The sequence below is a fragment of the Streptomyces sp. BB1-1-1 genome (assembly GCF_031597775.1).
In the GTDB taxonomy this organism is placed as follows: domain Bacteria; phylum Actinomycetota; class Actinomycetes; order Streptomycetales; family Streptomycetaceae; genus Streptomyces; species Streptomyces thinghirensis.
The window spans coordinates 1,820,436-2,051,121 of the sequence record NZ_CP134203.1 but is presented as its reverse complement, the minus strand read 5'-3'; the positions used below and the strand labels follow the sequence as shown (position 1 = coordinate 2,051,121).

The following is a 230,686-nucleotide window of genomic DNA, read 5'->3' as shown; positions in this document are numbered from 1 at the left end:
TCGCCTGGACCTGCGGCGATGTCGGCGCCATGCTCACGCTGATCGGCTGGCTCGTGCCCACCATCAGGGACCAGACCCAGAGCGTCCAGTACCGGATCAGGCAGTACCGCTGCTACTACGGCCTGCGCCCCCTGTGGCTGGCCTTCTACAGCGAAGCACCCGAGATCGAGCTGCCCATCGACCGAGTCGACCCAGCCCAGCGGCGCCGCTTCCGCCGCATCTCGATCCGGCTCTACCGCCGAGCCGTCGAGATCCGGGACGGCCGGTTCGTGATCCGCCGGTATCTCGATGCCGCAGTCCGCGAGGCAAGCGAAGCCCACCACCGGGCCCGAGGACTGCACGGCCAGGAGCTGTCCGCAGCCGTTACCGCCGACCAGATCCTCGCCGGAATCGCCGCCCGCGCCACCGACGCCCGCCCGGAGCCCGGCAAGCTCACCGAGTTCGCCGACGCCGAACGCCAGACCACGAGGCCCATGGACGACATCGACGCCCTCCTCGACGTCGCCCGCCACCTGCCCCGCCAGCCCGCACGAGCCCCCCACCTTGAGCGAGTCTCCGCATGACGAACGACCTCACCCGCCAGCCCGCGTACGCCCAGCTTCAAGCCCTGGACCGCGGCGAGATCTCCAGCCGCGAACTGCTTGACCTCCACCTTGCCCAGATAGACGCTAGCCAGATCAACGCCGTCGTCACCCGCGACGACAGCGCGGCCCGAGCCGCCGCGCACGCAGCCGACGAACGCCGCGCCCGCAACGAGAGCACCGGCCTCCTTGACGGCCTTCCCCTCACGATCAAGGACAGCTTCGAGACAGCCAGCCTGCGCACAACCAGCGGCGCCGAAGAACTCGCCGACCACGTCCCCGCACGCGACGCCGACGCGGTCGCCCGGCTCCGCCACCAAGGTGCCGTCATCATGGGCAAGACCAACACCCCGGCGTACTGCCAGGACCTGCACACCGAAAATGTCCTGTTCGGCCCTACGCTCAACCCGCACGACCTCAAGTACACCGTCGGCGGCTCCTCCGGCGGCCCCGCCGCCGCAGTCGCCGCCCACCTGACCCCCGCCGATCTCGGCAGCGACCTGGCCGGCTCCCTCCGACTCCCGGCCCACTACTGCGGCGTCTACGGCCTGCGCCCCACGCACGGACTCATCCCAGCCCGCGGTCACATCCCCCGCCCGCCGGGATGGATCACCAGCAGCGACATGGTCACCCCGGGCCCCCTGGCACGCCACCCCCACGACCTCGACCTGCTCCTCGACGCGCTGACAACACCGTCACCCGGCGAGAACAGCCCCTGGCTCGTGAAGCTGCCCATGGCGCGCTGCGCAGCCGGCCAGCTCCGCGTGGCGGTGTGGGCCGATGACACCAGCTGCCCCGTCGACCGTGAAACTGCCCATGCTCTCGCCACCGTCGAGAAGGCACTGGCCTCCGCCGGCACGAACGTCCGCCGCACCACGGGACCGGTCGGCTTCACCGACTCTCTCCGCCTTTTCGAGCAACTCCTCCACGCCACCACGACGGCCGCCACCGACGACAAAGCCGGCGCGGCCGAACTCGCGGCAGCGCGCGACCTGCACGAGGATGACGCGAGCCCGCGGGCCACCTTCCTCCGCCACCGAACGCAGACACACCGCGCCTGGCTCCGCACCAACGAAGAGCGCCTCCGGCTCCGGGAGGCGTGGCATCGATTCTTCGCCGATGCCGAGCACGATGTCCTCATGATCCCCGCTGCTCCCACTGCGGCGATCCCGGCCGGCTCCCGCGTTCTCACGGTTGACGGCAGCGAGCGGAGCTTCTTCGACCAGACCGGTTGGGCCAATCTCACCAGTCACGTCGGTCTGCCCAGCCTCGTCGTACCTGTTGCGCGAAACGTGGACGGCCTCCCGATCGGCGTGCAGCTCGTGGGACCGGCCTATTCGGACCTGACCCTGCTCGCCCTGGCCGAACACCTGGCGTCGCTTCTCGGAGGGGTGGCCGTGGGGGTCAGCCTTTGACACTGTTGGCCAGCGGCGCGCCGAGCCCTTGTGTCACGGTGGCAAGCAGCCGGAGGAATATGCGGTGCCGACCCGGCGACCACGGCCGCGCGGGAGGAACTCAAGGGCTCTTCGTCCGCTGGCTCGCTGCTGCGCAGAACAGGCTGCGGCTCAAATCCATCCCCCTCGTTCAGGCGGTCGGGTACCAGCTCGATCTGTTCGATCTCGATCGGGTCGTGCTGCTCGGCGGTGCGGTACATCGGCTGCCTCCTGGGTCTGGGGTGGGGCCGTGACCGGATGGGGGATTAGTCGTACAGGCGTCCCAGCAGGGCACCCTGGCCGGACTGCAGAACGTGGGCGGCCTCCAGCGGGATCCAGAACAGGTGTGCGTGGTCAGGAAGGTGGGGCCGTCACCGCGCCTTGCTCGCTCGATGGCGTCGAGACGGGCGAAAGCGAGCGGTGTCATCAGCTCCTGCCAGGTCGCGAGGTCGTGGACGGCCCACATGTCGTGCTCGGCGGGGTCGAGGCGGATCCGGCCGAGCTGCTCGGCGGTCAGCCGACCTCCGTCGAAGATGAGCCCGATCTTGTTCAACGGCAGGCGTGAACCGGCGTGCATGAAGTGCGTGAGAAGCAGCTTCGGCGCGTCCAGACCGAGTTCAAGGCCCGTCTCCTCGACCGCCTCGCGCTGAGCGGTCTGCAGCGGGTCCTCGTCCGGGGTGTCCAAGTTGCCGCCGGGAAACTGCCAGAGTCTCGAGCCGTAGACCGAGCGGAGCTGGATGGGCCGGTCGTGCGCGTCGCGGATGTACAGGCAGCCGTACACCGTATGGTGGGGGGCGGTTTGCGCGTACTGCTCGGCTGTCATCGGCATCGGGCGGCCGGGCCGGGCGGGGCGGTGGTCGAAGGCAAGGGCAAGCACGCCGAGGGCTTCCTCGTCCGGTGGGTAGATGCCGCGGAGGTTGGCGAGCAGCTCTCCGGGCGGCTCGTCCGGGTCGATGCGAGCGCTGTCCTCCGAGCGGAGCAGGTCCTCGAAGGAGGAGTACGGGGTGATCCGCTGCACGATGACGTCGAATTCCCGCCCGGTGTCCCGGTCGTGGAAGACGACCGTGTCGCCGACCTCGATGTCGCGCTTGTTCGGAGCGGCCACTCTCACTTCGGTCGTCTTACGACCGGCTTCCACGTGGCGGTAGTACCGCCCGAGCAGGTGCATGTGATGCTCGGGCGGTACGTTGCCGGCCGACGGGCTCGGGAGGGCCCGGATCGTCTGCTGGGTGTCGTCGGACATACGTACCTCCGTTCGGTGCTGTTCGTCCGTCGCGGTCGTGCGGACTGGTCGTGGAACGGTGGCCGCGCACTCCTGTGTCTGCGGATCGGAGTGGGTGGCGGGGAAGCGAACGAGTCCGCCGGGGTGCTAGGGCAGTTCGATCGGTCCGTAGCGCGCGTGCGGCTCCTGGCGCATCAGCGCGTCGTACCGGTCCGCTGCCGAGAAGTGCCAGAACTCGGTTCCATAGTTCGTAAAGCCCGCGCTCTCCATGGCGTTGAGCAGCAGCATGCGGTGGTGGCGCGCCTGGTCGCTGAGGTTCAAGGCGTGCGTGAAACAGGCCCCGTTGCTCTCCTCGGGGGAGGCGTTGACGCGGGTGCCGAGGTCGAGTTCGTGGCCGTCCTGGTCGACGAGGGTCACGTCCACGGCCGCGCCTGCGGAGTGCGGCGCGATCTCTGGCGGAGACACGTACCGGCTGGCGGCCTGGTGCAGCTGCTCAGGTGCCCAGTCGGGATGGGCGGCGGCCAGCTCGTCGCGGTACTCGGTGAAGTAGCGCTGTTGGAGGGCCAGTGGTCGGTAGCCCTCGATGAACAGCAGGTCGGTGCCGGCGGGCAGGAGCGAGCGGGCGTGCTTCAGCCGGGTGAGGATGCCTTCACGGACGTGGGCGAATGCGCCCAGCGGATCGTGCTTGCGGGGGTCGACGCGGAAGTCGTGGTTGCGTACGTTGACGAGCGGCTCTCCGCACTCGCGCACCGGGATCGCCGCGACCTGCGGATCAGACATCAGCACCAGAGGGTTCATGGGGTCTCCCCGTGACGGCTTGCACTGCGGTGGCGGGGCGGCGGGGGGCAGATCGGTATCGCGCACGATCCGGGCGACGGTGTCCTGCAGCGTGCTGTCGGCCGGGATCACGGTCTCCAGCCCGCCGGGCAGCAGATCCAGTTCCCGGTACCACGAGGTGAGGTGGGTGTCGGTGACTTGCTCCAGGTATGCGGCGTCCGCCTTCGATGCATGCCGGGCCAACGTCGTCTCCAGCGGCACGTCCAGGTAGTAGCAGGCCGAGACGCCGCGGTGGTCCCGTACCAGCGACGTGATCATGTGTCTGTAGCGGTCGGCGTACAGGATCCCTTCGAGTACGACGTGGAAGCCGGCGTCCAGGGCGTGCCGGGCGATCCTGCCGAGAAGGGTGATGTTGGCGCCGCCCGTGGTGTCGTGCTCGCGCAGCACGTTCCGGCGGATCACGTCCTGGCCCACGATTGCGACACCCCGGCCGTAGTGATCTCGCAGGCCCTGGGCCACACTCGACTTGCCCGACGCCGAGTTCCCGCGAATCACCACGAGGCGGGTGTCCGGGCGCCCGGCCGCTGTCGCAGCGGGCACGCGACTGGGTGCGCTGGTGGGGGAGCCGGTCATGCGGGCCAGCCCGTCTCGCTGTACAGCTCACCGCTCTGGATCTTCGCGATAGCCAGTCGGGTATAGGGGACGAGGTCATCGGGGAGGGCAGCTGGGTCCCAGAATTTCCACTGCAGGCACTTGTCCGGCTCGCGCAGCTTCGGTTCCCCGCGCCAGGTACGGGCGCGGAAGAACAGGCCCATGCGGGGTGGGTTCCTGGGCTTGCCAATGTGGTGGATGACGTGGACGAGTTCGACGTCCTGGCGCTCGATGTGCAGGCCGGCCTCCTCCCGGGCCTCCCTGATGAGGCAGGCGATGGCGTTCTCCTGCTCGCAGTGGCCCGCCAGGGCGTGCCAGGTGGACGGCGCGAACGCGGAGTTGGGGTGGCGCAGTCCGAGCAGCACCGTCCCGTCGGGCCGTTCCAGGTAGAGGTGGACGCCGATGATGTTGGGGACCGTGCCGTGTGGCGAAGCCAGACGTTTCTCCTCGGGTTCTGGCCCGCTCTGCGTCGCTGGATTGCGGGCGGCGTGGCGCCGAACGAGGTCGCTGGTGGTGTCCGCGATGCGCAGGCGGTGGAGGTCCGAGGGGGCGAACCAGGCGAGCATTACCCCTTCGGTCAAGTGGAGTTCGCGCGGATCACCGTCCCAGCGGCCTGCATAGATGGCGATGGGCACGGTCGCGCCGGCGTCGTCGGTGGCGTACTCAGTGCCGAACGGGGTCAGGTCGGTGAAGTCGAGGCCGGCTTCCTCGGCCAGTTCGCGCCGGACGGTGTGCTCCAGGGTGGCGTCCTGGGGCTCTCGGCCGCCGCCCAGAAGGGACCACATGCCCGGCTCCCAGATCTGGCCGGGGAAGTAGTCGCGCAGGTGCAGCAGGTATTCGCCGCGGTCGTTGTGGATCAGGGCCGAGGCGTTGGCCGTCTCCGGTTCGACCTGGAGCGGGAGCTTGAGCAGCTTCTCGCGCAGAGTCGGTGGGGTCACCCGGTCCACGGGGCGCCACTCGATGCCGACGACTTCGTCCTCCTGAAGCACGACCGGCACCTCGGTCGAGGTATGCAGCCGGAAGAGGAAGCGGAGGTCGAAGTGCTGGTGCCCCGGTTCGCCCTTGCCCGGGTGGGCGTCGATGTCGTGGATGTCGATGTCCAGCGGCACGGTCTCGTAGCCGGGCCACGCCGTGACGGCTCGGGGCGGGATCCCGGTCTCCTCGTGCAGCTCCCGCAGGGCCACCGCTGCCAGGGAGTCGTCGGTGGGCTCGGTGTGTCCGCCGGGGGCGAGTACCTTCCCGCTGGCCAAGTGCAGCACGTGCAGGACGCGGCCGAGCTGGTCGACGACGATCGAGCTGCAGGTGACGTGCCCGGTGAAGGTCGAGCGGTTGGCGATGTCCTCGCCCGTCCGGTCGAGGGCGTCCAGGAGGACGCCGAGCTGCTCGCGCTCGTGAGTGTGGCGAGCGAGGTAGGCATCAACGGTGGTGCGGATGTGGTGGTGCGACAACGACATGGGGCAACCTCAGAGGGGGCGTGAGCGGGGCGAGTCGAGGCGGGGCGGTCGGTGGGGTCAGCTCAGTCGCATCCCCTCCGCAGGGATCTCCTCGATAGCGGCGCGGGCTGCGGCGGGTAGGCCCCACCGCTCTCGTGCCGTGTCCACGGCGAGTTGGGCTTGCCGTGCTCCGGGCGGGCCCCAGCCCAGCAGGGCGGCTGCCTGGGCGGGGGTGGCGAGCAGGCGGGCGAAGGGGTGGCCGGTGGCGGGGTCGACGGCCGTCGGCCCAATGGCGGTGACCCGGGTGGCCAGGCGGAGCCGGGCGTTGGGCCCCACGCCGCCGTAGACCTCGCCGGTCTCATCCAGCACCCAGCCCAGTCGGACCGGGTCGGTCAGGGTGAGCTGGGCTTCCTCGGCGGCTTCGCGGTGCAGGGTGTCCTCGGGCGTCGCGTCGGTGCTCTCCACGGTGCCGCCGGGCGAAGCGAGCGGGTTCGTCGCGAACTGAAGCTGGAATCCGCGGAACCCACGCGTGAGTGGCCGCTCCATGAGAAAGAGTATGGCGGGTCGCACTGCTCGCCGTGGCTGGGCTCCGGCGCCACGGTCTCCGGCCACACCGAGTCGGGCGGACTTCTCTACGGCAGGGGAGAGCCGGAGGTTCAGCTGTCCACCGAGCGGTACCTGCGGACCACCACCCTGCAGCCGCGTCGGTGCCTGCGGCGCCACCCGCTGCCACCCAGAGCCATTGGCCGTGCTCTTCTCTTGACCGCTTCGTGGCGAGCCCGAGGCTCACGGAGTGCTGTCCCAGCGTACGCAGCAGGGATGTTCCGAGGTCCTTTCGCGACTGTGCGTCGGCAAGGCAGGGGTCCGGCCCGCAGCCTCCCCGAACGGGGACTGCGAGCCGGGGAAGGCGGACCTCAGGCGGGAATGAGGCCGTGGGGGTCGATGATGAACTTTTCGGATACTCCCGTGTCGAAGGTCGCGTAGGCGTCGGGGGCGTCGTCGAGGCTGATCACCTTCGTGTTGAGCATGGCGCTCAGGTAGGGCAGGCGGTCCCACAGGATCGCCATCATCAGCTCGCGGTTGTAGTGCATGATCGGTGCCTGCCCGGCGGTGATCCGCGGCGACTTGATCCAAGCCTTGCCGAAGTCGAGCGGGTACGTTCCCTCCTGCTCAGCCTTCGACTTCGCGAGCGGGTCGGCGCCGTAGACACCGATGACTCCGGTGGCCCCGCCCGCGCGGGTGGCGTCGAGCACCTGGTTGAGGGCGTAGGCCGGGTCCATGTCCTCGGCCTCACGCCCGATGCCGTGTGCCTCAGAGCCGACGTAGTCAACTGCGCAGTCGACCATGGGTTCGCCCAGGATGGCCTCGATCTGGTCGGTGAGCGCCGCTTCCTGGCTCAGGTCGATCGTCTCGCAGCCGTTCTTCTTCACCAGCTCCAGCCGGTCCTTGTGGTAGTCGCCGACGATGATGCAGGACGCCCCGAGCAGGCGCGCCGCAGCGGCGCCGCAGCGGCCGACGGGGCCGGCGCCCGCGATGTACACGGTCGAGCCCGGCTTGGCACCGGCCTCCATGAGACCGTGGAACGCGGTGGGCAGGATGTCCGAGAGCAGCGCCAGGTCACGGATCTTCGCCATGGCCTGGTCCTTGTCCGGGAAACGCAGGAGCTGGAAGTCGGCGTACGGGACGAACAGGTACTCGGCCTGGCCGCCGGTCCAGTCCCCCAGGTTGAAGCCGTACGCTCCGCAGGACACCTTGGGATTCACGGTCTCGCAGACTTCGGTCCGGCGCGCCCTGCAGTTGCGGCATCGGCCGCAGGCGACGTTGAACGGGACGGAGACGAGGTCGCCCTCACTGAGGAACTCGACGTCGGGGCCGATCTCGATGACCTCACCGGTCATCTCGTGCCCCATCACCATGCCCTGGGGCACGGGGAAGGACCCGCGGTAGATGTGCAGGTCGCTCCCGCAGATGTTGGTGGCGACGATCCTGAGGATGACTCCGTGCGGGGCCTTCTTCCCGTTCGGCATCTGAAGCTTCGGGAAGTCGAGCGACTCGACGCGCATGTCTTTCGGGTTCTGAAAGGTGATAGCGCGGTTGCTGCTTGCCATGACGATCTCCTCTGCTGATTCACGGTGACTCGGCCGAGTGAGTGTCGGCGGTCATTTGGGCGACTTCGCGACGTCGGCTTTCCTAAACGTAGGGCTACACCCGAGGTATGCAGGCCAGCGCCACACCCTCTTGCTTGCCATCGCACTAACGCTGCGTGCCACGCGCCCGGTCAAGCGCGTCTTCTGCCGATCAGGCGGGTTGCGGTGCGTTGGCGAAGTGTTCGATGATCGCCGCGCAGAAGGCGGGGAGGTCCTGCGGGCCGCGGCTGGAGATCAGCTGGCGGTCGATCACGACCTCCTCGTCGACGACCTCGGCGCCGGCGTTGCGCAGGTCAGTACGAATGCTGGGCCAGGAGGTGAGGCGGCGACCGTGCAGCACGTCAGCCTCTGCCAGGGTCCAGGGTCCGTGGCAGATGGTGGCAACGGGTTTGCCGGTCTCCACGAACTCCCTCACGAAGGCGACGGCGTCGGGGTCGGTTCGCAGTTGATCGGGGTTCATGGTGCCGCCGGGCAGCAGGAGCGCGTCGTAGTCGCTCACGCGTGCGTCGGCGACCTTCTTGTCCACGGTGAAGGTTCCGGCCGGGTTGATGTCCATCTGGCGCGCGTTGATTTCGCCGGTGTGGAGGGAGAGGAGTTCGGCCTGTGCTCCGGCGCCCAGCAGTGCGCCGAGAGGTTCTTCGAGCTCGACGCGCTCCACGCCGTCGGTGGCCAGGATGGCGACCTTCCTGCCGTGCAGTTCGTTGGTCATGGTGCTGTTCCTTCCGGTGATCGGCGGAGGACCGGTTCGGGTCCGTGCCCTCCGCTCAGCTGCCGTCGGGGAGGAGGACCTTGGTCCTTGCCCTGCTCGATCAGCCTGGTTGGCCTGGCCCGTCCCCATGTCTGGTGGGCACGTCACCCACGAAACGACCTCACCACTCCCACTGTCCCACCCTCACAAGACACGTCAAAAGGTGCGAGTTGTCTCGCTTGGCCGGTGACGCGCCGGGAACCCGGCCTGCCCGGCCCACGACAAACCACGGCAGGAATCCGCAAGGGGACCGTCCGCGATCGGGCGGCCTCCGTCACATCGCTGGGGCGGCCGTCATGCGTCATCCTCGCTATCCGTCGGATACCACTGATGCCACTGGGCTCTGGCCGAACCGCTGCTGCCGCCGGCGGCCTGCGACACGGCTCGCGGTGGCCTGCCGGAGAAGCACTCCCGTCGCGAAATCGTCGACGCGATCCGATACGTCGTCGACGGCATCACTGAAGCCCGCTCCCGAACCGGCCAGGAATTCGGCCTCGACCGCTTCCTTGCCTCCCTCACCGGCCACCTCGATGAAGGCGTGCCCCTCCCCGAGACTCTGCGCCGCCTCATGCACAGCCACCACGGACACCTCTGCGACGACGCCACCACCGTCCTCCTCCAGTGGCACGGCCCCCAGCCCTTCGCCCCACCCTGAAGCCCTCGTCGGACTCCCCACATCCGGCACCGCCCCACCAGAACGTCAACCAAGCCCTGGCTCTCCACCAACTATCCGCGACAGCTACGGCTGACCACGCCGCCCCGCGGGCAGCACCTGCTCTAGGCGGGCGGCTTCTCCACGAGGACATCGATCTGCTCGATCGTGGGCTCCTCGAAGAGCTCACCCGTGTTCTCAGCGAGCGCTTGCGCGACCTCGCCCGACAGATGCGCCTGGCGTCCGTCGTCGTCGGGAAAGGCGTCGAAGATTCCGAACGACGAGGGTCCGAACTGGATTCCGAACCACCTGACGGTCTTGGGTTCCCCCTCGACGATCGACAGCCCCTGGTTCAAGAAGTCCTGGACGTCGTCCTCCCTGCCGGGCAGTGCTTCGAGGCGTACCAGAAGTGCTTTGCTGACCTGTGTTGCCATCTTGGGTCTCTCCTCTTCCTTTTCCTTGGTTCGCGTCGCCGCGATCATCAGAACGCCGCTATGGCCGCCTCGGCGACCGTCTGATCTTGCTCGCCGCTGCCCCCCATCACTCCTACCGAGCCCCAGGACCTGGCCGTCGTGGGGGAGCGGGATGCCACAAACGAAGATCATCATCAACGTCGGCCGAGGTGGCGGCACACCCGCGTTTGCCCGTCATGACGACTCCTCTGCTCTCCTACGCGGCTTTCGCACGACTCCTGTGCTCTCCTGCGCGGTGCGCGACGAGCCGACCTCGGCGATGTCGCCGAGGAACTCGTGACCGAGTACGTCACCGCGTTCCATGGCCGGCATGTAGCCGCCGATCAGGTGCAGGTCCGAGCCGCAGACCGAGCTCAGACGCACCTTGACGATCGCGTCCTGGCGGTTGATGATCTGCGGGTCAGGGACCCGCTCGACGGTCAGGTCGTTGACCCCGTTCCAGGTGAGTGCTCTCACAGCCTTCCCTCCCTCGCGTGCGCGCGCGGTGGCGGCAGAGATCAGCTTTCCGCCCGGACTCGAGCAGCGCACGGGAATCGCGCAGAGCACGGCGGACCGACCCGCGCGGGTCCTGGCCCTTGAGCCGGGCCGCGGCGCCTCCCGGTCCGAAGGGCACGGGTTCGCGCAGGCGGGCGGCGACTTCGGTGCCGCGGTCTCCGGGAGCCGGCCGCACCTGGACCTCGATCTTGTCGCCGAGCTTCGCGAGCGGCTCGGGGAGCCGTCCGTTCGCAGAGACTTCGTTCGGGGGACGGTTGATCGTCACCGTGTGCCAGCGATCGCTGTGCCCGCTGGCGGCCCCGCTCGACTCACCCTTCCACCGGCGGATCATCACCGCTGCCCCGCCGCCCACAGCCAGGCCGCACAACGTCAGTGCCTTGCCGTTCATCGCGTGCTCCTCTCCGGGGGCGAAGCCGGATAGCCGCCGTGGAAGTGTTCGAGCTATCTCCACCGTCACCTGGCTTCGCCTCACGTGCAAACGCAGTCCGCGGGTGACCCGCGTCCGATTCGTGGACCAGGCGGCGACTCTCTGGACTCCGCTCTAACGGCCGCGCCGACCCCGAACTTGACTTGACCAAGTTCTGTGGGTGTTCGGGGCCAGATGCGCGTCAGATCCTTCGGCTCGATCGTCCAGCCCTCCTCCAGCACCTGGCGGACGATCTCGGCGATGTCCAGGGCGTTGTGGAAAATGCCCGCGTTTTGCAGGAACAGTACGACGCCCTCTGCCGCCATCGGTGAGGTCGGGCCACCCGGCTCCTGGCGGAGCCCGGTCGGGCGCGCTGCAGGGGTGTCACAGCATCTCCAGCGGCCGTTTGCTCCCCGGCGGCGGGAACGCCCGGTCCAGGGTCGCGAGGTCCTCGGCGGTCAGGTCCACCTCCAGAGCCGCTCTGTTCTCCTCGACGTGCGCGCGGGAGGACGCCTTCGGGATCGCGATGACGTCCTCGTGCCGCAGGACCCAGGCCAGGGCGATCTGCGCGGGCGTCGCACCGTGGGCGGCTGCCACGTCCCGCAGCGCCGCGTGACCGAGCAGACGGCCCTGCTCGACCGGCGAGTACGCCATGACGGGGATCGACAGTTCACGGCACCTGGGCAGCAGACTGTACTCAGGCCCTCGACGGCTGAGGTTGTACAGCACCTGGTCGGTCTGCGGCCCGGCTCCGGGCGGCAGGTCCGCGAGATCATCCACGTCCAGGTTGCTCACCCCCCAGGAGCGGATGGCACCCTCCCGCACCAGGGACTCGAACGCCTCGACCGTCTCCTCCAGCGGCACGGCTCCACGCCAGTGCAGCAGGTACAGATCGATCCGGTCCGTGCGCAAACGACGCAGGCTCCCCCGGCATGCCTCGGCCACTCCACCGGCGTCCGCATGGGAGGGGAGCACCTTGCTGACCAGGAAAACCTCGTCCCGCCGTCCGCACACCGCCTCGGCCACCACTTCCTCAGCCGCGCCGTCCCCGTACATCTCCGCGGTGTCGACGAAGGTCATCCCCAGGTCCAGCCCGGAGCGCAGGGCCGACACCTCGGCCACGCGGCGCCCGGCATCCTCCCCCATCCCCCAGGTGCCCTGACCGAGCGCCGGGACCGCAACCCCGCAAGGAAGGACGACCGTCCGCGGATCCGCCATGGCTTCCTCCTAGGTGTAACGGCGGCCAAGACTGCCAACCACCACCTGCACCACGATCTCAGTTTGGAACGGAATCCTCTCAGCCCGGAATGGGATTCTCTGCGGCACGGGCGAGGATTCCCGCTTGGTCACGGTCACCCACCACGCGGATGCCAGCGGTGTGCCGCGGCTGAGCAAGGAGCCGATTGGGCGGGGCGTTCAGCGGGGCTGGCCGAGTGCTGCCGCTGGCCACAGGTTCTCCTCGAGTTCTTCGCCCATGGCCGCGCTGGCCAATGCCCGTCCCAGTCGGGGTGCCTGTTTGAACAGGTTGTGTCCGGCGGCGAAGAAGATTCTGTCGGCTTCCCAGACTGCCATGCCGTCTTCGCTCCACGGCAGGCTTGTCACCCAGCAGTGCAGGTACTCCACGGGCTCGGGGTCGAGGCCGGGCAATGCGTGGGAGACATACGCGCGGGCGCGGTCGTTGAGCGCCACCAGTGCACTGGGATCCGCAAAGCTGCCGTCCTCGCGTACCTCGACCGTTTGACTGAGGCCCACCGCGTACCGGCTGTTGCCTGGGTAGGGGGCCGCGTAGACGCCGACCTCGCCGAACTCCCCGCTGCTGTCCTGCAGGCAGGCAACCCGTTCCGGGGGCGCTCCCCTGACCTGGAAGGTGAGGCGGACGTGGGCCGCCGGTTGTACCGGCAGCGAAAGCCCCACGTTGCGCGCAAGCCGCGCGGTGCCCAGGCCCGCGCACACCACGGCCGTTGCGTACTCTTCGCGGCCGGCCGCGCTGAGCACCTCCACCGTGCCGTGGCCCGTTGGATGCAGCGAGATGACCTCGTCGGTGACCACCGAGTCACCCAGCGCGTTGGCCAGGCTCTCGATCGCCACACGGGTGCGGATGGCGCCACCGTCCCCTTCGAGCATCGCGGGACCGTGGTAGTCGGCGAACAGCGGCATACGGGCGTGAAGCTCGGCGTTGTCCACGGTTCGCACCGGTATACCGCCGGCATCCTGCAGAATGCGCAGTCTCTCAGGAACGGGACCGCCCAGTGCGACCACTCCGTCCTGGGAGATCAGTTCGGCGCCCAACCGGTCGGCCCACTCGTCCCAAACGGCCCGGCCCTGCCGGGCGAATTCGACCAGGCGAGCGTCGTCGTGCGCGTGGCGGAATATGCGGGACTGACCACTGGACTGCCCGTGGCCTGGTACGCCGCTTTCGTACACCCGCGCAGTCGTTCCGCGTTCGGCCAGTGCATAGGCGGTGCACAGGCCGACGATGCCAGCCCCTACCACGGCCACCTCGGGAACCCGGTCCATTAGATCGCCTCACTTCGCGTGTCGCCCCCGCGAAACTGTTGGGTGACTGGACCCGGTGAGCGGAGTTGTCACGCTCTCCGTGACGCAACGGCGAAAGCGTGTCCCCTTCAGTCTCACACCGGTCCGAAGTCTGGCAACTGCTCAACCAAGATCACATCCCACTCGTTCACGGCTCCCACTTCCCCTGATGCTGTCCGTCCGCTGACCGAACCCAGCGTTCCCCCTGCTGCCCCGAGCCACCGGCGGACAGCGGCACGACCACCACCTGCCACACCTTCGGCCCATGATGCGACGGCCGGCGGACACCCACGCGTGTCATCCATGGCATTTCTCACCCGGCGTACCGGAAGAAGGTGCGCCCCCGGCGGCCCGTTCACCGGGGGATGACGCCGACACGGTGAGGGTGGGCGGTGTGGACGTACTTCATGGCGGTGGCGATGGAGATGCCGAAGACGCGGACGAGGTGGACGGGGTCGGCGGTGTCGCGGGCCTCGTCAAGCATGCGATCGGTGCGCAGGCCGTTGAGGGTGAGGCCGAGACGCTGGAAGGCCGCGGGGAAGTAGTTGTTGCTGGCGGGGCCGGTGTGGATGACGGTCTGGCGGGTGACGAAGAGGTGGGGGTTGGCGGTGCGGGGCCAGCGCTGGTGGCGGTGGCGGAGCCAAGTGTGCAGGAGGCGGAGGGTGACCTCGTCGAGGTGGACGGTGTGGCGGCTGTGCGGTCGGCGGACGAGGAGCTGGGCGCGAGCCGAGATCACGTCGCCCAGAGTGAGACGGTTGAGGTCGGTGCCGTTGAGGGCGTGGAGGGTGACCAGGGCCAGGGCGAAGCGGATGGCGGGCCGGTCGGTGATGTCGAGGAGTCCGGCGAGGCGGTCAGGGGGCAGCGTTGTGGGCGGGGGTTCGTTGCGGGTGACGCTCAGGCCGCGGGTGGGGTCGGTGAATACGATTTTTGCCTGTTTCAGTGCGCGGAAGATCGAGCGCAGGGCGACGGCGCGTTCGTGAGCGCGGTCGCCCTTGACTGCGGTGACGGCGGCGTGGACGTCGTCGGCGGTGACTTGCCGGAGGGTCTGGTAGCGGCCGGTCCAGTCGGCAAGCGGTGCCCGGAGGTAGGAGAGGTATCGGCGCAGGGTGTGCCACTCGGTGGGCGGCCGGTCGGAGTGGCTGCGCAACCGGCGTGCCCAGGAGGCGAGCTCATCGGCGATCCGGGGCGGATAGCCGGCAATGACCTGTTCCACGAAGGCTTCGACACTGCTTATGGCGGGCCGGGGCTGCGGGAGAAGCAGGCCGCGTTCGGCCAGGAAGGCGTTCAGCGCACGGGGGCGGCAACTGCTTCCGCGGCCGGTGGCGGCGCTGATCGCGCGCAGATCGTATTCGGCGAAAGGATCATGGGTGCCGAGCCAGGTGGCCGCGATTCGCAGGACGTGGGCGGCGGCCTTGCGGGCATGGTTTGTCCAGGCGTGTGCCCGGGCGTGGGCGTCGAAGGTGGCCAGCAGCCGGACGGCCTCCGGCTGCGGCTCGGGAAGGGTGGCCCTGCGCAGAGCGGACCAGTCGCGTTCAGCGGGGAACAGTTTCTGCTGCCCGTACGGCACGACACCGGGCGTGATCACCTCGCTCGGGTGGCTCTGCGCGCTCGTCTTGGCGCGCTTGCGCCCGGGTGGGCAGAGGTTGGTTCGCGCGGCGTGCCGGTTCAACGACTCCTCGGTGAGGCGTAGCTGCCGCCATGACACGTGGTCGTATGCGGGGCCGAGGAGGGCGCGGTGGCGCAAACAGCCGTGGCACCAACCCTCCCGCAACGGCAGGGGACCCCCGCCGCAACGCACACAGTCTCCGACCGGGCGAGCACGAGCGCCCCAGATGTAGCAGCCCCGGCAGAGCCCCTTGTGCCCGCAGCCCCACGCCTGGCACTGCGGGCAACAGATTGGCGCATCGGCACGGGCCCGGTGACGCTCGGCCGTCTGCGACGCGTACGCGTCGCCGCCTGTAGCCAGTAGCCCCGCACGGTCGAGGACTGCGGTCACGATGGGCCGGGATCCGGGCAGCGCCCTGATCAGGCGGCCGTCGATCGGCCAGCCCCCGGCCGCGCGGCTGGCCGCCAGAGCCAGACGCAGCACCCGCAGCGCCAGACTGCGCGAGCGCGCCGCATACGCGTGACCGTCTGTATAGGCGTTCAGTACCTCCATCACCCGGAGTAACTCCGGGAGTTCATCCTCGGGGCGGTCGACGATCGCGGCGGCGTGATCGTGGCGCATCCGGTACGGCGCCGGGGACAGGGCCAGTTGCCCGGACAAGGTGGGTGGGCAGATCCGCGGATCGTCGCGCACCGGGTCAGGGCGCTGCGCACGGGCCCAGGCGGGCGGGTGGTAGCGGCCGTCACTGCGCTGCCGGTACGCGCCGAACGGTGCGGCCGTCAGCGTGACGCCCGGCACGATCAGGGCGAGCTGCGTCACGACCTGCAGCTTCACGGCCGCAGCGGGGTCGTAGTACCAGTCGGCGTCGTGGTCGATGATGACCAGGACGCATGCGCGGCAGAATCCGTCGATGTTGACCCGCCAGTCGCGTCCGCAGCGGCGGCATACGGCTGCGGGATTGTGCCGCTTCGAGCGCCACTGGTGACAGGGAGAGCAGTACGGCGGCTGCGCCAGCCGTCCCCACCCGTTGCAGCCCACGCACTCGTCCGTCCGCGGCTTCGGCTTGCCCATCTACGAAACCGCTCAGTTCGGCGGCAGTGAACGAGGCCGTCCCGTACCGCGCTGCGGCACCGGGCGAGGTCCTGCGCTCCCCGGGCCGTCGTCCCCGACCGCCCGCTCCTGCGACTGCCCCTGCTCCGCGCCGGGTGCCACCCGCTCGACAGGATCAGCCTCCATCAGGTCGCCGACCGTGCAGTTCAGTGCTGCGCACATCTTGTCGAGGTCATCCAGGCGCACGGTGACCGGGATGCCGGACCACAGTGCCGACACTTTCGACAGTGACGGCGTGAACCCGTACTCCGCGAACCGCGGCAGTAGCTCGCTGGGCCGCCAGATGTTCTGCTTGGCGGCGGCCCACCGCAGATTCCACTTCACGACAGACTCCCCGCGTCGACCCTCAAGCGTTGCGTGGCCCGCGCCGACGACTGCCGGCTGGCGACCTCCGGGTCGCCCTGGGCAGACAAAATGTAGCGAACCGTTGTCGTGGTCCACTCGTGCCCCAGCAACTTCTGCACCTCCCACAGGCTCATCCCTCCCTCGTAGCGGTGCGTGGCGCACGCGTGCCGCAGCAGATGCGGGAACAACTGCCGTACCGGGCCGTGCAGGTGGCCGGCCGAGGCCCGCTTCAACGCCTTGCGCAGCGTGGAGGGTGTCACCGCCGGCGCCACCGGCATATTCAGATCCTCGATGCTCCTGGGCAGGCGCTCGGAGGGCCACACAGGCGCCTCGGGATGTTCGGGATCGTCCGCGAACAGACCGCGGACCTCGGAGACGTACCACCACATCAGTGCCCGCCCCTCGGCGAACATGTACGCCTCCCGCGGTCTTGGCCCCGACCCGCGAGCACCCTTGCCCTGCACCAGGAACCGCCCGAACTCCCCGGACTCCCAGTGGAGATCGCACATCTTCATGCCGCACAGCTCGGCCGCCCGCACCCCCGAGATATAGATCATTTTCGACATCACGTAATCGCGGCAGGCCACCGCCTCCTTGCGGGCGTTCGGCAGATCCGACCGCCATGCGGCGAAGAACTCTTTTGTCGCCCGCGCCGATGGCGGCACCCGCAGCCCGAAGTCCCCGCGATGTGCCTGCCGGTTGAACGGATCGATCGGGGACTCGACCATCGCCCCGAACTGCTGGAAGATCTCATGAGCGTAGCGCTGCTCCAGGAACGCGAAGAAGTGGTCGATCTTGTTGAGCTTGGACCGGATCGTCGGCGCCTGCCGCTTGCCCGGCCCCGCGAAGTACGCGTCGACATGCCGCGGGGTCAGCCGCCACGGCACCAACTGGTAGTGGTCGCAGACCTCGATGACCGGCTTCGTCAGCGCGTCCAGCGTCGAGGAGGCAAGCCCCGCCAAGTCACGTGCCCACTGGTATTCCACCAGGGTGTCCATGAAGAATGCCTGCTCGTCCTCCAGCGAGGCGCCACCGGCGTACCGGCGCTGCAGGGAGAGCGCGTCGACCAGGCCCTGATCCCCGCCCCGCACGCCCGAAGACTCATCGAGCACCTCGTCAATGAGCGGCGGGACCAGGGACAGCACGCGAGTCCCGGAATCCGTCACGATCCACGAGGTTACAGGAATTACTCTGAGATTCTGCCAGTAGCACCAGAATTCCAGGGTGTGAGGGCGCGGCCTCATCGCACTCCCCTGACCTGCCGACATGGCGCAACGGTCCGCCGCCGACCGTTCAGGAACCCGCGCGCACTCCAGTTAGCATCGGCAGTGCGCCCCGCGGGCCGGGGTCGGCCACAAGTACGACCCTGCCGTCGGGAACGAAGCACCAAGCCCAGGCTTGCTGCACGGGGAGCCGCTCGGGCACGGGGCCGTGGTTGAGGGGGCTTTCCCACATGGGGCGGTAGCGGACGTGGACGTCATGGTGGTCCAGCGCCGGGACGTCGAGAATGTGCTGGCCGTCGGCGAGGTGCGCGGTGGCGGTGTTCCCCAGCCGGGCACGGTAGGCGGCGAGCATGATCTGCCCGTCCACGGAGCGCAGCCGCTGCACCGCGTCTCGGGTTTCGAAGAAGGCGAACTCAGACAGTTCCTCGCGCGGCAGGCAGATCGCCTCGGCCTGGTCGGCGGTGAGGGTTCCCCCGTCGAAGACGTACCGGACCTCTCCGGGGCAGGACATGCCGGACCGGAGGTCAGCTTGGTGTGACGAGAGTGAGTGGACGGCGAGCACGCCCGTCAGGGGCAGGTTCGACAGGCCCAGTTCCTCGGTGATCTCGCGCCGGCAGGTGTCGTAGGGATGCTCGCCGGGTTCGACGACGCCTCCGGGTAGCAGCCACCTGTCGTCCTCGTGGTAGGTGGGGTGGACCAACAGAACGCGGCCGACCTGGTCGGTGATGATCGCGGCGGCGCCGAGCCACACAGCGTGACGGGTTGCGGCGTACTGCGCTGCTGACAGGACGGACTGCGAGGCAACTCGTGCTGACGGGGGGAGAGAGGAGGACAAATGGCTCTGCCTTTCGATGGGGCTGGTCATGCCTTGTCTGCGACGCGGGGCGAAGCAGGCTTCGGGACGTTCGGGGCCGGGGCGTACTGGGCGGCCTGTGTATCGAACATGGCGGCATATCGGCCACGTGCGGCGATGAGGTCGTCGTGCGTGCCGTGCTCGGCGAGGCGCCCTTGGTTGAGGACGTAGATGTGGTCGGCATGGCGGACGCCGGACATGCGGTGGGTGACCAGGACAACGGCCCGGTGCGGGGCGGCGAGGCGGCGGATGCGGTCGAAGGCAGCGATCTCGGCTTCGGGGTCGAGCGCGGAGGTCGGCTCGTCGACGATGAGGACGCTGTCCTTGTGCGATGTCGAGCTGCGCCAGTGGGTGCGGGCTAGGCCCACCTTCTGCCATTCGCCGCCGGAGAGTTCGATGGCTCCGCGGAACATGCGGCCAAGCATGCTTTCCAGGCCGTTGGGGAGTTTGGCGGTGACGGATCCGGCTCCGGCGTAGTCGACGGACGTCTGCAGGTCATGCGTCGAGGCGTCGTGGCCGGGGCGGCCGATGCGGATGTTCATCGCGGCGGTTACGGGCCAGCGCTGGAAGTCCTGTGTGAGAAGCGAGACGCGGTCGAAGACCTGGGAGCGCTTCAGCCCGGAGACGTCGGACTCGCCCCACCTCACCGACCCGGCGTGAGGGAGGAGCAGACCGGACAGGATCTTCATCAAGGTGCTTTTGCCGGAGCCGTTCTCGCCTACCACGGCGATGACCGACCCCATGGGGAAGGTGAGCGTCACGTCGTCCAGGGCCGGTGCGTCGCGGTCGGGGTACCGGTAGGTGACGTGTTCAAGGGAGACCTGTTTGACCTGGGAGGGGACGGGACTACCGGTCTGGGGGATGGCGCGTTGGGCAGCTTCGACCAGGAACTGTCCGTGATCCCGGACGTAGAGGGACTCTTCGTGCAGCTGGTTGATGTTCATCACCAGGGCACCCAGGCTCGCTGACCCGGTCCGTACCGCGATCACGGCAGTGCCGGCGACGGCGAGGCTCATGTGCCCGGCCATGATCAGCCAGATCATCGTTCCGTAGGTGGCGGCCATCGCCAGCCCGGACAGTGCGGAGGCGACCCATTCGGTGACGGCCTTGCTGGAGGCCAGACGTTCCTGCTCCGCCTCTGCGCTGGCGGCCATGCGCCGGTACCGGTCGAGGAGGAAGGGGCCGACGGCGTGGATGCGCACTTCTTGTGAGGCGGTGCGTTCGGTGAGGAGGTTGCCGATGAGGCGGCTGGCCCGCAGGTGTTCGATCCAGCTCATCATCGACACGTAGCGTTCCTGTGCCACCCGCATGGCGCCCCACCCGCGGGGTGCGGCGATGACCAGCAACATGGGCAGCAGTGCCGGATGCAGGACGGTGAGCACACCGGCCGTGGCGATCAGCGAGATACTGCTGTTCAGCGCGGAGACACAGGCGCCGATCATGCGGCGCGCGGAGGCGGGCCCGTATTGGGCGATGTCGATCAGACGACGGAAGTCCGGGTCGTCGATGGCTTCGAGTTCGACGGCGGTGGCCGCGGCCAGATACTGGGTGGTGGCGATCCGCTCGACCTTTGGCTCCAGGCGGCCGGCCCGAGAGGTCGACCAGCCGGCCAGGACGGAGTTCACCACGGCGACGCCTGCGGCGGCGACCAGTCCCGGCAGCAAGGCGTGCAGCCGCTCGACAGCGTCTCCGCCCCCTAACAGCGCGTGCATGACCGCGTTGATGGCAAGCAGGCCGACCGCGGCGGCGATGCCCTGGCCGAGTTCGCTGATCGCCACTGCCACGAGCGCGCGGCGATCCGCGCTCCAGGCCATCCGCAGGGCAGCGCCGACGAGTCTGGGCATCTGGCGCAGAGCTGATCGCATGGTCAAGTCCAGGCCCGCATGCTCATGTTGGGACCAGCCCATGTCGTAGCGCAACGGCCCGCCGAAGAGTTCGCGTTCTGCCTCGGATACCTGGGGCTCCGCCATGCGGACCTTGCCGAAGAATCGCTTCACTCGCTGCCTCCCTGCATCGGCCAGTTCAGAGCCCGGCAGGACGGGCCGTGAGTGGTCATGTGGACGATGGAGGTGGTGTACGGGTGGCAGTCCGGCGGGGGCTTCTCCATTGACCCCCAGAACATGCCCTTGTGCTTGTCCGTCTCGGCGTTGTGCGGCTCGCCCGCCCACGACTGGGCGGCGAAGGCGGCGGTGATCCGATCCGGGCCGTCCGCGGATTCATGGTGGTCAATGAGGCCGCAGAACTCCTGTTGATCGACGCTGATGCCGACCCCCGTCTCTTCTTCCGCTTCGCGCCATGCGGCGTGGTTGAGCGGTTCGCCGGCGGCGCGGTCGGAGGCGAGGGGAAGGCTGACGCCCGAGGAGGCAGCGGTGTCTTCGAACGCAGGATGAACGAGCGCAGGGCAGCGTACGGGATGCATGTGAGCTCCTCGGGGCGGATGCGGACAGGTGATCGGGTAACGGCGGGTCTGCTGTCGCCGTAACGGGTGGACGCGGGCGAAATCTGGAACTTGTTTTCGAATAGAGGGTCCTCTCCTTATGTGGCCGGATGGGGCGGGTTGTGATGCTGTGTTCGATCGCTCATGTGGGTTGCGGTACCTCTTGCGGGGGATTGCCTGGGGCTGCCTGGTCGGTCATGGCGTGGCGAGGTCCGGGCGGAGGGCGATGGCGTCGCGAAGGAAGCTGCGTTTCGAGTAGAAGGTGTGCTCGGCCGCCCAGCCGTGACTGGCGAGGTAAGCGCAGAGCCAGACGTTGATCCGCTTCATCTCGATGAGGACCTCGTCCTGGTTGTGGTCGAGGATGCTGCGCGAGCGGAGATACTCCAGCTCGCACTGGGAAAGCACCACATCGGGGGCCGCCAGGAGGGAGCAGCGGTCGAAGAAGATGCCGTAGACGTGTCCGGTGCGCATCGACTCGCACTGGATGTCGTAGCGGACGCGCTGGAAGGGCGGCATGGCCCGGACCTGGAGGCCCAGGTCTTCGCGCAGGAACGCCTCGAAGCGGTCGGGAGTGATGTCGAGGCCAGGGGTGAGTTCTTCGCGGCGGGCGAAGGCGTCCTGGGCGAACCACTTCCGCTTGAGCACGTGCCCGGCGGTGACGGTGGGGATGAAGGAGGCGTAGCCGATCTCGGGCTCGGGGCCGGTGACGTCGAACAGATGGTTCTCGGTGTGGTGGATCTGGAACTCTTCCCGGTACTCCGGACGGCAGCCCATCAGCCTGCCGTCGCGCAGTGCCTTGAGCAGTTCCATGGACGCGGCCCAGATGTTCGGTGCCGGGTCCAGGGTGTACTTGAACTCCAGCTCGGTGCCGGCAAAGTGCTTGCGGAAGTACCGCAGGTGATTGTTGAGCGCCGTACTCGACTCGGCGTGTGCCGTCAGCATGGGCTCGAGCCAGCGCAGTTCCTCGACCGGGCCGTGGCCGACTGGTTCTCGGGTAGTGCGGACGAAGCAGGCGTCCTCAGGGTGGAAGCGGATCTGCGCGTACACGTGGTAGCCCCCGCCGGGGTGTTCGGCCAGGTAGCACAGCGGCACCAGGCTGGAGGTAGCCTCGGTGCCGACCAAGCCGCGCAGGGCGGGGCCGGCGAGGGCGTCGGGGAACAGTGCGCCGCCGTGGATCCGGGCCGCCCCGAGCCGGGTGCCGCCGGGGTGCAGTGCTTCGGCTAAGCAGGGCCCCAGCGCGTTCCAGCGGACGACCACGGTGGTTGCCGGCCTGCACACCTCTTGCGGTGGCACCCGTACGAGCACGATCGGCTCGTCTGGTCGCCGAGGCGCGCTGCGGTTGAGGAGGTGGACGCCTCCCAGGACGACCCAGGCCCCCCGGTCCGAGGGCTGCTCATCGTGCACGCTGGACTCCTTCGTGTGAAGCGGACGCCACGGGTGATCGCCCTGCAGCCCGAAGGGGCCACCGGGTCGGCTGCACACCCCCGGATGACTGCCTGCTCGTCGCTGCGACGTCCGGCCAGTTCGTCGGCCTAGGGTGGACGGGTGAGTCATGGTGAAGTCGGTCAGATGATCTTGGACGAGGCTGTTGCTGATGCCCGCCTCGCCGCATGGGAGTTCGACGGTGCACGGGCCTGGCTGGAGGAAGCCCGCCGGCATCGGATGGAGCCGTTGGCGGCTGAGGTGTGGGTCACCGACCCTGCTTTCGAGCACGTCCTGCTGGTCAAGCACCGGGTGCGCGGATGGGTGCCGCCCGGCGGCAAGGTGGAGCCGGGCGAGGCGCCGCGTGCGGCGGCGGCACGAGAGCTGCTGGAGGAAACCGGCCTGCGCTGCGAGCTGCTGCCCGAGCCCGCAGCCGTGGCGGTGCGTTCCTACCGGGCCGACTGGTCTCCGACGCTGGGCCTGTCCTATGCCGCGGTCGTCGGACGCGACGCACGGCTCGCCGGGGAGCAGAACCAGCCGGCGGCATGGTTCCGTCTGGACGCCGACTGGGACAGCGTCTTCCCCGAGGACCGTGAGCGGATCCGTGCGCACGCTCGCCGCCTTGCGGCCGGCCGGGCGGTCGGCTCCCGCTGAGGTAGGCCCTTGGTCGCCGTTCACAGGACGGCCTCGATCCGATCGAGGTCGGCCGAGGGCAGGGTGACGAGCTCAAGGTCGTGCAAGAAACGGCACCACACCGGCTCCAGGCCGAGTTCTTGCTCGAACTCCTCACGGTCTAGGCACCCATTGGCGTACGCGGCGGTCCGCAGCGCGTGCTGCTGCAGCTGGTCGGGGTGGATCCACCGAGGGGCGCGGACCTCCCGGGGCGAGGGGCACAGCGGCCCGGAGACCTCGGCCTGGAAGATCCACCAGTGGTGGCCGACCGGGCCGCTGGGCGTGCGGCGGCAGTGGTTGGGCCGCCACTGGTCCAGCAGCAGGTGCAGGTGGGTGACGGTGAGACCGACCTCTTCGGTGACCTCGTTGCGGGCGGTCTGTTCGGGGCCGCCGTGTTCATCGATGTGGCCGGCGACCGGGGCGATTCCGGCCGGAGGGGTCGCCCGCTCGAACACCAGCAGGCCCCTCGGGGAGGAGATCAGTACCCCGACGCTTGCGTGGTCACATAGGCGGATCCTGCCCCCGGGAGCCGGGACTGCCGGGTTCATGCGGCGGCCTCCGGCTGTTGGGCGGCGATGACGAGCCAGCTCGTCACGGCCACGGCATCGGGGGTGGTCATGGCATAGGCGGTGTCGAGGATCTGCATCCGCTGGGCGTGGGTGAAGTCGCCCTCGGGCCGCGCGAAGACGGGGATGGACAGCCACGCCTTCTTCTCGGCCATGGTGCTGTGCTGGGCGGTGACCTCTGTGCCGACGACCGTCAGTCCCGCCGTGGTCAGCTGCGCGGTGACTGTCTCCAGTGGCAGCTTCGGCGGCCTGTCGGCGTCGCGAGGCGGTGGGGTGTATCCGTGGGCCTCAGCGGCGACTTGGCGGATGAGGGCGTTGAGGGATGGCCCGGTGCGGGCGGACAGTTCGTCGGGGTGCCGGACGCCGGCGAAGCCGCCGCCGATGTTGAAGACGAAGTGCCCGCCCGGGCGCAGGATGTGCGCGACGGCCGCGAACACTGCGGCGGTGTCGGTCTTCCAGATCGCGGAGTTGCACACCACGGCATCGGCGCTGCCAGCGTGGAGGTGGTCGGCGATCCGTTCGGCCGGGGAGGTGATCCAGGCCAGGCGGGCGTCGGTCAGGGTGCGGCGACCGACACGCTGCATCGCGGCGGCGTTGTCGACGGAGACGACCCGGGCGCGGGAGGGGATGAGGTCGAGGATCGCGCGGGCGGTCGCGCCGGCGCCGCCGCACAGGTCGACCACCAGGCTGGCGTTGGCCAGATGGCCTCGGCGGGCGAGGTCGCGGCTGGTCGCGTCGTACATGGGGTGGTCGCGGGTGAAGGCGTTGTACGCCTCGGCGTTGCTGTCCTCGTCCCAGCCGAGGATGGCGTCCTGGGGTGCCATGTTGCTGTGGCCTCGCTTCTCGGGGCGGCCCGGCAGTGCAGGCCGGGCGTTCAGACAGGGTCAAAAGAGCGCGGACTGTACGGCGGCGGGCGGTGAGGAGAACTGTGCGCCGAGGACGATGCGGCGGCCCTTGAGGGTGCCAAGGCCGAGCAGGCAGGGCAGTTGTTCACCGTCGTCGTCGAGGGTGGCGAGGACTTGGGAGCCGAGGCAGGAGAGCACCGTCAGCCCGTGTTCACCGGAGCGTGGGTCGTGCGGGTACAAGGCGCGCCCGGTCTCCGGCGTCCGCAGCAGGTCGCCTTCGCCGGGCGGCGTCCACGGCTCCGGTGTGGCCGGGACGTTCAGGCCGCTCAGGGCCTCGGTGGCGCGGTCGAGGTGCTGCTGGTGCGCGGCGTGGGCCGGGGCGAGGTCGCGCAGCTCGGCCAGGGCCGTCAGTTTGGCCGCGGCCCGCACGGTCTGCGTCAGGCCGAGGCGGCGGGTGAGGGCATCCTCCAGGAATCGCACGTCGCGGCCGTCAGCACTCCGGACGAGGTAGGTAGCGATCAGGGCACCCTGTTCGTCGAGGCGGGAGCGCTTACGGGGTTCGGCCGCGGTGCCGATTTTGGTGGTGCCGTCGGCGAACGTCGCCAGGTACAGCCAGTGCGGCTGGGCCATGTACGCCGCCAGGGCGTCGGGAACGTGCCCGCCGGAATGGAAGCGGTGGGCGAAGCGGAAGTCGTCCCGCCCGGAGCAGGCCGCGCACTGGCCGCCGGCCTCGGCCGGGGCCCGGTCAGGGCAGGCGACCGCCTCGACGCGGACGCGGTCGGCGAACCGGTACCGGCCGGTGCACCACCGGCCGCTACCGCTCACCTGGTAACCCAGGCGCCTGCCCATGACCGGGGCGTAGACAAGTTGCCCGCGGGTCACGGGGGCGAGCAAAAGGCGGGGGTCTCCGCTCGCCCAGGTGATGCCGTGGCAGACGTATGTCCCGCTGGTGGGCAGGGCCTGGTCCATGGTGCGTTCCTTGTCGATCGGGGCGGGAGGGCCGGTCAGACGGTCAGGTGCAGACGGTCGGCCAGGGCAGCGGCAGCGGCCTTGAAGACCTGGTCGCGGTCCAACTGGGCGACGTCCAGCGTCAGCCAGGTACCTCGCTGCGCCTGTTCGCGCATCTGGTCCAAGACGGTGTCCTGGTAGCGGATGAAGTCCTCGTCACCGCCGCCGGCGTGGCCGGCCTCCAGGGAAGTGAACGAGCCCTTGCGGACGAGTGCCTCGCGGGCACCGATGTTCAGGAAGAACACCAGGTCCGGCTGCGTCAGATGCGCGAAGACGTGCTCGCACAGGCCGGGGGAGACCTCGGGGTTGACCGCGTACCGGGCGAGGATCTTGTGGTGCGCGTTGTCGAGGACCACGTGAGTGCCCGCGGCGAGGGCCGGCTGGATGACGAGCCGGTCCTGCAGGGTGTACCAGGAGGCCAGGGCCAGCAGCCAGTAGTGGTCCCCGCATGCCTGGGCAACGCGGGCGTCGCGCCGGTAGACCAGCTCGTTGAGGCGGTCGAGGTAGGCGGACAGCTCCGGGTCCTGGAGGACGTCGGTGCTGTGCTTGCCGATGAGGACTGCCGTGTGGCCAGCGTCGTTGAGGGCCTGGTGCAGGCGGGCAGCGAGGGTGGACTTGCCGGCCCCGTCACCGCCGACGAAGGTGATCAACTTCCCGGCTGCGGGGGTGGTCGGCGGGTTCGCCGTCATCGGGATTCTCCCAGGGTGTGGGTCGGGCCGGAGGTCAGGCGGCCGGTGATGATGGTGCGGATGCGGTCCACCAGGACGGCGCGCTGGCGCAGGACGTCGCTGTGACGCTCATTGGACAGGTCGGCGGGAAAGTGGGTGGCGAGGTTGTTGGAAATGACGTGGAGGTAGCCGAACCTGACCCCCGCCTGGCGCGCCGCCGCCCCCATGGGGCCGATCTCCGGGTCGACGAAGGCATACGAGGCGGTGTGCTGGAGAAGCCAGTCGCGGTTCTCCAGCAGGATCGACGGGGAGGAGACGTGCAGGCCGCTGCGCACCCCTTCGCGGGCGGCGGCGTAGTCGCCGAAGAAGTCGTCCCAGCTCACCATCGCCCCGCGTACCAGGCTGGTGTTACCGGTCGCCAGCCAGACGTTCGGTTCGACGCCCGGGGTCAGCGAGCCGACCTTGCCGACGTAGACAACATCGCCTGCGCCGAGTTCGGCAAGCCGGGCGACGACCCGTCCGGCCACGTCTCCCCAGATGCTGTGGAGGAACCCGAGGTAGACCACACGACGGCCGGCGACCTCGGTGCGCCGCCACGCGTAGCCGGGCCCCCGAGTCCAGACTCCGTTCTCGGGAGCGAGGTACTGAAGGCCCCAGCCCACGACCACCAGATCGCCGTCCAGTTCCAGGTCAAGCGCGTTGAGCGCCGTTCGGCACTCCTCCTGCGCGGGCGGCTGATAGGTGACGGTGTCGGCCGAGCGGCCGGTCATGGCCAGGTACGTGGAGATGATCAGGGCGTAGTGCTGGACGTAGTCGGCTCCAGGGAACGCCTTGACGACGAGGTCACGGCCGTGGACCTCCGCGGTGGGCCGCTCGATGTTGAACAGCTTCCCGGTCTTCTCGTACCGGGAGACCACCGCCGTGCGGTCGTAGCCGCCGATGACGCGGATGCTGTCCCAGTTCTGGTCCTGGATGAGGTGGTGGACCTTGATCTCCAGATAGCGCAGCAGCCTCGCGTGGGTCATGGTGTGCCCGGCCGGCTCGATCGGGGCGGCGCGCAGGAGCCCGGGGGCGGGGTCGGCCAGTAAGGGGCTCATCGGTGCTCCTCGGCGATCGTCACGGTGCTGCCGGCCGCCGCGCGGACGACGGAGATGTTCTTCCGAATGAGGCCGAACCGGTCCTCGGGGATCGGGCCGAGCTTCTCGATCCGGGGCGTGGAGGGCTTCTCGTAAGGCCCTTCGGGCAGCAGGGCGACGCCCATCGCGCCGAGGATGACCGGGGCCGCGCCGTCCACGGAGGAGATCCACTCGTGCTCGCGCTGCTCGATCAGCTCCAGGTGGCCGGTCCGGCCCAGACCGAGCAGCCGGTAGACGAGCAGATCGTCGACAAGGCCGTGGTCCTGCAGGTAGGCGGTCGCCAACCAGCGGGTGCGGCACAGCTGCTCGTCGGGATCCGGACGACGCGAGGCCGGCAGGGCGATGGCCCCGGCCCAGTCGCTGGCCACGAAGGCGTCGTAGGTGCGCAGCCACTCGTCATCGTCCCCGGCGTGCAACACCGCGCACAGCCGGAATGCATCGCCGGACAGCTCCCGGATCTCGCGCGCGGCCTTCTCGCTCGCCTTCAAGGTCGCGGCCCCGTCCCGCATGACGTCCGGCAGGATGATCTCCCTCGCGGACACCGCCAGCGCGGCTTCGACGAGGCTTTCCGCCGGCAGGGCGTAGCCGAGGTCGAAGAGCCCGTTGTCGACGATGATCTCGGCGCCACGCTCGGCCTCGCGAGTGAAGAAGCCCCGGTAGATCTCGTCGGACAGCACGCGCTGGGCGGCGACGTGGTGGACGCGGGCGGGCTCCTGGGTGACGAAGTGCTTCAGGTAGGCAGGCGGAGCGATGACGGAAAAGTCGATGCCGGTGCTGGCGATCACCGCGCCCCCCACAGGCCGGTGGTGAGGGTGAGGAACTGTTGGGAAAGGACGAGGTCGGTACCGAAGCGCCCGCCCGAGTGCACAGTGGTGGTGCGGGCCTCCTCCATCCGGACGCCCCGCATGCTCATGCACAGGTGCATGCCGCGCACGGCGACGGCGACGTCCTCGTGTCCGATCACGTCGCCCAGGTATTCGGCGACCTGGCGGGTGAAGCGTTCCTGGACCTGCAGTCGGCCGGCGAAGTGCTGGGAGATCCGCCCGAACTTCGACAGGCCCACCACCTCACCGTCCGGCACGTATCCGGCCGTGACCTGCAAGTTCATGGGCAGCATGTGGTGCTCGCAGAGCGACCACACGCTCATGCCGCCCACGATGACCAGCTGACCGCCCAACTGGGACTCGGTGAAGCAGGTGGCCGTTGCGGCGCCGTCCGGGGACAGGAAGGCGTTCCACCAGGCCGCTACGCGGTCCGGAGTGCCGGTCAGCCCCTCGCGGGCGGGGTCCTCGCCCAGCTCGACCAAGAGCTGGTGGATCAGGCCGGCGACCCGGCCGGTGTCGATGGCCGCAGTGGGCCCGGGGGCGGCGGCGGGCGGCACCACAGCCGGGCTGGCGATAGAGGTCGTCATGGGCGTCTCTCGTTTCCGGGGACTGGGGAACGGATGGGCATGGTGGCGCGTGCGGTCAGCGGCCTCGGGCGTCCGCGAAGGCCAACACGTGTAGCCGGGTGGTGAAGTGCCAGTGCCGGGCCGCGACCGCGTCCGCGAGGACCCGAGTGGTCGCGGTGATCGCCTCGGGGGTGGTGCCCTCCGGCATTACCCACACCGGTGCGAGCCGGTGGGCGTCGGCCAGTTCAGCGATCCGGTCGAGGTCGGCCACCGTGGAAGCGACGAACTTGAATGCCGACCGCCCGGAGGCCACGAACGCCTCCAGCGCGGCGGGCACGATGCTCTTGGTCTCCTCCACGCCGAAGCTGGCGAGCTTGGGCGAGACGTTGAACCGGATCCCGTCGGCCATCAGCTCGGGAGCGGGCGCGATGGTGCCGTTCGTCTCGAACTCGACCCGCTTGCCGACTGCTGTCAGCCCCCGCACGAGAGGCACCAGCCGCGCCTGTTGGATCAACGGCTCGCCGCCGGTGATCACGACCAGCTCGACCGGCGAGGACTCCGCCCAGGCCACCAGGTCCGCCACGGAGCGCTTCGTCGACTCTTTGCGCGGATCGAACCTAGACCAGTCCCAGGTGTACTTCGTGTCGCATTTCGAGCAGGTGAGGTTGCACCGGGACAGGCGGATGAACAGCGCCGGGTGTCCGCAGCTCGGCCCCTCGCCCTGGAAGGTCGGCACCTCGACGCCGAAGCATGCCGCGACGATCAGGCGGGATTCGCCTTCTGCAGCCGCCGGTTCGTCGGTGATCGTCTCGGATGCGGTCACTGTCGCTCCACATCGAAGCGGGCCCAGCTGCTCTGGGTCTCGCGGACCAGAACGGCGACCAGGCGGCCGGGGATGGCGGACTGAAGATTCTGGACGAACCACCCGGCCAGGAACTGGGCCAGTCGCTCCGAGGTCGGCTCGAAGGGAAGAATCTCGTGCAGGTTGTGATGGTCGAGTTCGGTGTTCAGGAACTCTTTGAACGGGGCGAGAGCCCCGAAGTCCGTGACGAAGCCGGGCTCCTCCAGCGAGGGCGCGGTGAGGATGACCTCGACCTCGTAGCTGTGCCCGTGCTGGCGCGAGCACTTGTGCTCGCCCGGCAGCCCGGGAAGCCGGTGACCAGCCTCGAAGCTGAACATCTTTCCGATGGTGAAATCGCCGGACGGGAGCGGGACGGCACTGAAGTCCATTAGTTTCCTTCGCGAGTTGAGGGCGAGGCTGCCTCGGGCAGGACGAAGCAGTCCCTTCACGAGACGGCTGCGGGGTGTTCCTGCTTATGGGCTTGCGCGGCCCGGTTCAGGGCGGCCGTGAACCGCTCGGCGCGCTCGTCGCCGTCAGCCTCCTGGGCGCGGAGGTCTCCGAAACGGGCCCAGTACCGCCTGCAGACGTCGCTGCTCATGATCATCGAGGCGAAGAACGGCAGGTGCCCGTCGCGGACAAAGCCGAGGCGGTCGCGGAGGCTGAGGATGCAGATCAGCTGGTTGGCCTTGAGTAGGTGCATGTACTCCTGGACGTCCATGCCCTCGGGCGCCCAGAGCTTGGCGAGGTCGGGGTTGGTGGACATCTGTGCCAGCCAGTCGAGCTGGTTGCGTGCGACGACCGCTTCGTTCCGCTCGGTCTGGTGCCGCGAGTCCTGCCGGAGCCGAGCGGCTCCGACCGTGGCGGTGGTGAGGGAGACGGCAGCGCCAGCGGCGAGGACGGCGGTGCAGAGCTTCATACCTCAACAGTCCTTTCAGGTACGAGGGATCGGTGGGTGCGTCGGATCGGCGGAGCGGGCGGGGCTCGCTGGGTCATGCGACCGCCGCGAGCACGACGGCCGAGGAGTCGCCGGCCTGGTGATCCTGCGCGAACCGGCGACGCACCGTTTCCAGGGCCATGGCGATCGGTGACAGTCCGACGGTGGCCCTTCGCTGGTCCAAGGAATCGAGCGCGCGCACCGGGCACAGCTCAACACCTGTCGTCGCAACAACCTGCTGAGTCCCGAACTCCTGGGGGCGACCGCTGTTGACCAGGGTGCGGTCGTAGAGGTGGGCCCAGTGCTGGACGCGCGCGTCGCCGTCCTGGACTGCGCGCTCCAGCAGGATGGTGGCCGCCCGTTGGAAATCAGCGTCGTCGTCGGCGTGAAGAGCCAGGCTCCAGGCGGCACGTGCCGCGTCGGGGCCGACGAGGCGGTGGCCGGGCCAGTCGTGTTCGGCCAGAACGCGGCGCAGCACCTTGGTGTCGGCGTGGTCGGCGTGACGGTCTTGGCCGAGTTGGACAGCGTCGAGCTGGTTGCGCAAGCGCTTGGCTCTGCGCGCTGCCGCCTTCATAGCTCGGTCGCTGAGTTCGCGTGCGAGGTCCGGTCGCAGCGGTTCGGCGGCCGTCACGCGATGCTCCGGCTGTCTGCGGAGGACTGCGGTTCGTGGACCCTGCAGGCGATGAGCGCGCTCAGTCCAGAACGCTGCTCGGCAAGAAGTTCGAGGCGAGCGACCCGCTCCTCGTGCTGTCCGGTCCCCGATCCTCGTACGTCCCAGCCCATGTCGGTGAGTCGGCGAAGAAAGGGGGCGATCGGATCAACGTCGAGGGGCTGGCGGGCCAGTGCCTCGGCGCGCACGAGGGGCAGGTCGAGTCGTGCGGCTAAGTCGGAGGCCCACAGGGTGATCAGGTGGATGGTGTCGTCGGAGTTGTCAGGCAGGGTGTGGATGCAGCTCAGGAAGAGACACGGGCCCTGACCCCATGCGAGGTCGGGCGCTCGCCGCGGGATCATGCAGGCCAGCAGCACACCGTCCTCGAACAGTCCGGCCGGCTTCGACTGAGGATCGCGGAACAGGGCTGGGACATCGGCTCGGGCGGGTACCGGCAGGCCGCGCATGGTGAGCCAGCTCTGACGGTCCTGGACGAGCGCGGCGGCCTCGTCCCGCTCGGCGTCCGTGCACAGAGTCCGCGTCTCGTACACGGCTGATAACTCTGATGCGTGCTGGTGCGGTGATGGGGGAGACGGCTCGGTGGGCGGTGTGAAGGGAGACGTGTTCACTTCGCTGCTCCGCTCTCCACCGTGCCGGTCGGCTTGGTGCCCAGTAGGTGCCAGGCGTGGGCCAGGACGACGAGCTGGGTGACGTCGGCGGCGCCCGTCTCGTCGAGCAGTTCGTTGAGTGCGGACCGGAGATCGGCGGGGGCGATCTTGGCGGCGAGGGCGATGTCGCGGGGGGAGCTGAGTTCAGCGACCGCCGTCAGCAGCAGCTGCTTCTCCGCGTTGAGCTCAGGCGTTGACCGGTCCGTCTTGGGCTGGGCTACCTGCTCGGTCGCCAACAGGCGATGCACGAGCACGTGCGGCTTGCAGCGAGGCGGGCAGTGGACGCTCACCCGGATGTCGCGGACGTACTGGCGGACCGTGTGGGGCGACAGTCCCGTCCTCGTGGTGATCTCTTGGGTGGTGAGACCGTCCACGAGATGCTGGGCGACGCGCTGGTGGGTCGGCTTCAGCGGTGTGATCGGTGCGCTGGTCGTCGTGGACAGGGTCACGGGTGTCTCTTTCTCGGCTGGGTGGACGGTTTCCGGAAGGGGTGCCGCCGACCCCCGCAGGGGACGGGGCCGGTGGCACGGGCCCGCGCGCGGCGGTCGGGATTCACGGGGGTGCCGCGCGCGGGGGCTCATGCGGCGGTGGGATCGGGTTGCGCCCAGGCGGCGTCGGCAGCGAGGCGTTCGGACCACTGGATGTGGTCTTCGTCGAAGGCGGCGTCGGAAAGGCGTATTCGCTGGACCTCGCCTGTTCCGGCCGGCGGGTGGGTGTGCTGGATGTCGCGCCACAGGCGCTGGAGGAGGTACTCGCGGTCGAGGGCGTGGGCACCGTGCAGTTCCATGGCGTCCTGGGCAGACGTCATGGCCCACTGGTGGCCCAGGTACTTCGCGTTGATCAGGTCGGCGTCGCAGGACAGGCCCTGATCGAGGAGGTGCACGGCCTGGTAGGCCAGGATGCGTGCAGCGCGCAGGCGGGCCTCCATGTCGCCGACTCGGTCCCGCAAGACCGGCAGATCGGACAGGGCGCCCCGGTAGCGGGGCCGGCCCTTGAGGTAGGAGGTCGTGGTAGCCGCGACCGCCTCGTGGATGCCCAGGCTGACGGCGGCCAAATTGGGGCGGCCGTACAGGATGCTGCTGCTCTGGGCCACGTTCAGTCCTTGGCCGAGCTCTCCGATCATGTTGTCGACGGGGACGCGGACGTGGTCGAGGTCGAGGCGGCCGGCGGAGAAGCCGTGCAGGCCGAGGCCGGGGCGGTGGGCAGGGACGGAGAGCCCGTGGCGGTCGGATTCGACCATGAACGCGGTCAGCGCCTGTGAGGTGCGCACGCCCGCCTCGGCGGTCCGGGCGAGCACGAGGTGGGCTCCCGCGAGATGGCTGTTGCCGATATGGATCTTGCTGCCGGTGATCAGCCAGTGGTTGCCGGCCTTCTCGGCGGTCGTCTCGATGCCGCCGATGTGCCCGCCGGCGGTCGGTTCGGTCACCGCGATCGACAGGAGCAGCGAACCGTCCGCCACCCCCGGCAGCCAGCGGCCTTTCTGCTCATAGGTGGCGAAGTGCAGCAGGGCGCCGACGGGGATCAGGGTGGCCTGCAGGATGGCTGCGGCAGCCGCAGAGACGCAGGCGATGCGGTGGATCAGGACCGTCTTGGCCACATGGCCGGCGCCCAGCCCGCCGAAGGCGGACGGGACGGTGACGGCGAACCAGCCCCGCGCGGCCATCAGATCGGCGACCTTGCGCTCCACCATGCCCGGAGCGGCTTCCATCCGTACGACGCGCGGCGCGACGTGCTCGGCCGCGAAGGCGTCCGCCTCGTTCCACAGCAGTTCGTGGCGGGCGGTGAGATAAGGACGCAGCGCCGGAGGCGGTTTGGCTGGTGTGGCATGCATGGTCGTCTCCCTCTCCCTGGATGAAGTCGCGCGGTGGAGCGGCCGGGTGTCGCTTGCGGCTCCCGGGTGGGGGTGGTGGAACGGGTCTAGCGGACGGGCGCGGGGGCGATGCGGTCCATCACCTGCGTGCCGGCGGTGATGACGATGTCTCTGAGCCGTCGGGCCTCGCTCAGGGGCCGCTTCTCGGGGTCGATGACGCAGACCGTGCCCAGCACGGTGCCGCTCTCGTGGATGAGCGGTGCGCCGAAGTAGGAGCGGATGCCGACCGCGTCGACCACGTGGTTGCCGCTGAACCGGGGGCTGGCGTGCACGTCGTGCAGCGGGAGGGCCTTCTTGCGGGCCACGACCTCCGGGCACCAGCCGTGGTCGTGGCTCATGGTGCGGCCGACGATCACGTACCCGCTGTCCGCGGGCGGCTGGTGCAGTCCGACGAAGGTCTGCTCCTCCAGGAACAGATTGACGAACCCGTACAGGAACCCGGCTGTCTCAGCCATGTCACGGGCCAGCTCATCAAAGTCCGCGCTGGCAGTCGTCGACACGCCCAGACGCTCCAGCAGCTCGTAGCGCTGCGCCAGTTCGGTCGCCTGCTGGACCTGCGGGCGGGTGATGGCAGCACCGGCTGGGATTGACAGTCCGTGGGCGCCGTCGTGCATGCCGCGTTGCGGCAGAGACAGCGCCGACGGGGCGGCTCGGGGCCCGAGGCGGGGGTCGTTGGGCTGATACGACATCAGGCGTCCTGGAAGGTGGTGGCGGATATGGGGTGAGGGGGGCGCGCTGGTGTGTTCTGCACTGCGTGGCCGACGAGGGTCAGCAGGACGCCGGCGACGTGGCTCGGATTGCGGGCGTCCCACGAGGTGGCCCTCGCGCCCTCCGCCCGGTGGGGCGAAACGTCGGTGACTACCGGTACGGAGGTGGGCAGGTCGAGGGCGGAGCGGACCTGTTCGGGGTGGTAGCGGTGGGCTCCGTCGAAGTGGTTCACGGCGACGACGAAGGGCAGGCCGATGTCCTCGAAGAAGCTGACGGGGGTGAAGCTGCTCTCCAGGCGGCGGGTGTCGACCAGGACAACCGCGCCGACGGCCCCGCGGGAGAGTTCGTACCAGAGGTCGACGAACCGGCCCTGGCCGGGCGTGCCGAACAGGAACAGCTCCAGTGGTACGGGCGCGTCGGGGAGGCTGAGGCGCCCAAAGTCGAAGGCGACCGTGGTGGTCTGCTTCGCCTCGATGCCGTCCAGGCTGTCCACGTCCGTGCTGGCCTCGGTCAGGTACTCCTCGGTGCTCAGCGGCGTGATCTCGCTAACCGCGCCCACGGCGGTGGTCTTGCCGGCGCCGAAGCCCCCGGCAATCACGATCTTCAGCACGGTCGGTGCACCGGCATGCGCGGGCGCCGAAGTCCGTAGGCGCACAGGCGGGTCATCCGGCCTGGCGGTAGGCGATGGCATCGGGGAACTTCCTTTTCAGGGCCACGGAGAGGGCCGCCAACAGGTGGGTGGTGGGACGTTCATCCGCGTCTGCGTCGGAGCCGTAGGCATCGGTGACGGAGATGACAAGGGCTTGGGAGTCCAGGAGATCCGAGATGAGGACCTTGACGGCGGTGACGGGGCGGCCGAGGCGTCCCGCCAGCTCGGTCACCGAACGTCGGTGCTCCCGGCACAGGGCGAGGATCTCCTCGCATTCCTCGGCTTGACCCAGGCCGAGCCGTCCGGGGCCGGCGTCCAGCACGGTGTCCAGGCCCAGCAGGTGCCGCGGCCTGGTGCGCCCGCGCGTCAGCGTGTAGGTCCGCACGAACGTCGAGTCCTCGGCCGCATCGCCGTGGGTGCTCACCGGGACTCATCACCTGTTCCGACGCGGACGGGGATCTGCATGTAGGGGGCGAACCTCTTCACCAGGCGCCCCATCTCGAAGCCGACGGGGCCTGCGTCGGCGTCCGGGGCAGCGATGACGGCGAGGACCGTGTCCACCTCCCCGCGCTCTTGGCCGGGGTGGTCTTTGAAGGCCGCGCTGCGGCCGGCGCTCTGGACGAAGAACAGGCAGTCGTCGCGTTCGATGATGACCTGCCTGGCCGGCCGCTTCTGGTGGGTGGGACCGGTGGCGTTCGACGCGAGGGAGGCCACTCCGCTGAGCGCGGCCGACAGTTCGTCCGCCCAGTCCTTGTCGACATCGCTGTCCAGGAGCCGCAGCGCGTCCCGCGAGAACAGGACGGCGTGCGTGACGCCCGGGACGTCGGCGGCGAACTGCCGCAGCAGCCAGGCCATGTCATCCCGCTGATGGCTCGCAGTCGCCTTGGCTGCGGGCGCGACGCCATTCGTCGGGTTCATTTCAGGGTGGGTGCTCATGAGGATCGCTCCAGAAGGGGGGAAGGGCGGCGGACATGTCCGGGCCACCGGGAACGGGCAGGGGACGGGCGATGGTCAGGGCCTGGGCGGCTCTGCCGGGGTGGGAGGAGAACCGGCGGCCCCGCCGGCCTCTATGCCTGTGCGGAAGGCGGCTGCGAGCCCTGGCGTCGCCGCGGTAGCGGGGGCTTGCTCCCGCTCACGCGGTGGAGGGAAGGAACCGGCTTGCCGCGAACGCCGGGGAAGGTCGGGCGCTGGACCAGCTTGCCCCGCCCTGTCGGCTCCCGGCCGGCCTACGGCGGGCGGGTGCTGGACCTGCCCTGCAGGAGCAGCCGTCGCTGCGGCAGCCCGCCGTGGCGGGAGCGTGGAGGGGCGTGTTTCCCGGCGTCTAGCGCCCGCGTCACCCACGGGAGAAATCGCTACGAGGAGCCGGGCCGGAATGACGACCAGAGCGGTGGTGCCTCCCGTCACGTTCTCCTGCAGGAGAACGGACAGGCCGTGTGACTGGGCGATCTTCGCGGCAACTAGCAGGCCGAGCTGTCCGTCTCGCACCTGACCGCTGACATCGACCTCATCGGGGGCCTTGAGCAGATGATTCATCTGTGCGCGGGCCTGCGGGTGCATGGGGATGGCCCTGTCCTCGACCTCGACCGCCAGCCCGTTCGGCACCCGTTGCGCCCGCACCATCACCTTCGTCGCCGGGTCGGAGCACTGGCAGGCGTTCTCGATCAGCTCGGCCAGCAGGTGGGTCAGGTCAGGACCCACGTGTCCGGGAAGCCCCAGCTCGCTCCCCACGGAACCGGCCGCGACCACCACGCGCGGGTACTGCACCACCTCGGAGATCGCACCGCGCAATGTGGTCGTGACGGGCACCGGCTGGCGCACGCTGCGCAGGGACTGCCCGCCCAGCACCGCGGTGCTCTCCACCTGACGTCGCATCCGCGTCACGAGGTGGTCGATCTCGAAGATCTTCGCGAGCAGTTCCGGGTCGTCGGTCAGCATCTCCAGCTGAGTCAGTGCTTCCAGGGCTTTCCCGACCAGGGCGTGCTCCCGCGTGGCCAGGCGGCGCAGTACTTCCAGAAGGACGACGGACTGGGACTCGTCGTGCACGCGTATCAGCGAGGCGACGGCCTGCACCTGCAGTGCACTCAGCGCGTTGTCGATCTCTGCGGTCGCACTGGCCGGCTGCGGCATCTGCATGTCCGGCAGGGGCGGTCGTGCCCCTCGGCACAGTTCGTCCGCCGACCACGCCACCGACTTCTCGACGGCCGCCGCCGCTCCCGTTACAACGGTCAGCACCGCCGTGCGTCGTTCCTCTGCGGCTGTCTGCACGGCGTCGGCGGCCGTCCGCGCTCCGCGGGCCGCTACCAGTGCGACCCCGGTCAGCCCGCAGACCAGGCCGACCAGGATCCAGCCGAGAGCCACCGCGGCCGTCGACCAGGCGGCGAAGGCGACGCCCAGCAGGCCCGAAAGAAGCAGCAGGGGCAGCACCACGGCACGACGGACGCGGTGCACCGTGAAGGCATCGGCCCGTGGCGACCGCCGTCGGCGGTGGCCGGTCGCGGCCGACCGTGTCGGGAACGCGCTGTCAGACATGAGAATCCTCGTCAGTGGAAAGGGGCGGCTAGGCGTGCTGCGACATCAGGGCCTTGCGGTTCTGTAGCGACCCGAGTGAGGGGGAACGGCGCGCCGGAACCGACACCGCGCCTCGGTGAGGAGAGGACTGTGCCGCCAGCTGCTCCAGGAGCAGGGCACTTTGGATCAGGCCCATGTGGCTGAACGCCTGCGGGAAGTTACCGAGTTGGCGCTGCTGGATGGGGTCGTACTCCTCGGCGAGGAGGCCGAGGTCGTTGCGCAGCGTGAGAAGGCGTTCGAACAGGGCGTGGGCCTCATCCATGCGGCCGGTCAGGGCCAGGGCATCCACGAGCCAGAAAGAGCAGAGGATGAAGGTGCCCTCATTGCCCGTCAGACCGTCCACTCCGGCGTGGTTGCCGATTGTCGGGTACCGGCGCACGAGCCCGTCCGGCGTGGACAGCTCCCGGCGTACGGCGTCCACGGTGCCGATGACGCGGGGGTCGTCGGGAGGAAGGAAGCCGACCCTGGGGATCAACAGCGTGGCGGCGTCCAACTCCAGCGAGCCGTAGGACTGGGTGAAGGTGTTGCGCACCGGGTCGAACCCCTCGGTGCAGACCTGGCGGTGAATCGTCTCGCGCAACTCGACCAGGGGGCCTGGATCCAGCGCGAGGGCGCCGGCCTCGGCCAGGCGGATGGTGCGGTCGATGGCCACCCAGGCCATCACCTTGGAGTGCACGAAGTGCCGGCGTGCCCCGCGGATCTCCCAGATTCCCTCGTCGGGTTCCTGCCAGCGCTGGGCCAGGTGCTCGATGAGCCGCTGGTGCAGGACCGCGGTGTCGGCGCAGTGGGCGACACCGCTCTGGTGGGCGAGGTAGAGGGTCTCGATCAACTCGCCGTACACGTCGAGTTGCAGCTGGTCCGCCGCCCCGTTCCCGACCCGCACCGGAGCTGATTCCTCGTACCCTGGGAGCCAGGGCAGCTCCCGCTCCCGCAGATCACGTTCGCCGGTGATCCTGTACATGATCTGCAGGTTTTCCGGATCGCCGGCCACCGCACGCAACAGCCAACGCCGCCACGCATGGGCCTCCTGCCTGTAGCCGGTTCCCAGCAGCGCGGCGAGAGTGTTGGAGGCGTCGCGCAGCCAAGTGAAGCGGTAGTCCCAGTTCCGTCCGCCGCCGATCTCCTCGGGCAGCGATGTGGTCGGCGCCGCGACGATCCCGCCGCTCGGCGCATACGTCATCGCCTTCAGCGCGATCGCGGAACGGATCACGGCCTCGCGGTAGGGCCCGTCGTAGGTGCACTCCTGTACCCAGTCTTGCCAGAAGGCGAGTGTTTCGGCGAGCGCGGCCTCCGGATCGGGAAGATCGGGTGCCGCTGTATGGGAGGGGCACCAGCTGAGCACGAATGCCACGCTCTGCCCCGCGGTGATGGCGAAGGTACTGGCAATGACGCCGTCCTTCTCGACCTGCTGGATGCCGGTGTCGAGCCACAGAGCGTCCGCGCCGGCCTCGGCGACCATGCGGCCCCCGACCTCGTGGATCCACGGACTGACACTGCCGTACCCCGGCCGCGGACGCAGGGCCGAGACCATCTCCACCTCGCCTGTCACACCCTCGACGATCCGGATTACCTGCGCCGCCCCGTTGCGCGGCGGCATGAAGTCCAGCACCCGAACCGACCCGGTAGGCGTACGCCACAGCGATTCGAGGACAAGCGAGTCATCCCGGTACCGGCGCTCGGCGACTGCTCCCGTGTCGGATTGCCCGGCAGAAGGGGCAGGGGCGATCTGCCAGGATCCGTGTTTCTGTGTGCCGAGCAGCGCCGCGAGCAGTGCCGACGAGTCGAAGCGGGGCAGGCACAACCAGTCGATCGAACCGTCGTCGCAGACGTGGGCACTGGTCTGCATGTCGCCGATCAGGCCGTACTGCTCGATACGGGGAAGGCGAATCATCGTGTGGATCTCCGTAGACCCCGCGAACCCGGGGATGGCATAGGGGCCGCGGCAGCGGCCGGGAAGGGTAGATGGGGAGGGACTCGGTGGTTACCTGTGCGGGGGAGTTCGGTTCTGCCCCAACGCGGAGTCCTCGTCCTGGGGAGCGGCCCGGCCGGTTGCTCGGCCACCGCGGAGAATCAGACAGGCCATCGGGCCGAGAACTACCGCGATCAGAATTGCCCCGGTGGCGGTCATGCCCGGGGCACCGACGCGGCCAGAGCCAAGAGGGCGAACGCGATAGCGAAGACCGAGCCGCGCAGCACATTGAGCTGGGGCCTCCACCAACGCCGTCTCCGCATGGGCTTCGCGGGGACAACTCCGTGAGCTTGTACGGTCGCAACGAGTGCCTGAGTGGCCTCGGCCAGCTTGACCAGATGAACACTGCTCGGCATGTACCCGTCGGGGACGCCTGCCGAAGCGAGCTGCTGCGCGCCGCGTAGTGTTGCGGCTCCCGGCGGCACGACGGCCCCGAGCTGTCCGATGTGACCGCGAAGGCGCCGTGCAAGCTCCTCCACGTCGCCAGCCCTCTGCGGCAGCGGGGACTCATCGTCCAGCACGAGCGCCACCGTCTCTGCTGCAGCCACCGCTTGATCCCGCTGGACATCGGCCGATCCCAGGGTGAGGTTGGCCAGTTCGCCTCGACCATCGCTGTGACGGGTCTGATGCAGGAACAGCGAGGGGCGCATGACACAACTCCTGTGTGGATCAAGCCAAGTTAAGTGGGGTTCGCCTTGGAGTGCCGACGACTGAGGTGCATAGTGAGTGACCCGGCCGCTACGTTGAGCGAACCCTGAATCGCCGCCGAGGGGTATGCCTGCACGGCTGCCAAGGCCGCCAAAGGCGCCAAAGATCATTTCGAGACCGAGGGGCAGTCCATGGCCCGTGAGCGAAATCTCGCCTTCTCCGCCCTTCTGCGCGAAGCGGGCTGGTCCCAGCCTCAAGCGGCCGCTGCAGTTGCCCGCGTGGCTGCGGAGAGTGGCGTACGGGAGCTGGAGGCCATCTCCCGTTCGCATATCTCCATGTGGGTCCTGGGTACGAAGCCCAGCGGGATAGCGCGGCATATCCTGCGCGAGACGCTTTCCCGCAGGCTCGGCCGCCGCCTCACCTTGGCTGACCTCGGGCTGGAGGAAGTGCCGACAGGTACGGCCGACAGTGGTTCCGACTGGAGCGTCGACCCTCTGACTGTGCTGGCTGAGCTGGGAAGCGACGATCTGGACATGCACCGACGCAAGCTGCTGGCGACCTCCGCGTACTCCGCCGCCGGCCTGGCCCTGCCCACCGCCTCGTGGTGGGCAGCCGCCCCTGCCGCAGCAGCCAGACGCACGGCAGTCTCTCCCCGACTGGTGGCCCAGGCCGACATCGACGACGTCCGCGACCTCACGAACTTCTACTCCGCGCGAGACCAGCAGCGCGGAGGCGCCTCCGGGCGCTCGGCGCTGGCCGGCCACCTCCGCGACGAAGCAGTCCCCCTGCTTGGCAGCCGATTCCGCACGGAACAGAGCCGCCGGGACACGTACTCCGCTGTCGCGGAGATGACCTACCTCGCCGGCTGGATGGCGTTCGACGCCTCCGAGCACCGAACAGCCCAGCGCTACCTCACCCTTGCCACCCGCATTGCGGCAGAAGCCGGGGACGGACCACTTGCCGGTCACATTCTGCGAGCCCTCGCCCATCAGGCAGTGGACCTCGGGCACCCACGCAAAGCGCTCGCCCTGGCCGAAGCCTCCATGTCCCGCGACCGTTACGGCCAGGCCAGCCAGCGGGAGAAAGCTCTGCTCGCGATCGTTCACGCACGAGCGCTCGCGGCCGACGGCAACCGGTCTGGCACCCTTGCGGCCATCAGTCGCGCGGAGCGGGACCTCGCCCGCGCGGACAACGACGGTGCGCCCGGCCGCGTGGACTTCTTCCAGGAAGCCTCCCTCGCCCACGAGACGGCTTGCGCCCTGCGCGACCTGGGTCAGCCAGTCGACGCGGAGATCCACTTTCAGCGCAGCGTTGCCACTCGCCGCCGCCAGCAATACGCCCGCACCCACAGCGTGACCCTCGGCTACCTCGGCGCCGTCCAGGTTCAGCAGGGCCACCTCGACGAGGCATGCACTACCTGGGGGCAAGCCCTCGATGCCATGGCGGGCGTCCTGTCGGGCCGCGTCCGCGACGTCATCGTCCGGATGCAGAGCGACCTCTCGCCCGTTCGGCAACGCGGAGGTCGCCACGTTGCCGAATTGGACCATCGGGCACGGGAGATGCTGCGGGTCATAGGCTGACCGCGGATCAGGCCCGTTGCTTCGCGTAACGGCTACAGGATGCGTAAGTTCTGAATGAGAGGAACGACCCTGATGGCGACGTACGAGGTCGAGTCGATCGCAACGGTGGTCGGGGGCCACACCCGCGTTCAGGACGACTATCAGGGCGGGATCGAATCGGTCATCAGGCTCAACGACGCGTACCCCCTCGAAACATTGCAGGGCATCGAGGAGTTCTCCCACCTGACGGTGACGTGGCGCTTCCACATGGCGCGGCCGGAAGACGTCCAGCTGCACGCGCGTAGCCCGCGGGGAAATCCGAGGTGGCCGGCGACGGGTACGTTCGTCCACCGCAACCATCGGAGGCCCAACCAGCTGGCGACCAGCTACCCGCGGTTGCTGAAAGTGAAGGGCCGGGATCTCCTGGTGACGGATCTTGACGCCGTCGACGGGACACCGATCATCGACCTGGCGCCGTACTTCGAGGAGATGGGACCGCGATGTGAAGTCCGTCAGCCGACTTGGCCGGGCGAGATGCTCTCCACGTACTGGCTTGCCGCCTCCGAACGTCCGTAGCTCGACTTCCTGTAACGCCGCGATGGTGGTGCTCGCAGGGGCAGTCATCAGGGCCTGCCCACAAGGATAGGAAACGTGCACCACGTCGTCCGGCCGTCCGCGCTGGCTCCCCAATCCCCGGAGAGGGCCTTAACGAGGACCAAGCCCCGCCCCGAAGTGGCATCAGTATTGGCCGAACGCATGGTCGCCGACACTGAGCTGCCGTCCTGGACCTCGACGAGGATCTCGGTGTCGCGGCATCGGACGCGCAGTGACAGGTCTCCAGAGCCGTGCATCACACCGTTAGTGACCAGCTCGGAGACACAAAGCACCACGCCCTCAGCCAAGGGGCCGGCGACCTCCCATAGCCGCAGGAAGACGCTGCTGGTGTGACGCGCGCGGCCAACGTTGATCGGTTCCGGGGCGAAGCATGACTCGAAGGCGGCGTACCCGGGGCGTGGTACCGACCGCGTCGTGACCGGTGCGAGAGCTGTTGCGACCGTCATCGGGCTCCTCCCGGATGGAATGGCGTGGTGAACGTGTGGCTGAGGCGCCAAGCGCGCGGCACGAGGCGCCATGCCGATGGCGAGGCGTATTCGCGCAGTAACCAGCGAACACCTCGCAGTGAAGGCTTGGGAATGACTTACAGATGACGTTGACCCGTCAGTAACCAGATTTGGGTGCCGCCTGAGGGCATGGTCCTGACATGCTTGGCTGCATGGTGACTCTCGATGGAAAGCCCGTATCTGTAGATGACTTGCTTCCCCTGGCACTCACGAACGTCGGGCACTTCACGTCCATGCGTGTCGATTCCGACGGCAGCGTCCGTGGCTTGACGCTGCACCTGGAACGCCTTGCGCGGGACTGCGAGATCGTGTGGCACGCGGCTCTGAAGACCGACCGCGTGCGCGAGTACGTCCGTCAGGCTCTGGAGGGGCAGACCCGCCCGTGCGTCGTGCGTGTCACGATCTATGACCCGAAGGTCGAGATGGGCCACCCGGCCCACGCCAACGAGCCGCACGTTCTCGTGTCCGTACGCGGTGCCGGCGCCCTTCCTCCGGCGCCCTTGCGCGCCCAGAGCCTGGTGTACGAGCGTGACCTGCCCCAGGTGAAGCACATCGGTCTCTTCGGCGCCTTGCACGCCCGGGGCTCGGCTCAGCGAGCAAACTTCGACGATGCCCTATTCGTCGGCTGTGACGGGTTCGTCTCCGAGGGCGGCACCTGGAACGTGGCCTTCGTCGACCAAGAGGGCACTGTCGTGTGGCCAGATGCCCCCGTGCTGCCCGGCGTCACCATGGCTCTGCTCCAGCAGCATGCGAAACACCGCATCTCCACTGTCACCCTGGACCAGGCCAAGGGCATGGCCGCGGCGTTCGCCACGAACACGTCGATCGGCGTGCGCCCTTTGGCCGCGATCGACGACACCGAGTTCTCCGTGGAGCACCCTGTCTTGAGGCAGCTCCAGGAGGCGTACCTGTCGATCGCCGGCGAGACCCTGTAGGGAAGCAAGCGTTATGGCGCGGGTTACCAGGTGGACCGGCCGTGAAGCCGAATTGCTGCGCACGGCCATGCGGAAGAAGCAGAAGGAGTTCGCCGAGCTAGTAGGCGTGAACCCTCGTCAGGTCCCCCGGTGGAAACGCCGGGGCGAGACCATCGAACTCGAACTCGACAACCAGACGTCCCTCGATACGCTTCTGACTCAGGCCACGCCCGACGTTCAGCAACGGTTCGCCGCGCTCATGACCGAACGTGCGGCCGTTGAGCACGACGAACGGGCCGAGGAACTCCTGCGACGGGACCCAAGCACTCGCCGGCATCCGATCGACGGGAAGGTCATGGCCCTCGTCGAGGAGGGCATTTATCTCTCCGGCCCTGACAACCGCTCGGTGTGGCTGGAACCGTTTCTCATCGACGTCTACCCGACGACCAATGAGGACTACTCGCGCTTCGTGTTGGCCACCAAGCACCGGAGGCCCCAGCACTGGCCAGACGGCCATTGCCCCGTCACCCTGGCCACCCACCCCGTGGTGTGGGTGACGTGGCACGATGCGGCCGCTTACGCCCGTTGGGCTGGCAAGCTCCTTCCAACCGCCCGGCAGTGGGAGAAGGCGGCTCGCGGACCGCGTGGTCGCGTCTACCCCTGGGGCAATGAGCCGACAGCCGCGAAGGCGAACACGGCCGAAGCGGGCATTGACGCGACAACCCCTGTCTCCCGCTACCAGTCCGGCGCCAGCCCATTCGGCATCTTCGACATGTGCGGCAACGTCTGGGAATGGTGCTCCACCGAGGAAGAGCTCGGCAGCGGGCGGTACCACCTGAAAGGCTCCGCGTTCACGTCTCCGGTCGAACGGGCAGCGCCGTCCCTGCTGAACACTGCCGCAGCGTCGATGAAGGACAACGACACCGGCTTCCGCTGCGCCACGCCCGCGTAATTCGGTCACCGTGACGGACCAGTCGATCCGATGGCGGCGGTCGTGAGCTAGGGCACCGACCATCAGCGCGCCGTCGGCGTCAGAGGATGACGAGGCCCCGTTTCTCTTGCTGCGGTTGCCGGTCATCAGCTGGCCGCCAATCTCAGATCGCACCATGTGGTGGCGCCACCGTCGTCAACACCCCAGGAGCCTCGCCCCTCTTCGGCGAGTAACTGCACAAGAACAAGGGGAGTGGCTGCCGAATGCCATCCCGCGGCTGCGAGAGGGCTTCTTCGAGGGCGGCCCCTGTCCACTACCGACGGGGGACTGCGGTACGCAGGGCGGCATCGGCCACGGCGTGGCTGCCGCCGCGCTGCATGAGTTCACCCATCTCATTGCGGATGGGTGAGCTGAACTATTTGGCCCCGTGTGAACCTCCTGGCGGGAGCGCCCAACTACCCGGAGGGCCTCGCAGGCTTGTGTCGACGAGACGGCTTCCGGACTGGCACCGAGACCGAGATCCTGGAGCGCGGCCGGCCGTGGAAGGTACAGCGATCGAGTTCTTTCTCTACGCCTCCCCGCAGGTCCCTAGGACCTCACGGATGGTCGCCGAACACCGCGCCGTCGCCCCGATCGCCGCTCGCCTACTTGAGTCCGTCAACGATCCCGCCGCCCAGCGGTTGCTGTGTCTCGAGCGAGGCGTGAACTGTGCGGCGACTGTCACACCGCTTGCTCGGTGCGTGCCGCCTACGACGAGACCGAATCCCTACTGCAGGTCGCATCGGCGGTGTTCGGACCGATAGCAGACCTGCTGCAAACGTGAGGATTAGTCGTCCCGCTGATGATGACCAGGCCCTGGTCGACGAGGTCGCGTAGGTGCTCCGCGCCGAAGGCGCCGACCTCCTCCCGCCAAGGTAGGCGGAGCCCTCACCGTGGCAGGCCCAAGGATGGATTCGCCCACGGCAGACGAGAAAGAGCCCCGAAGGACTGGAACCCTCCCCGGAGACCATGTCAACGTACAACCTCTCCCAGAAACAGACCAGGTCAGAGACGCTCCAAGCGGAGCGGGTGCTGGCGTCAGGCGCTGGCCCCCGCCCCTCTTCTCGCTCCATGGTCCCTAGCAAGGAGGCCCACCTGCTGAAAGCCGTACTTCGATCGGCCCGCGTCACTGCTCCGATCCTCCCAGCGCTTGGCGCCATGAACGTATGGACCGCCCAGACGAAAGCTGACTACGCCGCCCTGTCCACGGCCCCGTGCCTTGGCGTCTGCGCCGTCGGCCCTTTCGGCGAGGACCGAGTGCAGCGCGGGCATTGCCAAGACCTGGTGGGCGCGCACTTCGCGGCTGAGGCCCGCTGCATCAGCCGAGCCCCTGGTACCCCCGAACGCGTCGCGAACCGCAACCTAGGCCCTCCCACCGAGGGCGGCTGGTGGTCCTGGTCGAAGACCATATCCACCCCGCGCTCACGCTCTACAGGCTGACCTCTCAACTGTCGTGCGCGGGGCGGAATATAGCCCACGATCCCCGGTTACCGAAACCGGGGATTCTCCGGATCGTTTAGGGCGTCCTCACCGACTGCTTGGCGGTGGATCGAGTGCGGACTGGCCGTCGTCCTGCCCTATCCATCGGAGCCTGCCGTGTGTGAAAAATTGCTATCGATACAGAACGTTGCAGAAATTTTGGATGTCAGTCGACGCTCGGTGTATCGGTACATAGCTCTGGGCGAGCTTTCGGCTATCGATCTGCGCACGGGCACGGAACGCTCTCGTGTGAGGGTTAGCGGAAGTGACGTAAAGGCTCTCGTTGAGCGGCGCACTAGCTCGTCCGGTTCCTCTTCCTCCGCCTCTCAGGCAAGTTAGCCCCACGTGTCCAATTGCTAGATGAATCGAGAAAGGTGAGATGGCTTACCTGCGTAAACTTCCATCGGGGAAGTGGCAAGCGACCGTAAGGACGCCGGCGGGCGATCGGGATACGGAGACCTTTACGCTTAAGGACCAGGCGCGTGATTGGGCGGCTGGGAGAGAGGCTCAATTCCGGCGGGGTGTGCACCGGGATCCTCGTGCTGGAAAGATTAAGTTTCGCGAGTGGCATGACCGCTGGTGGGATGCGCGGATTGCCGAGCCTCATACGCTGCGTGGGGACGCTTCTGCCATGCGCAACCATGTCATGCCCTATTGGGCGGACTGGGAAATGCGGACCATAGGTCGCCTTGACGTGCAGACGTGGGTCCGCAAGCTGATGCTCGAGAAAAAGGGTTCATCGGCAATTCGGCGATCGTATAACTTGCTGCACTCGCTGATGCAGGCCGCAGTCGATGAGGACCTAATCCCAGTTACGCCATGCAGGCGCATAGACTTGCCGCCGGTAGTAGTAAAACCTCCGGAGTGGTTTACGCTCAATCAAGCCCAGGCGATTCTTGATGGGCTGTCACGACCATGGCAGACGATGGCCCTTTTGGGCTTCTATACCGGTCTCCGGTGGGGAGAATTGTCAGGGCTCCATGGTAAGAGGATTGACTGGCGTAGGTCGCGGCTATTCGTCGTCGAGGTCAATACGAAGTCGGGCATCAAGGAGTATCCGAAGACGGCAAAGAGTCGCCGAGAGGTTCCCCTGCCAGACCACGTGCTAGATGCCCTGGCACGTTACATGCATGGGAGGGATCGTGACGGTGTCGTCTTCACCACTGTCACTAAGGGGCGTGCCGGCCGATTGCTTGACGACGGAAATTGGCGGCGCCAGACGTGGTGGCCTGCCGTACGTGCGGCCTGCTATCTCGAAGCAGGTGGCAGGCGGCGAGCTGTCCCCGAGTATCCGCCGCACTCGATGCGTCACACATGCGCTTCGTGGCTTGTGCAAAAGGGGGTGTCCCTGTACGAGGTGCAGCACCTGTTGGGGCACGAGAGCTATCAGACCACTCAGCGCTACGCCCACCTCGCACCTGATGCGCACGAGGCGGTTCTCGGGGCGTGGACGCGGCTCGAATCGCAGCTCATAGTTCCCACGGGCGCTTCCCGCGCATTGGCTGGGGCGCAGTGATTGCAAGCCGGTCCCTTGATGCTTCGTATATTGTCAGCCCTGCCGGTTCGTTCCGAACCGGCAGGGCTTTTCATGTGGTCGTGGGGTGGGCGGGCCTACGTGTTTCGCTGGTCGATCAGGCCGCAGTGCGATACCCCCGCTGCCACGCATGGCCATGAAAGTGACGCACGTATGACGCACGGGGCCTATGGGCGCACGCGGGTTACGCCTCCTGACCTGCACGTTCCCTTGTGATCGACCCACTGCACATCTTCCCGATGACGCACCATGTGGAGTGCGTGGCGATCCTGGAGCCCGCGGGCAAGGGCGCCTGACCGTGCTGACCTGACCGTCGGCACGGGGACGAGGACTCCGCGCGGTGTGGGCGTCTCCTGCTGCACCCCGGCGGCGGCGCGAGTAGCTGGTATCAGCGCGGTCAGGAGCCGGGTGATTGAAGGTCGAGCTGGTACTCCAGGGCCTTGTGGGTGGGGGCGTATCCCAATGCGTCGTTGATGCGCCGCATGTGTGTGTTGCTGTCCGCCGTGTCGGTGACCAGGCCGGCGAGGTCGGGGTGGTTGGTGCGGGCCAGGCGGATCGACTCGGCCTTCATCCAGCGGCCCAGGCCGTGACCGCGGTGCTCGGGGAGGACGCCGGTGCCGTAGTGCGTTCCGTCGCCCTTGCCGTCACCCGGGACGACGAGTTCGGAGAAGCCGGCGATCGAGCCGTCGGACTCGTCGACGGCGACCACCGTGGTCAGCAGATCCCCTCGGTCGGCGATGGCCTGGGCAGCGGCCCGAACCCGCTCGGTGTCCCAGACGACCACGCCGTAGTCGGTGTCGTCCATCGGCATGTCGTCCATCGCGCGGCGCGACGCGGCGAATGTCTCGGCCAGTTCCCCGGGGACGGTGCCGCGCCAGGACGCGAGCCGGTAGCCGGGGTGTCGCCGCGCGGCGGCAGCCGCTATCGCGTCGGCCTCGGCGGCGCCCCACTCCTCCAGGGCGAGCCGGGCGTACGTCAGTGTGAGCACCTTGCGGAAGCCGCGTGCGGCGAGGAAGTGATCGCCGGGTGTGTCCGCGTCGGCCTGCGCGACGACCGACCGCCTTCCCGCCTCCCGCGCGGCGGCCACCGCTGTTTCGAGGAGACGCGTCCCGACGTGCCGACGCCGCTCCGTCCGGTGGACGTGCAGGTGCACCTCGGCCAGGTGCTCCTGGCCTTCTCGGGTGAACACCCGCAGGAACGCGTGTCCGAGCGGATCGCCGTCCTCCGCGCCGGCCAGCCAGGCGAGCCGGTAGCCGGACGAGGTGCGGTCGGGATCGGTGAGGGCGGTGATACGCATGGGCAGGCGTCCGTTCTGTCCGGGGCGGGTACTTACGTACTCCGAGGGCTCATGCCGTTGAAGACCGCGCGGAGAACGCGGTCGATGTAGTCGTGGGTCAGGGGCTCCTGTGTGACCAGCAGCCGGTAGTACAACGGGCCGGAGAGGAGCTCCATCGCGACGTCGAGGTCGAAGTCGGGGGCCAGTTGGCCTTGGTCCTTGGCGGCTCTCAGGCGGGCCAGGGTGTCGGCGGTCTGGGGTTTGACGAAGCGTTCGTGATGTGCGGCGGCGACCTTGGGATCGTGCTGTGCCTCGCCGATGAGGTCCTGGTAGAGCGGGCCCCAGGGGGGACGGCCCAGGAGGTCGCAGGCCCTGGTCATCACCGCGCGCAGGTCGGCGACGACGTCGCCGGTGTCGGCGTGGACCAGGCCCTGCGTGTCCGCGCTGAGGACCGCGTCGAGGAAGAGCATGCCCCGGGACGGCCAGCGCCGGTAGATGGTGTGTTTTCCGACTCCGGCACGGGCTGCGACCGCCTCGATGCTGAGCTTGGCGAATCCCGATTCTCTGGCCAGCTCCAGAGTGCTGTTCAAGATCGCTTCGGTCCGATCGGCGCGTCGGTCTGCCACACCGGGACCGTAACAGCACGGCACGGGCCGTGCCGCATGTTTTCGTCAGACGACGTACTTCACCGGACGCGTATCGCACGTCCAGGAAGAGGCGCGCGATGAAGAGCGCGGGAGTCGGACCGGCGCGGGTCTGGTTCATCACCGGGGCCGGCCGTGGCCTGGGCCGTGCGTTCGCTGAAGCGGCGCCGGCCGCCGGCGATCGGGTGTGAAGGCCCGCTGCGGAGGGCTGGGCCACGCCGTCGGGGAACCGTCTCCGTACGTCGCTGGCCGCGCCCGCAGCCGTTTTCAGGTGCGCGGTCCGGCGCCGTGCAGCAGGGTGTCGATGATGCGGGCGGCGAGGGTGTCGGTGTGGATGCCGGCGTCGTCCGGGTTGCCCTGCAGGGACTCCCCGAGGAGCGCGTAGTAGACCCGTCGTACCCAGTGGAGGTCGGCTGTCTCGTCGATGAGCCTGTCCGCCCGGGCGCGTTCCAGCACGGTGATGCACCGTCGGCCGATGTCCTGGTGGACGGCGGCCGCTTCGCTGTCGGGGTCGGCCGGCAGCCCCAGGGCGAATGCCCAGGCGCCCTTCACCTCGAGCACATTGGCCGTGATCCGGTGCAGTGCCACAAGGGGAGGGGCGGTGTCGGGCCGGCCGTCTTCCACGGCTTGGGCGAGCTGGCGGGCGGCGGACGAGGCCAGCGCCTCGACCAGTGCCTGCCGATGGGCGAACCGCCGGTGGATCGTCGTCCTGGCCACCCCCGCCGCGGTCGCGATCTGCTCCATCGACGCGCCGGGATCCGCGGAGAGTACGCGTTCGGCCGCCTCCAGGATGGCGCGCACACTGCGCTCCGCGTCCGCTCGCAACGGCCGTGCCGCTGTTTCATTTCCCGTGAACAGTGCAGCGCTCATCACTGGCGCCTCGTCCGGTCTCGGCGCTGAGTTCGCCGCGCAGCTCGCTGCCCGCGGGCACGATCTGGTCCTGGTGGCGCGCTCCGAGGACAGGCTCACGGCCCTCGCCGAGCGGCTGGTCGCGGAGTACGGCATCCGCGCCCACGTCCTGGTCCAGGACCTCGCCGAGCCCGATGCCGCCCGGCAGGTCGCCGGTCGGCTCGCGGCCCGTGGCCTGAGCGTCGACCTGCTGGTCAACAACGCCGGGTTCGCCACGTGCGGTCGCTTCGAGGACATCGCCGCGGACCGGGACCACGACCAGCTGATGGTCAACGTCGTCGCACTCGTCGACCTCACCCACGCCCTGCTACCCGGCATGCTGGAGCGCGGCACGGGCGCGGTCGTGAACGTCGCTTCCACCGCGGGCTTCCAGCCGTCCCCGTACTTCGCCGTCTACAGCGCGGCCAAGGGCTTCGTGCTGAACTTCGGGCTCGCCCTGCGCCAGGAGTACCGCAGGCGTGGCATCCGCGTGCTCACTCTGTGCCCCGGTCCGGTCGACACGCCCTTCTTCGATGCCATCGGCACCCGCAAGGCCGCCGTCAACGGCTCGATGACCACGCCGGAGCCGGTTGTGCGCGCCGCTCTGCGGGCACTCGACCGGGACCGCGGCTATGTCACCCCCGGACTCGGCAACGCCCTGGCCGCGCATCTGCTGCCGCGCCGGCCGCGCACCCTGGTCGCGGCCATCGCCGAGCGCGTCACCCGCAAGGTGCTCACCGCCTCGGACGCGGCCGCGCAGCCGAAGGAGTACGCGGCATGAGTTCATACGCGGCGTGAGTTCATGAGTTCCTCCGCCGTCCCGGCAGCGGGTGCCGTCGCCACGATGCTGCTCGACGTGCCGACGCGTTCTCGGGTAGCCGCAGTCGCCTCCATCCGACGCTCGTTTCGGCCCTGCGGCGCCCATGCGCCCACGGCACAACCGAACAGCGGCAACGTCCGCGCCCGAGAGGTGCACGGGTCCAGTGCGGGACTGCCGTCCTGCTCCAGTCAGCCGGCGCCGCGGTCGCGCGAGGTGCCGAGGAGTGCTCCCAGCTCTTGGTCAGAGCCTGTCAGCCGGAGACGCCGGCCTGTCATCCGAGGACCACAGGAGCCGGTTGCCGAGTCCGGCGATGTCCAGAGCGAGTTCGGCGTACATGGCGTTGGCCCAGGAGAACCAGGGGCGGGTGAATCGGCGGGGGTCGTCCTTGTGGAACGACTCGTGCATCTGGCCTGTGCCCGCGTCGGTCGAGAGGAGCGTTTTCAGAGCTGTGACGCGCTCTGTGCTGTCGTTGCTGGTCAGGCCCTGTACGGCGATGGCGATGGGCCAGATGTGATCATCGGGTGTGTGCGGGCTGCCGACGCCCTCGGCGGCTGTTCCCCGGTGCCAGGTGGGGTTCGCCGGCGAGAGGGCGAACTTCCGGGTGGCTAGGTATACCGCGTCCGTGGCGGGGACGTTCGCGATCAGGGGCAGTGAGAGCAGTCCGGGCATGTTGGCGTCGTCCATCAGGAGCGCGTTGCCCCTGCCGTCCACCTCATACGCGTAGATCAAACCGAACTCGGGGTGATGGACGGTGCCTTGCCGCATGGTGGCCGCTCGCAGTTCCGCCGCCAGTTGGGCGGCGCTTTCGGCGAGCTCTGTGTCGTCCACGTGGCGGGCCAGTTCGGCGACGCCGTCGAGGGCGGCGGCGGCACACAGGTTCGCGGGGACGTTGTAGCCGTAGCGACACGCGTCGTCGCTGGGACGGAATCCGCTCCAGGTCATCCCGGTCCGGGCCACAGGCGTACCTCGCCCCGCGTTCTGGAGGGTGTCGCTCGGTGGACAGTCCCGGCGCAGGAAGCGGTAGGCGGAGAGGCGCTCGTGGTCCTGCTCCGTGCGCCACACCGCGATGACGGTGCGCGCTGTCCGGAGCGCCAGAGGCACGTGATCGGTTCGTCCGGTCGCCGCCCAGAAGCGGTGGGCCAGCAGGAGAGGGAAGGCCAGGGAGTCGACCTCGTACTTCTCCTCCCACACCCACGGATCCGCGCACAGGTCGCCCGGGTCGTGCGCCTGCCCGGTGGGTTCGGCGTTGAAGGCGTTGGCGTAGGGATTGTGTGCGATCTGCTGGAACTGGCGGCGCAGCACGGCGAGCAGGAGTTCCTGCAGGGCCGTGTCCTCTCGCACGAGGGCCAGGTAGGGCATCATCTGCGTCGAGGAGTCGCGCAGCCACATGGCGGGGATGTCGCCGGTCACGACGAAGGCGGTGCCGTCGGGCATGGGCCGGATGGTGCGCGCCAGGGTGTCGTCCAGGCAGCGCACCAGCGTCCGGCCGAGGCGCGGATCGCCGAGCTCGTCCAGTCGGTGCACTGCCTGCTGGACGACGGGGTGGTCTTCGACACTGGTGGGAAAGCGCATGGAGCAGCCTTTCGGCGGTCGGCCGACAGTGGTCTCCGCGTCACGGGGCGGGAGCGGTGCGGCACACGCCTCTTGCGGCACCGCCCGTCGACAACGGAGATGCGGGGATGCGGGGATGCGGGGATGCGGGGATGAGGGGATGCGGAAATACCGCGTCACCGCGATACCGCGATACCGCGATACGGGGCGGCCAGGGCCGTCGCGGACGGAGGTGTCAGGCGTCGGCGGGTGGACGGCCCGGCTGCTGTCCGGAGGGTGTGCCGTGGCGGACGACGCGGGTGGGTACGGAGATGCGGCGGGAGGCCGGAGGCGCCGTGTCGTGGTGTTCGAGTCGGTCGATCAGCAGACGTGCGGCCTGGCGCCCGATCTCGTCGGCGTCGTAGGAGACGAGGGTCAGCGGCAGGCCGAGGACGTCGGACAGGTCGAAGTCGTCGAAACCGGCGAGGGGGAGCGTGGTTCCCGCCTTGTACAGGGCCCGGATCGCGCCCTGGCTGATGCGGTTGTTCGTGCAGAACAGAGCGGTGGGCGGTTCGGCCTGCCCGAGCAGGTCGAGCGCTGCCTGCTCCGCGGTCGCGGAGTCGACCAGGCCCTGGCGGATGAGGGCGTGGTCCGGCGCGATGCCGATCTCCTCGTGTGCCGCCCAGAAGCCCCGCAGACGCTCGGCGCCGGTGTAGAGCGCCGGCGGATTGCCGAGGAAGGCGACACGGGTGTGTCCCTCGGCCAGGAGGCAGGCGGTGGCTTCGCGCGCGCCGTGGAAGTCCTCGACCAGGACGCAGTCGGTGTCCAGTCCGGCGGGCGGCCGCGCGGCGAAGACGACCGGGACGTGCCGCATGGCGCGGGCCAGGTGCTGCTGCCGGCTGCCCGCAGGGACGACGATCAGCCCTTCGACCTGGTGGTCGACGAGCCCGTCGATGAGTTCGGGTTCCCGGTCGGCCTGCTCGCCGGAGTTGCTGAGCAGCATGCGCAGGCCGTACTGCGTCGCGACTTCCTGGACACCGAGCGCGAGACGGGAGTAGAAGGGGTTGGCCAGGTTGGTGACCACGAGGCCGATCATCCCGCTGCCCCCGAGGCGGAGACTGCGCGCGGTCTGGTTGCGGCGGTAGCCCAGCTGGTCGACCGCCGCGTAGACCCGCTCGCGGGTCGAATCCGACACGCCCGGGTCGTTCTTGAGCACGCGTGAGACGGTCATGGCGCTGACCTGCGCCAGCTTGCCGACGTCCAGCATGGTCGGCCCGCTGCCCCGGCGAGCGGTCATGCGCCTGCCCTTTCTGCTGCCTGCCTGCACGGGCGCCCGGTCCTCACGGAGCGTCCGATGTGTCCTGTGCCCAGTGAGCCGCCCCGATCAAAGGGGCCTCCTCGGGATGCCGGGCCGGCAGGACAGGAACGTCCGCTCTGTCGGCCGAACCCAGCCCCGTGGTGAGCGCAGGGTGGATCAAGTCCCACGACTGTGCCATGGAACCACCGATGACCACCGCGGTGGCTGCGAAGCGGTCGATCCATGGGGCCAGAGCCCGGCCGAGTGCGTCGAAAGCGTAGCGGAAGACCTCCACGGCCGCGGCGTCGCCCTTCGTGGCGCGCGCGGCCAGCTCGTCGACGTCGGGGAGCCGGGCAGCGCCCGCCGCCGTGGAACGGCCGTACAGGGCGCGGATGCCACGGCGCGAGACGGTGTCCTCCAGCGGTCGGCCGTGCACCGTGAGGTGGTGCACGTGTCCGCTCGGCGGGACCCCGGGGCCGGTGTGGACGGGACGGCCCGCGGACAGGAAGGAGGAACCCACGCCCGTGCCCAGCGTCAGACAGACGACCCGGTCGTGGCCGGTGGCGGCGCCGGCGCCGTACTCGCCGATGGCGAACGCGTCGGCGTCGTTGAGGAAGCACAGCTTCTCGGACCGGCCGCGCAGCCGCTCCCGCAGGCCCGCCCCGACATCGACGCCGGAGAGGGACTCGAACTTGCCCACGCCGGTGAAGCGGCCGATACCGGTGTCGTAGTCGAAGGGGCCGGGCATGGCCACGCCCCAGCGCGGGCTGTGCCCGGCCGGCAGGGCCAGGGCTGCCGCGGCGATGCCGTCGAGGATGGCGTCGGCGCCCGCCTGCGAGGGCAGCGGCTTGCGGATCACCGTGGACGGATCGGGGCGGCTCGTGGCGGGGTTCACGAGCGCGGCGGTCACATGCGTACCGCCGATGTCGAGGACCGGGACGGGCACGCCGGCCCGCCCGGTGGAGGCCGGCGTCACGGCTCGACCACCAGCGCCTTGACGATCCGCACCTCGTCGTCGCCCAGCGCGCGCACGCGGTAGGGGCCCACGGCGGCGGGAATCGTGATGGTCTCCGCGAACGCGAGGGAATGGGTGCGACCGTCGCGGGTCTCGATGACGGCGCCTCGGCCGGCGGCGACGTTGAGGATGTGGAAGCGGCCCGCGGTGTCGTCGAAGATGTCGGCGCCCGATGCCACGACAAGGCGGTGCACCGCGTAGAACATCTCGGGCAGGGCGCCGATGACCTCTTCGCGCCAGCCCTCGCCGGCACGGAGCGTGCGCGGCTGCTGGACGAGGTCCTTCGTGACGTCCTCACCGCGCCTGGCCGTGTCCAGGTTGGCGAAGGCGTGCTGGTAGGGCAGGGGCCGGGAGGCGCCGGCGGCGTCCTTGCGCAGCCAGTCGTAGAACCGGAGCGAGTACAGGTAGGGGGTCGCGCTCACTTCCAGCACCAGGTTGCCCGCGCCGGAGGCGTGGGGGGTACCGGCCGGGATCATGAACAGCTGGCCCACGGTCGCCGGATGCGCTTGGACGTGTTCCTCGACGGGCATGGGGGTGCCGTGGGCGATGGCGTCCTCCACCTGGCGCCGCATGATCTCGGGGTCGGCCTCCTCGGTGAGCCCCAGGAGCACCTGTGCGCCGTCCTCGGCGGCTGTGACGTAGTACGTCTCGTGCTGTGTGTACGGCCAGCCGAACACTTCCCGCATGTACTGCTCCCGCGGGTGAAGGTGCAGGGACAGGTTGCCGCCCCCCATCGTGTCGAGGTAGTCGAACCGGATCGGGAAGGACGTCCCGAACCGGCGGTGCACGTCCGCACCCAGCAGATCCTCGGGGTGCTCGACGCAGAGCAGCTGGAACGGCAGCTCGACCTGGGCCCCGTCCTGCTCGCCGACGAGAACTCCGGCCTCGGGGGCGATCAGTTCGTAACCGAGGGCGGTGTTGCCGGCCCGGGGAGTGAAGCCCAGCTCGCTCGCCGCCCACTGGCCGCCCCACGGGGTGGAGTTGAAGTAGGGGCGGGTGCGTACCGGGCCGCGGGCCAGGTGCGCCAGGGTGCCGCGGAGCGCGGTCCCGTCAAGCGCGGCCGGCGCGGCCGTGTCCCGCAGGTCGATCCACCGGTCGACTCGGCCGACGATCGCGTCACGGTGCCGGTCCAGCACGGGCCAGTCGGTGTAGAACAGGCGGACCAGATCGCCCGGTTCGCCCGGGCGTCCGAGGTTGACGCCGACCGGCAGCTCGCCCTTCGACACAGCCGCCTCGGCGTACCGCTTGGGCAGGTCCGCGTACCAGAGCACGTCCGGCCCGCACAGTGCGGCGCCCGGCCCGAACACCACCAGCACGCCGTCCGGCCCGGGCCGCTCGGGCCGCGGAACGGTGTCGAACAGGTCCGCGACCTGCGCGCGGGACAGCGGGGTGAAGAACGGGTCGTCGGCGGGAACCGGCCGGGCGACCAGCCGCTCGGCGGCTGCCGCCGCGTAGTGGTCGCGGACGTCGAGCAGGTGCACGTCGCGGCCCGCCGCGCGCACGGCGCCCGCGAGGCCGTCGGACAGCGCGGCCCAGTCAAGGGCCGCGGGACCGTCGACGGCCAGGACGAGCGGTTCGCCCGGCAGATCCGCGGCCAGGGCCGGCCAGCCCGCGGTCACCTCCCCGCCGGTGGGCCGGTAGCTGGGGTGGGTGTCGTACGAACGAGGCGCGGGCACGGCTGCTCCTTACTCGGTTCCATGAGTGAGTTAACGATAACAGTCCCTGGCTGGAGGAGTCCATGGATGTCATGTGGGGCTGACGCGGCGCTTAGGCGCCTCTGGCCTGCATATTTACCCGACTTCTTCATGTCGGGTGATTCTTTTCCTTCTGAACCCTTGCTACCGCAGGAATGGTGTCGTTAACCTCCACGCAACACACACTCGGCAGATCCCGGGCCTGATCGGTGCCCTGCGTGCCCTGTGATTCACATCCGGCCATCTATGTGGCCCGATTCCGTGAAGGTGATCAATGTCAGCAACGGGCAGGACCGGCAGCGCGGCTGGGCCGCTGGCTCGGCGTCGCTTCCTCGCCGGGGTGGCCGCCGGCGCGGCCGCCGTGACGGCGGGAGGATGCGCCCGGGGCGAGAGCACCTCCGCGCAGCCGGGAACCACGAGCATCTCCAATGACAACGCCACCTGGGACGACGGCTACCGCTCGGCCGGCGGCGAGCTGAAGAAGATCACCGGTTTCGCGCTCCGGCCGCTGTCGAATCCGTCGGTGACCTCCTACCAGCAGGTCGTGCAGATGACCTTGCAGACGTCGAAGTCCTCCGACCTCGTCAAGTGGGCGTCGGGCTATCAGCTCAAGCGTCTGGCGCGGGCCGGCGGGCTCACCGACCTGACCCGGGTCTGGGAGCGGTACGCGGCCAAGGGGTGGGTGCGGACGGCCTCGCGGGACGCGGTCTCGTACCGCGGCAAGGCGCTCGGGATCCCGATGTACGAGTCGTACTACGTGCTCTTCTACAGCAAGCCGGTGTTCAAGAAGCTGGGCCTGGCCGAACCGGGGAGCTGGTCCGAGCTTCTGCACTGCGCCGAGGTCCTCAAGCGCAACGGGATCACGCCGTTCCTGGCGAGTCAGGCCGGTGGCTGGCCGGCGATCGAGTGGTTCCAGGAACTGGTCAGCAAGGTCGATCCGCGCTTCTACCAGCGTCTGGTGGACGGCGACGCCTCCTACACCGATGCTCCGGCGCGCCGGGCGATGGACATCTGGCACGACTTCATGCGCAAGGGCTGGATGACGGCGCCCGACTTCGACCAGGCCCGCGGTCCCGGCGCCCTGAAGGAGGCCGAGGTGGGCATGTTCCTGCACGGCACCTGGCAGGCGGCGGGGATGTCGGCGGCAGGCATGAAGCCGGGCACGGACTACGGCGCCTTCATCCTCCCCGCCGTGCGTTCCTCCACTCCGAAGAGTGTGATCGCCGAGTCGGGTGTCTTCGTGGTGCCCAGCCGCGCCTCCTCCCACGACGCCGCCATGGCCAACGTCGGCGCCTGGCTCGACCCGTCCGTCCAGCGGGTGTGGAGCGACTTCCTGCAGGACAGTTCCGCCAACCCGAAGGTGCGCGCCGGCAACCCGGTGGTGGCCGGCCTCCAGCGCGACATCGTCCGCAATCGCCGGATGCCGCTGGTGCGCTACTGGGAGGCCAGTCCGCCCAGCCTCATCCAGGGCAACACCAACGACCTCGGTGGATTCATGGCCGGGCAGACCTCCCCGGCCACCACACTGCGCCGGATGCAGGAGCGCGCACAAGACGAATGGGCGGCCTGGAAGCGAGACGAAGCATGAGCAGCACCTCTACGACAGACCGGCGACCCCCGACGGCCCCCGGCAAGCCGCCGGCGCCCCGGAGCGCGAAGCGGCACGACCTCCGGGCGCCGGTGTGGCGCACCGCGCGTGAACGCCTGGCGGCCGGCGGGTTCATGGCTCCGGCCGTCCTCCTGGTCTCGCTGTTCCTGCTGGCCCCGTTCGCGTGGACCCTCTACCGCAGCCTCTTCAGCGACACGCGGACCTCGCCGTTCGCCTGGTTCGACAACTACGCGCTGTTCGCCTCGGACCCGGCCCTGTTCCGCTCCATCCAGAACACGCTGCTGTGGGTGGTGGGCACGGTCGCGCTCCCGTTCGTGCTCGGGCTCGCCATCGCCTGCATGACCGGCTCCAGCCGCCTGTCACGCCTAGCGCGGCTGTGTGTGGTGCTGCCCTACGCGCTGTCGGGATCCGCGGTGGCGGTCGTGTGGAACTTCATGCTCACCACGGACGGCGCCGTCAACCAGGTCCTGAACGGCGTCGGGCTCGGCTCGCTGGCCCAGGGATGGCTGCTGACCTGGCCCGGCAACACCCTCGTGATGATCCTCGCCAACGCCTGGCAGGCCACCGGCGTGGCCGTCATCCTCTTCCTGGTCGGGCTGCAGTCCATCCCGCCCGAGACTCTGGAGGCCGGCTCCCTGGACGGTGCGGGCGGCTGGCAGCAGTTCCGGCACATCGTCCTGCCGCAGCTGCGCCCGGTGTCGATCATCGTGATCGGCATGAGCCTGGTCAACGGCCTCAAGTCGTTCGACCTGATCTGGGTGCTCACCCAGGGCGGCCCCGGGCGGGCCACCGAGACCCTCGCCGTGTCCATGTACAACGAGACCTTCCTGGAGTTGCGGCCCGGCGCGGGAGCGGCGATCGCGGTCGTCCTCACCGTGATCGTGCTGGCCGCCTCCTGGCTCTACCTGCGCCGCCAGCTCGACGTGAAAGGCGTGTGACGATGTCCCTGGGCCGAGTTCTGCGCAACGCCACCCTCGTGATCCTCGCCGTGCTGTGGCTGGTCCCCACCTGGCTCCTCGTCGTCAACGCGCTGGTACCCGCGGGAAGTTACTCCGGGAGTCCGCACTGGCTGCCCCGGGACTTCGGGCTGTTCGACAACATGTCCCAGGCCTGGGACAAGGCCAACCTGGGCCCGGCTCTCGGCAACAGCCTGCTGTACGCCGTGGTCAGCGCGGTGGCCGCCGCGGTGATCGCCAGTTTCGCCGCCTTCGCCACGATCATCATGCCGGTCAGGCACCAGGCCCTGTGGTTCTGGGTGATCTACTCCGGCACCCTGCTGCCGCTGCAGGTCTTCATCCGTCCCCTGTTCCTGTCCTACGCACACACCTCGCTCTACGACACCCAGACCGGTCTCGTGCTCATCTACACGGCGATCGCGGTCCCGTTCGCGTTCTTCGTCATGCGCAACTACGCCCTGACGCTGCCGCGGGAAGTCGTGGAGGCCGCACGTATGGACGGCGCGTCCTGGTGGCGGGTCTTCTGGCAGATCTACGCCCCGCTGACCCGGTCCGCCATGATCGCCGTGTTCGTCTTCCAGTTCGTGGCGGTATGGAACGATCTGATGTTCGGCATCACGATGGTCACCAGCCGTAACATCCGGCCCGTCATGGCCGCTCTCGCCGACCTGCAGGGCAACTACTCCAACGTCGGGCCGCCCGTCGTGCTGGCCGGCGCCCTGCTGGTCTCGCTGCCGACCCTGGTGCTGTTCTTCTCCGCCCAGCGCTTCTTCGTCAGCAGTCTCAAGATCCACCGCTGAGCCCGCACGCCTCCACCTCCCTCCCCATCGTCGCGAAGGGCCACCCGCATGCTGCGATCGCTGCTCACCCGTGCCACCGCTCCCGCCGTCTGCGCCGGCCTGCTGTGGACCGCTGCCCCCGCCCACGCCGTCGTCCCCGCCGCTGCCCCCGCCCACGCCACTACGCTCGCCCACTCCGCGAGTCCCGCCCCCGCACGCCCGGTCGCCTCCAGCGTCTGGGCCGACCGCGCCACCAGCACCTATCGCGCCCTGCAGGGCCACCTGTACCAGGGCACCGACGCCCACGGGCTGTACCTGGAGCACACCCCCCGACAAGCCGCCGACCCGGAGCACTCCTATCTGTGGCCGCTCCGCGAGGCCGCGCAGGCAGCCGTCGACATGCAGGAACTGCCGAAAACCGGAGCCTCCTACCGCCGTGACGCGACTGAGCGGTTCGACACCGTCGAGCTCTACCACAGCTCCGGACCGCGCCCGGGCTACGCGTCCTACCTGCCCGCCCCGCTGGGCACGGGCGGCGACATCTACTACGACGACAACGCCGTGGTCGCCCTGAGCCAGCTCGACCAGTACGAGGCCACCGGCGACCGCCGGCTCCTGGAGCGGGCCGAACAGGTCGTGCCCGTCGTCGCCCGCGCCTGGGACGACGACGCCACCAAGCCCTGCCCGGGTGGCATGGACTGGTACGACTCGCCCGGCAACAACATCCGGGCCACCAACGTCACCGCCCTCTCCGCCCAGCTCGCCGCCCGGCTGTACGAGCACACCCGCGACCGCACCTACCTCGCCAAGGCCGAGCAGTGGTACGGCTGGGTGTATTCGTGCATGCGCAAGGCGCCCGGCCTGTACGTCAACGACCGAGGCGACGACGGCACCACCAACGAGACGCTGTGGACCTACAACTCGGGCGCCATGATCGGCACCGCCGTCGCGCTCTACCGCGGCACGGGGGACACCGGGTACCTGGACAAGGCGGTCGAGGACGCCCGCGGCTCCCTGGCCTACTGGAGTGAGGGCAGCCGACTGCACGACCAGCCGGCCGTCTTCAACGCCTTCTACTTCAAGGACCTGCTCGACCTGGACGCCGTCCGCCCCGACCCCGCCTACCTGAAGGTCATGAGCGGCTACGCGGACAGCACCTACCGGTCCAACCGGGACGCCTCCACCGGCCTGTTCCGCTTCCAGCCCTCCGGCGGCGGCGACTTCGACCCCGAGGCGCCGGCCGCGACCCTCAACCAGTCGGCCATGGTCCAGATCTTCGCCACTCTCGCCGACGCCACCCACGAGCACCGCCGGCCTTCCTGACGCGGCACCCCACGCCACCGCACCCTCAACGCAAAGGACACTCACGCACCATGCCCAAGCCACCGTTGACCCGGCAGTCCTGGTGGGACTCCGACATCGCGCGCGACATCCTCAAGGAGCGTGTGGCCACCACTGCCGGCCTGGGCGGCCTGCGGGTGCAGCTGTCGGGAGAGCCTCTACTGCGCCGCGACGGCACGGGCGGCCTGTTGCAGTCCATCCGCCTGCGGATACGCCGTCCCGACGGCGCCCCCCACCCGCGCGTCACCCGCGCCCGCGTCACCACCGGCGGGGGCACCCCCGTCCACTGCGAGCTCCTGGACGGACCAGGAGGCGACACCCGCCTCCTGGTGCCGGAGGTGGAAGCCCCCACCGGCTTGCTGATCGAGCTTCCCGAACTGGAAGAAGGCACCCGGCTCGCCTTCGAGGCACGACCGCAGCGCCACTGGACACTGCACCTGGTGCAGCACTCCCACCTCGACATCGGCTACACCGACCCGCAAGGGCGGGTCATGGCCGAGAGCCGCGCCTACCTCGACTCCCTGCTCGAACTGTGCCGTGACACCGACGAGTGGCCGGAGCCCGCCCGGTTCCGCTGGGCCGTCGAAGGCTTCCACTCCTTCCAGGACTGGCAGGCCAACCGGCCCCGGCGACAGGTGGAGCGCTTCCTCGACCGGGTCCGTGAGGGGCGCGTCGAACTCACGGCCATGCCGTTCAACCTGCACACCGAGACCTGCTCCACCGACGAACTGCACGAACTGCTCCGCCCGGTGACCGAGCTGCGCGACCGGCACGGCATCGACATCACCACCGCCATGCAGACGGACGTACCCGGCCAGGTGGTGGGCCTGCCCGACGTACTGACCGACAACGGAATCCGCTACCTGTCCGTGGCCCACAACTGGGCGGGCCGCGCGGTGCCCCACCTCGTCGGCGGAGAACACCTGCCGCGCCTGTTCCGCTGGCAGGCACCCAGTGGCAACAGCGTCCTGGTCTGGCGCACCGACACCCCGCACGGCCTGGCCTACATGGAGGGCTCGATCCTCGGCTTCGACGAGTCCTACGACCACGTCGACGACCTGCTGCCCTCCTACCTCAGCGCCCTGGCCCGGTTCCCCTATCCCCACCAGGGACGCGGCATCCCCGGCTTCCCCGCCCTCGACCTGCCCGGCACGGCCGACCCCTACCCGTGGGACGTCCTGCACCTGCGTGTGCTGGGCAAGTTCGCCGACAACGGCCCCCCGCGCCGCGTCATCTCCGACACGGTGCGCCGCTGGAACGAACAGTGGGCGTACCCGCAGCTGCGCGCCTCCCGCAACCAGGACTTCTTCGAAGACGCCGAAAAGCGCGTCGGAGACCGCCTGGAGACCTACCGGGGTGACTGGAGCGACTGGTGGGTCGACGGCGTGGGCGCCGGCGCCGTCCCCCTGGCGGCCACCCGTCGTGGGCAGGCGGCCCTCGCCGAGGCACAGACCGTGGCCGGCTACGCCCGTCTGATGAACGTCCCCGGCAGCACGGCCGTCACCGCCGGCGCTCCCGGCGTCTACCGGTCCGCCTCGCTGTTCAACGAGCACACCTGGGGAGCCGGCGACCCCTGGACCCACGGCGACCACGGCCACGGCTCCGGCGAGAAGCAGTGGCACTGGAAGTACGCCCAGGCCATGCGCGCCCACGACGACGCCGAAACCCTCCTGGACGCCGCTTCCGCGCTGCTCGGCGAGGCCTTCACCCCCGCCGCCGACGCGGCGGCCTCCTTCTACGCCGTCAACACGTGCAGCTGGCCGCGCACCGAAACCGCACGGCTCTTCCTGCCGGAGAGCACCGTCGCGCTCGGCGAGCCGGTCCAGGTCGTCGACGCGCGCACCGGCACGCCCCTGCCCTTCGCCCAGGAGGACCAGAGCAACGAACGCCACCGCGCCGCCGGCCGGTTCCTGCACGTGCCCGTCACAGACGTGCCGGCCTGCGGAGCCGTACGCCTGGACATCGTCCCCCGCGACGCAACCGCGGCCCAGGACGGCGAAGCCACCGACGCGCCCACCGAGGCCACCGTTCTGGAGAACGACCACCTGCGCGTCACCGTCGACCTGCGCGAGGCCTGCATCGCCTCCGTCATCGACAAGCGCGCCGGCCGCGAGATGGTCCGCCAGGACGCCGTCATCGGGTTCAACGGCTACGTCTACGACGAATACGCCACGGCAGGCGGCTTCAACCACCAGTCCAGCAAGACCGTCGCCGACGACTCGATGCACCTGCTCGCCTCCCGCACGACCGCACCGCCCGCGGCACTCGTCGACCGCACCACGGACGCCACCGGCCACACCCTGGTCTACGAATGCGCCCCGGCCGGCACCCGCCGACTCCGGGTGAGGGTGCACCTTCCGCACCACGCGGCCCGCATCGACATACAGAACCGCGTCGACAAGACCGGGACCCTCACCAAGGAAAGCGCCTTCTTCGCCTTCCCGTTCGCCCTCGACGACCCCACCGTGCACACGGAGGCCACGGGCGGCGTCCTGGGCACCGACCGCGAGACCGTGCCGGGCTCGGCGACCCACATGCGCGCCGTCCGGCGCTGGATCAGCCTGAGCGACGGCACCCACCACGCCGCGCTGGCGACCGCCGACGCCCCGCTCGTCCAGCTCGGCGGAATCGCGATCCCGTACGTCCCCTACCCCCAGTCGCTGCCCCAGGAGGAGCCGGCCACCGTCTTCTCCTGGGTGCACAACAACATCTGGGACACGAACTTCCCCGCCCAGCAGGCCTTCGACCACGTCTTCCGCTACAGCGTCGGCTTCGCCACGGCCGAGGAGAACACCCCGGCCGACGCCGACGAACTCGCCGCACGCGTCGCCGCCGTCACCAGCCACCCGATCGTGCCGGTCCGGGCCCGTGCCGGAGCCGGGGCGGAAACCCTGGCCGAGACACACTTCCTGGCCCTGGACGATCCCCGGGTACGACTCGTCGGGGTCACCGTCCCCGACAACGACCAACTCCTGGTGCGTCTGCAGTCGGTGGCCGACACCCCGGTCACCTGCCGCCTGAGCACCCCGTTCCGCGTCGCCCGCGCGGCCCGCACCAACTACCTGGGCCTGAACCCGAGCGACATCGGCCCGGAGCCGGACGGCGCCATCCCGGTCGACGTTCCAGCACTCGGAACGGCAGCCGTCGTCCTCCACCTGTAGTGGACATCACGCGCGGTATGAGCGTCACGGGAGAGTCGTCCACTGCGTCCGCGGTGCCCGGGGCGGGATTCGAACCCGCACGGCCCTGGAGGCCAGAGACTTTTAAGGTCCCCGTGTCTGACCGATTCCACCACCCGGGCCGGAGAGGGGCGCTCCCGGTCGGCCACCGGGAGAGGACGCCTTCCTCGGTGGCCGATGCCTCCCTGTGAGGAGGAGCGGTGCGCTCAGTCCGTTGCGGATGTCGCGGATGTCGCGGACGTCGCCGCGGGTGCGGTGCTCGGTGCGGCGGAGGCCGCCGGCTTCTTCGCCGCGGCGCGTACGGCGGTGAGCTGGAGCAGCAGCGCGGCCGCGGCGAAGCCCGCCGCCCAGAGCGGGAGTACGGAACCGCTCCAGCCGAAGGCGAAGGCCGCGCCGCCGAGGCCGGAGCCGATCGCGCTGCCGAGGTAGAGGGCGGACTCGTTGAGGGCGACGGCGACCGGGCCACCGCGTTCCCCGCGCGCTGCGAGGAGGTCGTTCTGCTGGGGGACCTGGAGCGCCCAGCCGACCGCGCCCCAGACCGCGATGGGGATCAGCGCGAGCAGCGGGGTGATGGAGGCGGTGAGCCGGAAGGCGAGCAGCGAGAGGGTGAGGATCGCCAGGATGCCGACGACCAGGGTGGCGGGCCGGCGGACCTTGTCAACGAGAGATCCGACGAGGACGCTGCCCAGCACGCCGCCGATGCCCCAGGCCCAGAGGTACGGGGTGATGTTGTCGACGCTTCCCATCGCGCCGGTGGCCATGACCGGGACGAAGTACGTGTAGAGGCCGAGGCTGGCGATGGCGGCGAGCAGGGAGACTCCGACGACCGAGGCGACGCGGGGGTCGGTGACCACCTGGGCGCGCTGGCGCAGACTCACCGTCTCGGTGGCGGGGAGCTGCGGGAGTCGCAGCAGCAGTCCGACGAGGGAGACGACGCCGATGCCGGTGACCAGCCACAGGGTGGCGCGCCAACTGGTGTGCTGGGCGATGTAGACGCCGGCGGGCACGCCGATCACGGTGCCCGAGCTCATGCCGCCCATGATCACGGCGAGGGCGCGGCCCCGGCGCTCGCGTTCGACGAGCGAGGCGGCGGCCGCCGCGGCGAGCGCCAGGTAGAGGCCCGCGCCGACGCCCGCGAAGGCGCGGGTGATCAGCAGCACGGGGAGTGAGGTGGCGAGCGCCGAGCCCGCGTTGGCCAGGGAGAAGACGGCCAGGGAGGCCAGCAGGCCGGTGCGTACGCGAGAGGCGGAGAGCAGGGTGGCGAAGATCGGGGAGGCGATGGCGTACGCCAGGGTGAAGGCGGTGACCATCTGGCCCGTGGAAGAGACGGTGGCGTCGAAGTCTGCCGCGATGGAGGGCAGCAGACCCGCGGTGACGTAGGCGTCGAGTCCCAGCGCGAAGGCGCCCAGGCCGAGCAGGTAGACGAGTTTCACTGATTCCCCATTGTTCGAAACTTCCGGTACATCGGTACATTGAGGGGTCGGGCGCGACAGGGCAAACGGGAACGACGGATTCCGGCCACGTGCGACAAGGACGGAGCAGGAGGTGGGGTGAGCGGTTGTGCGATTCTTGAGGGGTGCGCCACTACTTCCACCCGGAGATCGAGGACGTCTGCCTGCCCGACGTTCTGTTCGCGCTGAGCGACGCCACCCGTCTGGGCATCGCCGTCGCGCTCGCGGACGGCGCCGAGCGCACGGCGGGTGAACTCGGCGGTTCCCTGGCCAAGTCGACGATGACCCACCACCTCAAGGTGCTGCGCGAGGCGGGCACGCTGCGGGTGCGGTCCGAGGGCACCCGCTGCTACAACTCGCTGCGCCTGGAGGAGCTGGAGGCGCGGTTTCCCGGCCTGCTGGAGCAGCTTCTCGGCTTCGCCGTGAAGTGCGGCTACACCTCTGCCGACGCCCGCCCCCGCGAGTGACGGGGGCTCGCGCGGGGGCGGGCGCCGGGGCTGTGGGTGCCGTGCGGCGGGAGGTGGAGCCGTAGGTCGGAGGGCCGGGCCGGAGGGTAGGGTCAGAGGGCCAGTTCGATGTCGTAGGCGGAGAGCCAGGAGTTCAGTCCCAGCGCCATCTCCAGACCCGAACGGTCGTACTGCGCGCTCATGTCCCCGACCGGACGGTCCAGCAGGGCCTTGGTCGCGGCGGTGTCGAGCAGCGGGAGCACCGGGGACGAGGAGTCGGCGAGCACCTCGTGGAGGGACGCGCGCAGGCCGAGCTCGTACGCCGGGTCCTGGGTGGTCGGGTAGGGGCTCTTCACCCGCTGCACGATCGACTCGGGCAGGAGGTCCTTGGTGGCGGCGCGCAGCAGGCTCTTCTCGCGTCCGTCGAACGACTTCATCTCCCAGGGGGTGTTGAAGACGTACTCGACGAGCCGGTGGTCGCAGAACGGGACGCGCACCTCCAGGCCGACCGCCATGCTCATGCGGTCCTTGCGGTCCAGGAGGGTCTGCACGAAGCGGGTGAGGTTCACGTAACTCATCTGCCGCATACGGCGGTTGACGGCGTCCTCGCCGGTCAGCTCGGGGGTCTCCGAGATCGCCTGGGCGTAGCTGTCCTTGAGGAAGCCCGGCATGTCCAGCTTCTGGATGAGACCGGGGTCGAAGAGCGACTTGCCGTCGAAGTACTTCCCCGTCGCGGACGTGAGCCAGGGGAACGTGTCCGCGCCGACCGCCTCGTTGTCGAAGAACCACCGGTAGCCCCCGAACACCTCGTCGGCGGACTCGCCGGAGAGCGCGACGGTGGAGCGTTCCCGGACCGACTGGAAGAGGCGGTACAGGGAGGGCCACATGTCGCCCCAGTACGCCGGCGGCAGGTCCAGCGCCTGGAGAACCTTGGCCCGCAGTGCGGGGTCCGCCAGCTCGCTGCTGTTCATGATGATCTCGCTGTGGTCGGCGCCCACGTGCTTGACCAGGTCGTGCACGAACGGGGTGTCGGAGGAGCCGCGCACCGGGTCGACGACGAACTCGGCGCCGTGCTCCTCGAAGTCGACCGAGAAGGAGCGGACGGGGCCCTCGCCCCGGCCCGCGAGGGTGCGCGAGGCCAGCGCGGTGATCACGGAGGAGTCCAGGCCGCCCGAGAGCAGCGAGCACAGCGGCACGTCCGAGACGGTCTGGCGCTCGACGATGTCCTCGAGCAGGCCACGGACCGTGTCCACCGTCGTGGCCAGGTCGTCGGTGTGCTCGCGGGCCTCCAGCGCCCAGTACGTGCGCTTCGTCAGGCCCGAGCGGTCGACCCGCACCAACTGGCCGGGACGCACCTCGTACATGCCGTCGAAGATCCCCTGCTCGGGGGTCTTCACCATCTCCAGGATCTCGCGCAGACCGTCCTGGCCGACCCGGCGGGGCACCGAGGGGTGGGCGAGGAGTGCCTTGGGCTCCGAACCGAACACCACGCCGTCGGCGGTGGGGAAGTAGTAGAGCGGCTTGACGCCCATGCGGTCGCGCACCAGTAGCAGTGACTGCGTGCGCAGGTCCCACAGGGCGAAGGCGAACATGCCGTTGAGCCGGTCGACGATGCCCTCGCCCCATTCGAGGTAGCCCCGCACGACCACCTCGGTGTCGCTGCGCGTACGGAACGTGTGGCCCCGGGAGATCAGGTCCGCGCGCAGCTCCTTGAAGTTGTACACCTCGCCGCTGTACGTGAGGCAGGCCAGTTCGCGGCCGTCGCTGTCGGCGACCATGGGCTGCCTGCCGCCGTCCAGGTCGATGATGGACAGCCGGCGGTGTCCCAGGGCGGCGTGCCGGTCCGTCCACATGCCTCCGGCGTCGGGGCCGCGGCAGGCCATGGTCTGGGTGACGGCCTCCAGGGTGCCCTGGTCCAGGCGTACGTCCTGGGCATAGCTGACCCAGCCTGCTATTCCGCACATGGTGTCTCCCTGTGTCTCTCTGTGTGGGTTTCTCTGCGTGGGGTGATCAGGGGTGATCAAAGGTGATGGGGGGCGAAAGGTCTGCGAAGGGGCGCGGGGGCGGGGGCGGCCGGGGCTCATCAGCCCAGGCGTTCCAGGTCGGCTTCCCGCAGCACCGTGCGCCCAGCGGGGAAGTAGGTGACCGGGTCCGCCGAGTTCACCTGCGCGTCCATCGTGTTCAGCAGGCGCTGGAGGGAGAGGGCGTCGGCCAGCCCGGGAAAGGGCGAGGCGGGCTGTCGGCCCCGCACCACGAACGCTGTGACGTCCTCGGCCATGCGGCTCAGCTTCACGATGGTGCGGGCCTCGTCCGGTACGGGCTCCTCGCGGGTGTCGACCTCTCGGAACACCTCGTCGCCCGAGGACGTCCGGCGCCACACGCGCAGCCGGTCGGCGTCCCAGGCGGGTGTGTCGTACACGGCGCCGGCGTAGGTCAACTCCCCCTGCGGGTCGCGGAAGACGAAGTCGATCGCACGCGAGCGCGTGATGTTCACGAAGCTGCTGTACCCGGTGACCCTGCCCTCGTCCAGGCGTGCGGACAGCGCGACGCTGTCGAGCACCGCGTCGCCCGACACGGAGAAGTCCGACCGGGTGCCGAGCACGGATTCCAGCTCCAGGCCGGCGCCGCGACCGGCGATCCACTGGACCAGGTCCAGCGGGTGGATCACCTCGCTCTGGACCCCGCTGGTCGGACGGTGGTCGCTGATGCGGTCCTTGCCCCAGGTGAAGTGCGCCCGCACCAGCCGCAGGTCCCGTTCCAGGACGTGGGCGCGCAGGACTCGGGTGGCGTCGGAGTACCGCTCCACCAGGTCCATGCAGAACCCGGAGACCTCGCTCAGGTGGGACTCGATTTCGCCCAGGCTCTCGCCGGGCAGCGCCAAGGGCTTTTCCGCCAGTACGAACCCCTGATAGCCGTCCAGCTCCGAAAGGATCTCGGCATGCGCCATGTCCGGCACCGTCACGACCACCACGTCGGGCCGGAATTCCGCGAGGGCCCGGGTCGTGGAATCGTAGTAGGGGAGCGAACCGTCCTTCGGGTTGCGGCCCACGTAAGCGAATTCGGTCTCCGTGGCGGTGCGGGAGAACGCGTTCAGAAACCGGGTTCCGGCATAGCCGAGACCCACGATCAGGACTCTCATGTCTGGTCTCCTCCGAGAGGGCGTGAAAGAAGCTCCTCGCCGGACGGCTGGAACCCCAGTTTCCGGTAGAGGGGCGCGCCGACGGCCGTCGTCTGGAGGGCCACCGCGTCGGCGCCGGCCCGGCGCAGCCAGCCGAGCACGTGGTCCATGACCAGGCCCCCCAGGCCCTGCTGCCGCAGAGCCGGATCGACCACTACGGCCTGCACCCAGCCCGAACGCCCGCTGGGACAGCGCACCGTGGGGGCGCGCTGGTCCACGACGGCGACGGCGCAGGCGAGGAGCTCACCCGGTTCGCCGATCACGGCGACGTGCACCTGGTCGTCGGCCGCCGTGAGAACCCGGTCGAGCCAGGTGCGGTAGTCCCGCTTCCACGCCTTGTCCTCCGCCTCGTCGCGCGCCGCGTACAGCGCGGTCCCCGAACTGAGCAGCAGGGCCCGCAGACGTACCAGCTCCGCGATGTCCTCCACCGTCGCCGAGCGCGGCTTCAAGTCGTCCTGGGAACTCATGTCGAGAGACTTTAGAAGCCTGCGGAATGAAAGAGAAATGGCAGTCCCGGCCCGCCTATGCGGTTCGTGAATAACTGACGCCGATCCCTCTGTGACCTCTTGTTATACGGATATCCCATGAGGTCGTGGATTCGGTATTTCCCTGTGCGCCCGAATCCCTCTAGGTTCGGTGCGGCGCGACAAGTAATCGACGTCGCAATACGTTCACGGGAGATTTCATGTTCGGCTACGTAGACTTCTTCTCGTCACAGATAGACGCCCTCAAACAACAGGGCGGGTACCGCACCTTCCTGGAGATCGAACGGCGGGCGGGTGCCTTCCCGGCGGCGCTGAAGTTCGGCCCGGGCGACGGCCGGAGGATCAGCGTCTGGTGCAGCAACGACTACCTGGGAATGGGTCAGCACCCTCTGGTGCTGGAAGCCATGAAGAAGGCCGTGGACGAGACGGGCGCGGGCAGCGGCGGCTCCCGCAACATCTCCGGCAACAACCACTACCACGTGCAGCTGGAGCGTGAACTCGCCGACCTGCACGGCATGGAGGCGGCGCTGATCTTCCCCTCCGGCTACGCGGCGAACGACGCCGCGCTCACGGTTCTCGGCAGCAGGCTGCCGGGCTGCGTCGTGCTCTCGGACGAGCTCAACCACGCGTCGATGATCGCCGGCATCCGGCACAGCGGTGCCGAGAAGCACATCTTCCGGCACAACGACGTCGATCACCTGGAGGAGCTGCTGGCCGGTACGGACCCCTCGCTGCCCAAGATCATCGCGTTGGAGAGCGTCTACTCCATGGAGAGCGACGTCGCCCCGCTGGAGCGGGTGGCGGAACTCGCCGCGCAGTACGGTGCGTTCACCTACCTGGACGAGGTGCACGCGGTCGGCATGTACGGCCCGCACGGTGCCGGAAAGGCCGCCGAACTCGGCATCGCCGACCGGTTCGACGTCGTACAGGGCACCTTGGCCAAGGCGTTCGGGACCGCCGGCGGATACGTGGCGGGCCCGGCGTCCGTCGTGGACGCCATCCGCAGCTTCGCCGGGGCCTTCATCTTCACCACGTCGCTGCCGCCGGCCGTGGCGGCCGGAGCGCTGGCCGCGGTGCGCCACCTCAAGCGGTCCGAGCTGGAGCGCGGCCATCTGGCCCAGAAGGCAGCCCTGTTGCAGGGCCTGCTGCGCGACCACGGCATCCCGGTCGTCTCGGAGGCGGCCCACATCGTGCCCGTGCTGGTCGGGGACGCGGTCAAGTGCCAGAACGTGGCGCGGCGGCTGCTGGACGAGCACGGCTACTACGTGCAGCCGATCAACTCGCCGAGCGTGGCGGTGGGTTCCGAGCGGCTGCGGGTCACTCCCACGCCCCATCACAGTGACGAGGAGATCGCGGGATTCGCCCGCGCGCTCGACGCCATCTGGGAGTCCGAGGCGCTGCCCCGCACGTTTGCTCCCGCCCCCGCGTGACACCGACCGCCGCGGCGGGCCCGTCCCCGGCCGGCGGAGGCCCTCGTACCTCATCGACCGGCGGAAGCCCTCGCCGCTCATCGGTTCCGCAACTCGCCCGTACGAAAGGAAACAGCCCGTGCGCAAGCCCGTTGTCGTCGTGGCCGATCCACTGGATCCCGAGACCCTGAAGGATCTGCACGCCTGCGAGGTCAGGACGTGCGACGGCCGCGACGCGGCCGCACTGCACACGGCGCTCCGCGAGGCCGACGCCCTGCTCATACGCAGCGGCACGCGGGTCGACGAGGCCGCTCTGGCCGCCGCACCCCGGCTCCGGGTCGTCGCACGGGCGGGCGTCGGCCTCGACAACGTCGACGTCGAGGCGGCCACCCGGCACGGCGTCCTCGTCGCCAACGCGCCCCTGTCCAACGTCCTCAGTGTCGCCGAGCTGACGATCGGGCTCATCCTGACCCTCATGAGGAACGTGGTGCCGGCCGGTTCCGCGCTGCGCGCCGGGCGCTGGGAGAGGTCCCGTCATCAGGGCGTCGAACTGGCGGGCCGCACCGTGGGAATCGTGGGGCTCGGGCACGTGGGCACCCTGGTCGCCCGTCGGCTGGCCGCCTTCGACGTCGAGGCGATCGCGTACGACCCCTACGTTCCGCAGAGTCACGCGCGGTCCGTGGGGGTGACGTTGACCGACCTCGACGAGCTGATGTCCCGCAGTGACGTCGTCACCGTCCACCTGCCCAAGAGCCCGGCCACGACCGGGCTCATCGGCGACCGGGAACTGCGTCTCGCCAAGCCGTCGATGCTGCTCGTCAACACCGCACGCGGCGGCATCGTCGACGAGACGGCCCTGGCCGTCGCCCTCAAGGAGGAGCGTCTGGCAGGGGCGGCGCTGGACGTCTTCGCGATCGAGCCGGCGGTGGGAAACCCCCTCCTGGACTTCCCGAACGTGCTGGCCACCCCCCACCTGGGCGCCGGCACCCACGAGGCCCAGGGACGGGCCGGCCGGGACGCGGTGTCGGCGGTGCTGCGCGTGCTGTCGGGTGAGCGGCCCGAGCACGCGGTGAACCCGGCCGTCCTGGACCGGGCCCGCACGAGCGGCGGTTCCACCCGGGCGGGGCGGCACTAGCCGTACGCCGGAGCGCGCCTGTGGGGGTGACGACCGAGGGTCGGCACCCCCACTGCGGGTGACGGGGTTCAGTGGGCGAGGGGGCGGGCGTGCCGCAGCCCCGGGGCGAAGTCCCGGCGATAGCCGGGTGCCAGGATCTCCTGGGCGATGCGGACGAACCGTCCGGCCAGCGGATGGCTCCCCTGGACCGGCTGGATCAGCGAGACGGGGACCCGGGGACCGCCCCGCAGCGGCACGAAGGTGACCGAGGGGTGCACCGTCCGCCGCAGTGCCAGTTCCGGCACCACGCCCAGGCCCTTACCGGCGGCCGCGGACTCGATGCACTCGTCGAAGTTGTGGCACCGCAGTGCGATCCGGGGCAGCTTCACTCCCCAGTCGCCCTCCGTGACGGGTCCCACCGCCTCGTTGACGATCACCGTGTGTTCGGCGAGTTCGCTCCAGTCCAGTCGGCTCCGTGCGGCCAGGGGGTGCCGGTTGGGCACCACTGCCACGTACTGCTCACTGCTGACCCTGGTCGCGCGGATGCCCGCCCGGTGGGCGTGTCCCCGCAGGATCGCCACGTCCAGCGCCGATGTCGCGATTCCGGCGCCGATGTCGTCCCGGCCCTTGAGCTCCACGCGCACTCGGGTCTCCTCCTCGAACCTGTTGATCGCGTCGTGGACCCAGACGTCCGGCAGCAGCCAGGAGAAGCCGAGGCGCAGGGGCGTGCCGGTGCTCTCCGGCCGCAGGGCCTTCTCGAACAGGGGCAGGAGGAGCAGGAGTTCCTCGCGGAGCTTCTCGCCGGCCGGGGTCAGCGACACCTGGCGGGTCGTGCGGTGGAACAGGCGCAGGCCCATGTGCTCTTCGAGGCGCTGGACGGAGCGGGTCAGCGCCGGCTGGTTGCTGGAGAGCCGGTTGGCCGCGTCCGTGAAGCTCAGCGCGTCGGCGACGGCGAGGAAGGCGTTCAGATGGCGCAGGCTGATGTCGGAAAGGCGCGCCGCGGACGGGTGCCGCGGCGGCTGGCCAGATCCCCCGAACCGGCGTGTCATGACAGGGCGCCGCCTCGTGACGCTCCCGCAGCTCCACAGTGCGCCTGCTGGAGGGAGGGTGTCGTAGGGGCCGAGGGCGCGGTGGTGGTGAGTTCGGCGGTGAAGGCCACCAGGTCGTTCTGCACGGCCTTGACAGCCGTCCGCCGGTTCCCGGACGTGGCCGACGCGTCCACGGGCAGTTCCTCGGTGAACAGCGCGCAGGGGGAGTCCAGCTCCACGTACCGCTTGAAATCGCAGGACAGCGACAGGATCTCGGCCCCCGGCACGCCCGGCCCGGCCGGATTCGGGGCGCTGCCGGCCCCTATCGCCGCTTGGTGTGCGGCTTCCAGCAGGAGCATCCCCGGTACGTGGTCCACCGGGTGGTCGAAGAAGATGGGGTGGTCGGTGGCGACCCGCAGCCACTGCGCGCCGTCCGCGTCCGGGGCGGTCAGGAGCACGTCATCGGTGCTCGCGCGGTGGAACCTCGCGGGACGCACGGGAACAGGGCGGGGCACGGGCACGGCGTTCGACATCGCCGTGGGGATGTCCGCGTACGCGCCCCGAAGGCGCTGGTACACCCGCTTGGCCATGACGGCGAACCGGGTCTCGGCCCGGGCGACCGGGACGCCGCCCCGCGTGACGGTCATCCACATCGACAGTGCGGTGGGGCGGCTGCCGCGGTAGGAGATGTCGTAGCACCGCACGTGCAGTTCGACGTCCCGTCCGCGCACGGGAGCGTCGGCGGGGTCGGCGGGGTCGGCGGGTTCGAGTATCAGGTAGGAGAATCGTTCCCAGATGAGCTGGTCGCCGAGCGGCACTCCGTACGCGGCGTGGCACAGCAGGGGGAAGGTCTGCCGGATCGTCTCGGAGAGGAGCAGCGGGTCGAGGGTGTCCGCCACCCGGTAGAACGGGTGGGCGTCCGGCCACAGCGCGTCTATTCGGAAGTGGTCCTCGCCGAACCCGGTCCAGCTCCTGAGATAGACCTCAGAGGCATTCGTCTTGTGGACGTAGTGCTGTGGCACCCGGCCGCTGACGGGCTCAGCGATGCAGTTGCCGACAGTTTCGTGTGGGGGCACGAGATCCGTTCTCCTCCGTTGGGGGTTCTCATCGCCGCGGTAGTTGAGCGATGACTGATCACCAAATAACATAGAGATTGATCTGTTTCTTGTCGAGAGAGCTTGGTGATCTTGAACGTGACTCGGAGCACACAGGAGCGCGCGGTCCGTACCCGGAAGGCGTTGATCTGCGCCGCGGCCGAAGTCTTCGACGAGGCCGGCTACTCAGGGGCGGGAGTCACCCGCATCCTGGAGAAGGCGGGGCTGACCCATGGCGCGATGTACTTCCACTTCAAGTCGAAGGAGGACCTAGCCCGCGCCGTGATGCTGGAACAGGCTTCCGACCTGAACCTGCCCGAAGAGCCCCAGGGTCTCCAGCAGTTGGTGGACGTGACGCGCATGCTGGCGGTCGAGTTGCAGCACAACAGGATGCTCCGTGCGGGGGTCCGGCTGGCGGTGGACCCGGGCGGCCCGGCCCGCCACGACGACTCGATCTACGTCTGGTGGGCCGAGCTGTTCGAAAGAGAGCTACGGGCCGCCCGCGACGCGGGTGAACTGCGCCCGGAGGTCGACGAGAAGGACTTCGCCCTGACGCTGGTGGGGGCGTTCACCGGTACCCAGGTGATGTCCGAGATCATCACGGGGCGCGCGGATCTCACCCAGCGCGTCACCGCCCTGTGGCGCTACCTCCTGCCCGCCCTCACCCCGCCCGACGTCCAGGCCCGCATCACCCTCGACGGTGCACTGGCAAGCAGGGGGGCGCACTCGTGAAACCGGTACGCGTCGTACTGACGGGCGCCACCGGATTCGTGGGGAGCCGGACCGTCGGAGAACTCCTGAAGCACCCCGGAGTCGAGCTGCGCCTGGTGGGCCGCAGCAGGCCGCCCGGCGCCGCCGACGACCGTGTGCGCTGGACACCGGCGGATCTCACCGACCCCGCGTCGCTGCGCGGAGTGTGCCGCGACGCCGACGTCGTGGTGCACCTGGCCTCGCTCGTCTCCGGTACGACGGAACAGTGCGGGAAGGTGAACGAGGAGGGCACCGCCGCCCTGGTGCGGGAAGCGACCGCCGCAGGCGTCCGGCACCTGGTGCACCTCTCCACCTCGGCGGTCTACGGGGCAGGCCCGCACGCCGGCCAGGACGTCGAGGACCTGGTGCCCGCCCCGGTCTCGGCCGCGAGCGCCACGCGCCTCGCCGGCGAACACCACACGCTCCGGGCCGGTGGACTCGTCCTGCGCGCCGGGCTGGTGCTCGGTGCCGGTGACCGCTGGGTGGTCCCGGCGCTCGCCCGGCTCCTGGCGTCCGTCCCCTTCCGCTGGGCCGGAGGCGACGCCGAGCTGTCTCTCGTGGACGTGTCGGATCTCGCCCGCCTGATCACACGCACCACGCTGGCACCCCTCCCTCCCGGGCCACAGGTCGTCCACGCCAGCCATCCGCGGCCGGTACGCGTCGGCGACCTCATGGAGACCCTCGCGGAACTGAAGATCCTCCCGCCCTGGCCGAGCGAAGCGCGTACCTGGGACGAGTGCCTGGAAATCTTCGCGGCCGACCCGGGCGGCCTGAGCGCCCGCCAGTTCCACCTGCTGGCCCAGGACCACTGGTACCGCAGCGACTCCATCTGGCTCCGCGCCGGGTGCGACCCCGGCCCCGGCCCACTGGCACGGCTGGCAGAGGCGGCGGACTGGTACCGAGGCCTTCTCGCCGAGTGATCCGCCGAGTGATCCAGTGAGGTGGCTCGGCCCAGGGCATCCCGCCAGCCGCGATGGTTTTGCGGTCTTGCCACGGCGACGGCCTTCTCCAGCTCGGTCCGGCCCGCGTCGGTCAGGTCGTCGGCCTTGACCTTGTGGTCACGGTGGCGTACGCCGTGGAGGCGTCCTCGCTCACCGCGTGCGCCGTGAAAGGACTCACGGCACTGGCCACCTGCGGCCCGTCGCCGACGTCCGCCACGAACGCGTCGACGGCGGAGCGGTGGCCTGCGGCGGTCACCTTCTCGCCGTCGGGAGCGATGAACACGACCCGCGCGCTCGCCCCGTCGGCGTCCGAGCCCGGGAAGCGCTCCCCGATCAGATCGAAGGCCCGCTGCGCCTCGATGCGCCGGCCCCGGCTTCACAGCCGTGACGTGAGCCACCCGTGTGCATTTCGCGCCGGGGAGTTTGCAGCCGCGTCGACGGGAAAGGGGCTCTGTGATCCATCGGGGCGACAAACCGGTGGATAGTACGTGAAAGCTAAGGGAGAGGAGCGTTCGATGTCCTCGAAGCGACGTCGTAAGAAGAAGGCCCGCCGCAAGAACGGCGCGAACCACGGCAGCCGTCCGCAGAGCTGAGGGCGTGTCGACGCATCGGGTGGGTGGCGCATGCCACCCACCCGAGCGCTTTCCCGGCGCGGTGCGCGCAAGATCATGGCGTGTTTCCCGTCCTGCGGGAAACCTGGGACGCCATGGCGAGACTCGGAAAGCAACGGCCCGCGGGCGCGCAGGACAGCCCGGCACTCAAGCGCACGCTGACCACCCCGCTGCTGTACTTCTTCATCCTGGGCGACGTGCTCGGCGCCGGGGTCTACGTCCTGGTGGGGCAGGTGGCCGCCGACGCCGGCGGAGCGGTGTGGGTGCCGCTGGTCGTCGCCCTGCTGCTGGCGATGCTGACCGCCGCCTCCTACGCCGAGTTGGCCACGAAGTATCCGCGGGCGGGCGGCGCCTCCCACTACGCCACCCGCGCCTTCGGGCCGTTCGCCGGCTTCGTCGCGGGCTTCTGCATGCTCGCCGCCGGCATCGTCTCCGTGGCCGCGCTCGCCCGCGGCTTCGGGGGCGACTACCTCTCCGCCTTCGTGACGCTGCCGGTCGGACTCGTCGCCGTGCTGTTCCTCGCCCTGCTCGCGCTGGTCAACGCGCGGGGCATCAAGGAGTCGACCCGCGCCAACGTCGCCGCCACCGTCGTCGAGGTCGGCGGTCTCCTCGTCATCGTCGCCCTCGGCGTCTGGCTGCTGCTGCGCGGCGACGGAGACGTGGGGCGGCTGGGACAGCTGGGTACACCGGAGAAGGGGGCCGCGGCGGCCGTACTGAGCGGCTCCGTCCTGGCGTACTACTCCTTCGTCGGCTTCGAGACGTCCGTGAACGTCGCCGAGGAGACCCGCGACCCCCGGCGCTCCTACCCACGCGCCCTGTTCGGTGCCCTCGCCACCGCGGGCGCGGTGTACGTGCTGGTGGGCATCGCCGCGTCAGTGGCGGTGCCGACCGCCCGCCTGGCCGAGTCGAGCGGGCCGCTGCTGGAGGTCGTCGAGGCGGCGGGCGGCGTCCCGACGCGGCTGTTCAGCGCCATCGCGCTCGTCGCCGTGGCGAACGGCGCGCTGCTCACCGGCATCATGTCGTCCCGCCTGGCCTACGGCATGGCCCGGGACGGGCTGCTGCCCGCCGCGCTGGCCAAGGTGCTGCCCGGCCGCCGCACGCCGTGGGCCGCGATCGCGGTCACGACCCTGCTGTCGATGCTGCTGGCGCTCACCGGCAGCGTCGCCACCCTGGCGTCCACCCTGGTCCTGCTGCTGCTCGTGGTCTTCCTCATGGTCAACACGGCCGTACTCGTGCTGCGCCGCGACCCGGGCGAGGCCGACCACTTCCGGGCCCCGACCGTGCTCCCCGTGCTGGGCGCCCTGTCCTGCGTGGCGCTCGCCACGCAGATCGAGGCCGAGGTGTGGCTGCGCGGGCTGCTGGTCGTGGCGGTGGGGACGGTCCTCGCCGCGCTCGCCGCCGCACGGCGGACGGCCAAGGGCGCGGACCGGGCCGGGCGCGGGTGATCCGGGGCGCGGTGGACCGGTTGCGGTGGACCGGTCGCGGCCGACCGGTCGCGGAGCCGCCGACTGCGCGGCCGTTGGCCGCGGCCGTCGGTCACGCGGCCGTTGGTCACTCGGCCGTCGGTCACGAGGTCTTCGGCCACGAGGTCTTCGGCCACGCGGCCGTCGGCCACGAGGTCTTCGGCCACGAGGTCTTCGGCCACGAGCGTGTCATTCCGGCGTGGGGGAGGGCGCGTAACCGGTCGGGCCGGGGCGCCGCCCCCGTGCCAGAATGGACGCCCCCGCTGCCCGACCGTTCCTGCCCCAGAGGTTCTACGTGACCAAGTCCGTTGCCCGTGAGCCGCAGCGACGCAACGCGCGGTCCAACCGGGCGCGCATCCTGGCCACGGCCCGCCGGGAACTGGGGCGGAACCCGGACACCACCCTCGAGGAACTGGCCCGTGCCGCCGGTGTCGTGCGGCGGACCCTCTTCGGCCACTTCCCGGGGCGCGCGGCGCTGTTGGAGGCCCTCGCCGAGGAGGCGTCCGAGGTGCTGCGGAGCGCGATGGCCGCCGGGGCGGAGCGGGTCGGGCCCGCCGAGCCCGCCGAGCGCGCGCTCGCGCACTTCGTGCTGCTGATGTGGCCCGTGGGCGACCGCTACCGGATGCTGCTGGCGCTGGCCCGGCACGACCTGGGCGTGGAGCGCGTGGCCGAGATCCTGGCCCCGGCCCGCGCCGAGGTCACCGCCATCCTGGAGCGCGGGCAGCGGGACGGAGTCTTCCCCGGCCACCTGCCGCCCCCCGTGCTGAGCGCCGGCCTGGAGGCGATGACGGTCGCGCTGCTGGAGCAGGTCAACACCGGCGCGCTGGAGGACGACGGCACCCGCGTCGCGACCGCCCAGCTCATCGCGGCCGGCGTACCGGAGGAGCGGGCCCGGACGGTGGTCGAGGACGTGGCCCCGACGGTGACCGCGGAGGGCGTCGCGGACGAGTGAGCCGCGGCCCGTGGTCCCGTCGGGGCCACGGCTCGTATCTCCGTAGGGGCCGCCGCCCGTACCCCGTAGGGCAGGTTCGTTCGCCCCGTGACCCGACGGGTTCGCCCGCGCCCCCTCGCCCCAGTACGGCGAGCAAGCCCCGCCTCCGTCACCCCTCACCTCAGTACGGCGAGCAGGCCCCGCCCCCGCCCCGACCCCGTCACCCCTCGCCGCACAGAGCACGCACCGCCCCTGTCGCGGTGTCGGCGCCCACCCCCGCGACGATCAGCGCGGCCACGGCGGCGCCCGTGCCGTCGTCGTCCCAGACACCGCGACGCGCGCAGCCCAGGAGCGCCAGCAGGTGCGCCTCCAGCGCCGCGCCGAGCACACCGGCCGGTACGGCGGTGTGGAAGACGCCCGCGCGCCGGCCACGGGCGAGGATGCCGGCGAGCTTGTCACGGGCCGGGGCGAGGATCGCGCTCACCCCTTCCGGTCCGAGGCCGCGGTGGCGGGCGAGGGCGATGAGCGTGCCGTAGCGGTCGCCGATCGGCCACAGGCCGAGGACGAACCGGGCCAGGGCGACGGCGGGATCGTCGTCCGGGGCCGGCGCGTCCGTGCCGCCGATCGCGTGCAGTACCGCCTCCGCGGCCTCCTCGACGAGCCCTCCGACCAGTGCGTCCCGGCCGGCGAAGTGGCCGTAGAGGGTGCGACGCGCCACGCCGGCGGCCGCGGCGATCTCCGTGAGGCTGCTGTCGGGGTCGCGGCCCAGTTCCCGCTCGGCCGCTCGCAGGATGCGGGCGCGTGTGGTGGTCACGTCGGTACCTCGATCGGAAGGGGCGCTTGAGGCGAGGCGCGCCCGGTGGAAATGGCTCGATGGCAGGGTCCCGTTGGTAGGGCCCGTCGGCAGGGACCCGCCGGCAGGGGCCCGTTGGAAGAGACCCGCCGGCAGGGACCCGTCGGCCGAGCCCCCGAGATATTTGCACGCCACTGTGCAACAAACTACTCTGTCAGCAGTCTGCACATCGATGGGCAATTAACTTGCCCCTCACTCGCTTGCCCTCTTTCCCGGGAGCCCCCATGCCCCTCCTAGCCACCACACCCGTCGACAAGATGACCGGGCCCTACGCACGGCGCTGGTGGGCGCTCCTCGTGCTGTGTCTGAGCCTGCTGATCGTCGTCATGGCCAACACGTCCCTGATCGTGGCCGCGCCGGACATGACGACCGACCTGGGCCTGAGCAGCAGTGACCTGCAGTGGGTCATCGACGGCTACACCGTCCCGTACGCCGCGTTGATGCTGGTGCTGGGCTCGATCGGCGACAAGTACAGCCGTCGAGGCGCGCTGGTCACCGGCCTGGTGATCTTCGCCGGCGGTTCGGTGATGGGCAGTCTGGTGGACGAGACCGGGCTGGTCATCGCGGCTCGGGCGATCATGGGCGTCGGTGCCGCCGTCGTCATGCCGGCCACGCTGTCCCTGCTGGTCGCGGTCTTCCCGAAGGGGGAGCGGGCCCGCGCCATCACGGCCTGGACCGCCACCTCCGGCCTCGCCATCGCGGTCGGTCCGCTGGTCGCCGGATGGCTCCTGGAGGACCACGCCTGGGGCTCCACCTTCCTGGTCAACGTCCCCATCGCGGTCGCCGCCGTCGTCGGCGCGCTGATCCTCGTACCGCCGTCCAAGGCGGCCGGCATGGGCCGGATCGACTACGTGGGCGGCCTGCTCTCCATCGTCTCCGTCGGCAGCCTGGTCTACGCGAGCATCGAGGGCCCGCACTTCGGCTGGGGCGCCGGCCCGGTCGCCGCGGCCGTCGCCGCGGGCCTCGGCCTGGTGGCCTTCGTGTGGTGGGAACTGCGCCACCCGCACCCCATGCTGGACGTGCGCAGGTTCCTGCTGCGGCCCTTCAGCGGCTCGATGCTGGCGGTGCTGTTCTTCTTCTTCGGTACCTACGGCGCCATCTACTACGCCACGCAGTTCCTGCAGTTCGTGCTCGGCTACGGGGCTCTGGAGACCGGTGTACGCCTGCTGCCGCTGGCCGGGGCCGTGTTCGTCGGCGCCGCGGCGACCGGGAAGCTGACCCCGAAGCTGGGCGTGAAGGCGATGGTGGGGTCCGGCATGGTGATCGGCACCGTCGGTGTCCTCCTCCTGGTCCTCATCGAGAAGGACTCGACGTACGCCGACTTCCTGGCCCCGATGCTGCTGCTCGGCCTCGCGATCGGGCTGAGCGTGTCCCCGGCCACCGACACCATCATGGGCTCCTTCCCGGAGAGCGAGCTGGGCGTCGGCGGCGGCGCCAACGACACCGCGCTGGAGCTCGGCGGCTCGCTCGGCATCGCCGTGCTGGGCTCCCTGCTCGGCACCGCCTACCGGGACGAACTCGCCGACCTGGTGGGCAACCGGCTCCCGGCCGCCGCGCTGGACACCGCCCAGGACTCCGTGGGCGGCGGGCTGGCCGTCGCCGAGCGCCTCGCGACGGACCCCGCCGCCGGCCCCCAGCAGGCGCAGGCCCTGGCCGACGCCGTGAACCAGTCCTTCGCGCACGGTGTCGCCACGACCAGCCTGGTGGGCGGGATCATCATGGCCGCCGGCACCCTGATCGTCCTCGCCGTCCTCCCCGGCCGCCGCGGTACCCGGCAGCGGCCCGAGGAGAAGACGGCCGAGGCGGCCCGGGACGCGGAGTACAGCGACTCGGCGCGCTGAGCCCGAGCCACCCCGACCGGCACCCCGTCAATCGGTCAGGGCGGCCAGCTCCTCCGCCGTACGGGGGCCCGCCGCCGAGTCCGTCAACAGGCCCTGCGCGCGCAGCAGCCGGGCCGCCGCGACGCCCCACGGCAGCCGCAGCCCGGCCTGCCGCAGCAGCTCGGCGCGGGCCAGCGTCGGGGCCGCGGGGCCGGTGTGCACGCCGGCCGGGGTGAGCAGGGCGGCGTCGTCGGACCAGCGCAGGGCGAGGTCGACGTCGTGGGTGGCCATCACCACGGTGGTGCCGCCCGCGCGGAGCCGGTCCAGGGTGGCGAGCAGCCGCTCCTGGCCGTCCGGGTCCAGCCCGGCGGTCGGCTCGTCGAGGATCAGCACCCGGGGGCGCATCGCGACGGCCCCGGCGATCGCGGTCCGCTTGCGCTGGCCGTAGGACAGCAGGTGGGTGGGCCGGTCGGCGAGTGCGGCGATGTCCAGCGCGGTGAGCGACTCCTCGACCCGGGAGCGGACCTCCGCGTCGGACAGGCCCAGGTTCAGCGGCCCGAAGGACACGTCCTGGGACACCGACGCCGCGAACAGCTGGTCGTCCGGGTCCTGCACCACCAGTTGCACCGTGGTCCGCAGCCGGGTCAGCCCCTTGCGGTCGTACGTCACCGGCTCCCCGTCGACCGTCAACGTCCCCGCGTGCGGCCTGAGTCCGCCGCTGAGCAGCCGCATCAGCGTGGTCTTGCCGCTGCCGTTGCGGCCCAGCAGCGCGAGCGCCCGCCCCTCGCGCACCGCGAAGTCCAGGCCGGTGAGCACGGCCGGGCCCTCCTCGTACGCGAAGGACACGCCCCGCAGGGCGACCAGGAACGACGCGGCCGCATCGCCCCTCTCGATCGTCTCGCTCACGACAGCGGCCTTTCCAGTACGAGGGTGAGGGCGGCCAGCACCGCCAGCAGCGCGACGCTCGCCGCCGTGAAGGGCACGGAGACGCGGGCCTCGGGCACCAGGACGCGCAGCGTGCCGTCGTAGCCGCGCCCGGCGAGCCCCGACTGCAGCCGCGCCGCCCGGTCGAAGGCCCGCACGAACGCCGTGGCGCCGAGCCCGCCGAGCGAACGCCAGGCGGCGGCCCGGGTGGTGTGGCCCAGCCGCGCGGCCTGCGCCTCCCGCACCCGGCGCACGGAGTCCAGCAGCAGGAAGCTCATCCGGTACGTCACCAGCGCCACGTCGACCACCGGCGCGGGCACCCCGGCCCGCACCAGGCGGGGCAGCAGGTCGGACATCGGCGTGGTGAACGCGAAGAGCAGCACCCCGAGGGAGGCCGCCGAGGTGCGCAGCAGCAGCTCACCGGCGCGCACCGGGCCGCCGTCCGCCGCCGTCAGGAACCCGCCCGGGCCGCCGACCTGCACCAGGAGCGGCAGCGCCCCGGTCACGCAGAAGCCCAACGGCACGCGGTACGCCCGCCACAGCCGGCGCCCGGGCACACCCGCCGGGCCGAGCAGCACGGCCAGCGCCGTCACCAGCACCAGCGCCGCGCCCGGCCAGGGCGGCAGCGAGATCGCGAGGACGGTCAGCCCCAGCCCGAGCACGGCCTTGTCCACGGGATGGCGGCGGCGCCAGCGACTGCTGTGCGCCGCCGCGTCGATCGGCAGCACTCAGTCCCCTTCGGGAGCGTCCCGCAGCGCCGCCGCCGTCCGCTCCTCGCCCTGCCGCCGGCCCCGGCGCAGCCCGAAGTAGTAGGCCAGCACACCCGCGCCGATCGCGGCCTGCACCGCGAACAGCGCCGACTCGATCTCCCCGGACGGCGGCTCGTACAGCGGCGAGAACCACGGCTCGTAGTCCGGCTCGATCTCCGTGATCGCCGTCTCCGCCTCGGCGTCGGCACCGGCGAACGGCTCCTCCTTGTGGTCGCCGAGACCCAGCACCAGCGGCAGCACCGCGAGCGCGGCCACGGCGAGCAGCAGCAGGGCGTTGATCTTCGCGTTGCGGCTCATCGGGCCACCGCCTGTTCCTTGGTCCCCGTCTTCGTCAACAGCACGCCCAGCCGGGTGAGTTCGCCCTTGCTGGACTGCACCAGCAGCCGCATCACGATGACCGTGAGCAGGCCCCCGCTGACCGCGAGCGGGATCTGCGTGACCGCGAAGATGGACCCGAACTTGCCGAGCGCGCCCAGGAACCCGCTGCTCGGGTCCGGGAACGCCAGCGCCAGCTGCACGCTGGTGACGCAGTAGGTCGACAGGTCGGCGACGAACGCCCCGAAGAACACCGCGACCATCAGCGGCACGTCGTAGCGGCGCAGCAGCCGGTAGACGGCGTAGCCGGCCCAGGGGCCCACGATCGCCATCGAGAAGACGTTGGCGCCGAGCGTGGTCAGCCCGCCGTGCGCCAGCAGCAGCGCCTGGAAGAGCAGGGTGATGGTGCCCAGCACCGCCATGATCGGCGGCCGGAAGAGAATGGCACCCAGACCGGTGCCGGTCGGGTGCGAGCAACTGCCCGTGACAGAGGGCAGTTTCAGGGCCGACAGAACGAACGTGAAGGCTCCGGAGGCACCGAGGAGCAAGGTGCTCTCCGGGTGCTCCCTGACCTCACGGGTGAGTGACCGTACTCCGTGGACGACGAACGGCGCGGACGCGACACCCCAGGCGATCGCGTGCGCCGGTGGCAGAAAGCCCTCGGCTATGTGCATGGCTCAGCAGACCCTCTCCAGCACCTCGTGGATGGACGACGCGCCTTGGCCGGTCTCCTGGCTTACGGGTACCACCGCCCGTGCTCCGCCTTCCCGGGTACGAGTACCCAGTGGCTGCCCGCGAGGGCCGGAGCCGGACTTCCCGATTCACAGTGGCGAGGGCCGCACCGGCATCACACCGGATTTCCCGTTCACCAAGGCGTGGCGACAGTAGTGCTCCCACCGGGGTGGTGACAAGCGGGCCTCCGGTCCGGCCGGCCCGGCGAACAGGCCTCGGTCCTGCGGAAACGGCCGTCCGCACCACGCCTTCGGCCGCCGTCAGTCGGGCCGGTCCCGCTCGGTCCGCCGGACCACCATGTCGCGCGCCCGGGTGGTCAGCGCGGTCGCGGCGGCGGTGAGGAACACGAAGCTGTAGGCGATCTGCAGGACGGTCACGATCCGCGCCGCCTGGCCCCGCGGGGTGATGTCCCCGTAGCCGACGGTGGCGAGCGTGACCACGGTGAAGTACAGGGCGTCGACGCGGGTGCGCAGACCGGTGAACTCGCCCGGCTGCTTGGCGAGGGCGTAGTACGCGGCCGAGAAGACGTGCACGGACAGGATGATCAGCAGGGGGATGACCACACCGGGCCGGGTCTCCGGGCGGTCGAGGAGCACGTGACGGATCTGACGGAGCAGCATCACGGCCACGAACGTCAGCACCAGGGCGAACAGCAGCCAGCTCAGTACGGGACGCCGCGGGCCCAGATGGTCGAGGGGGAGGACGAAGTAGGCCACGACCGTGGCCGCCGCGATGCCGGCCCGCACGAGCCAGGGCCGAACCGCGCGCCAGGCGGTACGCGGTCGGGTGCCGCCCGTCCCCGTGGTGGTGGCCCGGCGCTCGGTCACCGTGCCGTCTCCGGTGCCGCTTTCGGCGGTTCCGCTCCCGCTCCCGGCTCTGTCCGGCGGACCAGCTGGGTGACGACGAAGGCGACCACCGACGCGGTGACGATCAGCGGCATCTGGTCGTACGCGTCCCCGCCCACCAGCAGCACCGCCAGCACCGCGCTGGCCAGCGGCAGCCCGGTCACCGCGGCCGCCGCGGCGGAGATGCCGAGGGCGAGGGCCGGGGTCGCGCCGAAACCGGGCAGGCCGGAGCAGGCCATGGCGGTCGCCGTGCCCAGCAGTACGGCCGGGAAGATCGGGCCGCCGCGCAGACTGCCCAGCGCGATGCCCCAGGCCAGCCCCTTGCAGGCGACGAGCGCGACCAGCGCGCCCACGGACCAGGCGTGCGGGTCCGCGGCGAGCCGGGCCAGGGTCGCCTGTCCGGACAGCGCCGCCTCCGCCGGGGAACGGCCGGTGATCAGCGCGTACGCGGCGAGGCAGCCGCCGACCGCCGTGGCGCAGGCGACGGTGCGCAGGGCCGTGCGGTGCCGCGTCCAGGAGACGGTCCGGTGGCCCAGCTCGCGGCCCAGCGTGATCAGCACCGCGATCAGTGCCGCCGTCGGGACGCCCCACAGGAAGTCACCCACGTCCGGGTTGGCGCCAGGCGGCACGTCGTGCAGGGCCAGCGCGCCGATCTTCAGGCCGGTCCACTGACCGAACCCGGTGAAGACCAGGGCGCCCGTCGCGCTGGCCAGCAGACAGGGCAGCAGGAGCACGACCAGTTGGGCACCGGCGAGACCCGCGCCCTCGATGAGCAGCACCGCCGCCGCCACCGGGCCACCGAGGATGGTCGAGATCGCGGCGGTGGAGCCGGCGGTCGCGAGGATCGCGCTCGCCCTCGGGTCCCCCGCGGCCCCGGCCCGCCGTACCGCCAGCAGGGCGAGCCCGCTGCCGACGGCCATCAGCGGGGCCTCGGGGCCCAGCACCACGCCGAGCGGCAGCGTGGCGAGCGCCGCCAGGACGGCGCCGGGCAGCGCGCGGGGGCCGACGGGCGCGCCGCCCAGCCCGTTCACCGGCAGATGGCCGCCGGCGCCCGGCATCCGGGTCACGATCGGCGCCAGGATCAGCCCGGCGAGCACCAGCGCGGGCAGCGGCCACCACCAGGGCGGGGCGCCGTACCCGGCGGCCTCGGGCAGCGATGTCCACACCCAGTGCTGGAACTCGTGCTGGAGACCGACGAAGAAGAAGCAGGCCAGCGCGATGGGAACGCCCAGCAGTACGCACAGCAGCAACAGCCGCAGATAGCCGGGGCTGAGCAGGGTGCGCCGCAGTGACTGCTCGGCCCGGGCCGGCACCGCGTTCGCCGGCGCGGGCTGAGTCGTCACGGGCCCTCCTGGTCCGACGGTCCGTCGCGCGCGTTCGCATGTGCGCTTCAGTAAACGCGAGACGGGGGAGGGCCGCACGCGCACGCTTCCGCTCCGGGGACCGGGGAGCGCGGTGCGGTCGGAGCCGGTTCACCCGTGCGGCGGATCCGTATGGCCGCGGGGGCCGGGTGCCCGCAGGCTCGGAGTGACCTGTCGGCGCCCCGGGGTGCCGGTGGGGGCAGGCCCGTACGGGGGACAACAGAAAGGACTCCGCTCATGAGCCAGCACGCCGCACCTTCTCCCGGCAGGCCGACGCACGGCGCAGGGGCCCCGCGGCCGGCGGACCGCACCAGCGGCTGGGTGACCGGCGGCGTCGTCTTCGCGGGCGTACTGCTGCTGCTGAACGGCGCCCTCGCCGTCCTCCAGGGCATCGCGGCCATCGCCGAGGACGACGTCTACGCCCGCGTCGGCAGCTACGTCTACGAACTCAGCCTCACCGGCTGGGGCATCATCCACGTCATCCTGGGCGCGGTGGTGCTCGTCACCGGCTACGGCCTGCTCAAGGGCATGGCCTGGGCGCGCTTCGCGGGCATCTTCCTGGCCTCGCTGAGCCTGGTCGCCCAGTTCCTCTTCCTGCCGTACGCACCGGTCTGGGCCGTGATCATGATGGCGATCGACGTGTTCGTGATCTGGGCGCTGGCCGGCAGCCAGGAGCAGGCTGCCTGAATGCCCGCGGCCGGGCGCCCGGCCGCGAGCAGGTGCCGACTCAGCGGCGGTACAGGCCTCGCGCCAGTGCCGCCGCCGCGCCGACGGCGGCCAGCCCCGTGCCCGCCAGGGCCAGGGCCTTGGCCCGCCGCCCCGGGGCCACCGGCCGGGCGCCCGGCGCCGTGCCGTACGCGCTGCCGGGGACGTCCGTGTCGCCCGCGGCGGCGGGGAGCGCCGAGGCCAGCAGCTCCGCCAGGTGCACGCCCTCGTGGCCGCCGCTGTCGAACTCGTGGATCTGCGTCCGGCAGCTGAAGCCGTCGGCGAGTACGACGGTCGCCTCGTCCTCCTCCCGCAGCCGCGGCAGCAGCACCCGCTCCGCGCACGCCTCGCTGACGTCCAGGTGGCCGCGCTCGAAGCCGAAGTTGCCGGCCAGTCCGCAGCAGCCGGAGTCCAGCCGCTCGGCGTCCACCCCGGCCCGGCGCAGCAGTTCCCGGTCGGCCTCCCAGCCCATGATCGCGTGCTGGTGGCAGTGCACCTGCGCCAGCGCCTTCGCGGACCGGTCGGGCACCCGCGGCGGCTCGTAGCCGGGGGAGTGCTCGGTGAGCAGCTCCGACAGCGTCACCGTCTGCTCGCCCAGGCGGCGCACGTCCTGGTCGCCGGGGAACATCTCCGTCGCGTCCGCCCGGAACACGGCCGTGCAGCTCGGCTCCAGCGCCACCACCAGACCGCCCGCCCGCACGTGCTCCGCCAGTCCGCGCACGGTCCGGGTGAGCACCTTCTCCGCCGTCCCGAGCTGTCCGGTGGAGATCCAGGTCAGCCCGCAGCACAGCGGCTCGGACGGCAGTTCCACCCGCCAGCCGGCGTGCTCGAGCACCCGTACCGCCGCCCGTCCGATGTGCGGATGGAAATGGTTGGTGAAGGTGTCCGGCCACAGCAGCACGGTCCCGCGCCGCCCGTCGCCGTACGGCTCGTGGCGGGCGAACCACTGCTCGAAGGTCTGCTCCGCGAACAGCGGCACCTCACGGTCCGCCACCCCCGCCACCAGCACGGCGGCCTTCGACAGCAGCGGAGCGTGGGTGAGCGCGTTGACCACCGGCGCGAGCCGGGTGCGGCCCACGGCCTGGGCGAGCGCGGGCAGCCAGCCCATCGACCAGTCGGAGCGCGGCCTGCGCCACGGCCGCCCCTCGTAGTGGTGGGACAGGAACTCCGCCTTGTACGTGGCCATGTCCACGTCCGCCGGACAGTCCTTCTTGCATCCCTTGCAGGCCAGGCAGAGATCGAGGGCGTCCTTGACCGCCTCCGAGCGCCAGCCGTCCTGGATCGCCCCGTCCCCGTGCCCGTCGAGCATCTCGAACAGCAGCCTGGCCCGGCCCCGGGTGGAGTGCTCCTCCTCCCGCGTCACCTGGTACGACGGACACATCACCGTGCCGTCACTGGTGTGCTGCCGGCACTTTCCGACGCCCACGCACCGATTGGCCGCCTGGGAGAACGACCCGCCGTCGTGCGGGAACCGGAAGCGCAGGTCGCGGGGCTCGTACGGGGACCAGTCACCGCCCAGCCGCAGGTTCTCGTCCAGCCCGTACGGCGCGACGACCTTCCCCGGGTTCATCCGGTCCAGCGGATCGAAGACGGCCTTCAGCCGCCCGAACGCCTCGACCAGCTCGTCCCCGAACATCCGCGGCAGCAGCTCGCCCCGGCTCTGCCCGTCTCCGTGCTCCCCGGACAGCGACCCGCCGAACTCCACGACGAGGTCGGCCGCCCGCTCCATGAACCGCCGGTACGTCGCCACCCCGTCCGCGGTGTACAGGTCGAACGGGATCCGGGTGTGCACGCAGCCCTGCCCGAAGTGCCCGTACAGGCTGGGCCCGGTGTCGCTCAGATAGCCGAACTCCTCGAACAGCGCGCGCAGCCGCCGCAGGTAGTCGCCCAGCTTCTCCGGGGCGACCGCCGAGTCCTCCCAGCCCTCGAAGGTGTCGGGCTTGCCCGGGATGTGCGCGGTGGCGCCGAGACCGGCCTCACGCACCTGCCACAGCGCCTGCTCGTTCGCCGGGTCGTCGAGGAACGAGCAGTCCGCGTCGTGCTCGGAGCGGTGCACCGCCTCCAGCATCCGGTGCGCCCGCGCGCCCGCCTCCTCGACGGTGTCGCCGCCGAACTGCACCATCAGGTAGGCGTTGCCGTCGGGCAGCTCGGCGAGCGCCTTGTCGTTGAGGCGCTTGATCCGCTGGTCCCGGACCAGCCGGGCGTCCACGCCCTCCAGCGCGATCGGTTCGTGCGGCAGGATGTCGGGCACGGCGTCGGCGGCCTTGTCGATGACGTCGAACCCGAGCACCACCAGAACCCGTTCCTTCACCACCGGCACCAGCTCCAGCTCCGCCCGCAGGACGGTGACCAGCGTCGACTCGCTGCCCACCAGCAGTCCGGCGACGTCGAAGCCGTACTCCGGCAGCAGCGAGTCCAGGTTGTAGCCGGAGACCCGGCGCGGGATGTCCGGGAACCGGCGGCGGATCTCGTCCGCGTAGGTGTCGCGCAGGGCACGCAGCCGCCGGTAGACGGTCGCCCGCAGATCGCCCTGCCGCTCGATCCCGGCGTACTCCTCGTCGCCGGTCTCCCCGCACCAGAAGCGGGTGCCGTCGTAGAGCAGCACCTCCAGGCGGGCGATGTTGTCGACGACCTTGCCGTGCGCCTGTGCGGTGGCGCCGCAGGAGTTGTTGCCGATCATGCCGCCGATCGTGCAGTTGGCGTGGGTGGCGGGCTCGGGCCCGTAGCGCAGCCCGTACGGCGCGAGCTGCCGGTTGAGGTCGTCCAGCACGATCCCCGGCTGCACGACGCAGGTGCGGGCATCGGTGTCCACCGACTCCACGCGGGTGCAGTACTTCGACCAGTCGAGCACCACACCCGCGTTGGTGCACTGTCCGGCCAGGCTCGTCCCGCCGCCCCGCGACAGCACCGGCGCACCGAACTCCCGCGCCACGGCCACCGCCTCGGCACCGGCCTCGGGGGTGCGCGGGACGACCACGCCGATGGGCGTCTGCCGGAAGTTCGAGGCGTCCGTGGAGTACGCCGCCCGGCTCCCGGCGTCGAAGCGGACCTCACCGTCGACCCGCTCGCTCAGGGCGGTTCGGAGCGCGACGGTGTCGACCGGCGGCGGCGCCCCCTCGCGAGTGACGGGTTCGGGCAGGTCCAGCGCACCCATGGGCTCTCCTTCGGGTGTCGGCACGGCTACGGCGCCCGCGCGTGCGGAGCGGCCGTCGCTGAGTACCCCGGCGGTCGCGGTGGCAATCACCGGACACGGAGCGTCGCGAACCGTGTCGCTGTTGGGCCGAACGGGTGACTTGGCGTAAGAATTGGCTGGTGCAGGCAATGAAGGCGAGTGAAATCGGGGGAGCCGGTGAACAGCCACGACGTCACCGATGAACAGTGGGAGGGGCTCGCCCAGGTCGTTCCGTTGCGCGGGCGCGACGCATGGCCGTCCGCGGTCGGCCACCGGGCGATGCCGGAGGCGGAGACGGAGACGCGTCGCCGTTTCGTCGTCCTGCGGGTCAACGTGTTCGCGGACGCCCGCGAGGTCGCCGAGATCCTCATGGCGGGCATTCCGGTCCTGCTGGACCTGACCAGCGCCGAGACCGAGGTCGCCAAGCGGGTACTGGACTTCAGTACGGGCGTCGTCTTCGGCCTGGCCAGCGGCATGCACCGCGTCGACCGCAACGTCTTCCTGCTGACGCCGTCCGGGACCGAGGTGAACGGGCTGATGGAGGGCGCGGCGGAGGTTCCCGGGGGGTGACGGGGCCGGCGGGGCGCGCGCGGCGCGGATCGTCGCGGACGCCTCCCGGACCTCCCAGGTGTGACGGGCGCCCCGGCCCTGACGGCGCCGTCCCCCGATCGTAGGAACGTCCTCCGGGCAAAACGGTTCGCCATGAGCCGGACTTCTACGGTCCGCATATGGCCGTGTCAACTGCGTCAACGGTGTCCGCCACTCCCGTCCCGCCCCACCCGGACCGGCCCCGCATCACGGAGCTGCGGCTGTCCGCCTTCGCCGGGCACCGGCGCGCCGTACTGCCGCTCGGTCCGCTCACCGTGCTCGCCGGGCCCAGCGGCAGCGGCAAGACCAGTGCGCTCCGGGCGTACGACGCGCTGGCCAGGCTCGGGGGCGGCGCCCAGCTCGGCGCGGTGTTCCCCGACCCGGTCGCCTGCGTGCCCGAGCGGGCCCGGCCCGACGCCCAGCACCGCCGCGGCTTCCGCATCGGCTGCACGGCCGACGGCGCCGCGGGCCCGGTGCACCTGGACGTCGCCGTACAGGCCGAACCGGAACTGCGCATCGTGGGGGAGCGGTTGACGGCGGACGGCGTCGTACTGCTGGAGACGGCCCTGCGCGATCCCGGCCGGCGGGCCGTGCAGGCGGCCTGGCACACGGCCGGGTCCGCGCCCGTGACCCGCGCCCCGCTGCCGGACGACCGGCTCGGCACACCGCTGCTGCCGCTGCGGGTGGCCGGCAAGACGGAGGGGCAGCGCAGGGTGCTGGCCGCGGCCGAGCAGATGGTCGTCGCCCTGCGTTCCGTCTTCGCCTGCGATCCGCGGCCCGGCCGGATGCGGGAGCCCGTGCCCACCGGCTCCGGGCGCCTGCTAGGCGGCTGCGACAACCTCGCCGACGTGCTGTGGCGCACCCGCGCCGAGTGCGGGAGGCGGCACGCGCAGTTCGTCGCGGCGGTACGCGCCGGATGCGCGGGCCCCGTCGCGGACGTCCTGGCCGAACCCGTCGCCGGGGGCGTGGTGCGCGCGCTGCTGGACCGGGGCGACGGCACCCGGACCGGCCTCGCGCGCCTCGGCTACGGCGAGCTGCGCTACCTCGCCCTCGCCCTGGTGCTGTTCACCGGCCCCGGTGTGCTGGAGGTCGACCCGGCCGGCGAGGTGCCCGCGGCGCTGCAGACGCTCACCGTGCTCGCCGACGGCTTCGACCGCGGCCTGGACGTGCGGCAGCGGGCGGAACTGCTCCGGCTGGCGGTTCGGATGTGCGACCGCGGGCACATCCGCCTCGTCGCGGCGGTCGCCGATGCCACCTGGGCGGCCGGGACCGACGGTGTCACGGTGGTAGACCTGGTCACGTGACCGATCACCCTCACCCTGCCCAGGACCTCATGGCGTTGCGGCGCAGGCTGGCCGAGTTCGCGGCGGCGCGGCACTGGCAGCCGTACCACACGCCCAAGAACCTCGTCGCCGCCCTCAGCGTGGAGGCGTCCGAACTCGTCGAGATCTTCCAGTGGTTGACGCCCGAGGAGTCGGCCCGCGTCATGACCGACCCGGACACCGCGCACCGGGTCCGGGACGAGGTCGCCGACGTGCTGGCGTATCTGCTCCAGTTCTGCGAGGTGCTCGACGTCGACCCGCTGGCCGCGCTGGCGGCGAAGATCGAGCGGAACGAGCTGCGGTTCCCGGTGCGGAAGGACCGGGAGAGCTGAGGGGGAGCCGCGCACTCCGTTATTACTCTCCGCAGTCGTTAACCGGCCAGAAATCAATTTGTTGTCCGAAGATTTCCGCCTTCCTCTGGCTTTTCGTCCCACACGCCTTCACTCTGGGTAGTGGACAACGGAGTTCGGGCGGACGCGCCCTGAGCGCGTCGGAAACAGACGGGGGCAGCGCATGGACGCTGTGCGGCTCATCGTGACGAGTGGACGCGCCCTGGCAGCCGGCGGCGAGGTGCCGGACATCCTGACGGAGGTGTGGCAGGTGCAGGCCCTGGCACAGGCGATCGGCAGCCGGCTGGCGGTCTCCGGACCACCCGAACTGCGCGGTGAGGCACTGGGGCTGACCGAGCTGGCGGGCCGCGGCTGCGGAGTGCTGCGCACCCCCGACCTGGCCCCGGGCGAGCTGCGCGCCGCCCAGCTCACCGAACTGGGCGACGCCCGCCAGGCCCTGATGCGCCTCGGCACCCTGCTGGGCGAGACCGGCATCGCCCTCGTCGGCATCGCCTGCGCCGCGGACGACGAGGCCACGTACTGGCAGTGCATGGAGGCGATCGACGCGGCGGACGAGTCACGGGACCGGGTCATGGAGATGCTGCGCAAACTGGCGGACCGCGACGCGGAGTTACCGGAGCGGGAGGCCGGCTAGCCATGACACCGCGAGCCGCCGACCGCATCCCCCCCCGCACGCCTCAGTCGGCGTGCCCCTCCGCCCCCGCCTGCCGCCCCTGGCCCCCGGCCGACTGGAGGTCGGCGTCCAGAGCCGACAGGTCCGCGTTCAGCGCCGCCATGAGTTCCTCCATCTGCTGGAGCAGCCCCTTCGGCCGGGCATCCGCCCCGCCTCCCTGCGGCACGGTCTCTTCGGACATGACGGCCTCCTCGGCCCCGAGGCCCCCCACCGGGGAGGCCGGCACTGGTGACGCACCGGCGCACACGGCCCGGCGCGGACGCCGGGCGATCCGGCTCCGCCCCGGCAAACGATCACCGTCCGGCCCGGTCACTGGACCGACCCCGCAACAGGCCCGGGAATGACGCGAAATCACCCGCCGGAGGCCGGGAACGCGCCGGGCCGACGGAAGGAGCCTGTGCGACGCTCCCCAGCCGAGCAGGCAGGATGGAGACATGGATCTCCGTATCTTCACCGAGCCCCAGCAGGGGGCCACATACGACACCTTGCTCACCGTGGCGAAGGCCACCGAGGACCTCGGTTTCGACGCTTTCTTCCGCTCGGACCACTATCTCCGCATGGGCTCCGTGGACGGCCTCCCCGGACCCACCGACGCCTGGATCACCCTCGCCGGCCTCGCCCGGGAGACCAAGCGCATCCGGCTCGGCACCCTCATGACCGCCGGCACCTTCCGGCTGCCCGGCGTCCTCGCCATCCAGGTCGCGCAGGTCGACCAGATGTCGGGCGGCCGGGTCGAGCTGGGTCTGGGCGCCGGCTGGTTCGAGGAGGAGCACAAGGCGTACGGCATTCCCTTCCCGAAGGAGAAGTTCGCCCGCCTCGAAGAACAGCTGGAGATCGTCACCGGTCTGTGGGCCACGGAGGCCGGCAAGTCCTTCGACTTCCACGGCAAGTTCTACGACCTCACCGAGTCGCCCGCGCTGCCCAAGCCCGCGCAGGCGAAGGTCCCCGTGCTCATCGGCGGCCACGGTGCCGTCCGCACGCCGCGGCTGGCCGCCCGGTACGCCGACGAGTTCAACATCCCCTTCGCCTCGGTCGAGGACACCGAGCGCCAGTTCGGCCGGGTCCGGGCCGCCGCCGAGGAGGCCGGCCGCGGGGCGGACGCGCTGACCTACTCCAACGCCCTCGTCGCCTGCGTCGGCAAGGACGACGCCGATGTCGCCCGCCGGGCCGCCGTGATCGGCCGCGAGGTCGAGGAGCTGAAGGCCAACGGCCTGGCCGGCTCCCCGGCCGAGGTCGTCGAGAAGATCGGCCGCTATGCCGAGGCCGGCGCGCAGCGGATCTACCTCCAGATCCTCGACCTCGACGACCTGGACCACCTGGAGCTGATCTCCTCCCAGGTCCAGGCGCAGCTGTCGTGACGCGGTGACGCCGCCCCTCGAATAACCGAAGGCGCCGGTCACCAGCCCTGTGCGATGGTGTGACCGTCGTCCTGCCGGAGCCCCCGGGAACAACCCCCTGGGGGCTCCCGCGCGTACGGCACCTCGTAAGCATCCGCCGGCCGGAGAGGCCCTCCGCATGTTCCTGACCATCACCACCACCGGTACTCCCGAGCGCCCCGCGACCGACCTCGGCTTCCTGCTGCACAAGCATCCCGACAAGGCGCAGGCGTTCTCCACCTCCTTCGGCACGGCCCACGTGCTCTACCCGGAGGCGGCGGAACAGCGCTGCACGGCCGCGCTGCTGCTGGAGGTCGACGCGGTGGCGCTGGTCAGGCGCGGCAAGGGAAAGGGCCGGGGCGGCGCCCCGGACGCGGCCCTCGCGCAGTACGTCAACGACCGCCCCTACGCGGCCTCCTCGCTCCTCGCCGTCGCGCTGGGCAACGTCTTCTCCAGCGCGATGCGCGGCGTGTGCAAGTCCCGCCCCGAGCGGGCGGCCGAGCCGCTGCCGCTGCGCGTCGAGGTCCCGGCGCTGCCCGCCCGCGGCGGCCCCGACCTCGTACGCCGCCTCTTCGAGCCGCTCGGCTGGACGGTCACCGCCGAGGCCGTCCCGCTGGACACCGAGTTCCCCGAGTGGGGCGACTCGCGCTACGTCCGCCTCGAACTGGAGTCCGCGGCCCGCACCCTCGCCGAGGCCCTGCGCCACCTCTACGTCCTCCTCCCGGTGCTCGACGACGCCAAGCACTACTGGGTCTCGCCCGACGAGGTCGACAAGCTGCTGCGGGCCGGCGAGGGCTGGCTGCCCGGCCACCCGGAACAGAAGCTGATCACCAGCCGCTACCTGTCCCGCCGCTGGTCCCTGACCCGCGAGGCGATGGACCGGCTGGAGCTGATCCGGCTTGCCGAGACCGACGACAGCGACGTCGCGGAGATCGACAACGCGGTCGAGGCGGAGGCCGAGCAGGAGGAGAAGCCGACCCCGCTGGCCGTGCACCGCCGCGAGGCGATCCTCACCGCCCTCCGGGACAACGCCGCCGCCCGCGTCCTCGACCTCGGCTGCGGCGAGGGGCACCTGGTGCGGGAACTGCTCAAGGAGCCGCGGTTCACCGAGATCGTCGGCGTGGACGTGTCGGTGCGCGCGCTCACCATCGCCTCCCGGCGCCTCAAGCTGGACCGCATGGGCGAGCGGCAGGCGGCGCGCGTGCACCTCTTCCAGGGCTCCCTCGCCTACACCGACAAGCGGCTGGGGGGCTACGACGCCGCCGTGCTCAGCGAGGTGATCGAGCACCTCGACCTGCCCCGGCTGCCGGCCCTGGAGTACGCCGTCTTCGGTTCGGCCCGCCCCCGCACCGTCGTCGTCACCACGCCCAACGTCGAGTACAACGTGCGCTGGGAGTCCCTCCCGGCCGGGCACGTCCGCCACCGCGACCACCGCTTCGAGTGGACCCGCGAGGAGTTCCGCACCTGGGCGCAGACGGTGGCCGAACGGCACGGCTACGGCGTGGAGTTCCGCCCCGTCGGCCCCGAGGACCCCGAGGTGGGCCCGCCCACGCAGATGGCCGTGTTCACCCGGGCCGCGAACGACCTGAAGACCGCGAACGAGAACGAGAAGGAGGCGAAGGCCGCATGAGCGCCACCGACACCCCCGTGCGGGCCCGCGCCCTGCCCGTCACCGACCTGTCCCTCGTCGTGCTGATCGGCGCCTCCGGCTCCGGCAAGTCCACCTTCGCCCGGCGCCACTTCAAGCCCACCGAGGTCATCTCCTCCGACTTCTGCCGGGGCCTGGTCGCCGACGACGAGAACGACCAGAGCGCGAGCCGGGACGCCTTCGACGTCCTGCACTACATCGCCGGCAAGCGGCTCGCCGCCGGCCGCCGCACCGTCGTCGACGCGACGAACGTGCAGCAGGACGCCCGGCGTCAGCTGATCGACCTGGCCAGGAAGCACGACGTGCTGCCCATCGCCGTCGTCCTCGACGTCCCCGAGGAGGCGTGCGCCGAGCGCAACGCCACCCGCACCGACCGGGCCGACATGCCCCGCCGGGTCATCCAGCGCCACACCCGCGAACTCCGCCGCTCCCTGCGGCACCTGGAGCGCGAGGGCTTCCGCAAGGTGCACGTCCTGCGCGGCACGGAACAGGTCGAGCAGGCCACCGTCGTCACCGAGAAGCGGTACAACGACCTCACGCACCTCACCGGCCCCTTCGACATCATCGGCGACATCCACGGCTGCGCCGCCGAGCTGGAGACCCTGCTCGGCAAGCTGGGCTACACCGACGGCGTCCACCCCGAGGGCCGCACCGCCGTCTTCGTCGGCGACCTGGTCGACCGCGGCCCGGACAGCCCCGGCGTGCTGCGCCGCGTGATGTCCATGGTGAAGTCGGGCAGCGCCCTGTGCGTGCCCGGCAACCACGAGAACAAGTACGGCCGCTTCCTGAAGGGCCGCAAGGTCCAGCACACCCACGGACTCGCCGAGACGATCGAGCAGATGGACGGCGAGAGCGAGGAGTTCCGCGCCGAGGTACGGGAGTTCATCGACGGCCTGGTCAGCCACTACGTCCTCGACGGCGGCCGGCTCGTGGTCTGCCACGCCGGTCTGCCCGAGAAGTACCACGGCCGCACCTCCGGCCGGGTCCGCTCGCACGCCCTCTACGGCGACACCACCGGCGAGACCGACGAGTTCGGGCTGCCGGTGCGCTACCCGTGGGCCGAGGACTACCGGGGCCGCGCGGCCGTCGTCTACGGCCACACACCGGTCCCCGAGGCCACCTGGCTCAACAACACCATCTGCCTGGACACCGGCGCCGTCTTCGGCGGCAAGCTCACCGCGCTGCGCTGGCCCGAGCGCGAACTGGTCGACGTACCGGCCGAGCGGGTCTGGTACGAGCCGGCCAAGCCGCTGCGCACCGAGGCGCCCGGCGGACACGACGGCCGGCCGCTGGACCTGGCCGACGTGCACGGACGCCGGGTGGTGGAGACCCGGCACGCCGGGCGGATCACCGTGCGCGAGGAGAACGGTGCGGCCGCCCTGGAGGTCATGAGCCGCTTCGCGACCGACCCGCGCCTGCTGCCGTACCTCCCGCCGACCATGGCACCGACCGCCACCTCGGGGGTGGACGGCTACCTGGAGCACCCGAAGGAGGCCTTCGCCCAGTACGCGGCCGACGGGGTGGCGCGGGTCGTGTGCGAGGAGAAGCACATGGGTTCGCGCGCCGTGGTGCTGGTCTGCCGCGACGCCGAGGCGGCACGCGCCCGGTTCGGGGTGGACGGCCCCACCGGCTCCCTCTACACCCGCACCGGCCGCCCGTTCCTCGACGACGCGTCCGTCACCGAGGCGATCCTCGACCGGCTGCGCACCGCGATCGGCGAGGCCGACCTGTGGGACGAACTGGCCACCGACTGGCTGCTGCTGGACGCCGAGCTGATGCCGTGGTCCCTCAAGGCCTCCGGGCTGCTGCGCTCCCAGTACGCCGCCGTGGGCGCCGCCTCCGGCGCGGTGTTCCCGGGCGCGCTGGCCGCACTGGAGGGCGCCGCGGCGCGCGGCGTCGAGGTCGGGGACCTCCTCGACCGGCAGCGCGGGCGGTCCGCCGACGCCGCCGCGTTCACGGACGCCTACCGCCGGTACTGCTGGCCCACCGACGGCCTGGACGGCGTCCGCCTGGCCCCGTTCCAGATCCTGGCCACCCAGGGCCGCAGCCTGGCCGCACTGCCGCACGACGAGCAGCTCGCCCTCGTCGACCGGCTCGTCGAGCACGACGGCAGCGGCCTGCTGCAGACCACCCGGAGGCTGTACGTCGACACCGGCGACCCCGAGTCGGTGGCGGCGGGCACCGACTGGTGGCTGGAGATGACCGGCCGCGGCGGCGAGGGCATGGTGGTCAAGCCCATCGGCGCCCTGGTCCGCGACGACAAGGGCCGCTTGGTGCAGCCCGGCATCAAGTGCCGCGGACGCGAGTACCTGCGGATCATCTACGGTCCCGAGTACACGCGCCCCGACAACCTCGCCCGGCTGCGCGGACGGTTCCTGAACCACAAGCGGTCCCTGGCGACCCGTGAGTACGCCCTCGGCCTGGAGGCCCTGGACCGGCTGGCGGACGGCGAGCCGCTGTGGCGGGTGCACGAGGCGGTCTTCGGCGTCCTGGCGCTGGAGTCCGAGCCGGTGGACCCCCGGCTCTAGGTGTATTGACCCGCGTCAACAACCCTGCGGGTCAATACACCTAGCGCACGTTTCCGGCCGAGTTGCCCCCGGCGGGGCGGCTCGGCCGGACTCCGGCTCCCCACACCCCACGTGTCCCTGGTTAACCGTCAGTTGCCGTGCTAACTTCGCAGGTCGGTCAGGCAGACGTACCGACTCATGGGGGACAGTCGGTGGAGACAGGCGCGGGATTCGGCGGAGCCGAGGGCGACTCCGGGCATGCGCGAGGGCTGGCACTGCTGCTGGAGCTGACCGAGGCGCTGTGCGGACTCAGTTGTACGGAGGACCCGCAGGGGCGGGGCCAGTTCGCCGCGGTGCTCGGGGACCAGTTGGGCCGCCCCGTCGACCTGCGCGGTGTCAAACAGCGCGAGGACGTGGTCACCCTGGTCCGCACCGCCCTGAACGTGGAGGGCGGGGAACACGTACTCGTCGCAGTGGTGCGCATCCTCGAAGGGCCCCTCGCCGGCGACGAACTGGACCGGCTGATCACCCCCGACGCGCCCGCCGCTTCCGAGGCGCCGCCGGGCCCGCTCGGCCGGGACGACGAGACCGGCGCGCGCGCCGTCCTCGCCAGGGGCGACCTGCCCGCCGGCCGGCTGCGCGACGACCTCGCCGAGGAACTCAACGGCCTCGATCTGCCCACCGGGCTCTTACCCGACCAGCTCTTCCTCCACGTCCTCGCGTGGAACGCCCAGCCGGACGGGCTGCCCCCCGCCGTCCTCCTCCTCGACCGGGCGGCCCTCCTCGCCGCCACGCGCGGCCACCGCGCCGCGCTGACCGACTGGGTCGACGACTGGGCCAAACGGGCCGGCCTCGCCGCGGAGCTGAAGCGGCGCCGGGAGGCCCGCGCCCGCGTCGTGCGGGACCCCGACATCCCCCGCTGCCTGATCGTCGCCGTCGAGCCCGCCCGGGACGGCTCCGACGACGTCGTCGTACGCCCCTGGCTCAACACCGTGCCGGGCCACTGGGATCCGCAGCCCGGCGCGCCCGCCGTGACCACCCTGGACGCGCTGGGCCCGGCCGTCGACGACGCGCTGCGGCAGGGCGGCCGGCTGTGGGCCGGGCCGGGGGAGCCGGCCTCCTCCGGTGGACACAGGCAGCCGTCGGCGTACGTGGAGTTCGTCCTTCCGTACGACCTCCTCAACCACGATGTGGCGGGTTTGACGTACCGGATCGGCGACGGGCGACCGTTGCCGCTCGGGCTGAAGTACGGGGTGCACCTACGGAGTCTGGAGCGGATGCGCACCGACGACGCGCTGGTGCGACACCAGTGGCAGGAGCGCTGGCACGCGCTGCGGCAGCACGGGGTCGGCGTGCACGCCTGGAGCGAGCCGGACGGGCGGCGGCTCGACGCGTGGCAGGCGACACTCGCGGGGGACACCAGACACACGGCCGTGGTGCTGGACGCCCCGGCCCGGGTCTCCGCCATGGAGGCACTCAAGGCGGCCATAGCGGAAGGCATCGGGCTGGCGGTGTGGGACCGCAGAGGAGCCTTCCCCGAGGAGCGACGCGAGGTGGTGACGGCCGTGTTCGCCGCGGTCCCGACACCCGGTCAGATCCCGCTCGCCATCCACCGGTTGCGTCAGAACGCCGCACTGAACCAGCAGGGCCCCGGCCGGCTTCTGGGGCGGCACATCGGATTCTTCTGGGATGATCCCACTCGAATCGTCGACATGCACACAAGCGACCCCGGCGATCTCGCCGGCGAGGAGGCACCGGCATGAACGCGCAGGAACAGACGTCCCCGAACGGCTGGCGCGTGTTCCACGGCACCGGCCGGCCGCCGGTCGTCCCGCCCCCGCTGCCCCAGGCGCCGCCCTGGCGCCGGTTCCTCGGCGCCCCGTCCCAGCCCGCCCCGCCGGACGAGCCGGAGGCCGCGGTGCGCCGGCTGGGCCCCGGCGACGTCACCCCGCAGCTCGGCCCCGACGAGATCGACACCGTCAACGCCGCACTGCTGCTGCGCCGACCGCTGCTGATCACCGGACCGCCCGGAATCGGCAAGTCCACGCTCGCCTACGTGATCTCCCGGGAGCTGGGCCTCGGCAGGGTCCTGGAGTGGAGCATCGTCAGCCGGACCACGCTGCGGGACGGGCTGTACGTCCACGACGCCATGGGCCGCGCACAGGCCATCGCCGCCTGGCAGGCCGGCCTGCGCGGCACGGCGGCCCGGGAACCGGACGGGACCGGACCGGCGACGGCCCACGAGGACGGCGCGGTGGCCGTACCGGACGACGTCAACCCGGCGGTCGTATCAGCACACAGTCAACTCCCGCCCGTTCTCGGAGACTTCATCACCCTCGGGGCCCTGGGCACCGCCCTGCTGCCCTACGATCGTCCACGGGTGCTCCTTGTCGACGAACTCGACAAGAGCGACATCGACCTGCCGAACGACCTGCTGCACGTCCTGGAGAACGGAAGTTATGACGTCCCGGAACTGGTGCGCGACGCCGTGGACACCGCGCGCGTCCACACCAGCGACCCCGCCGGCCAGGCGCTGGTGCGGGGCGGGCGCGTCGAGTGCCGGGAGTTCCCGGTCGTGGTGATCACCAGCAACGGAGAACGCGAGTTCCCCGCCGCCTTCCGCCGGCGCTGCCTGCCGCTGGAGCTGCGTACTCCCAGCCGTGAGCAGCTGCTCGCCCTGGTGGAAGGCCACCTGGGCGTCCGGCCCGAGGGCACCGAGCGCCTGGTGGACGAGTTCGTCGGGAGGATCCGGTCCGGCGGCACCCACTCACTGGACCAGCTACTCAATGCCGTCCAGATGACTACCGCGGGTGGTTTCCAGGCGAACGGTGACGGGCGTAAGCTCGTGGAAATGCTGCTCCGCGACCTCGCGAAGGGCCGCTGAATGACCGGCTTTCCCAGGGAGCGCGCATCCGGACCGGGCGACGGTGATCCCGTATCAGGGACGTCGCCTCCGTCGGCGTTTCCCGAGTCCGTCGAAGGCGCGAGTGGGTACGGAGCGGCGGTCACCGCTGCCCCGGCCCAGGAGGCGACCGTCCGAGACCAGCCGCCGCCGGACGGGACGGAGCCGTCCGACGCGCACTGGCGGGAGGTCGCCGAAGCGGTCTGGCTCGCCGCGTACTGGAACCGCCACGGCGGCCCGGGCAGCGACCACCCCGTACCGGCGCAGGGCCCCGCCCCCGCGCACCCGCGGCCCGCCCGCACCACCGAGACGGAGAAGGAGACCGGGGCCGAGAGCCAGGCCGAGGCCGAGGACGTACGGCCTACGGAACCGTCCCCGGCCGACGACGGCACACCCGCCGGCGGTCCCGCACCGGCCCCGCGGCCGACCGTCCCCGGCACCGGCTTCCACGCCGCGCCCGCACCGCCGGACGACCCCGCGGACCGGCCCTCGCCCACCGGCCCGCCGGACGGCGCGCCCGCCGAACGGGCCACCCGCCGAAGGCTGTTACCCGACGCCGAGGGCACCTTCGCGCTGCACGTCGGGCGGCCGCTGCTGCCCGCCGAGGAGCGCCCGCAGCCCGGCCCGGGCCGCACCACCGCGCTGCTCGCCCGAGCCCTGCACCAACTGGCCCGGCGCATCCCCTCCCGCCACACCCTGGAGCTCGACGAGGAGGCCACCGCCGAGCAGGGCCTGTCCGACGGCCTCTGGCTGCCCTTCCTGCGGCCCGCCCGGGCAACCGCGTTCGACCTCGTCCTGCTCGTCGACGACGCCCCGACCATGCGGATCTGGCAGGAGACCTGTGCCCGCCTCACCGAGGCCGCCGAGCACAGCGGCGCCTTCCGCGGCGTCCGGGCCGTCCGGGTGCACGTCCCGCGCACCGGCACCGCCACCCTGCGCCGGCCCGCCGACCGCGCCGCCGCCGACCCCGCCGAACTCCTGGACGGCCGGGGCGGCCGGGTCTTCCTCGTCGTCACCGACGGGCTCGCCCACGGCTGGGCGGCCCCGGCCGCCGACGACCTGCTCGGCCGGCTCGGCCACGCCGGCCCCACGGCCCTCGTCCACCTGCTGCCGCCGCACCTGCGGCACCGCACCTCCCTCTACCCGTACCAGGCGGTCCTGGAGGCCGGCGGGTTCGGCGCCCCCAACGACGGCCTCGGCCACTGGGCGCCGCCCGGCGGCCCCGACCCGCTGCGCCCGCTGCCCGAGGCCGGCGACGGATCCGTGCCGGTGCCCGTGCTGTCCCTCAAGCCCGGCTCCCTCGGCACCTGGGCCGACCTCGTCACCGGCGAGCGGGGCGTACGCCGGTCCCTGCCCGTCGTCCTCGCCGGCGCCCTCGCCAAGGGTGCGCCCGCGCCCGGCCTGCGCGCCCCGCGCCTGCCGCGCGCCGCCACCGCCGCCGTACGCCGCTTCTTCACCCTCGCCACCCCCGCCGCCCGCCGGCTCGCCACCCAACTGGCGGCCATCCCCTTCGAGTTCGACCTCGTGGAACAGATGCGGCGGCGCACCATGCCGGAGACCGGCCCCGACCACCTCGCCGAGATCCTCATGGGCGGGCTGATCGACTGGAACAGCGGCGGCGAAGGCCGCCCCGAGTTCGCCGACGGGGTCCGCGAGGCACTGCTCGCCACCACGACCCGCAGCCAACTGGCGCGCACGGTCAGCATGGTGGGCGAGCTGCCGGCCGCCGGACCGCGGGGCGTCGCCCTGCGCGCCGCCCTGCACGACCCGGCCGGAGCAGCCCTGCCCGACCCGGCCGAAGGCGGCTGGGTGCGCAGCGAACTGGCCGTGATGCGCGCCCTCTCGGGGCCCTACTCCGAACGGGCCAGGCGCATCGAACCCCAACTCTCCGGGCGCCTGCCGCCCGGTGCGGCCGAACGGGTGGGCGCCGGTTTGCCCGCGGGTACACCCACTGAGGTGAACCCTGCGGGCGGCGGGGGATCATCCGGCGGCCGAGAAGGCAGTGATCCAGCGTCGAGCAACCCCGACGAACCTGGAGACCACGTGCCGCCCCTGGTAACCGACGCGACCCCACCCGAAGCCCCGGAGGCTGAGCAGCTCATGCAGAGCACCACGACCGCGACGCCCGCCCTACTGGTGAACGTTCCCCTGCGGAACACCTCGTTCGTCGGCCGGCAGGGGCTGCTGAGGGCCGTGGAGGAGCAACTGAGTGCCCAGGACACGGCCGCGGTGCTGCCGCACGCGCTGCACGGCCTGGGCGGCGTCGGCAAGTCCCAGCTCGCCCTGGAGTACATCTACACCCACCAGCACGAGTACAAGGTGATCTGCTGGATCCCCGCCGAGCGGGAGAGCCTCATCCTGGCCGCGCTGGGCACCCTCGCCGCCCAGCTGGGCGTCGCGCCCTCCAGCCAGGACCGCCTGGGTGCCCCCGCCGCCAACACCGCCGTGCCCGCCGTACTGGAGGCGCTGCGCAACGGCGCTCCGTACAACGACTGGCTGCTCGTCTTCGACAACGCCGAGGACGTCGAGGCGGTACGCCAGTACTTCCCCACCAACGGGCCGGGCAAGGTCATCGTCACCTCCCGGAACCGGGCCTGGGAACGAGTGGCCACCCCCCTGCCCGTGAACGTCTTCGAGCGGTCCGAGTCCATCGAACTGCTCCAGAGGCGCTCGCCCGACCTGAGCAGCGAGGACGCCGACCGGCTCGCCGACGCCCTCGGCGACCTGCCGCTCGCCGTCGAGCAGGCCGGTGCCTGGCGCGCGGTCACCGGCATGCTCGTCGACGAGTACCTCGACCTGCTCGCCCAGCGCAGCCCCGAGATCCTGGAACTCGACCCGACGCCCGACTACCCGGTCTCCGTCGCCGCCGCGTGGGACCTCTCGCTGGAACGCATCCAGCGGAACAACCCGGGCGCCCGGCAGCTCCTCGACATCTGCGCCAGCATGGCCCCCGAGCCCATTCCGCGCTCGATCCTGCGGGGCAGCCGCGGCGTGAGCATCACGCCCGAGGTCGACCCGCTGCTGCGTCAGTCGATCCGGCTGAACCGCGCGGTGCGCGACCTGAGCCAGTTCTCCCTGATCAGGGTCGACCCGCGCGCCGACACCCTGCAGATGCACCGCCTGCTGCAGACCGTGCTCCTGGCCAAGCTGGGCGAGGGCGAACGCGAGCGGATGCGCGGCGCCGCGCACCAGCTGCTGTCGGCGGCCAAGCCGGGCGCCTACGGATCGTCCCTGGAATGGCCCGACTACCAGGCGCTGCTGCCCCACGTACTCGCCTCGCAGTCCGTGACCAGCTCCGACACCTGGGTGCGGGACCTGGTCGCGGACACCATCTGGTTCCTCTACTACTGGGGCGACCACCAGGGCGCCGCGGACTACGCGCGGGAGGCCTGGAGCCGCTGGCTCGCGGCCTCCGGCGAGGAGGACATCCACGTCATCCGCATGACGAAGAGCTTCTCGTTCCTGCTGCGGCAGACCGGGCAGGTCTCCGAGTCGATCCCGCTGATCGAGAAGGCGCTGGAGACGTCCCGCCGGCTGGAGGTGGAACCCGAGGAACTGATCGACTCCCTGTGCGAGATGGCCGACGCCCGCCGCTACCAGGGCCGGATGGAGGAGGCGCGGAGCGTGAGCCGGGAGGCCACCGAGCTGGCCCGGTCCCTGTTCGGCTCCGACGACCCCGCCACCCTGCGCGCGACGCACTCGTGGGGCGTCGACCTCAGACTGGTCGGTGAGTTCCGCGAGGCCCTGCCGCTGGACCAGGAGAACGCCCGGCTGCGCGACCTGCTCTTCGGCCCGGCGAGCTTCTTCACCCTGAACACGCTCAACGGCCTGGCCATCGACATGCGCGAGAGCGGTGACTACCCGGGCGCCCGCGACTTCCAGGAGGACGTGTACCGCCGGGCGCGCACCGCGTTCGGCGACGAGCACCCGCTCACCCTGCGCATCGCCCGCAACCTCGCGGTGTGCCGGCGCCGCGACGGCGCGCTCGCCGAGGCGGCCAAGCTCACCGAGGAGACGCTGCGGCGCTTCGTCAACCGCTACGACAGCGACCACTCGGACTCGTTGGCGACGGCGACCAACCTCTCGGTCGACCGGCGCCTGGCCGGAGACCTCGAAAGCTCCCGTGAACTGGCCGAGGACACCGTCCGGCGTTACGAGCAGCGGCTCGGCGCCAACCACCTCTACACCCTGCTGACCCGGGCCAACCTGGCGGCCACGCTGCGGACGCTCGGGGCACTGGACAGCGCGCAGGAGGAGGAGGACGAGGCGGCGCGCCGCCTGGCCGAGACGGTGGGGGAGCGGCACGTGACCACGCTGACCACCGCCATCGGACAGGCCAGCACGGCCTACGCCCGGCTGGACTTCGACCGGGCCCGGGAGATCGACGAGGCCAACCTGCCGCTGCTCGCGGAGGTCGCCGGCGAGAACCACCCGCTCACGCTGTCCTGCACCGCCAACCTCTCCCTCGACCTGCGCGGCCTGGGCCGCGGTGCGGAGGCGGACGAGCTGCAGCGCAGGGCCGTCGAGGGCTTCACCGGCGCCGTCCGCGCCGACCACCCCTGGCTGGCCGCGGCACGCCAGCGCCGCCGCATCGAGTGCGACATGGCCCCGATGCCGCTGTAGCCCGGGCGGCCGGGCGGGGCGCGGGGGCGCCTTGCCCGGCGGTGCGGTCCGCCGGAGTCACGGCACCGCGTCGGTGCGGGCGGGCGTGCCGGCCCGCCCCTCCCGCGTCCGCGGCACGGTCCGTCGGACAGGCCCCGCCTAGCCGACGTCCGCGGGTGCCGTCGTCGTCCCGTCCTGGGAGGGCGGGGGCGCGAAGGGGGCGGGGGAGGGGGGCCGTGAGGCCCGGTCCCGTTCGGCCAGGCGGCGGGTGAGGAGCAGGAGCGGCTGGGTGAACAGGGTCGTGGCGAGCGCCATGAAGACGAGCACCGTGTAGAGCGGGGCGCTCAACAGGCCCGCCTGGAGGCCCGCGTTGAGGGCGATCAGCTCGGTGAGGCCGCGCGCGCTGAGCAGTACGCCGACGGTCCGCGCGTCGTGCCGGTCCAGGCCGCCGAGCCGGGCCGCGAGGGTCCCGCTGCCGATCTTCGTCGTGACGGCGAGCACGGTCACCACCAGCAGGACGGTCCAGCCCGTGCCGTCCATGCTGTTCAGCGCCACGGACTGCCCCGAGATCACGAAGAAGAACGGCAGCAGCAGCGAGCTGACGTCGTGCAGCGGCCGCAGCAGGTCCGGGTCGAGCGTGCCGCCCTCCTCGCGCGGGACCACCACCCCGGCGAGCAGCGCACCGAAGATCACGTGCAGCCCGAGGGAGTGCGTGACCCACGCCGACCCGAGGGCGAAGCCGATGAGGAGCGCCAGCCGCAGCGAGGGTTCCATCCGTGTCCGCCACAGCAGCCGGCGCAGCACCGGCCGGGCCGCGACCGCCATCACGGTGACGAAGCCGACGGCGAGCGCGACCCGCCACGGCCAGTCCAGCGCCGTCCCGGAGCCGCCGCTGTCCATCAGCGCCGCCGCCAGCACGGTCCAGCAGACCGCGTCCAGCACCCCGGCCGCGGAGACCGCCACCACACCGGGCACGGACCGGGACAAGCCGTTCTCCCGCACGATGGCCGTCAGCACGGGCACCGCCGTTATCGACAGGGCGACCCCGGCGAACACCACCATCGCGGGGGACAGGTCACGCGGCATGCCCAGGCCGTGCAGCTGCTCCCGGAACAGCAGCGCGCCCCCGCAGCCCACGGCCATCGGCACCACGAACGAGGCCAGCGCCACGGTCAGCGAGGTGCGGGCACGGTCACCGAGGATCTTCAGATCCAGTTCGTAGCCCACCGCGAACAGGAAGACCACCAGCGCGAACTGTGCGAAGCCGGTCAGCGCCGGGCCGATCTCCTCCGGGAACAGCGACGCGTACGCGTCCGGTGCCAGTGCTCCGAGCAGGGAGGGGCCGAGCGCGATGCCCGCCGACAGCTGGCCCACGATGTACGGCTGTTTCAGCCGGCGGGCCAGCCAGCCGGCCGCGTGGGCGACCACCAGGACGAGAGCCGAGGCACCCACGAAGTGCGTGATCATCGCGTCAGGGCTCATGGTGTCTCCCCCGTTGGTCCGGTGGTCATCCGGTGGCAGGCCTGTTCGACGGTCCCCTGTTCGGCGGCTCCGTGTTCGGATCGTCCGCCGCAGTACAGCTCCAACCTCCCTAGAATAGAAGTGATTTGACGGTGCATCGAAAGTCGTACGCGAACTTTCACCAGGGTCACGGGGGGCACATGACGGCGGTCGTCTTCATCCACGGCACAGGGGTTCGCGAACCGGGCTTCTCTGCGCTCGCGGGGCGCTTCTCCGCCGGAGTGACGGCCCTGCGCGGCGGACTGCGCATCGTGCCGTACTACTGGGGCGGCGAGCACGGGGCCACCCTCGCCGCCGGCGGAGCGAGCCTGCCGCCGTCCGCCGGTACCAGCCGGGGCCCCGCCGCACCGGACGCCGGCGATGACGACACGGCGGTCTGGGCCGCCCTCTACGCCGACCCGTACGCCGAACTCGCCCTCGCCGCCGCCGGGTCCGCCCCGGCGGCCGAACTGCCACCGGGCTCCCTGCCACCGGACCAGCGGATCCGGGCACGGCTGGCCGCGCTCGCCGCCGAGGGCGACGCACCGGCGGCCGACCTGGGCCCCGGACTGGCCCGCGCCGCCACCGACCTGGCCGCCCACCCGCTGCTCGGCGCCGCGGCCGGCGGCCTCGCCCCGGACGACCTTCCCGACCTCGTCGCCCGCAGCCTGACCGCACAGGTCGTCGCCGGCGTCCTCGACTCCGACGTCCCCCTGGTGCCGGTCGGCGCGACCCGGGACGCCGTCACCGACCGGCTCGCCGACGCCCTCGGCGCACCGGCTCCGGGCACGGCGCGGGGCGTGCGCTCACTGGCACTGAGGGTCGCGGGCTCGGCCGCCTCCCGTGCCGTCGTACGCCGTCGCCGCGCCCTCACCGAAGCCGCCCACCCGGCCGCCGGGGACGTCCTGCGCTACCTCAGCCGGGGCGAGGCGGTCCGCGCCGGACTGCGCGCCCTGCTGGCCGGGCTGGAGCCGCCCGTCGCGATCGTCGCCCACAGCCTCGGCGGCATCATCGCCCTGGACACCCTGATCCTCACTCCGCAGCCCCAGGTCCGGCTGCTGGCCACCGCCGGTTCCCAGGGGCCGTTCCTGTACGAGTCCGGGTCCCTGCCCTCCCTCGAACACCCCGCGCCGCTGCCGGACCGCTTCCCCGACTGGCTGAACCTGTACGACCCCCGCGACCTGCTCGGCTACCTGGGCGGCGACCTGTTCCCGGGCCGCGTCACCGACATCGCCGTCGACAGCCGTCAGCCGTTCCCGGCCGCGCACAGCGCCTACTGGACCAACCCCGCGGTCTACCGGCACATCGTGGACCGGCTCCCGTGACCGGCCGGCCCCCCGCCCCGGGCGCGGACCCGGCGCGCGTGCACGCCCTCGTCGTCGGCGTCGAGGCCTACGACGCCGGTACCGGCTGGGACCTGCCCGGGCCCGCCCGGGACGCCGTCCGCTTCCACCGCCTGCTGCGCGCCGCCGGAGTACCGGAGGCCAACATCCGGCTGCACCTGGCCCCGCTGCCGCCGTACGTCCCCGAAGTGCCGTACGCACCCGCCGACCACGCCACGCTGCGCCGGGTGCTCGTCCGCGAACTCCCAGCCGCCCGGGGCGACGTGCTCTGGGTCTGGTGGGGCGGCCACGGTGTCCTCGACCGGTCCGGGCACCTGCGGCTGTTCTGCGCGGACGCCACCACCGACGACAAGCTCGGCATCGACCTGGACTCCGCGCTCGAACGGTACGCCGGGGACGCCGTGCCCGGTTTCGCCGACCAACTGTGGATCGTGGACGCCTGCGAGACCTTCGAGGAGGCGCTCGCCTTCCGGGAGCCGCTGCCGCCGGACGCGCTGCCCGTCGGGCGGCGCAGCACCGCACACCGGCAGAGCCTGCTCCGGGCCGCCGGACGGGGCCGGGCCGCCGCCAACGACCCGGTGCGTGCCACGGGCCTGTTCTCCGACGTCCTGCTCGCCCTGCTGGCCGACCGGACGGCCGTACTGCCGGCCCCGCCCGATGCGGAGGAACTGTTTCCGGCCGTACGAGCACGTATCGCTGCCCACAGGGACGCGGGTCGTACTCTGCAGTATCCCGAGATCCGGCTGCAGAGCCCCGAACGCACCGAGATACTCGCCCCGGCCGCGCCGAACGGCCGGGAGCGGCAGGTCTCCCCGCTGCTGCGGGCCGTGGACGCCCTCCTCGCCTATCCGCTGATGAGCGACCCGACCGAGCGCCAGACGGTGGTCGCCACACTGGGCCCCGGCGTCACCGGAACACTGTCCCGTCACACCAAGGCGCGCACGGACGCGACGGGCATCCTCAACGGGCTCGCCCGGCACCGCCCGCAGGCTTTGTGGGAACTGTTCGACGCCGTGGTGTCCGTCGACGACGACCCGGAGCGCGGAGCCGAACTGGAGGTGGCGTTAAGGGAGTTGATGGACTTCGCAGGGTGCTCGCATCGCCGGTGATGATCGGGTGGCGTGATCGTACGGTTTTCGACATGGGTCGGAATGGCCATGATGGAAAGGACACGGGGCATCGAGTGCCACCGTGCGAGAAGGGGGAGCATCTTGGACCAGCCGCCCGCTCTGCGCCATGCCGAAGCCGCCACCCGAGAACGGCCGGCCGCCCTCGGGCGTGCCGATGCCTGGGAGTCGGATCTGGCGGACGTCGCGGCGCTGCCCCTGACCGCCGTGGACGGACTCACGCCGCTCCGCCCCACCGCCCGCCTTCTCGAAGAGGTTCTGCGCGCTCGCGGCAGCATCAGAGGCGGCGGCGAGGGTGGCGGGGGCGGCGCCCGGGCCGAATAGCCGCCGCCCGCACCCGACGTCGGAGCCGCCCCGACGACGGAGCCCCGACGAGGCCGCGCGCCCGCCGGGGCGCCCGCATGCCCGCACCCGACCGGAGGTCCCCGCCCATGACCAGCGAGCCGCGCCCCGCCCCGTTCCGCGTGCCGGACCGGCTCTTCGCGGAACTGGCCGCCGGAGGCGGTTCCGCGGAGGCCGTCGCCTTCCTGGAACGGGGAGAGCGGGCGCGGCGGCTGCTCCTGCTGCGGACGCTGCTGGACCGGCTCGCGGAGCTGCCCACGCCCCTCACGCCGGTCGCCGACGCCTGGAACACGTTCAAGGAGGCCGCCGAGCGGGCGCCCGAGGCGGTCGACCGGCTGCTGCTCGCACCGACGACCGGTGGCTGGATCGCCCACATGCTGCGCCGGGTGCACGGCACCGCCACCGGGCCGCCGCTGTGGGCGGAGGCGGGCCGGCTGAACGTCCTGGCGATCACCGCGGCCCTGCACGCCGGTACGGACACGTCCCTCACGGTCCCACTGACCGACGGCGCTCTCCAACTGCCGGAACTGGGCCTGCTCCGCCTCCCGGCCACGCCACCGGGACCGACCGTCGCACGGGCGACGACGAGATCGGGCGAACTGACCCTCTCCGGCCCTCCGGCACACGCCGCCTCCCACCCCACGGTGACGTGCCGCCCGACGACAGCACCGGCGAGGGGGCGGGGGGCAGGGGAACTTCGGGCGGAGGGGCCCCGCCCGGAAGGACCGCGCCCGGAAGGACCGCGCCCGGAAGGACCGCGGCCGGCAGGACTGCGGCCGGCAGGACCGCGGCCGGGGGGATTCCGTCCGGAGGGGCCCCGCCCAGACGGCTCCCCGCCCGACCCACCAGCGGCGCCGGCCTCCGTAGGCGCAGCCGCTTCCGGAGCTGTATCCGCATCAGGGGCGCCTGCGTCGGCAGCGACACCCGCTTCCGGAGCGGCACCCGCTGCGGGAGCGGCGCCCTCCTCCGTAGCCGCGCCCGCCTCGGGACCGCCCGCCTCGGGACCGCCCACCTCTGCATCGGCGCCCGCTGCCGGAGCGGCGTCGTCCTCCGTAGGCGCGCCCGTCTCGGGGTCGGCGCCCGCGTCCGCGCCTGTGTGGGCATCGGCACCCCCTTTCGAAGCGGCATCCGCTGCCGAAGCGGCGCCCTCCTCCGTAGCCGCGCCCGCCGCGGGAGCGGCACCCGCACCCGCCCCCGTAGAGGCCCCCGCCCCCTGGCTCCCCCTGCGCACGCTCACCCACGCCACCCCCGCCGGTCCCGTCGCCATACCCCTCGACGACCTCGACCCCTACCGCGACCTCGACGACCCGGTCCCGCCCGCCCGGCTGGACGACGACGAGGCGGCGGAGTGGCAGCGGGTCTTCGACGACGCCGTCGCGATACTCGCCGGGGCGGGCGACGGTCAGGGCCCGGGGCGGCTCGACCCGGCGCTGATACGCGCCGTCGTGCCCTGCGGCCGTACCGCCCTCACCCCACCCGCTCCACCGGCCGTCGCCGTCTCCGCCTCCAGCGGCGACTCCTTCGGCGCCATGCTGATATCCCGCCCCGGATCCGCGCTCGCCCTCGCCGAGACCCTGGTCCACGAGTTCCAGCACAGCAAGCTCGCCGCACTCCTCCACCTCTTCCCCCTCCTAGACGACGACCGCGAGGAGCGCTTCTACGCCCCCTGGCGCGCCGACCCGCGCCACCTCACCGGGCTGCTGCACGGCGCGTACGCCTTCACCGGCGTCACCGGCTTCTGGCGGGACCGGCTGGCCGAGCCGGAGCACGCGGAGGCCGCCGCCTATCACTTCGCGCTGCGCCGGCTGCAGAGCCGGCTGGTGGTGCGGACCCTGCTGACCAGTGCCCGGCTCACCGCGCCGGGACGCCGCCTCGTCGAGGGCCTCGCGCGGACCCTGGACGGCTGGCTGCGCGTACCCGTCGACCCGGCCGCCCGGTCCCGGGCCCGTACGGCCGCCTCCCTGCACCGCACCCAGTGGCGGCTGCGCAACCTGGCCGCGCCGGTCGGTCCGGACGGCATCCTCCGGTTCCGCCCGGACCGGGGCTTCTGGCCCGACTCCCGTACCCACGCCTTCGCCAACCGCCCCGCCGCTCCCCGTACCCCCGACGAGCACCTCGCCGCCGGTGACCCGGCCACCGCGCTGGACGGCTACGCCAAGGACCTCGCCCGTGACCCGGCCGACCCCCGGGCGCTGTCCGGCTGGATCGTCGCCCGCGCCACCCTGGACCCGGGCCACGCCACCCGCCGCCCGCTCGCCCGCCCGGAACTGCTCCAGCCGCGGCCCGGCGGCTGATCCGGGCGCACGGGTCTGCCCAAGCAGGGGGTGAACAGGCGCCCGAATGGTCAGGATGGAGGCATGGGATTCACAGTCGACTCCGAAGCCGGGCGGCTCACCCGCGTCATCCTGCACCGGCCGGATCTCGAGCTCAAAAGGCTCACCCCCAGCAACAAGGACGCCCTTCTCTTCGACGACGTGCTGTGGGTGCGCCGGGCGCGCGCCGAGCACGACGGGTTCGCCGACGTGCTCCGCGACCGCGGAGTCGCCGTGCACCTCTTCGGCGACCTGCTCACCGAGACCCTCGACGTCCCGGCGGCCCGGCGGCTCGTCCTGGACCGGGTCTTCGACGAGAAGGAGTACGGAGTGCTGGCCACGGACCACCTCCGGGCCGCCTTCGAGACCCTGCCCGCCGGTGAACTCGCCGAGGCCCTGGTCGGCGGCATGACCAAGCGGGAGTTCCTCGACGCGCACCCGGAGCCGACCTCCGTGCGCTTCCACGCGATGGAGTTGGACGACTTCCTGCTCGGGCCGCTGCCCAACCACCTCTTCACCCGGGACACCTCGGCCTGGATCTACGACGGCGTCTCCATCAACGCCATGCGCTGGCCCGCCCGGCAGCGCGAGACGGTCCACTTCGAGGCGATCTACCGGCACCACCCGCTGTTCCGCGACGAGACCTTCCACCTCTGGTCCGAGGGGCAGGCCGACTACCCGTCCACCATCGAGGGCGGCGACGTCCTCGTCATCGGCAACGGCGCCGTACTCATCGGCATGAGCGAGCGCACCACGCCCCAGGCCGTGGAGATGCTCGCGTACAAACTGTTCGCGGCGGGCTCCGCACGCACGATCGTGGCCCTCGACATGCCCAAGCGGCGGGCCGTCATGCACCTGGACACCGTGATGACCATGGTGGACGGCGACACCTTCACCCAGTACGCCGGGCTCGGCATGCTCCGCTCGTACACCATCGAGCCGGGCGCGGGGGAGAAGGACCTGAAGGTCACCGACCATCCGCCGGAGCACATGCACCGCGCGATCGCCGCGGCCCTCGGCCGGGGCGAGATCCGGGTCCTGACCGCCACCCAGGACGTCCACGCCGCCGAACGCGAGCAGTGGGACGACGGCTGCAACGTCCTGGCCGTCGAGCCGGGCGTCGTCGTCGCCTACGAGCGGAACGCCACCACCAACACCCACCTGCGCAAACAGGGCATCGAAGTGATCGAGATCCCGGGCAGCGAGCTGGGCCGGGGCCGCGGCGGACCGCGCTGCATGAGCTGCCCGGTGGAGCGGGAGCCCGTTTAACGGGCCGTATAGGACTGTATAGAAATTCAGAAGTTCGTATAGACTTCCAGCAGTCAGTCCTCGACCCGCACCTCTGGAGCGCCCCCATGGCGACAGTCCCGACCGCCCTCGCCGGCCGCCACTTCCTCAAGGAGACCGACTTCACCGCGGACGAGTTCCGCGGCCTGGTCGAGCTGGCCGCGGAGCTGAAGGCCGCGAAGAAGGCCGGGACCGAGACACGGTATCTCCAGGGCAGGAACATCGCGCTGATCTTCGAGAAGACCTCGACGCGCACCCGCTGCGCGTTCGAGGTCGCCGCCGCCGACCAGGGCGCCTCGACGACGTACCTCGACCCCGCCGGCTCCCAGATCGGCCACAAGGAGTCCGTGAAGGACACCGCGCGCGTGCTGGGCCGCATGTTCGACGGCATCGAGTACCGGGGCGACAGCCAGCAGAAGGTCGAGGAGCTGGCCGCCTTCGCCGGCGTCCCCGTCTACAACGGCCTGACCGACGACTGGCACCCCACCCAGATGCTCGCCGACGTGCTGACCATGACCGAGCACAGTGACAAGCCCCTGCACGAGATCACCTTCGCCTACCTCGGCGACGCCCGCTTCAACATGGGCAACTCCTACCTGGTCACCGGCGCCCTCCTCGGCATGGACGTGCGCGTCGTCGCCCCGAAGTCCTACTGGCCCGCCCAGGAGGTCGTCGACCGGGCGAAGGCGCTCGCCGAGTCGAGCGGGGCGCGCATCACCCTCACCGAGACCGTGGACGAGGGCGTGCGCGGCGCCGACTTCGTCGTCACCGACGTCTGGGTCTCCATGGGCGAGCCCAAGGACGTCTGGGCCGAGCGGATCAAGTCCCTCGCCCCGTACGCGGTGACCATGGACGTCCTGCGCGCCACCGGCAACCCGGACGTGAAGTTCCTGCACTGCCTGCCCGCCTTCCACGACCTGGGCACCAAGGTCGGCCAGGAGATCTTCGAGGCCCACGGCCTCGACTCCCTGGAGGTGACGGACGAGGTCTTCGAGTCCGCGCACTCGGTCGTCTTCGACGAGGCGGAGAACCGTCTGCACACCATCAAGGCGGTCCTGGTCGCCACGCTGGCCTGACCGGTCGGCCGGCCGGGACCGATGCGTCCACCGAGCCCGTTATTCTGACCGGCGGCCCCGGAGCCACCCCTTCCGGTGCCGCCGGCCGCGACCACCGTCGCGCCCCCCCGCACCACCAGAAACGAGCACCACCCGCAATGCCCGCTTCCCGTATCAAGTCCCCCCACCTCCTCGTCGCCGAATCCGGCGCCGACCGCGAAGGCCACGGCCTGAAGCGCACCATGGGGCTGTTCCAGCTCGTCTGCTTCGGCGTCGGCGCGATCGTCGGCACCGGCATCTTCGTCGGCCTGTCCGACTCGGTCGCCGAGGCCGGCCCCGCCGTCGTCGTCTCCTTCATCCTCGCCGCGATCACCTGCGTCTTCACCGCGTTCGCCTTCGCCGAGCTGGGCGGCGCGATCCCGGTCTCCGGCTCCTCGTACTCCTTCGCCTACGCCGGCCTCGGCGAGCGGACCGCCTTCCTGGTCGGCTGGTGCCTGCTCCTGGAGTACGGCGTGTCCGTCTCCGCGGTCGCGGTCGGCTGGAGCCAGTACGTCAACGAACTGCTCGACAGCGTCCTCGGCATCCAGTTGCCGCACGCGCTCTCCGCGGGCCCCGGCGACGGCGGCGCGGTCAACCTGCCCGCGGTGATCGTCATCGCCCTGGCCTGCGTGCTCCTGGTGCGCGGCGTGCGGGAGAGCGCCCGGGCCACGGCCGCGATGGCCGTCCTCAAGCTGGCCGTCCTGGTCGCCTTCTGCGCCATCGGCTTCTACGCCTTCAAGGACGGCAACCTCAGCCCGTTCTCCCCGGCGGGCCTCGGCGGCATCGGCGCCGGCACCACGGCCGCCTTCTTCTCGTACATCGGCTTCGACGCGATCACCACGGCCGGTGAGGAGGCCAAGAACCCGCGCCGGGACATCCCCATCGCCATCCTGGTCTGCATCGGCCTGGTCACCCTGCTCTACTGCGCGGTCGCCGTCGCCGCGATCGGTGCCGTCGGCGGTGACGCGGTCGGCGACCGGCCCGCCGCGCTGTCGTACGTCGTCAACGAGGTCACCGGCTCCACGATCGGTGGCGGCGTGGTCGCCTTCGGCGCGGTCGTCGCCATCGCCTCGGTGGTGCTCGCCGTGATGTACGGCCAGACCCGCATCCTGATGTCCATGTCCCGCGACGGTCTGATCCCGCGGGTCTTCGAAAAGGTCTCGCCGCGCACCGCGACGCCCGTCGCCGGCACGCTCATCGTCGGCGTGGTCTTCGCCCTCCCGGCCGCTTTCGCCCCGCTGGACGCGGTGGTCAACCTGTGCACCATCGGCACCCTCGCCACCATGGCCGCCGTCAACGTTTCCGTGATCGCGCTGCGCCGCCGCGAGCCGGGCCTCGCCCGTACCTTCCGCGTGCCGCTCTATCCGGTGACGCCGCTGCTCGGGGTCGCCTTCTGCCTGTACCTGATCTACGAGACGGGTGCGGCGACCTGGCTCCAGTTCGCGGTGTTCCTCGCGGTGGGGCTGCTGGTGTACACCGCCTACGGGCGCCGGCACTCCCGCCTGGCCCGGACCGGGGAGGTCACTCCGAAGGACGACGCGGAGCGGGTACCGCAGGAAGCCTGAACCAGACCGCCTTGCCGGACCCGGTGGGCCGGTGGCCGCAGGACGAGCTGAGGGCGCGGATCAGCAGCAGACCGCGCCCGTGCTCCTGCCAGGGGTCGGGCGGCTCCACATCGGGGCGGGTGAGGTCACCGGGCGGCTGCGGGTCCGGATCGTGCACCTCGACCTGGCAGCCGGTCGGCAACAGCTCCACGACCAGCTCGATCGGCGACCCGCCGGCGGTGCGCTCGACGGCGGTGTGCTCGACGGCGTTGGCGACCAGCTCCGCCGTGAGCAGCTCCGCGGTGTCGCCGTCGGCCGTGTGCTCCAGCTCGGCCAGCGCCGTACGGACCAGGGCACGCGCGACCGGCACGGCCGCGGCGGAGTGCGGCAGTGCGATGCGCCAGGAGGCGGGGGCATGGGAGCGATCGTGCACGGCTAGTCCGTTCCGGAGCAGGCTGTCGTCCTGTCCTGCTTTCAACCTTATGAATGGTACGGCGCCGCCCGGCAGAGCCGTTCGACGGGCACCTCGCGGGACCTTCGGCCCCGGTACGGGGCGGCCCATGACTTTCGGCGGACCGGTCTATCGCGCCCTCGTGACGACAGTCACGGATGGGTGATAGCTTCGAGACGTATCGAGACGTAGCGCTCAGTGAGGCCGAGGCCGTGCCCGCCCTAGGAGGCCGCCCGTCATGAGTCCCTTCACCGGCTCCGCCGCCCCCACCCCCGACTGGCGGCACCTGCGCGTCGATCGCACCGACGGCGTCGCCACCGTCACCCTCGCCCGCCCCGACAAACTCAACGCGCTCACCTTCGAGGCCTACGCCGACCTGCGGGACCTGCTCGCCGAGCTGTCCCGGGAGCGGTCCGTACGGGCGCTGGTGCTGGCCGGGGAGGGACGCGGCTTCTGCTCCGGCGGCGACGTCGACGAGATCATCGGCGCGACCCTGTCCATGGACACCGCCCAGCTGCTGGACTTCAACCGGATGACGGGCCAGGTGGTGCGGGCCGTACGGGAATGCCCGTTCCCGGTGATCGCCGCCCTGCACGGCGTCGCGGCCGGGGCGGGCGCGGTCCTCGCCCTGGCCGCCGACTTCCGGGTCGCCGACCCGTCCGCCCGCTTCGCCTTCCTCTTCACCCGCGTCGGCCTGTCCGGCGGCGACATGGGCGCCGCCTACCTGCTGCCCCGCGTCGTCGGCCTCGGCCACGCCACCCGGCTGCTGATGCTCGGCGAACCGGTCCGGGCGCCCGAGGCCGAGCGGATCGGTCTGATCAGCGAGCTGACCGACGAGGGCCGCGCCGACGAGGCCGCCCAGTCACTCGCCCGCCGCCTGGCCGACGGCCCGGCCCTGGCGTACGCCCAGACCAAGGCCCTCCTCACCGCGGAACTGGACATGCCGCTGGCGGCAGCGGTGGAACTCGACGCCTCGACCCAGGCCCTCCTGATGAACGGCGAGGACTACGCCGAGTTCCACGCGGCCTTCACGGAGAAGCGCCCCCCGAAGTGGCAAGGGAGGTAGGCGGATGCTCTCTCCCAAGGGCACCGCAGTTGCCCCAGGGGCGCGGGGAACTGCGCGACCAGCCACAACCCACCCGCAGCCGCACGACAAGAGCAACCACCCCCTACACGCGGCGATCGTCGGCGGCGGCCCCGGCGGCCTCTACACCGCCGCCCTCCTCAAACGCCTCGACCCCGCCCGCCAGGTCACCGTCTGGGAACGCAACGCCCCCGACGACACCTTCGGCTTCGGCGTCGTCCTCTCCGACGAGACCCTGGGCGGCATCGAACACGCCGACCCGGCGGTCTACGCGGCCCTCCAGGCCGACTTCGTCCGTTGGGACGACATCCACATCGTCCACCGAGGCACCCGTCAGACCTCCGGAGGACACGGTTTCGCCGCCCTCGGCCGCCGCCGCCTCCTGGAGATCCTGCACGAGCGCTGCCACGCCCTCGGCGTTGACCTGCGCTTCCGCACCGAGGCCCCGCCCCCGGACCGGCTGGCGCGGGAGTACGACCTGGTCGTCGCCGCCGACGGCGTACACAGCATCACCCGCGACGCCTACCGCGACGCGTTCCGGCCCACCCTCACCACCCACCGCTGCCGCTACGTCTGGCTGGCCGCCGACTTCGCCTTCGACGCCTTCCGCTTCGAGATCGCCGAGACCGAGCACGGCGTGATGCAACTGCACGGCTACCCGTATGCGGCCGACGCGTCGACCGTCATCATCGAGATGCGCGAGGAGGTCTGGCGGGCGGCCGGCTTCGACGAACTGGACGAAGCCGAATCCACCGCACGCTGCGCCAAGATCTTCGCCGACGCCCTCGGCGGCCGGCCGCTCAGGTCCAACAAGTCTGCCTGGACCACCTTCCGCACGGTGGTCAACGAACGCTGGTCGCACGGCAACACCGTCCTGGTCGGCGACGCCGCCCACACCGCCCACTTCTCCATCGGCTCCGGCACCAAGCTCGCCGTGGAGGACGCCCTCGCGCTCGCCGCCTGCCTGGAGGAACAGCCGTCGCTCCCCGAGGCACTCGCCGCCTACGAGGCCGAGCGGCGCCCCGTCGTCGCCTCCACCCAGCGGGCGGCCCGGGCCAGCCTGGAGTGGTTCGAGGACCTCTCCCGGTACCTCGGCCAGCCGCCCCGCCAGTTCGCCTTCAACCTGCTCACCCGGAGCCGCCGCGTCACCCACGAGAACCTGCGGCTGCGCGACGCCCGCTTCACCGGCTCCGTCGAGCGCGAGTTCGGCTGCCCGCCCGGCACGCCCCCGATGTTCACCCCGTTCCGGCTGCGCGGCCTGACCCTGCGCAACCGCGTCGTCGTCTCCCCGATGGACATGTACTCGGCCACCGACGGCGTCCCCGGCGACTTCCACCTGGTCCACCTGGGGGCCAGGGCCCTCGGGGGTGCCGGGCTGGTGATGACCGAGATGGTGTGCGTCAGCGAGGAGGGCCGCATCACCCCCGGCTGTGCGGGCCTGTACACCGGCCGGCAGGCCGAGGCGTGGAAGCGGATCACGGACTTCGTGCACGCGCAGGCGCCCGGCACCGCGATCGGCGTGCAGCTCGGGCACAGCGGGCGCAAGGGCTCGACCCGGCTGATGTGGGAGGGCATGGACGAACCGCTCCCCGACGGCAACTGGCCCCTCGTCGCCGCCTCCCCGCTGCCGTACAAGCCCGGCGGCCAGATCCCGCGCGAGCTGTCCCGGGCCCAGCTGACGGACATCCGGGAACAGTTCACGGCAGCCGCCGCCCGGGCCTCCCGGGCCGGTTTCGACCTGCTCGAACTGCACTGCGCCCACGGCTATCTGCTCTCCGGCTTCCTCTCCCCGCTCACCAACCACCGCACCGACGCCTACGGCGGCTCACTGGAGAAGCGGCTCCGCTTCCCGCTGGAGGTCTTCGACGCCGTACGCGGTGTGTGGCCCCAGGAGCGGCCCATGACGGTCCGCGTCTCCGCCACCGACTGGGCCGAGGGCGGCACCAGCGCCGAGGAGGCCGTGGCGGTCGCCCGCGCCTTCGCGGCGCACGGCGCCGACGCCGTCGACGTGTCCACGGGACAGGTCGTGGCCGACGAGCGGCCGGAGTTCGGGCGGTCGTACCAGACGCCGTACGCGGACCGTATCCGGCACGAGGCGGGCGTCCCGGTGATCGCCGTGGGCGCGATCTCCTCCTGGGACGACGTCAACTCGCTGATCCTGGCCGGCCGCACCGACCTGTGCGCCCTCGCCCGGCCGCACCTCTACGACCCGCACTGGACGCTGCACGCGGCGGCCGAGCAGGGCTACGAGGGGCCCGGTGTCGGGTGGCCCGCACCGTACCGGGCGGGCAGCCGCCGTCCGGTGACCGGACGCACCGACGTCCCCAAGCCCAGGCTGACGCTGCACGGTCCGCGTCAGGACGGGTAGCCCCAGGCCGCGCACATCGCGCGCAGCCGCTCGGGGATCTCGTCCTCCTTCGGCAGCGCGCGCCCCGGCTGCACGGTGCCGGTGCGGATGTTCTCGCGCCAGTCGCCGAGTCCGCGGACCAGCTCACGGCCGGTCTTCTTGCCGTAGTTCAGCATGGCCGGCGCGTAGTCGACGCCGAGGAACTCGCACAGGCGGCGCATCTCGCGCTCGGGGTCGTCGGTGATGTCCTCGTAGCGCACGGTGAAGCCGTCGGCGTCCGCGGTGCGGGCCTCCTCGACGGCCGTCATGTAGCGCAGCACGTCGGTGACGGCGGTCTCGAGCGGCCGCTTGACGGGGTCGGTCTCGTGCCAGGAACGGGCGATCGACTCGGGGTGGCGCAGCAGGAAGACGAAGCGCGCGTCGGGCCAGGCGTCCTTGAGGCGCCGGTACATGTACGCGTTGGCCGGGGTCTTCTCCACGATGAAGTCCTTGCCCGTCTTGACCAGTTCTCGGTGCATGACGCGGTCCCACAGCAGGTGCTCCAGGTCACCGCGCTCCAGACCGAGGGCGCCCATCGCGCGCTCGGAGAACCAGTTGGCGCACGTGACCTCCAGCCGGCCGATGTGCAGCTCGTGCGGGGCGTGCAGCCGCGGGTGGGCGCCCAGCATCATGCGCAGCAGCGTGGAGCCGGAGCGGATGGACGAGATGATGAAGACGGGCCGCCGCAGCAGCCGGTCGGTCGCCAGTTCCCCGGCCGACGGACATCGGTACGTGGCCGCCGGCCGCTCCGCGGGTTCCGGCGTGGCGGACCTCTTCCCCTTCGCCGCCTGGGGTGCTCTCCGCACCTGGAGGCCGGTGGTGGCGGTGAGGGCCCGGTTCAAGTTGCGCGCGAGACTCATGCGTCCGCACGGTAGGTGAGAAACCTGAGAAGAGGGTCTGAGAAGGCTGAGGGTTCCCTGATCGCGGAGAAGTGTGACGCGAGTCACTCGCCAGGAGTCATGGGCACCCCGGGCACCCCGGGCACCCCGGGCGCCGCGTAGACCGCGCCCGCGTCGCGCAGCCGCTCGTGCAGGGCCCGGAAGACGGCCGCCGAGCGCCTGCCCGGCCAGTCCTCGGGCAGCAGCCGGTCGGGCAGCCCCGGGTCGGCGTAGGGCAGGTGGCGCCAGGAGTCCAGGGCGAGGAGGTAGTCGCGGTAGGCATCCTCGGGCGGGGTGTCGGCCCGGCGCTCCCAGTCGTGCAGCACGCGCGCGTGGCGATCGAGGAACGCCTCGTGCTCCTTGGCGATCGCGGCCAGGTCCCACCACCGTGCCGCCGCCTCGGCGGTCGGCGTGAAGCCCAGGTGCTCACCCCGGAAGAAGTCCACGTACGAGTCCAGACCCAGGCGGCCCAGCGCGTGCCGGGTCTCCTCGTACAGGCGGGCCGGGGCGATCCACACGCCGGGGGCCGCGGTACCGAAGCCGAGGCCGGCCAGGCGGGAGCGGAGCACGTGCCGCTTCTGCCGCTCCGACTCGGGCACGGAGAAGACGGCGAGCACCCAGCCCTCGTCCTCGTAGGGTGACGTGGCGTAGATGCGCCGGTCGCCGTCCTCCAGCAACTGCCGTGCCTCGGTGGAGATCTCGTACCCGGCGGCGCCCTCGGCCGTACGTGCGGGCAGGAGCAGCCCGCGCCGCTTCAGCCGGGACACCGACGAGCGCACGGAGGGGGCGTCCACCCCGACCGCGGCCAGCAGCCGGATCAGCTCGGCGACGGGCACCGGGCCCGGCGCGAAACGTCCGTACGCGCCGTAGAGCGTGACGATCAGGGATCTCGGGGCGTGCTGCGCGTGCTGGTCGGACACGTTGATCATCTTATGTCCTCGGCATTACGCCTGGTCACTCCCGGGATGATCGGGCGGGGTCAGGAGCCGGTAACGCTGGAGCTTTCCCGTCGCCGTGCGCGGCAGCGCCTCCAGGAAGACGATCTCGCGCGGGCACTTGTACGGCGCCAGCTCGGAGCGGAGGAACGCGCGCAGCGCGTCGGCGTCCCGCTCGGCGCCCTCCTTCAGCACGGCGTGGGCCACTACGACCTGTCCGCGGTTCACGTCGGCCCGGCCCACCACCGCCGCTTCCACCACGTCCGGATGCCGGAGCAGCGCGTCCTCCACCTCCGGTCCGGCGATGTTGTACCCGGCGGAGATGATCATGTCGTCGGCGCGCGCCACGTACCGGAAGTACCCGTCGGGCTCGCGGACGTAGGTGTCGCCGGTGATGTTCCAGCCGTCGCGCACGTACTCCCGCTGCCGCGGATCGGCGAGATACCGGCAGCCCACCGGCCCGCGCACTGCCAGCAGCCCGGGTTCCCCGTCGGCCACCGGCGCGCCGTTCCCGTCCTGTACGCGCGCCTGCCAGCCCGGCACCGGAACACCCGTCGTGCCGGGCCTGATGTCCCCGTCGGCCGCGGAGACGAAGATGTGCAGCAGCTCGGTGGCGCCGATGCCGTTGATGACGCGCAGGCCGGTGCGCTCGTGCCAGGCCCGCCAGGTGGCCGCGGGCAGGTTCTCGCCCGCCGAGACGCAGCGGCGCAGGCATGTCACGTCGTACGCGTCCAGCTCGTCGAGCATCGCGCGGTACGCCGTCGGCGCGGTGAACAGCACCGACACCCGGTGCTCGGCGACGGCGGGCAACAGCTGCCGGGGACCCGCCTGTTCGAGGAGCAGCGCGCTCGCCCCGGCCCGCATCGGGAAGACCACCAGCCCGCCGAGCCCGAAGGTGAAGCCGAGCGGCGGGCTGCCCGCGAAGAGGTCGTCGGGGCGCGGCTTCAGCACGTGCTTGGAGAAGGTGTCGGCGATCGCCAGCACGTCGCGATGGAAGTGCATGCAGCCCTTGGGGCGCCCGGTGGTGCCCGAGGTGAAGGCGATCAGCGCCACGTCGTCGGCCGCGGTGTCCACGGCCGGGTACGGCGTGCCGGGCACCGTGCCGGCTTGCGTGCGCGTCAGCAGGTCGTCGGGCGCGTCCCCGCCGTACGTCGTGATCCGCAGCCCGGGAATCTCCGCCTTGGCGAGGTCGTCGACGGCCCGGACGTCGCACAGGGCGTGGCGCACCCGGGCGATCTCGCAGATGGCGCGCAGCTCGTGCGGGCGCTGCTGGGCCAGTACGGTGACCGCCACCGCGCCCGCCTTCAGCACCGCCAGCCAGCAGGCGGCCAGCCACGGGGTGGTGGGGCCGCGCAGCAGCACCCGGTTGCCCGGGACGACACCGAGGTCGCCGGTGAGGAGATGGGCGAGCCGGTCCACGCGGGCCCGCAGCCGGCCGTAGGACCAGTCGTCGCCGGACGCGGTGCGGAAGACCGGGCGGTCGTCGGGCGGGCCGGTGAGCAGCTCGGCGGCGCAGTTCAGCCGGGCGGGGTAGCGCAGCTCCGGCAGGTCGAAGCGGAGTTCGGGCCACTGGTCCGGGGGAGGGAGGTGCTCGCGCGCGAAGGTGTCGACGTGGGCGGAACGGTGCGGCTCCGCGCGGTGCGGATCTGCCATGGCGGTTCGCCCCCTTTGTCGTGGTGGGCTCGCGCAACGAGCGTATCGTGTTGGTGACGACAGTCAACGGTGCGCGATAACCTTGAGCGTGGCCCAGCGGGCAGGGGAGCAGGGGAAGGGACCGGCGATGACCGCATTCTCGCTCGAACCGGCACAACTCACCTGGTGTGCCGAGCTGCGCGCCCTCGCCGCCGAACGGCTGCGCCCGTTGGCCGAGAAGGGCGAACCGGGCCGCGTGAACCGTGCCCTCCTCGCCGAACTCGGCGCCCTCGGCCTGCTGCCCCGGCTGTTCACCTCGGGCGCGCTCGACCTGTGCCTGATGCGCGAGTCCCTCGCCCACGCCTGCACCGAGGCCGAGACCGCCCTCGCCCTCCAGGGCCTCGGCGCCCACCCGGTGCACGCCCACGGCACCGAGGCCCAGCGCGTCCGCTGGCTGCCCCGGGTGAGCGACGGCAGCGCGGTGGCCGCCTTCGCCCTCAGCGAGCCCGACGCCGGCTCGGACGCGGCGGCGCTGGGGCTCGCCGCGCACCCGGACACCCGGTCCGACGGCCGCACCGGCTGGCGGCTCACCGGCGAGAAGTGCTGGATCTCCAACGCCCCCGAGGCCGACTTCTACACCGTCTTCGCCCGCACCACCCCGGGCGCCGGCGCCCGCGGCGTCACCGCCTTCCTCGTGCCCGCCGACCGCCCCGGCCTCACCGGCACCCCGCTCGACATGCTCTCCCCGCACCCCATCGGCGCCCTCGGCTTCGACGCCGTACCCGTCACCGCCGACGACGTGCTCGGCGAGCCGGACCGCGGCTTCCGGGTCGCCATGGGGACCCTCAACCTGTTCCGCCCCAGCGTCGGCGCCTTCGCCGTCGGCATGGCGCAGGCCGCCCTGGACGCCACCCTCGCGCACACCGCCGCCCGCGACGCCTTCGGCGGCAAGCTGCGCGACCTCCAGACCGTCGCCCACCAGGTCGCCGAGATGGCCCTGCGCACCGAGGCGGCCCGCCTGATGGTGTACGCGGCGGCGACGGCGTACGACGAGGGCGCACCGGACGTCCCGCGGCGCGCCGCGATGGCGAAACTCCTCGCCACCGAGACCGCCCAGTACGTCGTCGACAAGGCTGTCCAACTGCACGGCGCCCGCGCTCTGCGCCGCGGCCACCTCCTCGAACACCTCTACCGCGAGGTGCGCGCCCCCCGCGTCTACGAGGGCGCGAGCGAGGTGCAACGCGGCATCATCGCCAAGGAGCTGTACCGAACGCTGGACTCGACGACCGAGGAGGCCGGGACATGACCGCCGAACGGGTGAACCCGCCCGAACTCTCCCCGCCCACCGGCTTCTCCCACGCCGTCGTCGCCACCGGCACCCGCGTCGTGTTCCTGGCCGGCCAGACCGCCCTCGACACCGACGGCAAGGTCACGGGAGACACCCTCCAAGCCCAGTTCGAGCTGGCCCTCACCAACCTGCTGACTGCCCTGCGCGCCGCCGGCGGCACCCCCGCCGACCTCGCCCGCGTCACCGTCTACGCCACGGACGTCGCCGCCTACCGCACCCACGCCGTCGACCTCGGCCGCACCTGGCGCGAGCTGGCCGGCCGCGACTACCCGGCGATGGCGGTCGTGGAGGTCGTACGCCTGTGGGACGAACGGGCGCTGGTGGAACTCGACGGATTCGCCGTACTGCCGTAGGCCCCACTGCCGTAAATCCCGCGCCCGCCCTAGAGTTCCGGCATGCCGGACATCGAACTGAGCGCGGGAACCATCGAGTACGAGGACACCGGCGGCGACGGCCCGGTCGTCGTCCTCCTCCACGGCCTCGTCCACGACGCGACCGTCTGGCGCGAGGTCCTCGCCGACCTGCGCACCGACCACCGGGTCATCGCGCCGACCCTGCCCTACGGCGCCCACCGCCGGGCCATGTCCCGGCCGCCCACGCCGGACCTCGTCAACGAACTGATCGCGGAGTTCCTCGACCGCCTCGACCTGACCGACGTCACCCTGGTCGAGAGCGACTGCGGACGGGCCCAGACGGTGGCGGCCCGGCACCCCGAACGCCTCGCGCGGCTGGCGCTCGTCGCCTGCGAGGCGTTCGACAACTACCCGCCGGGGCTGCCCGGGAAGATGATCGGCCTCGCCTGCCGGACACCCGGGGGCGTGTCCCTGCTGGTCCGCGTCCTCGGGCTGAAACCGCTGCGCCGCCTGCCCGTCGGCATCGGCGCGCTCACCAAGCGGCCCGTGCCGGACGCGGTCGTCGACGGCTGGCTGCGCCCGCTGCGCACCGACCCGGCCGTCCGGCGCGACTTCCGGCACTACAACACCCACGTCCGCCGCGACGAACTGCTGGAGGCGGCCCAGGGATTGCGGAGGTTCGACCGGCCCGCGCTCGTGGTCTGGGCGATCGAGGACCTGATGATGCCCCGCGCCCACGGCCGGCGCCTGGCCGAACTCCTCCCGAAGGGGCGGCTGGTGGAAGTGGAGGACGCCCGGACGCTGATCGCCGAGGACCAGCCGGAGCTGCTCGCCTCCCTGCTGCGGGAGTTCATCGCCGAGAAGGCCTGAGCGCCCCCCGCGGGGCGCTCAGGCCGCCATCGCCAGGCGCCCCGCGGTCACCCGGTGCGGCGCGACGACCCGGCCGTCGGGCCGCAGCTCGCCGGTGTCGTCGAAGACGATCGTGCCGTCGCACAGCAGGTTCCACCCCTGTTCGGGGTGGGCGGCGACGACGTGCGCGGTCACGCTCCGCGCGGCGGGGGAGCCGGCTGCGGGGCAGGAAGGCCGGTGGGTACACATGGCGCACCTCCACGTCGGGAGACCGTCCCGTCCTCGGGACCGTCGCATGTACAGACCGTGCGCCCGGCGGGAAGTCATCGCCAATACCGGGGCGGCAAGCGTGACAACACCCGGACGACCCGGCGACGGTTCCGCGACGGCCGACGCGGACTCGCCACCGACGCGGACTCGCCACCGAAGGGGACTCGCCACCGAAGGGGTGACGGTCACCGCCGTCGGCCCGTCCGCCCGGTACCAGTGGAACCCCCCATTCCGACCGACCGGGAGGTCCCCCCATGCCCGTACGATCCGCGGCCCTCGCCACGGCCGCCGGCGCCGCCCTGCTCCTGCTGGCCGCCCCCGCCGCGACCGCGGCCCCCCACGACGCCCGTCACGTCACGGAGTCGGTGACGGTCGACCCGACCGGACGTCTCGCCGCGGACGGCACCGTCACCCTCTCCGGCACCTACCGGTGCACCGCCGGCACCGGCCCCGTCTTCGTCAGCTCCACGGTGAGCCAGAGCGAGCCGTCCGTCCGGCACGGCATCGGCGGTACCCGCGCGGTCTGCGACGGCCTGGAGCACCGCTGGGTCAACACGGGCACGCCCTCCGGGAACGCCCTGAAGCCCGGCGCGGCCCACGTGGAGGCCACCCTGATGGAGCTGCGGCCCATGGGCGGTCTGCCGCTCCCGAGCTTCCACGCACGGCACGGCCAGGACGTGACCCTGACCGAGGGCTGACCGGCCGAGGCCCGCGGGCCCCGGGTCCCGCACCGACCGACCGCCGATGCGGGACCCGCCCGGTCAGGGCCGCTTCCGGGCCCCGGTGTCGGACCGCGGCGAGTGCGGGGGATGCCGCCGCTGATTGGGCAGGGACACCGCGTCCGGGACCGCGGGTCTCTCCGCGTCGTCGCCCGGTTCCGGCGTGGACGGGGGGCGCTGGCGGTGGCGCGGCACCGCTCGCCGGGGCGGACGGGTGAGCGTGATCTGGCGGACGATCTGCTGGAAGCAGACCAGCGACGCCAGGCCCGGCAGGGCCGCGGCCGCACCGTCGCCCAGTGTTCTGGGCGCCTGGGCGATGCACAGCAGCATCGCGATGGCGGAGAACAGCAGGACCACGGCCCACGAGTGGACCGCGCGACGTTGGTGCAACGCGGACCGCAGGACGGCCAGCGACGCCACCAGCCAGGGCCCGTACACCAGCAGCGGCCACCAGGACACGACGCTGCCGCGCGTGCGGGTCACGGCTGCCAGGCGCAGCGGTTCGTAGGCCACCATGCCGCCGAACAGGCTCACGGAGGCCGCGATGACCGCGGCGAGCGCCGCGACGAAAAGACTTGCGGCGCGTAGCCGGCTCACCTTCGTCCTGCGGACTCTGCGGTGGCTCGCGGGGGATTCTCTCAACGGTGGCAGTTCCGCCGTGATTTCCTGCAAATTGCTCAGTGGCGTGCCCGGCACGGGGGCGATCGCCGATGTTTCCGTCGTCCCGTGAACAATGGTGGTCCGCTGTTCCATCGCGTCCTGGAGCAGGAACGCGAGTTCTTCGGCCGGGTCCCAGCCGGGTTCCGGCGGGACCAGGGTCTCCTGGAAAGCTTCCTCGGGCGCCCGGTGCCGGCCGGGGCCGCCCGCGGACCGGAACGAGCCTTCGCCGTAGGGCATGTGATGGTGGGTCTGTTCCTCGTACACGATGCCCGGGTCACTCCGCCCGGGTGCAGTTCAGGGACGCCTGGGACCGTCCCCAGCGCTCGGCGAGGCTGGTTTCCAGCTCGGTCATGACATCCAGGAAGCGTTGCAGTACGGGCTCGGTCACACGGAGCGGGACGGGGAGCCCGCCTCTGGTCAGAGTTCCGTCGCTCGGTGACGGACAGTGGTTTCTGCCGGGCCGGTAAATGTACGGCCCAAGCGTCACCAATTCCCCGTATTCCTCTGTCATATCCGAAGTAACGTCTGCCTACTCCGTCGGATGCGCGGCAGTCGAGTGAACGGTTTCTGCGATACTTACCCAATCTGAATTCACACCGGCTCGACAGTAGCGCTGTAGGAAAAGCGGGAAATGCCGCGCGAGTGCCGAGCTACCCCGTGTGAGCGACGAGTCGCTACCGCTGGGTCAGACTTCCGGACTCGTTCGCCAGCCGTTGCTGGAGCGTGGCGGCGAAGTCCTCGGCCATCGCCAGCCGGGCGCGCAGCGTCTCACAGCGCGCGTCGGCCACCTTCCGGTAGGAGTCCAGCCGTTCCCGCAGCAGCTCCCTCTCCTCTCCGGTGGGAGGGTCTTCGGAAGCGGCGAGCCGGTCGGTGATCTCCAGCAGGTCCCGCATCTCGTCCAGGGAGAAATCGAGCGGCTTCATGCGGCGGATCACCATCAGCCGGTCGACGTCCGCGGCCGTGTAGAGCCGGAAGCCCCCCTTGCTGCGGGCCGAGGGAACGACCAGGCCGACTTCCTCGTAGTGACGGATGGTGCGCAGCGACAAACCGGTCCGCTCGGCCACCTGGCCGATCTGCATCTGCCGGTGTTCCGTCATCGCTGAGCCATCTCCCTCTGTCGTCCGTTCGCACTCTGCCCTCACGTCAGGGTAGAGTTGCGGGCGTGTTCGTCCCCGCCGGCTCAGTGCGCGGTAGGGGCGGAACCGCCGCGGCACAGGCCCCGACGGGCCTCTGACGGCACCAAGACTTCCAGGCAATGATGCCCGACCGGTGGCCGAGGGGCTGCCGCCCTGTCCGGCAAGGCCCCCGCCGAAGCGGCCGGGCCGCCGGGGGATTCCGCACCCAGGTGGGATCACGTACACCCCGCGCGTGTGTCCAGCGGCAACGGACGCGCGCGCCTGAACAGGAACGGTTGCATGTCCTCACCGCTGTCCGCAGCTCCCAGGTTCCGCATGTCCAAGCCCGACTGGCTTGCCTCTCCGAAGGTCCTGCGCACCGAGGTGCTGGCCGGCCTGGTCGTGGCCCTGGCGCTCATCCCGGAGGCCATCTCCTTCTCGATCATCGCCGGTGTCGACCCCAGTATCGGACTGTTCGCCTCGTTCACCATGGCGGTCGTGATCTCCGTGGTGGGGGGCCGCAAGGCGATGATCTCCGCCGCCACCGGCGCGGTCGCCCTGGTCATCGCCCCCCTCAACCATGAGTACGGGCTGGGCTACCTGGTCGCCGCCGTCATCCTGGCCGGTGTCTTCCAGGTGATCCTCGGCGCCCTCGGTGTGGCCAGACTGATGCGGTTCGTCCCCCGCTCGGTGATGGTCGGCTTCGTCAACGCCCTGGCCGTCCTGATCTTCATGGCCCAGGTGCCGGAGATGCACGACGTCCCCTGGGCCGTCTACCCGCTCATCGCGGCCGGTCTGGCCCTCATGGTGTTCTTCCCCAAGGTCACCAAGGTGGTTCCGGCGCCGCTGGTCTCCATCATCGTGCTGACCGTGATCACCGTCGCGGCCGGTATCGCCGTCCCCACGGTCGGCGACAAGGGCGAGCTGCCCTCCTCCCTGCCCGTTCCCGGCCTGCCGGACGTCCCGTTCACCATGGACACGCTGACGACCATCGCGCCCTACGCCCTCGCCATGGCGCTGGTGGGCCTGATGGAGTCGCTGATGACGGCCAAGCTCGTCGACGACATCACCGACACCCGCTCGAACAAGACCCGCGAGTCCGTCGGCCAGGGCATCGCCAACATCGTCACCGGCTTCTTCGGTGGCATGGGCGGCTGCGCCATGATCGGCCAGACCATGATCAACGTGAAGGTGTCCGGCGCCCGTACCCGCCTGTCCACCTTCCTGGCCGGCTCCTTCCTCATGGTGCTGTGCATCGTCTTCGGCCCGGTCGTCTCCGACATCCCCATGGCGGCCCTCGTCGCCGTCATGGTCATGGTCTCGGTCGGTACGTTCGACTGGCACTCCGTCCGGCCCAGGACCCTCAAGCGCATGCCGCTGGGCGAGACCGTCGTCATGGCGATCACGGTGATCGTCGTGGTCGCCACCGACAACCTCGCCGTCGGCGTCGTCGTCGGCTCCGTCACCGCGATGATCATCTTCGCCAAGCGCGTCGCCCACCTGGCCAACGTCTCCGGCGTGGTCGACCCCGACGGCAAGCAGGTCGTCTACTCGGTCACCGGTGAGCTGTTCTTCGCCTCCTCCAACGACCTCGTCCACCAGTTCGACTACAAGGACGACCCCGACGACGTCGTCATCGACATGTCCGGTACCCACATCTGGGACGCCTCTTCCGTCGCGGCCCTGGACGCCATCGAGACCAAGTACGCCCAGCGCGGCAAGAAGGTCACCTTCACCGGCCTCAACGAGCCCAGCGCCGACATGCACGAGAGGCTGGCCGGACAGCTCACCGGCGGCCACTGAGGCAGCGGTCCGCCAGGACGGCACCGGGCGTAGAATCGGGCCCCGATATCGGATTCGTCACTGCCGGAGGTGGGCCCACGGTGCGGGAGTTCCAGCGGGGCGCGGTGCGGCTGCACATCCTTCACCATGCGTCCGAGGAGGAGATCCACGGCGCGTGGATGGCCGAGGAACTGGCCCGGCACGGCTACCGGATCAGCCCCGGCACGCTGTATCCGACACTGCACCGGCTGGAGGCCGACGGGCTTCTGGTCTCCGAGCAGCGCGTCGTCGACGGGCGCGCCAGGCGGGTCTACCGCGCCACGGAGGCCGGGGGGCAGGCCCTCGCCGAGGACCGCAGGGCCCTGGCGGAGCTGGCCCGGGAGGTCCTTGGCGGGGAGATGCCGTAGGAGCCTGGCCGTGGGCCGTGGGCCGTGGGCCGTGGCCGCCGGTCGTTAGTCGCCCGTCGCCCGTCGCCCGTCGCCCGTCGCCCGTCGCCGGTCGCCGGTCGCCGGTCGCCCGTCGCCGGTCGCCGGTCGCCCGTCGCCGGTCGTTAGTCGCCCGTCGCCCGTCGCCCGTCGCCCGTCGCCCGTCGCCCGTCGCCCGTCGCCCGTCGCCCGCCGACGGCGCGAGGTCTGGGCCGCGCGTGCCCGTCCGGGCGGGCTGCCCCTACGGCCTGCGGGCGGGCTGCGCCTACCGCCTGCGGGCGGTGATCGACCGGCGTACCCAGTAGGCGACGCCACCGGCCACCAGCACCGCGGCCCCGGCGACGACCGAGGCCGACGGCAGGGCGAAGGCCAGTGCCAGGCAGCCGATCAGACCGACAGCGGGGACCAGGCGGGGCGGGCGGCCCTCGCCGGGGCCGAGGGTCCAGGCGGAGGCGTTGGCGACGGCGTAGTAGGCCAGCACGCCGAAGGAGGAGAACCCGATCGCGTCGCGCACGTCCACCGTCGCCGCGACCACGGCCACTACGGCGCCGACTGCCAGCTCGGCCCGGTGCGGCACCTTGAACCTCGGGTGGACCGCGGCGAGCGCGTGCGGCAGGTGCCGGTCGCGGGCCATGGCCAAGGTGGTGCGGGACACGCCGAGGACCAGCGCGAGCAGCGAACCGAGCGCCGCGACGGCGGCGCCGGCCCGTACGACGGGCGCGAGCCAGCCGACGCCCGCGGCCTCTGCCGCGTCCGACAGCGGTGCCGTGGCGTCCGCAAGTCCCTCGGTGCCGAGCACTGTCACAACGGCCATGGCGACGAGGGCGTAGACGACCAGGGTGATGCCGAGTGCGAGCGGGATCGCCCGGGGGATGGTGCGGGCGGGGTCGCGGACCTCTTCGCCGAGCGTGGCGATGCGCGCGTACCCGGCGAAGGCGAAGAACAGCAGGCCCGCCGCCTGGAGCACCCCGCCGAAGGAGGCGCCCGAGCCGATGTGCAACCGCCCGGTGTCGGACTCGCCGGAGGTGAGGGCGGCGACGACCACGGCGGCGAGCACGGCGAGGACGACCGCGACGATCGCGCGCGTGAGGAGGGCGGACTTCTGCACGCCCGTGTAGTTCACGGCCGTCAACGCCACCACCGCCGCGACCGCGACCGCGTGCGCCTGCCCGGGCCACACGTAGGAGCCGACCGTGAGTGCCATCGCCGCGCAGGAGGCGGTCTTGCCGACGACGAAGGCCCAGCCGGCCAGGTAGCCCCAGAAGTCGCCCAGGCGTTCACGGCCGTAGACGTAAGTGCCTCCGGAGGCCGGGTAGCGGGCGGCCAGCCGGGCGGAGGAGGTCGCGTTGCAGTACGCGACCACGGCAGCCAGGGCCAGGCCCAGCAGCAGACCGGACCCGGCCGCCTGTGCCGCCGGGGCGAGCGCGGCGAAGATCCCCGCGCCGATCATCGAGCCGAGGCCGATCACCACGGCGTCGGGCACACCGAGCCTGCGCCGCAACTCGTCCGGCAGACCGGTGGCGGTCGATGGCTTGCTCATGGGCACACTCCTCGGCGACCGAGGCCCGCACTTTACGGGCCCCGATATCGGGAGACGATATATGAGTCCCCGAGGGAACCCCAGAGCCGCAGCCCGCACGTTCCGCGAGGAAGTCCTCGGCCTCGGCCGTGGTCGTCAGCGGGCCACCGCCGACGACGGCGGCTCCGGCGCGATCTCCTCGATCAGGCCCTCGACCAGCACCCTGATCTCGTCGCGGATGGGACGGACGGCCTCGACGCCCTGACCTGCCGGGTCCGCCAACCGCCAGTCCAGGTACCGCTTGCCGGGGAAGACGGGGCAGGTGTCGCCGCAGCCCATGGTGATGCAGACGTCGGACTCCCGCACCGCGTCCACGGTGAGCATCTTGGGTACCTCGGCGGAGATGTCGATGCCGATCTCGCGCATGGCCTCGACGGCGGCGGGGTTGACGTGGTCGCCGGGGTTCGAGCCGGCGGAGCGGACCTCGACGCGGTCCCCGGCCAGGTGGGTCAGCCACGCGGCGGCCATCTGCGAGCGGCCGGCGTTGTGGACACAGACGAACAGCACGGAGGGCTGGTCGGACATCAGGAGGTCTCTCTACTCTCGTGACGGCATCAGGCGCGGAATGACTTCAGCACCCGGTGGTGTCAGCCACCACTGATGTGAAAGTATCAGCACATGATGACGTCAGTCGACACTGATCTGATCCGGGTTCTGGCGGATCCGCTCAGGCTGCGAATCGTGACCCTGCTCGCCGAAGAGACGCTGTGCACCACCCACCTCGTGGAGGAGACCGGTGCCCGGCAGACCAACCTCTCCAACCATCTGAGAGTGCTGCGCGAGGCCGGGGTCGTCGAGACGGAGCCGTGCGGCCGCTACACGTACTACAAGCTCCGCCCGGACGTCATCGCCTCGCTCGCCGGCCGGTTCGCCGATCTGGCCGAGTCCGCACGTCGTGCCGCCGACAACAAGAGGGCCTGCCCGTGACCCGCACCGAAGCACCCGCGACGACCGCCGAGGAGTCCTCCGTCGTCGCGAAGCTGTCGACGCTCGACCGCTTCCTCGCCGTCTGGATCCTCATCGCCATGGCGGTGGGCCTCGGCCTGGGACGCATGGTCCCCGGTATGAACGACGCCCTCGCGCACCTGGAGGTCGGCGGGATCTCCCTGCCGATCGCACTGGGCCTGCTGGTCATGATGTACCCGGTACTGGCCAAGGTCCGCTACGACAGGCTCGACGCCGTCACCGGCGACAAGAGGCTGATGGTCTCCTCGCTGGTCATCAACTGGCTGGTCGGCCCGGCCATCATGTTCGCGCTGGCCTGGATCTTCCTGCCGGACCTGCCCGAGTACCGCACCGGCCTGATCATCGTCGGCCTGGCCCGCTGCATCGCCATGGTCATCATCTGGAACGACCTCGCGTGCGGTGACCGCGAGGCCGCCGCCGTCCTGGTCGCCCTCAACTCGGTCTTCCAGGTCATCGCGTTCGGGCTGCTCGGCTGGTTCTACCTCGACCTGCTGCCCCAGTGGCTCGGCCTCGGTGACGGACAGGGCCTCGACGTTTCCGTGTGGAAGATCGCGCTCAACGTCGTCGTGTTCCTCGGCATCCCGCTCCTCGCCGGGTTCCTCACCCGCCGCATCGGCGAGGAGAGGATGGGGCGCGAGAGCTACGAGCGGAAGTTCCTGCCGAAGATCGGCCCCTGGGCGCTCTACGGCCTGCTCTTCACGATCGTCGTCCTCTTCGCCCTGCAGGGGAAGACCATCACCTCGCAGCCCCTCGACGTCGTGCGCATCGCGCTGCCACTGCTGGTGTACTTCGCCGTCATGTGGGCCGGGACCTTCCTGCTGGGCAAGGCGATCGGCCTCGCCTACGACCGGACGGCCACCCTCGCCTTCACCGCCGCCGGCAACAACTTCGAGCTGGCCATCGCCGTCGCCATCGCCACCTTCGGCGTGACCTCCGGCCAGGCCCTCTCGGGCGTCGTGGGACCCCTCATCGAGGTGCCCGTACTGATCGGCCTCGTCTACGTGTCCCTGGCCTGGCGCAAGAGGTTCGCCCCGTCCGCCGTCACCACCGCGGGAAGGGACTGCTGACGAGGGGACTGCTGACGAAGGGACTACTGACCCCCTGCGCTCCTCGCCGGGTGGACTACCGGACGGCCAGCAACTGCCCCATGGCCGCCAGCACCGACGGTTCGACGCGGTAGTAGACCCAGGTTCCGCGCCGCTCGGAGGTGAGCAGCCCGGCCTCCTTGAGCTTCTTCAGGTGGTGGGAGACGGTCGGCTGGGAGACGCCGACGTCGGAAACGTCGCAGACGCACGCCTCACCGCCCTCATGCGAGGCAACCGCCGAGAACAGCCGCAGCCGTACCGGGTCCCCGAGCGCCTTGAACATCCGCGCGGTCCGCTCGGCTTCCTCGGCGGTGAAGGGGCGCTCGCTCAGCGGCGGGCAGCACGGCACCGCGGCGCCGGGGGCCTCGGTTTCCAGAAGCGGCAGTGCCGGGACATTCGACATACGTCTATGTTGACACACGTCGAACCAATGCCGACCCCTCCTGTCTCTTGATTAGATGAATATCTATCTTGACGTTCATCGAAGCAGGTGCCACGCTGGCCGCACAAGCCATTGACGGTTATCGAAGCAAGGACCGCCCCCCCCACCCCGCCCGCCCGCGCCCAAGAAACCGAAGGAACCACCGCCATGGACAAGCAGCACCTGCCCGTCGTGGTCATCGGAGCCGGCCCGATCGGCCTGGCCGCCGCCGCACACCTCGTCGAACGCGGCCTGGAACCCCTGGTCCTGGAGGCCGGCGTGTCCGCCGGAAGTGCCGTCCGTGACTGGTCGCACGTCCGCCTGTTCTCGACGTGGGCCGAGGTCACCGACCCGGCGGCCGAGAAGCTGCTCGCCCCGACCGGCTGGGTCCGCCCCGAAGGTACGACCTACCCGACCGGCGGTGACTGGGCCGAGCGCTACCTCCAGCCGCTCGCCGACATCCTCGGCGACAAGGTCCGCTACGGAGCGTGGGTCAGCGGCGTGGCCCGCGCCGGGCGGGACCGGATCGTCGACTCCGGCCGGGACGAGCAGCCCTTCACCGTGCACATCGAGACGGCGGACGGCGGCGAGGAGCGCGTCACCGCCCGCGCCGTCATCGACGCCTCCGGCACCTGGTCCGTACCCGGCCCGATGGGCGCGAACGGCCTCCCCGCCCTCGGCGAGAGGGCGGCGGCCGACCACATCGCCCACCGCGTCCCGGACCTGAAGGACCCGGCCGTACGAGCCCGGTACGCGGGCAAGCGCACAGCGGTCGTCGGCTCCGGCGCCTCCGCCTTCACCGCCCTCGCTGTGCTGTCCGACCTGGCCGGAGAGGATGCGGACACGCACGCGGTGTGGGTCCTGCGCCGGAGCATCGGCGACGCCACGTACGGCGGCGGCGAGGCCGACCAGCTCCCGGCCCGCGGCGCCCTCGGCCTGCGAGCCAAGGCGGCGGTGGAGGCGGGACACGCGAGCACCGCCACCGGATTCCGCACGGAGGCCGTCGAGCGGGACGGCGACCGACTGGTCCTCGTCGCCGAGGACGGCCGCCGCCTGGACCCGGTCGACGAGATCATCGTCCTGACCGGATTCCGCCCCGACCTCTCCTTCCTCTCCGAACTCCGCCTCGGCCTCGACGAGCGCCTCCAGGCCCCGACCGCACTCGCCCCGCTGATCGACCCGAACGCCCACTCCTGCGGCACGGTCTATCCGCACGGGGTGAAGGAACTCTCCCACCCGGAACAGGGCGTGTACCTGGCCGGCATGAAGTCCTACGGCCGCGCCCCCACGTTCCTCGCCATGACCGGCTACGAGCAGGTCCGCTCCATCGCCGCCGCCCTGGCCGGAGACCACGAGGCGGCCGAGCGAGTGGAGCTGACCCTGCCGGAGACCGGAGTCTGCGGCGGCGCGGGCCTGTTCGACGAACCCGACGCCGCGCAGAGCGGGGAGGGCGACGAGGGCGGCGGTTGCTGCGCGGCCCCCGCCACGCTGAGCATCGGCACCGGTACCCCCGCCTCCTCCGGCGGCTGCTGAACCCTCGCCCACGCAAGGGGGTCGGCCCTGGCCCTCAGTGTTCACGAAGCTCAGCAGTCTTCCGCGGATCGTCCGCGAGAATGCCGGCCGCGAGCCGCCGTACCTGCTCCTCCACGGACCGATCGTGGGTGACGAACAACTCGTACCCGTAGGAACATGAACGTTCCCCCGACGCCCGGACCTGACGAAACTCGACATCGACGCCCTCGGGGCTGGTCAGCTCCTCGGGAACGTCGGGCTCCTCACGCCGTGGCCGGACACTCGTCAGGACGCAGCCCCACTGCTCGAACCAGCCACTGCCCGCAAGAGTCCGCTCGAGCAGCCGGGCGATGGTGTCCACCGGCTCCTCCCAACTGCGGTCCGCCGCGGCCCGCGCGAGTTCGGCTTCGTACTGGGCAGCACTGAAGCAGACATCCGCGGGCAAGGCGGTGACATCGCTGGTGTTCTCCCAGGCGTCCCAGATCACCCGGTCGCCCTCGCGGCGCATGGTGACGTACAGGGCGCCGCAGCAGCCGGCGGTGCAGGTCGGCTCGGTGATCTTGACCCTGCGCGGCTCCTCCGTGACCGCCAGCGGCCAGCTCTCGGCCGGGCCTGTCCAGTGCCGGCAACTGAGTGCGAGCCCTTCCGGATGGACTTCCCTCAGAACGTCCACGCCGTCGATCAGAGGTCGCACCTCGGCCCAGGGGTCCGCCGCCCAGTCGTCCGGAATCCTGTGCCGCAGAGTCAAGTTACTGATCGCCAACTGATCGGTCACACTCACATGATCGTCTGACGCCGCGCAGCCGCATACTCATTTCCCGGGCCTGAGAAGCCCCAAGCCTTTCCGATGCTCCGGAGAGACTGGCCAGGGCCATGACCTGCGGCGATGGCCGGTCGCGGGCGCTGGCCTGTGCGCATGGGCCTTCGGTTGCTTCACCCTCGCACCGGTATTGGACTTGCCGGCCGCGCCCGAGCCGACCGTCCCCACTGAGCGCCGCTCAGTTCCTTCTGTGCATCGTCCAATTGGAGCGTCCGGCCAACGGCCCATCACGAAGCGTGCAACTCGCGTCACCCCCTCACCAGTCACTTGCCCACGTCGGCCACGCGGGCCGAAATCGCCCTCTTTTCAACTGCTTCGAGATGAACGGACCCTGGCGGGAAGGGATGCGCACGGACGGTGCCGAGGGGGAACCGCGATGTCCGGACCGCTCTATGTTCCCGTTCTGCCGACGAAGCCGCACGCGGCCGGGGCCTTCCGGCGGCTCTGGCCGGACGTCCGGGCCGCGATCAGGCCGCTGTGGAACCTGCCGCCATTGCCTGGGGTGCTACCGGAGACGATGGACACGGTGGTCGGCACGTACGTCGATCGAGTGAGTGTTGTGAGCCGTCACGGTGGATGGATCGACGCCCCCTTCGGTGAGGACACCCAAACCGCCGCCCTCGCCGAAGCGTTGGCCGTCTACTGCGAGTTGGGGCGGATGCGACCGGTTACGGGGCCGGAGAGGAGCGCGGAGCAGCAGGTGGCGGCCGTGGAGACGGCCCGCCGCTGCCTGCGCGGCCTGGGCGTGCGGGTCCGGGTCACGGGGGAGTGGGACGGCCGCCTCGGAGAGGGCGTCAGGGGCTTGCTGGCGCTGACCGGTCCGGAAATGCCCCTGGATCTGCTGCTCGACATGGGCGAGGTCCTCGACGACCGGCCCGACGCGGGCAAGGAGGCGCTGCGCGCCCTCGACGCGCTGATGCCCTTGGTGGTCTGGCGGAGCGCCGCCCTGCTCGGTGGCGGCTTTCCGCGGGCCACCGCCGACATGCTGGAGGAGGGATCGTGCGAGGCATCGCGGGCGGAGTGGCGCATGTGGCACGAGGTGCGCGCGACGGGCCGGGCCTACGCCCAGCTGCTTGGCTACGGCGATTACGGGGTGCAGCCCCCCGGCGCCCTCGCGCAGGCCCCGGCGCCGGGGAGGAAGGGCGGCCCACCCTGGGGTGCGCTCCGTTACACGACCGACAGCTCGTACTTCGTCGTCAAGACGCTGACCCGAGGGCCGGACCGGGTCGCCGTCAACCGTGTCGCGGCCCGCCGGATCACCGAGCTGCCTGAATTTCGGGGTTCTGGGGCCGGGCAGGGTGAGGAGTGGCTGACTGACTGTGCGAACGGTCCGCTAACGAGCAGTGAGGGTGTGGGCGGGCCCACGGAGTGGCTGCGGGCGGGAAACCTCCAGCACATGACGTACGTCGTACGGAGCCTGTCCGACGGTTGAGCGGGCGGTCGGCCAGGCTCCGAGGAGCCCGGCCGTCTGGAGCCGCTGATTCGTTCAGCTCCCGCGAAATCAGCGTCAGTCGTAGTGAAAGGCGGTGAGGATCTCGCGCAGGTCCTCCGCCGCAGCGGCGTACCCGTGCTCGACGCTGACGTCGGCGAGATGCCGGGCTCAGCGACTGTCCCTGCCACAGCCGTTGCGCGTGGCCGTCGCCGACCAGCCGGGCGACGGGCACCAAGTCCTGCGGATCGGTGGTCATGAGCCGTTTAGATGTCCCTGACCTGGGGAGATGACCTTTCCCTTCTTTCACCGTCGTGCCACTTGACGCCGCTGAAAGTCCCAGAAAAGTCCCAGAGGCGGCTGGAGCCCTTCAGTCCGTTGGCCGCGGCAGGAGTCGTCCGACGCCGTGCCCTGGCCTCGACTCCTCCGCCCAGGGCGGGTTCGCGCCGGGGACGGAGCACGTCAGGGCGGCGACGTGGGCGGCGAACGAGCAGGCGTCGGTGAGGTCGTCGAGGGTCAGCCTGTCGAGTCGGCCGCCCAGGTGCCCGAGGCCGGCGAGGCGGTGGAGCAGGCCCGCGGTGAAGGAGTCCCCGGCACCGACCGTGTCCGCGACGGTCACGGACGGGGCCTTGACGGTGACGCGTTCGCCGTCCAGGGATGCGAGGGCGCCGCGCCCGCCGAGGGTGAGGACGACAAGGCGCGCACCGGCAGTGTGCCAGGTGTCACAGGCTTCTTCGAGACCCGAACCAGGCGCAAGGAGGGCACAGTCGTCCTCGCTGAGGCGGAGGATGTCGGTGACGGCGCACCAGTGGGGCAGCCGTTCGCGGTAGGCGGAGGGCGGTACGAGCAGGGGGCGGACGTTGGGGTCGACGGATATGGTGGCGCGCTCGCGGACCTGTGCGAGGTGTTCCTCGATCCGGCTGCCACCGGGCCGGCGGATCAGCGCGAGGGAGCCGGTGTGCAGACAGACCACGTCGTCGTTCCGCGTCGCGGCGAGTTCGCTGTCGGTCCACTGCCAGTCGGCGGCGCCGTCGGCGTAGAAGGTGTAGACGGCCTGGCCGGTCGCGTCGAGGTCGGCGACGGCGAGCGTGCTGGGCTCGGACGTGGTCACGCTGCCGGTCAGGTCGACGCCGGAGGCGCTGAGACGGGCGCGGAAGAGGGTGCCGAAGGCGTCATGGGAGAAGCGTCCGAGAAAGCGGGTGGGGGTGCCGAGTCGGGCGAGGGCGACAGTGGTGTTGGCCGGGCCTCCACCGGCCAGCGCCCGCAGGGCCAGTCCGCCGGGATCGGACCGGTCGTGGTCCTCGAAGATGTCGGCGACGCACTCGCCGAGGACGTCGACGCTGCCGGGGGACCCGGGTCGGGCCATGGTGACTGTCTGCCTCTCAGGTAGGGCGCGAGGCTGTCGCCCCGCGCCACGGAACGCAGCCGAGGGCGCCGTAAGGGCGTGGGGCGCTGCGGTGGACATGCCTGCCGCACACGGTGCGGAGGGCGCGTGGCCTGTCCGTGTGCGGGCGGGCCGGCCTTCAGGGTTCGTGCGGCCCGGGCATCAAGCGCCCTGTGTTCCCCGGCCCGCCAGTTGGGCTTCTCGGGGGAGGTCTTCCGTGGTCAGGTTCCAGGCCGCGACGGCGAACTCGCTGTGTCCTGACCCCGTCGTACGGACCTGCAGCCGCCACGGTCCGTCGGTGGACGGGTAGAACCTCAGGGTGAGGACCTGCTCGTCGGCCAGGTAGACCTCGGCTATCGAGCGGTCCACGATCACACCAAGTTCGACGGGGGCGTTGGGGCGTGCCGCGGCCGGCCACGGCGCGGTGTACGTCCCTCCCCGTGCCCGCGCGTCCGGTGAGGCGTGGGTGCGGTCGACGACGAGGCGGCCTGCCGTGGGGTCGAGGCCGATGTCGAGGTACTCGGAGCCGTCGGCCGAGGTGATCAGGCGCAGTCCGCTCGTACCGGTGGTGTCCGGCACGAGGGCGGCGGTGAGGTCGAAGGTGTGGCCGACCCGGCCGAGTTCGGCCGGATCGGTCCGTGTGACGTGCCCGGTGCCGTGCAGGACGCGCGGGCCGCGCAGGGCCAGCAACTCGCGGGCGGGGCGCTGGACGACCGCGCCGTCGGCGGTGAGGCTCACCTCACGGGGCAGCGTGAGCACGCCTGCCCACCCCGCTTCGTGTGCCCAGGCGTCGTCCCGGGCTTCCCAGGCCCAGCCCCACATCAGCCAGCGGTCTTCCCCGGGGGCCTTCAGCAGGGCGGGGGCGTAGAAGTCGGGACCGTGGTCCAGCGGCACGGGGTCCGTGACCGCTACGAAGCGTCCGTCCTTCTCCCGGCCGGTGACGACGGTCGTGTGGCTGGGGCCGTCCTGCGGGGTCCAGTCGCTGAGGATCAGGGCGCTTCGGTCGCCGAAGGTGGCGTACTGGGGACACTCCCAGCCGATCGGACCAGTGCCGGCGGCGGTGTCGCTGGTGTGGAAGGGGCCGCGGTAGGTCCAGTGCTCCAGGTCGTCGGACTCGTACAGTTGCGCCGCGGCGCGGCCGTCGTCGAGGGCGGACCCGACGAGCATCCGCCAGCGCTCGTCCTGCCGCCAGACGTAGGGGTCCCGGTACATGGTGGTGTCGGCGGGCGGTTCGGGGATGAGCAGGTGGGGGCGTTTGGTCCAGGTGCGACCGTTGTCCGACGACTCGGCGGTCGTGATCGGCTGCCACCAGCGGTCATTGCGGTGGGCGGAGTAGAAGGCCACCATGCGGTTGCCGTCGGAGACGGCGTTGCCCGAGTAGCAGCCGTCGGCGTCGTAGCCGCCCGGGGTGGGGGTGAGGGCGACGGGGAAGGGCTCCCAATTGATCAGGTCGGGACTGCGGTAGTGGCCCCAGTGCACGTTCGCGTGCTGGGGGCCGTGCGGGTTGTACTGGAAGAACACGTGGTAGTGGCCGTCGTGGAAGACCAGGCCGTTGGGGTCGTTGATCCAGTTGCGGGGCGGTCGCAGATGGACGGCGGGCAGGTGGGGGTCGGCAGGCGACGTGGACACACGGGGCCTTTCTCAGGGCGTGCGAAGCGCACGCAAGTCATAAGGGCGCGGCGGAACCGTCAGCGCGGTGCGGGGGTCAGCCCTTGACGCCGGTGGAGGCGATGCTGTTGACGAACGACCGCTGGAACGCCATGAACAGGGCGAGGATCGGCACGGTGATCATGGAGGCGTAGGCCATGATCTGGCCCCAGCCCACGTTCAGCTGGAAGAAGTAGGAGATGCCGACCATCACCGGTCGCAGTTCCTCGCTCTGTACGACCATCAGCGGCCACAGGTAGGAGTTCCAGGCGGGCAGAAAGGTGAGGATGGCGACCGTGGCGACGGCCGGACCGGACAGTGGCATCACGATGCGCCGGTAGATGGTGAACCAGCCGGCGCCGTCCATGATCGCCGCTTCGTCGAGTTCCTTGGGGATGCTCTGGAAGAACTGGTGGAAGAAGAAGATCGAGAAGGCATTGGCGACGAACGGCAGGATCTGCACCTGGTAGGTGTCCATCCAGCCGGTGGTCCACTCCAGGTGGAAGCCGTTCACGCGGAGCAGTGGCAGCTGGTTGACCCACCACACCAGCGGCAGCGCGAAGGTCTCGAAGGGCACGATGAGGGTGGCGATGACCGTCGTCAGGACGAGCTTGCGGCCCGACCACCGCATCCGTGCGAGCGCGAAGGCGGCCAGGCTGTTGACGATGATGCCGAGCACCACGGTGATCGACGAGATCAGCACGGAGTTCAGCAGGAACTGTGCCGCGGGGACCCGTTCGAACATGCCGGTGTAGTTGTCCAGCGACAGGGCTCCGACCGGCAGGAAGGCGCTCAGCGAACCCAGGTCGCCGAAGATCTGGTCGTCCGTCTTGAAAGACGAGACCAGCATGAAGACGAGCGGGAGCGCGAAGACCAGGGCAAGGACTATGCGACCGGCGTGACCGCCGAGCCGCTTGAGGAGGGAGGTCATGTCAGTCCTTCTCCCGGGTCAGGAAGCGCTGGACGAGCGACACGGTCAGGACGAGCACGAAGAAGATCAGCGAGATGGCCGCCGCGTAGGCGGTCTGCTGCTGGTCGTAGCCGGTGCGTACCGCCTGGTAGACGACGGAGGTGGTGGAGTCGAGCGGGCCGCCTTGCGTCATCACCCTGATCTGGGTGAAGAGGCTGAACGCGGCGATCGTGATGGTGACGAGTACGAAGGTGCGGGTGGCGCGCAGTCCCGGCCAGGTGACGTGGCGGAAGCGGTGCCAGGGTGTGGCGCCGTCGATCTCGGCGGCCTCGTACAGTTCGGCGGGGATGGTCTGCAGGCCGGCCAGCCAGATGACCATGTGGAAGCCGACACCCTGCCACACCGACATCAGGATGATGGCGGGCATAGCGGTGGCCGGGTCGCCCAGCCAGTCCGGGCCTTGGACGTGGCCGAGGGTGAGCGTCGAGATGACGTGGTTGACCAGGCCGTCCTCCCGGTAGAGGAAGGTCCACAGGAGGGACACCACGACCATCGAGGTGACGACCGGCAGGAAGTAGACGGTGCGGAAGAAGTTGACGCCCCGTACTTTCGCGTTGACCAGGAGTGCCAGGACCAGGGCGAGGCCGGCCTGGAGCGGGACGACGACGGCGGCGAAGTACGCGGTGTTGCGCAGGGACTTGTAGAAGACCGGGTCTTCGAAGAGCCGGGTGAAGTTGCGCAGGCCCACGAAGCGGGCCGGGGTGGGCGAGATGAGCCTCGCGTCGGTGAAGGCCAGGGCGAAGGCGAGGGCGACCGGTACGACGAGGAAGACGATCAGCAGCACGACGGCCGGGGTGGCCATGCCGAGGGCGGTGAGGCTCTCACGGCGACGGGCGTTGGTCGTTCGGGTTCGCCGGACCGGGCGCAGCCGCTCAGGGGCTGCGGTCTTGGTGGTCACGGTATCTCCAGGGAGCCGGTCCGGTTCGGGCGGCGCGGTCGGGGACCGAACCGGACCGGGGCGGGTCAGCCTGCGTAGTTGTTGTTCGTCTTCAGGTTGTTGTCGATGTTCTTCGCGGCCTGGCCGAGAGCGCCCTCGGGGTCGGCACCGGCCAGGATGTCCTGGGCCGCCTTCTGGAACTCGGTGGAGATGTACGGGTAGGCCGGGGTGACCGGACGCACCGTGGCGTACTCGCGCGCGAACTGGACGAGCACCTCGAACTTGCCGCCCGGCTGGTAGTCCGCGATCCGCCGCGCGGCGGCGTCCGTGGCGGGGATGGTGCTGGTGGCCTCGGCGTAGTCGACGAAGTACTTGGTCTGGCGGGAGAACTTCAGCCACTCCTGCGCGCCGTCCTTGTTGGAGCAGGTGGAGCTCATCGCCCACTGCCAGGAGGCGCCGCCGATCTTGGGGCCCTTGCCGAAGTCGACCGGCGGGATGATCGCCAGGTCGTCGCCGAGCTTGTCGGCGTTCTTGGCCGCGTTCCAGCTGCCGTCCCACTGGATGGCGCTCTTGCCGGCCAGGAAGTCCTTGTTGGGGTCGGCTCCGGACTTCTTCGCCATGTAGCCCTTGGTCACCAGCGAGCGGAACCAGTTGCCCCACTCGACGGAGTCCTTGCCGTCGAGGGTGCCGGAGGCGGTCTTGTAGCCGTCGCGGTCGATGAGGTCGCCGCCGAAGCTCTGCAACTGCGGGGAATAGGCGTACGGCCACCACTCGCCGCTGCCACCGGTGCCCATCTCCAGCGGGTAGGCGAACTTCCCGCTCTTCTCCAACTCGGCCAGCGCGGCGTCGAACTCGCCCTTGGTCCAGGGCTTGTCCATGGTGGGTATGCGGATGCCGTGCTCGTCCAGGACGGACTTGCGGGCGAAGAAGGCCAGGGAGACGTCGTAGAAACCGAAGGAGTACAGCTGGTCCTTGTACGTCCCGACGGTGCTGGCCAGTTGGTCCTTCACCGGCACCTCGCTGCCGGAGACGTCGATGGGGGCCAGGTAGCCGCCCCAGGCCCAGTTCGCCACGTTGGGGCCGTCGACGTCGAGCAGGCAGGGCAGCTTGCGGGCCGAGGCGGCGGCCACGACGGAGTTGTTGTAGTCGGTCTGCGGGAACGACTGCAGCTCGACCGTGTACTTGTCCTGGGATTCGTTGAAGTCTTTGATGATCTTCTTGACGACATCGAGCTCGGCCGAGTTGCCGGCGTTGTGCGTCCACAGGGTCAGCGTGTCGCCGCTGGCCCCGGACGAGCTCCCGCCGGTGCCGGACGCGCACCCGGCGACGAGCGCGGTCGCCGCCGCGGCGGCTACACTCGCAAGCGCGAGGCGCCTTCTTCTGAACACCACGAGGTTCCTCCATCTCACGGAGGCGGGTCTTGCAGGACCCGCCCTTGGCGACCGGTTGCCTCGGTCGCTGTTCTTGGTGGCCGTCCCGCCGCCCGCTCCAGGGTCATCGGAGCGGGCGGCGGGACGGCTGTCTTCGGGTGCCGGTGTCACTCCCCGGCGGGTGCACCCAGGGAGGCACGCTCCCGCAGCGGCATGGGTACGCGGTGTACGGCCGCTTCGAGCGGCCCGCCGCGGAGGATGAGCTCCACAGCGAGGCGTCCGAGCTGGTAATGCGGCAGTTTCAGCGTGGTGAGCGCCGGCCGCAGCACGGAGGCGATGTCCTGGTCGTCGAACGAGATCACCGACACGTCGCCCGGCACCGACAGCCCCGCCTCACCGAGCGCCTGGTAGGCGCCGAAGGACACCCTGTCGGCCAGGCACACCAAGGCCCGGGGCCGGGTCCCCGCCGCCAGCAGGGCGGACACCTCCCGGTAGCCGTCCAGCGTGTCCCAGTCGCACTCGATGACACCGTCCAGATGGGCGCCGCCCTCGCGCAGTACTTCCTCCAGGCCGCGCATGCGCTCGTTGCCGGCGATGATCCCTTCGGGCGTGGCCGGGACGGCCTGGTGGCCGCCGATCGCCCAGATGCCCTCGGTGTGACCGGCCGCGAGCAGGGCGCGGGCCGCGCCCCGGCCGGCCTCCAACTCGTCCGGGACGACGGACGGGGCGTCGAAACCCGGGGCCAGGCAGTTCAGCAGCACCACGCGGCGTCCGAACAGTTCCTTGGGCGGAGTGACGTACCGGGTGAACATGGTCGCGTAGATCACCGCGTCGACCTGGCGATCCAGCAGCGCGTGGACCAGGGACGACTCGGCGGCACGGTCGCCGCCGGCCTCCGTGATGAACAGCAGGTGGTCATGCTCGCGGGCGGCCTCCATGGCGCCGCGGATCACGTCGCCGGCGAACGGCGTGGTGGTGATCCGGTCCGAGACGAGTCCGATGGTCTGCGTGGACTTCGTGCGGAGGCTGCGCGCGGTGACGTTCGGGCGGTAGCCCAGTCGACTGGCCGCTTCCAGGACCCGCCCCCGGGAGGCGTCGGAGATGCGCATGTCGGTGCGGCCGGACAGGGCGAACGACGCGGTCGTCGGCGATACGCCCGCCTCGCGGGCGACGTCGGCCATGGTCACGCGGCGTTCGGACATCGGTGGATCAGCTCCGCTCGGCTAAATCGGATTAGCAAGATGCGATGAGGGTGCTGCACTCGTCATGCGCTGTCAACACCCCGGACATCTCGCCTGCGTAACGACGGCTCTCTGCGGTGGTTTACACACTTCTAGGCGACGCGAAGTTGAAATCCGTATGCGTTAGCTCTTGCTTTAGCGGCGACGGCGCACGAACCATGCCGACCCATCACCTAAATCGAATTGGCAGGCCGTCAGGTCGTCGTCCGTCACGCAGCCCAGGAGGCAGCATGAGGAGAAGAACAGCCCTCAGCGTCGTATCCGCCGCAGTCGGCGGCGCCGTCGTGCCGCTCTCGTTCGCGCCCGCTTTCGCTGCCGCCGGCGGTCGGTCCGGCCCTCATGAGCCCACCGCCCGCTGGGACTTCGACGAGCGGTCCGGCGCGGTCGCCCGCGAGGCGGTCTCCGGATCGGCCACCCCGGTGGACTACGTCTTCAACGACGCCCGGTACAAGCCCGACAGCGACCCCGTACGCCGCCGTGGCGTGCGCGGCCGGGCCTTGTACTTCGACGGCTACTCCACCTACGTCACCGCCGAAGGGCCGGGCAAGCTCGACCTCGCCGACGGCATGACCGTCGACGTGTGGATCGCCCCCCACGCCTACGAGCACGGCATCGACGGCAAGCCCCAGGCCCTGGTCAACCAGCACGACCCGGGCGCCAGGACCGGCTTCCTGCTCGGTCTGCGCCGCTTCGGGCAGATCGTCTTCCAACTGGGCTTCGGTACCGACCTGATCGAGGTCCAGGGCGTCCCGGACCGGCCGGCCGCCAAGGGCAGGTGGAGTCACGTCGCGGCCACCTACGCCCCCGCCGACCGCCGGCTGCGCCTCTACCTCGACGGCCACCTGATCGGCTCCGCGGCCACCCCGGACAAGGCCCCCGAACCGGCGGCCGGCGAGCCCCTCCTCATCGGGAAGCACAACCGTCCGACGCTGCTCAACGGCGAGTTCCACGCCAACATGTACATGGGCCTCATGGACAGCCTGGCGATCCGCCCGGGCGCCCTGGACGACGCGACGGCGCGGCGCGAGCACGCCGAGAGGATCGCCGCGCTGCCCGGTCACCGGGTGCCCCGCCCGGACCTGGCCCCCCACCGGACCCGTTTCGACGGCGACCGGCACCGCCCCCAGTTCCACATGCTGCCGCCCTGGCACTGGATGAACGAGCCGCACGCGCCCGTGTACTTCAAGGGCAAGTACCACATCTTCTACCAGCACGACCCGCTCGGACCTTTCTGGGGCCAGATCCACTGGGGGCACGCCGTCAGCACCGACATGGTGCACTGGCGCGACCTCCCCATCGCCCTCGCCCCCACCGCGGACTCGGCCGGCCCGGACGGCATCTGGTCGGGATCCGCCTGCGTCGACGGCGACCGCGGACCGGTCCTCTTCTTCACCGGAGGCGACGACCGCCTGCCCTACCGCCAACGCACCGGTCTTGCCGTGTCCACCTACCAGGCCGACGGCGACACCGACCTGCCCACCTGGACGATGCGCTCCCAGCCGGTCACCGAAGCCCCGGCCGGTCTGCCGGCCGGTCCGGGAACCGCGTGGGCGGAGAACTTCCGCGACCCGTTCGTCTGGGAGGAGGACGGCGTCTGGTACCAGCTCGTCGGCAGCGGCATCGTCGACTACGACGGCGCGCGGGTCACCCGCAAGCACGGTGGAACCGCTCTCCTCTACACCGCCCGGCGCCCCGAGGGGCCCTGGACATACCGGGGTCCGTTGCACCGGAACGACCTCGCCACGCTGCCCGAGCCCGGTGAGGTGTGGGAGCTGCCGGTGCTCCTCCCGCTCCCCGGTCCCCGCGGCCGGCGCACCGGCAAGCACATTCTGCTGATCTGTCCGTGGTGGGAGGGGTTCAACCCGAACGCCGTCAAGCACACGTACTACTGGATCGGCACCTTCGACAAGCGCGAGCACCGCTTCGTCCCGGACCACGACAAGCCCCGCGAGTTCGACTTCGGCGAGCACTTCACCGGCCCGTCCGGTTTCGTCACCCCCGACGGCCGGTCCGTGGTCTTCAGCATCACCCAGGACCGCCGCAGCGAGCAGCAGCACGCCCAGTCCGGCTGGGCGCACAACGCCGGCATGCCCGTGGCCGTCTCCCTGCGCCAGGACGGCACCCTCGGAGTCGAACCGATCGCCGAGGCCGCCGGTCTGCGGGGCCGGCGACTCGCCCGCATCCGGCAGACCTCGGTGGCGGAAGCGAACCGGCGGCTCGCCGGGGTCTCCGGCGACCTGCTGGACATCAGCGCCGTCATCGAACCGCGCGGCGCGCGGACGATCACTCTGGCGGTACGGGCCTGCGCCGACGGCACCGAGGAAACCCTGCTGACCTACGACACGGCCGAGCACCGCTTCCTGATCGACCGCAGCCGCTCCAGCCTCGACCCGGACGTCCGCAAGGGCGTCCACGGAGACAACGTGGAACTCGACGGCGGGCGCCTCACGCTCAGGGTCCTGCTCGACCGGTCGATGCTGGAGGCGTACGTCAACGGGACCAACAGCATCACCAGCCGCGTCTATCCCACCCGCGAGGACGCCACCGGCCTGCGCCTGTCCAGCGAGGGCGGATCGGCCCGCGTCGTGTCCCTGGACGTCTGGCGCATGAACGGCGCCTACGACACGCCGGCCGCGCCCGCCGCGTACGACCCGCCGCGCCCGACGGACGTCGACGCGCTGCCCAACCACGACTTCGCCACCGGCGACCTCACCGGCTGGACCGTCGTCTCCGGCACGACCTTCAGCGACGCCAACGTCACCACCCGCACCGACTGGGGCTGGGGCGGCCCCTTCTACCAGGCCGAGACCGAAGACGACCCGACCGGCCACCACCTGTGGGGCTTCAACCCCTCCGCAGGCGGCGACGGCGCCACCGGCGTCCTGCGCTCCACCACTGTGGTCCTCGGCGGAGACGGTGCGGTCGACCTGCTCGTGTCCGGCGGCAACGACCCCGACCGGCTGTACGCGGCCGCCGTCCGCGCCGACGACGGCAAGGTACTGGCCAAGGCCATCGGCCGCAGCACCGAGCAGTACCGCCGCGTCGTCTTCGACCTCTCCGCCCACATCGGCGATCGGATCTACATAGAGGTCGTCGACCGGGCCGACGGGGGCTGGGGCCACATCAACGTCGCCGACGTCAACGTTCCCGTCCGGCGCTCCTGACCCCCCCGGCCCCGCTCCACGTACGCGTCGGCCCCGGACCGTGCCGCGCCTAGGGCCGGCGTCCTGCTCCGCCCGCTCAATCCAACCCCACACCGACGGAGGTTCCCATGCGAACCCGTGCACCATCGAGAGCCGCGACCGGACACAGTCTGGTGCGTCTGCTGCTCGCACTCGCGATATGCCTGGGCCTGACATCACCCCTGATGACGCAGACCGCCGACGCGGCCGAGACCAGCCTGTCGAACCCCGACTTCGAGTCCGGCGACCTCAGCGGCTGGACCACCACCGGAACCGCCTTCACCGGAGCGGTCACCGACGACCCGGGCTGGGGCTGGGGCTGCTGCTTCAACCAGCAAGGCTCCTACCACCTGTGGGGATTCACCGCGGGCGGCGACGCCGCCACCGGCACGGTGACGTCAGAGCCGTTCACCCTGACCGGTACCGGCATGGTCAGCGTCCTCGTCTCCGGCGGCCGTGACGAGAACGACCTCTACGCGGCCCTGACGACCCTCGACGGAACCGTGCTGCACAAGGCCACTGGAACCGACGACGAGGCGTACCGCCGCGTCACCTGGGACGCCCGGGGGCACCTCGGCGAGCAGCTGCGCGTCACCGTCGTGGACAAGGCGACCGGCGGCTGGGGCCACATCAACCTCGACGACGTCCGCGTCGGCACCGACCCGGCACCCACCGCGGCAACCTTGTCGAACCCCAGCTTCGAGACCGGCGACCTCAAGGGCTGGACCACCACCGGAACCGCGTTCAACGGTGCCGTCACGGACAAGACCGGCTGGGGCTGGGGCTGCTGCTTCAACCACGCGGGCACCCGCCACCTGTGGGGGTTCGCCGCCGGCAGCGACGCCCCCACCGGGACGGTGACGTCCGAGCCGTTCACTCTGACCGGTACCGGCATGGTCAGCACCCTGGTTTCCGGCGGCCGCAATGAGAACGACCTGTACGCGGCCCTGACGACCCTCGACGGAACCGTGCTGCACAAGGCCACGGGGACCGACGACGAGGCGTACCGCCGCGTCACCTGGGACGCCCGCGAGCACCTCGGTGAGCAGCTGCGCGTCACCGTCGTGGACAAGGCCACCGGCGGCTGGGGCCACATCAACCTCGACGACGTCCGCGTCGGCACCGACCCCGCACCCGATCCCTCTCAGCGGGGACTCGCCGCCCACTGGGACTTCAGCGAGGGGAAGGGCACCACGACCAGGGAGAAGGTCAGCAAGGCCGCCGACCCCATCAGCTACGTCTTCAACGACGCGCAGTACAAGCCCGACAGCGACCCGCTCTGGCGCCCGAAGAACGAAGCCGACGGCGTACTCTCCGGCGCCCTGCTGTTCGACGGCTACTCCACCTGGGTCACCCGCGCCGCTGCGCAGACGCAGTTGCCCACCGACGGCCTGACGGTCGAGGCGTGGGTCGCGCCGCGCGCGTTCGAGTGGGGAGACGACGGCAAACCGTCCGCCGTCGTCAACCAACAGGACAAGGCGGCCAAGCGGGGCTTCTCCCTCGGTGTCGGCCGGCACGGCAGGTGGCAGTTCGGCATCGGAACCGGCGACGCGTGGCACGAGGTGACGGTCCCGAAGCCTGCGGCCCTGGCCGCGGGCAAGTGGGCCCACCTGTCCGCCGTGTTCGCTCCGAGCGAGGGCGCGATCAGGCTCTTCCTCAACGGCGAGCAGGTCGCCCAGACCGCCGTCCCGTCCAACGCGCGGTTGGCCAAGGCCGACGTTCCCCTGATCATCGGCCGTCACAACCAGCCCGCCATCATCAACGGCACCTTCGCCGTCAACATGTTCAACGGACTCATCGACGAGGTGAAGATTCACAACAGCGCCCTCACCCCCACGGCGGTCACGGCCGGCCACCAGAAGGACGTACAGACCTTCGGGGGCGGCACCACTCCCGAGGCCCAGATGGAGATGGACCGCTCCCGGTACGACGGTGACCGCTACCGCCCGGGCTACCACTTCACCGCCCCGAACCACTGGATGAACGAACCCCACGCCCCCATCCAGTACAAGGGCAAGTACCACCTCTTCTACCAGCACAACTCCCACGGTCCCTACTGGCACAACATCGCCTGGGGGCATGCGGTGAGCGAGGATCTCGTCCACTGGCGCGACCTGCCCGTCGCCCTCGCGCCCACCGAGGACAGCGTGGCCCCCGACGGGGTCTGGTCCGGTGACGCCGCCTACGACGAGAACGGCGTGCCCGTCCTGCTGTTCACCGCCGGCAACGACTCCCAGCGCCCCAACCAGGCGACCGGGCTCGCCCGCCCCGTCGACTCCGGCGACAGCGACCTGGTCGAGTGGAAGATGCACCCCACCCTCGTCACCAGCCAGACCGCCGACCTGGACGTCGGTGCCGGACGCAAGGTCCGCTTCGGCGACTTCCGCGACCCCTTCGTCTGGAAGGAGGGAGACACCTGGTTCCAGCTGATGGGTTCCGGCGTCCAGACCACCGACGGCAAGGACATCGGCGGCACCGCCCTCCTCTACACCTCCAAGAACCTCACCGACTGGACCTACTCGGGCCCCCTGATGACCGGTGACGTGGCGGCCCACCCCAAGACCGGCCAGGTCTGGGAGCTGCCCACCTTCCTGCCCATCGGAAAGGACGCCCAGGGCCGCGAACGCCGGGCCCTGCTCATCAACCCGGCCTTCCCCGCCGGCCCCGGCGAGTACAGCAGCAAGTACGTCTACTACTGGGTCGGTACCTGGGACGCCCAGGCCCGCCGCTGGACCCCCGACACCACCGAACCCCGGCTCATGGACTACGGCGACCACTTCACCGGACCCAGCGGAACGGTGGACGACAAGGGCCGTTCCCTCGTCTTCAGCATCGCCCAGGACCGGCGCACCGAACGCGCCCACTACGACGCCGGCTGGGCCCACAATGCGGGCCTGCCCATCGAAGTGTCCATGCGGCCCGACGGCGACCTCGGATTCCACCCCGTGGAGGAGGTCTCCCGACTCCACACCGGCGAACCGCTCCTGGACATCAGCGCCCCGACCTCTCTCACCGACGCCAACACCCGCCTGGCAGGCATCAAGGGGGACATGCTCCACATCAAGCTGACGATGGAACGCGGCACCGCCGACACCTTCGGACTCGACGTACTCCGCAGCCCCGGAGACGAAGAACGGACCCGCATCTTCTACGACGCTCCCGCAGGGCAGCTGGGCGTCGACCGGACACGCTCCGGGAACAACTCCAGCGCCGAACCCGGTTTCGGCATCCACAAGGGCCCGCTGGCGCTCTCCAACGGCACCCTGACGCTCGACGTGTTCGTCGACCGCTCGATGGTCGAGGCGTACGCGAACGACCACAAGTCCGTCACCACCCGCGCCTACCCCTTCCGCCAGGACTCCCTCGGCCTGCGCCTCTTCGGCGACGGCAGCGTCATCAAGTCCATGACCGTCTGGAAGATGGGCAACATGACCGACTGACCCAGCCACCCTGCTCGACGGCCCCGGGCGCCCACGCCCATGCCGGCCCGGTCCGCGAGCTCGCCGCGGGCTGGGCCGGCGTACAGCCTGGTCAGCTGTTCGCGGGCATGTACGACTCGGGCCACTGCCTACCGGGGCGGCGGCCCGAGTTGCGTTCCGACTCGGGCGCAAAGTCCCAGAGAAGTCCCACGGCCCGCCTCCTCTACCACGGTGATTTCGACTGGGGCGGGGTCCGCAGCGCCACGCCACTGGCGCGAAGCGTCCCCTGGCGGCCGTGGCGGTACACGGCGCCGGAATACCGGGCAGCCGGTGACCACACTGGCCGAGGTCCCGGCCCTGAAGGCCCCGGCCCTCCCTGAAGAGCCCGCCCGCCGCCCCCCCCGGGGGACCCGGCCCTGGCCGTCGCTCTCGCCGAGTGCGGTGTCCGGGCCGAGGAGGAAACGGTGCTGAACGACCTGCTCACGGACCTCGGCACGCGGTCCCGCTGAGGCGCGTCCCCCGGCCGCGGCGGGCGCGGAATTCTGCGCGTACCGACTGACCACCCTCGTCACGCGCGTCCTCGTGCACCACCTCGCCCCGTACCGGGACGCCGGCCTTCCTGACGACCCCGAAGGGTGACTGCGCCGTTTCGTCGAGTGAGACGCCTGACTCCGCGGAGTGACGAGAGGTGAGGCAGAGTGACCGGCTCTGTGAGGGCGCGCACAGGGCTCACGTCACACGGGGCCCGGGTTAGTAGACGCCCGACGGCCGCTCGCCCGGCCGTCCGGGCGAGTCACGCGGCCGGTCTGCGAAGCGGCGTAGTAGGTCACACACTTGTCGCGGCGCCGGAGCGTTCCGCAGTGTGTTCGGCGTACCGGGGAGCCGAGCGCCGGGACCGGACGGGAAGAGCCCGTCCGTGATCCAGACACCGGCCCTGATGACGTGAAGCCGCGTCCAACGCGGACACCGCGTCGCCGACCCCCCGTCGGCCTCCCCATCACGTTCCCGAATGGAGAGGTACACCCGTGCACGCCATCATGCGCCGCCCCAACTTCCGCAAGTCCGCCGTGGCCTCCCTCGCCGCCGCTGGTGCCGCCGCCGTCACCCTCACCCTCGCCCCGAGCCCGGCACACGCCGCCGAGCCGGCCAAGGCATCCACCGCGCAGACCCAGGCCCAGACCGACAAGATCAAGGCCATCGTCAAGGCCGGCGAGAAGAAGCACGGCGATGACCTCGACGGCTGGATCCGCACCGCCCTGGACGTCATGGACGCCAAGAACATCCCGGGCACCTACGAGGGCCTGCACCGCAACATCATGCGCGAGTCGTCCGGCAACCCGCACGCGCAGAACAACTGGGACGTCAACGCCCAGAACGGCATCCCCTCGAAGGGCCTGCTCCAGACGATCCAGCCCACCTTCGACGCCTACCACGTCAAGGGCACGAAGGACTCCATCACCGACCCGGTCGCCAACATCGTCGCCGCCTGCAACTACGCGGCCGACAAGTACGGCTCCATGGACAACGTCGACTCCGCCTACTGACCGGCGGACCCACCGACCGCCTGAGCCCCCGGGACAACCGGTCCCGCGCGGAGGCCGGCGGGGCCCAGGCAGCACGGCGGGGCCGGAGGGACGACACGTCCCTCCGGCCCCGTCTGCGTCGCACCCCGTGCGTTCCACAAAAGTCCCAGAGGTGCCACCACGCCCCTTACGGCCGTACGGAGCCTGTCCGGCGGTTGAGCGGGCCGTCGGCAGGCTCCGAGGGACCTGGCCCGGCCCTGCACGCGGCTCAGTCGAACAGCTGTGCCAGCGCGGTCTCGCCCGACAGGATCCGCCAGGCGGGCATCCGCACCGTCCGGCTCACCGGGTGTCCGCCCACAAGTAGGGCCCGCTCCAGATTCAATCAAGCCCGACCGAGACGTGCAGTGGCTGTTTCCGGTGTTCCGGCTGTTCCAGGTGAGCCGGGGTGAGTGTCGGTGGCCGGCGGAGCACGTGACCCTCGACGAGGCGACGGACCTGCTGACAGGCGCCGCCGTGGCGTCGGCGTACGTCGACGTTCTGCACGGCGTCGGCCCCCTCGCTCACGCCCATTTCCCCGCATCGCGGATCACGTCGCTGCCGTTCGACGGGGGACACGGTGGTGGGTGGCGAGTGAGGGCGCGAGGTAGGCGGACGGATCCTCGGTCCGGCCCGGACAAGGGAGGCCGGACACCCCCCCAGCCGCCGGAGATCACGGAGGAGCACTTCCTCGACACGGGCACCGGAGTCGAGGCGGAGACCGAGGCCGAGGACGCGCCGCCGGAGATCGACAGGCCGTGGAACCCGGAGCAGATCCGGGTCAACACCAAGCAGTTCTCGCTGCGCAACGCCCTGGACATGATCGAGGACGGATCGCTGGAGCTGGCCCCGGACCTCCAGCGCGGCCGGGTGTGGAAACCCAGGCAGAAGTCCCGGCTCATCGAGTCCGTGCTCTTGCCAGATCCCGCTTCCCGCCTTTTGCTTCGCCGAGGACACCGACGGGCTCATGCGCATGGTCGACGGCCTCCAGTGCCTGCCGACCATCCACGACCCAAAAGTCCCTGAGAAGTCCCACAGGCGAAGCCGAATCCCCTCCTAGCTCGCATAAGTGCAGGTCAGGAGGGGCTTAACGGCGTTGATTCTGGCGGCTTTCAGATGTCCCGGAAGATCTCGATCTGCGCCCCGATCGAGTTCAGCCGCTCGGCCAGGTCCTCGTACCCGCGGTTGATGACGTACACGTTGCGCAGTACCGACGTGCCCTCGGCGGCCATCATCGCCAGGAGGACGACGACGGCGGGGCGCAGGGCGGGCGGGCACATCATCTCGGCGGCGCGCCAGCGGGTGGGGCCCTCGACCAGGACGCGGTGGGGGTCCAGGAGTTGGAGGCGGCCGCCGAGGCGGTTGAGGTCGGTGAGGTAGATGGCGCGGTTGTCGTAGACCCAGTCGTGGATGAGGGTCTGACCCTGGGCCGAGGCCGCGATGGCCGCGAAGAAGGGGACGTTGTCGATGTTGAGGCCGGGGAAGGGCATCGGGTGGATCTTGTCGATCGGCGCCTCCAGCTTCGACGGCCGGACGGTCAGGTCCACCAGGCGCGTACGGCCGTTGTCGGCGAAGTACTCCGGCGTGCGGTCGTGGTCGAGGCCCATCTCCTCCAGGACCGCCAGCTCGATCTCCAGGAACTCGATGGGGACGCGGCGGACCGTCAGCTCCGACTCCGTCACCACGGCGGCGGCCAGCAGGCTCATCGCCTCGACCGGGTCCTCGGAGGGGGAGTAGTCCACGTCGGCGTCGATGACCGGCATGCCGTGCACGGTGAGGGTGGTGGTGCCGATGCCTTCGATGCGGACGCCGAGAGCCTCCAGGAAGAAGCACAGGTCCTGGACCATGTAGTTGGAGGAGGCGTTGCGGATGACGGTGACGCCGTCGTGGCGGGCGGCGGCCAGGAGGGCGTTCTCGGTGACCGTGTCGCCCCGTTCGGTCAGCACGATCGGGCGGTCCGGGCGGACGGTGCGGTCGACCATCGCGTGGTAGTGGCCCTCGGTCGCGGCGACGTCCAGGCCGAAGCGGCGCAGCGCGATCATGTGCGGCTCGATGGTGCGGGTGCCGAGGTCGCAGCCGCCGGCGTAGGGCAGCCGGAAGCGGTCCATGCGGTGCAGCAGCGGGCCGAGGAACATGATGATGGAGCGGGTGCGGACGGCGGCCTCGGCGTCGATGGCCTCCATGTCCAGCTCGGCCGGCGGCACGATCTCCAGGTCGGTGCCGTCGTTGATCCAGCGGGTGCGTACGCCGATGGAGTTCAGCACCTCCAGGAGGCGGTAGACCTCCTCGATGCGGGCGACCCGGCGCAGCACCGTGCGCCCCTTGTTGAGCAGCGAGGCGCACAGCAGGGCCACGCAGGCGTTCTTGCTGGTCTTGACGTCGATGGCGCCGGAGAGGTGCCGGCCGCCGACCACCCGCAGGTGCATCGGGCCCGCGTAGCCGAGAGAGACGATTTCGCTGTCCAGCGCTTCGCCGATGCGGGCGATCATCTCAAGGCTGATGTTCTGGTTGCCGCGCTCGATGCGGTTGACGGCGCTCTGACTTGTGCCGAGCGCCTCGGCAAGCTGTGACTGCGTCCAGCCGCGGTGCTGCCGGGCGTCACGGATGAGCTTGCCGATGCGTACGAGGTAGTCGTCTGCCATGAGGTTGAGGCTATCTCAGATATGAGATGGCACCTCTCGGGGGGTCCGTTGGAGTGACGGGCCGTCAACGGCGTCTCAATGATGCCTGGTCGAGCGGGTGCGCCGCCATCCGAAAGGTCCGGGCAAATCCATCGATGTCGTACGACGTCCTGTGCTGCTGCGGGTGTGGCGCGGGCCGTTCCTGCCGCCGGTCGTGATGGACCAGGAACGTTTGTTGATGTTCAGTCGTACTCCGGGGAGGATCCGGAAGCTCTTGCGGAACGTGAGGGGCATCGTGCCTCCTTCCGAGTCGTGCCGGGATGTTCCCGGCGCAAGTCGGATACCCCCGTTCTGCGTAGTGATGGCCGTGCGGGTCACTCGGGGTGGGTGCGGGGTGGGGCGTACGCCACACCGCGCCCGGGCATGACCAGCTCGCCCCCATGTACTAGAGTTATCTCGACATCGAGATATCTGCCGAGGCGCACCGCAGTCGCACGCCGCTATCGGGCCTGGTGGTAAGGGTTACCTAACTTAGCCCAACCTTAGCGGATCGGCCAGGGCGGCGTGGCGGCAGGATGCGGTGGTACGCGCACATAAATGAAGGAGACTGTCGTGTCGGCGAACAGCTTCGACGCCCGCAGCACACTGCAGGTGGGCGACGAGTCTTACGAGATCTTCCGGCTGGACAAGGTCGAGGGCTCCGCGCGCCTTCCCTACAGCCTGAAGGTGCTGCTGGAGAACCTCCTCCGCACCGAGGACGGCGCGAACATCACCGCCGACCACATCCGCGCCCTCGGCGGCTGGGACTCGCAGGCCCAGCCGTCGCAGGAGATCCAGTTCACGCCGGCCCGCGTGATCATGCAGGACTTCACCGGCGTGCCCTGTGTCGTCGACCTCGCCACCATGCGCGAGGCCGTCAAGGAGCTGGGCGGCGACGCGGCGAAGATCAACCCGCTGGCGCCGGCCGAGCTGGTCATCGACCACTCCGTCATCGCCGACAAGTTCGGCACCAACGACGCCTTCAAGCAGAACGTCGACCTGGAGTACGGCCGCAACAAGGAGCGCTACCAGTTCCTGCGCTGGGGCCAGACCGCCTTCGACGAGTTCAAGGTCGTCCCGCCGGGCACCGGCATCGTCCACCAGGTGAACATCGAGCACCTGGCCCGCGTCGTCATGACCCGTGACGGCAAGGCCTACCCGGACACCCTGGTCGGCACCGACTCGCACACCACCATGGTCAACGGCCTCGGCGTCCTCGGCTGGGGCGTCGGCGGCATCGAGGCCGAGGCCGCGATGCTCGGCCAGCCGGTCTCCATGCTGATCCCGCGCGTCGTCGGCTTCAAGCTGACCGGCGAGCTCACCCCCGGCACCACCGCCACCGACCTGGTCCTCACGATCACCGAGATGCTGCGCAAGCACGGCGTCGTCGGCAAGTTCGTCGAGTTCTACGGTGAGGGCGTCGCCGCCACGTCGCTGGCCAACCGCGCCACCATCGGCAACATGTCGCCGGAGTTCGGCTCCACCGCCGCGATCTTCCCGATCGACGACGAGACGCTGAACTACATGCGCCTGACCGGCCGCAGCGACCAGCAGGTCGCCCTCGTCGAGGCGTACGCCAAGCAGCAGGGCCTCTGGCTGGACCCGAAGGCCGAGCCGGACTTCTCCGAGAAGCTGGAGCTCGACCTCTCCACGGTCGTCCCCTCCATCGCCGGCCCGAAGCGCCCGCAGGACCGCATCGTCCTCGCGAACGCCGCCGAGCAGTTCAAGCAGGACGTCCGCAACTACGTCGACAGCGTGGACGAGGCGGGCCAGGAGTCCTTCCCGGCCTCCGACGCCCCGGCCGTCACCAACGGCGTGCCGTCCAACCCGGTCCCGGTCACCGCCCCCGACGGCACCACCTACGAGCTGGACCACGGTGCGGTGACGGTCGCGGCCATCACCTCCTGCACCAACACCTCCAACCCTTACGTCATGGTCGCCGCCGCCCTGGTGGCCAAGAAGGCGGTCGAGAAGGGCCTGACCCGCAAGCCGTGGGTCAAGACCACCCTCGCCCCGGGCTCCAAGGTCGTCACCGACTACTTCGAGAAGGCGGGCCTGACCCCGTACCTCGACAAGGTCGGCTTCAACCTCGTCGGCTACGGCTGCACCACCTGCATCGGCAACTCCGGCCCGCTGCCGGACGAGGTCTCCAAGGCCGTCAACGACCACGACCTCGCCGTCACCTCGGTGCTCTCCGGCAACCGCAACTTCGAGGGCCGGATCAACCCCGACGTCAAGATGAACTACCTGGCGTCCCCGCCGCTGGTCGTCGCCTACGCCCTCGCGGGCTCCATGAAGGTCGACATCACCAAGGACGCCCTGGGTGCCGACCAGGACGGCAACCCGGTGTACCTGAAGGACATCTGGCCGACCGAGGCCGAGGTCAACGACGTCGTCGCCAACACCATCGGCGAGGACATGTTCTCCAAGTCCTACAGCGACGTCTTCGCGGGCGACGCCCAGTGGCAGGCGCTGTCGATCCCGACCGGCGACACGTTCGAGTGGGACAGCGAGTCCACCTACGTGCGCAAGCCCCCGTACTTCGAGGGCATGCAGATGGACCCGGCCCCGGTCGAGGACATCTCCGGCGCCCGGGTGCTGGCCAAGCTGGGCGACTCGGTCACCACCGACCACATCTCCCCGGCCGGTGCGATCAAGGCCGACACCCCGGCCGGCAAGTACCTGACGGAGCACGGCGTCGAGCGCCGCGACTTCAACAGCTACGGCTCGCGCCGCGGCAACCACGAGATCATGATCCGCGGCACGTTCGCCAACATCCGCCTGCGCAACCAGATCGCGCCGGGCACCGAGGGCGGCTACACCCGCGACTTCACCCAGGACGGCGGTCCGGTGTCGTTCATCTACGACGCCTCCCGCAACTACATCGAGCAGAACATCCCGCTCGTCGTCCTGGCCGGCAAGGAGTACGGCTCCGGCTCGTCCCGCGACTGGGCGGCCAAGGGCACCGCGCTCCTCGGCGTCAAGGCCGTCATCGCCGAGTCCTACGAGCGCATCCACCGCTCGAACCTCATCGGCATGGGCGTCCTGCCGCTCCAGTTCCCGGAGGGCCAGACGGCCGGCTCCCTCGGCCTGACCGGCGAGGAGGCCTTCTCCGTCTCCGGCGTCACCGAGCTGAACGACGGCACCACCCCGCGCACGGTGAAGGTCACCACCGACACCGGTGTCGAGTTCGACGCGGTCGTCCGCATCGACACCCCTGGTGAGGCGGACTACTACCGCAACGGCGGCATCCTGCAGTACGTGCTGCGCAGCCTGATCCGCAAGTAGGCGGAGACGCACAACGGTTGAGGGCCGCACCCCCGGGTCACCGGGGGCGCGGCCCTCACTCTTGCCCGCCTCTCAGAACAGCAGGCGGTACGTGTTCCAGCCGCCGCTGCCGATCTTCACACGGGACTTGTACGGGGACGCGGCGTTGCCGGTGCCCTTGTACAGGTACAGCGCGCCGTTCTTCTCGCGCGCGACCAGGTCCGTGATGCCGTCGATGTCGATGTCGCCGACGGACACGATGTTGTTGTACGCGTTCCAGCCCCCACCGATCCGGGAGCGGGACGTGAACGGCGCCTTGTAGTTGCCGGTGCCCTTGTACAGCCACAGGACGCCCGACTTGTCCTTGGCGACGATGTCGGCCTTGCCGTCACCGGTGAGGTCGCCCTTGCCGGTGATGTGGGTGTAGGCGTTCCACCCACCGCCGACCCTGTAGCGCTGGGTCAGCTCGCCGTTGCCGTAGCCGAGGTACAGCCACAGCACGCCGGAGCTGTCACGGGCGAGCAGGTCGTCCGCGCCGGCGCCGCCGACGTTCGCCGGCGAGAAGAGCTGGTTGTAGATCTTCCAGCCGTTGCCGATGAACTGGTGCTCCTCGCTGTCCCACCGCAGGTGGTAGAGCTGGCCACTGCTCGTGACGTGCCAGATGGCGTCCGACCAACCGTCGCCGTCGTGGTCGGCCTGCGTCATCGCGCGGGCGGTCGCCCAGCCCCAGCCCGCGTTCCAGCGCGCGTCGAGCCCGCCCTCGAAGTCCGGGTCGTAGCTCCACAGTTCACCGTCGCCGTCCACACCGAACAGCGGGTTGATCGGGGCGTCGCCCGGCAGGGCGGTGGCGCCGTACTTCTCGGCGCCCGAGGGCTTCACGTCGATCTGCGGCCGGGAAGCGGTGCCTCCCGGTCCGTCGGCGGCGACGGCGCTGCCCGCACCGGTAACCACCAGGGCGGCGGTGAGCGCCGCAGCCGTGGCACGCGCCAGGGCGCGACGCGTGTTCAGGCCAGAGCTTTTGGCCACGTGTGTCCTCCAGTTGACGATGCGTTGAGGCATCCGGAACGGATCGCGGGCCGCCACGGCCCGGCATGATCCGGGATACTCCGTGATCCTTACACATGACGTTCACACGTCAATCAGATTTACGCCGGGGGACAGGAGCGGTACAGAACAGGTACGCAAGCGCAACGATGGGCCGTACAACCTTTTGCGGGGTACGCCGGTCACCCGGCGTACCCCGCACCGTCATCCCACGGTCACACTCACCCTCACGCCAGCAACTCCACCTCCGCCAGCGTGTGCTCACCGTCGAGAATCAGCCGGTACTTCGCGTACGTCCCCGGCGACTTCACCGAGAACGCCCGGGTCTGCCGGTCCCAGGCGAAGGACTCGCCCGAGCGCTCGTCCAGCGTCCGCCAGGTCGTGCCGTCGGCCGAACCCTGGAGCTTCCAGCCCGCCGGGGCCTTCGCGCCGTCCGCCGGCGATGTCAGCGTGTACTGGAGGGCCTTGGCGCCCTTCTCCGACACCGGCAGGTCCACCGACGTCACGGCCGCCTCGGTCGCCGACGTGTCGTCGAACAGGGCGCCCTCGCCCTCGACGGCGTCCGCGCGCGGGGTCGGCACCTCGTCGTCCTTGGTGATCGACACCGGTGCCGCGTTCTTGCCGGTGCCCCACGAGGAGGGCTTCGAGCCCATGTCGAACTCCAGGACGCCGCCCTTCGCGATCAGCGAGTGGGGGAGCGAAGTCGAGTTCCAGCGCTTGCCGTTGACCTTCAGGCCCTGCACGTAGATGTTCTTCGTGCTGTTCTTCGGTGCCTTGACGACCAGCTTGCGGCCGTTCTCCAGCTCGACGGTCGCCTTGGTGAACAGCGGGGAGCCGATGGCGTACTCGCCGCTGCCCATCACCAGCGGGTAGAAGCCGAGGGCGGAGAAGAGGAACCAGGCCGACTGCTCGCCGTTGTCCTCGTCACCGTGGTAGCCCTGCCCGATGTCGCTGCCCGTGTACAGGCGGGAGAGCACCTCGCGGACGTTCTTCTGCGTCTTGTGGGGCTGCCCGGCCGCGTCGTACATGTACAGGGCGTGGTGGGCGACCTGGTTGGAGTGCCCGTACATGCCCATGCGGACGTCCCGCGCCTCGGTCATCTCGTGGATGACACCGCCGTAGGAGCCCTTGAACTCCGGGGAGGCCGTCTCCGGGGTGGCGAGGTACTCGTCGAGCTTGTCGCCGAGACCGTCCCGGCCGCCGTACAGGTTGGCCAGGCCCCGGCTGTCCTGCGGGGCGGTGAAGGCGTAGCCCCAGCCGTTGGTCTCCGTGTAGTCGTAGCCCCACACGCGCGGGTCGTACTTCTCGGAGTCCACGCGCCAGTCGCCCGCCAGGTCCTTGCCCTGGAAGAAGCCGGCCTTGGAGTCGAACATGTTGACGTAGTCCTGGGCGCGGTTGAGGAAGTACGCCGACTCCTCCTTGTAGCGCTTCTGGCCCGTCTCCTTGTAGAGCTTCTCGCCCATCCTGGCGATGCCGTAGTCGTTGAGGTAGCCCTCCAGCGCCCACGACATGCCCTCGTGCGTCTCGGTGCTGGTGTAGCCGAGGAACGGCGAGGTCGCCATGCCCTTGCGGCCCACGCCCGAGGACGGGGGCACGACGGTGGCGTTCTTGACGGCCGCGTCGTACGCCGCCTTCGCGTCGAAGTCGACGCCCTTGACGTAGGCGTCGGCGAACGCCACGTCGGAGGAGGTGCCGGTCATCAGGTCCGCGTAGCCGGGGGAGGACCAGCGCGAGGTCCAGCCGCCGTCCTTGTAGTGCTGCACGAAGCCGTCGACCAGCTCACCGGCCTTGGACGGGGTCAGGAAGGAGTACGCGGGCCAGGTGGTCCGGTACGTGTCCCAGAAGCCGTTGTTGACGTAGACCTTGCCGTCGACGATCTTGGCGCCGGTCTCCGTCGGGGTGTCCTCCTTGACCGCCTTGGAGAACGGGGAGGCGTACTTGTACTTTCCGTCCACCTTCTCGTGGCCCGCGTTCGGGTAGAGGTAGAGCCGGTAGAGGCTGGAGTACAGGGTGGTCAGCTGGTCCTGCGTGGCGCCCTCGACCTCGACCTTGCCGAGGATCTTGTCCCACTGCTTCTGGGCGTCGCGCTTGACCTTGTCGAAGGAGGCGCGCTTCGGGATCTCCTGGCGCAGGTTGTCCTTCGCCTGGTCGACGCTGATCAGCGAGGTCGCGATGCGCAGGGTCACGGTGCGGTCCTTGCCCGCGTCGAAGCGCAGGTGGCCCTTGACGCCGCTGGAGTCGCCGCCGGTGACCTCGGAGTCGAACTCGCCGTGGACGAAGAGGCGGGTGGCGCCCGTGGACAGCCCGGACTTGACGTCCGAGTAGCCGCTGAAGGTGCCGTTCTCCTTGTCCAGGGTCAGGCCGGCCTTGTCCTCGACGTTGTCGAAGATCACGCTCGCGTCGTCACCGGGGTAGGTGAAGCGCATCATCGCGGCGTGGTCGGTCGGCGCCATCTCGGCCTTCAGGCCGTTCTCGAACCGTACGCCGTAGTAGTACGGCCGGGCGGTCTCGTTCTCGTGCCGGAAGGCCAGCTCGCGTTCCTCGCGGCCGGTGTCCGGGGTGCCGGAGGCGGCGGACGGCATCACCTGGAAGGTCTGCCGGTCGCCCATCCACGGGCTCGGCTCGTGGCTGGCGCCGAGCGCCTGGAGCGTCGGCAGGTTGTCCGCGTTGTTGCCGCGCGCGTAGTCGTACAGCCAGCTCAGCGAACCGGCGTTGGTCACCGGCGTCCAGAAGTTGAAGCCGTGCGGTACGGCGGTCGCGGGGAAGTTGTTGCCGCGGGAGAAGCTGCCGCTGGAGTTGGTGCCCCGGGTGGTCAGCGCGTAGTCGGAGAGGTGGGCCTTCGGCCGCTCCGGCTTCGCGCGCTCGATGGCCACGTCGTCCAGCCAGCCGCGGAACTTCGCCGGGCCCTTGGGGGAGTCGTACGCCACCAGGATCCGGTCGACGGTCTTGCCGGCCGCGACCGACCCGATCCCCGACCTCACGCTGTTCCACTGGTTGACGTAGAGGATCTTGGCGTCGCCCTGGCCGCGCGGCGTCAGCGGGAAGCCGTGCTGGTCCGTCGCCTTGAGGTCGCTCAGGTAGGTGCCGTCGGTGAAGGCGAGGTCGACGGAGACGTTCGTGGCGTCGTAGTCGAGGTCGCCGTCCGCCATCGACGGGAAGACCTTGTACGACAGCTCCGTGCGGCGGTCGACCTTCACGTCGACGTCGAAGACCTTGTTGTACGAGTAGGCCCGGCCGTCCGCGGTGTGCCGGCCGGCGTACTTGAGGGCCCGCTTGCCGGTGAAGCCGGCGCCCGCCTTCGCGGTCGGCGAGCCGCTCGGGCCGCGGTCGACGAGGGAGAGCATGTCCTCGGGGACGGGGGTGTCGGTGGCGGCGGTGGCCAGCTGGACATCGGCGAGCTGGAGCGCGTCGCCGGCGCCGTTGTTCTTGGTGATCTCCAGCCGGAAGTGCCGGAACTCGGCGGCCTCGGCGAGGTCGTACGTCTTCGTCTGGAACCGCTCGTCGAAGGACTCCCCGGAGCGGGTGTCCAGCGTCTGCCAGTTCTCGCCGTCCGCCGAGCCCTTCAGCGTCCAGTCCACCGGGTCGCGTTCGTCGTGGTCGTTGGCCGAGGTGAGCGCGTATTTGGCGATCTTCGCCGGTTCGTCCAGGTCGAACTCGACCCAGCCGGTCTTCTCGAAGGTCAGCCACTTGGTGCCGGGTCCGCCGTCGACGAGGTTCTCCTTCACCTCCCCGCCGCCCGTGTTCTCGGCGCTGGCCCGCACATCGGTGACGTGGTCGGTCACGTTGCCCGGTATGCCGGTGCTGTAGCCGCCGTCCACGCCCGCGGACCGCTTGCTGCCGTCCGGGCCCGTGTCCACGGTGCTGAGCCAGTCCGGAACCGGGTCGTCCGCCTCGAACGACGAAGCGAACTCCCGGTCGGTCTTGGCGGGCGCGGCGGGCAGCGCGACCGCCGCACCCTGCGAACCCACCGCCAAAGCGAGGGCGGTCGTCATCACGACCGCCGGACCCCATCTGTGCCGAACTCTGTACTGCATGCCCTGGCCACCCTCCCTGCGCTGGGGACAACGTTGTCAACTCAACTGCGCAAGGACCAGTAGGGGTCAAGTGGCATGTGATGTCAAGGGTGTTGGATGTGGCGTTCGGGGCTTATGCCGGGGATTCTTCCGGCAAGTGGCACACGGGCCACTCATATTTCCGGGAGGTCTCAACTCGGAAAAGACGTACCGCCAACCTTGCATTCGATCTTGCTCAGCTGGCGGGAAGTGGACTATACCTGTCGGCCATTGGGGGTTCAGGGGGGAATCGCGAATTCGGGACCTCCCAAGCGTCCGAACAGCACTTCCTGCACGACCCAGCGTGACCCGATCGCGGTGCCGGGGAGGATCCGGTTCACCGCCTGAGTCCTGGAGAAGGCGAGGACTTGAGCATGGGATCCACTTCCGCCGAGAACAACGGTAAAGGCGTCGGCCGCCGCGATCTGATCAAGCGTTCCGCCGCGCTCGGCCTGATCTCCGTACCGACCATGAGCTTCCTCTCCGCCTGCGCGAGCGGCGGCGGGGACGACCAGGAGAAGGCCGAGGCGGGCAAGAAGACCGCCGAGAACCCGCTCGCGGTCAACGACAGCGCCCAGATGGAGTTCGTCCTCTTCGACGGAGGCTTCGGCAAGGAGTACGCCGAGGACGCCGTGAAGCTGTACGAGAAGGCCTTCCCGAAGGCCACGGTGAAGTTCTCCGCCACCCAGAAGATCCAGTCCACCCTGCAGCCGCGCTTCAACGGCGGCAACCCGCCCGACCTCGTCGACAACTCCGGCGCCGAGCAGATGGACATGGGCGTCCTGGTCGGCAAGAAGCAGCTCGCCGACCTCACCCCGCTGCTGGACGCCCCGTCCTACGACGACCCGAACAAGAAGGTCCGCGACACGCTGCGCCCCGGCATCGTGGAGATGGGCCAGTTCGACGGGGACCCGGTCTGGATCCTGTACTACGCCTACACGGTGTACGGCAACTGGTACTCGCAGAAGGCCCTGGACTCCCTCGACGCGGAGTACCCGAAGACCTGGGACGAGATGCTCGCGGTCTGCGAGAAGGCCAAGAAGAAGGGCATGGCCGGCTGGACGTACGCGGGCAAGTACCCGTACTACATCCCCTTCTCGATGTCCCCGATGATCGCCAAGGTCGGCGGCGTCGAGGTACTGAACGCCATCGACAACCTGGAGCCGAACGCCTGGAAGCACCCGGCGGTCAAGACGGTCTTCGAGGCCTGGTACGAGCTGTACAAGAAGGGCTACATCCTCAAGGGCACCCCGGGCCTGGACCACATCCAGTCGCAGACCGCCTGGGCCAAGGGCGACGCCCTGTTCATCCCCAACGGCTCCTGGGTGGAGAACGAGTCGGCCAAGGTCATCCCCGCCGACTTCGGGCTCGCCGTCTCCGCCCCGCCCGGCATCGACGACTCCGACAAGATGCCCTTCGGCACCATGTGGGCCTCCGGCGGCGAGCCCTTCATCGTCCCGGCGAAGGCGGCCAACGGTGCCGGCGGCATGGAGCAGCTGCGCATCATGCTGAGCGAGGCCTCCTCGAAGAACTTCACCAGCAAGGTGAAGTCGCTGAGCGCCTACAACGGCGGCACCGACGGCATCGAGCTGACCCCGGGTCTCAAGTCCGGCGTCGCGGCGCTGGAACTGGCCGGCGAGAACGTGGTGAACCCGCGTATGCAGGACTGGTACGTGCAGCTCCAGAAGGAGAAGATCGGCGTCTCCTGCCTGGGCGAGATGATGGCCGGCCGGCTGACCCCGGCCGAGACCATCAAGAAGATCCAGGGCTACGCCGACGACGCCGCCAAGGACTCGTCGATCAAGCACTACAAGCACCAGTGAGGACGCGTCACCAGGGCCTGTCCGGCGCCACCGCGCCGGGCGGGCCCTGGCGGCGCCACCCGCGCGCAGATCGGGGTCGGTAGCAATGCAGCACGGCAAGTACCGGTTCATCGTGGGGTTCCTGGCGGTTCCCCTGGGGCTGTACGCGCTTTTCGTCATCTGGCCGTTCATCCAGTCCATCTACTACTCGTTCACGGACTGGACGGGCCTGAGTCCCGAGTTCTCGATGGTCGGCTTCGACAACTACTCGCGGATGCTCGACGACGACATCTTCTGGAAGTCGTTGCAGCACAGCGTGATGTTCGCCCTGCTGGTGCCGCTGGTCACCCTCGGCCTGGCGCTGTTCTTCGCCTTCATGATCAATGTGGGCGGACGCCGCCGCCGGGGCGGCCCGGCGATCACGGGGGTCCGCGGCTCGGGCTTCTACAAGATCGTCTACTTCTTCCCGCAGGTGCTCTCCATCGCGATCGTCGCCCTGCTGTTCCAGTTCGCGTACAACCCGGACAGCGGCGCGATCAACTCCCTGCTGCGCGGCATCGGCCTGGACTCCGTCCAGCCGCTGTGGCTCGGTGACCCGAACATCGCCCTGTGGTGCGTGATGGCGGTGCTCGTCTGGTCCACCGTCGGCTTCTTCGTGGTCCTCTTCTCCGCGGGCATGGCCTCCATCCCGGCGGAGCTGTACGAGGCCGCGCTGCTGGACGGGGCCAACCGCGCCACCACCTTCTTCAAGGTCACCCTGCCGCTGCTGTGGGACACCGTGCAGTCCGGCTGGGTCTACATGGGCATCCTCGCGCTCGGGGCCGAGTCGTTCGCGGTCGTGCAGATCATGACGACCGGGCCCGGCGGACCCGACTACTCGACCACCGTGATGGTCCTGTACGTGTACCAGAAGGCGTTCCGGGACGGTCAGGCCGCCTACGCCACCACCATCGGCGTCGCCCTGCTCGTCGTCACGCTGGCCTTCGCGGCCGTCGTGATGCGGCTGGGCCGGCGCGAGCGGCTGGAGTACTGATCAGATGAAGACGACCGAGACCCCCGCCCCCGTACCGGCCGAGTCCGGCGCGCCCGTCCGCAAGGGCGACGCACCGCCCAGCGGGCCCCGCAAGGGGAAGAAGGAGGGCACCACCCTCAACGTCTTCTCCCACGGCGTGCTCGTCATCTGGGCGATCATGGTCGGCATGCCGCTGGTGTGGGCGGTGATGACCTCCTTCAAGGACGACGCCTCCATCTTCGGCTCGCCCTGGTCGCTCCCCGACAAGCTGAACTTCGACAACTGGTCGCGGGCCTGGTCCCAAGCCCACATGAGCGACTACTTCCTCAACACCGTCATGGTGGTGGGCGGCTCGCTCGTCGGCACTCTGGTGCTGGGTTCCATGGCGGCCTATGTACTGGCCCGGTTCGAATTCCCGGGCAACCGGTTCATCTATTACTTGTTCATCGCCGGCATGAGCTTCCCGATCATGCTCGCGCTGGTCCCGTTGTTCTACGTGGTGGACAACATGGGGATGCTGAACACCATCCACGGGCTGATCCTGGTCTACATCGCCTATTCGCTGCCCTTCACGGTGTTCTTCCTGACCGGGTTCTTCCGCACCCTGCCCAGTTCGGTGGCGGAGGCCGCGTTCGTGGACGGGGCCTCGCACACCCGGACGTTCTTCCAGGTCATGCTGCCGATGGCCAAGCCGGGCCTGATCAGCGTGGGGATCTTCAACTTCCTGGGGCAGTGGAACCAGTACATGCTGCCGACCGTGCTGAACACGGACCCGGACAAGCACGTCCTCACCCAGGGCCTGGTGCAGCTGGCGGTCAGCCAGGGCTACAAGGGCGACTGGTCGGGCCTGTTCGCGGGCCTGGTGATGGCGATGCTGCCGGTCCTGGCCGCGTACATCATCTTCCAGCGCCAGGTGGTCCAAGGGCTCACGGCGGGCGCCCTGAAGTAGCGCTCCCGACCGCCGCGCATGCCGCTCCCGTACGAACGGGGGCGGCATGCGCGCGTGTGTGCGGCCAGGGCCTGTCGGGCGGATCCCCTCGCGTCCGCGACAGGATCCGCCGGACAGGCCCTAGGTGTGCCGGACACCCGGATGCGGTTCAACCTCTTGACGGGAGGGGACCCGAACGGCTCAGCTTAGAGTTCACTAGTTGGACATGGAAGGGGCCTCATTGAAGCGGCCCCTCGCGCAGGAGGTCGTCGTGGAGACTCCCGGGTCGCAGTCGTCGCTGCACCGAGCCAACCTGGAACGGGTCGTACGAGCGGTACGGCTCGCCGGGTCGCTCACGCAGGCGGAGATCGCGAGGACGACGGGCCTGTCCGCGGCGACGGTCTCGAACATCGTGAGGGAACTGAAGGACGGCGGAACGGTCGAGGTCACGCCCACCTCGGCGGGCGGCCGCCGGGCCCGCAGCGTCTCGCTGAGCGGGGACGCCGGCATCGTCATCGGCGTGGACTTCGGGCACACGCATCTGCGGGTCGCGGTCGGGAACCTCGCCCACCAGGTGCTCGCCGAGGAGTCCGAGCCGCTGGACGTCGACGCGTCCTCGGCGCAGGGCTTCGACCGGGCGGAGCAGCTGGTCAACCGGCTGATCGCGGCGACCGGCATCGACCGCACGAAGATCGCCGGAGTGGGCCTCGGCGTGCCCGGCCCGATCGACGTGGAGTCCGGGACGCTGGGCTCGACCGCCATCCTGCCCGGCTGGGGCGGCACCCGGCCCGCCGAGGAGCTGCGGGGGCGGCTCGGCGTGCCGGTGCACGTGGACAACGACGCCAACCTGGGCGCCCTGGGCGAGCTGGTCTGGGGCAGCGGCCGGGGGGTGCGGGACCTGGCGTACATCAAGGTCGCCAGCGGCGTCGGCGCGGGCCTGGTGATCAACGGGAAGATCTACCGCGGTCCCGGCGGCACGGCGGGCGAAATCGGGCATATTACACTCGACGAAGCCGGTCCCGTCTGCCGCTGCGGAAACCGGGGCTGCCTGGAGACCTTCGCCGCCGCACGCTACGTGCTCCCGTTGCTCCAGCCGAGCCACGGCACCGACCTGACGATGGAAGGCGTCGTGCGGCTGGCGAGGGACGGCGACCCGGGCTGCCGTCGGGTGATCGCCGACGTCGGCCGGCACATCGGCAGTGGAGTCGCCAACCTCTGCAACCTGCTCAACCCGAGCCGTGTCGTCCTCGGCGGCGATCTCGCCGAGGCCGGTGAGCTGGTGCTCGGCCCGATCCGGGAGTCCGTCGGCCGCTACGCGATCCCCAGCGCGGCACGTCAACTCTCCGTGCTCCCCGGGGCACTTGGGGGGCGTGCGGAGGTGCTCGGAGCGCTCGCCCTCGCCCTCAGCGAGATGGGTGATTCAACCCTTTTGGACGGAAGTGCGACCGGCGCTCTGTCGGCGGCCACCCCTGCCTTCACTTAGAGCACGGATGGCACCGTTGTCATCTCGTTAAGGATTTACTTCTTGACGTCGCACGTGTGGCCGAGTTGACTTCCAGCCACCTCGGCCGCAACGACGCGGCCTCGTCAGGGAGGTTAGTGAAGTGAACACGCGTATGCGTCGTGCCGCCGTTGCCGTTGTCACCACCGCGATGGCGGTCTCGCTCGCCGCTTGCGGCAGCGCCGCGGAGTCCGACGAGAACAGCGACTCCTCGGGCTCCGCCGAGAAGAAGGGCGACGACATCAAGGTCGGTCTGCTCCTTCCGGAGAACCAGACCGCGCGCTACGAGAAGTTCGACAAGCCCTTGATCGAGAAGAAGGTCAAGGAGCTCACGAACAACAAGGGCGAGGTCGTCTACGCCAACGCCAAGCAGGACGCCACGCTGCAGGCGCAGCAGGTCGACACGATGATCACCAACAAGGTCGACGTGCTGATCGTGGACGCGGTGGACTCCAAGGCCATCGCCGGCTCGATCACCAAGGCGGAGCAGGCCGACATCCCGGTCGTCGCCTACGACCGCCTGGCCGAGGGTCCGATCGACGCCTACACCTCGTTCGACAACGTCACCGTCGGCAAGACGCAGGGCGAGGCCCTCCTGAAGGCGCTGGGCGACAAGGCCAAGGACGGCCAGATCGTCATGATGAACGGGTCCTCCACCGACCCGAACGCCGCCCAGTTCAAGGAGGGCGCGATGTCCGTCCTCGAGGGCAAGGTGAACATCGGCCGCTCCTACGACACCAAGGAGTGGAAGCCGGAGAACGCCAACTCCAACATGCAGGCCGCCATCTCGGCGCTCGGCAAGGACAAGATCATCGGCGTCTACTCCGCCAACGACGGCATGGCGGGCGGCATCATCACCGCCCTCAAGCGCGCGGGCATCGCCGACATCCCGGTCACCGGCCAGGACGCCGAACTCGCGGGCGTGCAGCGCATCGTCACCGGCGAGCAGTACATGAGCGTCTACAAGTCCTACCCGCAGGAGGCCGCGGTCGCCGGCGAGATGGCCGTCGCCCTCGCCCAGGGCAAGTCGCTCGACTCCATCGCCAAGGACAAGGCCGACAGCGCCACCACCAAGGGCATCCCGACGACGCTGGTCCCGGTCGTCTCGCTGACCACGGAGAACATCAAGGAGACCGTCATCAAGGAGGGCTTCTACACGATCGACGAGATCTGTGGCGGCAAGTACAAGGCGGCGTGCGACAAGATCGGTCTCAAGTAAGCAGCCCCGCCTCCCGTACCGCCTGAGCGCGTACGGGACCGGCTGCACGCAGCTTCCTCCGGCGCCCCGCGTCAACAGCCCCGCAAGCTAGGCGGGGCGCCGGACGGAACCCCCCCCGAAAACTTCTGCACAACCTCCCGCCGGGTCAGGCGGCGAAGGAGATGGTTCACGTGTCCGCTACGCCCGTGCTGGCGTTGCGCGGGGTCTCCAAGCGATTCGGTGCCGTCCAGGCGCTCACCGACGTAGAGCTTGAGGTCCACGCCGGTGAGGTGGTCGCCCTGGTCGGCGACAACGGAGCCGGAAAGTCCACGCTGGTCAAGACGATCGCCGGCGTGCACCCCATCGATGAGGGCTCCATCGAATGGGACGGCAAGGCCGTCTCGATCAACAGGCCGCACGACGCCCAGAACCTGGGCATCGCGACCGTCTACCAGGACCTCGCGCTGTGCGACAACATCGACGTGGTCGGCAACCTCTACCTGGGCCGGGAGGTCATCAAGCGCGGTGTCCTGGACGAGGTGGAGATGGAGCGCCGCTCCCGCGAGCTGCTGGACACGCTGTCCATCCGCATCCCCAGCGTCCGCATCCCGATCGCCTCGCTCTCCGGCGGTCAGCGCCAGGTCGTGGCGATCGCCCGGTCGATGCTCGGTGAGCCCAAGCTGGTCATCCTCGACGAGCCCACGGCCGCCCTCGGTGTCGAGCAGACCGCACAGGTCCTCGACCTCGTGGAGCGGCTGCGCGAGCGCGGTCACGCCGTCATCCTCATCAGCCACAACATGGCCGATGTGAAGGCGGTGGCCGACAAGGTCGCCGTCCTGCGCCTCGGGCGCAACAACGGCGTCTTCGAGGTCAAGTCGACCTCGCAGGAAGAGATCATCTCCGCCATCACGGGCGCCACGGAGAACGCCGTGACCCGTCGTGCGGCGCGCACCAATGGGGAGATCAAGAAGTGAGCATCGACAAGACCTCCACACCCGCCGAGGACCACGCGGTGGAGAACCCCGACGCCCCCGCCGCCGCGGCCACCGTCGTCGACCCCCGGCTGCTCGTCCGCGAGCAGGGCCTCACGGGCTACCTCGGCGAGTTCAAGCGGAAGATGAAGGCCGGTGACCTCGGGTCCATCCCGGTCGTCGTCGGTCTGCTGATCATCTGGGCCATCTTCACCAGCCTGAACTCCAACTTCCTCACCGCGGGCAACTTCTCCGACATGTCCGTCGCCATGGTCGGCACGGGCATGATCGCCGTCGGTATCGTCTTCGTCCTGCTGCTCGGCGAGATCGACCTGTCCGTCGGCTCCGTCAGCGGTGTCGCGGGCGCCACCTTCGCGGTGCTGAACATCACGCACGGGATGAACGAGGTGCTGGCCCTCGTACTGGCCATCCTCACCGGCACGGTGGCCGGCGCCATCCACGGCTTCTTCTTCGCCCGCATCGGCGTCCCGGCCTTCGCCGTGACGCTCGCCGGACTCCTGTTCTGGCAGGGCTTCATGCTGCAGATCCTGGGCAGCAACGGCACCATCAACCTGAACTCCGACGGCATCGTCGTCAAGCTGACCAGCTACTACTTCAGCGATGTGGCCGCCGCCTACGGCCTGGCGATCGTCGTGACCGCGGGGTACTTCCTCTCCGCCTTCTTCGACAACCGCCGCCGCGAGGCCGCGGGCGTGCCGTCCCGGCCGCTGAACGAGATCATCGTCCGCACGGTGCTGCTCGCGATCCTGGCCTTCGTCGTGGCGATCGTCTTCAACCAGTACAAGGGCCTGCCGCTGGCCGTCGTGATCTTCCTCGCGTTCCTGCTGCTCACGGACTTCGTACTGCGCCGCACCGCCTACGGCCGCAAGGTCTTCGCGCTCGGCGGCAGCGTCGAGGCGTCCCGCCGTGCCGGTATCAACGTCGAGCTGGTCCGGATCTCGGTCTTCGCGATCGCCGGCACCTTCGCCGCGATCGGCGGTCTCTTCGTCGCGTCGAAGATCGCCTCCGCCAACCAGGGCGCGGGCACCGGTGAGTTCCTGATGAACGTCATCGCCGCGGCCGTGATCGGCGGCACGTCCCTCTTCGGCGGCCGCGGCCGCACCTGGGACGCGCTGCTCGGTGTGATGGTCATCGTCTCGATCCAGTACGGCCTCGCCCTGGAGGGCATCGCCTCGCCGGTCCAGTACATGATCACCGGTGGCGTGCTGCTGGCGACCGTCGTCATCGACGCGGTCACCCGCAAGACCCAGAAGACGGCGGGACGCGCCTAGGCGCACACCGCCCGGCCCGGGCGCATCACCCGCCCGCCCCGGGGCGCACCACCCCACCGCCCGCCCGAGCTGAGCCCTCGGGCGGGCGGTGGGCTGCCCCGCCCGCGCCGTGCGCACGGGACGGCCACGCGGGTCAGGGTGCCGAGGACGACGGCCGGCGGGGCAGTCGTAGAACGGACCGCCGATGGGTAAGGCCGAACGCGTGACGTACGACGCACCGCCCGGACACGTTCCGCCACGGCGGAACATTAGACTCGGGCAGGCCCGGCAACAGCTCTACTGCAAGGAGGCACGGGTGCCGCTGCTGACCCGCATCACGGGACCGCGCGATCTGGACCGGCTCAGCCTGGAAGAGCTGGGCGGCCTGGCAGAGGAGATCCGCACCTTCCTCGTCGACGCCGTCTCCAAGACCGGCGGCCACCTCGGCCCGAACCTCGGCGTGGTGGAGCTCACCCTCGCCCTGCACCGGGTCTTCGACTCGCCGAAGGACAAGGTGCTCTGGGACACCGGCCACCAGTCCTACGTGCACAAGCTGCTCACCGGCCGTCAGGACTTCTCGAAGCTGAAGATGAAGGGCGGCCTGTCCGGCTACCCCTCGCAGGCCGAGTCCGAGCACGACGTCATCGAGAACAGCCACGCCTCCACCGTCCTCGGCTGGGCCGACGGCATCGCCAAGGCCAACCAGGTCCTCGACCGCGACGACCACGTCGTCGCCGTCATCGGCGACGGCGCGCTCACCGGCGGCATGGCCTGGGAGGCGCTGAACAACATCGCCGCCGCCAAGGACCGCCCGCTCGTCATCGTCGTCAACGACAACGAGCGCTCCTACGCGCCCACCATCGGCGGCCTCGCCAACCACCTGGCGACCCTGCGCACCACCGACGGCTACGAGCGCTTCCTGGCCCGCACCAAGGACCTCCTGGAGCGCACCCCGGTCGTCGGCCGCCCGCTCTACGACACCCTGCACGGCGCCAAGAAGGGCCTGAAGGACTTCATCGCCCCGCAGGGCATGTTCGAGGACCTCGGCCTGAAGTACGTCGGCCCCATCGACGGCCACGACCTGGAGGCCCTGGAGTCCGCCCTCACGCGCGCCAAGCGCTTCGGCGGCCCGGTCATCGTGCACTGCCTCACCGAGAAGGGCCGCGGCTACCAGCCCGCCCTCCAGGACGAGGCCGACCGCTTCCACGCCGTCGGCAAGATCCACCCCGACACCGGCCTGCCCATCTCCACCTCCGGCGCCGACTGGACGAGCGTCTTCGGCGAGGAGATGCTCAAGCTCGGCAAGGAGCGCGAGGACGTCGTCGCCATCACCGCGGCCATGCTCCAGCCGGTCGGCCTCGACAAGTTCGCCAAGGCCTTCCCGGACCGCGTCTACGACGTCGGCATCGCCGAGCAGCACGGCGCGGTCTCCGCGGCCGGCCTCGCGCACGGGGGAGTGCACCCGGTCTTCGCCGTGTACGCCACCTTCCTCAACCGCGCCTTCGACCAGGTGCTGATGGACGTGGCCCTGCACAAGTGCGGCGTGACGTTCGTGCTGGACCGCGCCGGTGTCACGGGCACCGACGGCGCCTCCCACAACGGCATGTGGGACATGTCGATCCTCCAGGTCGTCCCCGGCCTGCGGCTCGCCGCCCCGCGCGACGCCGACCAGGTCCGCGCCCAGCTGCGCGAGGCCGTCGAGGTGGACGACGCGCCGACCGTGGTCCGCTTCTCCAAGGGCGCCGTCGGCCCCGCCGTGCCGGCCGTCGGCCGAGTCGGCGGCATGGACGTGCTGCGCGCCCCCGGCACCGACACGCCCGACGTCCTCCTGGTCTCCGTCGGCGCCCTCGCGCCGATGTGCCTGGAGGTGGCGGACCTGCTGAACAAGCAGGGCATCTCCACCACCGTGATCGACCCGCGCTGGGTCAAGCCCGTCGACGAGGCCATGGCCCCGCTCGCCGAGCGGCACCGCGTGGTCGTCACCGTCGAGGACAACTCCCGCGTCGGCGGCGTCGGTTCGGCCGTCGCCCAGGCCCTGCGCGACGCGGGCGTCGACGTACCGCTGCGCGACTTCGGCATCCCGCCGCGCTTCCTCGACCACGCCTCCCGGGCCGAGGTGATGGCCGAGATCGGGCTCACCGCCCCCGACATCGCCCGCCAGGTCACCGGTCTGGTCGCCAAGCTCGACGGCCGGTACGAGCGCTCCGAGGTGGACTCGGTGGAGGCCGCGCGCGACTGACGTACGACCGGATGGGCAGGTTTCACCACTCGTTGCAGTGGTGAAACCTGCCCATCCGCGTGAATCCGCTCACGCCGGGGCATACGCAGAACGCCCCCCTCTCGATCATGTCGGGGACGACAAGCTCGGAGGTACCCGTGAGCAACAGCAGTCTCTTCAGGACCAAGAAGATCGAGCAGTCCATCCGGGACACGGAGGAGCCGGAGCACGCGCTCAAGAAATCCCTGTCCGCACTGGATCTGACCGTGTTCGGTGTCGGTGTCATCATCGGCACCGGCATCTTCGTACTGACCGGCACGGTCGCCAAGAACAACGCCGGGCCCTCCGTGGCCCTGGCCTTCGTCGTCGCCGGCGTGGTCTGCGCGCTCGCCGCGCTCTGCTACGCGGAGTTCGCCTCGACGGTCCCGGTCGCCGGCTCCGCGTACACCTTCTCCTACGCCTCGCTCGGCGAACTGCCCGCCTGGATCATCGGCTGGGACCTGGTTCTGGAATTCGCGCTCGGCACGGCGGTGGTGGCCGTCGGCTGGTCGGGCTACATCCGTTCGCTGATGGACAACGCGGGCTGGCAGATGCCCGCGGCGCTCGGTGGCCGGGACGGCGCCGAGGGATTCGGCTTCGACATCCTCGCCGCCGTCCTGGTGCTGGTGCTCACCGGCATCCTCGTCCTCGGCATGAAGCTGTCGGCCCGGGTCACCTCGGTCGTCGTCGCCATCAAGGTGACCGTCGTCCTCATCGTGATCATCGCGGGTGCCTTCTTCATCAAGGGTTCCAACTACGACCCCTTCGTCCCGAAGGCGCAGCCGGTGGAGGCGGGCGGGGGCCTCGACTCGCCACTGATCCAGCTGATGTTCGGGTGGGCGCCGGCCAACTTCGGCGTGATGGGCATCTTCACCGCGGCCTCGGTCGTCTTCTTCGCCTTCATCGGCTTCGACATCGTCGCCACGGCCGCCGAGGAGACCAAGAACCCGCAGCGCGACATGCCCCGCGGCATCCTCGGCTCCCTGTTCATCTGCACCGCGCTGTACGTCGCCGTGTCGATCGTCGTCACCGGCATGCAGCACTACAGCGAGCTGTCCATCGACGCCCCGCTCGCCGACGCCTTCAAGTCCACCGGGCACCCCTTCTTCGCCGGTGTGATCAGCTTCGGCGCCGCCGTCGGCCTGACCACGGTGTGCATGATCCTGCTGCTCGGCCAGACCCGGGTGTTCTTCGCGATGAGCCGCGACGGGCTGCTGCCGCGCTTCTTCTCCCGCGTCCACCCGAAGTTCCGGACGCCGTACCGGCCGACCATCCTGCTCGGCGTGATCATCGCGATCGTCGCCGGCTTCACCAGCCTGAGCGAGCTGGCCGAGCTGGTGAACATCGGCACGCTGTTCGCGTTCGTCATCGTCGCCCTCAGCGTGATCATCCTGCGCCGGACCCGCCCCGACCTGCCGCGCGCCTTCCGCACCCCGCTGGTGCCGCTGCTGCCGATCGTGTCGGTGGGCGCCTCGCTGTGGCTGATGCTGAACCTGCCCGCCGAGACCTGGGTGCGGTTCGGCGTCTGGATGGCGATCGGCGTCGTCGTGTACTTCCTCTACAGCCGCTCCCACAGCCGCCTGGGCCGCGGTGAGGAGGCGCCGGCCGGCACGCCCGGGTCGACCGGGCCGTCCGGGCCGTCCGGAGGGAACACCCCGTAGCCCCATCGGCTCCCGCTCCGGCCCCGCACCCCCGCTCGGGGACCGCGGGGCCGGTCCGCGTACGCCGGTGGGGGCGCCGTCACGCGGGCCGGACCGTCCGCGGCCCCGCCACCTCCGCGCCCAGCCCGGTCACCCGGCGGCGCAGCTCGCGGTCGGCCGTCACGACCAGGACCGGACGGTCACCGGCGGCCCGGGCGACCAGGTCGACCACGTGGTCGTCCCCGCTGCCGGGCGCCGACTCCACCCGTACGCCGGGCACCGAGTCCACCCCCCGTGCCGCGCCCTCGACGACCAGGACGACCTCCACCGGGCCGGCACGCCCCGGCACGCCGTCCGCCGCCAGCCGGTCCCGCAACCGCTCCGCCGCCCCGCGCCGGTCGTGCCACCACCCGTCGGGCACCGACCCGACGACGTTCGCGGCGTCGACGATCACGAGCAGGGGAGCGTTGTCGTCCATGCCGTTGCCGTCCATGCCGTCAGGGTCGCACGGCACTGTCGCGCAGGCCGTACCCGATCGACGCGGACCCGGCGGCCCCGCTTAGAGTGAAGCGGTGAACGGCGACTGGCTTCTCCTCGGCCGCGACGGCCGCCTCAGTGTCTACCTCCCGTCGGACGGTGCCGCCCTGTGGCGTGCCGAACGCGCGCCCGCCGGGCCCTGGGAGGCGCCGCGCAGGCTCGGCGGCGACCAGGAACTGCACCCCGGCCTCGCGGTCGGCCGGGGCCCCGACGGCTATGCCCATCTGGTCGCCTGGCGGCCCGTCGGGACCGACCGGTCCGACCTCGTGCACACCACGCACTTCCGGCCGCTGCTCGCGCCCCTGGACTGGCAGCCGGCCGGTCACCCCAACAAGCAGGGCGACCGCACCGGGACACCGGCCGTCGCGGTCGACGCGCAGGGACGCGCCCATGTCTTCGTCCGCAACGGGGGAGGCGGCATGAGCATGGTGGCCCAGAAGGAGAAGGGCGGCTGGGAGCCGTGGCGGGACCTGAAGGGACGCGGCGTCCAGGAGGCGCCCGCGGCCGTGACGGGGGAGTCCGGCAGGGTCGAGCTCTACGCGGCGGTCACCGGCGGTATCCGGCACTGGCGGCAGGAGCAGCCGGGCGCGCGGCCGGTACCGGGGGAGGGCGTCGACGCGGCGGTCCGCCCGGGCACCCTGCGCGCGCTGGCCACCTCCGAGGAGTACACCACCGTCCTCTTCACCGACGACGACACCGGTGAGCTGTGCGCCTGGCGCCCCGGCGAGAAGCCGATGCCGCTGGTGACCGCGGCGGGACCCGGCCCCGTCTCCGCCGTCCGCTGCGAGATCGACGGCCACGACTGCACGCTGGTCGCCCAGCGCTCGGCGACGAGCGGCCGGGTCGCCTTCGCGGCGTACCCCTCGGAGCAGGAGGCGCTCGGCGCCGCGTGGACGGAGTCGGGCCCGGAGCTGCCGGCCGACGCGGTGGTTTCCCTGGCGCTGGACGCCGACGGCCGGCTGGTGGCGGCGACGCTCTCCCCGTCCACCGGGCAGCTCCGCCTCACCCGACGCAAGGACGAACCGGGCCTCGCGCTCGGTCCCTGGCAGGCCGTCTGACGGGCCCTCGACGGCCCGGTGGCCGAGCCATGGGGAACTGGTGAACGAACGGCATATGATGTTCCGCGTTCGAGGGTCCCTGTCCGTGACACGGCGGGCTTCAGGAAGGTGCAGCAGGCCATGCGGAGAAGGTCGGCAGACCCCGTCGGCGCCGCCCGCCAGGTCGGGCCCGGCACCGTGGAGGGGGGCCGGGGTGGTGCGTCCGGACCGGCCCACGGCGACTGGCTCACCCTCGGCAGGGACGGCCGGCTCAGCCTCTACGTGCCCGCCGACGGCGGTCTGGTGCGCTGGACGGAGACCGTCGCGGGCGGCCCCGACTGGAGCGGGCCGCATTTCGTGCCCGTGGCGGGACTGACCCATCTGACGGTGGTGCAGGGAGCGGACACCTACGTCCACTTCCTCGGCCGCAGGGAGCGCGAGCGCGCCGACGGCGGGCTCGGCGTGGACGTCGTGCACGCGATCCAGTACCAGACGGGACTGGCCTTCACCGAATGGCGTTCGCTCGGCAATCCGCACCGCGACCGTGAGCAGGCCCGGGAACTGGGGCCGCCGGTCGGGGCCGTCGCGGCCGACGGCACGGTGCACGTCTTCGTACGGAACGCGCACGGTGGTCTGTCGCTGCGCCGCGAGTCTCCGAACGGCAAGTGGCGGGCCTGGGAGGACCTGCGGGGCGGCGAGACCGACGCCCTGCCGGCGCCGGTCGCCCTCGCCGGGGGACGGCTGGAGGTCTGCGCCGCGGCCGCGTCGGGCGTCCTCGTCTGGCGTCAGACGGCGCCCGGCGGTGACTTCGAGGGCCCCCGCGGCTTCGCCCTGCGTCCCGTGCCGGGGACGGTCGCCGCGCTGGAGACGGGGCCGGAGCGGGCCACGTTCTTCTGGACCGACGCCGAGAGCGGCGGCGCGGCCGCGTGGCGGGACGGCGACTGGCCCGCCGCGCTGGGCGGATCGCCGGCCGGGCAGGGGTACGCGTCACTGCGCACGGCGGTGGACGGCTACGACTGCGTGGTGCTCGCCCACCGGGACCGGGACGGCTCCGTGGTGCTCGGCATGGGCGGCACCGAGAACGAGGCCGGGGGGTTCTGGTGGTACGCCCTGGCCGAGTCCTGCCAAGGAGTGCCCGCTCTCGCCCGGGACGGCCGCGGGCGGGTGGCGCTGGCGCTGATCGGACCCGACGGCGCACCGAAGGTGGCCCGTCAGGACGACGGCGCCGGCCTCTCCCTCACCCGGTGGCACACCCTCGGGCGCTGAGCGGCCGGCGCCGTGGCGCCGGAGGTCAGCCGCCCGTCGCGGGCGACTTCTTCGCGGACTCGGGAATCTCGGAGTCCGAGCGGACGGCCTCCCACAGGTCGGTCGCCTGGGGCTCGGCGGCGACGACCCGGTTCCGGTCGATCTTGTCGTACGCCACCGGCAGCATGATCGTTTCCATGGTCGCGGGGTCGACCCCGTTCATGCTGCGCGCGAAGTCGGCCAGGCTGGTCAGCGAGGCCAGTTCGGAGTCGGTGGTGAGCGCCGAGGTCAGGGTGTCGGCGATCTTGTACGTCTTGGTGGGGCTGCCCAGCAGGTCCTGCTTCTTGACCTCGCTCAGCAGCGCGATCAGGAACTGCTGCTGGAGCCCGATGCGGCCGAGGTCGCTGCCGTCGCCCACCCCGTGCCGGGTACGTACGAAGGCCAGGGACTCGGCGCCGTCCAGGGTGTGGGTGCCGGCGCTCAGGTCCAGGCCGCTGGCCTTGTCCTTGATGGGCTCGTCGATGGTGACGGGCACGCCGCCGATGGCGTCGACCAGTCCCTTGAAGCCGGCGAAGTCGATCTCCACGTAGTGGTCCATGCGGACGCCGGACATCTTCTCCACGGTCTTGACCACGCAGGCCGGTCCCGCCAGCGAGTACACGGAGTTGAACATCACGCGCTCCTTCTCCGGAACGGAGGAGCCGTCGGACTTGGTGCACTCCGGGCGGGTGACGAGAGTGTCGCGGGGGATGCTCACGGCGACGGCCTGCTTGCGGCCCTCGGGTATGTGCACCACCAGGGCGGTGTCCGAACGGGCGCCGGAGACCTTGCCGGTGCCGAGCGAGGCGTTGGCGCCGGCGCGCGAGTCCGACCCGAGGACCAGCAGGTTCTGTCCCGAGGTCGGCAGCTTCTCGGGGCGGTCCTCGCCGAGGGCCTTGTTCAGATCCACCCCGTCGATGTTTCCGTTCAGGCCGCTGTAGAGCCAGTAGCCGGTGCCGCCGGCGGCGAGCAGGAGGACGACGAGGGACAGCAGGACGATCCGTCCCCAGCGCCTGCGGCGGCGTGGCGCGCGGCGGCCGCCGCCTGGCGCGGCCCGGCGGGCACGCCGAGGCTCCGTGGTGGCGCTGTGGCTCATGGTGTTCGGTTCCTCTCCTCACGGGCTCCGCGCGGCGGAGTCGCAGGGCCCGGGTGGGGGGAAGCCGGTCCACTATGCGGTCATGTCGGTGCGAGAACTATATGCGCCTACTCATAGAGAATTTACGAGCCGGGAACCATAGCGCGTTACAGCGATGGACGCCACATTAACTGGCCTTGACCAACCTTAAGGGTGACATAAGATATGGCGGGCCTGTGATCGCGTGGTGAGGGGGGCTTCGCCGGCGGTCAGAGGTGCCGGTGAAGCCGAGGCGGTTGAGGGGACCGCGGGTGCACCAGGTAGGGGTGGGGCGTCCAGTACGGACTGTTGGTGGCCCGCTGGGCGAAATGTCTTGGTAGGAGTACGAGTTGGTGGATCACCCGCGTCTGAGCATCGTCGTGCCCTTTCAGGACGTCGAGACCTATCTCGCCGAATGCCTGGAGTCGATCGCGCGCCAGTCGTTCCGCGACTTCGAGGTGATCCTCGTCGACGACGGCTCCACCGACGGCTCCTCGCGGATCGCCGCCGACTACTGCGCCGCGGACCCGCGCTTCCGCATGATCCGCCAGGAGCCGAACGGCCCGGGACACGCACGCAACACCGGGCTGCGCGCCATGCACCCCCAGGGCGAGTTCCTGGCCTTCGTCGACGGTGACGACGTCATCCCCGAGTACGCCTACGGACTGCTGGTGCGCACCCTGGAGGGGTCCGACTCGGACTTCGTCTCGGGCAACGTGCAGATGATGAACTCCACCAAGAAGTGGCAGTCGCCCCTGCACAAGGGCCCAATGCAGAAGAACCGGCGCGGCACGCACATCACCCGGTTCGAGGCGCTGATCTACGACCGGACCGTCTGGAACAAGATGTTCCGGCGGTCCTTCTGGGACTACCACTACATCGCGTTCCCCGAGGGCGTCATGTACGAGGACTCCTGGGTCAACATGTACGCCCACTTCCGCGCCGCCAAGGTCGACGTCATCACCGACATCGTCTACTTCTGGCGCCGGCGCGAGGGCGGGGCCGCGCCGTCGATCACCCAGCGCCACACCGAGCTGTCCAACCTGCGCGACCGGGTCGCGGCGGTGCAGTCGGTCAGCCGTTTCCTCGCGGAGCGGCGCTCGCGGCAGTACGAGGAGAGCAAGCGCAAGTACGACCTCGCCTGCCTGAAGTCCGATCTGATGCTGCACCTCAAGGTGCTGCCGGACGCGGACGAGGAGTACCGGCAGTCGTTCATGCAGTGGGCCAACGAGTTCCTCGACGAGAGCGACCTCACCATCATCGACGAACTGCCCGCCGACGCCCGGGTCAAGTGGCTCCTGGTGCGCGAGTGGCGACTGCCCGAACTCATGGAGGTCATCGAGTTCGAGCGCCGGGGCGGCCCGATGCCGGTCCAGCGGCGCTTCCACCGCTATCTGAAGTACCCCTACCTCGGGGACCGCGGGGTCGGCCTCGACAAGAAGGCGTTCCGGCTCGACAAGGAACTCTCCCTGCACGGTTCGCTCAGCGGGGCCCGCTGGAGCACCAACGGCCACCTGCTGACCCTCACCGGGACCGCGTACGTGCGCTACATCAACGTGCACAAACGGCACATGTCGGTGAAGGCCATCGCCCTGCGGAACAAGAAGCAGGGCCGCATGGTGATCACCACGGCGAAGACCACCTACGCGCCGCAGGCCACCGAGTCCTCCAACCAGAATCGTTACTGCTACGACTGGGCCGGCTTCGACGCCCGCATCGACACGACCCGCCTGAAGCGCAAGGGCCAGTGGGTCGAGGGGACCTGGGACGTGGCCGCCGGCGTCCTCAGCCGGGGGCTGTTCCGCTACCGCGGCATCGACCGGGGCGGCGCCGGCACCGCCGCCAACCCCCCGTACCGGTACGTCGACAAGAACACCCGCATCCTCCCGGTCTTCCTCCAGGGCAAGCTGAAGCTGCGGGTGGAGATCGTGCGCTGCCGGATCACCGGCCACCGCGTGGTCGGGGACCAGCTGGAGCTGCGCGGGGTGTACCTGGGCCCGAAGGTGCCCGAGTGGGGCAGGCTGCGCGTCACCAGCCTGAGCGGCTCGGGCCAGCACGACGGGCGGGTGTACTTCACCCCGGGCGGCGAGGGCTGGTGCACCTTCGCGGCCCGGCTGCCGCTGCGCTCGCTGGTGCCGGCCTTCCGGGCCGACGCCCAGGCCGACACGGACATCCCGCAGTCCTGGAGCATGGGCAGCAACGGCTGGAAGACGACCCTCCACGTGGAGGGCCGCAAGACGGCCATCTATCCCGTCATGGCCGAGGAGACTCCGGACGGGCACTACCGCATGCCCGCCTCGCTGCAGACCCGCGAGGGCGACCGCGAGGTCGTCGTCCACCGCAACGGCTCGGGCTACCTGGTCCTCTTCGAGCGGGCCACCCTGCCCACGGCGACGGCGTTCGCCTGGCGCGAGGACGGCTCGCTGGAGATCCACGGCCGGTACCTGGCGGCGGACCGGCTCTCGCCGCGGGAGTACCAGGACGCGCACCTGGTGGTCCGCTCACGGGCGCACGGCGCCGAGCGCGAGGTCCGGATCGAGTGGAACGGCAACGAGTTCCGCTGCCTGCTCAGCCCGGCCGCCATGCGGACGCTGGCCGGGGACATCCCGCTCGCGGCCGGCCGCTGGGACTTCTTCCTGCGCAGGCAGGACCTCTCGGCGGTGGCCCGCGAGGACCGCCTCGAGGACCTGATGGTGAAGACCGAGCAGGACATCATCGGTGCCCTCCCCCAGGAACACGAGGAGAACGAGCGGCGCTACGACCTCCAGGCCGAGGCGTACGACCGGTTGTCCCTGCTGGTCCACTCGGCCATGCCCGACCACGCCCGCGGCCCGTACCGCCAGAAGCTGCTGCGCACCAAGGCGTACCCGGCGGCCCGCCGGCAGCGGGTGCGCCCCGCCGTCCTCTTCGACGCCTTCAAGGGCACCCAGTACTCGGACAGCCCCCGGGCGCTGCACGAGGAACTGCTCCGGCGCGGTACCGACCTCGAACAGCTGTGGGTGGTGCGCGACGACCAGGTGGAGGTGCCGCCCACCGCGATCCCGATCCGCATGTGGTCGCCAGAGTGGTACGAGGCCCTCGCCACCAGCCGCTACGTCGTCGCCAACAACCACCTCCCGGACTGGTTCCAGAAGCGGGACGGCCAGACCGTCGTCCAGACCTGGCACGGCACCCCGCTGAAGAAGATCGGCCACGACATCGAGTCCATCCACTTCGCCGACCAGCGCTACCTGGAACGGGTCGAGAAGGAGGTGCAGAACTGGGACATGCTGGTCTCGCCCAACAGCTTCTCCACCCCGATCCTCCAGCGCGCCTTCGGCTTCCCCGGCGAGATGGTGGAGTCCGGCTACCCGCGCAACGACATCCTGCGCCTGCCCGGCACCGAGCAGCGGGAGCAGGAGATCCGGCGCCGGATCGGCCTGCCCGAGGGCAAGCGCGTCGTGATGTACGCACCCACGTGGCGCGACGACCAGTACTACGCGCCCGGCAAGTACAAGCTGGACTTCCGCATCGACCTCGAGGACGCCCGCGCCAGGCTGGGCGCCGAGCACGTACTCCTGGTCCGCCGCCACCCCAACGTGGTGGACCCGGTGCCGGGCGCCGGCGACGGATTCGTCTTCGACGTCTCCGACTACCCGGACATGGCCGACCTCTCCCTGATCACCGACGTGATGATCACGGACTACTCGTCCCTGATGTTCGACTACGTCAACACCGGGCGCCCGATCCTCTTCTTCACCTACGACCTGGACCACTACCGAGACACCCTGCGCGGCTTCTACTTCGACTTCGCGAGCAGCGCCCCGGGCCCCCTCCTGGACACCTCCGAGGACCTGGTGTCGGCCGTCGAGCAGATCGACCGGATCCAGGAGGCCTACGCCGAGCGGTACCGCTGGTTCCAGCGCGAGTTCTGCGACCTGGACGACGGGTACGCCGCCGCGCGGCTCGCCGACCGGATGCTGGTGGCGGGCGGCGACCTCGCGCCCGGGCAGGCGCACGCACCGGCCGTCGGGACCGTCGACACCCGCCGGGCGGGGCGGGCCATGACGCCGGTCCAGGGGAGTGCGGGGCACTGGTTCACCGCACCGCGCCGGGCGGCGCAACCCGGGCCCGCCGCCGCGCTGCAGGTCGGGGCGGTGCCCGCGCAGCCCGGCCCGGCGCACGCCACCACGCCGCAGCAGACGCACCTGCCGCAGCTCATGCCGGCGGAATTCGACCGGCCCGCCGAAACGTTCGGGCAGGCGCCGACCCCTGAAGGCCGGACCTACGAAGGCGCGATCGTATGACGCCGACGGCCCGGCCGGGCGGCGGTACCGGGGCGCGCGCGGCCGCGCCGGAAGGCACCGGCACCCCATGACCGCACCGTCGTCCGCCTCCCCGGCGCCCGGCCTGCCCCCCGTCCACGGTGGGGGAGCCGGGCGCCCCTTCGGCGTCGGCTCAGCCGGCCTCCACCCGCATCAGCAGCGCCCGGTGGTCGGAGACCCCGGTGTCGCGCACCGTGCAGGAGGACCGCGGCAACCCGGTGAAGAGATAGTCGAGTTTGTGACCGGACACATGGGTCGGACGGCCCGACCGGTCGGCGCCGGAAGCCTGGTCGCACTCCCGGAAGGCACCGTAGGCGGCGGACGGCCACACCCAGCCGGACCGGTTGCGGGCACCCGGCGGCTTCAGGTTGAAGTCACCGCCGAACACGGTGCGCCGTCCGGGCACCGCCGCGACCAGCGCCTTCAACTGGTCGTCGCGGTACTCCCGGTCGGGGTGCGCCCGGTCGCTGCCGGGAAGGCTCAGATGGGCGTTGCACACCCGGACGTCGAACGCCGCGACGGTCGCGCACAGGACGCCCCGCCGCAGCCCGACCTCGGGCTGGCGCGTGGGCACCGACCGCACCGAGGACAGCGGGTGGGCCGAGAGGACCGCGAGCCCGGCCGCGCCCCGGCCGCGTCCCGCACAGTCGATCGTTCCGCCGCGCCCGCCGCTGTCCCGCCAGGTGTAGGGCCGGAAGGACAGCCGCCAGGTACCGCCGAGCGCCTCGCGCACCGACTCGGCGTGCGTGGCGCAGGCCTCCTGGAGCAGCACGACGTCGGCCCCGGCGTCGACGAACCGCTCCACCGCGAGCCGCTTGGCCGAGGCACTGCCGGTGTCCGCGCAACCCCACTGCTCGACGCCGCACATGTTCCAGGTCGCCACCGTCAGGGTGCGGTCGGCGGCCAGCAACCGGGTCGTGCCCGTGGCGGTCCGCACCAGCACCGCGGCGAGGACGGCCGACAGCGCGAGCACCGAGGTCAGGACGATCAGTCTCCGACGCCGGCGAAGGCCGGGCGGGAGCGAAGGGGCCGCGAGAGACATCCCGACATCATGTCCGATCAGGTGATTCGGAGCCAATCCGACGATCTGTCCCCGAAACTGGAGTTCCGTACATGTCCAAAGCACCTTCGAGCGGGCGAAAGCTGTTCAACGGGATCGAGGCGTCGGGGGCGTTCCCGGTCGAGTACCGGTTCTCCCACGCCAAGAGCGGCAACCGCCACCTCGTCGTCGTGTTCGCCAACTTCTCGGCGCCCGAGGACTACGGCTGGTCCAACGGCGTCTTCGACAACGTACGCGCGAACATCCTGTGGATCCGCGACCGTTTCGACGGGATGAACGCCTACTACCTGTGCCGGAACATGGACTTCGGCCTGGCGGACTCGGTGCAGAGCCTCATCTCGAACGTCATGCGCTCGCTGGGGCTCACCCCGGACCAGGTCACCCTGTGGGGCGGCTCCAAGGGCGGCAGCGCCGCACTGTACTTCGGACTGCGGTACGGCTACCGGAACATCGTGGGGATCGTCCCGCAGTTCCTCGTCGGCGACGCCCTGGAGAAGCGGCACCCGAAGGTCTCCGCCTACATGCTCGGCGAGGGGGCGCCCGCGCACAACGCCCGGGTCCTGGACGCGCTCCTGCCGGACCTGGTGCGCAGCCGGGCCAACCCGGGGGCCAACATCTACGTGCTCTCCTCGCCGCAGGACGAGCACTACGCCGTGCAGGTGGAGCCGTTCCTCGGCATGTTCCAGGGCTACGAGAACTTCAACTTCATGTACAGCGAATCGCCCACCATCACCGGCCACGCCACGGTGACGCGGCGGAACGTGCCGGCCCTGGTCGGCCTGCTGAACCTGCTGGCCGACGGCTACGCCCCCCGCCTGGGGTTCGTGCGCCACGCCGCCGAGGAGTTCGACCGCGACCAGTCGGGCATCGAGGCCTACCTCTCCGCCACCTCCAAGGTCCAGGGCGCCGACGCGTTCGCGCCGCCGGTGGTCACTTCCCCGGGCTACAACAGCGAGGCTCCCGCCACCGGTCTCTACTTCGCCGGGCTCGCCCCGGGCGCGGTGCGGGTGAGCATGTGGCGCGACGGCAAGTTCGTGGCGTCCCCGGAGGTCGGGGCCGACGGCACCTGGTCCTGGCAGCCGGCCAAGCCGTGGGCCACGGGGAACCACCTGGTGAAGATCTTCGCGGTGGACCAGGCGGGCTTCCACTCCAGCCGGGTCGAGATCCCCTTCACGGTGGTGGACGCCCCCGCCGCGGGCCCGGCCGCGCCCGCCCCGCCGGCCGTCTCGGTGCCGGCACCGCAGCAGCAACTGGGGACGGCGGTCGCCTTCCACGGCACCGCGCCGGGCGCGATGCAGGTGGGCTTCCGGGAGAACGGCGTGCTCCTGGGCGCGGCGGCCGTCGCGCCGGACGGGATCTGGGGCTGGGACCCGGGCTGGCCGTGGCCGGCCGGACCGCACCTGGTCGAGGTCGTCGCGGTGGACGCGAACGGCGTGGAGTCCGCTCCCGCCCCGGCCGCCTTCACGGTCGTGGACCTGTCCGTGCCCGCCGGTCACCTTCCGCCACGGTACTGAGCACCCGCCGATCACAACGACTCCACGAGTGGAAAGCCGCCCATGCCCAAAGCAGCGTCGAAGGCGCGCCAGGTCATCACCGGGATCGACACGTCCGGTGCGCACCCGGTCGAGTACCGCTTCACCCACGCGAAGAAGGGCAACCGCCATCTGACGGTCGTCTTCGCCAACCTCGCGGCACCCGACGACTACGGCTGGTCCACCGGCACCCTCGACGACCTGCGGTCCAACATCCTCTGGATCCGCGACCGCTTCGACGGCGGACTGACGTACTACCTGTGCCGGGAGATGGACTTCTCCGTCGAGAGGTCCGTCATCGACCTGATCGCGAAGGTCGTGTCGGCCCTCGGCCTGACCCCGAACGACGTGACCCTCTGGGGCAGTTCCAAGGGGGCCAGCGCGGCCCTCTACTTCGGGCTGCGCTACGGCTTCCGGAACATCGTCGCGTGCGTCCCCCAGTTCCGTATCGGCACCTTCGTGCGCGAGGTCTATCCCAAGGTCGGCCGATCCATGCTCGGTGAGGGGCTCCCCGAGGAGAACGCGCGGGTCCTGGACGCGATCCTGCCCGACCTGCTGAGAGCGGGTGCGAGCCCCGAGGCCAACATCTACCTCGTGTCGTCGCCGCAGGACGAGCAGTACCGGGACCAGGTCGAACCCTTCCTCGAACTGCTGCGGCGCTACCCGAACTTCAACTACCTCCACAGCGAGTCCCCGTTCATCAAGGAACACAACCAGGTGACCCTGCGGAACGTGCCGCTCCTGATGGGGATCGCCTACCTGCTGGTCGAGGGGATCACCCCGCGGCTCGGTCTGACCCGGCACGGCTACGAGCAGCCGGAGCGGGACACGTCGGCCATCGACGACTTCCTCGGCTCGACCGCCAAGGTCAAGGAGAGCACGGCGTTCCTGCCTCCGGCGGTGACCGTCCCGGCCGCCGGCGGACAGCTGCCCCGGACGGGCTCGCCCTTCACCGGGACCGCCCCGGGCGCGGTACGGGTGAGCCTGTGGGAGAAGGGCAAGTTCCTGGCCTCGCCGCCGGTCGCCGCCGACGGGACCTGGTCCTGGGCGCCGGCCAAACCGTGGGCCGAGGGGGAGCACCGCGTCAAGATCTTCGCGGTGGACCCGGCGGGCTTCCACTCGGCGACGACGGAGGTCCGCTTCACGGCGACGCCGGGCACCGGGCACGGCACGCCGCAGACGCCGGGCGGGCCCGGCCCGGCCCCGTCGGCGGCGCGGCGGCCCGTGGCCGCGGGAGTGCGGCCGCCCGTCGTGTCCCTGCCCGCGGCGCATCAGCAGGTGCCCGGGACGGCGGTCGGTTTCCGCGGCATCGCCCCCGGCGCGGTGGAAGTCCGCTTCCGCGCGGGCGGCGCGCTGCTGGGGGCGAACGGCGTCCGGCCGGACGGGACCTGGGCCTGGGAAGCCGGCGGCCCGTGGCCGCAGGGCCCGCACCTGGTCGAGGTCGTCGCGGTGGGCGCCGACGGCGCGGAGTCCGTGCCCGCCCAGATCCCCTTCGCCGTCGCCCCCGCGGCCGCACCGGCCGACTACTTCTCGCCGCGGTACTGACCACCGCCGCGACCGCCGTCGAACAACTCATGAGTGGAAGCCACACATGCCCAAAGCACCGTCGCAAGCACGCGAACTGATCGACGGGATCGACACCTCCGGTGCCTATCCCGTCGAGTACCGCTTCACGCATGCCAAGGGCGGCAACCGCCATCTCGTCGTCGTCTTCGCCAACTTCGGCGTCACCGACGACTACGGCTGGTCGAACGGCGTCCTCAACCCGGTGCGGGCCAACATCCTGTGGATCCGGGACCGGTTCAACGGCATGCGGAGCTACTACCTGTGCGAGGGGATGGACTTCTCCCTGGAGCAGTCCGTGATCGGCGTCATCTCCAGGGTGATGAACGCCCTCGACCTGACCCCGGACCGCGTCACGCTGTGGGGCGGCTCCAAGGGCGGGAGCGCGGCCCTCTACTTCGGCATGCGCTACGGGTTCGGCAACATCGTCTCCATCGTGCCGCAGTTCCTCATCGGCACCTACATCAGCACCGTCCACCCGAAGACCGCCCGATTCATGCTGGGGGAGGGAGCGCCCGAGCAGAACGTCCGGGCGCTCGACGCGATCATCCCGGATCTGGCGCGCTCGGGCGTTGCCCGGCAGGCCAACATCTACCTGCTCTCCTCGCCGCAGGACGAGCAGTACACGCAGCAGGTCGAGCCGTTCATCGGTCTCTTCCAGGGCTACGACAACTTCAACTTCGTCTACAGCGAGTCGCCCTACATCACCAAGCACTCCGAGGTCACCAGGCGCAACGTCCCCTTCCTGATGGGCCTCATCAACATGCTCGCCGACGGGCTGCCGCCGCGGCTCGGCATGGTGCGCAACGGGTACGAGGAACCCGACCGCGACACCTCGGCCATCACGGCGTACCTCTCCGACACCTCGCGGGACAAGCCCTCCGCCCTGGCCCTGCCGGTGGTCGCCCACCCGGTGCCGAACTCCGAACTGCCCGCCGACGGTGTGTACTTCACCGGGGTCGCCCACGGTGCCGTACGCGTGAGCCTGTGGGAGCACGGCAAGTTCCTGGGCTCGCCTTCGGTGGCCGCGGACGGCACCTGGTCCTGGAAGCTGAGCAAGCCCTGGAGCAAGGGCAAGCACCAGGTGAAGGCCGTCGCCTGGGACGCCGCCGGAGGCCACACCAAGGGTGTCCTCGTCCCGTTCACCACCGTGGCCGGCGCCACGGCAGCCGCCGGCACCGCGATCCCGGCCCAGCCGACGGCGCGTTTCGACGCGGCCCCCATGGGCGGGCAGCTGCCGGCACCGACGGTCCAGTCCCCGGTGGCCTACGAGCAGGTCGCGACGCCGGCCGTGCGCTTCTCCGGGCTGGCCCAGGGCGCCACCCAGGTGGGGTTCAGAGCGGGCGGCACTCTCCTCGGCGGGAGCGCGGTCGCGGTCGACGGACGCTGGGCCTGGGACTCCGGCTGGCCGTGGCAGGAGGGGCGGCACACGGTGGAGGTGTTCGCCGTGGACGCGGTGGGAAACGAGTCCCCCGCCACGCTGGTCCCCTTCGCCGTCGCGCACGCGACGGCGGGCGCGACGCCGTACGGCTACTGACCTGCCCCGTGGCACGCGAAAGGGCCCCCGCCTCGGAGCGGGGGCCCTCTCTTCGTCGTACGGGGACGACACGGGCGGAGACTACGCGGGCACGCTCGCCACGCCCGCCTCCAGGAACCGCTTCCCGTTCACCCGCTCGGCGACGCCCGCACGGTCCAGGTACGGCGTGATGCCGCCCAGGTGGAAGGGCCAGCCGGCGCCGGTGATCAGGCAGAGGTCGATGTCCTGGGCCTCGGCGACGACGCCCTCGTCGAGCATGAGGCCGATCTCCTGGGCCACCGCGTCCAGGACGCGGTCGCGGACCTGCTCCTCGGTCAGGACGGAGTCGCCCTGCTTGAGGAGCGCGGCGACCTCGGGGTCCAGCTCGGGCTTGGCGGGGTTTTCGGCGGAGTAGACGTAGAAGCCGCGCTTGCCCGCCTCGACGACCGCCTTGAGGTTCGGGGAGACCGTGAAGCGCTCCGGGAAGGCCCGGTTGAGGGTCTCCGAGACGTGCAGGCCGATCGCGGGGCCGACCAGCTCCAGCAGGACCAGCGGGGACATCGGCAGGCCGAGCGGCTCGACCGCCTTCTCCGCCACGTCCACCGGCGTGCCCTCGTCGATGACGTTCTGGATCTCGCCCATGAAGCGGGTCAGGATGCGGTTGACCACGAACGCGGGGGCGTCCTTGACCAGCACCGCGGTCTTCTTCAGCTTCTTGGCGACACCGAACGCCGTGGCCAGCGAGGCGTCGTCCGTCTGCTCGCCGCGGACGATCTCCAGGAGCGGGAGGATCGCGACCGGGTTGAAGAAGTGGAAGCCGACGACCCGCTCGGGGTGCTTCAGCTTCGACGCCATCTCCGAGACGGAGAGGGACGAGGTGTTGGTGGCGAGGATCGCGTGCGCGGGCGCCACCGCCTCGACCTCGGCGAACACCTTCTGCTTGACGCCCATCTCCTCGAACACGGCCTCGATGACGAAGTCCGCGTCCGCGAAGCCCTCGGCCTTGTCCAGGACACCGGAGACCAGGCCCTTCAGCCGGTTCGCCTTGTCCTGGTTGATCCGGCCCTTGCCGAGCAGCTTGTCGATCTCGGCGTGGACGTAGCCCACACCCTTGTCGACGCGCTCCTGGTCGATGTCGGTCAGGACGACCGGCACCTCCAGGCGGCGCAGGAAGAGCAGGGCCAGCTGCGAGGCCATCAGGCCGGCGCCGACCACGCCCACCTTGGTGACCGGGCGGGCCAGCGACTTGTCCGGGGCACCGGCGGGGCGCTTGCCGCGCTTCTGCACCAGATTGAAGGCGTAGATCCCGGAGCGCAGCTCGCCGCCCATGATCAGGTCGGCGAGCGCCTGGTCCTCGGCGTCGTAGCCCTGCTGGAGGTCGCCGTTCTTGGCCGCCGCGATGATGTCCAGGGCGCGGTAGGCGGCCGGGGCGGCGCCGTGCACCTTGCCGTCGGCGACGAAGCGGCCCTTGGCGACGGCCTGGTCCCAGGCCTCGCCGCGGTCGATCGCCGGACGCTCGACCGCGATCTCGCCCTTGAGGACGGACGCCGTCCAGATCAGCGACTGCTCCAGGAAGTCCGCGCCCTCGAAGATCGCGTCCGCGATGCCGAGTTCGAAGACCTGCTTGCCCTTGAGCTGCTTGTTCTGGTTGAGGCTGTTCTCGATGATCACCGAGACGGCCTTGTCGGCGCCGATCAGGTTCGGCAGCAGCGTGCAGCCGCCCCAGCCGGGGACCAGGCCGAGGAAGACCTCGGGGAGGGAGAAGGCGGGGAGGGCGGCCGACACCGTGCGGTACGAGCAGTGCAGGCCGATCTCGACGCCGCCGCCCATCGCGGCACCGTTGTAGTACGCGAAGGTCGGCACGGCCAGCTTCGCCAGCCGCTTGAAGACGTCGTGGCCGCCCTTGCCGATGGCCAGTGCGTCCTCGTGCCGCTTGAGCAGCTCGACGCCCTTGAGGTCGGCGCCGACCGCGAAGATGAACGGCTTGCCGGTGACGCCGACGCCGACGATGTCGCCGTCCGCGGCCTCCTTCTCGACCCGGTCGATCGCGGCGTCGATGTTCGCCAGTGACTGGGGGCCCAGCGTGGTCGGCTTGGTGTGGTCGTGACCGTTGTCCAGGGTGATGAGCGCGAAGCGCCCGGCGCCCAGGGGCAGGTCGAAGTGGCGCACGTGGGCGCTGGTGACGACCTCGCCGGGGAACAGCTCGGCCGCACCCTTCAGCAGCTCTGCGGTGGTGGTGCTCACTTGTCCCCCTCGAAGTGCGGGTTCTCCCAGACGACCGTCGCGCCCATGCCGAAGCCGACGCACATGGTGGTCAGGCCGTAGCGGACGTGCGGCTGCTCCTCGAACTGGCGGGCCAGCTGCGTCATCAGGCGGACGCCCGACGAGGCGAGCGGGTGGCCGAAGGCGATGGCGCCGCCGTACTGGTTGACGCGCGCGTCGTCGTCGGCGATGCCGTAGTGCTCCAGGAACGCGAGGACCTGGACGGCGAAGGCCTCGTTGATCTCGAACAGGCCGATGTCGTCGATGGACAGGCCGGCCTGGGCCAGGGCCTTCTCCGTCGCCGGGATCGGGCCGTAGCCCATGACCTCCGGCTCGACACCCGCGAAGGAGTACGAGACGAGGCGCATCTTGACCGGCAGGTTGTTCTCGCGGGCGAACTCCTCGCTCGCGATGAGGGAGGCGGTGGCGCCGTCGTTCAGACCGGCCGCGTTGCCCGCGGTGACCCGGCCGTGCACACGGAACGGCGTCTTCAGGCCCGCCAGGCTCTCCATGGTGGTGCCCGGACGCATCGGCTCGTCGGCGGTGACCAGGCCCCAGCCCGTCTCACCGGCCTCTTCGTTGGTGCGGCGCACCGAGACCGGCACCAGGTCGGCCTGGATCTTGCCGTTGGCGTACGCCTTGGCGGCCTTCTCCTGCGAGCGCACGGCGTACTCGTCGGCGCGCTGCTTGGTGATCGTCGGGTAGCGGTCGTGCAGGTTCTCCGCCGTCATGCCCATGAACAGGGCGGACTCGTCGACCAGCTTCTCGCTGACGAACCGCGGGTTCGGGTCCACGCCCTCGCCCATCGGGTGGCGGCCCATGTGCTCGACACCGCCCGCGACGGCGACGTCGTACGCGCCGAAGGCGACGGAGCCGGCCACCGAGGTGACGGCGGTCAGGGCGCCCGCGCACATGCGGTCGATCGAGTAGCCCGGGACCGAGGTGGGCAGGCCCGCCAGGATGCCGGCGGTGCGGCCGATGGTCAGGCCCTGGTCACCGATCTGCGTGGTCGCGGCGACGGCGACCTCGTCGATCTTCTTGGGGTCGAGACCGGGGTTGCGGCGCAGCAGCTCCCGGATCGCCTTCACGACCAGGTCGTCGGCGCGGGTCTCGTGGTAGATGCCCTTCGGGCCCGCCTTGCCGAACGGGGTGCGGACGCCGTCTACGAAGACGACGTCCCTGACGGTACGAGGCACGATGGCTCTCCTCCAGGGTGCGGGATGGCACTGCTGCGGCACGCAGGTACTGAGCGCGCGCTCAGGCCCATGCTACTTGTGGGTAACGTAGCTGCCCAGTCCCCCCGGTCGGAGCGGCGAACGTCACACCGCCGGGTCGCCGCCCCACCCCTGGATCTTGGCCGGATCTCGCCGCCGCCCCTCCTACGACACGCTCTGGGACAGCGCCGTCACCAGCGCGGGCGTCACCTGCTCCACCTGCCAGGGCCGGGCCCCGTGACCGGCTAGAGCCGCGCCCACGGATTCCGGGTCGACCGGAGCCGGCGGCTCCCAGCAGACCCGGCGCACCGTGTCCGGCGTGATCAGGTTCTCCTGGGGCATGTTCAGCCGCTCGGCCAGCGCCGTCACCGCCGCCCGCGCGGCGGTGAGCCGGGCCGCGGCGGCCGGGTCCTTGTCGGCCCACGCCCGCGGCGGCGGGGGACCGGTCACCGGCTGACCGGGCTGCGGCAGCTGCGACTCGGACAGGCCCCTGGCCCGGTCGACCGCCACCTGCCACTGCTCCAGCTGCCTGCGGTTGACCCGTCCGAACCCGTTCAGCGCGGCCAGCGCGTGCGCGTTGACCGGGAGCGCGAGCGCCGCCTCGACGATGGCCGCGTCCCCGAGCACCTTGCCGGGGGAGACGTCACGGCGCTGCGCGATGCGGTCCCGGGTCTGCCACAGCTCCCGCACGACGGCGAGCTGCCGGCGCCTGCGCACCTTGTGCATGCCTGACGTACGGCGCCACGGGTCCTTGCGGGGCTCGGGCGGCGGGGCGGAGGCGATCGCGTCGAACTCCTGCCGGGCCCACTCCAGCTTGCCCTGCCGGTCCAGCTCCTTCTCCAGCGCGTCGCGCAGGTCGACGAGCAGCTCGACGTCGAGGGCGGCGTAGCGCAGCCACGGTTCGGGCAGCGGGCGGGTGGACCAGTCGACGGCCGAGTGGCCCTTCTCCAGTACGAAGCCCAGCACGTTCTCGACCATCGCGCCGAGGCCGACCCTCGGGAACCCGGCGAGCCGGCCGGCCAGCTCGGTGTCGAAGATCCGGGTGGGCACCATCCCTATTTCGCGCAGGCACGGCAGGTCCTGGGTCGCCGCGTGCAGCACCCACTCCACGTCGGAGAGCGCCGCGCCCAGCCCGGACAGGTCGGGACAGGCCACCGGGTCGATCAGCGCGCTCCCGGCGCCCTCCCGGCGCAGCTGCACCAGATACGCGCGCTGGCCGTAGCGGTAGCCGGAGGCGCGCTCGGCGTCGACGGCGACGGGGCCGCGGCCGGCGGCGAAGGCGGCGGTCACCTCGGCGAGGGCGGCCGCGTCGGCGATCACCTGCGGAATGCCCTCGCGTGGTTCCAGCAAGGGGGTCGGCGCCTGACTCGCAGAAGATCCGGCGTCGTCCGGAGGAGCGCCTCCGGTGGTTCGCAGTGAAGGGTCTGCTGCGGTTTCGTGGGCGTCGGTCACCTGTCAAGGGTATCGGTGGATCGACGGCGCCCGCCGACGGAACGTTCCGTCGGCGGGCGCCGGGGGGTCGTAAACCAGTCAGGTCGGTGAAAGACCGACTGTGGCGGAGGCGGGAAAGGCGAGCGGGGAGGCGGGGAAGGCGGCGGGGAAGGAGACGGGGAGGGTGGGGGAGCGGGCGGGATCGGCGGCGGTCAGTGGATGATGCCGGTGCGCAGGGCCACGGCGACCATTCCGGCGCGGTCGCCGGTGCCGAGCTTGCGGGCGATGCGGGCCAGGTGGCTCTTGACGGTCAGGGCGGACAGGCCCATCGAGACGCCGATCGCCTTGTTCGACTGGCCTTCCGCGACCAGTCGCAGCACCTCCACCTCGCGGCCGGAGAGCTCGCGGTAGCCGCCCGGGTGGCTCGGGGCACCCGGGGGGCGGCGGTGCAGGCGGGCGGCGGCGGCGCCGATGGGGGCGGCGCCCGGCCGGGTGGGGAGCCCGACGTTGGTACGGGTGCCGGTGACGACGTAGCCCTTGACGCCGCCGGCGAGGGCGTTGCGTACGGCGCCGATGTCGTCGGCGGCGGACAGGGCTAGGCCGTTGGGCCAGCCCGCGGCGCGGGTCTCCGACAGCAGGGTCAGGCCGGAGCCGTCGGGGAGATGGACGTCTGCGACACAGATGTCGCGGGGGTTGCCGATGCGGGGACGAGCCTCCGCGACGGACGAGGCCTCGATGACGTCGCGCACACCGAGCGCCCACAGATGGCGGGTGACGGTGGAACGGACGCGCGGGTCGGCCACGACCACCATGGCGGTCGGCTTGTTCGGGCGGTAGGCGACCAGGCTTGCAGGCTGCTCGAGGAGAACGGACACCAGGCCTCCTGGGGTGCGGGACGGGGCCGGCTCGTGGGGGTGAAGCCGGGACGAACCGTGCTTTCAAGGTCACAGTCGTCTTCGGCACCGAACCCGTCCGCCTTTAGAGAATGATCACGATCTGGTGAGTAACAATCCGAGCAATTCGGACAGGCGGTCGATCATTCGAAGATCGAACGGTTTCGTACTTTGTCGATACAAGCCCGAAAGTGGCCGTGTCGACAAAGTGACGGAACGTTTCCCGGGCCGGACGGGCGCCGGTGACGGAGAAAGCGGTAAGGGGTCGGGGAGGGCTCAGCGTGACTGCGGTCCGCGCCGCTGCGGCAGCGTCACGATCGACGCGTCGCCCGGCGCGGCCGGCGGCAGGCCCGCGACCTGCGCCAGCAGATCGCACCACGAGGCGAGGTGCGCCGCCGTGTCCGGGGCGCCGCCCAGCCCCTCGCGCGGCGTCCAGGACGCCCGGATCTCGATCTGCGAGGCGGACGGGCGCGCCGAGAGCCCCCCGAAGTAGTGGGAGCTCGCCCGCGTGACCGTGCCGCTGGGCTCCCCGTACGTCAGCCCGCGCGCCTGGAGCGCGCCGGTGAGCCAGGACCAGCACACGTCCGGCAGCAGCGGATCCGCGGCCATCTCCGGCTCCAGCTCGGCACGCACCAGCGTCACCAGCCGGAAGGAGCCGTGCCAGGCGTCGTGCCCGGCCGGGTCGTGCAGCAGTACCAGCCGTCCGTCCGCCAGGTCGTCGTCCCCGTCGACGACCGCGGCCTCGAGGGCGTACGCGTAGGGGGCGAGCCGCTTCGGTGGGGGCACCGCCTCCACCTCGATCTGCGGCCGCAGCCGCGCGGCCCTGAGCGCCTCGACGGCGGCCGCGAAGGCCGGCGGTGCCGTGCTCCCCGTATGCCGGGCCTCCTCCTCGGTACCCTTCGGTTCGTCCATTCCGCCAGCGCCGTCCGACAGTCGTCCCTGAGCCGCAGCCATGCGGGGAAGATTAAGGGGAACGGCGCCTCGGTGCAGGGAGGGACACCCGCGTGCGGACGCGATGTCCGGATCACGCGGTCCCGCGGGGCGCGCGGGAGCCGCCCCACCCGAGGTCGGGCGCTGTCGGGGCGACATGCGAGACTTGCCGGTGTGAGTGCCAACCAGAGCCCCGCGGGCAAGCAGCCGACCGCCACGTACGACTCCGCTTTCCTCAAGGCGTGCAGGCGTGAGCCGGTGCCGCACACCCCCGTGTGGTTCATGCGGCAGGCCGGGCGCTCACTGCCGGAGTACCGCAAGGTGCGCGAGGGCATCCCGATGCTCGAATCCTGCATGCGACCGGAACTGGTCACGGAGATCACCCTCCAGCCGGTGCGCCGGCACGGCGTGGACGCGGCCATCTACTTCAGCGACATCGTGGTCCCGCTCAAGGCCATCGGCATCGACCTCGACATCAAGCCGGGCGTCGGCCCGGTCGTCGAGAAGCCGATCCGCACCCGCGCGGACCTGGCACAGCTGCGCGACCTCACCCCCGAGGACGTCTCCTACGTCACCGAGGCCTTCGGTCTGCTCACCCAGGAGCTGGGCGCCACCCCGCTGATCGGCTTCGCGGGCGCGCCGTTCACCCTCGCGAGCTACCTCGTGGAGGGCGGCCCGTCCCGCAACCACGAGCACACCAAGGCGCTCATGTACGGCGACCCGCAGCTGTGGGCCGACCTCCTGGACCGGCTCGCCGACATCACCGCCGCCTTCCTCAAGGTGCAGATCGAGGCGGGCGCGAGCGCGGTCCAGCTCTTCGACTCCTGGGTCGGCGCGCTGTCCCCCGCGGACTACCGCCGCTCGGTGATGCCCGCCTCCAGCAAGGTCTTCGAGGCCGTCGCCGGGTACGGCGTGCCGCGCATCCACTTCGGCGTCGGCACCGGCGAACTCCTCGGCCTCATGGGCGAGGCCGGCGCGGACGTCGTCGGCGTCGACTGGCGCGTCCCGATGGACGAGGCCGCCCGCCGCGTCGGCCCCGGCAAGGCGCTCCAGGGCAACCTGGACCCGGCGATCCTCTTCTCCACCTCTCAGGCCGTCGAGACCAAGACCCGCGAGATCCTGGACGCCGCGGCGGACCTGGAGGGCCACGTCTTCAACCTCGGCCACGGCGTCCTGCCCGACACCGACCCGGACGCGCTGACCCGCCTCGTGGAGTACGTGCACACGCAGACCGCGCGCTGACCACCCCCGGCGCGCGGACCGCCTGGCCGCCCGGCGGCCACGGGCTCCGAGCGGCTCACCCGGCGCCCTGCGCCGCCTCCGCGCCCCGCGGGGCGCGGAGGGTCGTGCGGTGGCGCCTCCTCCCGTCGGTGGCGCGGCTCAGCGTGAGGGCATGCCGGTAAGGACCTCCGCCGCGGCCGTTCCGGAGGCGGCGCTCGCGCCGTGGGTGAAGATCTGCACCGCGCCGGCGGCGGTGGCGCCCGGCAGGCCCATCTCCACCACGATCGCGTCCGGGCGGGCGTCGGTGAGGCCGGTGACGGCGCGGTCCATCCAGGCGTGCCGGGCCGCGTCGCGGGCGACGATCACCAAGGGGCGCCCCGCGGCCGGTTCGAGGGCGCAGCTCTCCAGGGCGACCGTCCCCCGCTCCAGTTCCTCGCCGCGCACCCGCACGGAGGTCGTGCCCGGCAGCCGCTCGCGCAGCGGGTCCGCGACGCCCCACGGGGTCTCCTTGCCGATGGCCATGTTGGTGACCGGGGCCAGCTCGACCACGTGCGGCGCGGCGGTCAGCGGCAGGGCGTCCCGCACGGCCCCGGCGACCCGGACGGCGCGGCGCGCGGCGACGTGACCGATGCCGTCCCCGGCGGTCTCCCCGGTGGACCCGGCCGCCCGCAGCCCGGCCGACCAGTCGGCGAACTCCCTCACCCGGCCCGCCGCCTCGGCCAGCCGTTCCGCCGGCAGCTCCCCGGCGGTCACCGCGGCGACCAGCCCTTTGACCAGCAGGTCGACCGTGGCCTCCGCGGCGCTCTCGCCGCCGACGCAGACGGCGTCCACCCCGGCGGCGACGGCCTTCACCGTGGCGCCGTCGATGCCGTGGCGGGCCGTGACGGCGCCCATCTCGATGGCGTCGCTGACGATCAGGCCGTCGAAGCCCAGCTCGTCGCGGAGCAGGTCCTGAAGGATGCGGCGGCTGAGCGTGGCGGGCAGGTCGGGGTCGTAGGCCGGCACCAGCAGGTGGCCGCTCATGACCGCGCGGACGCCGGCGGCCACGGCGGCCCGGAACGGAGGCAGGGCCTGGGCGGCGATCTCGTCCCGCCCGGCGCCGTAGGCCGGCAGGTCGTGGTGGGAGTCGACGGCGACGTCCCCGTGACCGGGGAAGTGCTTGGCGCAGGCGGCGACGCCGGACGACTGGAGCCCCCGGATCCACGCGGCGGTGTGCCGGGACACCACGTCCGGGTCGGTGCCGAAGGAACGTACGCCGATGATCGGGTTGTCGGGGTTGGAGTTGACGTCCGCGCTCGGCGCGTAGTCGAGGCTCACCCCGGCGGAGCGCAGCTGCCGGCCCAGGTCGGCGGCGACGGCCTCGGTCAGCTCCGTGTCGTCGACGGTGCCGAGGGCGAAGTTGCCGGGCCGGGTCGAGCCGGTCGCGGACTCGATGCGGGTGACGTCGCCCGCCTCCTCGTCGATGGCGACGATCAACTCCGGGTTCTCCGCGCGCAGTCGCGCGGTGAGCCGGGCGACCTGCTCGACGGAGACGATGTTGCGGGAGAAGAGTACGACGGAGCCCAGTCCGTCCCCGATGGCGCGCAGGACCCAGTCGGGTGCCTCGGTGCCCACGAAGCCCGGTTGCAGGACGGAGAGCGCGAGCCGGCGCAACTCGCCGCCGCTGTGCTTGCTGGAGGCCATCGATCGCGCCTTTCAGGTGGTGGCTCTTGGTATAGACCAAGTGGGTGCGCGCTCAGGTTAACCAGGCGTGTCAAGAGGGGCGTTTTCGAACTCGGAAGTAACAACTGGGCTTGTGAAGGCGGGTGTTGACACCTTTCCTTGGTCTAGTCCATTGTGAGACGCAAGTTCGGCGAGGGGCGCCTGTGACGCCTCGTTCGCACGCCGGACGACTTCCGCTTCCGTGACGACCACCCCGGACGAGACGACTATTTCGGACGGGGGCGCGGACCGGGCGATCCCCTGACCAGGGAGACCCGTCCCACCGAGCCGCCCCCGTCGCCCCGCTCCGCCCGCGAGCGCGAGCGGCCCTCAGCTGCCCCCACCGACCTCATGTGCGACGGCCCGACCTCCGTCGCGCACACCGCCGTTGCCCGCACGAGGCGACGGCGAGGATCTGGAGCACCACATGGCGACGCCCGATTCCTACCTCCACCGAGCCCCGTCGGACCTCCCCTACTTCAGCGCGGACGCCGACACCTACCTGGCCCGCACCCAGCTGCGCGACCTGCGCAAGACACGTCCGCTGCGGGTGCTGTCCGAGGAGGACTTCGCCCACTGGCAGACCTACGGATACGTAGTGGTGAAGGAGGCGATACCCGCCTCCTCCGCCCGTCAACTGCTCGACTTCGCCTGGGAGTTCCAGGGACTCGACCCCGACCGCCCCGACACCTGGTACCAGGACCGCCCCTACCGCTCCGACCTCGACCGGGAACTGCACATCTACGGCTTCGTCGAGGCGTACCACCACCAGCTCATCTGGGACAGCCGCCAGACCCAGCGCGTCTACGACGCCTTCGTCGACGTCTGGGACTGCGAGGAGTTGTGGGTCACCCTCGACCGGCTCAACCTCAACCCGCCCAACACCGGCAACCGCGACCGCGCCCTCATCGACAAGCCGGACCGCGGCTTCGACATCGAACTGCACTGGGACGTCGACACCTCCCTCGGCGTCCTGCCCCAGCGGGTCCAGGGCATCATCGCCCTCAACGACACCAAGCCGGACCACGGCGGCTTCCAGTGCTGCCCCGACCTGTTCCGGCGCTTCGACCGCTGGAAGGCCCTCCAGCCCGACGACCGCGACCCGATCCGCCCCGCGATCGACCGCGAGGACATGCCCGTCGTACGGCCCGACCTGGAAGCCGGCGACCTGCTCATCTGGAACGGCCTGCTGGCCCACGGCGTGGCCCCCAACGTCTCCGGCGAGGGTGTGCGCGCCGTCCAGTACCTGTCGATGATGCCCGCGCTGGAGTCCCACCGGACGCTGCGCGACTCCCGCGTCGACTCCTGGCGCACCCTCGCCACCCCCGACTGGAACGCCACGCTCCTCGGCGACGCCCACCGGCACGAGTCCGAGCGCTACGGACCCGCCGAGCTGAACGAACTCGGCGCCAGGCTGCTGGGCCTGAAGTCCTGGCACGCGGACACCGGCGCCGTCAGCACCGAGGCGACGGAAGAGGCGACCGACGACGCGACCGACGAGGCCACCGGGGATGCCGCATGCGCAGCGTCTGCCTGACCCTTCCCACCAACCGGCCCTGCCCGGACACCATCGCCGCCCTCGGTGAGGAAGCGGCCTACGCCGCCGACCACTTCGGCATCGATGTCCACCTGCTGGTCCTCGACTCCTGCCCGCCCCCGGTCCACGCCGCCCACGCCGAGGCCGTACGGCGCCTGCCCGCGCACCCCCGGATCACGCCGCACCACCTCGACGAGGCCGCCCAGCGCGACTTCCTGGAACGGGTGACGGCGCACTCCGGCAGTGCCAAGCCCGACCTGCTCCTCGACCTGATGCTCCCGGACGGCCTGTCCTACGGCGCCTGTACCAACCGCGCCTTCCTGATCGCGGCGGCGCTCGGCTGCGAGTCCGTCCACCGCAGGGACTCGGACAGCCGGTACCAGAGCGTGGACGGCCGTACGGTCTTCCCCGTCCACCACGAGCTGCTGTCGATCGGCAGACGCGCCGCGGACGCCGTACCCGTCGTCACCGAGTCGACCCTGCCGGCGGCCCTGGCGGACCGTCGGGTCGCCATGGTGGGCAGCTCCTTCGTGGGCGAACTCTCCGTGGACATCGCGGAGATCCGCGACGCCGACCCCGGCGTCTACCACGACGTCGTCTCCCTCTGGGCGCCCGGACACTGGTCCGCCGAGCAGAGACGGGAGCTGGTCGAGGAGTCCTTCCGCGGCGCGGGCACCGCGCCCTTCGTGGCCGACCACTCGCTGCTGACGCTGGTCGACCCCATGCGGGTGGACATGTGCAACATCGCCTTCCACGGGGACAGCGTCAGCGAGCGGGTGCCGTTGCCGCCCGCCCGGGACACCATCGGCAGCGACTACTTCCTCATCCACCTCGTGCACGACGCCGGTCTGCCCGGCGTGCTGCACAACCGGAACATCGTCAACTACCACACGGGCGAACGCAGGACCGGACCCGGCTTCCGCGCCTACCAGACCCGCTTCGCCAAGTTCCTCCTGTCGATGCTCCACTTCCACTTCGTCTACGACCGCATGGCCGAGGCGGGCGACACGCTGCTGGACCGGCACGGCAGGGCCCGCCCCGCCGCCGTCGCCGCCCTGGCCCGCCGGAGCACCGGCCTGGACTCGGCGGAGAACGTCCACCGGCTCGACACCCTCGACACCGCCTACCGGCGCCTGGGCGGCCGGTACGCCGACTTCGCCGACCTCCTGGCCACCCGGCGCGCGCGCCTCCTGGACGAGGCGCGCGGCGACATGGCGGACTTCGCGCTGCTGACGGAGGCGTGGGAGGGCCTGGTCGGCGCGGCCAAGGCCACGCCTCTCACTCTCCCGCCCGGGCGGACGGGGTGAACGCCGCGATGAGCACGGAGATGAGAGCGGATCTCAGCGAGCCTCTGGCCGCCGCCCTCGCCGCCGCGACCGACGACCGGATCGTCTACGACCTCGCCGGCATCGAGCGGCGCTACGACAGCCTGTGCCGCGAACTGCCCGGCGTACACGTGCGGTTCGCCATGAAGGCCTGCCCGGTCGACGAGGTCCTCGGCGCCCTGGCACGCAGGGGCGCCGGAGTCGACGCGGCGAGCCCCGGCGAGGTGGAGCAGGCGCTGCGGGCCGGGGTGCCGGCCGCGCGCGTGCATTACGGCAACACCGTCAAGTCCGACCGGAACATCATCGACGCCCACCGGCTCGGCATCCGCACCTTCGCGACCGACAGCCTCCAGGACGTGGCCGCCCTGGCCGTCCACGCCCCGGGCGCCCGCGTCTTCTGCCGGGTGGCGACCGGCGGAGCGGGCGCCGTATGGGGACTGAGCCACAAGTTCGGATGCTCACCCGGCGACGCCGTCCACGTCATGGAGCGGGCCCGGGACGCGGGGCTGGTCCCGGCGGGACTGTCCGTGCACGTCGGCTCGCAGCAGATGACGGGCGAGGCGTGGCACACCGCCCTGGAGGACCTGGGCGACACCCTGCGTGCCCTCGACCGGCGCGGCATCCGCGTCGACCACGTCAATCTCGGCGGCGGCCTGCCCGCGCTCGGCTACCGCGACCGGCACGGCACGCCCCTCGACCCACCGCTGGACAAGATCTTCGCGGTGATCCGGGAGGGGACGGACGAACTGCGCCGGATCCACGGCGGCCCCCTGGACTTCGTCATCGAACCCGGACGGCACCTGGTCGCCGACCACGGGGCGATCCGCGCGCACGTCGCCCGGCTCACCCGGCGCCGCGGGGCGGACGGCGAGCGGCAGTACTGGCTGTACCTGAGCTGCGGCAAGTTCAATGGCCTGTACGAGATGGACGCGCTGCAGTACCGGCTGGTCTTCCCGGGCCACACCGACGGCCCGCGAGTGGCGGCCGTCGTCGCCGGACCCACCTGCGACAGCGACGACGCCTACTCCCACGAGGAGGCACTCGTCCCGGTACCCGCGGCGCTGACCTCGGGCGACCCGGTCTGGGTGCTGTCCAGCGGCGCCTACGCGACCAGCTACACCACCCTGGGCTTCAACGGCTTCGCCCCGCTCCCGTACGCCTGGGCGGGCCGCCCGGACGGGGGCGCCGCCGATGGATGACACCGTGCGCGTACGCCGGATCGCCGACCGGGACTGGGACGCCGTCGTGGCGCTGGAGCGGGACGCCTACAGCGGACTTGGCCTGTCGGAGGGCCGGGCGGCGCTGCAGTCCCGGGCGGCGGCGTCGCCGGGCACGTGCTTCGTCGTGGACGTCGGCCCCCGTACGGCCGGCTACGTGCTGGCCCTGCCCTACCCGCTCCACCGCTACCCGGACCTGGAACGGGCGGAGGAGACCGCGACCGCCTTCCCGCCCGGGAACCTCCATCTGCACGACATCGTCGTGGCGCCCGGCCTGCGCCGCAGAGGGCTGGCGCGGCACCTCCTGCACCACCTCACCGGCACCGCCCGCACGCGCGGGGACGAGCGGATCTCCCTGGTCGCCGTCGGCGGCACCGAGCGGTTCTGGGCGGCGCGCGGCTTCGTACCCCAACCCGGGGTGGTGGCCGCCGGCGACTACGGCGCGGACGCCGTCTACATGTCCAGGCCGGTACCGGCCGCGCCCCTGCCCTCCTCCCCGCCCGCGTCCCCGTCCCCGTCCCTGCGCGAAGTGAGCTGATGCGCGTGTCCCGTCTCCACGACCCCTTCCTTCGCGGCCAGTTGGCGATCGCCGCGCTGTTCCTGTCCCTCGGCTTCCAGTACGCCACCTGGGCCGCCCGGATTCCGGCCGTCAAGTCCGACCTGGACCTGACCGCGGCCGAGGTGGGGGTGCTCCTGATGGCCGCGGGGGTCGGCGCGGCGGTGTCCTTCCCGGTGGTGGCGTGGCTGATGCGGTGCCTGGGCTCGCGGCGGCTCGCCCTCCTCTCCCAGTTCGGCCTGGCCCTGCTGCTGCTCGCCCTGGCGGCGGCCCCGAACTACCCGGTGGCCCTGCTGGTGATGTGCGTCGACGGCGTCCTCGTGGGCTGTCTCAACGTGGCCATGAACGCGCAGGGCGCGGCCCTGGAGGCACGGCACGAGCGCAACACCATGGCGAAGCTGCACGCGACGTTCAGCGCCGGATCGCTGCTCGCGGCGCTGCTCGCCTCCGGCATGACCGCCGCGACCGGGTCGGTCGGAGCGCACTTCGGCGTGGCCGCCGCCCTCCTCGCGGTACTGGGCGCGTCCGCGCGGACCGGCCTGCTCGACGGCGAGGTGCGCGCCGATCCCACCGCTCCCGCCGAGCGGACGGAGCAGCAGCCGGGCCGCCGTCGCTGGACCGTCCCCTCCCGCCCGACCCTGTGGATGTGCTGTGCCATGGTCTTCGGCACGGTCGCCGAAGGCGCCATGAACGACTGGTCCGCCCTCTACCTGAAGGACGTCGCCGAGGCGTCGGCGGAACTCGCCCCCCTGGGCATCGCCGTCGTCTCGGGAATGATGGTCGTCGCCCGCCTCTTCGCCGACGGCTGGCGGGCCCGCTGGGGAGACGGCCGGGTCGTCCTCCTCGGCAGCGCGGTGGCCGGTGCCGGGCTCGCCGTCGCCCTGGTCAGCGGCGGCGTCGCACCCGCCCTCGCCGGTTTCGCGTGCATGGGTCTGGGCATCGCGGCCGTGACCCCCTGCGTCTACGCGGCGGCCGCGCGGCAGGGTTCGGACGCGCTGACCCTGGTCGCCGCCATGGGAACCACCGGTCTGCTGGCCGGCCCGCCCCTCATCGGGTTCATCGCGGGCGCGAGCAACCTGGCGTGGGGCATGGGCGCCGTCGCGGCGTCGGCGGTCGCCGTGTCGCTGTGCAGCACCCGCATCCGCTGGACCCCGGAGCCCGTGGGCACGGAAGAGCCCTCCCGCGCCTGACCGCGGCACCGACGGTGGTCACCACCCCGGCCGCGCCCGCCGCCCGAACAGCAGCCCGCGCGGTTCGGGCGGGGGCGGGGTGCCGCGCCGCAGTGGCCAGGCGATCACCATGCCGACGACGAAGCCGACGACATGGGCCACGTACGCCACGGTGCCCGCGTCGGAGACGGCCCCGCCGGACGAGTAGACCGCCTGGAGCCCGAACCAGAAACCCAGTACGACCCAGGCCGGCAGACGCAGCGGCAGGAAGATGAGAAAGGGGACGAGGACCCAGACGCGGGCCTTCGGATACAGCGCCAGATAGGCGCCGAGCACCCCGGCGATCGCGCCCGACGCGCCGATCAGCGGGGCGCCCGAGCCGGAGTTGAGGAGGGCGAAGCCGTAGGTCGCCGCGTAGCCGCAGACGCCGTAGAAGAGCAGGTAGCGCACGTGGCCCAGCCGGTCCTCGACGTTGTTGCCGAAGATCCAGAGGAAGAGCATGTTGCCCAGCAGGTGCAGCCAGCCGCCGTGCAGGAACATCGCCGTCAGGACGCTCAGCTCGGGGGACTTGTCGTAGTCCGGCGGCCCGATCACGCAGCCCGGCCCCTGCGGACCGACCCCGGTGTCACCCGTCGGCACCAGCCCCGGCAACCGGTGGTGGAGCAACTCCTGCGGCACCGCCGCGTACTGGTCGAGGAAGGCCTCCAGGCGGCACAGCTGGGCGAGACTGCCCTCGCCCGTCACGGAACCGGCCGTACCAGGGGTGAACAGGAAGACCAGGACGTTCGCGAGGATCAGGGCGTACGTCACCCAGGGCGTACGGCGCGCGGGGTTCACGTCATGGACGGGGATGACCACGAGACACTACTGCCCGCCTGCCGGACGGTGAATCGGCACGTCCCCTGAACGCCCGCGTCCGTGTCTGCGTATGTCCTCTCAACCGCCCGCGGCCCGGGGAAGGCGGGACGCGGGGACGACGTGAGGAACAGGCGATGAACGAACGGGTCACAGCGGCTCCGGCGATGCACGCCCTGCCCGACGGCGAGGCCGAGGTCGCCCTCGTGCTGCGCCTGCCGTGGGAGGACGTCGCCCGGCTCGGTCAGGAGGCCGGGCGGCTGGCCGCGCAGATGCAGCGGCCGGTGACACTGGACGAGGCGGTGAGCCACCGGCTGCGCTCCGCGCGGGGCGCGGCACACGCCAAGCCGGCCGGTGAGCAGCCGCCCGCGGTGAGCGCTCCGGGGCCCGCGGCCACCGCCCCGGCGCGCGTGACCACCCCGGCGTCGGTGTCGTCCCTGCCGGCGCGGCCCCCGGCCGAGCAGGCACGGCAGGCCATCGACCGGATCAACGGCACGGCTTAGCGGGCGGTGCGGCGGGCGGTGTGGCGGTGCTGCTCAGGCCTGCCGCTCCACCGCCCGCGCAGCCTTCCGGGCGGCCACCAGTACCGGGTCCCACACCGGGGAGAAGGGCGGCGCGTAGCCCAGGTCCAGGGCCGTCATCCGCTCCACCGTCATCCCGGCCGTGAGGGCCACCGCGGCGATGTCGACCCGCTTGCCCGCGCCCTCGCGGCCGACGATCTGGACGCCGAGCAGCCGCCCGGTGCGCTGCTCGGCGAGCATCTTCACCGTCATGGGGGAGGCACCCGGGTAGTAGCCGGCGCGGCTGGTGGACTCGATGGTGACCGTCACGAACCGCAGCCCCGCCCGCAGCGCGTCCTTCTCGCGCAGTCCGGTCCGCGCGATCTCCAGGTCGCAGACCTTGCTGACCGCCGTGCCGACCACGCCCGGGAAGGTGGCGTAACCGCCGCCCGCGTTGGTGCCGATGACCTGGCCGTGCTTGTTGGCGTGGGTGCCGAGCGGGATGTGCCGCTCCTGCCCGGAGACCAGGTCGAGCACCTCCACGCAGTCGCCGCCCGCCCAGATGTTCTCGTGCCCGCGCACCCGCATCGCCAGGTCGGTCAACAGCCCGCCGTGGGCGCCCAGCGGCAGCCCGGCGGCCTCGGCGAGCCCGGTCTCGGGCCGTACGCCGATACCGAGCACCACCACGTCCGCCGGGAACTCGGCGTCCTCGGTGGCCACCGCGCGCACCCGGCCGTCGTCCCCGGTGAGCACCTTGGTGACCTCGGCGTCGTTCACCATGGTGATGCCGAGTCCCTCCATGGCCTCGTGCACCATGCGGCCCATGTCCGGGTCGAGCGTGGACATCGGCTCCCGGCCGCGGTTGACGACGGTCACCTCGTAGCCGCGGTTGATGAGCGCCTCGGCCATCTCCACGCCGATGTACCCGGCGCCGACGACCACCGCGCGACGGCCGCGCGTGTGCGCCAGCGTGTCGAGCAGCGCCTGCCCGTCGTCCAGCGTCTGCACCCCGTGCACGCCGGGCGCGTCGACGCCCGGCAGCTCCGGACGGATCGGGCGGGCACCGGTCCCGATCACGAGCTTGTCGTACGACGTCCAGGACTCCGCCCCCGAATCGACGTCACGCGCGCGCACCCGCCCGCCGGCTACGTCGATCTCCGTGACCTCGGTCCGCATCCGCAGGTCGATGTCGCGCGCGCGGTGCTCCTCGGGCGTCCGGGCGATGAGCTGGTCCCGGTCGGTCACGTCACCGCCGACCCAGTACGGGATGCCGCACGCCGAGAACGAACTGAAGTGGCCGCGTTCGAACGCCACGATCTCCAGCTCGTCCGGTCCCTTCAGCCGCCGTGCCTGCGACGCCGCGGACATCCCCGCGGCGTCACCGCCGACCACGACCAGCCGTTCCCTCGCCCGTCCAGTACCGCTCGTACCGCTCGTGCCACTCGCAGCGCTCATTCCCATGCGAACACGCTACGGGGGCGGGGCATTTCAGTCCTGCCCACCGGGCTCCTCACCGCGTGCCGTCACCGGTGCCGGGCGGCGCGGCAGCCGGGGCCGTATCAGCCGCAGCCACAGCAGCACCAGCAGCGCCGCCATCGCGGCGAAGGGCAGCACCGCGCCGAGCGCCACCGCCAGCCAGCGCAGCATCGTCACGAACGCGTCCCAGCCGCCTGCCAGCGCGTCCGTGAACCCGGGGTCGTCGTCCTCCGCCGCCCGCTCGACCGGCGACTCGGACAGGGAGAGGGTGATGGTGGCCAGGCTCGTGCGGTCCTTCAGGGCCGCCTGCCGGGCGAGCAGCGCCTCCAGCTCCGCCTGGCGGGTGCTCAGCTCGCCCTCCAGCGTCACCACGTCGCTCAGTTTCGTCGCCCGGTCCATCAGCTCGCGGACGCGGGCCACGCTGGCGCGCTGCGACTTGACGCGGCTGTCCACGTCCACGACCTGGTCGGTGACGTCCTCCGCCTTCGCGCTGCGTTCGAGGAGTTCCCCGGCGCCTTCCAGCTCGTCGAGCACCTCCTCGTAGCGCTCCACGGGCACGCGCAGTACGACCTCGGTCCGCTCGTGGCCCTCCTCGTCCCGGGTGGTGGTCTCGTCACCGACGTAGCCGCCGGCGTTCTCGGTCGCGGTGCGGGCCGCGTCGAGGGCCTTGGGGGCGTCCTCGACCCGCACGGTCAGGGAGGCGGTGCGGATGATGTGGGCCGGGGCGAGCTTCGGCGGCGCGGTCGCCTTGGCGCCGTCGGCCTCGCCGCCCGCGGCACCGGCCCGATCCCCGGCCGCCGGGCCGTCCGCCCGCGAGTCCCCCTGGGCCGCGGCCTCCTTGGCGCCGCCTCCCGAGTCGGAGCCGTCGCTCGACCCGGTGCATCCGGTGAGGGCGAGGGCCGCGGCCAGCAGCAGGCAGGCCAGGGCGCGGGCGGGCGGCGCGGAACGTCGTGCCGATCGTGGTGCTGATCGTCGTGCGTGCATGGCGGGTACCCCCGAGGGTCGTGACGACTGACGCTCCTTCGACGTGGGGAGGGGCACGGACGTTGACGCGGAACGGTTCCGAAGAGGTCACGGTCTCGACTCGCGGGGCTTCCTCCGCGCCCCGTGGCACGACCGCCGGGCCGCCCGGCCCGGCGCCGGTGTCGGTGCCGTCTGAGACGCTGGGGGCATGTGCGCAAGCGAGAGCCCCGCGGGCGAGTTTCCCGCGGACACGGGGCATGTCGTCGTCATCGGAGCCGGAATCGCCGGACTGGCCGCCGCCCACCGGCTGCTGGAGCGCGGCGCACGGGTGACCGTGCTGGAGGCCTCCGACCGCGTCGGCGGCAAGCTGCTGCCCGGTGAGATCGCCGGAGTGCGCGTCGACCTCGGCGCCGAGTCGATGCTGGCCCGCCGCCCCGAGGCCGTCGGCCTGGCCCGCGAGGTCGGTCTCGCCGACCGCCTCCAGCCACCGTCCACCGCGTCGGCCTCCCTGTGGACCCGCGGCGCCCTGCGCCCCATGCCCAAGGGCCACGTCATGGGCGTCCCCGGCACCGCCGCCGCCCTGGCCGGCGTCCTTTCCGAGGAGGGCCTCGCCCGCATCGAGCGCGACGCCGAGCTGCCCCGCACCGAGGTCGGCGACGACGTGGCCGTGGGGGAGTACGTGGCGGCGCGCCTCGGCCGCGAGGTCGTCGACCGCCTCGTCGAACCCCTGCTGGGCGGCGTCTACGCGGGCGACGCCTACCGCATCTCCCTGCGCTCGGCCGTGCCCCAGCTCTTCGAGGCCGCCCGTACCCACACCTCCCTCACCGAGGCGGTGCGCGCCCTCCAGGGCCGGACGGCCACCTCTCCTGCGAGTGGGCCCGTCTTCATGGGCATCGAGGGCGGCATCGGCACCCTCCCGCTCGCGGTCGCGGAGTCGCTGCGCGCGCGGGGCGCCGAGATCGTCACCCACGCGCCGGTGACGGAGCTGCGCCGCACCGCCCCCGACGGCTGGCGGATCGTCGCCGGCGACCGGGTGCTGCACGCCCGCGCGGTCGTCGTCGCCGTACCCGCCCGTCCCGCCGCCGAGCTGCTGCGTGCCGAGGCGCCCGGCGCCGCGGCCGAGCTGTCCGCGGTGGAGTACGCCTCGATGGCCCTGATCTCCCTCGCCTACCGCCGCTCCGACACGGCCGCGCTTCCCGAGGGCAGCGGCTTCCTCGTGCCGCCGGTCGACGGGCGCACCATCAAGGCGTCCACCTTCGCCTCCCGCAAGTGGGGCTGGATCGCCGACCAGGACCCGGACCTGGTCGTCCTGCGCACCTCCGTCGGCCGGTACGGCGAGACCGAGATCCTCGGCCGCGACGACGCCGGCCTGGTCGCGGTCTCCCGGCACGACCTCGGGGAGGCCACCGGCCTCACCGCCGAGCCCGTCGCCACCCGCGTCACCCGCTGGCAGGACGGCCTGCCCCAGTACCCCGTCGGCCACCACGCGCGCGTGGCCCGCGTCCGCGAACACGTCGCGAGGCTCCCGGGCCTCGCGGTGTGCGGCGCCGCGTACGACGGCGTCGGCATCCCGGCGAGCATCGCGAGCGCGTACGCGGCCGTGGACCAGCTCCGGGGTGACCCGCGCGGTGTGGAGCAGCTCACCGCCCACCCGGTGCAGAGCCTGCACGGCGGAGCGGGAGAATAGGGTCATGAGTGACGCCGCCTCCACCCCCGCTGCCGACCGGATCCCCAACAAGGGCAAGCTGGCCAAGGACCTCAACGAGGTCATCCGCTACACGCTCTGGTCCGTCTTCAAGCTCAAGGACGTGCTGCCCGAGAACCGCGCCGGCTACGCCGACGAGGTCCAGGAGCTGTTCGACCAGCTCGCCGCCAAGGACGTGACGATCCGCGGCACGTACGACGTGTCCGGTCTGCGCGCCGACGCCGACCTCATGATCTGGTGGCACGCCGAGACCGCCGACCAGCTCCAGGACGCGTACAACCTCTTCCGCCGCACCAAGCTGGGCCGTGCGCTGGAGCCGGTCTGGTCGAACATGGCGCTGCACCGCCCCGCCGAGTTCAACCGCGCGCACATCCCCGCCTTCCTGGCGGACGAGACGCCCCGTAACTACATCAGCGTCTACCCGTTCGTGCGCTCCTACGACTGGTACCTGCTGCCCGACGAGGACCGCCGCCGCATGCTCGCCGACCACGGCAAGATGGCCCGCGGCTACCCGGACGTGCGCGCCAACACGGTCGCCTCCTTCTCGCTGGGCGACTACGAGTGGATCCTCGCCTTCGAGGCCGACGAGCTGTACCGCATCGTCGACCTCATGCGCCACCTGCGCGCCTCCGAGGCCCGCATGCACGTCCGCGAGGAGGTCCCGTTCTACACCGGGCGCCGCAAGGACATCGCGGAGCTGGTGGCCGGGCTCGCCTGATCGGCGGACGTTGCCGTCGGGTCGGCCGGGGGTCCGGGGGTTGTCCCCCGGGAGATGCAGCACCGGGCGCCGCAAGGACATCGCGGAGCTGGTGGCCGGGTCCGCCTGATCAGGGCGTCGGCGCCGTGGCTGATCCGGCCTGCGGCTCGGCGGCCGGCCTCGGCTCCGGTTCCGGGCGCGGGGCGCACGACGTGTCCCGCGCCGGGAGGCGGCCGTCCAGCAGGTACGCCTCCAGGTGGCCGTTGACGCAGGCGTTCGGGCCGCCGGCGATGCCGTGCGTCCCCGCGTCCCGCTCGGTCACCAGCACCGAGCCCGACAGCCGCCGGCGCAGCTCCAGCGCGCCGTCGTACGGAGTGGCCGCGTCCCGCTCGGCGGCCAGCACCAGCGTCGGCGGCAGCTCACCCGGCCCGGTGCGCACGTCGAGGGGGCGCTGCCGGGGTGCCTGCCAGTAGGCGCACGGCAGGTTCGCCCACACGTTGTCCCACGTCTCGAACGGCGCCCGGCGCGCCAGCCGCGTATTGTCCCGGTCCCAGACCTCGAAGTCGGTCGGCCAGGACGCGTCGTTGCACTCGACGGCCGTGTACACGGCGTTGGAGTTCTCCGCCCCGACCGCCCCTTCCTCGGTCCGCGTCCCCGCCTGGTCGACCAGCGGCTGCGGATCGCCCTTCAGATACGCCGACAGCGCCTCGGCACGGTGCGGCCAGTAGTCGTCGTAGTACCCGGCCTTCAGGAACGCCCCTTGCAACTGCGCGGGGCCCACCGTCCCGCCCGCGGGCTCCGCCGCGAGCCGCGCGCTCGCCTCCTCGTAGCTGCTCTGCACCTCGCGCGGCGTGGTGCCGAGCCCGTACACGGCGTCGTGCTCGGCGGTCCACTTCTTGAAGTCCGTCCAGCGGTCCTCGAACGCCGCCGACTGGTCCAGGTTGTTGCGGTACCAGACCTGCTCCGGGTCCGGGTTCACCACCGAGTCGAACACCATCCGCCGCACGCGCGACGGGAACATCTCGGCGTACAGCGCCCCCAGGTAGGTGCCGTACGACGCGCCCATGAACGTGAGCCGCTGCTCGCCCAGCGCGGCCCGTACGACCTCCAGGTCACGGGCGTTGTTGAGGGAGTGGTAGTGCCGCAGCGCGTCCCCGTGCCGCTCGGCGCAGCCGCGCGCGTATGCCTCGGCCTCGGCGGCACGCTCCTTCTTGTACGCCTCCGAGGGCTGCGTGGGCGCTGGCCGGGGGCCCTTGAAGAACTCCCCGGGGTCCTGGCAGGACAGCGGCGCGGAGGGCGCGACCCCGCGCGGGGCGTACCCGACGAGGTCGTACGCCGCCGCGATCCGCTTCCACTGGGGGGCCATGCCGACCAGCGGGAAGTACAGCCCCGAGGCTCCCGGGCCGCCCGGGTTGTAGAGCAGCGCGCCCTGCCCGGGCACCTTGCGCTTGCTGTTGTCCGGGTCCTTGTGCGTGGCCCGCACCCGGCTGACGGTGAGCCGGATCCGCTTCCCGTCGGGACGCGCGTAGTCCAGGGGCACGGCGACCGTGCCGCAGCGCATGCCGCCCGGCAGGTCCTCCGCCTCCGGGCAGCTGCCGAACTCGACACCGGCCGCCGCCGCGCGCTCGGCGGCCACGGCGGTGCCGCGCGCCTCGGCGTCCCCGGGCCCGCCCGGCGTCCCCTGCGCCGGCGCGGCCGCGAGGGTGGTCAGCAGCAAGGATCCGGCGGCCGAGTAGAGGACGGCAGCTCGCATCGCGTATCCCTTCGGTGCACGGTGTGACACAAGGGATGTTTGGTGCGGCGGCCGGGCAGGGCAAGCACCGCCCGCGGGTGTCGGCGCCGAGTGCCTCCGTACGCCCCCCGGCGGGTCAGGCCCCGCGCTCCCAGTAATCCTCGACGACGTACTCCTCGCGGTGGGCGAAGGCCGCGCGCAGGTCCGGTTCGCCGATCGCGTGGACGCCCCGCACGGCGACGGAGGTGAGGTACGTACGGTCGTCCGCCGAGCCGTCGGCGTGCCGGACGAGGGCGCCGATCAGCCGCTGGCCGGCCGGGGAGGCCCAGTGCGAGTACGGGTGCACCTCCATCCGCGTGATGGCGAGGCACCCCAGGGTCAGGGTGAGCGGCAGCGCGAACCACAGGGCGATCAGCAGGCGCGGCTGGTCGGCGGGCAGCGGCAGCGCCAGGGCGGCGGCGCCCAGCGCGCACACGGCCACCGCGGCGACCCGCACCCGCCGGACCCCGGCGGCGACACCGCGGGCGCCGTCCGGCACGGCGAGGCCCGCGCCGACCAGCCGGTCGGCCAGGCTCCGCACCGGGTCCGCGGTGGCCGCGGTGGCCCGTACCGGCGCTATCCGGGACTGACCCCCGGGCCCTATCGCCCCTATCACCGACCGCTCCATCTCGTCCCGCCCGCACGGGTCCACGACGGTCGCCCAGCCGGTGTGCGCGAGCAGCAGCCGGCGCTGGCGCGCCATGGAGACCAGCGTCAGGTCGGCGACCCTGCGAGGGCCGCCGGACAGGAACGCCGCCTCGTACAGCGTCAGCGCGTGCTCCCGGCCGACGGCGTGCGCGTCGACGGCCGCCGCGCGCACGGCGGCGAGACACAGCCGCAGGCACGCCAGGCCGGCCACGGCCCAGGCCGACAGGAGGAGAAGGACCCAGAACATGCCGTACTTCTATGCCAAAGGCTTTCGCCGGCGCCATGCCCTGTTCACATTTCGGGACGCAGTGTTGTGGGTATGTGACGTTCCGTTTGGTGATGTCCCGACGGAGCCGCCACCGGATCACCTGCGCAGCAGAACACGCCTGGTCGCACGGGCCCACCGCACCCCGGGACGCTCCGAACGCGGCGCCGGCCCCGACCGCTCCAGCCACCACTCCCGCAACTCGATCCGCACCTCGGCGTCCAGCGGACGGCCGTTCCGCATCAGGTGCTCGACGAAGTCGAGGGCGTCCCGCCGGTAGCCACCGGTCATCGGACGCTTCTGCGCATAGGCGAGGAAGGACGGCCGGTACCCCGCGCCGAGGATCACCGGCAGCTCCGGCGCGACCTTCGCGACCACGTCCGCCCGCTTCCCGGCGAGCGCCCGCGCCTGCACCCCCAGCCGCACCCGGTCGAACCCCTCGGGCACGGGCGTCCCGGCGACCAGCGCGGACAGCAGCGCGGCCTGCGCGAGGGCGAGCCGCTGCCGTACGGCGTCACCCGCGCCGGAGCCGTCACGCGCGGCTCGCGACGCCACCGCCCCGCCTCCGGCGGGCGCCGTACCCACCACCTGCCGTGGAAAAGGGACGGGCGCCGTACCCGCCGCCCGTCCCTTCCCCACGGCGTCGCGGATCGCCTCCACCTCCGCCGCCAGCTCCTCGCCCTCGGGGAAGTCCTCGTCGCGCTCCAGCAGCACGCCCGGCGGCGCCACGCGCGAGGCGAGGTCGGTCAGGATGTCGAGCACCGGCTGCGGAACGGGGTGGGCGTGGCTGTCGTGCCAGACGCCGTCCCGCTCGAAGCCGCCCGCGACATGGACGTACGCGATGGCCTCCAGGGGCAGTTCGCCCAGCGCCTCGGCCGGGTCCGCACCGAGATTGACGTGGTTGGTGTGCAAATTCGCCACGTCGATCAGCAGCCGCACCCCGGTCCGGTCGGCCAGCTCGTACAGGAACTGCCCCTCCGTCAGCTCCTCGTCCGGCCAGGAGACGAGCGCGGCGAGGTTCTCCACGGCGAGCGGCACGGGCAGCGCGTCCTGCGCGATGCGCACGTTCTCGCACAGCACGTCGAGGGCGTCGCGGGTGCGCGGCACGGGCAGCAGGTGCCCCGCCTCCAGGAGCGGGGAGGCGGTCAGCGGCCCGCCCGCCCGGACGAACGCGATGTGCTCGGTGACCAGCGGCGACCCCAGCACCTCCGCCCGCTCGGCCAGCGCCGCCAGCCGTCCCGCGTCCGGCCGCTCGGCGCCGCCGAGCCCGAGCGAGACCCCGTGCGGCACGACGGTCACCCCGCGCTCGCGCAACCGCAGCAGCGAGTCGGGCAGATGCCCGGGGCAGAGGTTCTCGGCCACGGCCTCGACCCAGTCGATGCCGGGCATCCGCTCGACGACGTCCGCGATCTCCGGACGCCATCCGATACCCGTTCCCAGTCGCGCCGTACGCGCCGTACCCGTCATTGGCTCCATGGTTCGTCCCCCTCCTGCGAACATGACGGGGATATCGCCCGGCCGGTCCGGCCCGAACCCCGGGCCGGGCATGTTCAGAGCAACATCTGAGGTTCGCGGCGTCGCCGGACCGTCAGCGCAGGTCGAGTCGCATCAGCACCCGGGGATGACCGGCCAGCACCGACGTGGTGTCGGCGGCGTGGACGAACCCCGCGCGCTCGAAGTTCCCGCGGAGCCCGGCGTACGCCATGGTCAGGTCGACCCTGGCGTCCCCGTTGTCGAGCGGGTACGCCTCGATCGCCGGTGCGCCCTGGGAGCGGGCGAAGTCGACCGCCCCGGCGATCAGTGAGTGCGAGATCCCCTTCTTCCGGTGACCGGGCCGTACGCGGACGCACCACAACGACCAGACCGGCAGATCGTCCACGTGCGGGATCTTGCGGTTGCGGGCGAAGGAGGTGTCCGCACGTGGCGCCACCGCGGCCCAGCCGACCGGCTCGTCACCGTCGTAGGCGAGCACCCCCGGAGGGGGACCCGTACGGCACAGCTCGGCGACGTAGGCCCCTCGGGCCGGGCCGCGCAACTCGTTGTTGACCTTGGAGGGGACGCGGTAGCTCAGGCACCAGCAGACGTTGGACGTCGGCGACTTCGGACCGAGCAGGGTCCGGACGTCCTCGAAGACCGAGGCCGGGCGAACGTCGATGGTCATGGCACCACGATGCCACGGCGCACAGGCCGACGCCTTTGTTCCGCCGACCTCGACGGGCCGGCCGGCTACCGCAGCGCCGGATGGTCCGCCACCACCGTGCACGACCCCGGTGCGATCTCCGTGTACCCGGCGTCGCGGACCACCGGCAGGCCGCTCGTCGTGAGGCCGCGCCAGCGGCCGGGGTCCGCCGTGCGCACCGCCAGCGGGAAGCCCGCGTCGCGCCACGCCGCCCGCTCGCCGTCCGACAGCTCCCACCACGCGAGCTGCGCGCCGTGCCCGGCCTGGGCCATCGCCTTGCCGGCCGACATGTCCAGGTCGGGGCTCATCCAGAGCACCGGCGCGGAGAGGTCGGCGTCGACCGGCGGCTCCGGGTCGTCGAGGTCGGTGCCGGAGACCTGGAGCCGGGCCAAGTCCTTGGGCCAGCCGTCCAGCGGGACCGGCGGGAAGACCCGCACCTGGGCCGTCTTGCCGGTGACCGTGATGCCGGGCAGCGCCTCGGCCCGCCGCCACTCGGCGCCCCGCGCCCGCCGCACGACCTTGCGGATACGCGCGTCCTGCCAGTCCCGCATCGCCCGCGCCCACTCGCCGTCACCGGTCGACCGCTCGTCGCCGAGCATCAGCAGCACCGCCCGGGCCGCGGTCTCCAACGCGTCGGTACGGGGCGGCGGCGCCGCCCGCTCGATGCGTACGACCAGGGGCAGCACGAACTGCGGCGCGAGGTCGCGGTCGCCGGGCTCGGGGCGGAAGGGACTGTCGGGGACGGGAGTCGTCGGCTCGTTGCTCACGCCCACCAGTCTGCCAAGTCCCGGACGCACGAGAGGATGCCCCCATGCAACGCGAGCTACGGCTGGACGGCGTCGGCCGTCGGTACGGTCTGCGCGGGCCCTGGGTACTGCGCGGCGTCGACCTGAGCGTGCCGCCCGGCACCCTCGTCCGTGTCGAGGGCACCAACGGCACCGGCAAGTCGACCGTGCTGCGCCTGCTCGCCGGGATCGACGCCCCCACCGAGGGCCGGGTCACCGGCCGCCCGCGCACGGCCTACGTCCCCGAACGCTTCCCGCCCGCGCTGCCCTTCACCGCCGCCGCCTATCTCACCCACCTCGGCACCGTGCACGGGCTCTCCCGCCGGGCGGCGGCGCGTGCGGCCGGGCAGTGGCTGGAGCGCTTGGGGGCCGCCGGGTACGCCTCCACGCCGCTGGCCCGGCTGTCCAAGGGGAGCAGCCAGAAGGTGGCCGTGGCGCAGGCCCTGCTCGCCGAGCCCGAGCTGCTCGTGCTCGACGAGGCCTGGACCGGGCTGGACACCGACGCCCGGGCCGAGTTGGAACGGGCGGTCGCCGAGCGCACGGCTTCCGGCGGTGCCGTCGTCTTCGTCGACCACGACCCGCGCCGCCTGGCCGGCGCGCCCGACGCCGTGTACACCGTGCGCGACGGCACCCTGCACCGCCGTACCGAACCCGCCGGGGCCCCGGCCGGACCGCGCGTCGCGGTGCGGGTGCGGGGGCCGGCCGGCGCCGGCCTGCCCGCCGATGTGGTGCGGATCGCCGCCTCCGCCGAGGAGAGCGGTCCCGGTCGCTACGACCTCACCGTCCCCGCCTCCCACTCCGACGTGCTGCTGCGCACGCTGCTGACCGCCCGGCCGCCGTGGCACGTGGTGAGCGTGCACGCCCAGGAGGGCCCGCGATGACCGCCCTGCTCCGCTACCAGGCCGCCCTGCTGCTGCGCTCCCAGCGCTGGCTGCCGCCCGTCGTCCTGTACGCCGCCGCGCTGGGCATCGGCGTACAGGGCGGGCAGCCGGTGCTCGACTCGCTGGGCTGGGCGGCGGCCGTGCTGCTGCCGGTCGCGGCCTGGCTGGTGCGGATCTGCGTCACCGGCGAGCCGCCCGCCGCCCGGGGATGCGTGTCGGCGGCGCGCGGACCCGCGCGTGCCCACCTGGCCTGTCTGCTGGTGGCGTTCGGCGCCGCGGTCGTACTTGGTGCGGCGGCCACCGTCGTCGTGACGCTGATCAGCGACCCGGTGAGCACGGACCACGGCACGCGCGTCCCCCCGCTCGCGGCGGGCGGCGCCGGACTGCTCGCCGCGCTGGTGTGCGCCCTGCTCGGCACCGCCGTCGGCGCGCTGACCGCCTGGCCGCTGCTGCGCTCGCCCGGCCGCGCGGTCCCGGCACTGCTGCTCGCGGCCCTCCTGGCGCTGGTGGCGACCGGGTCCCCGGCCCGGGCGGCGGTCGACGGTCTGGTCACCGGCTCGCGGTCGGGGGCCGTGCCGCTGCCCCTGTTCCCGCTGGCCGTGGCGGCCCTGGTCACGACGGCGGCGACCGCCGCGGCCTGTGCGCTCAGCTCGCGCAGATCAGCCTGAGCAGGCCGTGCGCTGGGCCTCCTGCCACTCGCAGACCGGGCAGAAGGTGATGCCCTTGTACGACTCGGGGTACTCCGTCGGCTCCCGGCACAGCACGCACTCGGCGTACGGCGGGCCGTCGGCCTTGGGCGGCCGGGTCGCGTCGATCAGACAGTAGTCGTCAAGACCGGTGTCCTCGTCGCTGCTCATCTCTCCAGGGTAGGCCCCGTCAGGCGCGGCCGTTCGCGGCGCCGATCAGCTCCGAGACCTTCACGAAACGGTAGCCCTGGCGGCGCAGCTCGGGCACGACCTGCCGCACCGCCTGTTCGGTCACCGGGGCGGCGCTGCGGGTGCAGTGCATGACGACGACCGACCCCGGCCGCACCCCGTCCAGCACCTGCCGGGCCACCGCGTCGGCGTCCGTCGCGAACGCGTCGCCGCTCACCACGTCCCACTGGACGGCGGTGACGCCGGTGGCGGTCAGTTCCCCGAGGGCCGCCTTGTCGTAACAGCCGCCGGGGAAACGGAAGTACGGCATCGCGTTCCGCACCCCGGCCTCGCGGAACGCCGCGTACGCCCGCTCCACGTCCGAGCGCATCCGCTCCTTGGACACCATCGGCAGGCCGTAGCAGTCGTCGGTGTAGGCGTAGTGGCTGTAGGAGTGGTTCGCGATCTCGAACCGCGGGTCCCGGCCGATGGACCGGGCCTCGTCCGGGTACTCCTCGGCCCACCGGCCGGTCATGAACACCGTGGCGGGCACCTTCAGCTCCCGCAGGGTCGCGATCAGCCGCGGATTGTCGAACCGTTCGCCCGCCGCCGCACGCGGCCCCTGGTCGGCGGTCATGTCGGCGTCGAAGGTGAGGGCGACCGTCTTGCCGTCCGCGCGCGGCCCGTGCTCGAAGACGGGGGTCAGGCCCGCGGGGCCGGGGGCGAGCGTCGGGGGCCGGGACGGGGCCGGCTTCGACGGTGCGGCGGAGGACGCGGTCGGCGCCGGGCGGGGGGCCTGCGGGGCCTCGGCGGTCCCGCAGGCGGCGAGGGCGGCGCCCAGGACACACAGGGCGGTTGCGCGTCGTACGAGAGTGATCACCGTACGAACGTATGAGTGTGTTGTTCCGTATGTACGACTATGGGGAGTGACGTGCCCGAGGGGTCACCCTCTCGGGTCAGGACGCCTCGGCGGCGGTCAGATGTCCCGCTGCTCCAGCGGCTTCGTCGCCGGGCCCTCGATCACCTTGCCGTCCGTGCCGAAGCGGGAGCCGTGGCAGGGGCACTCCCAGGCGCGTTCCGCCGCGTTGAAGTTGACCAGACAGCCGAGGTGGGTGCAGCGCGGCGAGACGGCGTGCAGCGCGCCGGCCTCGTCCCGGTAGACGGCCAGCCGGTCGCCGCCCGCCCGGACGACGGCACCCTCGCCCGGCGGCAGGGCGTCCACCGGCGGGGAAGGCTTGAGCCGGTCGCCGACGAAGTGGCGGGCGACCTCGGCCTGCGTCTTGAGGAACGCCGGCGCCTCACGCACCGCCGTGCGCAGCCGGCGCGGATCGTACAGCTCGCTCCACGCGCACTCCTCGCCGCTGATCTGCGCGGTGAGCAGCCGGCCCGCCATCATGCCGCCGCTCAGCCCCCAGCCGCCGAAGCCGGTGGCGACGTACGTGTGGTGCGCGCCCGGGTGCAGGGGGCCCACCATCGGCACGGTGTCGGTCGGGTCGATGTCCTGCGTCGCCCAGGCGTGGGTGAGGTCGACGCCGGGGAAGTGCTCGCCGGCCCAGGCGGACAGGCGGTCGAAGCGCTCCCGGGTGTCGCCGGTGCCGGGCGTGAAGTGCTCCCCGGTGACGACCAGCAGCCGGCGGCCCGCGTCGTCCAGGGGCGCCGTACGGACCGAGCGCGTGTTCTCGTCCGGCGTGATGTACATGCCGTCGACGTCGCGGTCCGCCTCGATGCTCCCGGCGACGACCAGCTCCCGGCGCGGGGAGAGGCGGGCGAAGAGCAGGGCCCGGTCGAAGATCGGGTAGTGGGTGGCGACCACCACGTCCCGGGCGGTGACCGTCGCTCCCGCCCCGGTCGACACGCGGCACGGCTCGCCCTCGTCCAGGCCGTGGACGGTGGTGTTCTCGAAGATCCGCCCGCCGTGCGCCTCCAGGTCCTCGGCGAGGGCCAGCAGGTACTTGCGCGGATGGAACTGCGCCTGCCCCGTGACCTCGACCGCGCCCGCGACCGGGAACGGCAGCGCCGTCTCCGTCACGAACGACGCCGGCAGCCCCGCCTCCTTCGCGGCGGCCGCCTCGGCCCGCAGCTCGTCCACGCGGCCCGCGTCGCAGACGTACGTGTAGGCGCTGCGGGTCTCCCAGTCGCAGTCGATGCCCAGCTCGGCCACGATCCCGGCGGCGTGCTCGATCGCCTCGGACTGCGAGCGGGCGTACAGGCGGGCGCCCTCGGGGCCGCGGGTGCGGCGCAGCTTGTCGTAGATCAGCGTGTGCTGGGCGGTCAGCTTGGCGCTGGTGTGGCCGGTGACGCCGGCGGCGACCCGCCCGGCCTCCAGTACCGCCACACTGCGCCCGGCCCGCGCCAGTTCCCAGGCGGTGCTGAGACCGGCGACGCCGGCGCCGATCACGGCGACGTCGACGTCGAGGTCCTCCGCGAGGGCGGGGCGCGGCGCACCGCCCGGTGCCGTCTGAAGCCAGTACGAGCCGTTGACCTGCGGGTTCTCCGTCATGCGGCCCCGAGTACCCCGTAGCCGCGGCTTCAGTGACCGGGCGGTGCGCCTCTCTCTGGTCGCCCGTGCCTACCTGCGCCAGGGGCCCGTCACCGCGAACGTCGTCCCGGGCGCGTAGCAGTTGACGTACATCGTGTCGCCATCGGGGGAGAAGGTGACCCCGGCGAACTCACCCCACTCCGGTTCCTCCGGCGTCCCGATGTTCTGGGCGCCGCGGGCCATCGCGTACACCTCGCCGCGCCTGGTCACGCCGTAGACGTGCTGGGCGCCGTTGCCGTCCTCGCAGACCATGAGGCCGCCGCTGGGGGCCAGGCAGATGTTGTCGGGGGACTCGCCGGGGAGCTGCACGTCGGTGTCCGGGCCGAAGACGATCACCAGGGTCAGCCGGCGCCGCTCGGGGTCGTAGCGCCAGATCTGGCCGTAGTGGTCGCCCGCCGAGCCCTCGTCGCTGTGGGCGAAGGACGACACGAAGTAGACGCTGCGCCCGCCCCAGTAGCAGCCCTCCAGCTTCTGCGCGTGCGTGATGCCGCCCCGGCCGAAGTCCTGGTGCCGGATGGGGGTCTCGACGGCCAGCGGGTCGGGTACGTCGACCCACTCGATGCCGTCGAAGCAGGCGCCCGTCTCCTGGATCGAGGACAGGTCGGGCACGCCCGGCACACGCATCGCCTGGAGCCGGCCGCCGGCCCGCAGCGAGCCCGTGCCGCCCAGCGGTTTCTCGGGCAGGAACCGGTAGAAGAGACCGAACGGCCGCTCGAACGCGTCCTCCGTCTCGTACACGACGCCCCGCCGCGGATCCACGGCGATCGCCTCGTGCTGGAAGCGGCCCATCGCGGTCAGCGGCACCGCTCCGGTGCGGTGCGGATCGGCGGGGTCGACCTCGAAGATGAAGCCGTGGTCCTTGGTGTAGCCGTTGGTGCCGGCCTTGTCCTCGGTCTCCTCGCAGGTCAGCCACGTGTGCCACGGGGTGGGGCCGCCCGCGCAGTTCACCGCCGTGCCGGCGATCGCGACCCGCTCGTCGCGGACGTGGCCCCGGGAGTCCAGGGTCAGGGCCGTACAGCCGCCCTTGCCCTCCGGGTCGTACGTCAGACCCTTCACCGTGGGGACGGGGACCTTGCCGTTGGCGCGGTTCTCGTGGTTGCGCACGAGGTGGACGCCGCCGTGGCGGCCGTGACGGTCCCGGGAACGCGCGGCGAAGGCCGCCATGCCGTCGTGGTTGGACGGGACCGGGCCCTCGCCGGAGCGCAGCTCGTCGCCCTCGCGGGACAGGACCCGGTAGCGGAATCCTCTGGGCAGGTCGAGCAGGCCGTCGGGGTCGGGGATCAGCGGGCCGTAGCCGGTGTGGCCCAGGGACTGCGCGGCGGCGGTGCCGGCGAAGAGCTCGGAGAGGGCTCCGGTGAAGGCGATGCCTGCGCCCAGGGCTCCCGTGCGGGTGAGTACCTGGCGTCGGGTTGCGGACATGGGGTGACCTTCCTGCTGGCGGACAGGATTGCGACCCGCTGTGTCTATCACCTGGCACGTTTCCCGGGAACCACGCGCGCTACACGCGTCACATGCCGGCCGGCCGTTCCGGGGTCTGGCCCAGCGGCGCCCGCTGCGGGTTCTCCAGGAACCGCAGCAGCTCCACCGGGAAGGGCAGCACCAGTGTCGAGTTCTTCTCCGCGGCCACCGCCACCACCGTCTGCAGCAGCCGCAGTTGCAGCGCGGCCGGCGTCTCCGACATCTCCCGCGCCGCCTCGGCGAGCACCTTGGACGCCTGGCGCTCGGCGTCGGCGTTGATGACCCTGGCCCGCCGCTCGCGGTCGGCCTCGGCCTGCCGGGCCATCGAGCGCTTCATGGTCTCGGGCAGCGACACGTCCTTGATCTCGACGCGGTCGATCTGCACGCCCCAGCCGATGGCCGGGCTGTCGATCATCAGCTCCAGGCCCTGGTTCAGCTTCTCCCGGTTGGACAGCAGGTCGTCCAGGTCGCTCTTGCCGATGATGGACCGCAGCGATGTCTGGGCCATCTGGGACACGGCGAACTTGTAGTCCTCGACGCGGATGAGCGCGTAGGCGGCGTCGACCACCTTGAAGTAGACGACCGCGTCCACGCGGACGGTCACGTTGTCCCGGGTGATGCCCTCCTGGGCGGGCACCGGCATCGTCACGATCTGCATGTTGACCTTGTGCAGCCGGTCCACCACCGGGACGATCATGGTGAAGCCGGGTTGCCGCACCTCACCGGCGAGCCGGCCGAGCCGGAGGACGACCCCGCGCTCGTACTGCTTGACGATCCGCGCCGCCGACGCGATGTACAGCACCCCGGCGCTTCCGGCGGCGGCAGCCGCGGTCAGCAGCTCCTGGAGCATGGCGACCTCCTCGCCCAGAGGGCCCGTTTCGCCTACTCCTGTCACGATATGCCGGAAGCCCGGTCCGAGGCCATGCCCCGGACCGGGCCTCCCGTGCATCGATGGGACTACACCGCCGCCGTCGCCGGTTCGGTGACCTTCACCGGGTCCGTGCCGGTGGCGCTGTGCCGCTCGGCCCAGTTCTCCAGCGCGGTGCGGCAGGCGTGGTCCAGGTGGTGCAGCCCGGACAGGTCCAGCTCGACCGGGCGGTCCTGCGGCAGCGCCTCCAGGCTCTCCAGGATCTTCGGCAGCCGCAGGAAGGTCGCGTTGCCCGACAGGTGCGCCTGGACGGGACCGGCGCCCTTGTCGACGACCTCCAGCTTGAGGTGGGAAGCCTCCCAGGCGGTCTTGACCACGGACAGCGCCAGACCGATCAGCACGCCCTCGAACATGTTGACCGCGACGATCGACACGGCCGTGACCACCAGGATCAGCGCCTCGCCCCGGTGCCCCCGCCACAGCGGCACGATGCCGCGGAACGGGATCAGCTTCCAGCCCGCGTGGACCAGGATGCCCGCCAGCGCGGGCAGCGGGATCAGGGCCAGCACGGACGGCAGCAGCGCGGCGAACAGCAGCAGCCACACCCCGTGCATGACCCGGGACGCCTTGGTCCGCGCGCCCGCGCTCACGTTGGCGGAGCTGCGCACGATGACCGCGGTCATCGGCAGTGCGCCGAGCAGACCGCACACCGTGTTGCCCGCGCCCTGCGCCATCAGCTCCTTGTTGTACTCGGTGCGCGGGCCGTTGTGCAGCCGGTCCACCGCGGCGGCGCTGAACAGGCTCTCCGCCGAGGCGATCAGGGTGAAGGCGACGATCGTGCCGAGGATGCCCACGCTCGCCAGCTCGCCGAAGGCGTCGGCGCCGGGCGGCTGGATCACGTCCAGCAGGCCGTTCACCTCCACGGTCGCCACCGACAGTCCGAAGACCGCCGTGACCGCCGTGGCCAGGCCGACCGCGGCCAGAGCGCCCGGCACGGCCTGCACCCGCTTCGGCAGCCGCCTCCACAGCACCAGCACCGCGACGGTGCCGGCGCCGAGGGCGAGCGAGGTGAGCGCCTCGGTGCTGCCCAGCGCGTCGGCGGCGGCACCGGGCAGCCCGGTGATCTTGTCGATGCCGGAGGCGGGCGCCTCGAGACCGGCCGCCGAGTACAGCTGGCCGGCGATGAGCACGAGGCCGATGCCGGCCAGCATGCCCTCGACGACCGACAGGGAGATCGCCCGGAACCAGCCCCCCAGCTTCAGGGCGCCCATCGCGAGCTGGATGAGACCGGCGGCCAGCACGATCACGCCGAGCGCGGGCAGCCCGTACTCGGTGACCGCGCCGAAGACCAGCACCGTCAGGCCGGCGGCCGGACCGGACACCTGAAGGCTGCTGCCCGGCAGGAGGCCGGTGACGATACCGCCCACGATGCCGGTGACCAGGCCGAGTTCGGCCGGGACACCGGAGGCGACGGCGACGCCCACGCACAGCGGGAGGGCGACCAGGAACACGACCAGCGAGGCGGTGAAATCCTGCCGCAGATGGGGGAACTTCCGGGAGTTCTCGGATCGCGGGTTCTCGGATATGGCGTTCATGCCGGCGCTCACAGGGTCTCGAACGTGTCGGTGTCCGCGTGGTGTTCGCGCACGACCCCGGTGTGGACCTCGTAGTACCAGCCGTGCATCCGCAGCCGGCCGTCCGTCAGCCGCCGTTCGACACAGGGGTAGGAGCGCAGTCGCAGCAACTGCGCCAGGACGTGGTGCTGCACGGCCTCGGCGACCGTGGGGTCGGCGGGGTCGCAGGGCTTCGGCTCGTCCGCGGCGTGCGCCAGCCAGTCGCGCACGGCGGGTACCGCGCTCAGGTCGTCGCCGCGTACCAGCGCGCCGACGGCGCCGCAGTGCGAGTGGCCGCAGACCACGATGTCGGTGACGCCGAGCACTTCCACGGCGTACTCGATGGTGGCCGCCTCGCCGGAGGGGCGCTCGGCGCCGTAGGCCGGGACGATGTTGCCCGCGGTGCGCAGCTCGAAGAGCCGGCCGGGCCCGGCGCCCGTGATCAGGGCCGGTACGACGCGGGAGTCGGAGCAGGTGATGAACAGGACTTCGGGCGACTGGCCTTGGGCGTGCCCGGCGAACTCCTCAGAGCGCTGTCCGTACGTGCGGGCGTTGTCGATGAGGGGCTGCATGATGCGGTGATTCCTCCTGGCGCGCTGTGGGGGCGCGTCGGATGGGCAGGACAGAGGTGGGGATGTTCCGGTCCCTCAGCAGCGGAAGACCTGAAGTGCCGCCGGGGAGTGGTCCGGTGCCGGTCTCGGCCGGTGTCCGGTCGTGCGGCCGGACAGGGCGGGTTCGGCCACGGCCGAGCCGCGCTCCCGCATGATCGGGCGTTCCGGAGCGTCGGGCTGCGGCGCCGCGGTGGTGCGGTGCCGGTCGCGGACGCGCGGGGAACCGTTCGGGTTCCCGGAGCGGCCCGCGTCGTGGCAGGTGACGATCTCGTCGTGCGGTGCCATGCCGGCGAGGGTGGTTCCGGGATGGGCATTGGCCACGGCATCACGGCTCGTATGCGCGGATGCGAAGGGTGCGCTGGGTGCGAAGGCCGCCAGGGCGATCAGGACGGCGGCGAGGAGCGGAACCACGGTCCGGGCCGTCGTGCCTCGCAACATACGCCCCCCTCCAGGCAGTTCACGCCACTGGCATGTGCCGACACGCGGTCAGTGCAAGGTCAATGCAACACCAACGCATGGTCAATGCGCGGTCAAGAAACACGTTAACCCTGCAAAGAGCTTTGCAGGGTTAACGTAGCGTTACGAGCTGAAGAGAGCCTGAAATTCGCGGGTGAGTTGGCGGGAACAGGCCGTTCCGGCCGTTCTCAGGGCGCGTCGACGAGCCGTGCCGCGTCCCGGGCCAGTGCGGTGAGCCGGGAGATCGCCCGGAAGTACTTCTTGCGGTACCCGCCCTTCAGCATCTCCTCGCTGAAGAGCCGGTCGAAGGGCAGCCCGGAGGCCAGGACGGGCACCTCCCGGTCGTAGAG

196 protein-coding genes, 1 tRNA gene, 2 pseudogenes and 1 riboswitch (2 of these 200 only partly in view) are annotated in these 230,686 nt (G+C 71.1%); of the genes and pseudogenes, 88 read left to right on the top strand and 111 right to left on the bottom strand.

Annotated elements, in window-relative coordinates:
* Both RI578_RS09440 and RI578_RS09435 read left to right on the top strand, forming a co-directional pair.
* Positions 1-563, top strand: partial view of an MAB_1171c family putative transporter gene (locus RI578_RS09440; RefSeq protein WP_310870684.1) — the 3' portion only. It extends 646 nt beyond the left edge of the window; the window shows 563 of its 1,209 coding nt (coding positions 647-1,209); its start codon lies beyond the left edge, outside the window; the stop codon is at positions 561-563.
* Positions 560-1,996 (top strand): amidase family protein, encoded by a 1,437-nt coding sequence (locus RI578_RS09435; RefSeq protein ID WP_310870683.1) that lies wholly within the window; start codon positions 560-562, stop codon positions 1,994-1,996. The genes RI578_RS09440 and RI578_RS09435 overlap by 4 nt, the downstream gene beginning before the upstream one ends.
* A gap of 169 nt (positions 1,997-2,165) precedes the next feature.
* Here the strand turns inward: RI578_RS09435 and RI578_RS09430 are convergent, their stop codons facing one another.
* The 6 genes from RI578_RS09430 to RI578_RS09405 all read right to left on the bottom strand — a co-directional run bounded on the left by RI578_RS09430 (position 2,166) and on the right by RI578_RS09405 (position 8,953).
* Positions 2,166-3,257 (bottom strand): NUDIX domain-containing protein, encoded by a 1,092-nt coding sequence (locus RI578_RS09430; RefSeq protein WP_310870682.1) that lies wholly within the window; start codon positions 3,255-3,257, stop codon positions 2,166-2,168.
* Between the two features lie 126 nt (positions 3,258-3,383).
* Positions 3,384-4,646 (bottom strand): M15 family metallopeptidase, encoded by a 1,263-nt coding sequence (locus tag RI578_RS09425; RefSeq protein WP_399059772.1) that lies wholly within the window; start codon positions 4,644-4,646, stop codon positions 3,384-3,386.
* Positions 4,643-6,118 (bottom strand): NUDIX domain-containing protein, encoded by a 1,476-nt coding sequence (locus RI578_RS09420; RefSeq protein ID WP_310870681.1) that lies wholly within the window; start codon positions 6,116-6,118, stop codon positions 4,643-4,645. The genes RI578_RS09425 and RI578_RS09420 overlap by 4 nt, the downstream gene beginning before the upstream one ends.
* Positions 6,119-6,175: 57 nt before the next feature.
* Positions 6,176-6,643 (bottom strand): NUDIX domain-containing protein, encoded by a 468-nt coding sequence (locus RI578_RS09415; protein WP_310870680.1) that lies wholly within the window; start codon positions 6,641-6,643, stop codon positions 6,176-6,178.
* A gap of 368 nt (positions 6,644-7,011) precedes the next feature.
* The gene (locus RI578_RS09410) at positions 7,012-8,205 is read right to left on the bottom strand and encodes an alcohol dehydrogenase catalytic domain-containing protein (protein ID WP_007389162.1); all 1,194 of its coding nucleotides are present in this window, start codon (positions 8,203-8,205) and stop codon (positions 7,012-7,014) included.
* 190 nt (positions 8,206-8,395) lie between these two features.
* Positions 8,396-8,953 carry a type 1 glutamine amidotransferase domain-containing protein gene (locus RI578_RS09405; protein WP_007389163.1) on the bottom strand — a complete coding sequence of 186 codons (558 nt, stop codon included), beginning with the start codon at positions 8,951-8,953 and terminating at the stop codon, positions 8,396-8,398.
* Positions 8,954-9,288: 335 nt separating this feature from the next.
* On the opposite strand from RI578_RS09405, the pseudogene RI578_RS09400 reads away from it, so the two are divergent.
* Together RI578_RS09400 and RI578_RS09395 are read left to right on the top strand one after the other, a co-directional pair.
* Positions 9,289-9,443: pseudogene (locus RI578_RS09400) on the top strand (transposase); the annotation flags it as partial.
* Positions 9,426-9,647, top strand: a complete 222-nt coding sequence (locus RI578_RS09395) for a SpoIIE family protein phosphatase (RefSeq protein ID WP_344505454.1) — start codon at positions 9,426-9,428, stop codon at positions 9,645-9,647. The pseudogene RI578_RS09400 and the gene RI578_RS09395, both read left to right, overlap by 18 nt.
* A gap of 122 nt (positions 9,648-9,769) precedes the next feature.
* Here the strand turns inward: RI578_RS09395 and RI578_RS09390 are convergent, their stop codons facing one another.
* The 11 genes from RI578_RS09390 to RI578_RS09340 form a co-directional block, all read right to left on the bottom strand.
* Positions 9,770-10,078, bottom strand: coding sequence for a putative quinol monooxygenase (locus RI578_RS09390; protein WP_007389165.1), 309 nt, complete (start codon positions 10,076-10,078; stop codon positions 9,770-9,772).
* A gap of 213 nt (positions 10,079-10,291) precedes the next feature.
* Positions 10,292-10,573, bottom strand: a complete 282-nt coding sequence (locus RI578_RS09385) for an alcohol dehydrogenase catalytic domain-containing protein (RefSeq protein WP_078581501.1) — start codon at positions 10,571-10,573, stop codon at positions 10,292-10,294.
* 829 nt (positions 10,574-11,402) lie between these two features.
* Positions 11,403-12,236, bottom strand: coding sequence for an aldo/keto reductase (locus RI578_RS09380; protein WP_007389168.1), 834 nt, complete (start codon positions 12,234-12,236; stop codon positions 11,403-11,405).
* A gap of 198 nt (positions 12,237-12,434) precedes the next feature.
* Complete coding sequence (locus tag RI578_RS09375) at positions 12,435-13,535, bottom strand: FAD-binding oxidoreductase (RefSeq protein ID WP_007389169.1); 1,101 nt, start codon at positions 13,533-13,535, stop codon at positions 12,435-12,437.
* 373 nt (positions 13,536-13,908) lie between these two features.
* Positions 13,909-16,230 (bottom strand): hypothetical protein, encoded by a 2,322-nt coding sequence (locus RI578_RS09370; RefSeq protein ID WP_310870679.1) that lies wholly within the window; start codon positions 16,228-16,230, stop codon positions 13,909-13,911.
* 12 nt (positions 16,231-16,242) lie between these two features.
* Positions 16,243-16,593, bottom strand: coding sequence for a helix-turn-helix transcriptional regulator (locus RI578_RS09365; protein WP_007389171.1), 351 nt, complete (start codon positions 16,591-16,593; stop codon positions 16,243-16,245).
* Positions 16,590-17,759, bottom strand: a complete 1,170-nt coding sequence (locus RI578_RS09360; protein WP_399059767.1) for a tyrosine-type recombinase/integrase — start codon at positions 17,757-17,759, stop codon at positions 16,590-16,592. Before RI578_RS09360 ends, RI578_RS09365 begins: the two co-directional genes overlap by 4 nt.
* A gap of 148 nt (positions 17,760-17,907) precedes the next feature.
* Entirely contained in the window at positions 17,908-18,588 is a 681-nt protein-coding gene (locus tag RI578_RS09355; RefSeq protein WP_310870678.1) for an NUDIX hydrolase, read from the bottom strand.
* A gap of 110 nt (positions 18,589-18,698) precedes the next feature.
* A complete protein-coding gene (locus tag RI578_RS09350) occupies positions 18,699-20,687 on the bottom strand; it encodes an ABC transporter ATP-binding protein (protein WP_310870677.1) in 1,989 nt (662 codons plus the stop codon).
* Complete coding sequence (locus RI578_RS09345) at positions 20,684-21,109, bottom strand: NUDIX domain-containing protein (RefSeq protein WP_310870676.1); 426 nt, start codon at positions 21,107-21,109, stop codon at positions 20,684-20,686. Before RI578_RS09345 ends, RI578_RS09350 begins: the two co-directional genes overlap by 4 nt.
* Before the next feature lie 213 nt (positions 21,110-21,322).
* Positions 21,323-22,531, bottom strand: coding sequence for a hypothetical protein (locus RI578_RS09340; protein WP_310870675.1), 1,209 nt, complete (start codon positions 22,529-22,531; stop codon positions 21,323-21,325).
* A 165-nt stretch (positions 22,532-22,696) separates the two neighbouring features.
* On the opposite strand from RI578_RS09340, the gene RI578_RS09335 reads away from it, so the two are divergent.
* Positions 22,697-23,203 carry an NUDIX domain-containing protein gene (locus RI578_RS09335; protein WP_310870674.1) on the top strand — a complete coding sequence of 169 codons (507 nt, stop codon included), beginning with the start codon at positions 22,697-22,699 and terminating at the stop codon, positions 23,201-23,203.
* A gap of 20 nt (positions 23,204-23,223) precedes the next feature.
* Here RI578_RS09335 and RI578_RS09330 read toward each other — a convergent pair whose 3' ends face one another.
* From RI578_RS09330 to RI578_RS09230, 21 genes are all read right to left on the bottom strand, one after another.
* Entirely contained in the window at positions 23,224-23,769 is a 546-nt protein-coding gene (locus tag RI578_RS09330; RefSeq protein ID WP_053931045.1) for an NUDIX hydrolase, read from the bottom strand.
* Positions 23,766-24,611 (bottom strand): class I SAM-dependent methyltransferase, encoded by an 846-nt coding sequence (locus RI578_RS09325; protein WP_097242903.1) that lies wholly within the window; start codon positions 24,609-24,611, stop codon positions 23,766-23,768. The genes RI578_RS09330 and RI578_RS09325 overlap by 4 nt, the downstream gene beginning before the upstream one ends.
* 60 nt (positions 24,612-24,671) lie before the next feature.
* Positions 24,672-25,601 (bottom strand): DUF2797 domain-containing protein, encoded by a 930-nt coding sequence (locus RI578_RS09320; protein ID WP_267081036.1) that lies wholly within the window; start codon positions 25,599-25,601, stop codon positions 24,672-24,674.
* Between the two features lie 35 nt (positions 25,602-25,636).
* On the bottom strand, positions 25,637-26,329 hold the full coding sequence (locus RI578_RS09315) for an AAA family ATPase (protein WP_310870673.1): 693 nt from the start codon (positions 26,327-26,329) through the stop codon (positions 25,637-25,639).
* Positions 26,326-27,405, bottom strand: a complete 1,080-nt coding sequence (locus RI578_RS09310; RefSeq protein ID WP_310870672.1) for a hypothetical protein — start codon at positions 27,403-27,405, stop codon at positions 26,326-26,328. The genes RI578_RS09315 and RI578_RS09310 overlap by 4 nt, the downstream gene beginning before the upstream one ends.
* Positions 27,402-28,229: a hypothetical protein gene (locus tag RI578_RS09305; RefSeq protein WP_053931050.1), complete on the bottom strand. Its 828-nt coding sequence runs from the start codon at positions 28,227-28,229 to the stop codon at positions 27,402-27,404. The genes RI578_RS09310 and RI578_RS09305 overlap by 4 nt, the downstream gene beginning before the upstream one ends.
* Positions 28,226-28,855 (bottom strand): GTP cyclohydrolase I FolE, encoded by a 630-nt coding sequence (gene folE / locus RI578_RS09300; RefSeq protein ID WP_310870671.1) that lies wholly within the window; start codon positions 28,853-28,855, stop codon positions 28,226-28,228. Before folE ends, RI578_RS09305 begins: the two co-directional genes overlap by 4 nt.
* 55 nt (positions 28,856-28,910) lie before the next feature.
* A complete protein-coding gene (locus RI578_RS09295) occupies positions 28,911-29,657 on the bottom strand; it encodes a 7-carboxy-7-deazaguanine synthase QueE (RefSeq protein ID WP_310870670.1) in 747 nt (248 codons plus the stop codon).
* Positions 29,654-30,013 carry a 6-carboxytetrahydropterin synthase gene (locus tag RI578_RS09290; RefSeq protein ID WP_310870669.1) on the bottom strand — a complete coding sequence of 120 codons (360 nt, stop codon included), beginning with the start codon at positions 30,011-30,013 and terminating at the stop codon, positions 29,654-29,656. The genes RI578_RS09295 and RI578_RS09290 overlap by 4 nt, the downstream gene beginning before the upstream one ends.
* Positions 30,014-30,120: 107 nt before the next feature.
* A complete protein-coding gene (locus RI578_RS09285; protein ID WP_310870668.1) occupies positions 30,121-30,591 on the bottom strand; it encodes a DUF6082 family protein in 471 nt (156 codons plus the stop codon).
* Positions 30,592-30,664: 73 nt separating this feature from the next.
* A complete protein-coding gene (locus tag RI578_RS09280; RefSeq protein WP_310870667.1) occupies positions 30,665-31,240 on the bottom strand; it encodes a DUF6624 domain-containing protein in 576 nt (191 codons plus the stop codon).
* Entirely contained in the window at positions 31,237-31,809 is a 573-nt protein-coding gene (locus tag RI578_RS09275; RefSeq protein WP_310870666.1) for a hypothetical protein, read from the bottom strand. The genes RI578_RS09280 and RI578_RS09275 overlap by 4 nt, the downstream gene beginning before the upstream one ends.
* A gap of 74 nt (positions 31,810-31,883) precedes the next feature.
* Positions 31,884-32,375 carry a DNA-binding protein gene (locus tag RI578_RS09270; protein WP_053931056.1) on the bottom strand — a complete coding sequence of 164 codons (492 nt, stop codon included), beginning with the start codon at positions 32,373-32,375 and terminating at the stop codon, positions 31,884-31,886.
* Positions 32,376-32,503: 128 nt separating this feature from the next.
* On the bottom strand, positions 32,504-33,757 hold the full coding sequence (locus RI578_RS09265; protein ID WP_310870665.1) for an acyl-CoA dehydrogenase: 1,254 nt from the start codon (positions 33,755-33,757) through the stop codon (positions 32,504-32,506).
* Positions 33,758-33,843: 86 nt separating this feature from the next.
* Positions 33,844-34,485, bottom strand: coding sequence for a GAF domain-containing protein (locus RI578_RS09260; RefSeq protein WP_310870664.1), 642 nt, complete (start codon positions 34,483-34,485; stop codon positions 33,844-33,846).
* Entirely contained in the window at positions 34,485-35,114 is a 630-nt protein-coding gene (locus RI578_RS09255) for an ATP/GTP-binding protein (RefSeq protein ID WP_310870663.1), read from the bottom strand. Before RI578_RS09255 ends, RI578_RS09260 begins: the two co-directional genes overlap by 1 nt.
* A gap of 52 nt (positions 35,115-35,166) precedes the next feature.
* Positions 35,167-35,577: a DUF742 domain-containing protein gene (locus RI578_RS09250; protein WP_053931060.1), complete on the bottom strand. Its 411-nt coding sequence runs from the start codon at positions 35,575-35,577 to the stop codon at positions 35,167-35,169.
* Positions 35,574-36,089 carry a roadblock/LC7 domain-containing protein gene (locus tag RI578_RS09245; protein ID WP_053931061.1) on the bottom strand — a complete coding sequence of 172 codons (516 nt, stop codon included), beginning with the start codon at positions 36,087-36,089 and terminating at the stop codon, positions 35,574-35,576. The genes RI578_RS09250 and RI578_RS09245 overlap by 4 nt, the downstream gene beginning before the upstream one ends.
* 75 nt (positions 36,090-36,164) lie before the next feature.
* Entirely contained in the window at positions 36,165-37,682 is a 1,518-nt protein-coding gene (locus tag RI578_RS09240) for a sensor histidine kinase KdpD (protein WP_107441061.1), read from the bottom strand.
* Positions 37,683-37,710: 28 nt separating this feature from the next.
* Positions 37,711-39,612: a glycoside hydrolase family 15 protein gene (locus RI578_RS09235; RefSeq protein ID WP_310870662.1), complete on the bottom strand. Its 1,902-nt coding sequence runs from the start codon at positions 39,610-39,612 to the stop codon at positions 37,711-37,713.
* 233 nt (positions 39,613-39,845) lie between these two features.
* A complete protein-coding gene (locus RI578_RS09230) occupies positions 39,846-40,340 on the bottom strand; it encodes a DUF6415 family natural product biosynthesis protein (RefSeq protein WP_310870661.1) in 495 nt (164 codons plus the stop codon).
* A gap of 189 nt (positions 40,341-40,529) precedes the next feature.
* Here RI578_RS09230 and RI578_RS09225 point away from each other — a divergent pair, with 189 nt between their 5' ends.
* Together RI578_RS09225 and RI578_RS09220 are read left to right on the top strand one after the other, a co-directional pair.
* Complete coding sequence (locus RI578_RS09225) at positions 40,530-41,918, top strand: Tat pathway signal protein (protein ID WP_199831623.1); 1,389 nt, start codon at positions 40,530-40,532, stop codon at positions 41,916-41,918.
* Between the two features lie 72 nt (positions 41,919-41,990).
* Entirely contained in the window at positions 41,991-42,473 is a 483-nt protein-coding gene (locus RI578_RS09220) for an SAM-dependent methyltransferase (protein ID WP_053931063.1), read from the top strand.
* 47 nt (positions 42,474-42,520) lie between these two features.
* On the opposite strand, the gene RI578_RS09215 is transcribed toward RI578_RS09220, so the two are convergent.
* On the bottom strand, positions 42,521-42,958 hold the full coding sequence (locus RI578_RS09215) for an ATP-binding protein (protein ID WP_310870660.1): 438 nt from the start codon (positions 42,956-42,958) through the stop codon (positions 42,521-42,523).
* Between the two features lie 212 nt (positions 42,959-43,170).
* Between RI578_RS09215 and RI578_RS09210 the strand changes: the two genes are divergently transcribed.
* The 4 genes from RI578_RS09210 (at position 43,171) to RI578_RS09195 (ending at position 47,897) form a co-directional block, all read left to right on the top strand.
* A complete protein-coding gene (locus RI578_RS09210) occupies positions 43,171-43,953 on the top strand; it encodes an aminotransferase class IV family protein (protein ID WP_179831254.1) in 783 nt (260 codons plus the stop codon).
* A gap of 13 nt (positions 43,954-43,966) precedes the next feature.
* Complete coding sequence (locus RI578_RS09205) at positions 43,967-44,884, top strand: SUMF1/EgtB/PvdO family nonheme iron enzyme (RefSeq protein ID WP_310870659.1); 918 nt, start codon at positions 43,967-43,969, stop codon at positions 44,882-44,884.
* Positions 44,885-46,498: 1,614 nt separating this feature from the next.
* Entirely contained in the window at positions 46,499-46,720 is a 222-nt protein-coding gene (locus RI578_RS09200) for a helix-turn-helix domain-containing protein (RefSeq protein WP_310870658.1), read from the top strand.
* A 40-nt stretch (positions 46,721-46,760) separates the two neighbouring features.
* A complete protein-coding gene (locus RI578_RS09195) occupies positions 46,761-47,897 on the top strand; it encodes a site-specific integrase (protein WP_053931066.1) in 1,137 nt (378 codons plus the stop codon).
* Positions 47,898-48,312: 415 nt separating this feature from the next.
* On the opposite strand, the gene RI578_RS09190 is transcribed toward RI578_RS09195, so the two are convergent.
* The 3 genes from RI578_RS09190 to RI578_RS09180 all read right to left on the bottom strand — a co-directional run bounded on the left by RI578_RS09190 (position 48,313) and on the right by RI578_RS09180 (position 50,705).
* A complete protein-coding gene (locus RI578_RS09190) occupies positions 48,313-49,212 on the bottom strand; it encodes a GNAT family N-acetyltransferase (RefSeq protein WP_399059754.1) in 900 nt (299 codons plus the stop codon).
* 32 nt (positions 49,213-49,244) lie between these two features.
* Positions 49,245-49,781: a TetR/AcrR family transcriptional regulator gene (locus RI578_RS09185; RefSeq protein WP_310870657.1), complete on the bottom strand. Its 537-nt coding sequence runs from the start codon at positions 49,779-49,781 to the stop codon at positions 49,245-49,247.
* 321 nt (positions 49,782-50,102) lie between these two features.
* On the bottom strand, positions 50,103-50,705 hold the full coding sequence (locus RI578_RS09180) for a helix-turn-helix domain-containing protein (RefSeq protein ID WP_310870656.1): 603 nt from the start codon (positions 50,703-50,705) through the stop codon (positions 50,103-50,105).
* Here RI578_RS09180 and RI578_RS09175 point away from each other — a divergent pair.
* Positions 50,686-51,504, top strand: a complete 819-nt coding sequence (locus RI578_RS09175; RefSeq protein ID WP_310870655.1) for an SDR family oxidoreductase — start codon at positions 50,686-50,688, stop codon at positions 51,502-51,504. The genes RI578_RS09180 and RI578_RS09175 overlap by 20 nt on opposite strands.
* Positions 51,505-51,783: 279 nt before the next feature.
* On the opposite strand, the gene RI578_RS09170 is transcribed toward RI578_RS09175, so the two are convergent.
* The 4 genes from RI578_RS09170 to RI578_RS09155 all read right to left on the bottom strand — a co-directional run bounded on the left by RI578_RS09170 (position 51,784) and on the right by RI578_RS09155 (position 57,061).
* Entirely contained in the window at positions 51,784-53,115 is a 1,332-nt protein-coding gene (locus tag RI578_RS09170) for a glycoside hydrolase family 125 protein (RefSeq protein WP_310870654.1), read from the bottom strand.
* 214 nt (positions 53,116-53,329) lie between these two features.
* A complete protein-coding gene (locus tag RI578_RS09165) occupies positions 53,330-54,370 on the bottom strand; it encodes a LacI family DNA-binding transcriptional regulator (protein WP_310870653.1) in 1,041 nt (346 codons plus the stop codon).
* Between the two features lie 43 nt (positions 54,371-54,413).
* A complete protein-coding gene (locus tag RI578_RS09160) occupies positions 54,414-55,346 on the bottom strand; it encodes an ROK family protein (protein ID WP_310870652.1) in 933 nt (310 codons plus the stop codon).
* Complete coding sequence (locus RI578_RS09155) at positions 55,343-57,061, bottom strand: class I mannose-6-phosphate isomerase (protein WP_310870651.1); 1,719 nt, start codon at positions 57,059-57,061, stop codon at positions 55,343-55,345. Before RI578_RS09155 ends, RI578_RS09160 begins: the two co-directional genes overlap by 4 nt.
* Before the next feature lie 292 nt (positions 57,062-57,353).
* Between RI578_RS09155 and RI578_RS09150 the strand changes: the two genes are divergently transcribed.
* From RI578_RS09150 to RI578_RS09130, 5 genes are read left to right on the top strand one after another with little or no spacing between them, the layout of a single operon-like run.
* Positions 57,354-58,667 carry an extracellular solute-binding protein gene (locus RI578_RS09150; RefSeq protein ID WP_310870650.1) on the top strand — a complete coding sequence of 438 codons (1,314 nt, stop codon included), beginning with the start codon at positions 57,354-57,356 and terminating at the stop codon, positions 58,665-58,667.
* Positions 58,664-59,626, top strand: a complete 963-nt coding sequence (locus RI578_RS09145; RefSeq protein ID WP_310870649.1) for a sugar ABC transporter permease — start codon at positions 58,664-58,666, stop codon at positions 59,624-59,626. Before RI578_RS09150 ends, RI578_RS09145 begins: the two co-directional genes overlap by 4 nt.
* Before the next feature lie 2 nt (positions 59,627-59,628).
* Complete coding sequence (locus RI578_RS09140; protein ID WP_310870648.1) at positions 59,629-60,444, top strand: carbohydrate ABC transporter permease; 816 nt, start codon at positions 59,629-59,631, stop codon at positions 60,442-60,444.
* Positions 60,445-60,492: 48 nt separating this feature from the next.
* Positions 60,493-61,746 (top strand): glycoside hydrolase family 76 protein, encoded by a 1,254-nt coding sequence (locus tag RI578_RS09135; protein ID WP_310870647.1) that lies wholly within the window; start codon positions 60,493-60,495, stop codon positions 61,744-61,746.
* A gap of 50 nt (positions 61,747-61,796) precedes the next feature.
* A complete protein-coding gene (locus RI578_RS09130) occupies positions 61,797-64,925 on the top strand; it encodes a glycoside hydrolase family 38 C-terminal domain-containing protein (RefSeq protein ID WP_310870646.1) in 3,129 nt (1,042 codons plus the stop codon).
* A 54-nt stretch (positions 64,926-64,979) separates the two neighbouring features.
* On the opposite strand, the gene RI578_RS09125 is transcribed toward RI578_RS09130, so the two are convergent.
* Positions 64,980-65,065, bottom strand: a tRNA-Leu gene (locus tag RI578_RS09125).
* 84 nt (positions 65,066-65,149) lie between these two features.
* Positions 65,150-66,376, bottom strand: a complete 1,227-nt coding sequence (locus RI578_RS09120) for an MFS transporter (RefSeq protein WP_310870645.1) — start codon at positions 66,374-66,376, stop codon at positions 65,150-65,152.
* A gap of 143 nt (positions 66,377-66,519) precedes the next feature.
* Between RI578_RS09120 and RI578_RS09115 the strand changes: the two genes are divergently transcribed.
* On the top strand, positions 66,520-66,861 hold the full coding sequence (locus tag RI578_RS09115) for a helix-turn-helix domain-containing protein (protein WP_310870644.1): 342 nt from the start codon (positions 66,520-66,522) through the stop codon (positions 66,859-66,861).
* A 92-nt stretch (positions 66,862-66,953) separates the two neighbouring features.
* Here the strand turns inward: RI578_RS09115 and asnB are convergent, their stop codons facing one another.
* The 3 genes from asnB to RI578_RS09100 form a co-directional block, all read right to left on the bottom strand.
* Positions 66,954-68,804 (bottom strand): asparagine synthase (glutamine-hydrolyzing), encoded by a 1,851-nt coding sequence (gene asnB, locus RI578_RS09110; protein ID WP_310870643.1) that lies wholly within the window; start codon positions 68,802-68,804, stop codon positions 66,954-66,956.
* 119 nt (positions 68,805-68,923) lie between these two features.
* Positions 68,924-69,979, bottom strand: coding sequence for a Gfo/Idh/MocA family oxidoreductase (locus tag RI578_RS09105; RefSeq protein ID WP_310870642.1), 1,056 nt, complete (start codon positions 69,977-69,979; stop codon positions 68,924-68,926).
* Positions 69,976-70,485, bottom strand: a complete 510-nt coding sequence (locus RI578_RS09100) for a GNAT family N-acetyltransferase (RefSeq protein ID WP_310870641.1) — start codon at positions 70,483-70,485, stop codon at positions 69,976-69,978. The genes RI578_RS09105 and RI578_RS09100 overlap by 4 nt, the downstream gene beginning before the upstream one ends.
* 218 nt (positions 70,486-70,703) lie before the next feature.
* On the opposite strand from RI578_RS09100, the gene hemA reads away from it, so the two are divergent.
* Both hemA and RI578_RS09090 read left to right on the top strand, forming a co-directional pair.
* On the top strand, positions 70,704-71,933 hold the full coding sequence (hemA, locus tag RI578_RS09095) for a 5-aminolevulinate synthase (RefSeq protein WP_310870640.1): 1,230 nt from the start codon (positions 70,704-70,706) through the stop codon (positions 71,931-71,933).
* Positions 71,934-72,051: 118 nt separating this feature from the next.
* The gene (locus RI578_RS09090; RefSeq protein ID WP_310870639.1) at positions 72,052-73,047 is read left to right on the top strand and encodes a hydroxyacid dehydrogenase; all 996 of its coding nucleotides are present in this window, start codon (positions 72,052-72,054) and stop codon (positions 73,045-73,047) included.
* A gap of 68 nt (positions 73,048-73,115) precedes the next feature.
* On the opposite strand, the gene RI578_RS09085 is transcribed toward RI578_RS09090, so the two are convergent.
* Positions 73,116-74,075, bottom strand: a complete 960-nt coding sequence (locus tag RI578_RS09085) for a LysR family transcriptional regulator (RefSeq protein WP_310870638.1) — start codon at positions 74,073-74,075, stop codon at positions 73,116-73,118.
* On the bottom strand, positions 74,072-75,130 hold the full coding sequence (locus RI578_RS09080; protein WP_310870637.1) for a ScbA/BarX family gamma-butyrolactone biosynthesis protein: 1,059 nt from the start codon (positions 75,128-75,130) through the stop codon (positions 74,072-74,074). The genes RI578_RS09085 and RI578_RS09080 overlap by 4 nt, the downstream gene beginning before the upstream one ends.
* Before the next feature lie 117 nt (positions 75,131-75,247).
* Between RI578_RS09080 and RI578_RS09075 the strand changes: the two genes are divergently transcribed.
* Together RI578_RS09075 and RI578_RS09070 are read left to right on the top strand one after the other, a co-directional pair.
* Positions 75,248-75,880, top strand: a complete 633-nt coding sequence (locus RI578_RS09075; protein WP_310870636.1) for a ScbR family autoregulator-binding transcription factor — start codon at positions 75,248-75,250, stop codon at positions 75,878-75,880.
* The gene (locus tag RI578_RS09070; RefSeq protein ID WP_310870635.1) at positions 75,877-76,818 is read left to right on the top strand and encodes an NAD(P)-dependent oxidoreductase; all 942 of its coding nucleotides are present in this window, start codon (positions 75,877-75,879) and stop codon (positions 76,816-76,818) included. Before RI578_RS09075 ends, RI578_RS09070 begins: the two co-directional genes overlap by 4 nt.
* Before the next feature lie 65 nt (positions 76,819-76,883).
* Here the strand turns inward: RI578_RS09070 and RI578_RS09065 are convergent.
* A pseudogene (locus RI578_RS09065) lies at positions 76,884-77,200 on the bottom strand (MMPL family transporter); the annotation flags it as partial.
* A 154-nt stretch (positions 77,201-77,354) separates the two neighbouring features.
* Here RI578_RS09065 and RI578_RS42685 point away from each other — a divergent pair.
* From RI578_RS42685 to RI578_RS09055, 3 genes are all read left to right on the top strand, one after another.
* On the top strand, positions 77,355-77,432 hold the full coding sequence (locus tag RI578_RS42685) for a 50S ribosomal protein bL37 (protein WP_370443954.1): 78 nt from the start codon (positions 77,355-77,357) through the stop codon (positions 77,430-77,432).
* A gap of 113 nt (positions 77,433-77,545) precedes the next feature.
* Complete coding sequence (locus tag RI578_RS09060; protein WP_310870634.1) at positions 77,546-78,895, top strand: APC family permease; 1,350 nt, start codon at positions 77,546-77,548, stop codon at positions 78,893-78,895.
* Between the two features lie 313 nt (positions 78,896-79,208).
* Positions 79,209-79,865, top strand: a complete 657-nt coding sequence (locus RI578_RS09055) for a TetR/AcrR family transcriptional regulator (protein WP_310870633.1) — start codon at positions 79,209-79,211, stop codon at positions 79,863-79,865.
* 199 nt (positions 79,866-80,064) lie between these two features.
* Here the strand turns inward: RI578_RS09055 and RI578_RS09050 are convergent, their stop codons facing one another.
* The gene (locus RI578_RS09050) at positions 80,065-80,658 is read right to left on the bottom strand and encodes a TetR/AcrR family transcriptional regulator (RefSeq protein WP_310870632.1); all 594 of its coding nucleotides are present in this window, start codon (positions 80,656-80,658) and stop codon (positions 80,065-80,067) included.
* Between the two features lie 263 nt (positions 80,659-80,921).
* Here RI578_RS09050 and RI578_RS09045 point away from each other — a divergent pair, with 263 nt between their 5' ends.
* Positions 80,922-82,538 carry an MFS transporter gene (locus tag RI578_RS09045; RefSeq protein WP_310870631.1) on the top strand — a complete coding sequence of 539 codons (1,617 nt, stop codon included), beginning with the start codon at positions 80,922-80,924 and terminating at the stop codon, positions 82,536-82,538.
* A 27-nt stretch (positions 82,539-82,565) separates the two neighbouring features.
* Here the strand turns inward: RI578_RS09045 and RI578_RS09040 are convergent, their stop codons facing one another.
* The 6 genes from RI578_RS09040 to RI578_RS09015 all read right to left on the bottom strand — a co-directional run bounded on the left by RI578_RS09040 (position 82,566) and on the right by RI578_RS09015 (position 87,446).
* Complete coding sequence (locus RI578_RS09040; RefSeq protein ID WP_310870630.1) at positions 82,566-83,423, bottom strand: ATP-binding cassette domain-containing protein; 858 nt, start codon at positions 83,421-83,423, stop codon at positions 82,566-82,568.
* Positions 83,420-84,169, bottom strand: coding sequence for a cobalt ECF transporter T component CbiQ (gene cbiQ / locus RI578_RS09035; protein ID WP_310870629.1), 750 nt, complete (start codon positions 84,167-84,169; stop codon positions 83,420-83,422). Before cbiQ ends, RI578_RS09040 begins: the two co-directional genes overlap by 4 nt.
* Positions 84,170-84,508, bottom strand: a complete 339-nt coding sequence (locus RI578_RS09030; RefSeq protein ID WP_310870628.1) for an energy-coupling factor ABC transporter substrate-binding protein — start codon at positions 84,506-84,508, stop codon at positions 84,170-84,172.
* Positions 84,505-85,200, bottom strand: coding sequence for an energy-coupling factor ABC transporter permease (locus RI578_RS09025; RefSeq protein ID WP_310870627.1), 696 nt, complete (start codon positions 85,198-85,200; stop codon positions 84,505-84,507). Before RI578_RS09025 ends, RI578_RS09030 begins: the two co-directional genes overlap by 4 nt.
* A gap of 29 nt (positions 85,201-85,229) precedes the next feature.
* Positions 85,230-85,414: riboswitch (cobalamin riboswitch) on the bottom strand.
* 104 nt (positions 85,415-85,518) lie between these two features.
* Complete coding sequence (locus RI578_RS09020; RefSeq protein ID WP_310875713.1) at positions 85,519-86,004, bottom strand: potassium channel family protein; 486 nt, start codon at positions 86,002-86,004, stop codon at positions 85,519-85,521.
* 77 nt (positions 86,005-86,081) lie between these two features.
* Positions 86,082-87,446, bottom strand: coding sequence for a chloride channel protein (locus tag RI578_RS09015; RefSeq protein ID WP_310870626.1), 1,365 nt, complete (start codon positions 87,444-87,446; stop codon positions 86,082-86,084).
* Between the two features lie 255 nt (positions 87,447-87,701).
* Between RI578_RS09015 and RI578_RS09010 the strand changes: the two genes are divergently transcribed.
* Positions 87,702-88,151 carry a hypothetical protein gene (locus RI578_RS09010; RefSeq protein ID WP_310870625.1) on the top strand — a complete coding sequence of 150 codons (450 nt, stop codon included), beginning with the start codon at positions 87,702-87,704 and terminating at the stop codon, positions 88,149-88,151.
* A gap of 40 nt (positions 88,152-88,191) precedes the next feature.
* Here the strand turns inward: RI578_RS09010 and RI578_RS09005 are convergent, their stop codons facing one another.
* The gene (locus RI578_RS09005) at positions 88,192-91,323 is read right to left on the bottom strand and encodes an FAD-binding and (Fe-S)-binding domain-containing protein (RefSeq protein ID WP_310870624.1); all 3,132 of its coding nucleotides are present in this window, start codon (positions 91,321-91,323) and stop codon (positions 88,192-88,194) included.
* 195 nt (positions 91,324-91,518) lie between these two features.
* Here RI578_RS09005 and RI578_RS09000 point away from each other — a divergent pair, with 195 nt between their 5' ends.
* The 4 genes from RI578_RS09000 (at position 91,519) to RI578_RS08985 (ending at position 94,235) form a co-directional block, all read left to right on the top strand.
* Positions 91,519-91,911, top strand: a complete 393-nt coding sequence (locus RI578_RS09000) for a cell division protein SepF (RefSeq protein ID WP_310870623.1) — start codon at positions 91,519-91,521, stop codon at positions 91,909-91,911.
* Positions 91,912-92,069: 158 nt separating this feature from the next.
* Entirely contained in the window at positions 92,070-93,233 is a 1,164-nt protein-coding gene (locus RI578_RS08995; RefSeq protein WP_310870622.1) for an ATP-binding protein, read from the top strand.
* Positions 93,230-93,583, top strand: coding sequence for a nucleotide pyrophosphohydrolase (locus RI578_RS08990; protein WP_383553883.1), 354 nt, complete (start codon positions 93,230-93,232; stop codon positions 93,581-93,583). Before RI578_RS08995 ends, RI578_RS08990 begins: the two co-directional genes overlap by 4 nt.
* Before the next feature lie 181 nt (positions 93,584-93,764).
* The gene (locus RI578_RS08985; protein WP_310870621.1) at positions 93,765-94,235 is read left to right on the top strand and encodes a DUF6099 family protein; all 471 of its coding nucleotides are present in this window, start codon (positions 93,765-93,767) and stop codon (positions 94,233-94,235) included.
* A gap of 43 nt (positions 94,236-94,278) precedes the next feature.
* Here the strand turns inward: RI578_RS08985 and RI578_RS08980 are convergent, their stop codons facing one another.
* Positions 94,279-94,455, bottom strand: coding sequence for a hypothetical protein (locus RI578_RS08980; protein ID WP_310870620.1), 177 nt, complete (start codon positions 94,453-94,455; stop codon positions 94,279-94,281).
* A 253-nt stretch (positions 94,456-94,708) separates the two neighbouring features.
* Here RI578_RS08980 and RI578_RS08975 point away from each other — a divergent pair, with 253 nt between their 5' ends.
* The 6 genes from RI578_RS08975 to fxsT all read left to right on the top strand — a co-directional run bounded on the left by RI578_RS08975 (position 94,709) and on the right by fxsT (position 107,330).
* Positions 94,709-95,632 carry an LLM class F420-dependent oxidoreductase gene (locus RI578_RS08975; protein WP_310870619.1) on the top strand — a complete coding sequence of 308 codons (924 nt, stop codon included), beginning with the start codon at positions 94,709-94,711 and terminating at the stop codon, positions 95,630-95,632.
* Positions 95,633-95,789: 157 nt separating this feature from the next.
* A complete protein-coding gene (locus RI578_RS08970) occupies positions 95,790-97,280 on the top strand; it encodes a 3' terminal RNA ribose 2'-O-methyltransferase Hen1 (RefSeq protein WP_310870618.1) in 1,491 nt (496 codons plus the stop codon).
* Positions 97,277-99,826 carry a polynucleotide kinase-phosphatase gene (locus tag RI578_RS08965; RefSeq protein WP_310870617.1) on the top strand — a complete coding sequence of 850 codons (2,550 nt, stop codon included), beginning with the start codon at positions 97,277-97,279 and terminating at the stop codon, positions 99,824-99,826. The genes RI578_RS08970 and RI578_RS08965 overlap by 4 nt, the downstream gene beginning before the upstream one ends.
* Before the next feature lie 191 nt (positions 99,827-100,017).
* On the top strand, positions 100,018-101,568 hold the full coding sequence (locus tag RI578_RS08960) for an effector-associated domain 2-containing protein (protein WP_310870616.1): 1,551 nt from the start codon (positions 100,018-100,020) through the stop codon (positions 101,566-101,568).
* Complete coding sequence (locus tag RI578_RS08955) at positions 101,565-102,689, top strand: AAA family ATPase (protein WP_310870615.1); 1,125 nt, start codon at positions 101,565-101,567, stop codon at positions 102,687-102,689. Before RI578_RS08960 ends, RI578_RS08955 begins: the two co-directional genes overlap by 4 nt.
* Positions 102,690-107,330: an FxSxx-COOH system tetratricopeptide repeat protein gene (gene fxsT / locus RI578_RS08950; RefSeq protein ID WP_310870614.1), complete on the top strand. Its 4,641-nt coding sequence runs from the start codon at positions 102,690-102,692 to the stop codon at positions 107,328-107,330.
* Between the two features lie 138 nt (positions 107,331-107,468).
* On the opposite strand, the gene RI578_RS08945 is transcribed toward fxsT, so the two are convergent.
* On the bottom strand, positions 107,469-108,791 hold the full coding sequence (locus RI578_RS08945) for a cation:proton antiporter (protein WP_310870613.1): 1,323 nt from the start codon (positions 108,789-108,791) through the stop codon (positions 107,469-107,471).
* Between the two features lie 179 nt (positions 108,792-108,970).
* Between RI578_RS08945 and RI578_RS08940 the strand changes: the two genes are divergently transcribed.
* The 7 genes from RI578_RS08940 to RI578_RS08910 all read left to right on the top strand — a co-directional run bounded on the left by RI578_RS08940 (position 108,971) and on the right by RI578_RS08910 (position 117,879).
* A complete protein-coding gene (locus RI578_RS08940; RefSeq protein ID WP_310870612.1) occupies positions 108,971-110,134 on the top strand; it encodes a hypothetical protein in 1,164 nt (387 codons plus the stop codon).
* Positions 110,131-111,261, top strand: a complete 1,131-nt coding sequence (locus tag RI578_RS08935; protein WP_310870611.1) for an effector-associated domain 2-containing protein — start codon at positions 110,131-110,133, stop codon at positions 111,259-111,261. The genes RI578_RS08940 and RI578_RS08935 overlap by 4 nt, the downstream gene beginning before the upstream one ends.
* A 102-nt stretch (positions 111,262-111,363) precedes the next feature.
* On the top strand, positions 111,364-111,603 hold the full coding sequence (locus RI578_RS08930; RefSeq protein ID WP_310870610.1) for a hypothetical protein: 240 nt from the start codon (positions 111,364-111,366) through the stop codon (positions 111,601-111,603).
* Between the two features lie 107 nt (positions 111,604-111,710).
* A complete protein-coding gene (locus RI578_RS08925; RefSeq protein WP_310870609.1) occupies positions 111,711-113,915 on the top strand; it encodes an aKG-HExxH-type peptide beta-hydroxylase in 2,205 nt (734 codons plus the stop codon).
* 63 nt (positions 113,916-113,978) lie between these two features.
* On the top strand, positions 113,979-115,202 hold the full coding sequence (locus tag RI578_RS08920; protein ID WP_310870608.1) for an arginine deiminase: 1,224 nt from the start codon (positions 113,979-113,981) through the stop codon (positions 115,200-115,202).
* Between the two features lie 86 nt (positions 115,203-115,288).
* Complete coding sequence (argF, locus tag RI578_RS08915) at positions 115,289-116,296, top strand: ornithine carbamoyltransferase (protein WP_310870607.1); 1,008 nt, start codon at positions 115,289-115,291, stop codon at positions 116,294-116,296.
* A gap of 137 nt (positions 116,297-116,433) precedes the next feature.
* Positions 116,434-117,879, top strand: coding sequence for an amino acid permease (locus RI578_RS08910; protein ID WP_310870606.1), 1,446 nt, complete (start codon positions 116,434-116,436; stop codon positions 117,877-117,879).
* Here the strand turns inward: RI578_RS08910 and RI578_RS08905 are convergent.
* Complete coding sequence (locus RI578_RS08905) at positions 117,836-118,291, bottom strand: ATP-binding protein (RefSeq protein WP_310870605.1); 456 nt, start codon at positions 118,289-118,291, stop codon at positions 117,836-117,838. The two genes, RI578_RS08910 and RI578_RS08905, sit on opposite strands and share 44 nt — an antisense overlap.
* Before the next feature lie 256 nt (positions 118,292-118,547).
* On the opposite strand from RI578_RS08905, the gene RI578_RS08900 reads away from it, so the two are divergent.
* A complete protein-coding gene (locus tag RI578_RS08900) occupies positions 118,548-119,375 on the top strand; it encodes an enoyl-CoA hydratase family protein (protein WP_310870604.1) in 828 nt (275 codons plus the stop codon).
* A gap of 4 nt (positions 119,376-119,379) precedes the next feature.
* Positions 119,380-121,761: a bifunctional salicylyl-CoA 5-hydroxylase/oxidoreductase gene (locus tag RI578_RS08895; protein WP_310870603.1), complete on the top strand. Its 2,382-nt coding sequence runs from the start codon at positions 119,380-119,382 to the stop codon at positions 121,759-121,761.
* Here the strand turns inward: RI578_RS08895 and RI578_RS08890 are convergent.
* From RI578_RS08890 to RI578_RS08880, 3 genes are all read right to left on the bottom strand, one after another.
* Entirely contained in the window at positions 121,749-122,639 is an 891-nt protein-coding gene (locus RI578_RS08890) for a sulfotransferase (RefSeq protein WP_310870602.1), read from the bottom strand. The two genes, RI578_RS08895 and RI578_RS08890, sit on opposite strands and share 13 nt — an antisense overlap.
* Before the next feature lie 83 nt (positions 122,640-122,722).
* Positions 122,723-123,586: a PaaX family transcriptional regulator C-terminal domain-containing protein gene (locus tag RI578_RS08885; RefSeq protein WP_310870601.1), complete on the bottom strand. Its 864-nt coding sequence runs from the start codon at positions 123,584-123,586 to the stop codon at positions 122,723-122,725.
* Between the two features lie 15 nt (positions 123,587-123,601).
* Positions 123,602-125,308, bottom strand: coding sequence for an AMP-binding protein (locus RI578_RS08880; protein ID WP_310875711.1), 1,707 nt, complete (start codon positions 125,306-125,308; stop codon positions 123,602-123,604).
* Positions 125,309-125,372: 64 nt separating this feature from the next.
* Here RI578_RS08880 and RI578_RS08875 point away from each other — a divergent pair, with 64 nt between their 5' ends.
* Genes RI578_RS08875 through RI578_RS08865 form a run of 3 tightly spaced genes read left to right on the top strand, consistent with a single transcriptional unit; the run spans position 125,373 to position 127,795 of the window.
* Entirely contained in the window at positions 125,373-126,530 is a 1,158-nt protein-coding gene (locus tag RI578_RS08875; RefSeq protein WP_310870600.1) for an acyl-CoA dehydrogenase family protein, read from the top strand.
* Complete coding sequence (locus RI578_RS08870) at positions 126,527-126,925, top strand: RidA family protein (RefSeq protein WP_310870599.1); 399 nt, start codon at positions 126,527-126,529, stop codon at positions 126,923-126,925. Before RI578_RS08875 ends, RI578_RS08870 begins: the two co-directional genes overlap by 4 nt.
* Before the next feature lie 42 nt (positions 126,926-126,967).
* The gene (locus RI578_RS08865; RefSeq protein WP_310870598.1) at positions 126,968-127,795 is read left to right on the top strand and encodes an alpha/beta hydrolase; all 828 of its coding nucleotides are present in this window, start codon (positions 126,968-126,970) and stop codon (positions 127,793-127,795) included.
* 18 nt (positions 127,796-127,813) lie between these two features.
* On the opposite strand, the gene RI578_RS08860 is transcribed toward RI578_RS08865, so the two are convergent.
* Positions 127,814-128,023, bottom strand: coding sequence for a DUF5999 family protein (locus RI578_RS08860; protein WP_310870597.1), 210 nt, complete (start codon positions 128,021-128,023; stop codon positions 127,814-127,816).
* A gap of 275 nt (positions 128,024-128,298) precedes the next feature.
* Here RI578_RS08860 and RI578_RS08855 point away from each other — a divergent pair, with 275 nt between their 5' ends.
* Entirely contained in the window at positions 128,299-128,742 is a 444-nt protein-coding gene (locus RI578_RS08855) for a DUF6299 family protein (protein WP_310870596.1), read from the top strand.
* A gap of 63 nt (positions 128,743-128,805) precedes the next feature.
* On the opposite strand, the gene RI578_RS08850 is transcribed toward RI578_RS08855, so the two are convergent.
* Entirely contained in the window at positions 128,806-129,660 is an 855-nt protein-coding gene (locus tag RI578_RS08850; RefSeq protein WP_310870595.1) for a DUF2637 domain-containing protein, read from the bottom strand.
* A 437-nt stretch (positions 129,661-130,097) separates the two neighbouring features.
* Positions 130,098-130,520: a MerR family transcriptional regulator gene (locus RI578_RS08845; protein WP_310870594.1), complete on the bottom strand. Its 423-nt coding sequence runs from the start codon at positions 130,518-130,520 to the stop codon at positions 130,098-130,100.
* Between the two features lie 318 nt (positions 130,521-130,838).
* Here RI578_RS08845 and RI578_RS08840 point away from each other — a divergent pair, with 318 nt between their 5' ends.
* Positions 130,839-132,341, top strand: coding sequence for a SulP family inorganic anion transporter (locus tag RI578_RS08840; protein WP_310870593.1), 1,503 nt, complete (start codon positions 130,839-130,841; stop codon positions 132,339-132,341).
* Positions 132,342-132,421: 80 nt separating this feature from the next.
* Positions 132,422-132,727: a PadR family transcriptional regulator gene (locus RI578_RS08835; protein WP_310870592.1), complete on the top strand. Its 306-nt coding sequence runs from the start codon at positions 132,422-132,424 to the stop codon at positions 132,725-132,727.
* A 283-nt stretch (positions 132,728-133,010) separates the two neighbouring features.
* Here the strand turns inward: RI578_RS08835 and RI578_RS08830 are convergent, their stop codons facing one another.
* The gene (locus tag RI578_RS08830; protein WP_310870591.1) at positions 133,011-134,285 is read right to left on the bottom strand and encodes an APC family permease; all 1,275 of its coding nucleotides are present in this window, start codon (positions 134,283-134,285) and stop codon (positions 133,011-133,013) included.
* Between the two features lie 135 nt (positions 134,286-134,420).
* A complete protein-coding gene (locus RI578_RS08825) occupies positions 134,421-134,849 on the bottom strand; it encodes an arsenate reductase ArsC (RefSeq protein ID WP_310870590.1) in 429 nt (142 codons plus the stop codon).
* Between the two features lie 93 nt (positions 134,850-134,942).
* On the opposite strand from RI578_RS08825, the gene RI578_RS08820 reads away from it, so the two are divergent.
* The gene (locus RI578_RS08820) at positions 134,943-135,251 is read left to right on the top strand and encodes a metalloregulator ArsR/SmtB family transcription factor (protein WP_310870589.1); all 309 of its coding nucleotides are present in this window, start codon (positions 134,943-134,945) and stop codon (positions 135,249-135,251) included.
* Positions 135,248-136,357, top strand: a complete 1,110-nt coding sequence (gene arsB / locus RI578_RS08815; RefSeq protein WP_310870588.1) for an ACR3 family arsenite efflux transporter — start codon at positions 135,248-135,250, stop codon at positions 136,355-136,357. The genes RI578_RS08820 and arsB overlap by 4 nt, the downstream gene beginning before the upstream one ends.
* Positions 136,358-136,412: 55 nt before the next feature.
* On the opposite strand, the gene RI578_RS08810 is transcribed toward arsB, so the two are convergent.
* The gene (locus tag RI578_RS08810; RefSeq protein ID WP_310870587.1) at positions 136,413-136,778 is read right to left on the bottom strand and encodes a metalloregulator ArsR/SmtB family transcription factor; all 366 of its coding nucleotides are present in this window, start codon (positions 136,776-136,778) and stop codon (positions 136,413-136,415) included.
* A gap of 186 nt (positions 136,779-136,964) precedes the next feature.
* On the opposite strand from RI578_RS08810, the gene RI578_RS08805 reads away from it, so the two are divergent.
* A complete protein-coding gene (locus tag RI578_RS08805) occupies positions 136,965-138,329 on the top strand; it encodes an NAD(P)-binding domain-containing protein (RefSeq protein ID WP_310870586.1) in 1,365 nt (454 codons plus the stop codon).
* A gap of 34 nt (positions 138,330-138,363) precedes the next feature.
* On the opposite strand, the gene RI578_RS08800 is transcribed toward RI578_RS08805, so the two are convergent.
* Positions 138,364-139,083 carry a hypothetical protein gene (locus RI578_RS08800; RefSeq protein WP_310870585.1) on the bottom strand — a complete coding sequence of 240 codons (720 nt, stop codon included), beginning with the start codon at positions 139,081-139,083 and terminating at the stop codon, positions 138,364-138,366.
* A gap of 421 nt (positions 139,084-139,504) precedes the next feature.
* Between RI578_RS08800 and RI578_RS08795 the strand changes: the two genes are divergently transcribed.
* Complete coding sequence (locus RI578_RS08795; RefSeq protein WP_310870584.1) at positions 139,505-140,560, top strand: beta family protein; 1,056 nt, start codon at positions 139,505-139,507, stop codon at positions 140,558-140,560.
* 367 nt (positions 140,561-140,927) lie between these two features.
* Here the strand turns inward: RI578_RS08795 and RI578_RS08790 are convergent, their stop codons facing one another.
* From RI578_RS08790 to RI578_RS08765, 6 genes are all read right to left on the bottom strand, one after another.
* The gene (locus RI578_RS08790) at positions 140,928-141,923 is read right to left on the bottom strand and encodes a carbohydrate kinase (RefSeq protein ID WP_310870583.1); all 996 of its coding nucleotides are present in this window, start codon (positions 141,921-141,923) and stop codon (positions 140,928-140,930) included.
* Between the two features lie 180 nt (positions 141,924-142,103).
* Complete coding sequence (locus RI578_RS08785; RefSeq protein ID WP_310870582.1) at positions 142,104-143,570, bottom strand: glycoside hydrolase family 32 protein; 1,467 nt, start codon at positions 143,568-143,570, stop codon at positions 142,104-142,106.
* A gap of 76 nt (positions 143,571-143,646) precedes the next feature.
* Complete coding sequence (locus tag RI578_RS08780; protein ID WP_310870581.1) at positions 143,647-144,519, bottom strand: carbohydrate ABC transporter permease; 873 nt, start codon at positions 144,517-144,519, stop codon at positions 143,647-143,649.
* Between the two features lies 1 nt (position 144,520).
* Complete coding sequence (locus RI578_RS08775) at positions 144,521-145,456, bottom strand: sugar ABC transporter permease (protein ID WP_310870580.1); 936 nt, start codon at positions 145,454-145,456, stop codon at positions 144,521-144,523.
* A 65-nt stretch (positions 145,457-145,521) separates the two neighbouring features.
* Positions 145,522-146,826, bottom strand: coding sequence for a sugar ABC transporter substrate-binding protein (locus RI578_RS08770; RefSeq protein WP_310870579.1), 1,305 nt, complete (start codon positions 146,824-146,826; stop codon positions 145,522-145,524).
* 146 nt (positions 146,827-146,972) lie between these two features.
* Positions 146,973-148,007 carry a LacI family DNA-binding transcriptional regulator gene (locus RI578_RS08765; protein WP_310870578.1) on the bottom strand — a complete coding sequence of 345 codons (1,035 nt, stop codon included), beginning with the start codon at positions 148,005-148,007 and terminating at the stop codon, positions 146,973-146,975.
* Positions 148,008-148,276: 269 nt separating this feature from the next.
* On the opposite strand from RI578_RS08765, the gene RI578_RS08760 reads away from it, so the two are divergent.
* From RI578_RS08760 to RI578_RS08740, 5 genes are all read left to right on the top strand, one after another.
* Positions 148,277-151,210, top strand: a complete 2,934-nt coding sequence (locus RI578_RS08760) for a GH32 C-terminal domain-containing protein (protein ID WP_310870577.1) — start codon at positions 148,277-148,279, stop codon at positions 151,208-151,210.
* 203 nt (positions 151,211-151,413) lie between these two features.
* Complete coding sequence (locus RI578_RS08755; protein ID WP_310870576.1) at positions 151,414-154,668, top strand: GH32 C-terminal domain-containing protein; 3,255 nt, start codon at positions 151,414-151,416, stop codon at positions 154,666-154,668.
* Between the two features lie 107 nt (positions 154,669-154,775).
* Positions 154,776-155,027 (top strand): DUF2399 domain-containing protein, encoded by a 252-nt coding sequence (locus tag RI578_RS08750; RefSeq protein WP_310870575.1) that lies wholly within the window; start codon positions 154,776-154,778, stop codon positions 155,025-155,027.
* A 645-nt stretch (positions 155,028-155,672) separates the two neighbouring features.
* Entirely contained in the window at positions 155,673-156,191 is a 519-nt protein-coding gene (locus tag RI578_RS08745; RefSeq protein WP_310870574.1) for a transglycosylase SLT domain-containing protein, read from the top strand.
* A 450-nt stretch (positions 156,192-156,641) separates the two neighbouring features.
* On the top strand, positions 156,642-157,232 hold the full coding sequence (locus RI578_RS08740; RefSeq protein ID WP_310870573.1) for a DUF262 domain-containing protein: 591 nt from the start codon (positions 156,642-156,644) through the stop codon (positions 157,230-157,232).
* An 86-nt stretch (positions 157,233-157,318) separates the two neighbouring features.
* Here the strand turns inward: RI578_RS08740 and RI578_RS08735 are convergent, their stop codons facing one another.
* The gene (locus RI578_RS08735; RefSeq protein ID WP_310870572.1) at positions 157,319-158,848 is read right to left on the bottom strand and encodes a UDP-N-acetylglucosamine 1-carboxyvinyltransferase; all 1,530 of its coding nucleotides are present in this window, start codon (positions 158,846-158,848) and stop codon (positions 157,319-157,321) included.
* Positions 158,849-158,923: 75 nt separating this feature from the next.
* Positions 158,924-159,121 carry a DUF4236 domain-containing protein gene (locus tag RI578_RS08730; RefSeq protein ID WP_079160105.1) on the bottom strand — a complete coding sequence of 66 codons (198 nt, stop codon included), beginning with the start codon at positions 159,119-159,121 and terminating at the stop codon, positions 158,924-158,926.
* Between the two features lie 318 nt (positions 159,122-159,439).
* Here RI578_RS08730 and acnA point away from each other — a divergent pair, with 318 nt between their 5' ends.
* A complete protein-coding gene (gene acnA / locus RI578_RS08725; protein ID WP_310870571.1) occupies positions 159,440-162,154 on the top strand; it encodes an aconitate hydratase AcnA in 2,715 nt (904 codons plus the stop codon).
* A gap of 72 nt (positions 162,155-162,226) precedes the next feature.
* Here the strand turns inward: acnA and RI578_RS08720 are convergent, their stop codons facing one another.
* Positions 162,227-163,159 (bottom strand): VCBS repeat-containing protein, encoded by a 933-nt coding sequence (locus tag RI578_RS08720; RefSeq protein WP_310870570.1) that lies wholly within the window; start codon positions 163,157-163,159, stop codon positions 162,227-162,229.
* A 245-nt stretch (positions 163,160-163,404) separates the two neighbouring features.
* On the bottom strand, positions 163,405-167,211 hold the full coding sequence (locus RI578_RS08715) for a GH92 family glycosyl hydrolase (protein WP_310870569.1): 3,807 nt from the start codon (positions 167,209-167,211) through the stop codon (positions 163,405-163,407).
* Positions 167,212-167,603: 392 nt separating this feature from the next.
* On the opposite strand from RI578_RS08715, the gene ngcE reads away from it, so the two are divergent.
* The 9 genes from ngcE to RI578_RS08670 all read left to right on the top strand — a co-directional run bounded on the left by ngcE (position 167,604) and on the right by RI578_RS08670 (position 179,830).
* On the top strand, positions 167,604-169,052 hold the full coding sequence (gene ngcE / locus RI578_RS08710; protein ID WP_310870568.1) for an N-acetylglucosamine/diacetylchitobiose ABC transporter substrate-binding protein: 1,449 nt from the start codon (positions 167,604-167,606) through the stop codon (positions 169,050-169,052).
* Positions 169,053-169,137: 85 nt separating this feature from the next.
* Positions 169,138-170,064, top strand: coding sequence for a sugar ABC transporter permease (locus tag RI578_RS08705; protein ID WP_310870567.1), 927 nt, complete (start codon positions 169,138-169,140; stop codon positions 170,062-170,064).
* Positions 170,065-170,068: 4 nt separating this feature from the next.
* Positions 170,069-170,992 (top strand): carbohydrate ABC transporter permease, encoded by a 924-nt coding sequence (locus RI578_RS08700; RefSeq protein WP_310870566.1) that lies wholly within the window; start codon positions 170,069-170,071, stop codon positions 170,990-170,992.
* A gap of 250 nt (positions 170,993-171,242) precedes the next feature.
* Entirely contained in the window at positions 171,243-172,454 is a 1,212-nt protein-coding gene (locus RI578_RS08695) for an ROK family transcriptional regulator (protein ID WP_310875710.1), read from the top strand.
* Between the two features lie 133 nt (positions 172,455-172,587).
* Entirely contained in the window at positions 172,588-173,691 is a 1,104-nt protein-coding gene (locus tag RI578_RS08690; protein ID WP_310875709.1) for a sugar ABC transporter substrate-binding protein, read from the top strand.
* Between the two features lie 161 nt (positions 173,692-173,852).
* A complete protein-coding gene (locus RI578_RS08685) occupies positions 173,853-174,644 on the top strand; it encodes an ATP-binding cassette domain-containing protein (RefSeq protein WP_310870565.1) in 792 nt (263 codons plus the stop codon).
* Positions 174,641-175,933: an ABC transporter permease subunit gene (locus RI578_RS08680; protein WP_310870564.1), complete on the top strand. Its 1,293-nt coding sequence runs from the start codon at positions 174,641-174,643 to the stop codon at positions 175,931-175,933. The genes RI578_RS08685 and RI578_RS08680 overlap by 4 nt, the downstream gene beginning before the upstream one ends.
* Before the next feature lie 295 nt (positions 175,934-176,228).
* Positions 176,229-178,151 carry a 1-deoxy-D-xylulose-5-phosphate synthase gene (gene dxs / locus RI578_RS08675; protein WP_310875708.1) on the top strand — a complete coding sequence of 641 codons (1,923 nt, stop codon included), beginning with the start codon at positions 176,229-176,231 and terminating at the stop codon, positions 178,149-178,151.
* A gap of 137 nt (positions 178,152-178,288) precedes the next feature.
* A complete protein-coding gene (locus tag RI578_RS08670; RefSeq protein ID WP_310870563.1) occupies positions 178,289-179,830 on the top strand; it encodes an amino acid permease in 1,542 nt (513 codons plus the stop codon).
* Positions 179,831-179,909: 79 nt separating this feature from the next.
* On the opposite strand, the gene RI578_RS08665 is transcribed toward RI578_RS08670, so the two are convergent.
* The gene (locus RI578_RS08665; protein ID WP_310875707.1) at positions 179,910-180,287 is read right to left on the bottom strand and encodes an NTP pyrophosphohydrolase; all 378 of its coding nucleotides are present in this window, start codon (positions 180,285-180,287) and stop codon (positions 179,910-179,912) included.
* Between the two features lie 94 nt (positions 180,288-180,381).
* On the opposite strand from RI578_RS08665, the gene RI578_RS08660 reads away from it, so the two are divergent.
* Positions 180,382-181,404, top strand: coding sequence for a hypothetical protein (locus RI578_RS08660; protein ID WP_310870562.1), 1,023 nt, complete (start codon positions 180,382-180,384; stop codon positions 181,402-181,404).
* Positions 181,405-181,524: 120 nt separating this feature from the next.
* A complete protein-coding gene (locus tag RI578_RS08655) occupies positions 181,525-182,649 on the top strand; it encodes a hypothetical protein (protein ID WP_310870561.1) in 1,125 nt (374 codons plus the stop codon).
* Positions 182,650-182,674: 25 nt separating this feature from the next.
* Here RI578_RS08655 and RI578_RS08650 read toward each other — a convergent pair whose 3' ends face one another.
* Entirely contained in the window at positions 182,675-183,763 is a 1,089-nt protein-coding gene (locus RI578_RS08650) for an LCP family protein (protein WP_310870560.1), read from the bottom strand.
* Between the two features lie 371 nt (positions 183,764-184,134).
* Here RI578_RS08650 and RI578_RS08645 point away from each other — a divergent pair, with 371 nt between their 5' ends.
* Positions 184,135-188,067, top strand: a complete 3,933-nt coding sequence (locus RI578_RS08645) for a CDP-glycerol glycerophosphotransferase family protein (protein ID WP_310870559.1) — start codon at positions 184,135-184,137, stop codon at positions 188,065-188,067.
* Between the two features lie 151 nt (positions 188,068-188,218).
* On the opposite strand, the gene RI578_RS08640 is transcribed toward RI578_RS08645, so the two are convergent.
* Positions 188,219-189,127 carry an endonuclease/exonuclease/phosphatase family protein gene (locus RI578_RS08640; protein WP_310870558.1) on the bottom strand — a complete coding sequence of 303 codons (909 nt, stop codon included), beginning with the start codon at positions 189,125-189,127 and terminating at the stop codon, positions 188,219-188,221.
* A gap of 71 nt (positions 189,128-189,198) precedes the next feature.
* Between RI578_RS08640 and RI578_RS08635 the strand changes: the two genes are divergently transcribed.
* From RI578_RS08635 to RI578_RS08625, 3 genes are read left to right on the top strand one after another with little or no spacing between them, the layout of a single operon-like run.
* Entirely contained in the window at positions 189,199-190,659 is a 1,461-nt protein-coding gene (locus tag RI578_RS08635; RefSeq protein WP_310870557.1) for a hypothetical protein, read from the top strand.
* Positions 190,660-190,701: 42 nt separating this feature from the next.
* On the top strand, positions 190,702-192,222 hold the full coding sequence (locus RI578_RS08630; RefSeq protein ID WP_310870556.1) for a hypothetical protein: 1,521 nt from the start codon (positions 190,702-190,704) through the stop codon (positions 192,220-192,222).
* A gap of 46 nt (positions 192,223-192,268) precedes the next feature.
* On the top strand, positions 192,269-193,777 hold the full coding sequence (locus RI578_RS08625; RefSeq protein WP_310870555.1) for a hypothetical protein: 1,509 nt from the start codon (positions 192,269-192,271) through the stop codon (positions 193,775-193,777).
* 81 nt (positions 193,778-193,858) lie between these two features.
* Here RI578_RS08625 and RI578_RS08620 read toward each other — a convergent pair whose 3' ends face one another.
* The 5 genes from RI578_RS08620 to RI578_RS08600 all read right to left on the bottom strand — a co-directional run bounded on the left by RI578_RS08620 (position 193,859) and on the right by RI578_RS08600 (position 200,510).
* Positions 193,859-196,000, bottom strand: coding sequence for a 3-hydroxyacyl-CoA dehydrogenase NAD-binding domain-containing protein (locus RI578_RS08620; RefSeq protein ID WP_310870554.1), 2,142 nt, complete (start codon positions 195,998-196,000; stop codon positions 193,859-193,861).
* Complete coding sequence (locus RI578_RS08615) at positions 195,997-197,214, bottom strand: acetyl-CoA C-acyltransferase (protein ID WP_310870553.1); 1,218 nt, start codon at positions 197,212-197,214, stop codon at positions 195,997-195,999. Before RI578_RS08615 ends, RI578_RS08620 begins: the two co-directional genes overlap by 4 nt.
* A 183-nt stretch (positions 197,215-197,397) precedes the next feature.
* Positions 197,398-198,684 (bottom strand): ribonuclease D, encoded by a 1,287-nt coding sequence (locus tag RI578_RS08610; RefSeq protein WP_310870552.1) that lies wholly within the window; start codon positions 198,682-198,684, stop codon positions 197,398-197,400.
* A 191-nt stretch (positions 198,685-198,875) separates the two neighbouring features.
* A complete protein-coding gene (locus tag RI578_RS08605) occupies positions 198,876-199,538 on the bottom strand; it encodes a response regulator transcription factor (RefSeq protein ID WP_003972894.1) in 663 nt (220 codons plus the stop codon).
* Between the two features lie 294 nt (positions 199,539-199,832).
* Positions 199,833-200,510, bottom strand: coding sequence for a DUF3000 domain-containing protein (locus RI578_RS08600; RefSeq protein ID WP_310870551.1), 678 nt, complete (start codon positions 200,508-200,510; stop codon positions 199,833-199,835).
* Positions 200,511-200,660: 150 nt separating this feature from the next.
* On the opposite strand from RI578_RS08600, the gene hemE reads away from it, so the two are divergent.
* Positions 200,661-201,728, top strand: a complete 1,068-nt coding sequence (gene hemE, locus RI578_RS08595) for a uroporphyrinogen decarboxylase (RefSeq protein WP_310870550.1) — start codon at positions 200,661-200,663, stop codon at positions 201,726-201,728.
* Between the two features lie 138 nt (positions 201,729-201,866).
* Here hemE and RI578_RS08590 read toward each other — a convergent pair whose 3' ends face one another.
* Positions 201,867-203,390, bottom strand: coding sequence for a glycoside hydrolase family 3 N-terminal domain-containing protein (locus RI578_RS08590; RefSeq protein WP_310870549.1), 1,524 nt, complete (start codon positions 203,388-203,390; stop codon positions 201,867-201,869).
* A 445-nt stretch (positions 203,391-203,835) separates the two neighbouring features.
* Between RI578_RS08590 and RI578_RS08585 the strand changes: the two genes are divergently transcribed.
* Genes RI578_RS08585 through RI578_RS08565 form a run of 5 tightly spaced genes read left to right on the top strand, consistent with a single transcriptional unit; the run spans position 203,836 to position 209,233 of the window.
* On the top strand, positions 203,836-204,945 hold the full coding sequence (locus RI578_RS08585) for a YbiU family protein (RefSeq protein ID WP_310870548.1): 1,110 nt from the start codon (positions 203,836-203,838) through the stop codon (positions 204,943-204,945).
* Positions 204,927-206,252: a DUF6271 family protein gene (locus RI578_RS08580; RefSeq protein WP_310870547.1), complete on the top strand. Its 1,326-nt coding sequence runs from the start codon at positions 204,927-204,929 to the stop codon at positions 206,250-206,252. Before RI578_RS08585 ends, RI578_RS08580 begins: the two co-directional genes overlap by 19 nt.
* Positions 206,253-206,260: 8 nt before the next feature.
* Positions 206,261-207,469 carry a type III PLP-dependent enzyme gene (locus RI578_RS08575; protein ID WP_399059713.1) on the top strand — a complete coding sequence of 403 codons (1,209 nt, stop codon included), beginning with the start codon at positions 206,261-206,263 and terminating at the stop codon, positions 207,467-207,469.
* A complete protein-coding gene (locus RI578_RS08570; protein ID WP_310870545.1) occupies positions 207,462-208,025 on the top strand; it encodes a GNAT family N-acetyltransferase in 564 nt (187 codons plus the stop codon). Before RI578_RS08575 ends, RI578_RS08570 begins: the two co-directional genes overlap by 8 nt.
* Positions 208,025-209,233 carry an MFS transporter gene (locus RI578_RS08565; protein WP_310870544.1) on the top strand — a complete coding sequence of 403 codons (1,209 nt, stop codon included), beginning with the start codon at positions 208,025-208,027 and terminating at the stop codon, positions 209,231-209,233. The genes RI578_RS08570 and RI578_RS08565 overlap by 1 nt, the downstream gene beginning before the upstream one ends.
* Before the next feature lie 18 nt (positions 209,234-209,251).
* Here RI578_RS08565 and RI578_RS08560 read toward each other — a convergent pair whose 3' ends face one another.
* Positions 209,252-210,070: a rhomboid family intramembrane serine protease gene (locus RI578_RS08560; RefSeq protein ID WP_310870543.1), complete on the bottom strand. Its 819-nt coding sequence runs from the start codon at positions 210,068-210,070 to the stop codon at positions 209,252-209,254.
* A gap of 134 nt (positions 210,071-210,204) precedes the next feature.
* Here RI578_RS08560 and RI578_RS08555 point away from each other — a divergent pair, with 134 nt between their 5' ends.
* Positions 210,205-210,570: a hypothetical protein gene (locus tag RI578_RS08555; RefSeq protein ID WP_310870542.1), complete on the top strand. Its 366-nt coding sequence runs from the start codon at positions 210,205-210,207 to the stop codon at positions 210,568-210,570.
* Between the two features lie 33 nt (positions 210,571-210,603).
* On the opposite strand, the gene RI578_RS08550 is transcribed toward RI578_RS08555, so the two are convergent.
* Together RI578_RS08550 and RI578_RS08545 are read right to left on the bottom strand one after the other, a co-directional pair.
* Positions 210,604-212,028 carry an FAD-dependent oxidoreductase gene (locus tag RI578_RS08550; RefSeq protein ID WP_399059709.1) on the bottom strand — a complete coding sequence of 475 codons (1,425 nt, stop codon included), beginning with the start codon at positions 212,026-212,028 and terminating at the stop codon, positions 210,604-210,606.
* Positions 212,029-212,055: 27 nt separating this feature from the next.
* Positions 212,056-213,027 carry a DUF4349 domain-containing protein gene (locus RI578_RS08545; RefSeq protein ID WP_310870541.1) on the bottom strand — a complete coding sequence of 324 codons (972 nt, stop codon included), beginning with the start codon at positions 213,025-213,027 and terminating at the stop codon, positions 212,056-212,058.
* Between the two features lie 187 nt (positions 213,028-213,214).
* Here RI578_RS08545 and hemG point away from each other — a divergent pair, with 187 nt between their 5' ends.
* Both hemG and hemQ read left to right on the top strand, forming a co-directional pair.
* Positions 213,215-214,693: a protoporphyrinogen oxidase gene (hemG, locus tag RI578_RS08540; protein WP_310870540.1), complete on the top strand. Its 1,479-nt coding sequence runs from the start codon at positions 213,215-213,217 to the stop codon at positions 214,691-214,693.
* A 4-nt stretch (positions 214,694-214,697) separates the two neighbouring features.
* Positions 214,698-215,429: a hydrogen peroxide-dependent heme synthase gene (gene hemQ / locus RI578_RS08535; RefSeq protein WP_310870539.1), complete on the top strand. Its 732-nt coding sequence runs from the start codon at positions 214,698-214,700 to the stop codon at positions 215,427-215,429.
* Between the two features lie 109 nt (positions 215,430-215,538).
* On the opposite strand, the gene RI578_RS08530 is transcribed toward hemQ, so the two are convergent.
* The 5 genes from RI578_RS08530 to RI578_RS08510 form a co-directional block, all read right to left on the bottom strand.
* Positions 215,539-217,161 carry an alpha/beta hydrolase gene (locus RI578_RS08530; RefSeq protein WP_310870538.1) on the bottom strand — a complete coding sequence of 541 codons (1,623 nt, stop codon included), beginning with the start codon at positions 217,159-217,161 and terminating at the stop codon, positions 215,539-215,541.
* A 115-nt stretch (positions 217,162-217,276) separates the two neighbouring features.
* Positions 217,277-218,074: a TIGR04222 domain-containing membrane protein gene (locus RI578_RS08525; protein ID WP_310870537.1), complete on the bottom strand. Its 798-nt coding sequence runs from the start codon at positions 218,072-218,074 to the stop codon at positions 217,277-217,279.
* Positions 218,075-218,191: 117 nt separating this feature from the next.
* Complete coding sequence (locus RI578_RS08520; RefSeq protein ID WP_310870536.1) at positions 218,192-219,568, bottom strand: DUF692 domain-containing protein; 1,377 nt, start codon at positions 219,566-219,568, stop codon at positions 218,192-218,194.
* Between the two features lie 112 nt (positions 219,569-219,680).
* Entirely contained in the window at positions 219,681-220,253 is a 573-nt protein-coding gene (locus RI578_RS08515; RefSeq protein ID WP_310870535.1) for a GNAT family N-acetyltransferase, read from the bottom strand.
* Positions 220,254-220,318: 65 nt separating this feature from the next.
* Entirely contained in the window at positions 220,319-221,038 is a 720-nt protein-coding gene (locus RI578_RS08510) for a peptidyl-tRNA hydrolase (RefSeq protein WP_310870534.1), read from the bottom strand.
* A gap of 44 nt (positions 221,039-221,082) precedes the next feature.
* Here RI578_RS08510 and RI578_RS08505 point away from each other — a divergent pair, with 44 nt between their 5' ends.
* Together RI578_RS08505 and RI578_RS08500 are read left to right on the top strand one after the other, a co-directional pair.
* Positions 221,083-221,937, top strand: a complete 855-nt coding sequence (locus tag RI578_RS08505) for an ATP-binding cassette domain-containing protein (protein WP_310870533.1) — start codon at positions 221,083-221,085, stop codon at positions 221,935-221,937.
* Entirely contained in the window at positions 221,934-222,605 is a 672-nt protein-coding gene (locus RI578_RS08500; protein WP_310870532.1) for an ABC transporter, read from the top strand. The genes RI578_RS08505 and RI578_RS08500 overlap by 4 nt, the downstream gene beginning before the upstream one ends.
* Here RI578_RS08500 and RI578_RS08495 read toward each other — a convergent pair.
* From RI578_RS08495 to zapE, 9 genes are all read right to left on the bottom strand, one after another.
* Positions 222,597-222,794, bottom strand: a complete 198-nt coding sequence (locus RI578_RS08495) for a hypothetical protein (protein ID WP_310870531.1) — start codon at positions 222,792-222,794, stop codon at positions 222,597-222,599. The two genes, RI578_RS08500 and RI578_RS08495, sit on opposite strands and share 9 nt — an antisense overlap.
* Positions 222,795-222,813: 19 nt before the next feature.
* The gene (locus RI578_RS08490; RefSeq protein ID WP_310870530.1) at positions 222,814-223,671 is read right to left on the bottom strand and encodes a polysaccharide deacetylase family protein; all 858 of its coding nucleotides are present in this window, start codon (positions 223,669-223,671) and stop codon (positions 222,814-222,816) included.
* A 96-nt stretch (positions 223,672-223,767) separates the two neighbouring features.
* Positions 223,768-225,291, bottom strand: coding sequence for an FAD-dependent oxidoreductase (locus tag RI578_RS08485; RefSeq protein ID WP_310870529.1), 1,524 nt, complete (start codon positions 225,289-225,291; stop codon positions 223,768-223,770).
* Between the two features lie 69 nt (positions 225,292-225,360).
* Positions 225,361-226,749, bottom strand: a complete 1,389-nt coding sequence (locus RI578_RS08480; RefSeq protein ID WP_310870528.1) for a PhoX family protein — start codon at positions 226,747-226,749, stop codon at positions 225,361-225,363.
* An 88-nt stretch (positions 226,750-226,837) separates the two neighbouring features.
* On the bottom strand, positions 226,838-227,638 hold the full coding sequence (locus tag RI578_RS08475; protein WP_310870527.1) for a slipin family protein: 801 nt from the start codon (positions 227,636-227,638) through the stop codon (positions 226,838-226,840).
* A gap of 107 nt (positions 227,639-227,745) precedes the next feature.
* The gene (locus RI578_RS08470; RefSeq protein WP_310870526.1) at positions 227,746-229,251 is read right to left on the bottom strand and encodes a SulP family inorganic anion transporter; all 1,506 of its coding nucleotides are present in this window, start codon (positions 229,249-229,251) and stop codon (positions 227,746-227,748) included.
* 8 nt (positions 229,252-229,259) lie between these two features.
* Positions 229,260-229,841, bottom strand: a complete 582-nt coding sequence (locus RI578_RS08465) for a carbonic anhydrase (RefSeq protein WP_310870525.1) — start codon at positions 229,839-229,841, stop codon at positions 229,260-229,262.
* 75 nt (positions 229,842-229,916) lie between these two features.
* Positions 229,917-230,318: a hypothetical protein gene (locus tag RI578_RS08460; RefSeq protein ID WP_310870524.1), complete on the bottom strand. Its 402-nt coding sequence runs from the start codon at positions 230,316-230,318 to the stop codon at positions 229,917-229,919.
* Between the two features lie 206 nt (positions 230,319-230,524).
* A protein-coding gene (zapE, locus tag RI578_RS08455; RefSeq protein WP_310870523.1) for a cell division protein ZapE crosses the window boundary here: on the bottom strand, positions 230,525-230,686 show its 3' end. The gene runs 975 nt beyond the window's last position; 162 of the gene's 1,137 nt are visible here — the last part of the coding sequence; the start codon falls outside the window, past its right edge; it ends in the stop codon at positions 230,525-230,527.

Excerpts from the sequence above, each read along its gene's own strand:
- RI578_RS08690 (WP_310875709.1), top strand. The coding sequence starts at position 172,588 with ATGCGTCGTGCCGCCGTTGCCGTTGTCACCACCGCGATGGCGGTCTCG.
- fxsT (WP_310870614.1), top strand. The coding sequence starts at position 102,690 with ATGACCGGCTTTCCCAGGGAGCGCGCATCCGGACCGGGCGACGGTGAT.
- RI578_RS09190 (WP_399059754.1), bottom strand. The coding sequence starts at position 49,212 with ATGCGTATCACCGCCCTCACCGATCCCGACCGCACCTCGTCCGGCTAC.
- RI578_RS08850 (WP_310870595.1), bottom strand. The coding sequence starts at position 129,660 with ATGCCCTACGGCGAAGGCTCGTTCCGGTCCGCGGGCGGCCCCGGCCGG.
- RI578_RS09415 (WP_310870680.1), bottom strand. The coding sequence starts at position 6,643 with ATGGAGCGGCCACTCACGCGTGGGTTCCGCGGATTCCAGCTTCAGTTC.
- RI578_RS08870 (WP_310870599.1), top strand. The coding sequence starts at position 126,527 with ATGACCGCCGAACGGGTGAACCCGCCCGAACTCTCCCCGCCCACCGGC.
- RI578_RS08570 (WP_310870545.1), top strand. The coding sequence starts at position 207,462 with ATGGATGACACCGTGCGCGTACGCCGGATCGCCGACCGGGACTGGGAC.
- RI578_RS09325 (WP_097242903.1), bottom strand. The coding sequence starts at position 24,611 with ATGGCACCCCAGGACGCCATCCTCGGCTGGGACGAGGACAGCAACGCC.
- RI578_RS09060 (WP_310870634.1), top strand. The coding sequence starts at position 77,546 with ATGGCGAGACTCGGAAAGCAACGGCCCGCGGGCGCGCAGGACAGCCCG.
- hemG (WP_310870540.1), top strand. The coding sequence starts at position 213,215 with ATGTGCGCAAGCGAGAGCCCCGCGGGCGAGTTTCCCGCGGACACGGGG.
- RI578_RS09335 (WP_310870674.1), top strand. The coding sequence starts at position 22,697 with ATGATCTTGGACGAGGCTGTTGCTGATGCCCGCCTCGCCGCATGGGAG.
- RI578_RS08555 (WP_310870542.1), top strand. The coding sequence starts at position 210,205 with ATGAACGAACGGGTCACAGCGGCTCCGGCGATGCACGCCCTGCCCGAC.
- RI578_RS09410 (WP_007389162.1), bottom strand. The coding sequence starts at position 8,205 with ATGGCAAGCAGCAACCGCGCTATCACCTTTCAGAACCCGAAAGACATG.
- RI578_RS08655 (WP_310870561.1), top strand. The coding sequence starts at position 181,525 with ATGCGGAGAAGGTCGGCAGACCCCGTCGGCGCCGCCCGCCAGGTCGGG.
- RI578_RS08765 (WP_310870578.1), bottom strand. The coding sequence starts at position 148,007 with ATGTCCGAACGCCGCGTGACCATGGCCGACGTCGCCCGCGAGGCGGGC.
- RI578_RS09205 (WP_310870659.1), top strand. The coding sequence starts at position 43,967 with ATGGCGCGGGTTACCAGGTGGACCGGCCGTGAAGCCGAATTGCTGCGC.
- RI578_RS09210 (WP_179831254.1), top strand. The coding sequence starts at position 43,171 with ATGGTGACTCTCGATGGAAAGCCCGTATCTGTAGATGACTTGCTTCCC.
- RI578_RS08885 (WP_310870601.1), bottom strand. The coding sequence starts at position 123,586 with ATGATCAACGTGTCCGACCAGCACGCGCAGCACGCCCCGAGATCCCTG.
- RI578_RS09405 (WP_007389163.1), bottom strand. The coding sequence starts at position 8,953 with ATGACCAACGAACTGCACGGCAGGAAGGTCGCCATCCTGGCCACCGAC.
- RI578_RS08565 (WP_310870544.1), top strand. The coding sequence starts at position 208,025 with ATGCGCGTGTCCCGTCTCCACGACCCCTTCCTTCGCGGCCAGTTGGCG.
- folE (WP_310870671.1), bottom strand. The coding sequence starts at position 28,855 with ATGACGACCTCTATCGCCAGCCCGGCTGTGGTGCCGCCCGCCGCCGCC.
- ngcE (WP_310870568.1), top strand. The coding sequence starts at position 167,604 with ATGGGATCCACTTCCGCCGAGAACAACGGTAAAGGCGTCGGCCGCCGC.
- RI578_RS09230 (WP_310870661.1), bottom strand. The coding sequence starts at position 40,340 with ATGCGCCCCTCGCTGTTCCTGCATCAGACCCGTCACAGCGATGGTCGA.
- RI578_RS08520 (WP_310870536.1), bottom strand. The coding sequence starts at position 219,568 with ATGGAGCCAATGACGGGTACGGCGCGTACGGCGCGACTGGGAACGGGT.
- RI578_RS08705 (WP_310870567.1), top strand. The coding sequence starts at position 169,138 with ATGCAGCACGGCAAGTACCGGTTCATCGTGGGGTTCCTGGCGGTTCCC.
- RI578_RS09130 (WP_310870646.1), top strand. The coding sequence starts at position 61,797 with ATGCCCAAGCCACCGTTGACCCGGCAGTCCTGGTGGGACTCCGACATC.
- RI578_RS08755 (WP_310870576.1), top strand. The coding sequence starts at position 151,414 with ATGACGCAGACCGCCGACGCGGCCGAGACCAGCCTGTCGAACCCCGAC.
- RI578_RS09260 (WP_310870664.1), bottom strand. The coding sequence starts at position 34,485 with ATGTCGTATCAGCCCAACGACCCCCGCCTCGGGCCCCGAGCCGCCCCG.
- RI578_RS09435 (WP_310870683.1), top strand. The coding sequence starts at position 560 with ATGACGAACGACCTCACCCGCCAGCCCGCGTACGCCCAGCTTCAAGCC.
- RI578_RS08895 (WP_310870603.1), top strand. The coding sequence starts at position 119,380 with ATGCTCTCTCCCAAGGGCACCGCAGTTGCCCCAGGGGCGCGGGGAACT.
- RI578_RS09240 (WP_107441061.1), bottom strand. The coding sequence starts at position 37,682 with ATGTCTGACAGCGCGTTCCCGACACGGTCGGCCGCGACCGGCCACCGC.
- RI578_RS09170 (WP_310870654.1), bottom strand. The coding sequence starts at position 53,115 with ATGCGCTTTCCCACCAGTGTCGAAGACCACCCCGTCGTCCAGCAGGCA.
- RI578_RS09100 (WP_310870641.1), bottom strand. The coding sequence starts at position 70,485 with ATGAGTTCCCAGGACGACTTGAAGCCGCGCTCGGCGACGGTGGAGGAC.
- RI578_RS08730 (WP_079160105.1), bottom strand. The coding sequence starts at position 159,121 with ATGCCCCTCACGTTCCGCAAGAGCTTCCGGATCCTCCCCGGAGTACGA.
- RI578_RS08465 (WP_310870525.1), bottom strand. The coding sequence starts at position 229,841 with ATGCAGCCCCTCATCGACAACGCCCGCACGTACGGACAGCGCTCTGAG.
- RI578_RS08975 (WP_310870619.1), top strand. The coding sequence starts at position 94,709 with ATGGATCTCCGTATCTTCACCGAGCCCCAGCAGGGGGCCACATACGAC.
- RI578_RS09425 (WP_399059772.1), bottom strand. The coding sequence starts at position 4,646 with ATGACCGGCTCCCCCACCAGCGCACCCAGTCGCGTGCCCGCTGCGACA.
- RI578_RS09375 (WP_007389169.1), bottom strand. The coding sequence starts at position 13,535 with ATGGACCGGGTTCCCGAGGTGGCCGTGGTAGGGGCTGGCATCGTCGGC.
- RI578_RS09145 (WP_310870649.1), top strand. The coding sequence starts at position 58,664 with ATGAGCAGCACCTCTACGACAGACCGGCGACCCCCGACGGCCCCCGGC.
- asnB (WP_310870643.1), bottom strand. The coding sequence starts at position 68,804 with ATGTGCGGAATAGCAGGCTGGGTCAGCTATGCCCAGGACGTACGCCTG.
- RI578_RS09225 (WP_199831623.1), top strand. The coding sequence starts at position 40,530 with ATGGCCCGTGAGCGAAATCTCGCCTTCTCCGCCCTTCTGCGCGAAGCG.
- RI578_RS08940 (WP_310870612.1), top strand. The coding sequence starts at position 108,971 with ATGACGGCGGTCGTCTTCATCCACGGCACAGGGGTTCGCGAACCGGGC.
- RI578_RS08665 (WP_310875707.1), bottom strand. The coding sequence starts at position 180,287 with ATGGACGACAACGCTCCCCTGCTCGTGATCGTCGACGCCGCGAACGTC.
- RI578_RS09315 (WP_310870673.1), bottom strand. The coding sequence starts at position 26,329 with ATGACGGCGAACCCGCCGACCACCCCCGCAGCCGGGAAGTTGATCACC.
- RI578_RS08525 (WP_310870537.1), bottom strand. The coding sequence starts at position 218,074 with ATGTTCTGGGTCCTTCTCCTCCTGTCGGCCTGGGCCGTGGCCGGCCTG.
- RI578_RS08700 (WP_310870566.1), top strand. The coding sequence starts at position 170,069 with ATGAAGACGACCGAGACCCCCGCCCCCGTACCGGCCGAGTCCGGCGCG.
- RI578_RS09245 (WP_053931061.1), bottom strand. The coding sequence starts at position 36,089 with ATGAGCACCCACCCTGAAATGAACCCGACGAATGGCGTCGCGCCCGCA.
- RI578_RS09320 (WP_267081036.1), bottom strand. The coding sequence starts at position 25,601 with ATGGACCAGGCCCTGCCCACCAGCGGGACATACGTCTGCCACGGCATC.
- RI578_RS09430 (WP_310870682.1), bottom strand. The coding sequence starts at position 3,257 with ATGTCCGACGACACCCAGCAGACGATCCGGGCCCTCCCGAGCCCGTCG.
- RI578_RS09010 (WP_310870625.1), top strand. The coding sequence starts at position 87,702 with ATGAGCCAGCACGCCGCACCTTCTCCCGGCAGGCCGACGCACGGCGCA.
- RI578_RS09150 (WP_310870650.1), top strand. The coding sequence starts at position 57,354 with ATGTCAGCAACGGGCAGGACCGGCAGCGCGGCTGGGCCGCTGGCTCGG.
- RI578_RS08830 (WP_310870591.1), bottom strand. The coding sequence starts at position 134,285 with ATGAGCAAGCCATCGACCGCCACCGGTCTGCCGGACGAGTTGCGGCGC.
- RI578_RS09285 (WP_310870668.1), bottom strand. The coding sequence starts at position 30,591 with ATGAAGCTCTGCACCGCCGTCCTCGCCGCTGGCGCTGCCGTCTCCCTC.
- RI578_RS08735 (WP_310870572.1), bottom strand. The coding sequence starts at position 158,848 with ATGGCAGACGACTACCTCGTACGCATCGGCAAGCTCATCCGTGACGCC.
- RI578_RS08760 (WP_310870577.1), top strand. The coding sequence starts at position 148,277 with ATGAGGAGAAGAACAGCCCTCAGCGTCGTATCCGCCGCAGTCGGCGGC.
- RI578_RS09180 (WP_310870656.1), bottom strand. The coding sequence starts at position 50,705 with ATGAGCGCTGCACTGTTCACGGGAAATGAAACAGCGGCACGGCCGTTG.
- RI578_RS08855 (WP_310870596.1), top strand. The coding sequence starts at position 128,299 with ATGCCCGTACGATCCGCGGCCCTCGCCACGGCCGCCGGCGCCGCCCTG.
- RI578_RS09265 (WP_310870665.1), bottom strand. The coding sequence starts at position 33,757 with ATGCATGCCACACCAGCCAAACCGCCTCCGGCGCTGCGTCCTTATCTC.
- RI578_RS09235 (WP_310870662.1), bottom strand. The coding sequence starts at position 39,612 with ATGATTCGCCTTCCCCGTATCGAGCAGTACGGCCTGATCGGCGACATG.
- RI578_RS08860 (WP_310870597.1), bottom strand. The coding sequence starts at position 128,023 with ATGTGTACCCACCGGCCTTCCTGCCCCGCAGCCGGCTCCCCCGCCGCG.
- RI578_RS09220 (WP_053931063.1), top strand. The coding sequence starts at position 41,991 with ATGGCGACGTACGAGGTCGAGTCGATCGCAACGGTGGTCGGGGGCCAC.
- RI578_RS08955 (WP_310870615.1), top strand. The coding sequence starts at position 101,565 with ATGAACGCGCAGGAACAGACGTCCCCGAACGGCTGGCGCGTGTTCCAC.
- RI578_RS08790 (WP_310870583.1), bottom strand. The coding sequence starts at position 141,923 with ATGGCCCGACCCGGGTCCCCCGGCAGCGTCGACGTCCTCGGCGAGTGC.
- RI578_RS08460 (WP_310870524.1), bottom strand. The coding sequence starts at position 230,318 with ATGTTGCGAGGCACGACGGCCCGGACCGTGGTTCCGCTCCTCGCCGCC.
- RI578_RS08575 (WP_399059713.1), top strand. The coding sequence starts at position 206,261 with ATGAGCACGGAGATGAGAGCGGATCTCAGCGAGCCTCTGGCCGCCGCC.
- RI578_RS08500 (WP_310870532.1), top strand. The coding sequence starts at position 221,934 with ATGACCGCCCTGCTCCGCTACCAGGCCGCCCTGCTGCTGCGCTCCCAG.
- RI578_RS08580 (WP_310870547.1), top strand. The coding sequence starts at position 204,927 with ATGCGCAGCGTCTGCCTGACCCTTCCCACCAACCGGCCCTGCCCGGAC.
- RI578_RS09290 (WP_310870669.1), bottom strand. The coding sequence starts at position 30,013 with ATGTTCAGCTTCGAGGCTGGTCACCGGCTTCCCGGGCTGCCGGGCGAG.
- RI578_RS09370 (WP_310870679.1), bottom strand. The coding sequence starts at position 16,230 with ATGGGCAAGCCGAAGCCGCGGACGGACGAGTGCGTGGGCTGCAACGGG.
- argF (WP_310870607.1), top strand. The coding sequence starts at position 115,289 with ATGGCGACAGTCCCGACCGCCCTCGCCGGCCGCCACTTCCTCAAGGAG.
- RI578_RS09005 (WP_310870624.1), bottom strand. The coding sequence starts at position 91,323 with ATGGGTGCGCTGGACCTGCCCGAACCCGTCACTCGCGAGGGGGCGCCG.
- RI578_RS08715 (WP_310870569.1), bottom strand. The coding sequence starts at position 167,211 with ATGCAGTACAGAGTTCGGCACAGATGGGGTCCGGCGGTCGTGATGACG.
- RI578_RS08635 (WP_310870557.1), top strand. The coding sequence starts at position 189,199 with ATGTCCAAAGCACCTTCGAGCGGGCGAAAGCTGTTCAACGGGATCGAG.
- RI578_RS08890 (WP_310870602.1), bottom strand. The coding sequence starts at position 122,639 with ATGAGTCTCGCGCGCAACTTGAACCGGGCCCTCACCGCCACCACCGGC.
- RI578_RS08875 (WP_310870600.1), top strand. The coding sequence starts at position 125,373 with ATGACCGCATTCTCGCTCGAACCGGCACAACTCACCTGGTGTGCCGAG.
- RI578_RS08505 (WP_310870533.1), top strand. The coding sequence starts at position 221,083 with ATGCAACGCGAGCTACGGCTGGACGGCGTCGGCCGTCGGTACGGTCTG.
- RI578_RS08910 (WP_310870606.1), top strand. The coding sequence starts at position 116,434 with ATGCCCGCTTCCCGTATCAAGTCCCCCCACCTCCTCGTCGCCGAATCC.
- RI578_RS09215 (WP_310870660.1), bottom strand. The coding sequence starts at position 42,958 with ATGACGGTCGCAACAGCTCTCGCACCGGTCACGACGCGGTCGGTACCA.
- RI578_RS08805 (WP_310870586.1), top strand. The coding sequence starts at position 136,965 with ATGGACAAGCAGCACCTGCCCGTCGTGGTCATCGGAGCCGGCCCGATC.
- RI578_RS09085 (WP_310870638.1), bottom strand. The coding sequence starts at position 74,075 with ATGACACGCCGGTTCGGGGGATCTGGCCAGCCGCCGCGGCACCCGTCC.
- RI578_RS08530 (WP_310870538.1), bottom strand. The coding sequence starts at position 217,161 with ATGCGAGCTGCCGTCCTCTACTCGGCCGCCGGATCCTTGCTGCTGACC.
- RI578_RS08820 (WP_310870589.1), top strand. The coding sequence starts at position 134,943 with ATGATGACGTCAGTCGACACTGATCTGATCCGGGTTCTGGCGGATCCG.
- RI578_RS08865 (WP_310870598.1), top strand. The coding sequence starts at position 126,968 with ATGCCGGACATCGAACTGAGCGCGGGAACCATCGAGTACGAGGACACC.
- RI578_RS08995 (WP_310870622.1), top strand. The coding sequence starts at position 92,070 with ATGGCCGTGTCAACTGCGTCAACGGTGTCCGCCACTCCCGTCCCGCCC.
- RI578_RS09390 (WP_007389165.1), bottom strand. The coding sequence starts at position 10,078 with ATGGCAACACAGGTCAGCAAAGCACTTCTGGTACGCCTCGAAGCACTG.
- RI578_RS08925 (WP_310870609.1), top strand. The coding sequence starts at position 111,711 with ATGACCAGCGAGCCGCGCCCCGCCCCGTTCCGCGTGCCGGACCGGCTC.
- RI578_RS08685 (WP_310870565.1), top strand. The coding sequence starts at position 173,853 with ATGGTTCACGTGTCCGCTACGCCCGTGCTGGCGTTGCGCGGGGTCTCC.
- RI578_RS08600 (WP_310870551.1), bottom strand. The coding sequence starts at position 200,510 with ATGGCTGCGGCTCAGGGACGACTGTCGGACGGCGCTGGCGGAATGGAC.
- RI578_RS08585 (WP_310870548.1), top strand. The coding sequence starts at position 203,836 with ATGGCGACGCCCGATTCCTACCTCCACCGAGCCCCGTCGGACCTCCCC.
- RI578_RS08650 (WP_310870560.1), bottom strand. The coding sequence starts at position 183,763 with ATGAGCCACAGCGCCACCACGGAGCCTCGGCGTGCCCGCCGGGCCGCG.
- RI578_RS09310 (WP_310870672.1), bottom strand. The coding sequence starts at position 27,405 with ATGAGCCCCTTACTGGCCGACCCCGCCCCCGGGCTCCTGCGCGCCGCC.
- RI578_RS08945 (WP_310870613.1), bottom strand. The coding sequence starts at position 108,791 with ATGAGCCCTGACGCGATGATCACGCACTTCGTGGGTGCCTCGGCTCTC.
- RI578_RS08750 (WP_310870575.1), top strand. The coding sequence starts at position 154,776 with ATGTACGACTCGGGCCACTGCCTACCGGGGCGGCGGCCCGAGTTGCGT.
- hemA (WP_310870640.1), top strand. The coding sequence starts at position 70,704 with ATGTTCGGCTACGTAGACTTCTTCTCGTCACAGATAGACGCCCTCAAA.
- RI578_RS08965 (WP_310870617.1), top strand. The coding sequence starts at position 97,277 with ATGAGCGCCACCGACACCCCCGTGCGGGCCCGCGCCCTGCCCGTCACC.
- RI578_RS08630 (WP_310870556.1), top strand. The coding sequence starts at position 190,702 with ATGCCCAAAGCAGCGTCGAAGGCGCGCCAGGTCATCACCGGGATCGAC.
- RI578_RS08590 (WP_310870549.1), bottom strand. The coding sequence starts at position 203,390 with ATGGCCTCCAGCAAGCACAGCGGCGGCGAGTTGCGCCGGCTCGCGCTC.
- RI578_RS09195 (WP_053931066.1), top strand. The coding sequence starts at position 46,761 with ATGGCTTACCTGCGTAAACTTCCATCGGGGAAGTGGCAAGCGACCGTA.
- RI578_RS08845 (WP_310870594.1), bottom strand. The coding sequence starts at position 130,520 with ATGACGGAACACCGGCAGATGCAGATCGGCCAGGTGGCCGAGCGGACC.
- RI578_RS08980 (WP_310870620.1), bottom strand. The coding sequence starts at position 94,455 with ATGTCCGAAGAGACCGTGCCGCAGGGAGGCGGGGCGGATGCCCGGCCG.
- RI578_RS09330 (WP_053931045.1), bottom strand. The coding sequence starts at position 23,769 with ATGAACCCGGCAGTCCCGGCTCCCGGGGGCAGGATCCGCCTATGTGAC.
- RI578_RS08840 (WP_310870593.1), top strand. The coding sequence starts at position 130,839 with ATGTCCTCACCGCTGTCCGCAGCTCCCAGGTTCCGCATGTCCAAGCCC.
- RI578_RS09420 (WP_310870681.1), bottom strand. The coding sequence starts at position 6,118 with ATGTCGTTGTCGCACCACCACATCCGCACCACCGTTGATGCCTACCTC.
- RI578_RS09135 (WP_310870647.1), top strand. The coding sequence starts at position 60,493 with ATGCTGCGATCGCTGCTCACCCGTGCCACCGCTCCCGCCGTCTGCGCC.
- RI578_RS08515 (WP_310870535.1), bottom strand. The coding sequence starts at position 220,253 with ATGACCATCGACGTTCGCCCGGCCTCGGTCTTCGAGGACGTCCGGACC.
- RI578_RS08640 (WP_310870558.1), bottom strand. The coding sequence starts at position 189,127 with ATGTCTCTCGCGGCCCCTTCGCTCCCGCCCGGCCTTCGCCGGCGTCGG.
- RI578_RS08550 (WP_399059709.1), bottom strand. The coding sequence starts at position 212,028 with ATGGGAATGAGCGCTGCGAGTGGCACGAGCGGTACGAGCGGTACTGGA.
- RI578_RS42685 (WP_370443954.1), top strand. The coding sequence starts at position 77,355 with ATGTCCTCGAAGCGACGTCGTAAGAAGAAGGCCCGCCGCAAGAACGGC.
- RI578_RS08900 (WP_310870604.1), top strand. The coding sequence starts at position 118,548 with ATGAGTCCCTTCACCGGCTCCGCCGCCCCCACCCCCGACTGGCGGCAC.
- RI578_RS08795 (WP_310870584.1), top strand. The coding sequence starts at position 139,505 with ATGTCCGGACCGCTCTATGTTCCCGTTCTGCCGACGAAGCCGCACGCG.
- RI578_RS08480 (WP_310870528.1), bottom strand. The coding sequence starts at position 226,749 with ATGTCCGCAACCCGACGCCAGGTACTCACCCGCACGGGAGCCCTGGGC.
- RI578_RS08970 (WP_310870618.1), top strand. The coding sequence starts at position 95,790 with ATGTTCCTGACCATCACCACCACCGGTACTCCCGAGCGCCCCGCGACC.
- RI578_RS09380 (WP_007389168.1), bottom strand. The coding sequence starts at position 12,236 with ATGGCGGATCCGCGGACGGTCGTCCTTCCTTGCGGGGTTGCGGTCCCG.
- RI578_RS09105 (WP_310870642.1), bottom strand. The coding sequence starts at position 69,979 with ATGAGAGTCCTGATCGTGGGTCTCGGCTATGCCGGAACCCGGTTTCTG.
- RI578_RS09025 (WP_310870627.1), bottom strand. The coding sequence starts at position 85,200 with ATGCACATAGCCGAGGGCTTTCTGCCACCGGCGCACGCGATCGCCTGG.
- hemQ (WP_310870539.1), top strand. The coding sequence starts at position 214,698 with ATGAGTGACGCCGCCTCCACCCCCGCTGCCGACCGGATCCCCAACAAG.
- RI578_RS08470 (WP_310870526.1), bottom strand. The coding sequence starts at position 229,251 with ATGAACGCCATATCCGAGAACCCGCGATCCGAGAACTCCCGGAAGTTC.
- RI578_RS09140 (WP_310870648.1), top strand. The coding sequence starts at position 59,629 with ATGTCCCTGGGCCGAGTTCTGCGCAACGCCACCCTCGTGATCCTCGCC.
- RI578_RS08780 (WP_310870581.1), bottom strand. The coding sequence starts at position 144,519 with ATGACCTCCCTCCTCAAGCGGCTCGGCGGTCACGCCGGTCGCATAGTC.
- RI578_RS08545 (WP_310870541.1), bottom strand. The coding sequence starts at position 213,027 with ATGCACGCACGACGATCAGCACCACGATCGGCACGACGTTCCGCGCCG.
- RI578_RS09345 (WP_310870676.1), bottom strand. The coding sequence starts at position 21,109 with ATGCATCCCGTACGCTGCCCTGCGCTCGTTCATCCTGCGTTCGAAGAC.
- RI578_RS08920 (WP_310870608.1), top strand. The coding sequence starts at position 113,979 with ATGGGATTCACAGTCGACTCCGAAGCCGGGCGGCTCACCCGCGTCATC.
- RI578_RS09030 (WP_310870628.1), bottom strand. The coding sequence starts at position 84,508 with ATGAGCCGCAACGCGAAGATCAACGCCCTGCTGCTGCTCGCCGTGGCC.
- RI578_RS08485 (WP_310870529.1), bottom strand. The coding sequence starts at position 225,291 with ATGACGGAGAACCCGCAGGTCAACGGCTCGTACTGGCTTCAGACGGCA.
- RI578_RS09165 (WP_310870653.1), bottom strand. The coding sequence starts at position 54,370 with ATGACCGCTCGCCGGGGCAGCGGGCCGACCATGCTGGACGTCGGCAAG.
- RI578_RS09045 (WP_310870631.1), top strand. The coding sequence starts at position 80,922 with ATGCCCCTCCTAGCCACCACACCCGTCGACAAGATGACCGGGCCCTAC.
- RI578_RS08625 (WP_310870555.1), top strand. The coding sequence starts at position 192,269 with ATGCCCAAAGCACCGTCGCAAGCACGCGAACTGATCGACGGGATCGAC.
- RI578_RS08475 (WP_310870527.1), bottom strand. The coding sequence starts at position 227,638 with ATGCTCCAGGAGCTGCTGACCGCGGCTGCCGCCGCCGGAAGCGCCGGG.
- RI578_RS08495 (WP_310870531.1), bottom strand. The coding sequence starts at position 222,794 with ATGAGCAGCGACGAGGACACCGGTCTTGACGACTACTGTCTGATCGAC.
- RI578_RS08825 (WP_310870590.1), bottom strand. The coding sequence starts at position 134,849 with ATGTCCGACCAGCCCTCCGTGCTGTTCGTCTGTGTCCACAACGCCGGC.
- RI578_RS08810 (WP_310870587.1), bottom strand. The coding sequence starts at position 136,778 with ATGTCGAATGTCCCGGCACTGCCGCTTCTGGAAACCGAGGCCCCCGGC.
- RI578_RS08985 (WP_310870621.1), top strand. The coding sequence starts at position 93,765 with ATGGACGCTGTGCGGCTCATCGTGACGAGTGGACGCGCCCTGGCAGCC.